Source organism: Candidatus Eisenbacteria bacterium (genome assembly GCA_020847735.1).
Lineage (GTDB): Bacteria > Eisenbacteria > RBG-16-71-46 > RBG-16-71-46 > RBG-16-71-46 > CAIXRL01.
This window is the reverse complement of the sequence record JADLBL010000018.1, coordinates 1-163,969: the sequence shown is the minus strand read 5'-3', so window position 1 is coordinate 163,969 and position 163,969 is coordinate 1. Positions and strand designations below refer to the sequence as shown.

The window sequence follows — 163,969 nt, the reverse complement described above, 5'->3', positions numbered from 1 at the left end:
CTGCGTCGCAGGGCTGGCCAGCTTCCTCGACGTGTCACCGACACGACTGCGTCGCTGGCCAGCCCTGCTCCTTGCGCTTCACGGGCATCCGTCACTCTCGGCTCACGGTTCATGAATAGGTCGGGCTAGGATCCAGCCCGCGCTCCGGCCCGGCCCTCTCGTCCCGCCGGGCGCGGCTTCGCCGCAACGTGCCGTGCTCGCCCCCGCCTGAGGGAGGGATCCTCGATGACGTCCCGGGTGCTCCTGATGGGCGGTTCCGGACTGCTCGGTGCGCCCGCGGCGGGGGCGCTGCGCGACGCCGGTCACGAGGTGACCGTGGTGAGCCGGGGACGACGGGGCGTCGCCGAAGGCGTTCGCCACGTCGCCGCCGAGCGGGCGGACCTCGCGGCGGTCGGGCGTGCGCTGCAAGGGGAGAGCTTCGATCTCGCGGTGGACTTTCTGGCGTTCCACGGAAGCGACGTGGACGCGGCGCTCTCGCCGCCGGCGCCGCGCGTCGCCCGTTACGTCCTGATCTCCAGCGGTCAGGTCTATCTGATCGCCACCGAACGCCGCCCGCCCTCGCGTGAAGCGGACGGAGCGCTGCCGCTCATGGCGGAGCCCGCCGCGGGGACCCGCGATCGGGCGAACTGGGACTACGGCGTCGGCAAGCGGGAGGCCGAAGCCCGTCTTCGCATGCGCGCGGCCTCGCGCGGCGGGGCCGACCTCGCGCTGCGCCTGCCGGTCGTGCAGGGCGCGAACGACCCCTCGCGAAGGCTGTGGGCCTACCTCGAGCGGCTGCTGGACGGCGGACCGCTGCTGCTGCCGGGCGGCGGCCGCGATCCCGTGCGCTTCGTGTGGGCCGAGGACGTGGCGCGCGTGCTCGTCGCGCTCGCCGGCGGCGCCCGCCCGCCGGGCCACACCTACAATCTCGCCCAGCCCGACGAGCCGGAACTTCGCGTGTTGCTCGAGCGCGCCGCCGGGTGCCTGGGCGTTTCCGCACGCCTCGTGGACTGCACGGCCCGCGAACTCGAGCAGGCCGGCCTCGATGAGTACGTCTCGCCTTTCAGCGGCCGATGGTGCTCGCGGCCGGACCCCTCGCTCGCCGTCGCCGAGCTGGGATTCCGAGGCACGCCCAGCGCCGGCTGGCTGCCCGAAGTCGTGCGCGCACACCTTGCCGAGAGCACGCCCCGCAGTCATGCCGGGTACGCGCAGCGGGCGCTCGAGCTTGCTCTCGCGGCCCGGCTCGGGGCGCGCTGAGCCGCGAGACGACCCTGCCGGGCGCCGTGCATTGCTTGACCGGGTCGGGGCGCGCCGACTAGACTCCCCGGCCGCACGAGTGTCGGATTCGGCCTGTTCGCGCGGCCCCGGCGCCATTCCTCGGTAGCTCAACGGTAGAGCATCCGGCTGTTAACCGGAGGGTTGTAGGTTCGAATCCTACCCGAGGAGCCAGCTTGCGAGAGCCCCCGCGACCCCGCGTCGCGGGGGCTTGTCGCGTTCACGGGGCCCCAAGGACTCGCGGCGGGTCCCGGCCGTCGGTCGCCCCCGCGCTCATGCAACGCCGGCCGGTGGGAGGACACCTTCGCCTTCGCTCCGGCGGAGGTGATCCCACCGCGGTCCAACCCCGGGACGCCGTCCTGCTCGCCGCGCCGGCCCGGGCGCGTTAGGGTGGGGCATGCCCTTCGCCTCCATCGGCGCGCTGCTCGGCCTGCTCGGTGTCGCGGCCGGGGCGTTCGGCGCGCACGCGCTGCGCGGCCGCCTCGATCCCGGGATGCTCCAGGTCTTCGAGACCGCGGCCCGCTACCAGCTCGTGCACGCGCTGGCGCTGCTCTTCGCCGGGGCGAAGTTGCAGGGCACCCCGCGCCCTGCGCTCACGGCAGCCTGCTGGCTGCTGCTCGCCGGCGTGGTGATCTTCTCCGGCAGCCTCTACGCGCTCGTGCTCACGGGCACGCGCCTGTGGGGCGCCGTGACGCCCATCGGCGGCCTGTGCCTGATGGCCGGCTGGCTGGCGCTCGCGCTCGCGTTCCGGCCGCGCCGCGGCTGAGCGGCCGCGCCCTCGAGGACCGGCGGAGGCACACGGTCGCCATCCGAGGGCTTGAGGTCGTTGCGGCATAGTTCAAGACTTTGTCCAAGAAAACTCTTGAAAACGCCCGGTCATAGTTGACAAAGTCCACACTTCGCCGGCCGGTTCAAAGCGGGCGCCGCTGCGTGCCCGGGACGCGACCGACGTCCACGCCTCTTCTCCCCCTTGGGAGGCCGAACATGAAGCAGCGGTTCGTCGTCAGTGCGGTGTTCGTTCTCGGACTCACGGCGTTGTTCGCGTCCGCGGCGCTTGCCGGGCGTCCTTCCACGCCCGACTGGCGGACGCCCGGCCTGGATGGCGGACGCAACTGCGCCACACCCGAGCCCACGGTGTTCGAAACCGAGGCCGTGCAGGCGGCCCTGCGCCGTTACATCGAGGACGGCCGCGCCGGCGCGACCGGGCAGATCAAGATCGCCTGGCACGTGATCTACAACGGCTCGACGGGCAACATTCCGCAGTCGCAGATTGACGCGCAGATCGCGTACATGAACGCGCGCTACGCCGGCACCGGCTTCAGCTTCGTGCTCGCCTCGGTGGACCGCACGAACAAGAAGGCCTGGTGGACCATGACGCCGGGCTCGCGCGCCGAGAAGAACGCCAAGAACACGCTGGCGATCGATCCGCTGCACCGCTTCAACGTCTACACGTGCAAGCCGGGCCAGAGCCTGCTCGGCTGGGCGACGTTCCCGTGGTCGTACGCCGAGAACAACAAGCAGCACGGCGTGGTGATCCACTACGGCTCGGTTCCCGGCGGCTACCTCGCGCCCTACAACCTCGGCGGCACGCTGGCGCACGAGGCCGGCCACTACCTCGGCCTGTACCACACGTTCCAGGGCGGCTGCACCGCGCCCGGCGACTACTGCGACGACACGCCCTACGAGGCGAGCGCCGCGTCGGGCTGCCCCGAAGGCCGCAACACCTGCTCCTCGGCGGGGCTCGATCCGATCCACAACTACATGGATTACTCGGACGACGCCTGCTACACCGAGTTCACCTCGCAGCAGATCTCGCGCATGCAGTCCATGACGGGCCAGTACCGCCCGAACCTGCTGAACGCGCCGATCGCGCAGGCCGGCCAGGAGCCCACGGTCGCCGAGCCGATGCTCACCGGCGGCGTCGCCTTCCGCAACGTGTTCCCCAACCCGTTCAAGACCAACGCCACCGTGCAGCTCTACCTGCCGCGCAGCGGCCAGGTGACGGTCAAGGTCTACAACGTCGCGGGGCAGCTCGTGGAAACCCTGGCCGACGGCGACATGTCGGCCGGCGACCACTCGCTGGTCTTCGCGCCGAAGCTGCTCGCCCCCGGCACTTATTTCATCCACGCGGTGACGGCGGGTTCGCGGACCGCCCGCACCGTCGTGCTCCTGCGGTAGCGCCGCACGCAGCGCGAGTGGGGCCGGTCGAAAGACCGGCCCCTTCGTGTTTCGTGGCGTGACCCGCTTCGCGGGGTCCGCCGGCCGCACGGGCCGCATGCTCCTGGGTGCGCGCCGCCGCTTCGCGTGACCGTTCGTCCGGCCGGGCCGTGCGCGGGCGCACCCCGCCGCTTCGCGCGCCCGCGCGACTGTGGCACTCTGGCCGCATGAGCGAGTCCCACGATCCCGCCGAACACGCTCGAACGCTCGTCACCGCGGCGCTCGGCCGCGCGCAGGCGCCCGTGCGCGAGCTGCCCCCGCGGCTGGTGATCGTGGATGCCGGAGCGCAGCGCGTGCTGTTCCTGCGGGACGGCAAGGTCGCCGGGTCGTGGCCCGCCTCGACGGCGGCCAACGGCATCGGCGGCCAGAGCGGCTCGTACAAGACGCCGCCCGGCTGGCACCGCATTCACCGCCGGATCGGCGCGGGTGCGGCGAGCGGCACGGTGTTCGTGAGCCGCGAGGCGACCGGCGAGATCTGGCGCGGCGAACCGCGCGAGGACGACCTGATCCTCACGCGCGTGCTGACGCTCGAGGGCCTCGAGGACGGCGTCAACCGCGGAACCGGCTGCGATTCGCTGGAGCGCTACATCTATCTGCACGGCACGAACCACGAGCACACCCTCGGCACGCCCGCCTCGCACGGCTGCGTGCGGCTCTCGAACGCCGGCATCGCCGAGCTCTTCGACCTCGTCGCCGAAGGGGATCCGGTCGTGATCATCGCGCCCGGGCCCGGCGAGGCGCCCGATCCGCGCTCGACCGCGCGGTTTCACTACGCCGGCGTGGGTGGCAGCGGCATGAGCGCGCTCGCGCAGTTCCAGGCCATGCTCGGCGGCCGCGTGAGCGGCAGCGACCGCGGCTTCGACCGCGGCGAGCGACCGCAGGCGCGCGCGCAGCTCGAGCGGCTCGGCATCGCGATCGTGCCGCAGGACGGCAGGGGCGCCGGTGGCGACTGCGCGGCACTGGTCGTTTCGACGGCGGTCGAATCCTCGGTGCCCGACGTGGCCGAGGCGCAGCGCCGTGCGCTTCCGATCGTGCACCGCTCGGAGATGCTGGCCAGCTGGGTCGCCGACCTCCGCTCGATCGCGGTCTCCGGCACGAGCGGCAAGTCCACGGTCGTGGCGATGATCTTCGAGATCCTGCGCGCCGCCGGCCGCGACCCTTCCGTCATCACCGGCGGCGAACTGGTGGCGCTGCAGCGCGAAGGCCTGTGGGGCAACGCCTGGGCCGGCGCCGGCGAGCTGCTGGTCGTCGAGGCCGACGAGAGCGACGGCTCGCTGGTCCGCTACCGCCCGGCGATCGGCGTCGCGCTCAACCTGACGCGCGACCACAGGCCCGAGTCCGAGGTCGCGGCCATGTTCGCGACGCTGCGCGCGCGCACCCGCGAGACGTTCGTGTGCGGCGAGGGCGAGGCCCTCGGCTCCCTGCGCGACGGCGCGCTCGTCTTTGGCACCGGAGCCCGCGCGGCCGTGCGCGGCCAGGCGCTCGAGCTGGACGCCGAAGGAAGCACGTTCGAGGTGGAGGGAGTCCGCTTCCGCCTGCTGGTGCCCGGCGCGCACAACGTCGAGAACGCGCTCGCCGCCATCGCCTGCTGCCGCGCCGTCGGCGTCGAACCCGGCGCGATGGCCGCGCCGCTCGCCTCGTTCGCCGGCGTTTCGCGCCGTTTCCAATCGCTCGGCACCGCCCGCGGAGTCGAGGTCGTGGACGACTTCGCCCACAATCCCGCCAAGATCGCCGCCGCGCTCGCGACCGCTCAGCGCCGCTCGCGCCGCGTGCTTTCCGTCTACCAGCCGCACGGCTACGGCCCGACCCGCTTTCTGCGCGAGGACCTCGTCGAGACCCTCGCGACGCACCTGCGCCCCGACGACCTCGCCTTCTGGCTCGAGGTCTACTACGCCGGCGGCACCGCGACGCGCGACTTCTCGAGCGCCGACGTCACCGCGCAGATCGCGGCACGGGGGCGGGGGGCCGAGTTCGCGCCGTCACGCGAATGGCTCGCCGCGCGCCTCGTCGAGGTCGCCCGGCCCGGCGATCTCGTGCTCGTCATGGGTGCGCGTGACCCGTCGCTCACGGAGTTCGCGCACGACGTGCTCGCGCGGCTCGGGGGCACGGTGGAATCGGCGGTGAGCCATGCGTGAGGCTGGACTGAGCGCGCCGCGATTCGGCCCGGCAGCCGGCGGCGAGCGCCGGACGCCGGCTCGCCGCCCGCAGACTTCCCGCGCCGGCGACCGCGAGTCCCGGGCATGAGCCACTCGCACGATCACGGAGCCGGCGCCTCGACCAACGCCTTCCGCGTCGGCGTGATTCTCAACCTGGCCTTCGTGCTGATCGAGGTCATCGCCGGGCTCGCGGCCCATTCGCTCGCGCTGCTGGCCGATGCCGGCCACAACCTGAGCGACGTGCTCGGCCTGGGCCTCGCATGGGGCGCGGCCGAGATGTCGCGCCGGAAGCCGACGCCGCGGCGCACCTACGGCCTGCGGCGCTCGACGATCCTCGCGGCGCTCGCGAACGCCGTGCTGTTGCTGGTGGCGATCGGCGCCATCGGGTGGGAGGCGGTGCAGCGACTGCTGCAGCCGCACCCGGTCGAAGGACTCACCGTGGCGATCGTCGCCGGGGCCGGCGTGGCGGTGAACGGCGTGACCGCCATGTTGTTCATGCGCGGCCGGGCCGACGACCTCAACGTCCGCGGCGCGTTTCTGCACATGATCGCGGACGCGGCCGTCTCCGCCGCCGTCGTGCTTGCCGGACTCGGCATGCGCTGGACCGGCTGGACCTGGCTGGATCCGCTGACCAGCCTCGCCGTCGCCGCCGTCATCCTCGTCGGCACCTGGGGGCTGCTGCGGGAGTCGTTCGCCCTCGCCATGGACGCGGTCCCTGAAGGCATCGATCCGCACGAAGTCCGAACCTACCTGCGGGGCCTGACCGGCGTCGCGGCCGTGCACGATCTCCATATCTGGGCCATGAGCACCACCGAGGCCGCGCTGACCGCGCACCTCGTCTGCGGCGAGAACTGGGCGGACGCGACGCTCTCCGGCATCCGCGACGATCTGCACCGGCGCTTCGGCATCGAGCACGTGACCATCCAGGTCGAGCGCGAGGAACATGGACCCTGCGCACAGGAGCCGGAAAGCGTGGTGTGAGGTTGATTGACCCGACGCGCTCCCGCCGACTTCGGATCTCACGCGATGGCCACGACGACGCGGGCGTGCGAGCAGGGCGGACGCGCTATCTTCGGCTCCCGTGGCCCCGTAGCTCGGACGGATAGAGCAGCGGTCTCCTGACTCCTCCGGCCGAAACTCACCTCACTCACTGAAGTCGTTGTCACGCAAAGCCCCGCTTGCGGTTGCAGCCGCGAGCGGGGCTTTTTCATGTGGCCGGGAAGGCACAGGAATGGACTATGGCGGACTCTGAACAGGCGACCAATCGGCGACCAATGGCGCCCTCGGTCGACCGCATCGGTGAGGACTTCGCTGAGCCGACTGAGTGCGTCGTGCGCTCTGCCGACCGCGCGCCAAGGCCCAACCGCCCTCCGGCCAACCGGCAATCCGATGCACCGGAGGCCGACTTGACGAATCATCAAGTCGCCCCCAGAGTGGCTTGCGTCATGGATGAGCCGCTGGCACCGGAAGCCGCGAACCGGCTGATTCGCGAGATCCTCAGGTCTGGGCGCTTCACCTACTCGCGACATGCCAAGGAGGAGTTGCTCGCCGACGACCTCGCCACGGTCGACTGCGAGAACGTGCTGCGCGGCGGAGTCGTTCGAGCCGGAGAACTGGAACACGGCACGTGGAGGTACAGGGTGGACACCGCCCGCATCACGGTCGTGATCGCATTCCGCTCGGAGCGCGAGCTGGTCGTCGTGACGGCCTGGAGGACCGGCCGCTGAGGTCAAGGAACGGAAAGGGGAAGCGAGCGATGAAGTGTCTCGAGTGCGGTACACCGATGAAGACCCGCAAGGAAAGCTACCGCTACGACGAATCCGGCCTTAAGCACGTTACCCTGCTCGGGGTGGAGGTGACTCGCTGTCCTCGGTGCGGGAACTACGAGGTCTCGATCCCGCACATCGAGGAGCTTCATCGCCTGCTCGCCAAGATCCTCATCGAGAAGTCGACTCGTTTCACGGGCGACGAGGTCCGCTTCCTTCGCAAGAGCCTGGGCTGGTCGGGCTCCGACTTCGCCAAGCACATGGGGGTCGCGGAGGAGACGGTCTCGCGCTGGGAGAACGACGCCGCTCCGATTGGACCGCAGGCGGATCGGCTGCTGCGGTTCCTCGTCGCGCAGGGGCGGCTGACAACCAGCTATCCGACCGATCGCCTCATGCGGATCGATCTCAAGAGAGCCACGGCGACTCGAGTGAAACTGGCGACCCGGAAGGAACAGTGGACGGTTCAGGCGGCATAGTCGGCGCCACCGCGGGAGGCTTCTGCTGATGCTGATTGTCCGTTGCACGGCCAAACTGCTGGCCCGGCTCCGGGTCCGGCCCTTGGCCTCGCCAGTTCCGTCCTTGACAGCGCTCGGGGACTGGTACGCGACGGTCCTGCCGCTGAGCCCCTCCCAATTGGTGCTGCTGGTCAATGAGACGACACGGCTACCCGTCGTTCTTCCTGCCCGCGAGTTGTCGACGCTCGCCAGCCGCATCCCAGAAGCAATCGCCGATGTGTTGCGCGATCTCGGGGTTGATGCGGAAGCCGTTGACCGGGAGAGGCAGGCCATGGCCGAGATCGCCTTCGACAAGACGGCGAGCCGCAGCGTGCTGGGCGCCATGAACGAGCACGTGTTCCACCTGGGCTTGACGCACGAGGCGCAACCCACCATGACAGAGCACACGCTGAGCATGCACTTGGGCCGGATGCTCGTAACGATCCCTGGGCACGGCTACCAGCACCCCGGCGAGTTCACCGCGCGTCTGCTCGGAAGCACGGAGCCCAGTTCACACCCACTTGCCAAGCCACCTCGAAGGGACACCGCGATGAAGCGCCCTGCCAGCATTTTCGGGTTAAAGGTAACGCTCCGGGACACGCGCCCTCCGATCTGGCGGCGCATCCGGATCCGGAGCGACGTCACGCTGTTCAAGCTCCACTCGGTCCTGCAGTACGTCATGGGCTGGATGGACGGCCACATGCACCAGTTCGTGATGGGAGAGACGCGCTACGGCAAAGTCGATCGCGAGTTCCCCGAGTGCGAGAACGAGAAGAAGGTGATGCTGAGCCAGGTGCTCCGGAGTCCGAATGACAGCCTCGTCTACGAGTACGACTTCGGCGACGGATGGGAGCATTCCGTGGTGCTCGAGCAGGTGATGGAGGCAGAGCCCGGAGGCAAGTACCCCTACGTCGTGGAGGGGAAGCGCGCGTGCCCGCCGGAGGACTGTGGCGGGATCGGCGGCTACGAACACCTGCTCAAAGTACTCGCCGACCCTCGGCACCCCGAGCACGTCGACATGGTGGAGTGGGTGGGCGGCTCGTTCGACCCAGAAGCGTTTGACGCGGGGGAGATCAACCGCGGGTTCCACGGTGGCTGGTACTTGCCGCCGTCTCCCGACGCGCCGCGGAGCAAGACGGCGCTTCCGCGTCAGACCAAGCTCAAGTTGACCGCGCCCCGTCGCCGCCGGTGATGGTCGCACGCGGGCTGTGGCCCGGGGGCATCGCCTGGATGTGAGAGCTATGCCCGGTCGAGTAGGAGAATCTTCATGCGCTCGACGAGGAGCACATCCTCCGCCGCAGTGACGATGTCCTCCGCGACCGCGCCGGCCGCGCGGAACTCGGCAAACTGCTCATCGCCCATGACATGCCCGAGAGCGCCCAGTCGTCGCACGCCGGAGAGGTACGCGTGAAGCTCGTAGGGCTCGAAGATCGACTTGATCTCCGCCGCGAACCTCGGCAAGTCTGCCGCAAGGTCGGGGCGGGCGTTCGAGGCGCGCAGGTAGGCGAGCAGCTTCTCGCCGATCAGGTAGCCCAGCGCCTTCTGCGTGCCGAAGCGTTCCTTGATGGTCCGAGCGGCAGCGCATTGCTCACGCCAGATGGGTTGACCTAGGTTCACGCCGAATCTCCCCGTGGGTCTGAACGCGATCGCCGAGCGACAGACTACGCCATGTTGGGAGGCGCGCGGCTTGTTGGACCGCGTGCTTCATGGCTATCGCACGCGATTGCATCGTGCTAACTTGTTGCGCCACGGCCCCGTAGCTCAGACGGATAGAGCAGCGGTTTCCTAACTCGCCCCGCGGAAATCCGCTGAAACCAGAAACTCGCGCGCAAGCCACTGGAACGCACGCCATGAGCGCGGATTCATTGGTCCGAACCGCCGCCGCCCCCGTCGGGCACTCCGGCCATGAATGGACACCGACGGACAGTGCTGGACGTTGAGGGGTTACCAAGGGGTAGCCAGTCAAGGCAGCGGTCCGACCAACCGCACGCCGCGTTCCCCCTCGACGTCGCGTGATCGCCCGCCCCCGTTGCTGCGTTAACCCGCCGGGCCGGTGCCCTTGCCCGAGGGGGGGGCCGCGGAGTTACCTTCCCCGGGTCCGTCTTCCCAGATCGGGTTCGCCCGCGCGGCTGACGCTATCGGCGATACCCGATTCGACGGTTCTCACGTTCGTTCGGGAGGTCGCACCATGTTCACGCCCACGCTGCGTTCATCGCGTGCTACGCTTTTTGCCCCAGTGATGCTGCTCGCGGCCACCCTCAACCCTGGGCCTTCCACGGCCATCCAGTTGCGCTGGAGTTCCGGCTCGACGGATCTCAGTGTGCCCGCGAACTCCCGGGTCACCTTGATCGTTCAGGCGGATTCTACGGAGTTCGTCCTGCCGAACTCCTGGCGCCTGCAGTGGACCGCCGACTCCTCGGGTATCGCATTCGTCGCGCCCGACTCAAGCTACGCCTGCCTCGCCGACACGGCGAAGATCGAGTCGATCGACCCGCCCCTGACACCGGCGGACAGCGCGGCCAACCTGATCACTGCGCACTTCTGCAGCTACGGTCAAACGGCGGCGTCCACAGCCTTCTGGACCCTTGATCTCGTCGGCGGCAGCCAGGGGAAGCTGCGTGTGGTTGCACTCGATCCGGGCGACCCTGATTCGAGCACGGTGCTCGAATCGAACGAGGTCACGTTCAACGGCGGGATCGACAGCGATTACGCGCCCGTGTTGCTGCATGCATCAAGCACGCACGAAACAGCCCAGCTCCGAGTGACCGTCGTAGGCGGTTCTCTCGGCGGCGTGGAGCGAGTCACGGTCGGGGCGCCCGATGGGCTCTGGGCCATCCCATTGGAGGTCTCACAACGCAGCTCGACGAGCCTTGTGGCCACGGCCGACGTGTACGTCCCCCTGCCTTCGGCCGTCGTCGAGGCCGGCCACGCCTCAGCCACATCTGGCCAGACTTCCCTCGCACCGGACAACATTGTCGTGCTCGAGGCAGAGTCCGCCGGTTTCGACACCATTCTCTATCGTGACCCGAATCCCAGCGTTTACCCGAAGGATTTCGCCTTCCACTACAGTACGGTCTACGATGCGACCGATCCGGTACATCCGTGGAAGGGGTACTTCCATCTCTTTTACATCAGGAATAAGAATGGACTCGCGAGTCCGGATAGCATCATCGCGCACGCGTGGACCGATTCGCTTGGCAAGGCGTGGAGCGTCGACACGCTTGCTTTCCGACCAAGCGGAATCGGGTGGGACAAGAAGAAGGTCTGGGCACCTTCCATTCAACAGGTCGGCGCTCTGACCTACATGTTCTACACGGGCGTCGACTCCCTCGACAATCAGAGCATTGGCCTTGCGACAACGCCGATGCTGGGCACCACGAGTACGAGTTGGACGCGCCACCGCACCCCTGCGTATACGGCTGCGGATGCCTCTTCCTGGGCAGATCCGATCGGACACCAGGTGCAAGGCGTGGTGCAGTTCCGAGATCCTTTCATCATGCCCGACCCAGACAATCCGGGTCGGTACCTGTTGTTCGTCGCGGGTGAACACGCCGACTTTCCGACCCACTACACGGTTGGCGTCGCTCGAAACGTGCAGGGAGTGCTCGACGAGTGGATCGATCTTGGCAACTACGAAGCGACCGACGACGACCACCTTCCCCTGCCCGGATCACTCGAGTCTCCGATCGTTGTGCGGGACTCGCTTTCCGGCGCATGGCGGATGTTCGTCGCGAATGCGCAGTACGACGACTATGGTCTTGAGTCCACGATCTTCCTGACGCAGACCCCTGGCGACAGCGTCACAGATCGTCGGGCCTCTCGGTGGCCTCAGCGCGACTCGCTGTTCTACTACACGGGGCAAGACGCCGACGTGATCGGATGGCAGGCCTGCGAACATCTTCAAATAGGGTCCTTGCACTTCTTCGCAGCCTTCCACGGTCCCCACGGCATCTGTATCTCCCGCATGCACTGGGACCCAGTGTCTCAGAAGTTCATCCTCGTTTACCCGGAAGTGGCTGGTGTGTCGTCGACAACACTTCGTCAGGGCGTGCGCCTGAACCTCTGCAACTCGCACCCCGGCAGTGGCGTTGTCAGGTTTGCACTTGAGGCAGACGAGTTGGTGCTGCCGAACCTGACACTCTACGACACGATGGGAAGACGGGTTCGAACCCTGATCGATGGGCGCCCACTGCTCGGCCGGGTCGAGTTGGAGTGGGACTGCCGAGATGGCAGTGGGCGTTCTGTCTCGTCCGGCGTCTACTTCGCACGCTTGACTGCCGTGGGCCAGGCGCATGTGCTCCGGGTTGTGGTTCTCCGGTAGCCGCAAGATGGCGATTGGGAGATTGGCAGCTCGCCTGTGGGCTTCGCCGAGGCCCAAGTCGCTCCTCGAGGCAGTGCCATGCCGAATCGCCCGTACGCGCCTCGTGTTCGGCGGCTGCTTCAGACGGTGCCTCTCGCTTGCTGGGCTCTTGGTCCTAGGTATTGCGATTCCGTCCGCCGCTCAGGAAATCGACACCACTACGTGGGTGTTGAGGCCAGGGTCCACTGCTCTCGCGGTCGCAAGGGAGGGCAACACAATCTACCTCGGCGGGAACTTCAGGTTCATCGGCCCATCAAGTGGGGGTGGAGTACCGTGCGACTTCACCACCGGCGAACCCCGCACCGGCTTCCCTGCCGTCGTTGGACGTGTCAACGCTGTCGTGGGAGATGGGCACGGAGGCTGGTTCCTCGGTGGTCAGTTCTCCCATGTCGGCGGGCAGCCACGCACGAACCTCGCGCATGTCCTCATGAACGGAACACTCTCAGACTGGGATCCACACCCCAATGAAAAGGTCTGGACGATTGCCCTCGTGAATGGCGCCCTCTACGTCGGGGGCGATTTCACTGCGATCGCTGGCAGCCCGAGGGCCCATCTCGCGGCCTTTTCGGTCGCAAGTCATGCGCTCCTGGCGTGGACCTGTGATACCGACAATCGTGTGGCTGCACTGGCCCCCTGGGGCAATGTGCTGTTCGTCGGCGGGTGGTTTACGATGGTGTCGAACCAACCTCGCGCGTACGTCGCTCAGGTCGGACTCGCGTCGGGGGCGCTGACTGCGTGGCAGCTGGCGCTCGACGATCAGGTCAAGACCCTGGCGGTCAGGGACACGACGCTGTATGTCGGAGGCTACTTTTCCCTGGCGAATGGCGAGCTTCGTCGCTGCCTCGCCGCCGTGGGCGCAGAAACAGGAGTGGTCCACAACTGGGATGCTGGGCTTGTCCGACTCCCAGACTGGAGCATTGACTCCGGCCCCCACGTCAACGCGATTCAAGCGCATTCGGGGGGCTTGCTTGTGGCCGGGTCCTTCACCAGCCTTGGCGGACAAGCCCGTCGCGGCTTGGCGCAGCTCGACTTCGAGAGCGGACAAGCCACACCGTGGCAGGTGACCGCTACCTACCCGCGCCCGGTCGGTGCCGAGTTCTGGGCACTGCAGATTCGCGGCGACACGCTCATCGTGGCGGGTCAGTTTGACTCACTTGCTGGCGCCCCGGGCGCAAACGTTGCGGCTTTGCGACTGGCCACCGGCCAGCGGTTGGCGTGGGATCCAAGGCCAAACGACTACGTCTTTGCGCTCTCGGTACAAGACGGCTGGGTCTTCCTTGGTGGCTGGTTTACGTCGCTGGGAGAGTGGCTGGAACGTCCCGGGCTTGCAGCGCTCGATGCATCGTCCGGTCGAGTGACCGGGTGGTCTCCGGAGCCGGATGGATCCGTCGCCAGCATCCTGCCGTATGGGGGCAAGGTCTATGTGGGCGGGCAGTTCACCAGGATCGGTGGACAGCAGCGGAGCAACATTGCTGCCCTCGACCCGATCACCGGGCAGGCAACAAGCTGGAATCCCGGGGCGGATGGGGGCGTTTGGACGCTTGCGCCGAGGCGGGATGCCGTTCTTGCGGGCGGGCTGTTCCACTCGATCGGTGGTCGCGCCCAGCGTGGAATCGCGGTGCTTGACACTCTCACGGCCCAAGCGTTGCCTTGGAATCCGCAAGCCGTCGGGGACGTCTATTGCCTCGCCATTGCCGACTCCATCGCATACGTCGGCGGGGATTTCCTGTCCATGGGTGGGCAGCCTCGTCGGTCACTCGCGGCGATTGACCTGACAACTGGAATGGCGTCGGCGTGGGATCCCGGGACAGATGGAGTCGTCAAGGCGATTGCGATACTCGACCAAACCGTCTACGTCGGCGGTCTGTTCCACCAAGTCGGTGGTCTACCACGTGAATACGTGGCGGCGCTGGATCATTCCGGCGTGCCGACGCAGTGGGCCCCAAACGTATTCGGCCCCTTGTCCCGGACGCGGGTGCACGCACTGGCCGCACACGACAGCACCGTTTTCGTGGGTGGCTACTTCTCAGGACTCTCCGACGAGTCGCGTGAGTACTTCGCCGCCGTTGACTCCAGGACCGCCGCCGTGCGACAGGCGTGGCCGACCATGGATGGGCAGGTTCTCGCCATGGGGGCATGGGAAGACGTTCTCTACGCTGCGGGCGCCTTCGGCCGAGTGGGATCGTCTGCCCGCGTCGGGCTGGCAGCCATCCGAATTCCGCACGGTCCTCAGGACGCCGCTCCGCCTCGGGTCACCCTGGCCCAGTGCGCTCCAAACCCTGTCCGGGGCCAGACGGTCATACGTTTTGGGCTGCCTGGCGACTCACGGGTTGACCTCGCCGTCTTCGACGTCCAAGGACGGAAGGTCGCTGAGCTGCTGTCTCGAACATGGCAGCCCGCCGGGCTGCATGAAGTCAGCATGTCCAGCGCAGGATGGCAACCGGGCTGCTACCTGTACCGCCTCTCTGCTGGCGGAGCCAACGTGACGCGGAGAATGCTCGTCATTCGATGAAGTCCGATCCGGAAGGACCAGCTCGCGACACAGCACTCGATGGGCAGCATCAGGGCGCGCGGTCGCCGGCGCTCGCGGGGGGAGATCGCGGCCACTGAAGGCCCCGTGTGTGCGGTCGAGGTTTTCCCCGCACGAGTTCCGCGCTATGTTCCTGCGCTGCGGCCCCGTAGCTCAGATGGATAGAGCGAGAGTTTCCTAAACTCTGCGTCGCAGGTTCGACTCCTGTCGGGGCCACCAACTTGGGAAGGAGAGGTCCGACCTTCCTAAACCGCGTGCCGCTGGTTCGACTCCAGCCGGGGCCACCAACTTCGCGCCGCGCCGGCAGCCCGGCTCCAGAAAGTGCCGCAACGAAGCCCCGCGCCCCTTCGCAACGCGCGCCCGCCGGAACCTCAGCGCCGCCCGTATCGGGTCGCGACGTACTCGTCGAGCAGCTTCGCGAAGTCGGCGGCGATCGACTCGCCGCGCAGCGTCACGCGCAGCTTGCCGTCCACGTAGACCGGCGCGCGCGGGTCCTCGCCGTTGCCGGGGAGCGAAATGCCGATGTCGGCGTGCTTGCTCTCGCCGGGGCCGTTGACCACGCAGCCCATGACCGCGACCTTCAGCTCCTCGACGCCGGGGTGCTGCTCGCGCCAGGCGGCCATGCGCGCCTGGATGTGCGCGGTCACCTGTGCGGCCAGCTCCTGGAAGAACGTGCTGGTCGTGCGGCCGCAGCCGGGGCAGCTGGTCACCTGGGGCGAAAAGGCGCGCAGGCCGAGCGACTGCAGGATCTGCTGGCAGATGCGCACTTCCTCGGCGCGATCTCCACCCGGAAGGGGCGTCAGGCTGGTGCGGATGGTGTCGCCGATGCCTTCGAACAGCAGCACGGAGAGCGCCGCGGTGGTCGCGACGATGCCCTTGGCGCCGAGCCCGGCCTCGGTGAGGCCGAGGTGGAGCGGGTAGTCCGAGCTGGCGGCGAGCGCGCGATACACCTGCACCAGGTCGCGCACGTCCGAGACCTTGGCCGACAGGATGATCCGGTCGTGCGGCTGGCCGAAGCCCTCGGCGAGCGCGGCCGAACGCAGCGCGCTCTCGCGCATCGCTTCGAGCACGACCTCCCGGTCGGGCAGCGGCTCGGTCCGCCTGGCGTTCGCGTCCATCAGCGAGGTCAGCAGCGCGCGGTCGAGCGAGCCCCAGTTGACGCCGATGCGCACGGGCTTTTCGTTCGCCACCGCGACATCAATCATCCGGCGGAAGTTGTCGTCGTGCTGGTGTCCGGCGCCGACGTTGCCGGGGTTGATCCGGTACTTGGCGAGGGCGCGCGCGCACTCGGGGTACTCGGTGAGCAGCAGGTGTCCGTTGTAATGGAAGTCGCCCACGATCGGCACGCGAAGGCCGAGGTCCTCGACCCGGCGCGCGATCTCGCCGACGGCGGCGGCGGCCTCGCGGGTGTTGACGGTGACGCGCACCAGCTCCGAACCGGCCCGGGCGAGCAGCGCGACCTGCGCCGCGGTCGCGGCGACGTCGGCGGTGTCGGTGTTGGTCATGGACTGGACGACGACCGGATGGCCGCCGCCCACGGAAACGCCGCCGACCCTGCAGGTGACGCTGGTGCGTCGCGGGCGCAGGCGGGAGTCCTCGATCTGGACGAGAGGCATGTCGGGCAGGGTAGGGGCCGCTTCTTCGGCGCGTCAAACCTGAGGAAACGCGCGGGCGGCTCTGTTAGCGTTCCTCGCCGAGAGCCCTGCCGCCGGCCGCCGCGGGGCACAGGAAGAAAGGGAAGCCATGAGCCCGAACGCCGCCGACATGATTGATGCGGTCTGCCGCCAGGACATCGAAGGCGTCGCCGACCTGCTGCGCCAGCAGCCGACACTCGCCGCGAGCCGCGACGAGAACGGCATTTCCGCGTTCCTGTGGGCGAGCTACACGCGCCAGTCCGCGGTGCGCGACCTGCTGCGTGCCTCGCTGCCGTCGCTCGACATCTTCGAAGCGGTGGCCGCGGGCGACGAAGCGCGCGCGCTCGAGCTGCTCGCGGCGCAGCCGGCGCTGGCGCACGCCTGGTCGAGTGACGGGTTCACGCCGCTCCACCTGGCGGCGTACTTCGCCCGCGGGGCGGTCGCCGAGCGGTTGCTCATGATGGGCGCCGACGTGGCGGCCGAGTCGAGAAATCCGATGCGGGTCACACCGCTGCACAGCGCGGTGTCCTCGCGCAGTCTCGATCTGTGCCGGCTGCTGCTCGAGCGCGGCGCGCCGCCGGACGCGGGCCAGCATCACGGCTGGACGGCGCTGATGTCGGCCGGAATGCTCGGCGACGGCGAACTGGCGGACCTGCTGCTGGCGCACGGAGCGACGCTCGCTCCCAGGGGCGACAAGGGTCAGACCGCGGCCGACATCGCGGCCGAGAAGGGGCACGACGCGCTCGCGGCTCGCCTGCGCCCGACGATCGTGGCCTGAGCGGAACGCCGCCGGGCGCATCCGCACGCGCCGCCCGCCGGCCGGGCTTCCCGCCGCGACCGACGACGCACGCGCCGGGCGGCTGCTCGCGCGGGCACGAGCCTCCCGCCCGGGGCCACGCTCAGCGTGTGGCGCCGCCCGACCAGAGCAGGTTCGCCCGTTCGGGCCCGTGCGCGTCGCCCGCGAGTTCGGCGCCCAGCGCATCCAGGCCGTGCTGAAGCCGCTCGCGCAGCGCCGCGAGCAGCGCTGACCGGCCCGCTTCCGCGTCGGCGCCCGCGGCCAGCGCCTCGTGCACGGCGAGCGGTTCGGGCACGCGCACGTGCACGGCGCGCGGCGCGACGGCGACGGGCACGGTGTTGTGGAGCGCGTTGGCGAACCCGCGCGTGACGAGCGCGCCGCGCGTTCGCTTGAGCACCTCGGCGATGCGTTCCGGCGCGAGCGTCGGCCGGTCGTAGAGCGCGGGATCGAAGCCGGCGAGGCGCTGCAGTTCGGCGAGCCGCTCGCGATCGCGACGCGCGCCTTCGGGGTCGGTGGCGGCGAGCGCGCGGATGGACTTGCGGAGCTGGTGCTGCGCGCGCACCGGGTCGGGCTCCAGCGGGCCGTGTGCGCGGGCCAGCGCCTCGCGCAGCGCCGCGAGCGTCGCGGCCTGCGCGCCGAAGTAGGCGCGGCCGGGCGCCGCGGGGTCGAACGCGGGCGCGGGCAGCGAGAGCCGCCCGCACTGGCGCGCCAGCAGCCGCCCGAGCAGCGCCGCGAAGCGCGCCTCGAGCGCGCCGCCTCCCGGCGCGAGGCCGAGCGCGCGTTCGATGTGGGCCATCTCGCGGCTCAGGCCGGCCGACGGATCGGCGAGGAACCGCAGCCGCCAGAGCAGCGGCACGACGAACACCGGCCGCGAATCGCCCCGCTCGCGCAGCAGCCGCGCGGCCTCCCACGCCATGTCCACGACGCCGGGCAGCAGCGGCCCCACGCGTTCGCCCTGCCAGGTCGCGGTGCCCTCGGGGTGCAGCAGCACGCCGTGGCCGGCGAGCGCCCAGCGCACCGAGTACGCCTTGCCCTCGCCGCCGGGCGCGTTGGCGATCAGGTTGTTCGCGAGCCAGAAGCGCTGCGAAAGCGGCGAGCCGTTGACGATCTCGTACGACGCCCAGTGCGCCATGAGCGGCGAGACGCGGCGCGAGATTTCCTTGTCCACCAGCCAGTCGGTGAGGAACTCGGGATGATTGGGACCCAGGAAAGCGGCCGTGCCGGGATTCACCGCCGCGCGCAGCCGGGCGAGGTCGGCCCCGGGCAGGTCGAACCGGCGAAGCCCCAGCACGGGACCCAGCATGAGGTGGCGGTTGACGGGTCCGAGCAGCCGGATGAGCCACGCCTGCGGCGCGGGCTCGCGGTAGATGCGCGGATTGAATCGCCCGCTCATGCGGCCCGGCGCGGCCCGGCGCCGGTGACGCGGGCGGCGGCGTGGAGCGGGAATCGGGAGTCCGGGAGTCGGCCCGGGGCCGTCGTCGCGTCGCGCATGCGCGGGACGCTAGCGCAGCGCGCCGCCCCTGCCCAATCACGCCCGCCCCGGCGCGGGGCTTTCAGCCGCGACCGGGCGTGCTAGCGTGCCGGCAACCCGTAACCGCAGGAGACGCCATGCCGCTGCTGCTGACCGAGACGGACGTCGCAGCGCTGCTCGAAACGGGCGCGCTCGTGGACCTCATGGAGACGACGCTCGCCGACTTCTCTTCCGGGCGGACGGTCCAGCCCGTGCGTACGACGCTGCGCCTGGAGGAGCACGAGTCCTTCATCGGCGTCATGCCGGCGGCGTTGCCCGGCGACGCGGGCGCGGGGCTCAAGGTCGTGACGCTCGCGCCACGCAACGCCGCGCGCGGCCTGCCCACCCATCTCGCGACCATCCTCGTCCTCGATCCGGAGACGGGCGCCCTCGAGGCGATTCTCGACGGCCGGCTCGTGACCGAGCGTCGCACGGCGGCCGTCTCGGCCGCGGCCGCGCGCCGGCTCGCCCGTGCCGGCGCGGAAACCCTGGCGCTGCTCGGCTCGGGGGTGCAGGCGCTCAGCCATCTCGAGGCGTTCGCGGCCGTCCTGCCGCTGCGCGAGGCGCGCGTCTGGAGCCCGAACCCGGAACGCCGCGCGGCGTTCGCGCGCGCGCACGATGGCGGGCGCGGCTTCGCGGTGCGCGCGGTCGCGTCGGCCGAGGAGGCGGTTCGGGGCGCCGACCTGGTGGTCGCGGCGACGAGCGCGCGCACGCCGGTGCTGCGCGGCGAATGGCTCGCCGAGGGCGCGCACGTGAGCGCGGTCGGCGCGTGCACGCCCGACTGGCGCGAGCTGGACGGCGAGGCGGTGCGTCGCTCGCGCGTCTACGTGGACTCGCTCGCGGCGGCCCGGCAGGAGGCGGGGGACCTGATCGGCGCCGAACGCGAAGGGGGCTGGAGCTTCGCCGAGGTCGTGGGCGAGTTGGGCGCGCTGTTCGCGGGCGGCCTCGCCGGACGGCGCGACGCGCGCGAGGTGACGCTCTTCAAGTCGCTGGGGCTCGCCTGCGAGGACGTCGCGAGCGCGCGCTGGCTCATCGCCCGCGCGCGCGAGCGCGGCGTCGGCATTTCGATCGCGATCTGAGCGGCCCCGCCGGCTCAGACGTACATCGCGCCCGAGAAGGCGCGGTAGTGCTTCTCGCAGGCGGGATGCTCGATGCCGAGCAGCAGGAAGATGGCGCGCCCGAGCTCGCGCGCGGCGCCGGCCGCCCAGCTCCGGTCGGCGCGCAGAGCCTCGATGTCGCGGGCCAGGGCCGTGTCCCAGTCGCCGGAGCGGACCGCCGCCAGCGCGGCCGCGAAGGGCGCGCGGGCCGCGCCTTCGGGCAGCGCGTCGGCGCGCGTCAGCCAGCCGGCGATCACGCGCAGCGCCTCGGCGCGGTCGGCGATGTCGTCGGCGAGCGGCGCGATCACGTCCTCGACCGCGGCGGGATCGAGGCGGAGCAGCGCTTCTCCGAGCGAAAGGCGCGCGGGCGCGTTGCCGGGCTCGGCCGACAGCACCTCGCGCAGCTCCGCCGCCGCCGATGCCGCGTCGCCGCCGGCGAGCTTCTCGCGGGCGGCGGCCAGCGCGCCGGCCGCGGGAGAAGGCAGCGCCCGGGCGAGCCACTCGCGCACACGCGCTTCGGGCAACGCCCCGACGAACTCGTCCACGACTTCGCCGTTCACGAACAGCTTGACGTTCGGGATGCTCATGACGCCGTAGCGCGTGGCCTGCTCGCCGAAGGCTTCGGTGTCCACCTTGGCCAGCGCCCAGCGGCCCGCGGCGTCCTCAGCGAGGCGTTCGAGCACGGGCCCGAGCGTCCGGCAGGGACCGCACCACTCCGCCCAGAAGTCCACGAGGACCGGCAGCTCGCGGCTGCGCTCGATCACGTCCTTTTCGAAATCCACGACATCGTGTCCGCTCACCGAAATGGCTCCTTTCGCGCTCGCTCCACTGGAGCAACCACCCCTGAGAGTCGGGATGAGCCCCGGGAGATTCGCGCCGCGGTCTTCGGGACCGGGGGCGGCCGGTCCCGGGCGGGAGCGACGGTGGAATCCGTGAGCTTGACGCCCGCATTGCACCCGCCGCCGTTCGCGGGCGATATGCTCATGGCGCTGTGTCCGCCTCGCGCGCGTCCGGCCCATCGCCATGACCGACCCCACGCCGAATCCGCAGGCAAGGCCCAGCGGCTCGCTCGCACGCGAGGTCGCGGTGATCGTGCTCGTCGGCGCCGCTCTCGGGCTCGGTTACAACGCCTACCTGCTCGGCTCCGGGCCGCGCGCGGGGCTCGCGTGGATCAAGGCCGAGAAGAAGCTGGTCCGGCTCGAGGACGTTCTGCCCTCCGCGCCCACGCCCGCCACGACCGGCGGGGCGCCGGCGACAGCCGGTCCCGCGCAGGAGACGGCCGAGGCGCCCGCTCTCGCCGGCCGGGCGGGCGCACGGCCCGACGCTTCCGGTGCGCCGGCCGCGAAGCCGGCGCCGACGGGCGCCGCGGCATCGCCCGCACCTTCCGCCGCCACGCCGGCCTCCGCGTCTCGAACGCCGGCCGCCGCGACGGGCCCCGTGGCCTCGGGCGCGGGCGGCATGTCGCTGGCCCCCGGCGCCGCGCCGCCCGCGGCCGGGAGCCCGACCGGCGGCGTGCCCGTCGTGCCCGCGGACGTGCCCGCGATCCCCGAGACGAAGGAACCCTTCGAGACCGGACTCGCCATCGTGCGCAGGCTCCACGCCGCCAACGCCGCGGTGTTCGTGGACGCGCGCAGCGCGGACGAGTACGCGCAGGGGCACATCGCCGGGGCGCTGCACCTGTCGTTCGACGACGTGTTCAGGAATCCCGAGCTCGCGAAGCAGCTCGACGACCGCGGGCTGCCGATCGTCGCCTACTGCGGCGGCGGTGACTGCGACCTGTCGCGCAACCTGGCCTTCTCGTTGATTGATGCCGGCAAGAAGCGCGTGCTCGTCTTCCTCGACGGCCTGCCCGCGTGGGAACAGGCGGGGCTGCCGGTGCACAAGGGGACCCAGCCGTGAGGCGCGTGCGATGAAGGCGCTGCTCGAAAGGCTCGCCTCCCCGTGGGCCGTGCGCCTCGCGCAGGTCGCGATCGGGCTCGTGTTCCTCGCCGCCGCGCTCGCCAAGATCGGCGACACGGCCTACTTCGCGCAGCAGGTGCACAACTACCGGCTCGCGCCGCTCTGGTCCGAGCACCTGATCGCCATGACGATGCCGTGGATCGAGCTGGTCGCCGGCCTCGCGCTGGTGGTGGGTCCGCGGCGGCGCGCCGGCGCGGTCGTGGTGTTCGCGCTCATGGTCCTGTTCACGTTCGCGGTCGGCGCCGCCTGGGCGCGCGGACTGGACTTCAGCTGCGGCTGTTTCGGCAAGGCCGGCGCCGCGACGATCGGCGCGCGCAAGTTCGCCGAGAACGTCGGGCTGACGCTGCTCGCGGCCATCGCCCTGCTGCCGCCGCGCCGGTAGCCGCACATCCGCGCGGCCCGCGCCGCGATGCGAAGGCCGGGTCGCCGGGCGGGTACGCCACGAGCCCGCCCGGCGGCGAGCGGCCGCGCGCCGCGGCCGCCGCTCAGTTGTGCACGAGCCTGCGGTACTTGATCCGGTGCGGCTGGTCGGCCTCGGCGCCGATCCGCTCGTGCAGGTTCTTCTCGTAGTCCTGGTAGTTGCCCTCGAAGAACACGACCTGCGAATCGCCCTCGAACGCCAGCATGTGCGTGGCGACGCGGTCGAGGAACCAGCGGTCGTGCGAAATGATCACCGCGCACCCCGCGAACCCGAGCAGCGCCTCCTCCAGCGCGCGCAGCGTGTCCACGTCGAGGTCGTTCGTGGGCTCGTCGAGCAGCAGCAGGTTGCCGCCGCTCTGCAGGAGCTTGGCCATGTGCAGGCGGTTGCGTTCGCCGCCCGAGAGGTCCTTGACGCGCTTCTGCTGGTCGCCGCCGCGGAAGTTGAACCACGCGCAATAGGCGCGCGAGTTGACCTCGCGCTTGCCCAGCGTGATCAGGTCGTTGCCGCCCGAGATCTCCTCCCAGACGGTGTGGTCGCCCTCGAGGGTGTCGCGGCTCTGGTCCACGTAGGCGATCTGGACCGTCTCGCCGACGCGCAGCGAGCCGGCGTCGGGCTGCTCCTGTCCGACCAGCATGCGGAACAGCGTCGTCTTGCCGGCGCCGTTGGGGCCGATGACGCCGACGATTCCGGCGGGCGGGAGCTGGAACGACAGGTCGTCAATGAGCAGCGTGTCGCCGTAGCCCTTGCGCAGGTTCTGCGTCTCGATGACGACGTTGCCGAGGCGCGGTCCCGGCGGGATGTAGATCTCGACGTTGTCAATACGCTCGCGCCCTTCCTCGGCGAGCATCTTCTCGTAGGCCTGCAACCGCGCCTTGCTCTTCGCCTGCCGCGCGCGCGGGGCCATCTTGACCCACTCGAACTCGCGCTCGAGCGTCTTCTGCCGCGCCGACTCGGTCTTCTCCTCCTCGGCGAGGCGGTTCTTCTTCTGCTCGAGCCAGCTCGAGTAGTTGCCTTCCCACGGAATGCCGGCGCCGCGGTCCAGCTCGAGGATCCAGCCGGCGACGTTGTCGAGGAAGTAGCGGTCGTGCGTGACCGCCACGACCGTGCCCTCGTACTCCTTCAGGAACCGCTCGAGCCAGGCCACCGATTCGGCGTCGAGATGGTTCGTGGGCTCGTCGAGCAGCAGCAGGTCGGGCTTGGAGAGCAGCAGGCGGCAGAGCGCCACGCGGCGCCGCTCGCCGCCGGAGAGCTTCGTGACGTCGGCGTCGCCCGGCGGGCAGCGCAGGGCGTCCATCGCGATCTCGAGGTGGCGGTCGAGGTCCCACAGGCCCATGTGGTCCATCTGGTCCTGCACCTTCGACTGCTCGGCGAGCAGCTTCTCCATCTCGTCGTCGCTCATCGGCTCGGCGAATTTCGCGCTGATCTCGTTCCAGCGGTTCACGACCCGCATCTTCTCGCCGACGCCGTCCTGCACGTTCTGCAGGACCGTCTTGGCCGGATCGAGCTTCGGTTCCTGCTCGAGGTAGCCGACCGTGTAGCCCTTGCCGAGGAACGCCTCGCCGATGAAGTCGGGGTCCACCCCGGCCATGATCTTCAGCAGCGAGCTCTTGCCGGCGCCGTTCAGGCCGAGCACGCCGATCTTGGCGCCGTAGTAGAACGACAGCCAGATGCCCTTGAGGATCTCGCGCTTGGGCGGGACCACCTTGCGCAGGTCCTTCATGACGTAGACGAACGGGCGGGACGTGTCGACAGCCATGCGTGCGTTCTCGCTTCTTTGGGGCGCGCGAAGGGCGCGCGGGGGAGGCCGGAGGGGTGCGAAGACGGGAGAGAATGCGGGACGCGGGCGCACGGCGCAACCGGGCCCCCGACCGGTCGAGTCCGTGCGCCGCGCCGTCGCCGCCCGCTCAGGGCCGCCCGGGCCGCCGCGCGGCGGGCCGCGGGCCGGCCGGTCGCGGCGCCCGCCGGTCGGCTTTCCTCACGCCCACGCCGGATCGTGCGCCGGGCCGCCCACGCCACGGAACGGTCGTGCGTTCACCACCGGCGCGTTTCGCCCCCGACGGGCGCGTCGCAGCAGCGCGCGGGCCGCGGCCAGCAGGTCGCCGTGCAGCCCGGCGGCGGTCACGTCCGCGCCCGCGCCGGGCCCCGCGATGACGAGCGGAACTTCGTCGTGCAGCGCCGTGCGCAGCAGCACCACGTTCTCGCCGGCGCGTGCCCGCGCGATCGGGTCGAGCGGGTCCACCTCGGCGAGCCCGATCCGGGCGCGCAGGCCGTCCCAGGCGGCCTGATAGACGAGACGCCTGCCGCGCCCCCGCGCCGCCTCGATGCGCCCGGCGAAGGCGGCGTCGTGGGTCTCGAGCGCGGCGAGCAGCGACGCCGCGTCGGGAGTATCGAGCAGCGCGGCGGGCACGAGCGCCTCGGCGCGGACGTCGTCCGCGTCGAGCGGCAGCCCCGACTCGCGGAGCACGATCAGCAGCTTGCGCGCGACGTCGGCGCCCGAGAGGTCGGCGGCCGGGTGCGGCTCCGAAAGCCCGCGCTCGCGCGCGAGGGCCACGGCCTTCGACAGCGGCAGGCCGTCCTGCGCGGCGGCGAGCACGAACGACAGCGTGCCCGAGAGCGCGGCGCGCACGGTCCACAGCGCGTCGCCCCGCGTGCGAAGGGCCCGCACGGTGGCCAGCACCGGCAGCCCCGCGCCCACGGTCGTGGACGCGAACAGCGGCGTGCGCCGCGCCGCGTCCCGCAGCGCCCGCCACAGCGGCAGCGGCGCCGCGAGCGAGCGTTTGTTGGCGGTCACGACCGCGATGCCGGAGACGAGAAGCTCCGCGTGCCGCGCCGCTAGGTCGTCGCTGGCCGTCGCGTCCACCAGCACCAGCGGGCGGCCGTGCCGCCGCCCGAGGCGCGCGAGAACCTCGTCGAGGGCGGCGGGCGGCGAGGCGGCGAGCGCCGCTTCGACCGCCGAGGGCGCAAGGCCCTGCGGGTCGAACACCGCGCCGCGCGTGTCGAACGCCGCGACCAGCCGCAGCGGCCGGCGGCCGTCGCGCGCCGCCGCGAGTGCGAGGCGCGCCAGCAGCGCGCGGCCGACTCCGCCGCGCGCGCCCGCGAGGATCACGTCCGCCTCCGCCCGGCGCGGCCGCACGAACGCCTCGTGCAGCGCGCGAACGGCCGTTTCGGTGTCGCGCTCCGCGACCGCGGCCAGGACGACGCCCGGCAGCGCGGACTCGGGCGCGATCACCGTGGCGACGCCGGCCGCCGCGAGCGCGACCGCCGTCTCGCCCGGGTCCACGTCGTTGGCGTGGCGTCCAGCGACCGCGACGAGCCTTGCGCCTTCGGGCCCGGGCGCGAACTTCGCCGCGCCCGCCAGCGTGGCGCGCGCACAGGCGGTCGCGCTCTCGGGCACCAGCACCCCGCCGGTCAGCGCCGGGGCGACGGCCGGCACGCCGCGGGCGCGCAGGCGCCTCAGGAGCGCCAGCGCGGGCGTGCCGTCGGCGGGAACCACGCGCGTGAGCGCGCCGCCGCCGACCACCGAGGCCGAGGCGGTGCGCGCGCCGCGGGCGACGCGCGTGCCGCGCCGGCCCGGGCGGGCGCTGTCGCGCACGAACAGCTCGGTGCGCGTGCGCGCGAGCGGCTCGAGGGTGCGCGCGTGCAGCACGCGCGCGCCCAGGCGCGCGAGGGCCGACGCGGTCGTCGGATCGAGCGCCGCGTGCCGGCGGGCCGCGGGCTCGAGCCGCGGATCGGCGGTGAGGACGCCGTCCGTGTCCGTCCAGATCTCGACCCGCGACGCGTCGAGCGCCGCGGCCAGCACCGTCGCGGACAGGTCCGAGCCGCCGCGACCGAACAGCACCGTGCGTCCCGACGGATCCGCGGCGAGGAAGCCGGTCACGACCGGCAGCGCCGGCGCGTCCGGCCACCAGGCGAGCGCGCGCACGCGCGTCGTCCCGGCGTCGGGGTCGGCTTCGAGCGGATCGCCGCTCGCGGCCAGCACCTGCGACGCGTCCACCGCCGCCGCCGGCAGGCCACGGGAGGCGAGCGCGGTCGCGAAGTTCCGCGCGGACAGCCGCTCGCCGGCGGCGAGGATCCAGGCCTGGTCGTGCGGATCGTGCGCGCGGCCGCCATCGGCCGCCGCGCGCAGGGCCAGCGAATCGAGCCGCGACGCGAGAGCCGCCAGCACGGGCTCGAGTCCCGCCGGGTCGGGGCGATCGTGCGGCGCGCCGTGCTCCCGCGGGGCCAGCGCCGCGAGCCACCGCGCGTGCCGGCGGCGAAGCGCGTCGGCGAGCCGCGCGCCCGTGGCCTCGCCCCTGGCGGCGAGCGCGCAGGCGCGCACCAGCGCGTTCGTCACCCCCGCCAGGGCCGAGACGACGACCACCACGCGGCCGCGTGCGTGCGCCCGCGCGACCACCGCGAGCGCGCGGCGCGCGCGCGGTCGCTCACCGACCGAAGTGCCGCCGAACTTGAGGATGGTGATCATCGGATGGCTCCCGTTCCCGCACTTTCGCGTGACGCCGCGGGCTTCGAGTCGAGGCGGGCGCGGAAGCGCAACAGTTCGCGGTTCACGTCCGCCTGATCGAGCAGGAAGGCGTCGTGACCGTGCGGCGAACGCAGCCAGGCCAGCTCGCCGCGTGGCAGGGCGGCCGCCAGCGCTTCGATCTCGTGCGACGGGTAGAGGTGATCGCTGCCGATGCCGAGGACGAGGACCGGCGTGGCCAGCCGTCCGAGGGCGGCCGCGACGCCGCCGCGTCCCGCGCCCACGTCGTGCGTGTCCATCACGCCGAGCAGCGCGGCGTAGCTGGCGGGGTCGAAGCGCGCGACGAGCGCGTCGCCGTGGTGCGCGAGCCAGTCGCCCACCGCGAAGGGCGTGCGTTCGCCCGGCCGGCGGCCGAAGCGGGCCGCGAACGAGCGCGGCGAGCGGTAGCTGAGCATCGCGATCGCGCGCGCGGCCGCCAGTCCCGCCGTCGCGCGGGCAGGTTCGTCCGGCCAGGCCGGGTCGGCGGCGAGGGCGCGCCGCTGCGCGTCGCTCCAGGCGATCGCCCACGCCTCGTGCCGCGCGGGCGCGGCGATGACGGCCGCGGCCCCGACGCGCGCATCGAGCAACGCCCACTCGAGCGCCTGCATGCCGCCGAGCGAGCCGCCGGTCACGAGCCGGACCGCGCGCACACCGAGCGCGTCGAGCAGCGCGCGCTGGGCGTTCACGAGGTCGCGCACCGTGAGCGCCGGAAAACGCGCGCCCCATGGCGCGCCGTCGGCCGCGGGCGAAGCGGGTCCGGTGCTGCCGTGGCAGGAGCCCGGCGCGTCCACGCACACGACGAAGTCGCGCCCGGGATCGAGCGCGCGTCCGGGGCCGAACAGCGCCGGCCACCACGCCGGCACGTCGGAGGAGCCGGTCAGCGCATGGCACACGACCACGGCGTTGTCCGCGGTGGGGGCGAGGCGCCCCCACGCGCGGTACGCCAGCTCGAGACCCGGGAGGGAAGCGCCGGACTCGAGCGGAAACGGCGAGGCGAACACGAACCGCCCCGCCCGTGCCGGACCGTCGGTCATGCCGGCACCTCCGCCCCGGCCGCCGCGAACGCCTCGGCGAAGTCCTCGCGCAGATCGTCGAGGTGCTCGATGCCGACCGAGACGCGGATCAGTTCGGGCGCCACGCCGGCGGTGCGCTGCTCGGCCTCGCTGAGCTGCTGGTGCGTGGTCGAGGCCGGGTGGATGACCAGCGTCTTGGCGTCGCCGACGTTGGCGAGATGACTCGCCAGCTTGAGCGAGTTGATGACGCGCTTGGCGGCCTCGTACCCGCCGCGGACGCCGAAGCTGAGCACGCCGCCGAAGCCGTTCCGCAGGTACTGCTTCGCGCGCGCGTGCCACGGGTGATCCTCGAGCCCCGGGTAGTTCACCCACTCGACCAGCGGCTGCTCGCGCAGCCAGCGCGCCAGGGCGAGCGCGTTGTCGGTGTGCCGCTGGACGCGCAGCGACAACGTCTCCAGTCCCTGCAGGAACAGGAAGGCGTTGAACGGCGAGAGGCTCGCGCCGATGTCGCGCTGCGCCTCGACGCGCGCGCGGATCGCGAACGCGATGTTGCCGAACGAGCCCTTCGGACCGAACACCTCCCAGAAGTCGAGGCCGTGGTAGCCCGGAGCGGGCTCGGTGAACAGCGGGAAGTTGCCGTTGCCCCAGTCGAAGCGGCCGGCGTCCACGATGACGCCGCCGATCGAGGTGCCGTGCCCGCCGATCCACTTGGTCGCCGAGGCGACGACGATGTCCGCCCCGAAGTCGATCGGACGCGCGATCCAGCCCGCCGCGCCGAAGGTGTTGTCCACGATCAGCGGAATGCCGTGTTCGCTGGCGATCGCCGCGAGGCCGCGGAAGTCGGGGATGTTGAAGCGCGGGTTGCCGATCGTCTCGACGTAGAGCGCCTTGGTGCGACCGTCAATCAGCCGCCGGAAGTCCTTCGGCTCGTCGCCGTCCACGAACTTCACGCCGATGCCGAGCCGCGGCAGCGTGACCTTGAACTGGTTGTACGTGCCGCCGTACAGGAAGCTCGTCGAGACGATGTTGTCGCCGGCCTGCGCGATGGTCGCGAGCGTCAGGAACTGGGCGGCCTGCCCGCTCGAGGTGGCGAGCGCCGCGACGCCGCCTTCGAGCGCCGCGATGCGCTTCTCGAAGACGTCCGTCGTCGGATTCATGATCCGCGTGTAGATGTTGCCGAACTCCTGCAGCGCGAACAGCCGTGCGCCGTGGTCGGCGGAGTCGAACGTGTACGAGGTCGTCTGGTAGATGGGCACCGCGCGGGCGTTCGTGCCCGGGGCGGGCTCCTGACCGGCGTGCAGCTGCAGGGTTTCGAAGCGATGGGGACGTTGCGTCGGGCTCGGCATGTCGCAGGCTCCGGTGGTGGCGTTCGCGCCCCGGGGTGCGACGGGTCGAGTCCAAAACGAAGAATCCGCTTCGGCATCGCCGTCGCGGATCCAGGTGCTTCGAACCGGTTTTCGATGAGGCTACGGTTTCGGGCGTCTCGGGCTCCGCGCGTGCGTGGGCATGCACATGTGCATGGAACACATGGGACAGGCGCACATGCGCGGCGCGGAAGCGGTCGAAATGCGGAAATCGCGGTTCATCGTGCCGGGTATTCTCGGCGATCGTTGCGCGCGACTCAAGACATTTCTTCGCGTCGGACCGAACCCGCCGACCGGAGCGCGCTTCGTGCCCCCGCCGAAGGGCTGGCCGCGGGCGCCGGCGCGGGGCGGTTCCGGGTGGAAAGCGCGAAGGGCGGCGCCTCTTCCGGGGAGACACCGCCCTCGCTATTCGCCCGGTCAGGCGAAGTGCGTCACGAAACCACGCGGGCCTGCGAGCGCTTCCCGCCGCGCGTCGCCAGGTACCACGCCAGCCAGGCCAGACCGACGATCGGGGCGAGCGGAAGCAGCAGCCCGAACATCAGCGCCACCAGCACGCCGCCGCCCGCGAGCAGGCCGGCGACGAGCAGGAGCGGCAGGAAGAGGGCCAGCCCGACGAGCTTGAGCGTCCAGCCGAGAATGCGCAGGGGCAGGGTGATCACGAACCCGAGCACGCTCATCACCGCCACCAGAACGCCCACCACCAGCATGGCGACGACGAACAGGGCACCGAAGAGCATCACGGTGAACACGGACTTCCTCCTTACATCGAGTTTCGCGGTGTCCGGCCGGCGCCCGGACTCGCGTCAGGGGCGGGCCGCATGCCGGCCATTTCCGCCGGCGAGTGCCCACAGTACGCCGCCACCCGGCCCGGAGTTTCGGGGAGTTCCACCGGCGACGTCCTTCGCGGGACTGGCGGCGGACTTCGGCGTCCCGGCGCGGCGTTCGCCGCGGGCGGAAGCCGCTGCTAGGTTCCATCCGATCCGCACGAACCGCAGAACCGAGGGGAGGGGTCGCATGGCCGCCACGCGCATCACGGTCCGCAACAACGCGTCGCTCAGGGTGGAAGGGGACTTCGAGATCGTGGACCACGAAGGCCGGCCGTTCGGCCTCGCCGGCCGGACGACGGTGTCGCTGTGCCGCTGCGGGCAATCGGCGAACAAGCCGTTCTGCGACTCGGCCCACAAGACCTGCGGGTTCGACTCGGTGATCGTCGCCTTCGATATGGCCCCTCCGGCGCCCAAGCCGCCGGCGTGAAGCCGCATCCGGTCGCGATCGGCGCGCTCGCGCTGCTCGTCACGGCCGTGTGCGTCGCGGCGGGCTTCTGGCAGCTTTCGCGCCTCGCCGGCAAGCGCGCGCTCAACGCCGCGCGCGCCGCGGCGCTGGCGGCGCCGGCCGCGCCGCTGGCCCGCGAACCCGGCGGCCGATCCGCGCAGGCCGGTCGCAAGGTGGTGGTCGCCGGTGAGTACGACGCCGCGCGCCACGTGCTGCTCACGGCGCGCTTCCACGATTCCGATCTGGGCGTCGAGCTGCTGACCCCGCTGCGGCTCGATTCGGGCGGGTCGCTGCTCGTGGATCGGGGCTGGCTGGAGGCGCAGGACGGCCTGAACGCCGCTCCCGCGCAGGTGGCCGAGCCGGGGCAGCGCCGCGTGACCGGCGTGCTCGTACGCGTGCCCGCGCGCGCCGGCCTGCCGCCGTGGCGGAGGCTCGCGGGCGCCGGAGAAGAGCTCTGGTCCACCCACGAGCTGGATTCGGCGTCGGTCGCCGCGTACCTGCCCGGCGTGCCGCCCTCGTGGCTGCTCCTCGCGCTGCCCGATTCCGCGGCGCCCGTCGCGCTCGCACGCACCGGTCCGCCCATGCTCGACGAGCAGGTACACCTTTCCTATGCGATCCAATGGTTCTGCTTCGCGCTCATCACCGCCGTCGGCACGCTCGTGATCGCGAGGCGCGAGCGCCGCCGGCGCCGGCAGGAAGTCGGTCCGGGCAGGTCGGCGCCCGACTGAGCCGCCATGGCCGGCGGCCGCCGGCCCGGACTCCGCCGCCGTTCGCCGACACCCCGCCGCCGTTCACCGAAAGGTCCGCGCCACAGCGGCCAGCCGACCGTAACTTCGCTCGTGTCGCCGGTGACGCGCCATTCTGGCGCGGCCATCCGGCCGGAAGGAGGCGGGCAGATGAGCCAATGCCGAAGGGATGAGGACTGGCAGGGGAGCCTGGCGTGGGGACTCGGGCTCGTCGCGGTCGGGACGATCATCCTGCTTCAGTACTTCGACGTGGTGCCGTTCCGGATGTGGCGCGACTGGTGGCCGTTCATCATCATCGCGATCGGTCTGACGCAGCTGCTGCTGGCCCGCGGCCCGCAGAACATCGGCGGTGGACTGTCGCTGGCGCTGCTGGGGGTCTGGTTCCTCATGGCCGCGAACCGCATGTACGGACTCACGTGGGCGAACAGCTGGCCGCTGGCGCTGGTCGCGAGCGGCGCCGGCATGGTGGCCCGCTCGGTCGCCGCCGGATTCTTCCCGAAACCGGACCGGCATCCGGCCGGCTGCCGCTGCGAGAAGTGCAGCGGGGGGGTGAAGCACGATGCGTAAGGGAGCGAAGCCGGCCCGCCCGGGCCTGAATCGCGCCTGGCAGACGGCGCTGGCCCTGTGCACGTTCTGGCTCGTGATCCAGAACTGCCTGCTGCTCGCGTTCGTGCCGTGGACGCGGCTGCCGGAAGCAACGAGGATGGCGACGGTCGCGCTCAAGACCGCCGTCCTCGTCCTGGGCCCTTTGTGGATTCTCGGCTCCGCCGCGATCCTCGGCTGGGCATTCGTGACCTGGCTTGCTCGCGACCGCGGCGCGGGCGACACCGACTGGGAGATCGACCATGGAAACGCGCGGTAATCCCCTGAGCGCGAGGCTCATCGTCGGCATCGCGCTGGTGGCGCTGGGCATCCTCTGGACGCTCGACAACATGAGCTTCATGGATGCGCACAGCATCACCCGCTGGTGGCCGGTCGTTCCGCTGGTCATCGGCGTGCTCAAGCTGACCGGCTGGGGCATGGACAAGCAGACCGGGCTGGGCGTCTTCCTGACGCTGCTCGGCGGCGTCTTCCTGCTCGACGAACTGGGGGTGGTGCACGCCAGCTTCAGCCTCATCTGGCCGCTGCTGTTCATCTTCATGGGCGTCCAGATCGTCCTGCGCGCCATGCGCGGCGCCACGGCCGCGCCCGCGCCGGGCGCCGCGGATTCGGACGACTACGTGCGCTCGTTCGCCGTCATGGGCTCGGTCACGCGCCGCAACGAATCGCAGGCGTTCCGCGGCGGCGAACTGACCGCCGTCATGGGCGGCGTCGAGCTGGACCTGACGAACGCACGGGCCGCGGGCGGCCGCGCGGTGCTGGACGTGTTCGCGATCTGGGGCGGCATCGACATCCGGGTGCCCGAGGACTGGCGCGTGGAGCTGGAGGCGAGCCCGGTGATGGGCGGCATCGAGAGCAAGGCGCGGCTCGCGCCCGGCGAGGAGGCGGCGGGCACGCTGGTCATTCGCGGATTCGTGATGATGGGCGGCGTGGACGTCAAGAACACGCCGATCGGGGAGGGACGCTCGACGGTGTACGTCCAGACCCGTCAACGCGTCCGTGATCGCGTCCGCAGGGAGGTCCGCGTGGATCCGGGCGGCGTGCGGGTGACGGACGAACAGGACCCCGACGAGCCCGGGGCTCCGCGGGATCCGGTGGAACCGAAGTAGGACATGCACCCGCTCTTCGGCCACCGGGTCCGGGTCGCGCTCTACGTGCTCGCCTGGCTGCTCGCCGGGCTGCCGCTGGCGCTGTTCGTGACCGCGCTGGTGCCGCAGGCGACGTCGCGGGCGAACCTGTTCGCCCTGCCGCTGACGCTGCTCTACGGCTTCATCGTCCTTTCGGCCTTGTGGGTCTGTCGGGCGAACCCGTTGACGGGCGGCCGGCCGCTTCCCGCGGTGGTCCTGTCGCAGCTCGGCGCCGCCCTGCAGGCGAGCGCGGTCTGGGGCGTGACGGGTGCCGTGTGGGCGCTGGCGCTCAACTGGCTGGTGGGGCGCGGCCCCGATCGCGCGGGAATCTTCACCGAGGTGGCGGTTCTGTTCGCCGCCGGCATTCCGCTCTACGTGTTGTCGGCGGTCGTCCACTATCTGTTCCTCGCGTTCGAGGCCTCGCACGCGGCCCAGCGGCGCGTGCTCGAGACGGAAGTCTCGGCCCGCGAGGCCGAGCTTCGCGCGCTGCGCGCGCAGCTCAATCCGCACTTCCTGTTCAACAGCCTGAACTCGATCGCCTCGCTCGTGGGCTCGGACCCCGAAGGGGCGCGGCGCATGTGCGAACGGCTCGGCGACTTCCTGCGGCGGACGCTGGCGCTGGGGGCGCGCGACGCGGTGACCCTGGGCGAGGAGCTGGAGCTGGTGGACCGCTATCTCGCCATCGAACAGGTCCGATTCGGCGCCCGGCTCGCCTTCGACCGGCGGATCGGCCCCGGTGCGCTGGAGTGCGTCGTCCCGCCCCTGCTGCTTCAGCCGCTGGTCGAGAACGCGGTCAAACACGGCGTCGCCGACCGCGTGGAGGGAGGCACGATCGTCGTGGAGGCGAATCGCGACGCCGACCTGCTGAGGATCCTGGTGGAAAACCCGCTCGATGAGGAGGCGCCTTCGCGGCGGGGCTCCGGTCTCGGGCTTGAGAACGTGCGGCGCCGGCTCGACGCCTACGGCGCCCAGGAAGCCCGCCTCGAGGCGCGGCGGGACGGCGGGATGTTCCGGGTCTCGCTGACGCTGCCGGCGTTGGCGGCGAACGGGGAGGCCGGACGTGGCTGAAGCGGGACGCTGGAAGGTGATGATCGTGGACGACGAACTGCCCGCCCGCGCGCTGCTGCGCGAGTACCTGCAGGCGCACCCCGACTTCGAGGTCGCTGGCGAGTGCGCGAACGGCTTCGAGGCCGTGAAGGCGATCAGCGAGACGCGGCCGGACCTCGCGTTCCTCGACGTGCAGATGCCCAAGCTCGACGGCTTCGAGGTGCTCGAGCTGCTCGACGACCCGCCCGCGATCGTGTTCGCGACCGCCTACGACGAGTTCGCCCTCAAGGCGTTCGAAGTGCACGCGGTGGACTACCTGCTCAAGCCGTTCGGTCGCGAGCGCCTCGCCGAGGCGCTCGACCGCGTGCGTGAGCGCCTCGCGCCGGCCGCTTCCGGCGGCGCCCCCGCGCCGGGCATGCCGAGCGGCGTCCGGCTCGCCGCGGCCGCCCGGCCGCCGGGCCAGTTCGTCGAACGCCTGCTCGTGCGCGACGGTTCGCGCGTCCACGTCATCCCGGTGGACCGGCTGGACTACCTCGAAGCGCAGGACGACTACGTGGCGATCCATGCGGAAGGCAGGTCGTGGCTCAAGCACGAGTCGCTGGCCGACCTCGCCGAGGGGCTCGATCCGGCGCGGTTCGTGAGGACCCACCGTTCGTACGTCCTCAACGTCGAGCGCATCGAGCGGCTCGAGCTCTACGCCCGCGACAGTCGCGTGGCGATTCTCGCCGGCGGCCGCCAGGTCCCGGTGAGCCGGTCCGGCTACGCGCGCCTGCGCGAGCTGATGTAGGCGGAGCGACCCGGAGAGATTCCGTTCTGGCCCGGCCCCGGCCGGTACCCTAGACTGTCGCCCGTTCACCGGGGTCCCTGTGCGACCCCCCGTTCTCCACGGCGGACCTGTGCACCGCCCAGCGAAGGGACGAGACCATGGACAAGCCCGCCCGCGATTTCTTCGGCACCCGCGACACGCTGGCCACCTCCGCCGGCCCGGTCGCCATCCACCGGCTCGATCGGCTCGCCACGCGCCTCGGCACCTCGCTCGAGAAGCTGCCCTACTCGATCCGCGTGCTGCTCGAGGCGGCGCTGCGACACTGCGACGACGAGCGGGTGACGCAGGCCGACGTCCGGCGCCTGGCCGGATGGCACGCCAGCGGCGCCGAGCCCGTCGAGTTTCCGTTCATGCCGGCGCGCGTGCTGCTGCAGGACTTCACCGGCGTGCCCTGCATCGTGGATCTCGCGGCCATGCGCGACGCGGTCCAGCGGCTCGGAGCCGATCCGCGCAGGATCAACCCGCTCGTGCCGGTGGATCTGGTGATTGACCACTCGGTGCAGGTGGACGTGTTCGGCAACGTGCTGGCGCTCGAGCGCAACGCCGAAATCGAGTTCGCCCGCAACCGCGAGCGTTACGAGTTCCTGCGCTGGGGGCAGAAGGCGTTCTCGAACTTCCGCGTGGTGCCGCCGGCGACCGGCATCGTTCACCAGGTGAACCTCGAGTACCTGTCGCGTTGCGTGCTCACGACCAGGGCGGGGGATGAAACCTGGGCGTACCCCGATTCGCTCGTCGGCACCGACTCGCACACGACCATGATCAACGGCCTCGGCGTGGTCGCCTGGGGCGTGGGCGGCATCGAGGCCGAGGCGGTCATGCTCGGCCAGCCGCTCTACCTGCTGACGCCGCAGGTCGTGGGCTTCCGCCTGACCGGCCAGCTGCGGGACGGCGTGACCGCCACCGACCTCGTCCTGACCGTGACGCAGATGCTCCGCAAGAAGGGCGTGGTGGACAAGTTCGTCGAGTTCGTGGGGCCGGGGCTGTCGGCGATGTCGCTGCCCGACCGGGCCACCATCGCCAACATGTCGCCCGAGTACGGCGCGACCATGGGCTTCTTCCCGGTGGACGCCGAGACCCTGCGCTACCTGGAGCGCACCGGCCGCGCGGACGCGGCGAAGCTGACCGAGGCCTACGCGAAGGAACAGGGCCTGTTCCGCACCGACACGACGCCCGATCCGTCGTTCAGCGACACGCTGGAGCTGGACCTCGGAACCGTCGAGGCGAGTCTCGCGGGCCCCAAGCGCCCGCAGGACCGCGTGGCGCTGCGCGACATGAAGCGCGCGTTCCGCAAGGGACTGGTGGCGCCGGTCAGGGAACGCGGCTTCGGCCTCGCCGAGCCCGAGGTCGCGCGCACCGCGCAGGTCACCAACGGCTCGACCAGCACGATCGGCCACGGCGCGGTCGTGATCGCGGCGATCACCTCGTGCACGAACACCTCGAATCCGTCGGTCATGGTCGGCGCCGGACTGCTCGCCCGGAACGCGGCGGCGAAGGGCCTGAAGCCGAAGACGCACGTCAAGACCAGCCTCGCCCCCGGATCGAAGGTCGTGACCGAGTACCTGCGGGCCTCGGGCACGCTGCAGTCCCTCGAGGACCTCGGCTTCGCGATCGTGGGATACGGCTGCACGACGTGCATCGGAAACTCCGGCCCCCTGCCGGAACCGGTCTCGAAGGCGATCGACGACGGCAAGCTGGTCGCCGCGGCCGTGCTGAGCGGCAACCGCAACTTCGAGGGGCGCATTCACCCGTACGTCCGCGCGAACTTCCTCGCCTCGCCGCCGCTGGTCGTGGCGTACGCGCTCGCCGGGACGGTGGACATCGACTTCGACCAGGACCCGCTCGGCCAGGACCGCGACGGCCGGCCCGTCTTCCTGCGCGACGTGTGGCCGACCCAGAGGGAAGTGGCGGACCTCGTGGCCGCGAGCGTGAAGCCGGAAATGTTCGCGAAGAGCTACGGCAACGTCTTCGACGGCAACCCGAAATGGAACGAGATTCCGGTCGGCGGAGGCGAGCTCTACGCCTGGGATCCCGCGTCCACCTACATCCACGAGCCGCCGTTCTTCCACGGGCTCACGATGGAGCCTCAGCCCGTGGCGGACATCTCGGGCGCGCGCGTTCTCGTGATGGTCGGCGATTCGGTGACCACGGACCACATCTCGCCGGCCGGCGACATCGCGCTGGCCTCGCCGGCCGGGAAGTGGCTCCGCGAGCGCGGCCTCGAGAAGAAGGACTTCAACTCCTACGGTTCCCGCCGCGGCAACGACCTCGTCATGGTGCGCGGCACGTTCGCCAACATCCGCCTCAAGAACCTGCTCGTACCCGGCAGCGAAGGCAACGTCACCGCCCTCCTGCCGGGCGGCGAGCAGATGCCGATCTTCGACGCGAGCGAACGGTACCGGCAGTCCGGCACGCCCCTGCTCGTGCTGGCCGGCAAGGAGTACGGCAGCGGCAGCTCGCGGGACTGGGCCGCCAAGGGGGCGCTGCTGCTCGGCGTGAAGGCGGTGCTCGCCGAGAGCTTCGAACGCATCCACCGCTCGAACCTGGTCGGAATGGGCGTGCTGCCGCTGTGCTACGAGCCCGGCCAGAGCGCCGAGAGCCTGGGGCTCACGGGCCGCGAGACGTTCGACCTCCAGGGACTCGCGGGCAGGCTCGAGCCGCGCATGAAGGTCACGGTGAGGGCGCGTCGCGAGGACGGCTCGGTGCTGGAGTTCCGGGCCATCGCCCGGCTCGATACGCCGGTGGACGTGGAGTACTACCGCAATGGCGGCATCCTGCAGACGGTCCTGCGCAAGCTCGCCCGGAGCTGATCGGGCGGACCGGCCGCGAAGGCCGTTCGGGGCCTCGCCGGCGGCCCGGCCCCGCACGTGCCGCCGTTCGCCGCACTGGTGACGCTCCGGCTGCCGCCGCGCCCCGCGGGGGCCTACGCTGACGTGTCCTCGCGCGGCGACCCGCGCCGCGCCCCCGATCCAGCGGAGGCCGAATGACCGTCACGCCGCAGGCCGAACCGGGCCGCACGGGCATGTTCGCGCAGCTCGCCCGGCTGCCCCGCGCGTACTGGATGCTCAACCTGATGGAGATGCTCGAGCGGCTCGCCTACTACGGCGTGCGCGTCGTCATCCCGATCTACATCGCGCAGGCGGACGAGATCCACGGCCTGCACTTCACCCAGGAGCAGAAGGGTTTCATCTTCATGCTCTGGGCGCTCGTGCAGACCGGCGTGCCGATCTTCTCCGGCGGCTTCGCGGACCGCTACGGTTACAAGAAGACGATCGCGGTCTCCATCGCCATCAAGGTCGTCGGATACCTGCTCATGGCGACGCAGCGCGGCTTCTGGCCGTTCACCCTCGGCTGCCTCGTGCTGGCGTTGGGGACGGCGATCTTCAAGCCGGGCGTCTGGGGCGGCCTGCAGCGCACGATGACGAAGGAGGATTCGTCCGTGGGCTGGGGCACCTTCTACATGCTCGTGAACGTCGGCGGCTTCCTCGGGCCGCCGCTGGCGCACTTCCTGTACGGCGTTTCGTGGCCGACGGTGTTCTACGGCTGCGCCGCGATCGTCTCGCTCAACTTCCTCATGCTGCTGACCTACCCGCCGATCGAGTCCGGGGGCGACCAGTCGGGCGGCGTGTGGGCGACCGCGCGGCTCACCCTTTCGAACCTGCTCAACGCGCGCCTGATCGCGTTCATCCTGATCACCTCGGGCTTCTGGTTCATGTTCATGCAGCTGTTCGACCTGCTGCCGAACTTCATCGTGGACTGGGTGGACTCGCGCGCCATCGTCTCGGCGCTGCGCCTGCCGGCGATGTTCACGACCACCTCGGCGCGCGGCACGATGGTGGCGCAGGAGTGGATGATCAACCTCGATTCGCTGCTGATCGTCCTGTTCGTCGTCTGGGTGTCGCACCTGGTGGCCCGCATGCGCCGCGTGCTCGCGATCTTCCTCGGCATGGTGATCTCGGCCGTGGGTCTGATGATCGCCGGGTTCACGATGTCGGGCGTCGCGTGCCTGCTCGGCATCGCCTGCTTCTCGTTCGGCGAGATGCTCGCCGGCCCCAAGATGAACGACTACCTCGGGATCATCGCGCCCGAAGGCAAGAAGGGCCTGTACATGGGCTACGCGAACATGCCGACCGCCATCGGCTGGGCGCTCGGTTCGTTCCTGGCCGGCGGACTCTACGGAAGGATCGGCGAGAAGGCCGGTTTCGCGTTGCGCTGGCTCGGGGAGCACGGCGGCGTGCCCGCGGGCGTCGTGCGCACGAACGCGGTGGAGGCGGTCCAGAAGGCGACCGGACTCGACCCGAACGGGGCGACCGCGATGCTGTGGCAGACCTACCACCCGTACCGGGTCTGGTACCTGTTCATCGCGATCGGGATCGCCTCCGCGATCGGGCTGTTCTTCTACGCGCGCTGGGTCCGCAGGTACGAGGCGCCGGACGTCTGAAATCGGGCGGAGCGCCTACGCGCCGGGGCCGCGCTCCGGGCACGGGGCGTCGGGCACGCATCCCCGGCCGGCGGGCGATATTCCGTGTTCGCCCGGGTGCGCCCCCTCGTTTTCCCGGTAAGGACACGTGCCCGATAGGGGCCGCTGTGCGAGCGACGGATGCCCCCTGGAGCCCGGTGGCGCGTTGGGGCATCGCACCTGCGGAGGGACTTCCTCATGCGCTGCTCGGTTGCGACTCTGAAGTTGGTTCTGGCCTGCGTCGTGCTCGCGCAGTGCGCCCGGGCGCAGGGCGTCGCTCCCGCCCCGGGCGTGACGATGCCGCCGCGGGTCCGTCAGAGCCTGGACCGCATGCGGAGGTTCGAGTCCCAGCACGCGTGGATCGCGAAGACCCGGGCGATCCGCGCGAACCGCGAGAAGTTCATCGAGGACCGCGGCTTCTACAAACGCGAGCTGATTCCGGCGGCGGCGCGTTCGGAACTCGAGGTGCGCGGCACGTTGTCCGTCCCCGTCTTCTGCGTGAAGTACAGCGACGTGGGAGCGGATCCGTTCCCGATCGCGCAACTGCAGACCCGGCTCTTCGACGGCCCGTACTCGCCGCGCACGCTGACGCAGTTCTACGACGAGAACTCGCACGGCGATCTCCATGTGACCGGCACCGTCTACGGTTGGACGTCCCTTCCGCAGACCGCCGTGTACTACGCCGGTCAGGCCATGTGCCAGGGCCTGTGCTCGTCGGCGCGCATCACGGAACTCATCGCCACCACGATCTCCGCCAACGACTCCTCGATCGATTTCGGGCAGTACGACAACGACGGCCCGGACGGCATTCCCAACTCGGGAGACGATGACGGCTTCGTGGACTTCGTGTCGTTCGTGCACTCACAGCTCGGCGCCGAGTGTGATGTGTACGACCAGATCTGGTCGCATTGCTATTCACTTGCGGGGTGGCGGTCCGAGGGCGTCGGGCCCGGGCCGTACACGACCAACGACGCGCGCACGGGCGGAGGCTTCATCAAGGTGGACGACTACACGATCGAACCCGCCCTGAACTGCGACAACACGACCATGATCGACATCGGGGTGTTCTGCCACGAGTTCGGCCATACGTTCGGGCTTCCCGACCTGTACGACACCGACGGCGGGTCGTCGGGCGTGGGCTGGTGGGACCTGATGGGTGCCGGGAACTGGAACCAGCCCGACAACCCCGCGTACATGGGCGCCTGGTCGAAAAACTTTCTCGGCTGGTCGAACGTGATCGTCGCCCCGCCGGAACCCACGCCCTACGCGATTCCCGACGCGGAGATGAACCGCGAGGCCTACCGCCTCGACGTCGTGCACGAACGGTGGCGCCGCTCGACGCTCTGTCCGATCGCCGGTGCGTACTCGATGCACTGCGGACTGACCTCCGCGGAGGCGGCCGGCCGCAACTGGGAGAACTCGAACGTGAGCGGCTACGGCGACGACTGGGACACGCGCGTGTCGCGCGAGTTCAACTACGGCGGATCAGGCAGCGTGTCGCTGCAGTACCAGTACCGGTTCGAGTTCACCTACACGTACGGTCAGGCGCCTCCGAACGACTTCGTGTACGGCGAGGTCACGTCTGGCGGAACCACGAGCGTCTTCGCGACCTACAACGACAACCAGGGGCAGACATCGGGCACGCAGACCGTGGACCTGACGCCGTATCTCTCGCCGGGGCCGTACACGGTGGCATTTCACCTCGTCAGCGACGGGTGGTACTCGGATCAGTCCGGGGTCGGCACCCAGTGCGGCGCGATCTCGCTGGACGACATCTCAGTCACGGGCGGCGGCGAGAGCTACTTCACCGACTTCGAGACCCGTGAGGACGGCTGGGCCGAGGAGATGAACCCGCCCTCCGAGTACTTCCTGGTGGAGAACCGCAAGCCCATCGGCTCGGACGTGAACATCCCCGGCACCGCACCCGGGGGTGGCCTGGTGGTCTGGCACATCGAGCAGAACACGCAGAGCGGCGGCCGGTTCGACAACCAGCCGCGCGGCGTGGCCGTGGTCCAGGCCGACCATCTCGCGCAGCTCGAGGGCAACATCAACCGCGGAGACGACGGCGATCCCTATCCCGGAACGACCGGCAACGACCGCCTCGACGGCGCCTCGTCGCCCAGCAGCGACGGCTACGACGGACCGAGCATCGTGTCGGTGCGGCTCACGGGCCCCAACGCCGACCCCCTGAACGCGACGCTCGCGGGCGGCTGGCCCGCGCCGGTGCCGGTGTCGGTCACGCCGAACGCGGCGACGGGCACCAGCGTGACGCTCCAGGTTGACGGCGCGCTCTTCGCGAAGGGCGGCGGCGTTCAGCTCGTGCATGGCGCACGGACGTTCGGCGCCACGTCCGTGTACTGGGCGGGCAAGGATCGCGTGATCGCGCGGTTCGACCTGACGGGCGGCGCCAACGGCGCCTACGACGTGGTCGCGTTCAACCCGGGGGGCGCGAGCGCGGCGCTTCCGCAGGCGTTCACGCTCAGCGGAAGCGTGGCCGTCACGCACCCGGCGCCGCGCAGGTTCGCCCTGCTGCCGGCGTACCCGAGCCCGTTCAGGGAAACGGCCACCCTCCGTTACGAGCTTCCGGCGCACGCCCACGTGGTGCTGCGCGTTTACGACGTGAACGGCGCGGTGGTGCGCACCCTGGTGGACGACGAGCAGCCGGCGGGCGCATACGCGCTGAGATGGAACGGGCGCGACGACGAGGGCCGCCCGGCGGGCCCGGGCGTGTACTTCGACCGGATCACGGCGGGAGGCTTCTCGGACGTGCGGAAGCTGACGCTGGTGAAGTAGGTGTCCCTCGATCCGGGGCCTGCCCGGGCCGCGCTCAGCGAACGACCACCAGCCGTTGCACGTACTGCCGCCCGTCCACGCGCAGTCGGGCGAAGTAGACGCCGGGCGACGAGCCGCCCGCGCGTGTGAACGCGACGTCGTGCCAGCCCGCCGTGTACTCGCCGTCGGCGAGCGTCGCGACGAGCCGCCCGGCGAGGTCGTGAATGGTGAGCTGCGCGCGCTGCCGCGCGGGCAGCGCGAAGCGCAGGCGCGACACGTCGCGCGCGGGGTTTCCGCCGGCCAGCGCCAGCAGGACCCGCGACGGGGCGGCCTCGCCGACCGCCAGCGGCGTGCACGTGCCGCTCTCGGGCGCGAGCACGAGGAAGGGCGGCGCGGTCACGCCCGTGACCGCGACGTTGTCCACCCACCAGCCGGGAGCGCCGACGCCCGCGTCGGCGCCGTGCCGGAAACGGATCAGCACCGTCTGTCCGGCGTAGCTCGTGCCGAGATCGAGGGTGGTGAAGGTGAAGGCCGGATAGCCGGCGCTCGTGCCGACCCACCCGGAGCGCCCGCCCAGCGGGTTGCCCGAGGCGTTCGTGATCGTTCCGCCGTAGCCCGGCGAGACGCTGGCGCCGGCGTCGGTCCAGCTCGAGCCGCCGTCGGTGGAAATCTCGATCACTCCGCCGTCCCAGTTCGTGGCGTCGCTGAACTCGAAGACGTAGCGCTGCTGGAAGGTGACGACCAGCGGCGTGCCCGTGCTCACGAACAGGGAAGGGGAGACCAGCGACAGGTCGGCGATGCCGCCCGCGTCGGTGACGTGCCAGGCATTCTCGCCGCTGGCCCACGCCTCGCGGGCCCAGGGATCGCCGGCGCTGCCCGGCGCGACGAGCGGGTTCCAGGTCGAGTGATGCGCCTCGACGAAATCGGTGGCGCCGAACGTCTCGTCCGATTGCACGCGGTCCTCGTACGACGCGAGCCGGGGACCGGGCACCAGCAGCCCGGCGTTGTCGCAGGCGATGTCGAGGTGCAGCAGGGCGCCATCGGACGCGCCCGCGAGTTCGACCGGCACCGTCACGACCACGCTCCCGAACGGCTGCGACGCGGGCGTGGCCACCACGTTGCCCATCGGGAAGCTCACGCCGGGGCTCGGGCTGGTCACCGTGATCGTGCCCGGGCCGAGGCTGGTCGCGCCCGTGTTGACGACGGTGATCGTCAGCGCCCCGCGCTCGCCGTTGTCGAGGTAGGTGTCGTCGTCACACGAGTGGAGGTCGTCGGTGAGCGTCGCGGAGACCACCGACTGGTCGCCGCCGAGCACGAAGCTCTCGGTCACGCCGACGTTGTCCGAGGCGTCACGCGGCGGCGCGACGGCACCGGTGCCCATGCCGCGCCTGGCGAACGCCTGCGCCAGGAGCGCGTAGTCCGCCGGATCGCCCGCCATCGCCGCCGCGAGGACCGCGTCGCGCGCCTCGACGAACGTCGGCGCGTTCGGCGTCAGCATGTAGCCGGCGACGAGGATGTCCTTCATGCGCTGCTGCGCCTGGTCGAACGTCAGCCGGCCGGTGTCGCCGAGCAGCGCGGCGTAGCACTCCCACAGCATGGTGCACCAGACCTCGCCGGTGGCGTGCACTTCGGCGTTGTTGAGGCCCGTCGGGTTGCCGTTGAGGGGTGGCCCCGCGGGCAGCGCGACGCCGTTCTGGATGTGCTTGAAGGTCAGGGGATCCTTCGTCATGTCGGTCGAGTAGGGGTAGCGGCGCACGCCGAAATACCACGCGTTCGACGCGACGAGATTGCCGCTCAGCGCGTAGCTGCCGACCGCGTACGCGCCCGCGAGGTCGTCGCCGGGCCGCACGGTCAGCAGCAGCGAGTGGAAGTCCCCCCAGCCCTCGCCCATGCCGCCGCCCTGCTGGTTGCTCAGGCCCGCGGCGTTGCCGATCAGGCGGTTGCTGATGTAATGCCCCCACTCGTGGGCGACGATGTGCCCGTCAATGGTGCCGTCGCGCTGGAGCTGCGCCACGCGATTCATCGTCAGCGTCACGCCCGCGCCGAGCTGGGCGCGGATCAGCGCCCCGTCCGACTGCGTCACCGACAGCGCCGGAATCGTGATCGTGCCGGTGCCGCTCAGCGTCGGCGGCGTCGAGCCGGCGACGTTGTTGACGATGATCACGCCGATCGCGCCGGCGTTCTGCGCGTTCTGTGCCTTGATCACGAACGAGCACGTTCCCCGATCCACGAGCGCGATCTTTCCGGCGACCGCGCTGGTGATGGCCGTGCAGCCGTCGTCCACCGGCGCGGCCGCGTCCTGCCCGGCGACCACCTGGCCGCTCAGGGAAAAGGTCTGCGGGCCGAACACGGCGACGCCCGCCAGGTAGGTGCCCGCGAGGGCGGGCGGCGAGGACACGATCAGGTTGGCGCTGTTGGGAGGGTTGAACACGTACATCTGCATGCGCGGCGAACCGCCGTCGGCCGGCGTGGACATGTTCGCGTTGTTGGTTCCGCCGTAGTCCTCGCCCTCGGCGAGGACCGCGTCGCCGCCGATGCCGCCCCGCCCGTAGTTGTCCGTTTGCGCGTTGCCCGCCGCCTCGTCGAAGCCGGAGTCGTAGAACATGTCGTGCAGCCAGTTGTTCAGGTAGAACAGACTGGTCCCCGCGGCCATGCGCTGGTCGTCGCTCGCGCCCGGGGGGAGGGTCGTGTCGTAGGTGCGGTCGAAGACTCCGGGCGAGGTCGTGGTGGCGCGCAGGTCGCCCGCGGAGTAGCCGTCCGGCGCGACGAGGTCGAGGTAGGCGTCCACGTTGTTGCCGGTCGTCTGGGTCGCGCCGGGGGCGAGCCACGGGTCGAGGGTCGAGATCGGGCCGTTCTGCAGCGTCACCATGTTGGGAGCGATCAGCGAAGGCTGGTACAGGTCCGGCAGCCCGGTCGGATGCGGCGATGCGCCGTCGCCCTGGGGTCCGTCCATCGGCGCGTAGGGGGCCGTCGTGTTCGCCCACACGCGGTAGGAATAGGCTTCGTCCTGCATCAGCGAATGCCGGAAGAGCAGCCGGCCGTCGCGCGCCGACCAGACGGTCGAGTAGGCGGCGGTCTCGCCGATGACTTCGGCGTACCAGGCGGGCTCGAGCGTCGCGCCGAGATCGAACCAGACCTTGCGTGCGCGCAGCGGCCCGTTCACGGCGGGCATGCCACCCGGTTCGCCGACCGGCCCGGGCGCGGCGAACGTCTGGTAGCCGCCGTCGGCGCTCCCGGTCGCGGCCGGGTCGGCCGGAACCGCGGCGAGCGAGCCGAAGTCGCGCAGCGCGAGCGCGACCGCCCGCGAAGCGGGGAGCGCGAACACGTCGGTGCTCGGACCCGCGGCGGAAGCCGGCGGCAGCGAGCCACTCACCGAGACGAGCGAGAGGTCGCGGTCCATGCACACCTTGAGCTCGTCGCGGAACACCTCGACGCCGCCGACCTCCTGCCGAAACGTCGCGATGATCGGGCCGCGGCCGACGTCGCGCACCCGTTGCAGGCGCATGCCGGCGACATCCGCACGGTCCAGCCGCCAGAGCGGCGCGAGGTCCGAAACGTGCGCGCGCGCGGCGGCGCCCGGCGAGGGCCGCGACGACGGCCGGGCGGTCACGGCGGTCGCGGGCGCCCGATTCGCCCACACGAACGTTGGAACCCCGAAGCGATCGTTCGTGCTCGACACGCGGACGAGCCGGCGGATCCCTGGCAGCGCGGCGGCCGCCTGCGCGCGGGCGGCCGCGGCGGGGGGGATTCGAACGGCCGCGGCCGCGTCGTACTCGGAAAGCGGGCCTGCGGCGACGCCGAGGGGAGAGGCCCGCGCGAACAGGATGAGCAGGGCCAGCGAACGGGGGAACTCTCGCCGCACGGGAGGACTCCTCGGTGGGGTGATCGGACGACGGTGGGGACGGGCGAACGGGGCCACGCTCCGAATGTGGCGCAGCACCGGAAAACGTTACCGGCAGGGCCGCCGTAGGAACAAGCGCAATAGCGGCCAGGTTCAGTGTCTGGAAACGCCAACAGTACGCTCCAAAACCCGCCGAAAGATCGCGATCCAAACGACGACGCGCTCGCGATGCGCAAATCCGCACACGCGCAGTCCGCCGTTGACATGCGACCGGCGGTCACGCGTAAGCTCGATTCACGAGCATCCGCGCCTGTCCCCCGACGCGAGGCGCGTGCTCTGGATCGCGGCCGCCCCCGAGACCGTGCGATCCGCGTCCAACTCTTCGTCGGGCCCGGAGGAGTCTTCATGAAGCTTGCGACCACGATGCGCCTGTCCATCGCCGCCCTCGCGCTGTGCGCGTTCGCGGGAAGCGCGGCGGCCCAGCTCACGAGCGAGCCGTTGGGCGGCTTCAAGGGCTACACGATCCACAACCACGCGACGCACACGACGAAGATCCAGCCGACCGCTCCGGCCGCGCTGCCGATCGTCATCTACGACAACACCGCCTCGGCGGCGAACTTCGGCTTCAGTTCGACCGACCTGGGCGCCGTCTTCGGCGATGAGCTGTTCACGACCGGCACCGGCACTCTGCAGGCCGCGACCTTCACGTTCTACAATTCCAGCTCCAGCGCCGGGCCGGTGCTGACCGCCAGCTTCGGCGTGGACTTCTACGACGCGGTCACGTCGGGCTACCTGGGCGGCTTCAGCGCCAACATTGACTTCGGCGCCGGACTCGACCCCGGCTATTACACGTTCATTTCGGTGACGAACCTCGATCCGCTCGCCATTGACCTCAACACCACGGACGTCATCGCGCTGCAGACCGTGGCTTCGTTCACGGGCACGGCGACCCGGCTCGGCATCGCCTCCCTGGATCCTCCGACCGTCGGCAGCAGCGGTCCCGACATGTACGTTGACGCGAGCACCGTGGGGGCCGCCGGCTGGTACACGATCGCGGGCCAGAACGCGAACCCGGGCTATCAGCTCTCCGTGATCTCGGGTCCGGTTCCGACCGAGAAGTCGAGCTGGGGCCGCGTGAAGAGCCTGTATCGCTGATCACGATTCAGATCGAAGTTTCGAAGCGGCACCGGGCGCCCGGCGCGAAGTTCGCGCGCCGGGCGCTCCGCGTTTCGGGGCGGGCTTGACGAAGCGGAGCGCTCCGACATACTGCGCCCTCGCGTCGTGCCCCTGGCGGGGATCCGCTCCGCTGCCGGCCGACGCGGAATCTCCCCTGGGAGGGCGTCACATGCATGGATTGCGTACCTGGGTCCTGGCCGCGCTGCTGATCTCGGCCTGCGGCGCGACGACGGCGCTGGCCGGGCAGTACCCGCAGAACCACGATGGCTGGAGCATCGGGCTCGGAGTCGGCGGCGGCTCCGCCGGAGTCAGCGTGGACGGGGGCGGTTCCAGCGACCGCGAAGGCGGCATGACCGGTAACTTCCGCCTCGGCTATCCGCTCAACCCCAAAGTCTCGCTCGCGCTCGAGAGCAACGGCTGGACCAAGTCGGAGGACGGCGGAACCGTGTCGTTCACCGCGACCACGATCGGCGTGGCGTGCTTCCCGTCCGAGGGTCTCGTGCTGCGCGGCGGACTCGGATTCGGCAACTCGCACTTCTCGGTGGACGCCGGGAACAACGTCACCATTTCCTCGAGCGAGTCCGGCTTCGGACTGAACGGCGGCATCGGCTACGAGTTCCGGCTCGCCCGCACGTTCGCGCTCGGGCCCCAGGCGGACTTCGGCTTCGCTTCCTTCGACGGCGGCAACGCCAACTGGTTCGGCCTGAGCCTGCAGGGAACCTGGTACTTCGTGAAGAGCTGACCGCGCGTTCCGCGCACGACGCGAGGCCCCGCGGGCACGTGCCGGCGGGGCCTTCGCTCGCGCGTGTCGCGGGTCCGCGTGCGCCGGGCGTGGCGCGCGACCATTCGTCGCGACCGGGCCCGGCCGCTCGGGAACCCCTCACTTCGCCGACATCAGCCCGATCGCCGTCGCCAGCATGGCGAGCAGCGCCTTGGTCAACGACTCGCCGGCCACGAGACCCGAAGCGATCGGGATGTTGTAGCGCTCCTGGTTGAGCGGCTTCCACTTCGCCCACACGAAGGCGACCGCCGCGCCGATCACGAACGACAGCGCGTTGCTGAAGTAGACGATCCAGCCGAGCCCGAGTCCCATCGCCGACGGCAGCCAGCGCCGCGCCTTCGGAAACGACTTCTCGAGCACGGGGATCAGGATGCCGACCAGCGCCCCGATCAGGATGGACCAGCGCGCGGACATCGGCAGCGTCTGAATGCCGGTCGAAAGGACGCGAGCGACCGCCACCCAGGTCTGGGTCGCCGGCAGCGGATACTTCTCGAGCGCCGCGTCGTTGGGAATCAGCAGGTACCAGGCGGGCACGATCGCGAGGGTTCCGAAGACGATGCCGATCGCCTGCGCGATGAACTGCTTGCGCGGGTTCGCGCCGAGCAGGTAGCCGCTCTTGAGGTCGGTGAGCAGGTCGGCGGACGACGAGGCGCTGTTCGCGCCGGCGCCCGCGGCCATCAGGTTGTGCGTCACGTTGCCGGGCGAGATCAGCGCGAACAGCAGCTGCATGACCTTGCCCATCGCGCCGATCGGCGTCGTGTCGGTCTCGCCGGTCGCGCGACAGGCGACCATCGAGAGCACGAAGGACATCGCGACCGCGACCAGCCCCGCCCACCAGTGGATCTGGAACGCGATCATCAGCACGAGCACGATGGCGATCGAGATCGGGACGAGGCCGGCGAGGAACCAGGAGTTCGGCACCTCGATGGCGGCCATGCGGGCCTCGACGTCGCCCGGGTTCGCGACCGCCCGCGGACCGCGCCGCAGGAGCGAGAACGAGCGGCCGATGGTCTTCCACTGCAGGCCCAGCGCCGCCAGGCTCGCGAACACCATGAGCGAAGTGCCGCCCCACAGCGCCCAGTTCCGGGGGTGAAAGAGCGTGCCGCCGCCGACCAGCGGGATCGACGCGAGGTAGCCCGGCACGCCGGCGTGCGCCGCATCCATTCCCTGCAGCCAGGGCGCGAGGACATAGTAAAGGAGCGCCGAGGAGGCGAGCATCGAGAGCGACACGCGCAGGCCGACGATCATGCCGGCCGAGATCAGCAGGACGCTTGGCTCGAATCCGAATCCGATCATCGGCTTGCCGGCCAGCAGGCGGAATCCGTTCGCGGGCACCTGCTCCGGCAGGTGCACGTCGAACACGCGCGCGCGCATGAACGCGAAAAACCGGCCGAGTGCCGCGAACTGGTCCTCGGCCGTGTTGAGCACGCCGACGAGCGTTCCGGCGACCAGCCCCGCCACCAGCGCGTGCGCCTTCTTCAGCGCCTCGCCGCCGTGGCTGTACAGGCTGCGCAGCGTGGTCGCGGCGGCGATCCCCGACGGGAACGGCAACTGCTCCTGGTTGATCATCTGCCGCTTCATCGGAATCGCCAGCCAGACGCCCATGGCGCCCGTGGCGAACGTGAACGCGGTCACGATCCACCACGGCTGGTGACGGTGCGCGGGATCGAGGATGAGCAGGGCGCCGAAGGCGGTGGCGATCGTCGAGCCGGTCGAGTATCCGGCGGCCGAGGCGGTGGACTGCATGCAGTTGTTCTCGAGGATGGACATGTTCGTCACCCGGCCGGCGAGAATCGCGCGGATCGTGTTCCAGATGACGAACGACAGCACGCACGAGGTGATCGCGACGCCGAAGGACCAGCCCACCTTGAGCGTGGTGTACAGGTTCGAAATGGACATGAGCATCCCGAGCGCGGCGCCCATGAGCACGGCGCGCAACGTGAGCTGCGGCATCCGGTCGCCCATGTAACAGGTCTCGTACCAGTGCCGGTCCTTCTCCTCGGGTGAAGCGTCGTCGGGAAGGGGCCGGAACTCCGGCGGCAGCCCGGGGCCGGAGGGGTTCCGTGGTGGCTCGGCGGGCTCTGTGGCCATGAGTCCCTCTGCATGAAGGTGGGGTGCGGCGCTTGTGGCGCGATGCTGCGGGAGCGCGACATACGCTAGGTCGGTCGCCGGCCGGCCGCAACGGCGGACCGGCGCGGGTGGTTCAGTAGGGCGGGCGGCCCGCGTAGCCCGTCAGCTCGACGTAGCCTTCGCCCGTGACGCGCCCGTGCGCGTCCTCTCCGACGATGCGGACGCTGCCCTCCCAGTAGGCGACGCCGCCCATGGTGGTGGCGACCAGCTCCTGATCCTCGAGGGTGGGTTCGAGCGTCAGCTTCAGCCGTTCGCGCGGCAGCTCCAGCGTCCAGCCGCTCGGGTAGGTGGCGCCCGTGCGGCGGCTGCGCCAGCTACCGAGCGCGCGCACCCGGAAGTCGGCGAGCGCGAGCGGTCGCGAGCGGCCGTCGGCCCCGACGAGCGTGCCGTGCGAGAGCGGCTCGATGCCGCCGTTCTCAAGCCGCATCTGGTAGAGCATCAGTTCGCGGCCGTCGTCGAGCTGCACGCTGAACCAGTCCCAGCCCGCCTGCGTCCCGCCCAACCGGCTCGATGAGAACTCGTGGTCCATCCACGACTCGCCCTCGACCGCCAGCGTGTCACGCCCTACGAGGAGCCGGCCGGTCGTGGCGAGGCGCGTGAGCGAGTAGTAGTGCGACGTCTCACCCGGCCCCGCGCCCTTGCGGCTCACGCCGTGCGATCCGTGAACGACCGGCGGCTTGCGCGGAACGAGCGCGAGGTCGAACGCGAAGTCGGACCCCGCCCAGTGCAGGCGATGCGTCAGCGAGTCCGCGTCGAGCCTGGCGGAGGCCTTGTTCAGCCACACGTCGTAACGGGTGCTGTCGGCCCCCGCCATGCCGAGCGCGTCGCGTCGCGCGGCCTCCTCGAAGCGGAACTCCTCGCGCGTCTCGTCGGTGAGGGCGGCGTGGACGAACATCAGGTCGCGCGCGGCCCACGCCGAAGCGCTCGCGGCGCGCGCCGGGGGAAGCGCCACGCGGAAGAACGTGAGTTCGTAGCCGAACGAACGTCCCGGCGCCTTCAGATGGCCGGTGTAGTACCACCACTCGATGCGATAGCGCGGGTGGGCGGCGTGGTCGGCCGGAAAGTGGAACACGTACGGCGAGTCCGCGAGGAAGAAGCCGTCAGCGTCCACCGGCGGCCCGGCGGGGCCCGCGCCGAGCGATGCGCCGGCGGCGAGCGCCAGCGCCAGCACCAGCATGGCGGGCCGCGCCCGCCCGCTCACGATTCCACCCGCAGCGATTCGGCGGCCACCCGTTCGGAGGCGTAGCGCGCGGGTGCGAGCGAGGCGGCGAGCGAGGTTCCGACCATGAGCACCACGGCCTGGGCGAAGACGCCCGGCTCGATCGCCATGCGGATCGTCCAGCCGAAGTACTGCCGGTTGATGACGTGCACGAGGAGCAGCGCGAGCATCACGCCGGCGGCGCATCCGAGCAGCGAGCCGAGCAGGCCGAGGACGCCGCCCTCGATCAGCACGATGCGGCGCACCTGCGAGCGCAGTGCGCCGGTCGCGCGCAGGATGCCGATCTCGCGGCCGCGTTGCAGGATCAGCGCGGTGAGGGTGGTCACGACCCCGAGCACCGCGACGAGCACCGCGATGAACTGCAGCGCGAAGGTGATGCGGAACGTCTGGTCGAACACCGTGAGCACGCGGCGGCGAAGCTCCCGGTTCGGCATCGCGTTCAGCAGGAAATCCGGCCCCGCGAGCGCGGCGAGGCGGCTCCGCAGCAGGTCCAGGTCGGTGCCGGGCGCGGTGTAGAGCGCCAGGCTCTCGGTGCGGTCCCCCCGCATGAGCCGCGCGAACAGGCCGCGGTCCACCAGGATGGCCCCGGCATCGGTCGTGTAGTCGTAGAAGACGCCCGCCACCCGCAGTGCGATTTTCCCCCCCGCGGCCGGAACGCGGATCGTGTCGCCCGCCGCGACCCGGAAGCGGTGCGCGAAGCTCTCGGTCACGACCGCTTCGCCCCGCCGGAGCGCCCGCTCCAGCACGGCGGCGCTGCCCGCGCCGCCGACGAAGCGCAGGCTCCCGTGCCGCGCCTGCACCGCGAAATCAATTCCGGTCAGGCTGACCCGGCGGCCCTCGAACCGCATCGGTGTCGCCCGGTAGGTGTCCACGGCGATCACGCCCGGCAGGCCCGCCACCGCGCGCACCAGCGAATCGGGAAGCGCGGTCGCCGCCTGCGAAGCCCGGTGGCCGGCGGGTTCGACGTAGAGGTCGCCGCGGATGGACTGCGTGATCCACATGTCCACGGTCCGGCGGAAGCTGCCCACCATGATGGACAGCGCGACCGTCATGCCCACGGCCAGCATGAGCGAGGCCACGACGACGCTCGTCCGCGCCACGAAGTCGCGCAGCGCCCGCACGCCGAGAGCGCCTTCGATCCCGGCGAGCGCCAGCGCCGGACGACGCAGCAGCCGCTCGCCCGCGAGCGTGAACGCGGGGGAGACCAGCGTGAAGGCCGCGACGACGAGGAACGCGGCGGCGAAACCGCCCCACGGCTGACGGGCCCGCAAGGTCCAGGCCACGACCACCCCCGCGAGCGCCAGCACGGCGATCCCGACGAGCGCCCAGCGGCCGACCGGCAGCCGGCGGGCCTCGATCAACGTTCCCTGCCGCATCGTCAGCGCGGGCGGCGTCCATGACGCCTCGATCGCGGGCGCGAGGGCGGAGAGCAGCGCGGTCGCGATCCCGAGCCCGAAGCCGACGGCGAAGGTCCACGGGTCCAGCCGGACCTCGCTCGTGCGCTGGACCAGGTAGAGGTCCGTGAGCGTGCGGCCGACCGCGCCGAGGGTGGCACGCGCCAGCAGCGTGCCGAGCCCCGTTCCCAGCGCGCTGCCCGCGGCGCCGAGCAGCAGGCCCTCGAGCAGGAACAGCCGCACGACCTGCGCGCGCGTGACCCCCAGTCCGCGCAGGATGCCGATCTCCCTCCGCCAGCGCAGGACGCTCATCGCGACCGCGTTGAAGACGAGGAACATGCTGACGAGCAGGGCGATGAAGCTGAGCGCCGTGAGGTTGAGCGCGAAGGCGGCGACCATGTTCTCGACCTGCCGGGTGCGCGCGCGCGGCGGCTCGACGATCACCCCGCCGGGTAATTGCGCGGTCAGCTCGCGCCGCAGGCGCTCGCGGTCCGCGGGAGGGACGAGCAGCTCCACGCGATCGAGCCGCCCGGCGCGCCCGAAGACTTCCTGCGCGGTCGCGATGTCCATCACGGCCACGGCGCCGCCGGCCGCCTCGCGCAGCGAGCCTCCCTCCAGCACGAGCGCGACGACCAGCGGCACCGGCCGGCCGGAGGCGAGCACGGTCAGGGTGTCGCCCGCGCGCAGGTGCAGCCGGTCGGCGAAGGAGCGCGTCACGGCGACGCTGCGCGGATCGGCGATCAGGCGCACGATGCCCGCCATGAAACCGTCCTCACCCTGCCGGGGCCTGCCGCCCGCGTCCTCGCCGAAGCGCGCGAACGGGGCTTCGGAGAGCGGGTCCACGCCGAGGAACAGGAGCGTCTCGTGCGCCGGGAGCGCCGCGCGCCCTTCGCCGGGCCGCGGCGCCTCGGTCCGGGGACCGCCCGGCCAGGCGAGCGCGGTCACCTGCACGATCGGCGCCGCCGCCTCGACGCCGGGATGGCGCGCGAGGGTCACGAAGAGCGAATCCGCGAAGCCGTCCGCGGCGCTCTGCACGCTCAGGTTCGCGCGCCCGGTCACGGCGTCCACGGTGTCCGCGAACGAAGTCATGGCCGAGTGGTTGGCCAGCCGGATGCTGACGAACACCGCGACGCCGAGCGCGATGCCGCAGATCGTCAGCAGCGTGCGGCCGCGCTCGAGCGCGAGCCGGCGCAGCAACAGCCAGCGGACGAGCGCGCTCATCGCACGGTCCGCTCGTCGGCGACGATGCGGCCGTCCCGCAGCTCGATCGTGCGCGTCGCCGCCCCGGCGGCCTCGCGGCTGTGCGTGACGAGCACGACCGTCGCGCCGCGCAGATGCGCGAGCCGGCCGAGCAGTTCGACGACCTGTGCGGCGGCTCGCGAATCGAGGTTGCCCGTGGGCTCGTCGGCGAGCACCAGTGCCGGCTCGTGCACGAGCGCGCGGGCGATCGCCACGCGCTGCATCTCGCCGCCGGAGAGCATGTGCGGTCGCGACCGGAGGCGGTGCTCGAGCCCGACCTGCGCGAGCAACGCTTCGGCGCGCGCGAGCGCCTCGCGGCGCGAGCCGCCGGCGAGCAGCAGGGGCAGCGCGACGTTCTCGGTCACCGACAGCGTGCCGAGCAGGTTGAAGAACTGGTGGACCATTCCGACGCGCTCGCGCCGGCGGACGGTCAGCTCGTCGTCGCCGAGGCGCGACAGTTCACGCCCGTCCACCCACACCTCGCCGGAGGTCGGCACGTCCAGGCCCGCGGCGAGCTGGAGCAGGGTGGACTTGCCCGAGCCGCTGCGCCCTACGACGGCCACGAACTCCCCGCGCGGCACCTCGAATGAAAGCCCGTCGAGCGCCCTGATGAGACCATCCCCCAGCACGTACGACTTGTGCACGTTCACGAAGCGCAGCGCCGGCACGGATTCCGCCGTGGAGGCCGTCGGGGCCGCCGGGGGTTCTCGGGGCAGGTCCGGATGGGGCATGGGGCGCGAAGAATAGCGCACGACCGATGGCGGCGCGCCGGGCGCGAGCCGCCCCTCGCGACCCGCGCACCGGCGCCGGTGCGCGCGCACCGCGCCCGGGACCCCGAACCCCGCGATGAGCGGCCAGGCCCTTGCGGCCCGGCCGGCCGGCCTGCTAAACAGCAGGGCCGGGTGTGCCGCACCCGGTCCCGCGCCCGAACCGCGTCGAATCCGCGGCCCGGCCGGCCGCATCGAACGCGGCCCGGGACCACAGACCCTGGGTCCAGCCCCGCGGGCGCCCGGCGACCCTTCCGGCCGGGGCAACTGCAGCTTCGGAACCTGCGTAGCTGCGACCGCACGTTTCGCCTTACATCCCCGCATGACCCCTGCACCGCACAGGAGCCCTTGTGAACAAGCGCATGGTCCAGATGCTGGCGATCGTCGTTACGTTCGTCGCCATCATCGGTTTCATCAAGTTTCAGCAGATCTCCGCCGCCATCGCGGCCGGTAAGAGCTACTCGCCCCCCCCCGAAGCGGTCACCGCGGTGACCGCGCAGCCGCAGGGATGGAGCGAGGCGCTCGAGGCGGTCGGCAGCGTCGAGCCGGTGCAGGGCGTGACGCTGAGCGCGGATCTGCCGGGCGTGGTGGACCGCATCCAGTTCGAGTCGGGCTCCTCGGTCCGCGAGGGGCAGGCGCTGGTCCAGCTCGACGCCCGGCAGGAGCGGGCCCAGCTCGCCTCGGCCGAGGCGGCGCGCGACCTCGCGAAGTCGAACCTCGACCGTTCGCAGGCGCTGCTCGCGCAGAAACTCGTCGCGCAATCGGATCACGACCAGGTGGCGGCGCTCTTCCGGCAGGCGGAGGCGCAGGTCAACGTGATCCGGGCGACGATCGATCGCAAGGTCATTCGCGCGCCGTTCGCCGGGGTCACGGGCATCCGCCAGGTGAACCTCGGCCAGTTCGTGGGCAGCGGCGATCCGATCGTGCCGCTGCAGTCGCTCGATCCCGTCTACGTGGACTTCACGGTTCCGCAGCAGGACGTGGGCGAACTGCGCCGGGGGCTGGGCGTGACCGTCTCCGCCGACAGCGGTTCGCGCACGCTCGGCAGCGGGCGGATCACCGCGATCAACCCGGTGGCGGACGCGGCGACCCACAACGTCCGCGTGCAGGCGACGTTCGCGAATCCGCACGGCCGCCTGCGGCCCGGCATGTACGTCTCGGTGCGCGTGGACCTCGGTTCGCGCGCGCACGTGATCGCCCTGCCGGCGACCTCCATCAATTACGCGCCGTACGGCAACTCGGTCTTCATCATCGAGGACCTCAAGGGCCCCGACGGCAAGTCCTACCGCGGCGTGCGCCAGCAGTTCGTGCAGCTCGGCAGCACGCGCGGCGACCTGGTCGCGGTGACCTCGGGCGTGAGCGCGGGACAGCAGGTCGTGACCTCGGGCGTGTTCAAGCTGCGCAGCGGCGCGGCCGTCAAGGTGGACAGCACGATCACGCTGCCGGCGAGCGGCTCCCCGCGCCCGCAGGACAGCTGAGATGAAGTTCACCGACCTGTTCATCCGGCGTCCGGTTCTCGCGATCGTCGTCAACCTGCTCATCCTGGTCGCGGGCATCCAGTCCATCCGATCGCTCAGCGTCCGCCAGTTTCCGCGCACCGACATGGCCTCGGTCTCGATCACGACCGTGTACATCGGCGCCAGCGCCGACCTCGTCCGCGGCTTCATCACCTCGCCGCTCGAGCGGGCGGTCGCGAGCGTGGACGGCATCGACTACATGGAATCGTCGAGCGGCTCCAGCGTCAGCACCATCACCGTGCACCTGAAGCTCAACTACGACACCAACGCCGCCCTGACCCAGATCCAGGCGAAGGTCGCGCAGGTGCGCAACGACCTGCCGCCCGAGGCGCAGGCGCCGGTCATCGAGGTCGTGACCGCGGACGCGCAGTTCGCCGCCATGTACCTGGGCTTCGCCTCCAGCGAACTGGACCAGAACCAGATCACGGACTACCTGACGCGCGTCGTGCAACCGCGGCTGAGCGCCATCAACGGCGTCCAGCGCGCCGACATCCTCGGCGGCGGCACGTTCGCCATGCGCATCTGGCTGCGCGCCGACCGCATGGCCGCGCAGGGGCTCTCGCCCTCCGAGGTCTGGGGCGCGCTCGCGCGCAACAACTATCTGTCCGCGCTCGGCCGCACGAAAGGCACGATGACGTCGGTGAATCTGGTCGCGAACACCGACCTGCGGACGGTGGACGACTTCAAGCGTCTCGTGGTCCACGAGTCGGGCGGCGACGTCGTCCGGCTCGGCGACGTCGCCGACGTCGTTTTGGGCGCCGAGGACTACGACACGGACGTGCGTTTCAACGGGCAGAAGGCCACGTTCATGGGCATCTACGTGCTCCCGACCGCGAACTCTCTCGAGGTGATCCGCGAGGTTCGCAAGGCCGTGGAGGAGATCAAGACCCAGCTTCCGGTGGGCATGACCGCCAACATCCCGTATGACTCGACGGCGTACATCGAGGACTCGATCCGCGAGGTGCTTAAGACGCTGACCGAGACGCTGCTCATCGTCATGCTCGTGATCTTCCTGTTCCTGGGTTCGATCCGCGGCCTGATCATTCCCGTCATCGCCATCCCGGTCTCGCTGATCGGCGCGGTGTTCCTCATGGCCGTCGCGGGCTTCACGATCAACCTGCTGACGCTGCTCGCCATCGTGCTCTCGGTCGGACTCGTGGTGGACGACGCCATCGTCATGGTCGAGAACATCGAGCGCCACGTGCACGAGGGCCAGCCGCCGCTGCACGCCGCGATCCTCGCCGCGCGCGAGCTGGTCGGGCCGATCATCGCCATGTCGGTCACCCTCGCGGCCGTCTACACGCCGCTCGCGATCCAGGGCGGACTGACCGGCTCGCTGTTCCGCGAGTTCGCGCTGACACTCGCGGGGGCCGTTCTCATCTCCGGCTCCGTCGCCCTGACGCTTTCGCCGATGATGGGTTCGCGCCTGCTGCGCTCCGGCGACAGCGAGCGGGGATTCGCGGGCTGGATCAACCACCGCTTCGAGCAGCTGCGGCGGCGCTACATGGGTTCGCTCGGCGCGGCGCTCAAGCACCGCAGCGTGCTGCTCGTGTTGTGGCTGATTGTCGTGCTGCTGGCGGTGCCGTTCTACATGTTCTCGCAGCGCGAGCTGGCCCCGCCCGAGGACCAGAGCATCGTGTTCGGCATCGTTCAGGGCGCCCCCAACGCGACGCTCGACCAGACGCGGCTCTTCACGACGCGCATGTACGACGTCTACCGCTCCATTCCCGAGGCGCAGAACATCTTCCAGATCACCATGCCCGGCGGCGGCTTCGGCGGCATGACGACGAAGCCGTGGAGCGAGCGCAAGCGCGGCATCGAGCCGATCCGCATGCAGGCGGCCGCGGGCATGTCGCATATTCCGGGCATCCGCGCCATTCCGATCACGCCTTCGTCGCTGCCGGGCGGCGGTTCCTTCCCCGTGGATCTCGTCATCGCCTCGACGGCGGAGCCGGAGCAGCTCGCGGCCATCGCCGGGGAGCTCGTGGGCAAGGCCTACGCGAGCGGCAAGTTCATGTACGTGGACACGGACCTCAAGTTCGACCAGCCGCAGGCGGAGGTCGTCTTCGACCGCGACAAGGTTCGAGCGCTCGGCGTGGACCTGAGCCAGGCGGGGCAGGACCTGTCCGTCATGCTGGGCGGCAACTTCGTCAACCGGTTCAGCGTCCAGGGACGCAGCTACAAGGTGATCCCCCAGATCAAGCGGGCCGAGCGCCTGACGCCGAAGCAGCTCGAGTCCATCTACGTGAGCGGACCGGACGGCAAGCTGGTGCCGCTGTCCACGTTCGCGCACATCGAGACCAGCACGCAGCCGCGTGACCTGAAGCGCTTCCAGCAGCTCAACGCGGTCCGGCTTCAGGGCGCGATTCCGCCGGGGGTTTCGCTCGAGGACGCGCTCAGCTACCTCGAGACGGAGGCGCACAAGATCCTGCCGCGCGGCTTCACGCTCGACTACGCGGGCGAGTCCCGGCAGCTGCGCACCGAGGGCAGCAAGTTCCTCGGCATCTTCCTGCTCTCGGCGCTGCTCATCGGCCTCGTGCTCGCCGCCCAGTTCGAAAGCTTCCGCGATCCGTTCGTGATCCTGACCGGCTCGGCGCCGCTCGCGCTCTCGGGCGCGCTGCTGTTCACGTTCCTCGGCTTCACCTCGATCAACATCTACAGCCAGGTCGGTCTGATCACGCTCGTCGGGCTGGTGGCCAAGAACGGCATCCTGATCGTCGAGTTCGCGAACCACCTGCAGCAGACCGGGCTCGACAAGATGCACGCGGTGATCCAGGCGGCGGGCACGCGCCTGCGGCCGATCCTCATGACGACCGCGGCGACCGTGTTCGGGCACCTGCCGCTCATCTTCGCGCACGGCCCGGGCGCGGGGGCGCGCAACAGCATCGGCATCACGCTGGTCACCGGCATGATCATCGGCACCGCGTTCACGCTGTTCCTGGTGCCGGCCATCTACACGCTGGTCGCCAAGGTGCACCAGGCGGACGACTTCAGCGAGCCGGTCGCGGCCACGCGGCACGCCGGGCTCGAGTCCGAGGGCACGCCCGCCTGACGGTCCGCTCCCCGGGATCCGGCCGCGAGGGCGCGGCCGGATCCCGCGAGGGGCCCGGCGGCGCCGCTCAGCGGCGGAAGTCCTCGAGAATCGCCCGCTCCGCCGCGGGCAGCGCGTGCACCTGCTCCCAGGTCGCGAGCTTCGGGCGGTAGACGTACTCGGGGCCTGCGGCCGAAGCGATGCGGCTTTCCACCGGCGCCCACGCCTCGCGCGCCGCACCCGCGCGACCCAGCCGGCGTTCCACCGCGCCGTTCACGATGGCGGCGAGGTCGCACCACGGTCCCCAGGCGAGCGCCTGATGCGCGCGCGCGCCGGCCTTCGCGAGGTCGCCGGTGGCCAGGTCGCACCAGGCGCGCAGCGCCTCGGCCGTCGGGTTTTCCGCGTCGAGGAGCGCGGCCTCCGCGAGCTGGGCGCGCGCCGGCTCGACGCGCCCGGCGCGCAGCAGGTCGCGCGCGTAGTCGCAGCGCAGCTCCACGACCCCGGTGCGCATCCGCACGGCCCGCTCGTACTGGGCGACCGCCTCGTCCGTGCGACCGGCCAGCGCCAGCGCCTCGGCGCGGCCCTGCTGGCCCTCCGGGTTGTCGGACTGGTAGGCGAGAACCGAGTCGTAGGCGGCGAGCGCCGCCGGCGCGTCACCCGCCGTCCACGCCAGAGCGCCCAGCGACGCGTCCACCAGGTAGCGGTCCTCGGCGCGCACCAGCGGCCGGGCGGCGGCGAGCCCGGCCCGCGCGGCGGCCAGCCCGCGGCCCGCCTGCCAGTGCGCGAACGCCAGCGTCGTGCGCGCCGGGCCGCTGGCCGGATGCGCCGCCACCGCGCGGGTCGCCGCCGACTCCGCCGCCGCCGCGCGGTTGCCCAGCGACAGCGCGCGCGAGAGCGACAGCAGCGCGGTCTCGTTCGCCGGCTCGATCGCCAGGGCCTTGCGGTAGAAGGGCGCCGCCTCGGCGACCTTGCCGCGCTCGACGCGGTCGTCGCCGCCCGCGGTGTAGGCGATCGGGTAGGAGGCGCTCACGTCGGTGCGCGCCAGGAAACGTTCCACCAGTTTCCGCAGGTTGGGATCCAGGCGTTCGAGCCGCTCGCGCACCACCTCGCGCGGGTCGTACTCGTCGCGCATCGGCGAGTAGAGGGCGTTGGCGCCCTCGGCGAAATACTCGAAGACGCTGCCGCCCGCGTAGCGCGACAGGTAGCCGTCCTTCGTGGCGTCGTCGCGCAGCTTGGCGCGCCGGTAGAGCTCCTGGATCTCGCGCGCGTCGTCGGCCGGCAGCATGGCGTGCACCTGGTGCGTCAGCTCGTGGAGCACCGTGTTGTAGCGGTCGAAGATCGTGCGCTCGACGTCCTCGATGCCGGTCACCGTGTGGTAGCCGCCGCAGCCGCGCACGTCGTCCCACAGCCGCGAGTCGTAGTTGATGCGCTGGTCACGCAGCGTCCCGAGGTTCGGGCACTCCGAGAGCAGCAGGTAGACGGGCTTGATGTAGTAGGTCGAGCCGCCGGCGATGAGCACCGGCAGGAACGCCTTCCACGGCGCCACCGAGAGCGCGACGCGCTTCTGGTGGCGGGGCGAAAGGGAGCGCCAGTTGACCACGAACTTCTCGATGCCCGGCACCTCCGGCGTCGGCGCGGCGGCGAAGCGCGCCTCGTAGCCGGCGCGGTGCACGTCCACCACGAAGCGCTGCCCCTCGAGCGACTTGGCGAGCACGGCGTGCGCCCGGCCGTACTCGGGGCAGGAGCGCAGCGCGGCGAAGCAGCCGTCGCGCGATTCGGCGAACCGTCCGTCCTCGAAGTCGAGCGAAGCGAGCCGCACGCGGGCGTCCGCCCAATCCGCGTGCGCGCGGACGATCGCGGCGTACGCCCCGCGCGCCGCGTCCCTCCGGCCGCCGGCGAGCAGCGCGTCGGCCCGCGCGAGCGCGGCGCGACCGGCGGCGCCGGCGAACACCCGCGGGTAGGCGGCCGCGAGCTGCGTGTAGTTCTTGCGCGCGTAGCCGTTGCCGAGCAGGTAGTGCGCGGCGTCGTTGTAGGGCGCGAGCGCCACCGCCCACTCGGCGGCCGAGATCGCCTCGTCGGTGCGGCCGAGGCGGATGAGCGTCTCGGTCAGCGGCATGAGCACGTCGGGGCCGCCGAAGGCCTCGAGCGCCTCGCGCAACGTGACGAGCGAGCCGTCCCAGTCGCGGCGCTTCTGCTGCACGAGCCCGAGGCCGGCGAGCGCGGCGGCGCGCTGGGCCGAAGCGGTCGAGCCCCAGGCCGGCTCGTCCGCCGGGCGGGGCACCGCCGCGATCACGCGCGTGAAGCACGATTCGGCGCGCGCGTACGCGAGGCGGTCGTAGGCGAGCCGGCCCGCGGCCAGCAGCTCCGGCACCGCTCGCGCGTCGTCACGGCCCGCGACCGCGTCGCGAGTCAGCTCGTCGATCGCCGCCGCGTCATCGGTGGCGAAACGCCACGAGAAGAGCGCGCCGCGCTCGTCCTCGCGGTCCATGGGACCGTCCATGATGCGCAGGCGGACGGGCTCGAGCGCCGCGAAGTCCTGGCGCGCGAGCGCCACCCGGGCGCGCATCACGTCCGCCTCGCGCGGTTCGCCCGTCAGCTTCGCGAGCCGCCGCGCGGCCTCGTCCGGCTGACCGGTCGCGAGCAGCAGCCGCAGGACGCCTGGCGCCGCCGGTTCGGGCGCGCGCCGGATGGCCTCGAGCCGCGCGCGGTACTGCCGCGCGACCGGCGCGAAGAGACCGGTGTCGGGAAGCGCCACGGCCCCGGCCGCGGGCAGCGGCGCGCTCAACGACAGGACCACGGCGGCGAACAGGGACGGCCGAAGACCGCGAACGATCGGGGACATGCGCACTCCGCGAAGGGTGGGAAGGGCGCCGACGCGCGGCGCGGACTCGCCGCAGTCTATTCGCGACCCGGGCCGCGGCGCGAGGGGCCCGCCCCGGAGCCGGGACGAAGGTTTCGCGGCCACGGCCGAAGATTCCTCCACCCGTCCGCGGCCCGAGGACGTAGCATCCCGGGGCGGCCGGCCGCTCCACGCACGCCGCCGCGCCGGGCCCCGCGTTTTCGTCCGGGATCGCGTCGTGAACCTTCACCGCATTTCCGGGCAGGTTCTGGAGGGTGTCAACCGCATGGCGCCAGGGAGGCGGCACCCGCTCGCGTTACTGCCCGCGCTCGCGCTGGCCGCCTGCGCCGGCGCGCTCATGCCCGGCGGCGCGGCGCGCGCCGAGTGGCTGCCGCTCGACGTCGGCAACCGCTGGCAGTACATGAACGAGGCCGACGAGCCGCACTTCGAGGAGATCACCGAGCCGGTGCGCGTGCGGGGGCGCCGCATGTACATCAAGACGTACTCGGGCGGCGCCGACGACGGGCTCATCAACTTCTGGATGCTCGACACCGACGGCAGCGTGCTGCTCGGTGGCTACTACCGGGCGAGCATACCCTTCGGCCTTGTCTACGAGCCGCCGGTCCGGATCTTTCCCGGCTCGCCCGTGCTGGGCCTCGAGTGGAACCAGCACACGCGCGCCATCGCCATTCCGGACAACGTGACCTTCGGCGAGTTCGACAGCTGGTGGAAGGTCCAGGGGCACGCGACGCTGGTGAACCCGGCGGGATCGTTCGACTGCTTCGGGGTGGCGCAGGTTCCGCCTCCGGCGCGGCCGGCGGGGCCGGCGCTGCCATTCGCGCCGCGCGGAGAGGCGCTCGCGCTCGACGGCCGGCTCGCGGGGCCGGCGGCCGGGCCCTCGGCCACGGGCCCCGAGAGCGCCTTCGAGTGGTACGCGGACGACGTGGGACTCGTGCAGTACGACGCCGGGACGCTTTACCAGCTCGTCTCCTACCTGCTGCCCACTCCGGCGGCCGCCTCGAGCTGGGGCCGCGTCAAGAGCCTCTATCGCTAGACGACACTCGGCGATTCGGCATCCGTGGCTCGACGGCGGTGCGTCCGGCGAGGGCGAAGCCATGGATGGCGGGAGCCCGAGTGGATGCAGCGCGGCGAGGCAGGAAGCCGAGCAAGCGGGCCGCCGTCGAGCCACGGATGCCGAGTCGTTCGAACCGACCCGGGGCCCGGGCGCTCAGGCCGTCTGCTGGAGCGCGGCGAGCGCCGCCTCGAGCGTCTCGTGCAGCTCGAAGACCAGCGTGAGCTGGGTGATCAGGAACATGCGCGCGAGGCGGGTGTTCAGGCCGCAGAGCACCATGTGGCAGTCGCGGTTCCGGTAGCTCTGGCGGCAGCCCATCAGCGCCCCGACCGCCAGCGAGTTCATCATCGCGATCCCGCCCAGATCGATCACCAGCCTGCGGTTTCCGTTCGCGAGCAGCTCCCGCACCTGGTCCTCGAGCCTGTCGGTCTCCTCGCCGCCCACCAGCCAGCCCGTGGGTGAGACCACGGTGATGTCGCCCACCTGCCGAATCGTCACGCACCGACCTCCTGTCGCGCGGTGTCACCGCGCCGCCGCCGAAACGAAACCCGCCGGATGAGATACTCGCGGCCACCGAAAAAGTTGGCGGCCCGAGGCATTTTCCTGCGAGCGCGGCTCCCGGTTGCCCGGGCGCGGTGTGGGGGAAAAGGCTAGACTGCCGGCCCGCTCGACCGACTTCCGCCGTCCGGCCCATCCATGAGGACCGCATGATTGACCCTCGAGAAGCCGCTCCCGAGGCTCCCGAACGCTACTGGCGTGAGCACGTGCGGCGCACCGGAGTGCCGCAGCTGACGGTGCGCGCCGTCCTCGTCGGCATGGTCATCGGCGCCGTGATGTGCCTGTCGAATCTTTACGTCTTCTTCAAGACCGGCTGGTCCATGGGCGTGACCATCACGGCGGCGATCCTGTCGTTCGCCCTGTTCCAGCTGCTGCGCGTCGCGCGCCTCGGCGGCCGGCCGCTCGGGACGCTCGAGAACAACGCGCTGATCACCGTCTCCTCGGGCGCCGGCTACATGACCGGCGGCGGCAACATGGCGGCGTTCGGGGCGCTGCTCATGGTCACGACGCTGCGCCCCGACCCGACGGCGATGCTGTTCTGGTTCGGCGCCATCGCCGCGCTCGGCGTGTTCACCGCCATCCCGATCAAGCGCCAGCTCGTGAACCAGGAAGGCCTGGCGTTCCCGACCGGCAAGGCCACCGCCGAGACGCTGCACGCGATCCACGGCGCCGCCGACGGCAGCGGCGGGGGCGAGGGCGTGCGGCAGGCGCGCGCGCTCGGCATCGGCGCGCTCGTCGCGGCCGCGCTCGCCTGGTTCCGCGACGCGAAGGCGGCGTGGATGCCGTTCAACGTCCCGGGGGTGCTGCCGCTCGGATTCTCGATCGGCGGACGGCCTGCGGCCGACTGGACGCTGGCGCTCAAGAGCGAACTCGTGCTTCTCGGCGCCGGGGCGCTCATGAGCTTCCGCACCGGCTGGTCGCTTCTGCTCGGCGGCGTGCTGACCTACGGCTTCCTCGCGCCCGCGCTGTTCGCCAAAGGCGCCATCACGGCCGTCAGCTACAAGGCCATCGTCGGCTGGACCGTGTGGCCGGGCGCCGCGATCCTCGTCGCCTCCGGGCTCACGTCGTTCGCGCTCGACTGGAGGAGCGTCGCGCGCTCGTTCACCGGCATCGCCGCCATCTTCTCGAAGAAGCGCGACGGTCACGTCGCCGATCCGATGGACGAGATCGAGTGCCCGGGCTGGTGGTTCCCCGCCGGGTTCGTCGTGCTCGGGCCGGTCGTGATCGTGCTGATGACGGTGCTCTTCCAGATTCCCTGGTGGGCGGGCCTGATCGCCGTGCCGCTCGCGGTCGTGATGGGCTTCGTCGCCTCGCGCGTGACCGGCGAAACCGACGTGACGCCCACCAAGGCGCTCGGACCCGTCACGCAGCTCCTCTACGGCGTGATCACGCCCGGCAACCTGTCGGGCAACATCATGAGCGCGAACGTGACCGGCGGCATCGGCCTGCACGCGGCCGACCTGCTCACCACGCTCAAGACCGGCTGGCTGCTCGGCGCCAGCCCGCGGGTGCAGTTCCACGCGCAGCTCTTCGGCGTGCTGGCCGGCGCCGCGGTGGTCGTGCCCGCGTTCAACATCCTGATCCCCGACCCCGGCGTGCTCGGCAGCGACGCCTGGCCCGCGCCCTCGTGCCTCGTATGGGCGGGCGTCTCGAAGGCGTTCGCCGGCGGCATCGGCGGGCTCGACGCGCTCGCGCGCGCCGGCATCGTCGCCGGCCTGGCGCTCGGCGTGGCGCTGGCGCTGCTCGAGCGCATGGCGCCGAAGGCCGTGCGCGGCTGGGTGCCCTCGCCGAGCGGCCTCGGCATCGCGATGGTCATCCCGGGCAGCAACGCGGTCGCGATGTTCCTCGGCGCGCTGGGCGCGCGGCTGATCGGCCGATTCAATCCGGGGCTCGCGCGCAAGTACGTGGTCCCGGTCAGCTCGGGGCTCATCGCCGGCGAGAGCCTGATGGGCGTGGTGATCGCGATGCTGCTGATCCGCGGCGTGCTCGGGCACTGAGGGCCGAGCCGCTCGCGGGGGGCGCCTGGCGTCGCGCTTTCGGCGCGGCGCCGGTCGAGGCGGTCAGAGCGACGTTCGAAAGAGGTGTGTCACCCGGATCAGCGCCTCGTTCTCGGCCATGACGAAGGTGCATCCCCAGTGGTAGTGGACACCACCGGCCACGAAGCTGAAGTGGTACGAGGGGCGGCCGAGGTACTCGCGTTGCGCGAGCCGGGGACTGGCGGCGAGACGCTCGAGCGCAGCCTCGACGGCGTCAGTGGCGTCCCGGCGGCGCGCCGTCGGAAGCGAATCAACCAGCCGTTGGAAGTCCTCGAGCGCGACGTCAGTGAGCTCGACCTCGTAGCTCATTCGCAGCTTCACGCAGGGGGCGGGTCCTTCCGGCCCCGGCCGACGCCTCGCCAGCCAGCATCCGCTCGAGATCGAACCCCAACCGCACGCTCTCGGGGCGGGTTGACTCGCTCATCGGAATGAGCCTGCCGGGCTTCGCCTTCAGCATCGGTTCCGTCCGGTACACGACCTCCTCGCACAGCTGCCGGGCACCCATGGACAGGTACGTCTGCGCGACGTACTCGAGCACCTTCGTTTCCGCGAGCGTGAAATCGTACTCGACGGCCCGCGGCGTCGGCGAGAGCTGGTGTTCGACATAGGGCCCGATGGCGATCTCGCTTTCGACGGCCAGGTCGTGCCCCACCAGTTCCTCTTTCGCGGTGAAGAACGCCGCCGCGTCGAACGGGCCGTGGCGGTCGAAGACGTACCGGAACCCCGAGATCGGCCGGCCGAGAAGCTGCCGCGCGACCAGGTCCGCGAGGTAGGCGTACTTCGCGAGCTTGGTCCGGCCGACGCCGGGATCGGCGTCGAGCAGGTAGCGCAGCACCTGCGCGTTTCGGCTGAGCCGCTGCATTCCCTTCTCCAGTCCTCATTCCGCGACCACGTCCGCACCGACTCCGGCGGGACGAGTCGCGACGCTAGCACGCGAGTCGCCCGCAAGTGTCATGCCCCGGGCCCACGCGGTGAGTGCCCGGCCGGCGCGAGGGGTCGGTGCCTGCGGCCAGAGGCTGTCGGCTACGCCGGTGCCGTCCCCGGTCACGTCGTACCCGGCCGGACGTTGCCGCCTCGTGCAATCTCCGGCCTCGCGCAGTAACTTGCAGACTCCATGTCCTTCCTGGCCGCCCTCGAACCCCGGCCGCTGGCCGGCGAGTACCCGAATGGACTGACCCCGGCCGCGCTTCATCTGGGCCAGGGGGGCAACGCCCTGGAAGTCGCCGTCCTCTCGACCACGGGTGCGCCCTCCCAGGCAGCGCTCAGGACCGCGCTTCTCACTCGCAGGGGCCGTCGCGCGACGCCCGTTCTGATCGTCGTCCTTCACGGGGCGGACCGCGCGGCGATCTGCGGCGTCGAGGGCGACGATCCTTCGATCGAGGCCAGCCTCGACCGTGGCCAGGTCGAGCGCCTCTGTCTCAAGCTGCTCGGTGCGCCCGACCGTCACGCGGCGGCGCGTGCGCTGCGCGATGCCTTCCCGCAGCTGACCTCGGCGATTCCGGGCCTTGCGAACCACGGCCTGTTCGCGATGCACGAACTCGAGGCCGGCGTGCCGCGGCGCGCCGACTGGTCGGGCGCCGGTCGCGGCGCCGCCGAGCTGCTCGGCAAGCGCGGTCGCGAGCTGGTGCAGGCCCTGGGCTTCACCGTGCGCGACCTGTCCGGGGCCGACCCGGGCAGCGTGCTGGTGTCGCAGTCCACCAAGATCGCGATGGCCGTGTTCCTGGAGCGTCCGGACGAGATCGACCCGCCGCTCGCGCGCTTCAACGACAACGCGCCGATCTCGTGGGCGCTCTCCCGTGCCGACGAGGAGAACCTCGACTACGTCGTGATCTCGGCCGGTCCGGTCCTGCGCGTCTATCCGGACGATCCCGGCGGAGAGGAGACGACAACGGCGCTCGCCGCGAGGGTTCGCGAGCTGGGCCTTCAGCCCTGGAAACCGCCCGAGCCGCTTCCGCCGATTGACGAGGACGAGATCACGCTGGTCGTGTGGATGGCGGTGGAGGCGGAAGCCGTCGCCGGCGGCGCGGCCCGTGCGGAAGCGCCCGGGCCGGCAGGAGGCCGCGCGTGATCCGCGAGATTCGAACCTCCGAGCAGCTGCTCGAGCTCATTCGATCGGGCGTCGGCTACCTCTACAACGACTCTGGTGGCCGCGACCCGAAGATGTGTCCGATCCACTCGATGGGCTGCCGCTGGATCCCGACCATGGTGCGCCAGCCGTCCGGCCGGCTCGGGGTCCCGAAGCTCTGGTCGGACGATCTGGACGCGCTCGTCGCCGAAGTGCGGCGGCGGGGCATGGTGTACGCGTTCTGCGGCAGCGAGCCCGGGCTGGCGGGCGGAGGACGCCCGGATCCCCCACGCGCTCCAAACCCAGCGCCACCCGCCCCGCGCGGCGAGGCGAGTCCGATGGACAGGCCGTGGAAGCGCGAGCAGGTCCGTGGCCCCGAGTTCCGCGTACAGGTCGAGCCTGGCGTCGTCACCGTGGAGAGCGCCTACCGGCTGCAGTTCGACGACAAGCCGGCCACGAAGGCGTTGAAGGACGAAATCGGCGCCGCGGTCACCACGCTCGTGGCGGGACCGGGACAGATGCTGGAGGCCGTCTACACCTCGGCGTCGCGTGACGTCGTGGATGCCGAGAACGTGCTGCTCTACAACGTCGGCACGGGGCGATTCGCGGCGGCCAGCCACGAGGCCCTGCGCTTCGAGCGTGTGTACGCGGAGCCGCCTGGCGGGCCGCACGTGCTGCATCACCATCGCTATGCCGTGGTCGCCGCGGATTCGGCTTCCCGGTACTGGCGGAGGGGCGAACTCGTGGTCGAAGGAAACAACCTCCACCTCGACCGGCTCGACGCCTTCAGCAAACCAGACTCGGTTTGGTGGGCGACCCGGCAGGCTGCACCAGACGGCGCTCGCCCGCACACGGACTTGTACGCCCTGGATCTCGTCCTCGAAGTCGGGCCCGCGGACGGCGTCCGCCCCGCGGACGTCGTGAAACCGCTCGTGGATGGCGTGGTTGCCGGGCTCCATGCACACGACGGTCGCGACGCCGAGGTGGTCACGACCCGACTCGCGGGGAGGCTCGGGCAGCCCGTCGAAACGGTCGCGGCCCTTCTGGCGGACCATCGCCGCGCCTGGCTCGGAGTTCGCAGGTTGCTGTGGCCGAGGGCGGAGGGCATCCAGTGGAATCCGGGAGACGACGCCTGTGTGAGCGCCTCGCTGCGGGTGCGCCGGCAGGACGGTCCCGGGTGGCTCCTCGGGTACAGACTCCACGCCGTCGAGCCCATCGGCTGATCGGAGGCATCCGTGGCAAGGATGATTCCCGCGGAAAGCGTCGTCGGCCAGGACGGTCGCTCGGCCTCCGGGGCGGAGGTGAGGGTCCACTCGGCGTTGCGCCAGACCCTCGACGATCGCTTCACGGTGTTCGGATCGGTCGCATGGCAGTCGGTGAGCGCGACCGGCAAGCCCATCCAGGGCGAGGCGGATTTCGTGGTCTGCGACCCCCGACGGGGGTTTCTCGTCCTCGAGGTCAAGGGGGGGCGCATTGACCACGAACCCCGCACGAAGACCTGGTCGAGCACCGACCGGCGCGGGGCCCGCCACGTTATCAAGAACCCTTTCGAGCAATCGAAGCGGAGCACGCGCCAGATCAAGGACCTGCTGACGAAACGCCTCAGCCTTCCAGACCTGCCCATCACGGCCGGCTGGGGGGTGGTCTTCCCCGACGCCGAAGGGGACCCGGCGTCGGTGGGTGTCGAGGCGCTGCCGGATCTGGTGGCGCTTCGCGACGACCTTCCGCAACTCGGGGCGCGGGTCGAGTCCATGTTCGTGCGCTGGACAGGGTCGCGGTCACTCGAGCCGGTTCCGAGCACGTGGCCGAGTGAACTGGAAGCCCTCATCGCACCGTCGTGCACGCTGCCGGTCCGGTTGGGCGGCCGCCTGCGAGAGGCGTCCGCGGAGAGCAACCGGCTGACGGAGGAACAGTTCGCCGTTCTCGACGGGCTCGCGCGCAATCATCGCGTGCTCGTGACCGGCGCCGCGGGCACCGGCAAGACGATGCTGGCCGTGGAAAAGGCGCGGAGGCTGTGCCGGGCGGGGCTGCGAACGCTTCTGACCTGCTTCAACCGGCCGCTTGCGGATTTGCTGGGGCGAGATACGGCCGACCTGCCCGAACTGGTGGTCCACAACTTCCATCAACTGTGCTACCGCCGTGCGCTCCGGGACGGATTCACGGGTCCGGATCCGGACTCGGACGAGGTCCGGGATCCCGCTCGCGAGAGGCTGCTGGGGAGTGAGTACTTCGACCGGATGCTGCCGGAGGCGTTCCGGAGGTCGCTCGCGGGGCAGGATGGCCGTTTCGACGCGATCGTCGTGGACGAGGGGCAGGACTTCTCCGCCGACATGCAGCGCGCGCTGATCCATGCGCTTCGGGAGCAGGAAGCGGGGTACCTGTTCGTGTTCCAGGACGAAGGTCAGAGCATCTTCGGTGGGCGCGAGGGCTGGGACCACACCGGCATGATGGAGTTTCACCTCTCCAGAAATCTTCGGAACTCCCGAGAGATTCACTCGGTGTTGAAGCGCCTGAACCCGTCCGACGATTCGAACTCGGCCGGCCCGGGCGGTCCACCTCCGGAGTTCATCGAGGTCGGGGACTCACGAGCCGCCGTCTCGGCCATCGAGGACCGGGTCCGGACCCTGACCGCGAACGAAGGCGTCGCGCTGCGCCAGCTCGCGGTGCTCACCGCGGGACGGCACCAGCTCGCGGAGCTCGCGCCGGAAGGCCGGCTCGGGGGATTCGCCACGACGCAGGATCCTTTCGGCCCTCCGGGCACGCTCTACCTCGATCGCGTCAGCCGGTTCAAGGGGCTCGAACGGGACGTCGTCATCCTCACCGGGCTCTCGCATCCGCCGGCCCACAATCGCACAGACCCGCTGCTCTACGTCGCAGGCAGCCGGGCGCGCGCTCATCTGATCGTCATCGATGCGCCCGCCGTGCTGGCTCGCTTCAGGCCGTCCGGAACGAGCACGACCTGAGTGGAGCCAGGCGCGTGACCCGCTCCCGCGCCTACAGCAGCCCCCGCCGCCTGAGCACCCAGACGAGCGCCCCGCCGAGGCCGAGCTGGATCGCGAACATCACCCAGAAGCCGTGCGGCCAGCCGGACAGGGGGATGTGCGCGAAGTTCATGCCCCACATTCCGCTCACCACCACGAACGGCACGCTCAGCGTGGCCACGAGCGTCAGGCCCTTGGTGACGACGTTGAGCCGGTTCGAGATCTGCGTCAGGTAGGCCTCCATCGTCGAGCTGACCAGGTCGCGGTAGGTGTCGAGCGACTCGTTGAGCCGGATCACGTGGTCGTAGATGTCGCGGAAGTAGACCTGCACGTCGGGCGCGACCAGCGCGCACGGGCGGTTGGTGAGGAAGTTGAACACCTCGCGCTGCGGCGCGAGGTGGCGCTTGAGCTGCAGCACCAGGCGCTTGACGCTGAAGATGTCGTTGCGCGCGGCGTCGTCGAAGCGCACGAACACGCGCTCCTCGATCGAATCAATGAACTCGTCGAGCTGGTCCACGATCGGGAAGTAGGCGTCCACGGTCGCGTCGAGCACGGCGTGCAGCGTGCGAGCGGGTCCGCGTGCGAGCAGGTCCGGCGAGCGCTGGACGCGCTCCCAGACGGCTTCGACGCCGGGGGCGTGCCGGCCGTGAATGGTGATCAGGTAGTTCGGCCCGAGCACGCAGGCGAGGTTGAAGGTCTCGATGTCGTGCGGATCCTCCGTCTCGCCCACGTAGCGCACCGCCCGCACGACCGCGAACAGATAGCCCGGGAACTCCTCGATCTTGACGCGGCCGTTGGGGCTCTGCGCGTCCTCGATGAGCAGCGGGTGGAGATGGAAGACGTCGGCGAGCAGCGCGAGCTGGCCGGGGCTGCCGTTGTCGAGGTCCAGCCACAGGAAGCCGCCGGGCTCCTGCAGGCGCGCCGGCAGGTCGCGCGCCTCGAGGTCGCGCAGGACGGCGCCGGCCGCGGTTCGCAGCCAGCTGCGCGGGTTCGCCTGGCCCGCGACCTGCGGGGGCCGGGTCTTGCGGATGCGAAACGTGCCGCCTTTGCCGCGGGACATGCGCTGCCTCCTCGCGGGCGCCTTCGCCCGAGCCGCGCAAGCTAGTACGCGCGCGAACCGCCGGGCAAGGGCGGCCGCGCCGGACGCCCGACGCCCGGCGCTCGTCGGTGGGGACTTGCCGCCGGCGGCGCGCGGCCGCGACGGTGCGCGTCGCCCGAAGCGATCGCCGACCCGGCCCACCGAAGAGGAGCGTCTCCCATGCCGCCCGCCGCCCGCAGCGCCCCGCTCGCCGCTCTTGCCGCCCTTGCCGCCTGCGTCGCGCTCCTCGCGCCGGCGCCCGCCCCGGCCATTGACATCACGCTGCCGCCCAGCGGCGACAACCAGTTCTGCTCGGTCACGCAGGGCATCGGGCTCGTGCGCGCGACGGTCGAGTACCACAGCCCCGACGTGCACGCGCCCGACGGTCACGACCGCAAAGGGCACATCTGGGGCGAACTGGTGCCCTACGGCCTGACCGACCTCGGCTACAACGGCTGCACGCAGTGCCCGTGGCGGGGCGGCGCAAACGAGAACACCGTCTTCCGGATCACCCACGACGTGAAGATCGAGGGCCAGCCGCTGCCGGCCGGCGAGTACGGCCTGCACTTCATTCCCGGCAAGGACGAGTGGGTCGTCATCTTCTCGAAGGACGCGAAGGCGTGGGGCAGCTACTGGTACGACCCGGCGAAGGACCAGCTCCGCGTCACGGTGAAGCCGGAGGCCGGCGACTACCACGAGTGGCTGACCTACGGGTTCACGGACCGCGAGCCGGACGGCGCGACGCTATTGCTCGAGTGGGAGGCCCTGCGCGTGCCGATCCGGATTTCGGTGGACGACTGGACGGGGCTTTACGTCGCGAACCTGCGTGACGAGTTCCGCACCCGCGCGGCCTTCGAGTGGAAGGCGTTCAAGGACGCGGCCGACTTCTGCCTCGCGCGCAAGGCCCACCTCGACCAGGGGCTCCTGTGGGCGCAGGAGGCGGTGAGCCGTCCGGGCAACGGGGTGGCGAACTTCCAGACGCTCACGACACTCGCGCAACTGCAGATCGCCAACGGCAGGGCGGCCGAGGGGGCGGCGACCTTCGATCGGGCCATGGCGCTGCCGGGCGTGACGCCGCAGGACGTTCACGGGCTCGCGCGCGGCCTGCAGGGCATGGGCAACGAGGCCGAGGCGAAGCGCCTCTACCTCGCCAACGCGAAGCGCTTTCCGAACCAGTGGCCGGTCAACTTCGGGCTGGCCCGGGCCGCCGCGATCGACGGCGACTTCGCGAAGGCGGCCGCGCTGGCGCGCAGGTCGCTGCCACAGGCGCCCGACGAGCCCAACCGCCGCAACATCGAGAGCATCGCGGCCGGCTGGGAGAAGCAGGCGGCGGCGAAGAAGTAGGGGTCGCCGCCGCGGCGGTCCGGGCGTTCAGGCCGGGCCGCCCGTACCGGGCTCGGCCACCGTCTCGAGCTGGATACGCCGCAGTTCGCCGCCCAGCTTGACGCGCACTCGCAAGATCAGGAACAGCGCGACGGCGAACAGCCCGGCGACGAAGCCGAGCCACAGCCCGACCACGCCCATCTTCGCCGTGAAGCCGAGCGCGAGGCTGACCGGGATGCCGACGAGCCAGAAGCCGAGCAGGTTCGCGACCAGCGCCGCGTGCGTGTCGCCGGCGCCGCGCAGGACGCCGGCGGACACGACCTGCACGCCATCGAACACCTGGAAGAGTCCCGCGACCGGAATGAGCGCGACGGCGATCGCGACCACCTCGGGCACGGACGTGTAGATGCGCGCGAACGGCCCGGGCGCGAATCGGAAAACCACCGCGCACAGCGCCATGAACGACACGCCCAGGATGAGCGCGCTCGCGGCGACGCGGCGCGCGTGCGGAGCGTCGTTGTCGCCGATCGCGTGCCCGACCAGCACGGCGGCCGCGCTGCCGATGCCGGCGGGCACCATGAACGCGAGCGAGGCGAGGTTGATCGCGATCTGATGTCCGCTGAGCGCCTCGGCCCCGAACCAGCCGGCGAAGATCGAGATGGCGGCGAAGCTGCCGAACTCGACCGACACCTGGCCGCCGATCGGCAGCCCGAGCCGCAGCGTGCGCAGGAACGGCCCCGCCGCCAGCGCCTCGCGTCGCAGCGGGCGCAGCACCGGACGCAGCTCGCGCCGGGCCAGCGCCAGCAGCAGCGCCAGGCTCACCCAGCGCCCGATCGTGCTCGACAGCGCCGAACCCGGCGCGCCCATCGCCGGCGAGCCCAGATTGCCGTACACGAACACCAGGTTGAGTGCCGCGTTCACCAGGTTGCCGACCACGATGGTGATCACGATCGCGCGCGTGTGCTTCATCGCCTGCAGGCTCTGGCGCAGCGCCACGTACGGCATGAGCGCGATCATGCTCGGGGCCGACAGCCACACGTAGGCCGTGGCGCGCGGCACGATCTCGGGCGGCTGGCGGAGCAACCGGAAGATCGGCTCGGCCGGCAGGCACAGCAGCGTCATGAGCACGCTGAGCACGGCCGCCAGCGCGAGGCCGCGCTGCACGCCGAGCGCGGCGGCCTCGTGGTCGCGGGCGCCCATGGCCTGCGAGACGATCGGGTCCAGGCCCCAGAGCGTGCCCATGCCGAAGACCGCCAGCCCCATGACGTACAGGTTGCCCATGGCGGCCGCCGCCAGCTCGCGCGCCGAGACGTGGCCGACCATGATCGTGTCCACGACACCCATCAGCATGAGTCCGACCTGCACCGTGACGATCGGGACCGCGAGGCGGACGAGCGCGCGCATGTCGTGGCGGGTGGGAATGAAGGAGCGCATGGGCGGGGAGCAATACCCCGGATCGGGGCCGCGGACCAGCGCAGGCCGCCCGCCGCGTGTTTCGCGCTCCCCGGACGCGGGCCCAGCAGGTAGTCTCGGCGCCTCACCACGCCCCGCGAAAGGACTGCCCCGACCGATGCCCGGCTACTCCGGAACGCCGCTCGTCCAGAAGCTCGGCCTGAAAGCCCCGCTCCGGCTGCTCGTGCTGGGGGCGCCGCGCGGGTACGCGACCTGGCTCGGCGAGCTGCCCGCGGGCGTCACCCTGACCGCCCGTGCGGGCGGCTCCGTCGCCGCGGCGCACGTGTTCGTGACGAAGCGCGCGGCGCTCGCGAAGCGTCTCGCGACCCTGCGCCGGTCGCTCGCCCCGGCGGGATACGTGTGGGTGTCGTGGCCGAAGAAGGCTTCGAAGGTGCCGTCCGAGGTCACCGAGGACGTGATCCGCGCCGTCGCGCTGCCGCTGGGGTTCGTGGACGTCAAGGTCTGCGCGGTGAGCGAGGTGTGGTCGGGGCTCAGGCTGGTGATCCGCGTTTCCGAGCGCGGGTCGTCCGCACGATCCGCCGCGACTGGCGCCCGGCGGCGGCGCGGGGGGGGCCGCTGAACGCGCCACGCCCCGGGGGACCGGAACTCCCGGCGACACCCGGGATGACGCGAACGCTCGCGCTGACGGCGCTCGCGATGGCGGCCTTCGCGGGCAACTCGCTCCTCTGCCGGCAGGCGCTCGCGCACACCTCGATCGATCCGGCCACGTTCACGAGCGTGCGCGTCGTTTCGGGCGCGCTCGTGCTGGCGTTGCTCGCCCGCGCGCGCGGCGGTTCGCCGGCCGCCGCCGGCGGCTGGGGTTCGGCGTTCGCGCTGTTCGCGTACGCCGCAGCCTTCTCGTTCGCATACGTGAGCCTGCCCGCCTCGACGGGCGCGCTGCTGCTGTTCGGCGCCGTGCAGCTCACGATGATCGTGCTGGGTCTTCGCGCCGGGGAACGCCTGCGAGCGCCGCAATGGGCGGGCCTCGCCGCCGCGCTCGCGGGGCTCGTCCTGCTGTTCGCGCCGGGGCTCTCGGCGCCCGCTCCGGGCGGCGCGGCGCTCATGATCGTCGCGGGCGCGGCGTGGGGCGTCTACTCGCTGCGCGGCCGCGCCGCCGGCGCGCCGCTCGTGGTCACGGCGGGAAACTTCCTGCGCGCCGTGCCGTTCGCGCTCGCGACGAGCCTGGTGTTCGCGGGTCGGCGGACGATGGACCCGGCCGGTGTGGCGCTCGCGGCGGTCTCGGGCGCGCTCACCTCGGGAATCGGCTACGCGATATGGTACTCGGCGCTCGCCGGCCTGCGGGCGGCGAGCGCGGCGACGGTGCAGCTCTCGGTGCCGGTGCTCGCCAGCCTCGGCGGCGTCCTGCTGCTCGGCGAGCGCGTGACGCCACGCCTCGCGGTCGCGTCGCTCGCCATCCTCGGCGGGATCGCCCTGGGCATCCTCGAAGGCCGCCGCGCGGCGGGCCCGCCCCCGGTCGTTTCCATCCGAAGGGAGAACGCATGAGCCAGGAACAGTGGACGGCGGTGGACCGCTACCTCGAGGACGCGCTGAAGCTTTCCGACCCCGTGCTGGAGAAGGCCGTCGCGTCGGCGAAGGCGGCGGGGCTGCCCGAGATCGCGGTCTCGCCCGCGCAGGGCAAGCTCCTCGGGTTGCTCGCGCGGGCCCGCGGCGCGAAACGCATTCTCGAGATCGGCACGCTCGGCGGCTACAGCGCGATCTGGCTCGCGCGCGCGCTGCCGCCCGGCGGCCGGCTGGTCACGCTCGAGCGCGAGTCGAGACACGCCGAGGTCGCGCGGGCGAACTTCGCGCTCGCCGGGCTCGCGGGCGCGATCGAGCTGCGCCTCGGTCCCGCGCTCGAGACGCTGCCGGCGCTGGTCGCAGAGGGCGCGGAACCCTTCGACCTGGTGTTCGTGGACGCCGACAAGCCGAGCCTGCCGCAATACTTCGAGTGGTCGCTCAGGCTCGCGTCGCCCGGCGCCGTGCTCGTGTTCGACAACGTCGTCCGCGAAGGCGGCGTGCTCGACACCTCGGGCGCGGACGCGACGGTCGTCGGGGTGCGGCGACTGCACGAAAAGCTCGCGGCCGAGCCGCGCGTGAGCGCGACCGCGATCCAGACCGTCGGTGTCAAGGGCTGGGACGGCTTCACGCTCGCCTGTGTCGGGTCCTGAGCGATCGGGACGCCCGCGCCGCCGGTCGCGGCACGAGCGGAGGGAGGGCGCATGACGGCCGAGCTCGATCACGTCGTGGTGGTCGTGTCCGCGCTCGCCGAAGCGATGTCGCGCTTTCGCGGCGCCGGCTTCACCGTCGTTCCCGGCGGAAGGCACGAGGGGCTGCCGACCGAGAACGCGCTCGTGGTCTTCGCCGACGGCAGCTACCTCGAGCTGCTCGCCACGCTCGATCCGGACTCGCGCCGCTCCCTGCGCGAGCTGCGCGGCCCCGCGGGCGGCGAACGCTGGGAGCGGCATCTGCACGGGTCCTCGGCGCTCGCGCGCCGCTTCCTGCCGTCGCTCGCCGGACCCGACGGCGTGAGCGACTGGGCGCTGCGCGTCGAGCGGCTCGATCGCCTGGCGGCCGAGTCGCGACGCCGCGGCGACGTGATGACCGGGCCGGTCGCGCTCGGCCGCGAGCGGCCCGACGGCGCGCGGCTCGACATGCGCCTGCTGTTTCCCGCCGAGCGCTGGATGCCGTTCCTGATCGAGGACCGCTCGCCGCGTGCGCTCCGCATTCCCGACGATGCCGCCTCGCGCACGCACGCCAACGGCGCGCGCGGCATCGGACGCGTCAGCGCGCTCGCCGGTGACGTCGCCGGCGCGGCGCTCGCGTGCGTGGACCGGATGGACGCGCGGGTCGCATCGCGCGAGGACGGCGCGGCCGAAGTGGCGTTCGGAGCCGTGCGGCTCGAGCTGCTGCCGGGCGGGCCGCCGGGAGCCTGCGGCGCGGCGCTCGCCGGCGTTCGCGCGCTGCCGCCGGAGCTGACGGCGCTCGGGCTCACGCCCGGGGGCTGAAACCCGGCCGCGCGCCGCGCCCCCGCGTGACGCGCGCTGCCCGCCGGGCTATGGTCCGGCTCCGTCCCTCCTGACATCGCTGGATCCTCCGGGGCCCGACCATGAACGTTCGCGCCGTCGTCACCGTCGTCATCGTCATCGCCGCGTTCTTCGCCGGCGCCTACTGGCAAAGGACCATCGCCCCGCCGATGCAGCAGGCGGCGGAACCGTCGCAGCAGGCTCCCGAAGCCATGCCGCAGGAGCCGTCGGCGCCGCAGATCGAGTCGGGCGAGGCGGCGAGCGTGGGCATCGCCTGGGACGTGCCCGCACGCTGGACCCCCGGCGCCGAGTCCGCGATGCGGCTCGCGACCTACGAGGCGCCGGCGCAGGGCGGCGGGGATCCGGGCGAATGCGCCGTCTTCTACTTCGGGCCGGGCCAGGGCGGCGATCCCGAGGCGAACATTGACCGCTGGGTCGGCCAGTTCGAAAGCCACGGCAAGATCTCGCGGGCGATCCGGACCTACGGCGGCCTGAAGGTGAAGCTCGTCGAGGTCGAGGGCGAATATCTCGCGCCGTCGGGCCCGAGGATGGAGTCCACGGGCAGGCTGCCGGGCTGGATGCTGAAGGGCGCGATCGTCGAGGGCCCGAACGGGAACGTGTTCTTCAAGTTCACGGGCCCGCGCAAGGTCCTCGAGGCGTCCGCGAAGGAGTTCGACGGGATGCTCGCGTCGCTGCACCGCTCCTGAGGGCGGCGGCCGCGAGCGCGTGTGCTAACGTGCCGTCCGCTTTCGCCTGACGCGCGCTCGCGCGAGGTTCGGCGCGCCGGCGCCAAGGGCGAAACCGGTCCGTGTCGCGACCGCGGACCGACGGGCAGGCGGGAGGCAACCGGGCATGGCCAGTGGATTCACCGGGGCGCTCGAGCCCGCGCCCGGGCGGGGCGGGAAGCGGATTTCCGGGAGCCGCAAGGCCGCCCGCACCGCCGAGGCGAAGCTCGTCGCAGCCGCCCGCAAGGGCGACCGCAGGGCCCTGAACGAGCTGTTCAAGGCCGCGGCGGCCCCGGCGCTGCGCTTCAGCCGCGTGTTCTGCCGCGACCCGCACGAAGCCGAGGACCTCGCGCAGGACGTCATGGCGACCCTGCTGCGCACGCTGCCCCGATTTCGCGGCGACGCCTCGCTCTCGACCTGGACGTACACCGTCGCACGCCGCGCCTGCGGCCGGCGCAGGCAGCGGCTCGCGCGCGAGCGGCCGCTTGCCGAAGTCTCGCAGGCGCTGGAGGCCGCGCCGCCCGAGGCAGGGCCGCTCCGCTCGCTCGAGCGGCGCCAGCTCGGCGAGGCGCTGGAGCGCGCGATCGCCGCGCTGCCGGCGGCGCAGCGCGACGTGGTCGTGCTGCGCGACGTCGAGGGACTGACCGCGGCCGAGGTCGGGCGCATTCTCGGCATCGGCGAGCGCGCCGTGAAGAGCCGCCTGCACCGGGCGCGCCTCGCGCTGCGCGAGCGGCTCGCGCCGTTCGCGGCCGGCGGCGATGCGCCGCCGCGGAACGAACACTGCCCCGACACCGCGCGGATGCTGAGCCGCTACGTCGAAGGCGAACTGTCGTCCGCGGTCTGCGCGCGCATGGAACGGCACGTCGCCTCTTGCCCGGCGTGCGCGGCAGCGTGCGCGTCGCTGCGCGCGGTGCTCGGCGCGTGTCGCGATTACGGCCGGAAGTCCGTGCCACCCGAGATTCGCCTCGCGGTGCGAACCGCGGTCAAGGACCTGCTCCAGGAGGCTCGACGAAAATGAACGAAGCCGATCCGCGTGCCGTTTCCAGCCGGCGCGATTTCCTGCGGCTCGCCGCCGCCGGGATCGCCTCGGCGCTGCCGGCCGCCGCGCTCGCGCAGGTCCCGGCGCCCGCTCCGGCCGTGCCGCCGCCGCCGGCCGGCGCTCCCGAGCCCCCGTCCGAGGCGGCGAAGGCGCTCGCCTCGATCCTCCAGCAGCGGCTCGGCAGGGATCGCCTCACGGCGGAACAGTGGGAGAGCGTGACCCGCGATCTGGGCGGCGACCTCGCGATCGGCAGGCGGCTCGCCGCGACGAAGCTGGCCAACGGGGACGAACCCGACTTCACGTTCCGGGCGCTGCCGGAGCCGTCGTCGCACGTGGCGCCGCCGGGCGCGCGAAAGGGCTGACGCCATGACCGCCGCCGACCTGATGTTCACGCCCATCCGCACGCTCGGCGACCGGCTGCGCGCCCGCGAGGTCACCTCGGTCGCGCTCACCGAGGCGAGCCTTTCGCGCCTCGAATCGCTGGGCCCGAAGTACAACGCCGTCGTCACGCTCATGAAGGACAGCGCGCTCGCCGAGGCGCGGCGCGCGGACGAGGAGCTGCGCGCGGGCCGGTCGCGCGGGCCGCTGCACGGGATTCCCTACGGCGTGAAGGACCTGCTCGCGACGAAGGGGGTTCCGACGACGTGGGGCGCGGAGCCCTACCGCAACCAGGTGTTCGACCACGACGCGACGGTCGTCACCAAACTGCGCGCGGCGGGCGCGGTGCTGGTCGCCAAGCTGGCGATGGTCGAGCTGGCCGGCGGCATGGGCTACGACCACGCCGACGCTTCGTTCACCGGCCCCGGCCTGACGCCGTGGAACACGGCGTTCTGGAGCGGCGGCTCCTCCAGCGGTCCCGGCGCGGCGGTCGCGGCGGGCCTGGTGCCGTTCGCGATCGGCTCGGAGACCTCGGGCTCGATCCTGACGCCCTCGGCGTTCTGCGGCGTGACCGGACTGCGACCGACCTACGGACTCGTCAGCCGCCACGGCGCGATGGCGCTGTGCTGGACGCTCGACAAGCTCGGCCCGATGGCGCGCGGGGCCGACGACGCGGCGCTGGTCCTGGCCGCGATGTCCGGGCCCGACCCGCTCGATGACAGCTGCACGGGCCGGTCGTTCGCCTGGGGCGGGCCGGCGAGGCACGCGATCCGGTGGAAGGTCGCGGTGCCCGCGGGCTGCACCGAGAAGGTCCAGCCGGCGGTGCGCGAGAACTTCGAGCGTTCGCTGGCCGCGCTGTCCGACTCGTTCATCGTCACGCGCGACGTCGAGTGGCCCGACCTGCCGTGGGGCCCGGCGGTCGGCACGATCGTCGGCTGCGAGGGCGCCTCGGCGTTCCGCGAACTGCTCGAGTCGGGCGGGGTCGCGAAGCTCCGGTGCCCCGCCGACCGGACGGGCGGCTACGCCGGCCTGCTCACGCCGGCGCTCGACTACCTGCACGCGATGCGACTGCGCCGGCCGATGCGCGCGGCGATGGAGCGGCTGTTCGCGACCTACGACGTCGTCGCCACGCCGTGCCGCGCGACCGTCGCCTATCCCGCGGACCGCGGCTTCAGCGAGGCGTACCCCGGGGTGAGCGGCGGCCCGCCGGTCATTCCGGCCGGCAACCTGACGGGCCTGCCCGCGCTCGCGCTGCCGAACGGCTTCGGCGAGAATGGCCTGCCCACGTCGGTCGCGTTCATGGGCCCGGCGTTCTCGGAACGGCGACTCGCGGAGATCGGCGGCCTTTACCAGCAGCGCAGCGACTGGCACCTGAAGCGACCCGCGGGCGTCTGACGCCCGCGCGCACGGACGAACCCCTTCTTAAGGAGAGAGCTCATGAAGCTGGGCCGAATCGCGGTGGTGACGGCAGTGGCGGTGTTCGTCCTGGCGGGCTGCGGCACGGACGTCGCCAAACAGCTCGCGTCGAACGAGCAGTTCCGCACGCAGGTGATGGACGCGATCGTCGCCAACAAGGCGCTGACCGGGCAGGTCCTCGACAAGCTCGTGGCGGTGGACTCCACGCGCTTCGCGGTGGTGGACACGCTGCTCAGGAACGACGAGGTCGCCAAGCAGGTGATCGTGCGCATCGGCAGCAGCAAGCCCGCGCTCGAGATGGTGCTGGGCGTCGCGGTTCAGGACAGCAGCACGCGCGACTACGTGCTGGCGATGCTCAAGGGCATGGAGATGGCGCGGAAGTAGCCCGCGGCGCCCGCGGAGGGAAAAAACGACAGGCCCGCGCGGCCGGACGCCGCGCGGGCCTTGACGCATGTTCGCGGGCGATTCAGGCAACCCGCTTGAGCGCCTCCTGCACGTCGTGTCCGCTGGCCAGTCGCTGCGCCAGGACCAGGCGGCCGAGCATCGGCTTGAGTTCGGCGCGCGTCACCGGAAGCTGGCGGTCGCGCACGCGGGCCTCGAAGCGGTCGAGCAGCGATCCGAGCGCGACCGGCAGCGTCGTGGGGTCGCCGCTCCAGTTCGCCCGCAGGTAGTTCTCGGTCTCGCGCTCCATTTCGCTCGAGACCTCCATGATGTTGCGCAGGTCCGTGCCGAGCACGGCCTTGAGCCCGCCGCGCCTGGCGAGCACGGTGCGCAGTACGAACAGGGCCAGCGCCACGTCGAAGACCACGAAGGCGACGATCACCCAGATCGGCATGCGACCTCCTTTTTCCCGGGGTCAGGCGGCCCGCTTCGCGGGCGAACGGTGGACGGCCGGAGCCGCCGGCGCCTCGGCGCGGGTCAGCACGAGCCGGGCGGTGGAATCGGTGGACGAGGCGAAGGCGACGGAGGCGCCGAGGCGCGCGAGCAGTTCCTCGATGCCGTCGCCGGCGCGCCGTCCGTTGCGCGCGCACCAGGCGGGCACCGCCGCCTCGGGGCCGGGCGCGACGATGCCGGCGACGACGAGCGACGAAAGCCCGAGCGCCGCGGAGGAAAGATGAGCATGCGCGGCGTCGAACGCGGCGCAGCCGGGCGCGCACGAGCGCAGCACCGCCTCGGCGTCGCGTGAGCCCGCGCGCAGCACCGCCCCGGTTCCGTCACCGGCCGGCGCGCGGCCGGCCTCGGCGACGAGCAGCAGCGCCTCGCCGCGCGAGGCGGCGAGGTGCGCGACGCAGGCGTGAAAGAAGCGCCCGGCGGCTCCCGGCTCGGGAGCGGCCACCAGCAGCAGCCCGCTGGCGCCCGCGATCTGCGCGGCGATCACCTCACCGCCCGGCAGGCTCGCGAGCGCCGGTGAGGGGGCGTCGGCGAGGCGCACCCACAGCGCCTCGTGTTCGCCCGCGAGCCGCGCGGTCGCGTAGCGGCGGCCGTCCTCGCCGGCGGTCAGGTGCACGCGGGCGGACTCCTTCGCGCCCGCCGTGACGTCCTGCAGTCGCACGCGAAGCTGCTCGTAGGCGGACGGATCGAGCGGCGCCGCGCCCGCGTCCTGCCAGGCGCCGTTCATGCGCACGCGCGTGCGCCGGCCCGGCCGCAGCAGCAGCACGTCGTCGGGGCCCGCGAGGCGCGCGAGCGGCGAGCCCGGTGCGCCGTCCGACTCGGACGCGCCGGCGCCCGATTCGACCGCGACCGAGTGGAACGCCTCGCGCAGCGCGTCGAGGGCGCTGGCGCGCTGCTTGAGCTTTGCTTCCTCGCCGGCTTCGCCGAGCCCGAGCTCGTCCATGCGCCGGGCCGCCTCGAGCATCAGCGCCTCGGTGCCCTCGGTCACCACGCGCACACCCCTGGCCGGGCGCGCGTGGAACTCGAACGTGCCGGACTTCCAGCTGAACAGGGTGTACGCCGCGCCTTCGCCCTCGTGGTACTCGTCGTCCACCGCGTTCACGATCTGGCCGCGGTCGAAGTAGAGGTAGCCCTTGCGGCCCTCGCGCGTCACGCACAGCTCGCCCGTCGCGCCGTTGAGCAGCAGGAGCTGGCCGAGGTCGAACAGACTCAGCAGCCCCAGCTCGCCGCCGAGCGCGGGCACCGGCGCCATCAGGCCGCCTGCGCGCGCGGCGGGGGCGCCGCGCGCTCGAGCGACGGCAGCAGTTCCTTGCTCGAAAGATGGGGAAGGGCGTCCTGCGCCGACACCGCGCCTTCACGCACCAGGTGCAACACGGCGTCGTCCATGCACTGCATGCCTTCCTTCCTGCCCGTCTGGATGACGCTCTGGAGCTGGAACGTCTTCTTCTCGCGGATCAGCGCCGCCACCGCCGGCGTGCCGATGAGCATTTCCAGCGCCAGCACGCGGCCGGCGCCGTCGGAGCGCCGCAGCAGCCGCTGCGCGAGCACGCCCTTGAGCGACTCCGACAGCATCAGCCGCGCCTGCGCCTGTCGCTCGCCGTCGAACGAATCGAGGATGCGGTCCACCGTCTGCGTCGCGCTCATGGTGTGCAGCGTCGCGAACACGAGCTGGCCCGTCGCGGCCGCGGTCATGGCCAGCGCCATCGTCTCGACGTCGCGCATCTCGCCGACCATGATCACGTCCGGATCCTCGCGCAGCGCGCCGTGCAGCGCCTTGGCGAAGCTCGGCGTGTTGCGGCCGACCTCGCGCTGCGTGATCAGGCACTGCTGGTTCTCGTGCCGGTACTCGATCGGGTCCTCGATGGTCAGGATGTGCTTGCGGCGCGTCCGGTTGATGTGATCAATGAGCGCCGCCAGCGTGCTCGACTTGCCGGTGCCCGGAGGTCCGGTCACGACGACCAGTCCGCGCGGCATCTCGGTGAGCTTCGCGAGCATGGGCGGCAGGCCGAGCTGGTCCAGGGTCAGGATCTGGCTCGGCAACATGCGGAACGCGCCCGCCGGGCCCTTGCTCTGCTCGTAGATGTTGCAGCGCGCCCGCGCCACGCCCGGGACCTCGTACGAGAAGTCCACGTCCTTGTGCTGGTCGTAGCGTGCGCGCGCGGCCGGGTCCATGATCTCGAACAGCAGCATCTCGCTGATTTCGCGCGTCAGCGGCTCGTAGGGAATGGGCGTGATCTCGCCGTTGATCCGCACCATCGGCGGGGAGCCGGTGGTCATGTGCAGGTCGGAGGCGCCCTGTTCCTTGACCAGTTTCAAGATCGCGTCGATGCGAGCCATGCGCCCTCCCGCGCGCGGTCCGCGCGGAGTCGGGGGATCCGGTGTCTGCCGCCGGGGCGGAGACTTTCGTCCCCCGCGTTTTCGGCCCCTTCGCCCCCCGTCTGGAGGGCCAAGTTGGCCTCATTCCGGGCGGCGCGCCTGCCGAAAACCGCCGCGACGGAAGCCCGGAGACCCGACCGCATGTCGCGAAACATCGAGAAGCTGCGCGTGCCGGTGAGCCTGGCGCTGATCGGCTGCGCGCCCCTCGAGGGGCGGCTGTCGCTCGCGCCGAACGCCGAGCTGCACGACGGCCCCGAGACGCTGCTCGAACGCCTGAACGCCCGCACCCGCATGCTGCCGTTCCATCGTGCGGAGGACGACGCGTTCCTGCTCGTGGTGCGCTCGCAGGTCGAATGGCTGGCGGCCGGGCCCGAGGTCGCGCCCCAGCTGGTGCGCACGCTGCACTACCAGCACACGCGCGAGGAGCACGTGCGCGTCCGGCTCGCCGGCGGCGCGACGTTCGACGGCGTGCTGGCGTTCGAGATGCCGCACGAGTTCAACCGCGTCTCCGACTTCCTGAACGGCGACGAGGATTTCTTCCCGCTGCGGACCGCGCGCGGCACGCTGCTCGTGCACAAGGATCGCGTGCTGGACGTGCAGATCCGCGGTCTCGCCGCCGGCCGCCACGCCGCCTGAGCGGCGGCGATCCGCGCGGCAGGTCCACGGCGGTCCCGCGGTTCGCTCCCGCGTCCGGCGTCGCGCGCCGCGGTCCGAGCCCGCGGAGCCGTGGCGCCTGCCGGCCCCGGGAGGCACGCGGTTGATTCCGGGCCGGCCCGGCGGCTAGCATTCCCGCCGCTCCGGGTCCTCAGCCTTCCAGACAAAGGGGTTTCGTCCATGCACACTCTCCAGCCCGCGCGCCTCAAGCCGGGCGTGACCGCCGCGTCGCTGCCCGCGGCGGCGGCCACCGGCGACGCCTACGCGGGTGCCGGCAGGGTGCGCGGCCGCGCGCTGATCTTCTGGGACCCGAGGACGCCGGGGAAGAAGCTCGACGCCATCGACACCGACCAGATCACGCCCGCCGCCGACTGCGTGAGCGAATCGCTCGAGACGCTCGACGAGCGCTGGAAGGCGGGCTCGTTCCGCTACCTGATGCCGGACTTTCGCGCCCGCGTGCACGCCGGCGAGACGTTCGTCATCGCGGGTGACCGCTTCGCAATCGGCTCCTCGCGCGAGATGAGCCCCGCCGGGCTCAAGGGCGTCGCCGAGGAGGAGGGACACGAACTGGTCGTCGTCTGCGGCAACAACATGGGCGACATCTTCCGGCGCAACGCGTTCAACCTCGGGCTGCACGTCGTGCAGGCGCCGCAGGCCGTCGCCGACGCTCGGGACGGCGACGAGTTCGAGTTCGACCCCGACACGCGCGCGCTGCGCAACCTGACGCAGGGCCGCGACTATTCGCCGGTGCCGCTGAGCCCCAAGGAGGACGAGATCCGCCGCTCGGGCGGCATCTTCGCCGTCGGCCGCCGCGAGTTCCGGCGCAGCGTCGAGACGAAACCCGAAATCGTCTGGCCCGACGCGGCCACGGCTCGCGGGCTCACGACCAGCGAGCAGATCCTGTGGGCGCACCGCGTGGACAAGGACGCGGTCGTCAGGGCCGGGCAGACGATCCGCGTCTACGCCGACCTGCTCCCGGCCTCCGACGGCACCGCGCCGTTCGCCATCCACACCTTCAACCAGATCACGGGCGGCGGGGCCATCTGGCCGCGACAGCTCGCGATCGCGAACGACCATTTCGTCTTCACGGGCGTCGAGGCCGACGACAAGCAGACGTCCATCGGCCGCGCGTTCGCGGCGAAGCACGGCGTCGAAAAACCCTACTACGCGACGCCCGGCGACGGCATCTTTCACTTCTACTTTCCCGAACAAGGCCTCGTCTATCCCGGCATGATGATCCCCGGCGCCGACTCGCATTCGCGCGCCTACGGCGCGTACGGTGCGATCGGCATCGGCGTCGGCTCGACGACGCTCGGATTCGGCTGGAGCACCGGCGCCATCTACACGACGGTCGCGAAACCGCGCCGCGTCACGTTCCGCGGGAAGCTCAACCCGTGGGTGAGCGGCAAGGATCTCGTGCTCGAGCTGCTGCGCCGCTGGGGCGCGAAGCAGTCGCAGGGCATGAGCGTGGAGTTCGTGGACGAGCGCCGGCAGCTCCCGATCGCGTTCCGCAACACCATCTGCAACATGATGGCCGAGGCCGAGAGCTGGAACGGCATCTTCGCGCCCGACGAGATCACCTACGCGTGGTTCGCGGCGAAAGGCATGAAGGACCTGCCGTACCCCGCGCTCGCCCCCGGCGCCGACGTCGCGTGGGAGCTGGACGAGACGCTCGACATGAGCGAGGTGCGCCCGATGATCGCCAAGCCCTTCAGCCCCGGGAACGCGTTCCCGGCCGAGGAGGTCGCGAAGGAGCGGATCACCTTCGACAAGGCGATGATCGGCTCGTGCACGAACGGCGGCTACGACGACCTGCTCTCGGCGGCGCTCGTGCTGCGCGCCGCGCGCGCGAAGGGCGCGCAGAAGGCCGCGACCGAGTTCGTGATCTTCCCCGGCTCGGGCGGGGTCAAGAAGCGCATCGAGACGCCCGACCCGCGCCTGGGCGGCGAGTCCATCGCCGAAGTGTTCCGCTCGCTCGGCGGGCAGATCCGCGAGTCGTGGTGCGGCCCGTGCTTCGGCCAGGGGCCGGACGCGCTGGCGAAGGGCCAGCGCGCGATCACGAGCTTCAACCGCAACTGGACGAACCGCATGGGCCTGGGCGGCGAGGGCTACCTCGCCTCGCCCGGCGTCGTCGCCGCGAGCGCGCTGCTCGGCTACATGGCTCCCCCGGCCGAACTCGGCCTCGAGTGGCAGGCGGAGGCGTTCGAGGTCTGACGCGCGCGGCGGGCGCGTGCGCTGCCGCAACCACCAGCAGCCCAGCATCGCGGCGCTGCTCCACCAGGTTCACCGCTACCTGGGAGAACGCCGCGACACCCGCCGCCGCATCCTGCTCGTGGCCTGATGCCGAATCAGGCGAAGTCATCTAGTGTCCCGGCGTCTGCCGACTCCGCCGGACACTTCCCGAACCTCCGGAGACCCTCCATGCGTTCCCTCGTCGCGCTGTTCCTGATCGCGGGTACGGCCCTCTTCGCGCCCGTCGCGACCGCCGCCGACGCGCCCTCGGTCGCGCAGTTCCTCAAGGTCCGCACGCCCGGCACGCCGGTGCTGTTGCCGGATGGCTCGCTGCTCCTTCGCGACTGGCCGGACGGCGTCTGGCAGCTCTACCGCGTGACGCCGAAGGCACCGGGGCCGAACGCCTCGTACGCGCCGGGCGAGGTCGTGCGCACGCAGCTCACGAACTTCCCCGACGGCGTTTCGAGCTTCTCTCTCTCGCCCGACGGCAAACGCTGCGTGATCGCCCATGCGCGCGGCGGCGACGAGAACACGCAGCTCTCGCTAATTGATCCGACGGCGCCAGGGATCGCGCCGCTCACTCCGGTGCTCGCGAACCCCCGTGTGCAGGCGTCCATCAACGCCTGGTTGCGCGACGGCTCGGGCTTCTTCTATTCGGCGAACGACGAGAGCCCGAACGACTTCTACCTCTACCGGTACGACTTCGCGACCGGAAAGGCGCGCCGGATTCTCGGCGAGCCCGGAAGCTGGCGTATCGCGGGCGTGACCGACGACGGCTCGCGCGTGCTGCTCTCGAACCGCCTGTCGGCCTCCGACGCGCATGTGTGGGAGATGGACCTCGCGACCGGCAAGCGCACCGAACTGACCATCGCACCCGCGGGCGGCACGGCATCGTGCAGCGCCGAGGGATACCTGCCCGGCGAGAAGTCGGTGCTGCTTTCCTCGGACCTGAACGGCGGCAAGCAGCGCCTGTACGTGCGGGATCTCAAGAGCGGCAGGATCACCGACGCGATCCCGTCGCTCGCGGGCTTCGAGCTGGATGGCGCCGGGCTCAACGACCGCCGCGACATGCTCCTCGTCGTCACCAACGAGGACGGCTACGCGGTGCCGCACTTCTACACCGTGCCGGGCTTCAAGCCGATGGCGGCGCCGCCCATGGAAAAGGGCGTCGTTGGCGGCTCGGAGTTCCGCGGCTCGACGCTCGTCTGGTCGCTCTCGAACGCGCGCAACGCCGGACAGGCATACGCCACCACGTTCACGCCGGGCGGCGCACCGGTGACGAAGCAACTGACCTGGACCGACGACGCCGGCGTGGACCTCTCGCGCTTCCGCCTGCCCGAACTGGTGCGCTACCCGGCCTTCGACGGCCGGCCGATCCCGGCGTTCCTGTACCTGCCCGAGGGCCACCAGGCGGGTCACCCGATTCCGTTCGTCGTCTACTACCACGGCGGCCCGGAGGGCCAGAACCGCCCGGGCTTCAGCGCCGCGCTCCAGTACTTCGTCTCCCGCGGCTACGGCCTGCTGATGCCCAACGTGAGGGGCAGCACGGGCTACGGCCGCGAGTACCAGATGCTCGACAACTACAAGGGCCGCTGGGACAGCGTGCGCGATGGCGTGGACGCCGCCGAGTGGCTGGTGAAGCAGGGCTACGCGCGGCCCGGCGCGATCGCGACCTACGGCGGCTCGTACGGCGGCTTCATGTCGGTCGCATGCATCGTCGAGGATCAGGACCGCGTGGATCGCGGCGCGCGCAAGGAACGGCTGTTCGGCGCCGCGATTGACGTCGTCGGCATCGTCAACATGCAGACCTTCCTCGAGAAGACCAGTGGCTACCGGCGCAAGCTGCGCGAGGCGGAATACGGCCCGCTCACCGACCCCGAGTTCCTGAAGAGCATCTCGTCCATTCACAAGGTGGACAAGATGAACGTGCCGTTCTTCATCGCCCACGGCTTCAACGATCCACGCGTTCCGGTGGAGGAGGCGATGCAACTGGCGATCGCCCTCAAGGACCGCCGGCAGTCGCCGCGCGTGTTCATCGCGCCCGACGAGGGCCACGGCTTCCAGAAGCTCGACAACCGCATCTACTTCTACGAGCGGGCGGTGCAGTTCCTCGACGAGACGATCGGGACGGCGGCGAAGCAGGCCGCGACTGCGCCGTAGGCGCGGGTCGTCCGGGGGCGATCGGGAGGTTCCCCTTCCAGAGTCGCGACTTCCGTCGGAGGGCGCAGCCGCGTGGGCGCCGGCCGACCCGGGGCCGACTTCGCTGCCGCCCGCGACCCTACTTCGCCGATCTGCGGGGCGCCACGCCCGGCACGCTGTTCGTGATGGCAAGGCCCGACAGCCAGTCCACGACGGAGAGGACGGCATGCCTGCCGTCGGGCGAGAAGCCGAACGATTCAATCGCGTCGGACGAGCCGGCGAAGAGGGTGTCCGCCTGGCCGCCTTCGCCGCGCCAGGCCGACAGCGGTCGCCGCAGCAGGACCGGGTGGCCGTCGTCGCGCACTTCCAGGTAGACGAGGGCCTGACTGTCCGGCGTCCAGCGCGACCGGCCCACCTGCACCGTGCCGGGCGTGCCCCGAAGCGGCACGGTCGAGGGCAGGACTCTGCCCGATTCGAGGTCCACCACCGTGAGGTTCGCCTCGAGCGTGCCCACGGCGAGGATCACCGACGCGTAGCGGCCATCGGGCGAGAGGTCGGGGATCAGCGTGATGCCGCGCAGGAGCAGCTCGGCGTTGCCGCCGTCCGTTCCGACCCGCCACAGTCCGGACTTCGCGACGTTGGACGAGCTGTAGATGATCCATCGCCCGTCGGGCGACACCCCCGGGTTCTCGGCGTCGAGGCTGTCACGCGAGACCTGCCGCGGCGAGGAGCCGTCGCGGCGCGCGCTCCACACCTCGAACGCGCCGCTTCGATTCGAGCTCCAGAAGATGGATTCGCCGTCGCGTGTGACGACGGGATCCCAGTCGTCGGCCGGATCGTCGGTCACGCGATGCATCTCTCCGCGCGCGAGCGAGAGCTCCCAAAGGTCCAGCGTGCCGCCGCGATTCGAGGAGAACACGACCGACCGTCCGTCGGGTGCGTACACAGGCTGCCGGTCCATGGCCATCCCTGCCGTGAGCCAGCGGCCGTTTTCGCCGCCCCGGGAACTCAGGGCCACCTCGCGCAGATTCTGCCGGACGAGCAGACTCGACAACACGAGCCGACCATCGGGCAGCAGGTCGAGCATCGTGGGGTATTCGTTGAGCCACCCGAGCAGCTGGAAGCGGCCCGAGCGAACGTCGAAACGGAACAGTCGCGCCGCCGCGCCGCGTGTGACGGCGAGGGTGCCCTCGCCCTCGGCCACGATGATGCCGTGGCCCGAGCCGTCCCAGGCCGGACTCGAGAACACTCCGCCGTTGGGCGAGGCGAACCGGCGGACCGTGCCCTTCCCGACGTCCACGATCGCGAGGGTGCCCGGATTGTTCTGACTGCCCGAGAGAATCAATGCGATGGATCGGCCATCCGGCGACCAGCGCGGATTGGCCAGGATCACGGAGCCGACGGACCAGAGTTCCCGGCGCGCCGTGCCGTCGGAGCGCGCGAGCATGAGTTGGGCGCGAGCGCCGCTGCTGTCCGACGTCCCGGCGAGGAACGCGATCCGATCCCCGTCGGGTGCGATGTCGGCGTCATCCGCGTCCTCGATCACGAGCCGGGGCGAACCGCCGAGGACCGGTACGCGCCAGAGCGAGTGGCGGGCACGCTCGAGCCGCGTGTACAGGACGCTTCCGCCGTCGGGCGTGAAGCGTGGATAGTGATCGGCCCCGGTGGTGAGGCGGACCTCGCTGCGCGAGGTCATGTCGGTGATCCAGATGCCCATGCCGCCCGGACGCACCGAGCTGAACGCGACGAACCGGCCGTCGGGAGCCACCCCCGGTTCGATGTCCCGCGTGCCCTGCGAGAGCGTCGAGACGCGAACCGTGCTCACATTCGCGCGTGGCGCCGTCAGCCGGCCGATCGCGTAGCCGGCCGCGGCCAGCGCGAGCGCAGCGGCGACCGCGATCCACGCGGGCGTGCGGGGCGGCCCCACGGTCGCGCCTGCCGCGCTCCCGGCCGCCGCGGCCGGGCTCCCGCCCGCCACCAGGTCGAGCGCGAACGCGAGGTCGCGCGCCGACTGGAAGCGCGCGCGCGGGTCCTTCTCGAGACAGCGCGAGACGACGCGCGCCACGTGCGAGGGCACGCCCGGGGGCAGCGGCGGCGGCTCGTCGTGCAGGATCGCGTGCAGCGTCTCGACCGACGAGCCGCGCGAGAACGGACGGCCGCCCGAGAGCATCTCGTGCAGCATCGTGCCGAGCGCGAACACGTCCGAGCGCGCGTCGGCCACCTCGCCCCGCACCTGCTCGGGCGCCATGTAACCGACCGTGCCGATCACCATGCCGGCCGAGGTGGGCTGTGCCGTGAGCGTCGCTTCGTCGAGCGACCGCTCGACGCGAGCCAGGCCGAAGTCCAGCACCTGCGGGCGGCCCTCGTCGGCGATCGCGACGTTCTCGGGCTTGAGGTCCCTGTGAACGATGCCCTTCTCGTGCGCGGCCGCGAGTCCGGCGGCGACGCCCGAGGCGAGCCGCAGCGCCTCGCGCAGCGGCACGGGACCGCGGGCGAGGCGGTCGCGCAACGAGCCGCCCGGGACGAGTTCCTGCACGACGTAGGTGACCGTCCCTTCGGTCCCGATGTCGAAGACCGTGACGATGTTCGGATGCTGGAGCGAGCCGGCGGCGCGCGCCTCGCGCGTGAAGCGGCGCATGCGCTCTTCGTCCCGCGCGAATTCCGCGGGCAGCACCTTGATCGCCACGTCGCGGCCCAGCCGCGGATCGCGGGCGCGATAGACCTCGCCCATGCCGCCGGCCCCGAGCGGGGCGACGATCTCGTAGGGGCCGAGCCGGGTGCCGGGAGAGAGGGTCACGAGTCGCGCAGGATAGCGGGGCGGCCGGGGCGAATGCTACGGATTCCGGGGTCGCGGCCGCACGCCGCCGACCTTCTCTCGTCCGGGCCCGATCGGCTCCGGAATAGCCGTCGCGCCGCGGGCGTAATCGGACTACAGTCGCCCGTGCCGGGCGGAACCGGAGGCGTCATGAACCGACCCCGCGTCACGCTGTACGAGTTCGTCCCCTACGGGGCGCCCGAGCTTCTCGAAGTGCGCGACACCCACCTCATCCGCGCACTGGCGACCGCCAGCACGGGGCTCGTCATCCTGTTCGCGCTCCTGCTCGCGGCGAGCGCATGGCTCGCGCGCCATGCGGGGGAACGATTCCTCCCGGACCCGGTCGTGGTCACGCTCGAGCCGCCGCCCACGCTGGAGCCCGTTGCGCCATTGCCGACGCCGCCGACGGCGCCGCGCATATCGCCGGCGGGCGCCGCGCATCCCGTTCCGGTGCCGGACGCGACGGCGCCGCCCGAAGCGCCCATCGCATCGCAGGACGAGCTTCGGCGATCGGATGCGGGTGCGGCGACTCCGTCGGATGGCGGCGTCGCGACGCCGGCTCCACCCGCCGACGAAGCGGTGCCCGGGCTGCGGGACTTCGTCCTCTACGACGAGCCACCCGCGGTCGTCACGCAGGTGAAGCCCGAGTATCCCGAGATCGCGCTGGAGGCCGGAGTGGACGGCACCGTGCGGCTCCGGGTGCTGGTCGGCAGGGACGGCCGCGTGAAGGACGTGCACGTGGACCGCTCGGTCGCTCTGCTCGACGAGGCGGCGGTGGCGGCCGCGCGCCAGTGGGTGTTCACGCCGGCGCTCTCCAACGGGCACCCGGTCATGGTGTGGGTGGCGGTGCCCATCCGCTTCTCGCTGCGGTGAAGGTCACCCTGTTCGGCATCAAGCTGGTCCATTCGATCGCGTTCTGGATCCTGAGCGCGTGCACGGTGTACGCGCTTTACAGCGGGCTCACGGGCCGCGTCACGCCGTGGACCTGGGTGGCCGTGACGGCGCTCCTGATCGAGAGCCTCGTGCTGTGGCGCTCGGGTTGGCGCTGTCCGCTCACCGTGCTCGCCGAGCGCCGCGGCGCGCTCAAGGGCTCGGTCACGGACCTGTTCCTGCCGAAGTGGGCGGCCGACCGCATCTTTCCCGTGTGCGGCACCCTGTACGTCGTGGCCGTCGCGCTCCTCCTGTGGCGGGTGCTCGGGTAGACTGCCGCCCCGCGCTTCAAGGAGAGAGACTCGATGGACGACTTCACGCGGCGCGCCGCCGCGGCTTCGGATCGCCCCGGGCTGGCCCGTCTGCTCGCCGCGCACCTGCGTGAGCTGGCCGCGCCCGCATGGCTCGAGGTGTGGATGCGCCGCGCCGACGGCGCGTTCGTCCCCGCGGCCGAGCCGGGCTCGCACGCGGCGGTGCTGGATCTCGACGCGGACGCGGCGGCCAGCGAGCGATTGTGGAGCGGCGCGCTGTGGGACGGTGACGAACTCGCGCCGCTCGGCGCGCGCCTGGGCCTGCGCGAGGCGCCCGCGGCGCTCGTGCCCATCCTCGACCGCCACGACCATCCGGTGGGACTGCTCGCGCTCGGCGCCGTCGGCGCGGGCGCCGTGGACGCGCCGTTGCGGGCGCGCCTGCTGGCGGCGGCGGCGCACGCCGGGGTCGCCTTCGAGGTGATTCGCCTCGCCGAACGGCTTGCCGAACGCATGGACTTCTCGCGGCGCGTGGACCACGAGCTGCGGATCGCGCGCGACGTGCAGGCGGAGCTGTTCCCCAAGGCGCCGCCCGCGCTCGCGAACGCCGCGCTGGCCGCGCACTGCGCCCAGGCCCGCAGCGTGGGCGGCGACTGGTACGACTACCTCGCGCTCGGGGCCGGGCAGGTCGGGCTGGCGCTCGCCGACGTCTCGGGCAAGGGCGTGCATGCCGCGCTGCGAATGGCGAACCTGCAGGCGCACCTGCGCAGCCAGACGGGCAGCACGCCGCAGGATCCGCTGCGCGCGTTGCGGCAGGTGAACCGGCTGCTGCGCGAGTCCACGAAACCCGGCCAGTTCGCGACCCTGTTCTTCGGCGTGTGGTCGGACGCGCCGCGCCGGCTCAGCTACATCAACTGCGGCCACAACCCGCCACTCGTGCTGCGAGCCGGCGGAGAGGCGGAGTGGCTGGGTGCGACCGCGACCGTGCTCGGAGCGTTCGAGGACTGGGATTGCCAGCTCGGCCGCGCGACGCTTGGCCCCGGCGACGTGCTGCTCGCCTACAGCGACGGCGTCACCGAGGCCGAGGGCGACGACGACCTGTTCGGCGTGGACCGGCTGCTCGACGCGGTGCGGGCGCGGCGGGCCGACGGCCCGCGCGCGATCGTGGACGAAGTCCTCGCCCGCGTGCAGGCCTTCGAGGACGGCCCCCCGACCGACGACCTCACCGTGCTGGCGATGACGGTGCGGTAGGTCGCGGGGCGGATTCCAGGCCGGCACGAGCACCCGCCGTCATCGCCCCGAGGCGGCGTCCGGACCCCGGGCGCGGAGTCGGGAGCGAGCCTCCCGCGCGGGGTCGCGGGCTTCATCGCTTGCGACCGCTGGATGCCGCAAGCTCGCGTGCCGATAACCGCCCCATGCATTCGCGCCCTCGCGTTCCGCGGTGGTCCGTCGTCCTCCTCTGCGCCGTTTGCGCGTGCTCGATTCACGTACGCGCCTCGCTGGCCGCACCGCCACGCGGACCCGGCCTGGTCGGGCGCATCCTCGCCACGAGCAGGCCGGAGAGCACCGCAGTCCTCGTCGTCGCCGATCGCGCGCTCCTCGACGACCTGCGCGCCCTGTCCACGCGAGGCGTCGTCGTCATGCCGGTCGCACTGCCGAACGCGAACCCGACACCTGCGCAGATCGGTCAGCTGTACCGCGATGTGCTGGCGGCGACGACGAACTTTCCGGAGGTGTGGGTCGTGAGCAGTCACGCGGACTCGCGTGCGTCACGGCGCGCCGGCGCGGTCGCCGAAATGGCGTCACGGTTCTCCCGAAAACGAGTCCTGCGCGACAGTGTCCAGACGCCTCGAGGCGCTCTGATGTTCACGCGCTGGGTGGATATTCCAGGTGGCGTGGCCCAGCGGGCCGAGACGCGTCGGGCGCTCGCCCAGGCCGACAGCATCATGGCGCACGGCGTGCCCGGGCCGATCCCGATCTCCACGCCGTTCACCCGGGACGAACTCGCCGTCAACCCCGACACCCTGGACTACTACATGGCGCACCTGGCCGACACGTCGTTCTACTCGATCGGCGGCTGCTCCGACGTCGAGATCGTGGTGTGGAGCGCGAGCGAGAAGCTCGGGCAGATGGGACCGGGCGTCGTGCCGGCGCTGATCCGGCGCGTGGACGACCCGGACCCATTCGTTCGCGAGAGGGTTCAGGACGCGCTCAGTCTGGTCACGCAGGACGAGCGAATCCTGGCGAGGACCAGGGGCGAGTATCTGAAGTACTACGACCAGCCCGAACGCGACCCGCGCGACATCATCGAAGCCTGGTGGCGAAAGTTCGCGCACTTCTGGGCGCACTAGGCGGCAATCCGCGCGAAGCACCCGGCGCACGAAGGCCCGCGCCGCTCCACCGGCGCGGGCCTTCTCCTGCGGCGGCCGCCCGGGGTCGAGCGGCCGCCCGGGGACGAGCGGCCGCCTGGCCCCGGGGGGCGCTCCCGATCAGCGCGTGACGGCCACCCTGTGAACGCGCGCCACACCCGCCGCCTCGAAGCGCGCGAAGTAGAGCCCCGCGCGCACCGCCCGGCCGCCCTCGTCGCGCAGGTCCCAAGCCTCGGCGTGCTCGCCCGCCTCGCGCGGTCCGGCGGCCAGCACCCGCACCTGCCGGCCCGCCGCGTCGTAGATCGCCAGCTTCACCGCCCCCGCAGCCGGCAGCGTGTAGCGCAGCACCGTCCGCGCGTTCGCCGGATTGGGGGAGGGCGGCGCGAACGCCAGCGCCGCCGCGCCGGAGCCGTCCACCGCCAGCGTCCCCGACGGCGACAGCGTCGCCACCGGCGACTCGTTGCCGTGCACGTCCACCGCCGTGAGCTTGTACCAGCGCCCCGCCGCGCCCGCGTCGGCGTAGCCGGTGTCGGCGAGCGCAGCCACCAGACTCGCCCCGTCCGGCACGAACGCCGCGCTGGTTCCCCGATAGAGCCGGTAGCCCGCCAGGTCCGCTTCGGCGTTCGGCCGCCAGTGCAGGTTCGTCGCGCCGCCCGCGTACTCGCCCGTGAACGGCGCCGGCGCCACCGGCGCCAGGTTGTCCACCGAGTAGCCCGACATCGGCAGCGACGGCCACCACATCGTGATCGCCGAGTTGCGCGCCACCACCATGAACGCGGTCCCGGGGTTCGAGCCCGCGATCGAATCGCCCAGGGTGGCCGCGACGTAGCTGTAGCCGGCCAGGTAGTGCCGCGGCGTGATTTCGGTGAGGTACTCCCAGTAGTAGGTGGTCCCGTTCATGGGCAGCGCGACGAGATCCCCCGGCTCGGGCGGCGCGGACCCGCTCGTCAGCGCGCGCACGCGGAGACCGCGCGCCGCGGCCTGCGCCGCGAACGAGGTCGGCACCGAGCGCAGCACGTCGTAGGCGTCCAACTCGGGGTTGGACGCGAGGTCGAGCCAGCTCGCGTTCCACGACACCTTCACCTGGCCGCCCTGGTCGTTCGCGACATCCCCGACGGCGACCATCTCCGGCTCCGGCGTGCCCAGGTAGCCGTGGCGGCCGATGCGCTGCGCGTAGATGTCGTAGTTCGTGCCACCTCGCTTGTCTTGCCAGGTGACGATCGCGCCGCCGGCGCCGTCCGCGACGATCTTCGGGGAGTACTGGTCGTTCGTCGTGGTGCACACCGCCTGCCCGTCCCCCGGCCACGCCGGATCCGCCACGCCCGAGCCCAGCACGTGCTGCGCGTAGATGTCGGAGTTGCCGCCGCGGGAGTCGTACCAGGTGACGATCGCGCCGCCGGCGCCGTCCGAGGCGATCATCGGGGAGGCCTGGTCGGAGGTCGCGGTGCACAGCGCGCGGCCGTCGGCCGGCCACGCCGGGTCCACCGCGCCCGAGGCCAGCACGTGCTGCGCGTAGATGTCGTAGTTGCCGCTGCGCAAGTCATACCAGGTGACGATCGCGCCGCTGGCGCCGTCCGAGGCGATCATCGGGGAGGCCTGATCGGAGGCCGCGGTGCACAGCGCCCGGCCGTTCGCCGGCCACGCTGGATCCACCGCGCCCGAGGCCAGCACGTGCTGCGCGTAGATGTCGTTGTTGCCGCTGCGCAAGTCATACCAGGTGACGATCGCGCCGCCGGCGCCGTCCACGACGATCTGCGGGTAGTACTGGTCGTCCGCCGCGGCGCACAGCGCCCGGCCGTCGGCCGGCCACGCTGGATCCACCGCACCCGAGGCCAGCACGTGCTGCGCGTAGATGTCGGAGTTCGTGCCGCTGCGGTAGTCGTACCAGGTGACGATCGCGCCGCCGGCGCCGTCCGCGACGATCGTCGGGGAGGACTGGCTGGAGGCCGCGGTGCACAGCGCGCGGCCGTTCGCTGGCCACGCCGGATCCACCGCACCCGACGCCAGCACGTGCTGCGCGTAGATGTCGTTGTTGCCGCTGCGCAAGTCGTACCAGGTGACGATCGCGCCGCCGGCGCCGTCCGAGGCGATCGTCGGGGAGGCCTGGTTGGAGGCCGCGGTGCACAGCGCCCGGCCGTTCGCCGGCCACGCCGGATCCACCGCGCCCGAGGCCAGCACGTGCTGCGCGTAGATGTCGGAGTTCGTGCCGCTGCGGAAGTCCTGCCAGGTGACGATCGCGCCGCCGGCGCCGTCCGAGGCGATCGTCGGGTAGGACTGCTCGTTCGCCGCGGTGGACAACGGAAGGTTCGTGAACGGGCTGTTCGGCCAGGCGGCCTGCGCGGGGGGCGCACTCGAGGCGAACAGCAGGCAGACGGCTGCGGAAGCGAGGATGCGCATGGGCTCCTCCCGGAGAGGGATCGGGTGGAATGACCTGGCGCGCCGCTCTGGCGCCCATGGAAACATGGGGCGGCCCGCCCCCTGTGCGCACAAGCATCTCCTCGCCGCGCAGCCCACGGCAAGCGGCAATCCGCGCGAAGCACCCGGCGCACGCAGGCCCGCGCCGCTCCGCCGGCGCGGGCCTTCTCCTGCGGCGGCCGCCCGGGGACGAGCGCTCGCCCGTGCCCCGGATCCCTCCCGATCAGCGCGCGACGGCCACCCTGCGCACGCGCGCGACGCCCGCCGCCTCGAAGCGCGCGAAGTAGAGCCCCGCGCGGACCGCCCGTCCGCCCTCGTCGCGCAGATCCCACGCCTCGGCGTGCTCGCCTGCCTCGCGCACCCCCGCCGCCAGCACCCGCACCTGCCGGCCCGCCGCGTCGTAGATCGCCAGCTTCACCGCCCCCGCACCCGGCAGCGTGTAGCGCAGCACCGTCCGCGCGTTTGCCGGGTTGGGCGAGGGCGGCGCGAATGCCAGCGTCGCCGCGCCGGAGCCGTCCACCGCCAGCGTTCCCGACGGCGACAGCGTCGCCACCGGCGACTCGTTGCCGTGCACGTCCACCGCGGTCAGCTTGTAGATGTAGGGCTGCCCCGCCACGTCCGTGTAGCCCGTGTCGGCCAGCGCCGACACCAGGTTCGCGGGGCCCGGCACGAACCCCGGCACGGTGCCCCGGTAGAGCCGGTAGCCGGCGAGGTCCGCCTCGGCGTTGCGGCCCCAGTGGAGCGTCGCGCTGCCCGCCGCGTACTCGCCCGTGAACGGCGCCGGCGCGGCCGGCGCCAGGTTGTCCACCGAGTAGCCCGACATCGGCTGCGAGGTCCAGAACGAGTAGCCGTCGCTGGCGAGCGCCAGGACCAGCGCCTGCGTCACCGGGATGCCCGCCGCGACCGAGTCGCCGGTGGTGGGCAGTTCGTAGCTGTAGCCGGCGAACCGGCGCGCGGGCTGGGTCGCGACGTACTCCCAGTAGATCGTCTGCGTGCCGTTGGCGGTGGCGAGCAGCGCCCCGTCCCGCGCGAGCGGCGCGAGCGCGTCCGGCCGCAGCAGCCGGGCCCCGCCGCGCAGGCGCGCCTGCGCCGCGCCGGGCGGGATCGAGCGCCAGACCTCGTACTGGTAGATCCCGTTGAACGGCGCGGCATCGAGGTAGCTCGCCGCCCACGAGAGCTTGAGGCGCCCGCCGTTGTCGTAGGGCACGTCGCGCAGGCTCGCGATCGTGGGTTCGGGGTTGCCGAGCCGGCCGAACCCCTCGACGCGCTGCGCGTAGATGTCGGAGCCCGTACCGCTGCGGTAGTCAGTCCAGGCGACGATCGCGCCGCCTGAGCCATCCGGGGCGATTATCGGGTAGTTCTGGGTGTTCGCCGCGGTGCACAACCCCCGGCCGTCCGTGGGCCACGCCCCATCCACCGCACCCGAGGTCAGCACGTGCTGAGCGTAGATGTCGTAGTTGCCGCTGCGGTAGTCGACCCAGGTGACGATCGCGCCGCCGGCGCCGTCCGCGACGATCGTCGGGGAGTACTGGTTGTTCGCCGCAGTGCACAGCGCCCGGCCGTCCGCCGGCCACGCCGGCTCCACCGCGCCCGAGGCCAGCACGTGCTGCGCGTAGATGGCGAAGTTCGTGCCGCTGCGGTAGTCCTGCCAGGTGACGATCGCGCCGCCGGCGCCGTCCGCGACGATCTGCTGGTAGAACTGGTCGTTCGCCGCGGTGCACAGAGCGCGGCCGTCCGTGGGCCACGCCCCATCCACCGCGCCCGAGGCCAGCACGTGCTGCGCGTAGATGTCGAAGTTCGTGCCGCTGCGGAGGTCGTACCAGGTGACGATCGCGCCGCCGGCGCCATCAGGAACGATCATCGGGGAGTTCTGGTCGCCCGCCGCGGTGCACAGCGCGTTGCCGCCCGTGGGCCACGCCGGATCCACCGCACCCGACGCCAGCAGGTGCTGGGCATAGATGTCGCTGACCGTGCCGCTTCGGTAGTCCTCCCAGGTGACGATCACGCCACCAGAGCCATCCGGGACGATCATCGGGTCAGTCTGGTTGTTCGCCATGGTGATCAGCGCGCGGCCGTCGGCCGGCCACGCCGGATCCACCGCACCCGAGGCCAGCACATGCTGCACGTAGATGTTGTAAAACCCGCCGTTGCGGATGTCCTGCCAGGTGACGATCGCGCCACCAGAGCCATCCGGCGCGATCATTGGGTAGATCTGATAGTTCGCCGCGGTGCACAGCGCGCGGCCGTCGGCCGGCCACGCCGGATCCACCGCACCCGACGCCAGCACGTGCTGCGCGTAGATGTCCCAGTTCGTACCGCTGCGGCCGTCCTGCCAGGTGACGATCGCGCCACCAGAGTCATCCGGGACGATCATCGGGAGATTCTGGTCGTTCGCCGCGGTGCACAGCGCGCGGCCATCGGCCGGCCACGCCGGATCCACCGCACCCGACGCCAGCACGTGCTGCGCGAAGATGTCGTAGTTCGTGCCGCTGCGGAAGTCCTGCCAGGTGACGATCGCGCCTCCTGTGCCATCCGGGATGATCCTCGGGGTCTCCTGATTGTCCGCCGCGGTGCACAGCGGCAGGTTCGTGAACGGGCTGTTCGGCCAGGCGGCGTGCACGGGGGTCGCGCTCGAGGCGAACAGCAGGAAGGCGACAACAGCAGCAAGGATGCGCATGAGGCTCTCCTCGAATGGATCGGGTCGCAGGATCTGACAGGCTTCCCCGGCGCCCAGGCGTTACGCCAGGCGCTTCCGGGGAGCGCTAACGGCAGACCACGACGCGGCGGGAAACCGACCGGGTGCCTGCGGTGACGCGCGCGAGGTAGAGCCCCGGCGCCACGGGGCGGCCAGCCGCGTCGCGGCCGTCCCAGCGCAGCGCATGCTCCCCGGACGCGAGCGGACCGTCGCGCAGGCGGACGACGCGCCTCCCCGAGAGGTCGAACACGTCCACGCTGGTCCTCGCCGCCGTCGGCAGCGAGAACGTGAGCGTCGTGATCGAGCGCAGCGGATTGGGTGCCGCGTGAAGCGTGAACGTCTCCGGCCGGGAGCCGTCCTCGACCTCGGTCGCGGTCCCGGGCAGGCAGAACGTGTAAACACGGTTCCGCCCTGCATCGGCGAGCCATAGGCGGCGCGCGTTTTCGTCCACCTCGATACCCGCGTAGGCCGGACTCGCGAAGCCGTCCGCGACCAGCCGGGTCCCGCCGGTGACTGGATCCACCCGATAGAGCGCCGGAGGCGCGAGGCTGGCGACATACAACACGCCCTCGCGCCCGTCCCAGGCGAGGCCGACGGGGTCGCCCAGCGTGGCGTCCAGCGTGAGCGGCGACGTCGTGCCGTCCGCGAACAATCGCGTGAGCGACGCGCCCGCGAGGGCGTCGCTCACCCACACGCGGCCGTCCTGGGAAGCGGCGACGTCGAACCAGTCCACGTTGCCCGGATCGGGTGCGAGCAGGCGCTCCGACGCGGCGGCCGCCGGCGGAAACGACCAGATCTGGTCCGGCCCGCTGTAGCCGCAGTCCACGACGATCACGTCGCCGGGCGAGATGTTGGAGCCGCTGAAGCCGGGCGGCGCAACGGCCATGCCGTACGGATCGTCGTCGCCCGGGTGCATGCCATCCACCCAGACCATGGACGACTCGGCGTCCACGAACCGGAAGATCTTCCCGCTGTAGTCCTCGCTCACGAACCCGTCGCCGTCCGGGGTGAAGATCAGGCCTGCAGGGCGATCGTAGGTTTGCAGCTTCCGCCCCGCGCTCGGGCCGTTCAGGGAATAGACCCCGTCGGTGGACCCGGTCCCGCGTGCGAGCGCGTGCATCACACCCGTCGCCGGATCGCGGGCCAGGCCGCCCACGCCGACCAGTCCGCCCGTGGAGCACAGGCTCACGTCGGGATCGTGCAGCGTCACCGTCTCGTCGGGCGGGGCGCACGCGGCGCCCAGCCGTCCCACGTTGTCGAAGCCGATCTGCTCGGCGCCGGTGAACAGGTTCGCGTCCAGGCTCAGCTCCTCGACCCCGGCCAGCAGTCCGGTCCAGGTGCCCGAGTCGAGCGTCCACGCGGATTCCGCGATCGGAAACGTGAAGCGTTTCCACAGGAGCGAGGGGAGCGGCAGATCGCCCGCCGCAACCGGCACGTGCGCCGAGCCGCCCGGGCCGCTGATCCGCACGAACGCCCCGCTGCCCGTCGCCGCGGAGCCCGCCACGACGACGCGGAGGTCGAACGAGATCGCGCCACTGCCATCGAGCGGCAGCCAGTCGCCGAGATAGCGGGCCGGTGCGAGGGCGCGCCCGGCCTGCGCCGCGCTGTTGCTCAGCTTGAGGAATCCGCCCCCCGTGCCGCCCGAGCCGGGATTCGAGGCGCTCGTGTTCGAGAACGACCAGTCCTCGAGAGCGGTGCCGGCGAACACGGACGAGACGCACGGCACGAACAGCGGAGCGGGCGAGCGCGTGAGGCGCGCGTTGTCGAGTTCCACGATCTCGTCGCCGGTCACGTACTCGGCGGCGACCTTCAGGGACTGCACCTGCGCGAGCAGCGCCGACCACGTTCCGCTCTGCATCGTCCAGACGGTCGAATCGAGCGTCACCGCGTAGGTCGTCCACGCGCCCTGAGCGGGGGCGGGGAAGGGCGCGCGCGCGATCGCCGAACCGCCGGGGCCGGAGATGCTGAAGAGCCAGGGGTTCGTGTAGAGCGGTCCGCCCGAGCTGTTGACGAAGTAGATGTCCACGGCGAGCGAGTCGGCTCCGCCCATCGCGCTCCAGTCGCCGAGGAAGCGCGCGGGCGCGGAGGCGTAGTTGAGCTGGCCCGTGGCGAGATCGTTGATCGCGAGGCAGCCGCCGGGGTTGCCGCCCGTGCCCGACCAGTTGGCGCTGTTGTCGCCGATGATGAGCCAGCCTTCGGCGGACGCGTCGAACGATGAGACGACGGCGGCATGGAGCGGCGCGACCAGAAGCGCCGCGCCGAGCGCCATCGCACCCGCGAGCGCGACGGACGAGCGAATGAACGGGCCTGGGGACACTGGACTGCCTCCGGACGCAAGTGGAGCGGAGCTCGCGGTGCCTGGCGTCACGGGCCCACCGTGGAACCGTTCCCGTACGAACCATTGAACGCTCGCATGACGGGCGAAGCACGCAAATTCACGACTGCCGCATGCAAAGTCTCCTGGCGCGTTCCTTCGGCGCGAATCGGCGGGCCCGCGCGATGGATGCGTCGAAGGTCGTGCCGGGCGGCGTGAGGAGTGGCGCCGTCGCGGCGTCACCTGTCGGCGGCTATCCCAGTCCCCCGAAGCGGATCATCACCCCGACCAGCACGAACAGCACCGAGAGAATCGTCACCGGCACGACGTGCCAGGCGAGGGCGACGAGGTTGCGGTCCGAAAGGCGCGGCAGGATCCGGATCCGCGCGTCGGCGGCGATCAGCGCCAGCGTCAGCAGCAGGCCCAGCTTGGTCAGGATGGCGCGCGCGAGCGGGTTCGAGAGGTCGAACCACGCGCGCACGTCGGGCATCAGGTGCAGCGCGAGCCAGACGCCGGTCACGACCTGCAGCAGAAGCGCCGGCATTCCGATCCGCTCGTAGGGCGCCTCGAACCGCAGCAGTTCCGCGGGCGAGCGCTCGCGCAGCGCACGCGGCAGCACCGTCAGGGCGAGCACCAGGTGCCCGCCGGTCCAGACGGTCGCGCCCAGCACGTGCAGCATGAGGATCAGTGGGTACATGTCGCCTCACTCGGGCGAGTCGAATGCGCCGCGCGGCGGGCGGCGCGGCTTCGCCCTCCGAGCGTCGGGTCTCGCCGCCGTCCTACACCGTCATCACCCTTGCCGCCTCCTGGCCCACGCGGCCGTCGCGGCAGGCCTTCGAGGCGAGGAACTCGGCGGCGAGCTTCGCCTGCAGCGCCAGGGCCTCGGTGGCGGTCGTCCCGCACGCGGCGGTCATGCACGCGACGATCCCGGCGCGGCCTGCTTCGACGAGCGGGTCGTCCGGCGCGGCGAGCGCCGGCGGGGAGGTCGGCACGCCGGCGAGCGGTCCGGCCGCGAGCGGGCGGCGGGCGATGTCCGTGCGCGATCCGCTCGCCAGCGCCCACGCCGTGGCGAGCGCGCGGTCCAGCGGCTCGGCGGCGTCCACCAGCCAGCCGACGGCGTCCTTCGCCTTGACCGCCTCGCCCGAGAGCAGCGCGTGCGCGAGCTTCGGCCAGTGTTCCTTGGCGGCGCGGCGGAACGGCCAGTGGCAGCCTTCCATGCCGGGCACGACGGGCAGGTTCACCTCGGGCCAGCCCAGGCGCGCGTCGTCCACGGTGACCACGAAGTGCGCGTGCATGAGCAGCTCGTACATGCCGCCCAGGCAGCGCTTGCCGCCGACGAACGCGACGCTGGTCTCGAAGTCGTCCCAGAAGCGCCTGGCCGTCTTCGACCAGCCGTTCGTGATCGCGAGGCCAGGCTCGAGATTCTCGAGCGCGGGGAAGAAGTCGCTCGTGTCCGCGCCCACCATCTGCGTGCTCAGGTGGAAGTCGCCGGTCACGATCACTCGCCGGATACCGGCGGCCTTGAGCCAGTCGAGGGCGCGATTCAGTTCGCGGTCCACGTCCCAGCAGTAGCTCTCGCGCGACAGCGTCACGACGCCGACGGCGCCGTCGTGCTCGGCGTTGACGTAGAGCTGCCGCCACGCGGGCCCGCTCATGTCGTCGAGTGCCCGCGGGTGCCACGCGCTCTGCGCGGCCGCGGGGTTCTGCTCGTGGTAGGCGGCGACCAGGGCTTTCGCCCTCTCGGATCCCAGCTCGCGCACCATGGCGACCGCGCCGCGGCGGAACTGCGCGCACGACTCGCCGATCGCGTTCAGCAGCGGCAGCTCGGCGCGCCGCTCATGCAGCATCAGCGCGGTCATCTGCACGATCGGTCCGAGCATGGCGGCCTCGAACTCCTGCGTCTCGGTGGCCGACAGCTTCCAGTCCACGAGCGGCCGGAAGTGATCGGGCGGATACCACGCCTGGCCGGTCTCCTTGCGCTCGACCAGCTCGGGCGTGGGCGTGAAGAGCGCGCCGTAGTGTTCCGAGAGGTGGTGCAGGCACGACCAGGTGAGGAAGTCGGCGCCCTTGCTGCCGATCGCGTCGTGCGCGCGGAACGGGTTGGGGCCGATCAGGCGGCGCGTGAGCTTGTCGAGTTTCCAGAACGGCAGGTTCGTGCGCCGGTGGACCTGCAGCCCCGCGTGCGTGACGCCGCAGAACAGCACGTCGAGGACGAACGACCAGTCGTCGCTGACCGGCACGGGCACGAGGCCGAGCGCCCACAGCAGCTGCGTCACCGCCGAGGGCTCGTGCTCGACGATCTCCCACATCTTGTTGATCTCGTGCGGGAACGCCGGGTGCGCGACGCCGACGCCCAGCTCCCTCGCCGGAAAGCCCGACGTGACGGAGCGGATCTCGATGCCCGGGAAGCTCTGGCGGAAGAGCGCGTAGTGGGCGCGCTTGACCTCGAGGATCTCGGGGATCGCCTCGAGCAGGAAGCGAGGCTTGAGGCCCTTGAGCTCCGGCGGCAGCGACTTTCCGTCGTACGTGAGCCGCACGATGTTGCCCATGATCCGCGCGGCGCCGGCCGGGCCGAACGCGGCAACGAGCCCGGGATATTGCCTGCCGATGCCGTCCGGCGCGCCGGGGAAGTCGAGCGCCACGACCCGCACGCCGAACGGCTCGAGCCGCGAGCCGAGCTGCATGGTCTTGCCGGCGCCGACGATGCCGCTCGCGCCCGAGACGACGAGCGAGCCGCGGTCGTGTTTCGGGCCGAAGACCTTCTCGACCAGCGATTCGGCGTCGGCGGGCGCGCGGCCGTTGCGGAACATCTCGAGCACCGTGCCGAGCCCCAGGGTCTCCAGCGTGTCGCGGCGCAGCGAGGTCACTTTCGCGCCGACCGGGTCCTTCGTCGTCGCGCTCATCGCGCACCTCCCTCGCTGACTTCGAAGAGCGCCGCGATGCCGACGTCGCCGGCCGCGCAACCGAACACCAGCGCGTAGCCGCCGCCCAGGTCCACGGTCTCCTCCAGCGCCTCGATCAGCACGCGTGTCAGCGTCGGGCCCTGCGGATGGCCCCACACGAGCGGGCAGCCGGTCTGGTTGAGCGTCCGCCAGTCGTGGCCGGTGATCTTCGTGAACACCGCGTCGTTGACGGCGAACGGGTTGTGGTTCTTCGCCACCTTCACGTCCTTCATGGTCAGGCCGAGGCGCTGGAGCAGCTTCTGCACCGCGAGCGCCGGCGCCTCGGGCATCAGGCTCGGCTCGGTACGCGCCTCGGCCTTGCCCACGAAGCGGATCTCGATCTCGGGCCGTTTCGACAGCTCGCGCGCCTTCTCGGGGCTCGTCACCAGCAACGTGGCCATGCCGTCGGAGGCGTGCGTCTGCCCGCCGCTCGTCACGCACGTGTCCAGCTCGCGCTGCGCGCGCAGCGAGCCGAGCGAGATTCGGCGGACGCCCTTGTCCTCGTCCACGCGGCCGAGCGGCCTGCCCGCCACGTTGAGCAGATCGAGCGGCACCAGCACCTTGTCGAGAAAGCCCGAGTCCTTCGCCTTCCAGTACTGCTCGTGGCGGCAGTAGGCGATGTCGTCGCACTCGCGGCGGTCCACCTTGTACTTGCGGGCGGTCATGCCGGCGGCGGAGATCATCGCCCGGCCGGTGGCGGGATCGAACCCGAAGTTGTCCCACACGTCGGCGATCGCGTGCGTGCGCTGGTGCGCGCGGCGCTCGGGGAAGACGCCCACCGGCGAATCGCTCGTGCGGTCGAACGTCAGCACGCTCACGACATCCTTGGCGCCCGTCTCGATCTCGGCGCCGCCCAGCAGCACCGCCTGCAGGCCGGTCGCGCACGCCTGCTCGACGTGGTAGCCCGGGAGGCGCTCGCCCATGCAGCTCGCGACCATCGGCGCGGTCCAGAACTTCCAGTGCCAGGGAATGGTCGAACCGATGACCATGTACTCGATCTCGCTCTTAGGCACGCGGCGCATCCCGTAGATGCGCGCGGCGGCCTCGCCGGCGAACTGGCCGATGTTCACCTCCGCGAGGCCGCTCGTCTGCCAGGCGGGAAAGTAGCTGCTGCCCCAGGTGCCGTAGGGAATCCGGGCACGCGGGAACAGCGTGGCGGTCGTCTTCATGGGGCGTTCCTCGGTCGGAGCGGTGCCGCTCGGTTCGTGCGCGATGCCGTGGGGCCGGAGAGGCCCCGATTCACGGTAATTGAGCACAGCAGGGGCGAGGCGTCGAGGTGGGCGACTGCGGCACGATCTTGCCGGCGGCGCCTATCGGATGACCACCATTCTCATGCCGGCGTGTTCGCCGAGACCATCCATCCGAACGTAGTAGACCCCAGGTGGCCAACCGTCGGTGCGCAGCTCGATTTCGTGAGGGCCGGCCGCGCGACTTTCCCCGCGCAGCGGCCGTGCGACGCAGCGGCCCGCGAGATCGTAGATCCCCAGCGACACGGGACCGGCTCGGGCCATCTCGAAGCGGACGAGCGTCGAGCCCTGCGCGGGGTTGGGCGCGTTCTGCGCGAGTGCCAGTGCGTGACCACCCGCGAGGGGTGGTCCGCCGCCGGGGGGCGGCACCGCCGGGGTCAGGATCGCGAACCCGGAGCGACCGTCGCCGCCGATGCGGTGGAACCCTCCTCCGCCAACATAGATGGCATCGTTGGTGGCTTGCAGCGCGTTGACCGCACCCGCGTCCTTTTGTGGATCCCAGTCGAGTACCTTGCCCGTGTCGAGATCCAGCGCGGCCAGGCCATTGCGAACTTGACCGCCGATCGTCGTGAAGAATCCCCCGACATACAAGACGTGGTTGGCGTAGGCCAGTGTGAACAACACACGGTCCACTTCCGCGATCCACCGCTTGTGCGTCCCAGATTGCGGATCGAATTCCGCGCAGCGGACCCTCCACACTCCGAGCGTCTCCGCGAAGACGCCGCTCGCAATCAGCTTCCCATCCGTGAGCAGGAGCGAAGTGACATCGGCGTCAACCCGTGGACGCCATGTCAGGACGGTACCGCCCGTGTCGACGGCAGCGAGGCCGGCTCGTGGCAATCCACCGAGCGTCTTGAAGCCTCCGCCGATGATCAAGGTGTCCCCCTGCACCGCCAGGCCAGTCACGATGTTGTTGGCGCCGGGGTTCCACCGCGTGACGCGCCCGCTGGCGGAGTCGACCGCCGCGAGGTTGCGCCGCGCCTCTCCGCCGACCCCAAAGAAGTTCCCCCCCAGGAACAGCGTTCCGTGGAGCATTGCCATCGACCAGATCGGTTGCGAAAGCGCCGCGTCCACCCCGGGATTCCAGGGCGTCGCGAGCCCCGTCGTGGCATCGAGGGCCGCGATCCCCTCGCGCGGCTCATGTCCGACCGTGTCGAACGCGCCGGCCACGTAGAGCGTCTTGCCACACAGCTTCATCGCCGTCACACCGCCATCTGCCTCGGGGTCCCAGTTCGTCAGCGCCCCCGTGCGCGCGTCCAGGGCTGCCAGGTTCTTCCGCCGTTGCCAGCTCCAGGCACTGGTGAAGTCGCCCCCGATATAGACCGCGCGGTCGGTCGCCGCCAGTGCATATACATCCGCGTTGGGCTTCGGGAACCAGACCATCGCTCGCCCGAGCGCGGTACCCACCGCGCCGGCGTAAGCGTGGGCGGCGCCGCCCAGGCTGTCGAAGTTCCCTCCCACGTACACCACGCCCCCGCGCACCGCCATCGAGTAGACGTAGAGATTGTAGGGCGTCGCTCCGGTTGCCTGCGGGTCCCAGGCCGTCAACGCGTGCGTTTCGAGCTCAATGGCGGCGAGGCCCGAACGGGCGGTGCTATCCACATGTGTGAACGCTCCTCCGAAGTACAACCGGCCTCCCGCCACGGCCATGGCGCGGACGAATGGCCCGCTGCCGCAGTCATAGCACTCCGGAATCGTCTCGATCTCCCAGCGCCACGGCAGCAGCTCGTTCGTCGATCGGTCGAAGGCCGCCAGACGCGAGCGCAGCTGCCCCGACATCACCGGGAACCGTCCGCCCACGTACACCGCATCGCCCCCGACTGCGATGGCGAAGACTAGATCCCCGCTGCCGGCGGGCGCCCACGACGTGGGACCTCCTGCCTCACGGTCGACCGCGGCGAGAGAGTAGCGAGTCTGGCCGCCGATGCTGCTGAACGACCCGCCAAGGTAGACGCGGTTGCAGTCGACTGCGACCGCCAGCACCGGTCCACCTCCGACGTCGGGATCCCAGTCTAGGACGCGGCGAGAGGCGACGTCGATCGCCGCCGCGCGGCTTCTCGGCTTGCCGGCAATGTTTGCGAAGCTGCCGACCACGAAGAGCGTCCCCCGATCGAGAGCCAGCGCCCACACCGATCCGGACGGATCGGGAGCCCACGACGAGACGCGGCCATCGGCGTGCACATAAGCGAGGTTCTTGCGCGCAAGTCCACCCACGCGTTCGAACGTGCCGCCGATGAACCAGCCGCGCTCGCCGTCGGCGACTACGACCGAGACGGTGCCCGCGACACGGGGATACTTCTCGAACGGCGCCCCGGTGGTGGTTCGAGTCGGCAAGCCCTGCCCCGTGGGGGGGCCGACATTGAAGAACGAGCCGCCCAGATAAATGGTCTCCGGCGTCCGCTCGATCGCGGACACGGCACCGGTGGGATCCACGACCCAGGCGTCGGGGTCCGCCGACTGTGCTGCCACGCCGCCAGTGCGGCCCAGTAGAACCGAAAGCACGACCAGGGCCGCAACGCGTGCCGGGGAGCGACCAGGCCCGACCTCTGAATGACGCCGGTTCACGAACGAGCCTCGTCTGCAATCGGGGCGGCTGCTCGCTTCCGCGTTACGCGGCGCTTCGACGGCCTTGCGTTCATCGCACCAGCGGCACACGCACGACCTGTGAAGCGCTGCCGGCACGCAATCGCGCGAAGTAGACACCCGAGCCCACCACCGCGCCGCTGCGGTCGCGGCCATCCCAGGCGACTTCGCTGGTGCCGGCCACGAGCGGCTTGTCCGTCACCCGCCGAACGAGCCGCCCCATCACATCGAAGACGGCGACCTCGGCCTGCATCGGCGCCGGCAGCTCGATCCGGAAGCGCACCGTGCCCTGGCCGAGCCGCAACTCCGCCAGCCGCAGCCGCACTTGCACGGGAAGCTGGGGCGGATCCACCGCGAGGAAGTCGACATCCCCCAGCGTGAAGTCGGTGGTCGGAGGCGATCCCCAGTTGAGCTTGCGGAAGACCAGCTCTTCGCCGTTGTAGCCACCCCAGTAGTAGGTCCCACCAATCTGGAGGATCTCTGACGCCTGGACGCCGTACTCCGGCGAACTCTCCGTGAATCCCAGGTAGGTGCCCAGCCCCGTCTCGTCCTCCCAGCTCACCGCTCGGGTATCCGTCAGTGGCGCGCCCACGACCTTGTTGTTGAACAACACCGCCCTTTGCCAGCCGGTGGTCCAGCGAAGTTGGAGCGCGGATGAAGTGCCGGGGATGAGCAACATGAGGAGCAGAGGATACCAGCGATGCGGACTCACGGGCGGCCTCCGATCGAAGGACACGCGAGTGGGCGGGCGGCCCGCTCGGCGGATTCGATCCGAGGGTGACTGCCAGCCGTTGCTCGCCGCGCCGTCGCCGGCGATCCATGAACCCGATCAAAGCGGCATCCCGCGCGAGGGTCGGGACTAGCCAACACCCCGGGGGGAGGGGGGGCGTCAAGCGCCTTTCCGGATGGTGTTGCGCAGCCGTCCGGCGACGATCGAGAGCCTCCGGCTGCTGTCTCGTGCAGGCGCCGGCTTCAGCGCGTCCCCAGGACTCGACCCCGCTACTCAACCTCCAGCGGCACGCCGCCCGAATCCGGCCCGCGTGGCGTCTGATTCCTTCCCGCTGGACGAGTTTCCATTCCCACCGCTGCGCCGGGCGCGTTCGGGTGTAGCCTGCGGGCACCCCCCCCCGGAAGCCAGAGGAGGAACCCCTCGTGCCTTCGTCCGCCCCACGCTCCGTGCGCGCGGTGAGCCATCCCGCCGCGCTCTGTCTGGCTGCATTGGCGACGCTCGGGTTCCCGGGCTGCCCGGAGGACGTCACCGGCCCCGGCGGCGGCCCCGGCGATCCGAACAGCCTCACGATGTCCAACTGCTGGCCGAACGACGACGGACGCTGGTGGCTGTTCGAGACCACCCTGCAACCGCTCGAGGTGGAGCCTTTCGAGTTGCTCGCGGCTAATGCAACGGTTCCCGAGGTGTCCTTCGGGCTCGCTCGCGCGCTGCTCGCCGACGAGGTCGCGCCGGTGGCCGGTGCGCTGCAGGAGTATCCGTTCCAGCTCGCGTTCCAGGGACGCATCACGACCGAATCGGGCGTCGAGGCGCAGAATCTGACCGAGCTCGTTCCGGTGCGCGGACCAAACCTGCGCGCGACCGGACCCATGCGGAGCGGGTCGCGCTTCCTCGCAAGCCTCGCGGCCGCGCGACCCGACCTGCGCGCGCGGATCGCGGCACTCGCGCCCGCCGCGGCCCCCGCGACCGACGGCGGCGTGGCCTACTGGCTCCCACTCTTCATTCACGGCTACGCGTGGATCAAAGGTCCGGCGTGGATCGGCACTTACGGGGACGTTGACACGCTGCTCGCCTGGAAGTTCCTCGAAGCCACCCTGCGTCCGGGTCATACGTTCCGCCACCAGCTTGTCCCCTCGCTGGCGAGCGACGTGTGGCTCAACGCGCGGGTCGAGCGCCGACTCGCGGTCGAGGTGCCGGGCATCGGCCGGGTCGGTAACGCGATCGAGGTGCTCTACCTTCTGGACTATGGTGTCGGATACGCGACCGACGCCATGGGCAATGTCGTCGGCTCGTACCGGGCCTTCGACTACGGCACGGTGACATGGGCGCCGGGTGTCGGACCGGTGCGGGACGTGGAACGGCGCCTGGCGTACGTCGGCCGGCAGGTCACGCACGGTCTCTACGACATCCGCCTGGACCTGACCTCGACCGGCGTGTCCACGCTGGACCGGGCCGCGGCGAACCGCAGGCCCTGAGGGTCCGGACTTGTCCGATCCCACGCCGCCGACCGATAAGCCCGGACCGCCGCCCGCGCCGATCGCGCGCTTCATGCAGGCGATCCACGCCGGCGATGGCGCGGCGATGCGCGACCTTCTCGAGGCTCACCCGGATATCGCGCACACGAGCCTGCACGCGGCGTGCATCGCGTGCGACGAGGACGCGGTCGCTCGCCGGCTCGCGAACGATCCCGCCACCGCCACGGCGCCCTTTCGCGACGGCGCCTGGACACCGATCGAGTGCGTCGCCGCTTCGCCTCTCGCCGTGCTCGACGACGCGCGACGCACGGCGTCGGTCGCGATCGCCAGTCGGCTGCTCGCGGCGGGCGCGGACCCGCACGCGTTCACGCTGGCGGACGACGGCACGTCGAAGCTGACGGCGCTCTACCGCGCCAGCGAGCGCGGCAACGCCGGGATCGTGAAGCTGCTGCTCGAGCGCGGCGCGAACCCGAACGACGGCGAGTCCACCTACCACGCGGCCGAGCGCGACCATCGCGAGGTGCTCGAGCTGCTCCTCGCGCACGGCGCCGAGATCTCGGCCGCGCACCAGCCGTGGAACAACACGGTGCTCTACTTCCTGTGCGGTTACGACGAAGGCCAGCCGGGCGCGGCGGCGGCGACGCGAGGCATGCAGTGGCTGCTCGAGCACGGCGCCGACCCGAACGTGCCGAGCTACGACCATCGTTCGACGCCCCTGCACGCGGTCGCCGCGCGCGGCAGGGCCGCGGAGGTCGCGCGTCTGCTGCTCGCGCACGGCGCGGACCCGTGCCGCGGACGCGCCGACGGCCGCACGCCGTACGAACTGGCCATGCGCGCCGGCCACGTCGCGGTGGGCGGAGTGCTGCGCGATGCGGGCGGCGCCGTGGATCCGTTGCGGCCGGTGGATGCGGTGCTGTCCGCATGCGCGGTAGGAGACGAGGCCGGCGCGCGTCGCTTGCTCGGCGCCGATTCCGCGCTGCGCGGGCAGCTCCTGCGCGAGGAGCCCGACGCGCTGCTCCATGCGGCCGAGTGGGGGAGTCCGGCGGCGGTCCCCGTGCTCGTCCCGCTCGGCTACGACCTCGCCCGCGAGCACGCGCACGGCGGCACCGCCCTGCACTGGGCCGCGTGGCGCGGCCGCCCGGAGTTCGTGCGCGCCCTGCTCGAAGCGGGCGCACCGGTCGAGCTTCGCGATCGCACCTATGGCAGTTCGCCGCTCGCCTGGGCCGCGCACGGTTCGTCGAACTGCCGTGCGGCCGACGCGGACTACATGGCCGTCCTCGATGCGCTGATCGCGGCGGGCGCGACGCTGCCCGCGTCACTCAACCGCTGGGGCGAACCGCCGGCGGGCCTGGCCAGCGCCGCGGTCGCGGCCCATCTGCGGGAGCGGGGCATCGCTCCGAAGTCCTGAGCGGGCCCGGCCGCGCGTACGGGCCGCTGACGCGGCGATTTCCGACCGAAGCCCGGCCCGCCGCCGTCCGCCCGCCGGCCATCGCGCGGCGGCGCCCGATGGGGCGACGGCGAACCTGCGCCGCGCCCCGTCGGTTCCGCCTTCCGGCTACCGCTTGAGCGCCGAGCGAATGCGGGCGAGGTGGTGGAAGCTGTGGCGCACGGCATGGTCCTCGAGCATGAACTGGCACGTGAGCGGCGCGCCGCCGTAGAGCGAGTTGGGTGCGAGCCGGTCGAGCTCCGCGTCGCTCATCGCCCGGACCGCGTCGGCCGCCGACGAGGCGTTCGTTCGCAGCAGCGCGAGCGTCTCCTCCTTCGTGGCTCCGTCGTTCTCCAGGGCGTGCTTCGCGTTCAGCGCATGCACGTCGTCCCAGGTCACGTCGGAGAGGGTCCCGCCGGCCGCGAGCTTCTGGGCCAGCTGGATTTCGAGCGGGTAGATGCTGGCCACGTGGTGAACGACGACTCCCACCTTGCGGCCGTCCTTCGGAAGCGGGGTTCGCCACTCCGCGCCGGTCAGGGTGCTGGCGAAGTCGGCGATGGCGGCGGCTCCGGCTTCGAGGGTCGAGGCGAGTTCCTGGGCACGAGTCTTCACGGTTCGGCTCTCCATGTGCGATCGCTTCGCGCACCATGCGCGACGCGGGGTGAACACTAGGGAGCCGGGAGCCCAGCGCGCCCGCTCGGGAATCCGGAAATTCTTGCCGGGCGTCCGGCGGGCGCCGGACGCCCGGGCGCGAACGCGGGCGCGTCGCGGAGGGCTGGGCACTCGTGGTGCGGCGCCGGTCCGGCTAGCGGTTCGAACGCCCGCCGCCCGCGGGCAGCAGTTCCTCGACCAGCGCGTCCATGTGCCATGCCTTGCGCAGCGCCTCGATCAGCCCGCGCGAGTCCACCGAGACGCAGCGCGCCTGCGCGTCGGTGTAGCCGAACTCCCACGCGAACGACTGGATGTTGCCGTCGAACACCAGCCCGACGTACTCGCCGTCGCGGTTCACGACCGGGCTGCCGGAGTTGCCGCCGATGATGTCGTTCGTGGTCGCGAGGTCGAGCGGCGTCGCCATTTCCAGCGACTTCCCGGCGGCACGGAGGGAGGCCGGAATCGAGAACGGCGGACGGCCGCCGAACGACGCCGAGCGCCCGAACAGCGAGTAGAAGTTGGTCGCCCACGGCACCTCGGTCGTGAGCTGCTCGTAGCCCGCGACCCGCCCGTACGAGAGCCGCAGCGTGCCGGTCGCGTCCGGGTAGATCGAGTGGCCATCGAGCGCGAATCGTGCGCGCGCGATCTTCGCGCCTTCGAGCGACTCGACGCCCTCGACCTTGTCCTCGAACCAGGAGCGTTCCTCGCGATACTGCGGGTCGAGCCCGCGCGCCCACACGATCAGCGGGTCCGTCGAGGCTTCGACCGCCTTGCGCCCGCCCTCGAGCAGCGCCCGGCGCACCGCGACGTCGCCCAGCTTCGTGCCGTTCATGAGCGCGTCCGCCACCTCGGCCGGCGGGCGACCGCCGAGCGCCGCGCGGACGAACGGGTCGTCGGCGCCGAGTGAATCGAGGCAGGTCCGCAGGTGCGCCGCGAGCACGTAGGCTTCCATCGCCGGGTAGGCTGGGGCGGGCGAGAGGAGTTGGAATCGCTGCGACGGCAGGTTCGTGTCGCGGTATTCGCGGAAGCGCTGGCCGTTGGGCTTCTCGATCTCGGCCGTCAGCCGGACGATTCCGTTGGCGATGTCCACCAGGCGCGAGAGCCTCGAGAGGTCGTGAAAGCGCCGCGCCCGTCCGCGCTCGCGCAGCGCCGCCTGCGCGGCGGCGATGCGGTCCCACGCGTCGCCGCACTCGGCGGCGAGCGCCGGGTCGGCCGCGACGCGCGCGCGCAGCGCCGCCTCGCCGGCGCGCTTGCGCGCGAGGAACGCCGGGTCGGAGAGGATTTCGAGGAAGCCACGCTCGCGTTTCAGGTTGTTCTGGAGCCCGCGGAGCGCGGGCTCGGCCTGCCGCGCCTGCTCGGGGCTCTTCGCCGCCCACGCCTCGTAGGTCGCGACGCGCATCTCCTGGAGCCGGATGCGCAGCGGCCGTTCGACGTCGCGCGAAGCCTCGTACTGCGCGACGGTGAGGCGCCGGCTCGTGCGGCCCGGCGACCCCGAAACGAAGACGAGCTCGTTCTCGCCCGCGCCCTTCGCGCTCCAGCGCAGCCAGTCCGCGGGGTGGAGCGGCTTGCCGTCCTCGTAAATCCGGAAGAACGCGAAGTCGAGGTCGTGCCGCGGATATCCGAAGTTGTCGAAGTCGCCGCCGAAGTCCGCGATCGCCGCCTCGGGCGCGCACACGAGACGCACGTCGCGGTACGTGCGGTAGTGGTACAGCCAGTACTCGCCGCCCGCGTAGAGCTCGACCGACTCGGTCTTGAGCCCGGTCCGCTTCGTGGATTCCTGTTCGAGCTTCGCCAGCACGGCCTTGCGACTGGCATTGCGCGCTTCGACCGGTGCCTTCGGGTCGAGCGCCGCGTTCACGGCCGCCGTCACGTTCTCCATGGACCAGAGCACCTTGAGCTCGAGATCGGGACAGCGCATCTCCTCTGCGCGCGTGCGCGCGAAGAAGCCGTCGCGCAGGTAGTCCTTCCCGGGCGTGGACATCTTGAAGAGCTGTCCACGCGCGACGTGGTGGTTGGTGAGCACGAGCCCGTCGGGCGAGACGAACGCGCCCGAGCCGCCGCCGAAGCTGACGCTAGCGCGCTGCAGATGCTCGAGCCATTGCGGCGTGGGAGTGAAGCCGTAGCGGGCTTCGAGCAGCGAAAGCGGCGGGTTGTCGAACGTCCACATGCCCTCGTCGGCGAGCGCGGGCAGCGCGGCGCAGACGATCACAAAGGCGGCTGCGAGGGCGGGTCGGGCGAACGGTCGGGGCATGCGTTTCCTCGAGGCGCCGGTCGCTGCCGGCGCGGTTGAGGCCCGGGTGGGAGGCGCGATGGAAGCGCCTCGCGGAATCGTCCGCAGCATGCGCTCCGCTCCGGACGGTCGCAAGGCGGTGCGCGGCCCGGGCGTGCGATCGGCGCAGGTGCGCGTCCGCACGTAAACGCGAACGGCGGGGCCCGCGAAGGGCCCCGCCGCGTGGCGATGTCGTGCGAGGTGCCGTTACTTCTGGACGTTCGTGGCTTCCTCGACCACCTGGTTCGCCTCGATGTTCAGGTTGATGGTGACGTCGTCGCTGAGCACCATGCCGCCGTTGTCGAGCGCCTGGTTCCAGTTGATACCGAAGTCCTTGCGGTTGACGACCGCGGTCGCGGCGAAGCCCGCCTTGTTGCCCTTGCCGGCGGGGCCGGCTCCGAAGAACTCGGCGTCGAAAACGACCGGCTTCGTCACGCCGCGCATCGTGAGATCGCCGGCGATCTTGTACTTGTTCTGGCCGTTCGCCGTGACCTTGGTGCTCTTGAAGGACAGCGCCGGATACTTCTCGGCGTCGAAGAAGTCGGGCGACTTGAGGTGGCCGTCCCGGCGCTCGTTCTGCGTCGTGATGCTCGAAGCGACCGCCGATGCGTCCACGGCGATCTTCGAAGCGTCCTTGTCGTCGAAGACGATGGTGCCCTGAAAGTCGCTGAAGCGGCCCTGCACCTTGGTGAAGATGTGGCGCACGCTGAAGCCCACGTCGGAGTGGTTCCGGTCCACGGCGTACTTGATGGGTGCGGCGGGGGCGGCCGACGCGGCGATCAGGAGCAGCGCCGAGGCGCCGAGAGCGGGGCGGATGACCTGCTTCATGAACTCTCCAGGGTGCGCTCCGTCGGTTCGACGGAGACGGTGCGGCGGCGAGAACGGCGCTTCGGGAGTGGCGCGGAACCCCGACCTCAGGGGGAAGCACGAGGCCCGGGCTCCGCGACGCACGTCCATTGGAGTCCGCAAGCCTCGGGAAGGACTCCGAGGATTGACACCCGCGTGACGTGTGTTGTGACATGAACCGACGGCGGGGCCAATGAAAACGGCCGCGCGCTGCGTTTCAGTGGCTCTGGAAGCGGATCCGGAACCGGTTCCTGTCTCGCTCGAAGTCCGCGAGCGTGGTGCGGCCCTCGCACACCATCTCGGCCGCCAGCCGGCCCATCAGCGGCGCGAACTTGAAGCCGTGCCCCGAGCAGGCCGAAAGCACGACCGCTCCGGAGGCGCCGGGGATCTCGTCGAGCACGAAGTCCTCGCTCTCGGTGCTCGTGTAGAAGCAGGTTTCCGCGTGCAGCCGCTCGCGGACCCGGACGGCGAACAGCTCCTCGGCGACCTCCCGCAGGCGCGCGAGGGTCGGCTCGTCCGGCGCCGCGGGCGCGTCGGGATCCTGCGACTCCCCGGCCACCTCGTGCAGGCCGATCTTCACGCCCTGCCGGCCGAACTCCGGCAGCCCGTACCGGGTTCCGTTCGCGCCGGGCCCGAGGTGAACCCAGACTGGGAAGGCGCCGGGGCGAAGGTCTTCAGCCGGCGCCTCGAGAGCGAAGAAGCCGATGCTCTGCCGCCGGACCGTCAGACGTGGCGCGAGGGCGGGCACGAGCGCCCGCGTCCACGGCCCGGCCGCGATCACGAGACGCTCGGCGAGCAGCGAGCCGCGGTCGGTTTCGACCGCGAAGGGCCGCGCATCCCAGCCGATGCCCGTGACCCGCGTGCGATCCAGCACGTGCACGCCCTCGACCACGCAGCGGCGCGCGAGCGCGCGAATCGTGGTATCGGCCGCGACGAGCGCCGCGGTGCGGTCCGCGAGCGCGCCCGCGGCGCCGTCGAAGCGAAAGAGTGGAAAGCGGCGTCGCGCCTGCTCCGCATCGAGCCGCTCGACGTCCGCCCCGACCGCCGCGACGGCCGCGGCGTACTGTTCGAACGGCCCGTCGGGGGGACCGAAGAACAGCCCCGGGGTCGGGTGGAGCAGCCGTTCGCCCGCGTCGGCCTCGAGCCGCGGCCATTCCTCGGCGTGCGCGACCTGCATCAGGCGGACCCACAGCGGGTCGCCGTACGTGCTGCGGGTGATGCGCGAGTGGCCGTGCGAGCTGCCGTGATCGTGCCCGGGGCGGAACCGTTCCACGAGCGCCACGCGCGGAACGCCCCGGCGGGCCAGGTGCCAGGCCGTCGCCAGACCATTGACTCCCGCGCCGACGACCAGCGCGCCGAAGGCGGCCGGCCGGTTCAGCTCCGGCCTCGCGATGTCCTCGACCGCGCGTGCCCGCGGAAGTCTTTACGCATGCGCCACAGTATCGGCGTGCACGACCGTTCGCCGCAATCGGGGCATTCCACCCCGAAAGGCCGTGAGCGAGGGCGCCGGGTCGCGGCGCCCGCTGGTCACCGGGTCGCGCGCTGGGCTAGTATTTGCGCCATGAAACTGCATCCTCGCCTTGCCTCGTTCGCGCTCGCGCTGTTCGCGCTCGCGCCCCATGCCACGCGCGCCCAGGTCCTCGTACCGGGATTCACCGACAGCGTCGTGTCCCAGGGCCTCGACCTGCCCGTCGCCTTCGACTTCCTGCCCGACGGACGGCTGGTGTTCGTCGAGCAGTACAGCGGTGAAATCCACCTGCTCGTGAACGGCCAGGTTCCGGCCAGTCCGGTCATGACGGTGCCGAACGTCACGATCGGCGGCGAGGAAGGCCTGCTCGGCGTCGCGGTGGACCCGCAGTTCCCGGCCAGGCCCTACCTCTACACGCACCAGACCTCGACGGGAAACGTCATCCGCATCAGCCGCTGGACCCTGACCGGCGACCTGAACGGCACGGGCAATGGTGAGATGACGGCCGATCCCGCGTCGCGCTACGACCTGCTCTCGAACATTCCCGACAACGCCTCGAACCACAACGGCGGCACGGTGCGCTTCGGCACCGACGGAATGCTCTACGTGAGCCTGGGAGAGGACGCCGACAACTGCTCCGCGCAGGTGCTCACGGCGCTCAAGGGCAAGGTGCTGCGATTGCGAACCTCGCGGCTCCCCCCGGGCCCCGGCAGCGCCTTCTTCGCGCAGATCACCCCGGTGGACAACCCGTACGTGGCGAATCCGGATTCGAACGCGCGTCTCGTCTACGCCTACGGCCTTCGGAACCCGTTCCGCTTCCAGGTGGACCCGGTGCGCCACTGCCTCGTGATCGGCGACGTGGGGCTGTCCGAGTGGGAGGAGATGGACCTGCTCGCGCTGCCGGGCGGCTCCGGCGTGGACATCGCCCCGGCGGGTTCCAACTTCGGCTGGCCCTGGCGTGAAGGCCCGACGGCCTACATGGGCTGCGGCGGCTCCGAGCCGTCCTCGGTCGGACCGATCTACGCCTACGACCGCACCGCGCTTTCCGGGGCGGCGATCATCAGCGGCGGCGCCTACCACGCCCAGTTGGGCGGGCAGAACTTTCCGAACCGCTACGAGGGCGACCTCTTCTTCGCCGAGTACTACTCGGGCAACGTCTACCGCCTCGAGTGGAACGGCTCGGCCTGGGTGATCGCGACGCCCGACTCGGGACAGGCCGACGCCGGCATCTGGGCCTCCGGTTTCGAGAGCGTGTCCGACTTCCGGGTGGGGCCGGACGGGGCGCTCTGGCTGTGCCGCCAGTACTTCGAAGGTTTCCGGAACACGGGCCGCATCGAGCGCATCGCCTGGACGAGCAACACCGGCGTGCCGCCCGGTCCCGGCACACGTCCCGGGCTGCGCCTGTCGGCGTATCCCTCGCCGGCGCGCGGCCTCGTGACGCTCGCCCTCACGTCGGCGGGCCCCGGGCTGGTCTCGGTGCGCATCTACGACATGCGCGGCCGCCTCGTGCGCGACCTGGGCAGCCGCTCCGCCGCCGCCTGGACGGGCGCGATTTCGTGGGACGGCGCCGACGACGCCGGACGCAGGGCTCCGAGCGGCGTTTATTTCGCGCGCGCGACCGCTCCCGGCGGCGAGGCACGCTGCCGGGTCGTCCTGGCCCGCTGAGCGCGGAGCGACGCTAGTCGGCACGGGAGTCGATCACCTGGCGGCCACCCTCGGGGGTGGCCGCGGGCCATTGCGCCGTGATCCGGACGAGGCGGACGCACCGGGGCGCGGCCGGACATGCCGGCCGCGCCCCGCGCGCATCGGCCACCCTTCGCTGGCGGTTCCCGAACGGCGCGGGCTAGACTCGCCACGCGAACCCGCCCGCACGAGCGACACCGGCCGCGCACGCACGGCCGTTCCCGACGGAGGAAGATCATGAATCCCGCCACCACCGGCGCACTCGCGCCCGCCGACGCGCGCACCCTGCCCGAATACTCGCCGACGACCTACGTGGACTTCAGCCAGCCGCAGCATCGCGCGGCGTTCGAGAAGGCGCTCGACGAAGTCCGCGCCGGCTTCGGTCGCGAGTATCCGCTCGTCATCGGCGGGGAGCGGATCCAGGGCGGGAAGACGTTCGCCTCGACGAACCCCGCGAAGCCCTCGGAGGTGCTCGGCACCTTCCAGTCGGGGAGCGCCGAGCAGGCGCGGCAGGCGATCGAGGCGGCGTACCGCGCGTTCCCGGGCTGGGCGCGCGTCCCGGCCGCCGAGCGCGCCGCGTACCTGATCGAGGCCGCGAAGCGCATGCGCGAGCGCCGCCACCATTTCTCGGCCTGGATGGTGCTCGAGATCGGCAAGAGCTGGGCGGAGGCCGACGCCGACACCGCCGAGGCGATCGACTTCATGGAGTTCTACGCCCGCGAGATGCTGCGCTACGACGCGCCGCAACCGGTTCACCAGATGCCGGGCGAGAAGGATTCGCTGGTCTACCTGCCGATCGGCGTCGGCGCGGTGATTCCGCCGTGGAACTTCCCGCTCGCGATCTGCGTCGGAATGAGCACCGCGGCGATCGTCACCGGCAACACGGTGGTGCTCAAGCCGGCGAGCGACACGCCCGGGATCGCCTGGCAGTTCTTCGCGCTCATGGAGGAGGTGGGCCTGCCGGCCGGCGTCCTCAACTTCGTCACCGGCGGCGGCGCGGTCGTGGGCGACACGATCGTGCGCCACCCGCTGACGCGCTTCGTGTCGTTCACGGGCTCGAAGGCGGTCGGCATCGGCATCAACAAGCTGGCCGCCGACGTCGTGCCCGGGCAGCGGTGGCTCAAGCGCGTGGTCGCCGAGATGGGCGGCAAGGACGGCATCATCGTGGACGACGAGGCCGACCTCGACGCGGCCGCCCTCGGGGTGGCGCAGTCGGCCTTCGGCTTCCAGGGTCAGAAGTGCTCGGCCTGCTCGCGCGCGATCGTGGTGGACCGGGTCCACGACGCGTTCGTCGAGAAGCTCATGGCGCAGATCGCCCGGTTCGTGAAGGTCGGCGACCCGGCCGTCCACGGGACCTACATGGGCCCGGTCGCGAGCGACCGCGCGATGAAGACGATTCTCGAGTACCTCGAGGTGGGGAAGCAGGAAGGCCGCCTGCTGACGGGCGGCGGCCGCGTGAGCGGCGCGGAAGGCTGGTTCGTGCAGCCGACCGTGTTCGACGACGTCGCGCCGACCGCGCGCATCGCGCTCGAGGAGATCTTCGGACCCGTGCTGGCGATCATTCGCGCGAAGGACTTCGACGACGCGCTGGCGATCGCGAACAACACCGAGTACGGGCTCACCGGCGCGGTCTTCACGAAGAACCCGGCGAAGCTGCAGCGCGCCCGCGAGGAGTTCTTCGTCGGCAACCTCTACCTGAACCGCAAGTGCACGGGCGCGATGGTCGGCTGCCACCCGTTCGGCGGCTTCAACATGAGCGGCACCGATTCGAAGGCCGGAGGCCGCGACTACCTGCTGCTGTTCCTGCAGGCCAAGAGCATCGCCGAGAAGCTCGGCTGATCCGCCGGAGCGCGCGCCGGCGAGGCTCCGCGTCGGCGCGCCGCTACGGCTTCGTGCGGCCCGCGGAGGGTCGCCGGCGCACGGCGCCCGCCGGCTTGCGCGAGCGCCGTGCGGCCTTCTCCAGGTGCAGCTCCAGGCGTGTCCAGGGCTTCGTGTTGAGCACGTCGTTGCGCGTCAGCCCCGCGCGGCGCGCCTGGAAGACGCCGAAGCGCATCTGGTCGAGCTGGCCCGTCGAATGCGCGTCGGTGTCAATCACGAACCGGCAGCCGAGCGCCTTCGCGGCCCTCGCGTGCGCGTCGTTCAGGTCCAGCCGGTCGGGCGAGGCGTTGATCTCCATGAGCACCCCGTTCGCGGCCGCCGCCCGGGCGACGGTCTCGATGTCGAACGGCACGCCTTCGCGCGAGCCGATGAGCCGCCCGCTCGGATGCCCGAACGCGTGGACGTGCGGGTTCGACACGGCGCGAACCGCGCGCTCGGTCGCGGCCTCGGGCGTCATCTCGAACTTCGAGTGGATCGAGACGATCACCCAGTCGAGCAGCGCCAGCGTCTCGTCGTCCAGGTCGAGCGCGCCGTCGCCGAGGATGTCCACCTCCAGCCCGTGCAGGATGTGGAACCCGGGGTGGCGGGCGCGCGCCTCCTCGATCTCGACGACCGAACGCCGCACGCGCGCGGCGTCGAAGCCGTTCGCCATCGCCAGCGCCTTCGAGTGCTCGGTGATCGCGACGTACGCGTAGCCGCGCGCCTTCGCCGCCTCGACCATTCCGTCAATGGAATCACGGCCGTCGCTGCGGGTCGTGTGCATGTGCAGGTCGCCACGCAGGTCGGCGGTCTCGACGAGCCGTGGCAGCTCGCCGTCGCGGGCGAGCGCGATCTCGTCCCGCGCCTCGCGCAGCTCGGGCGGGATCCAGGCGAGGCCCAGCTTCGCGTAAACCTCCTCCTCGGTCCGCCCGGCCAGCAGCTTCGCGCCCTTCGTGAGCCCGTATTCGTTGAGGCTCCAGCCCTTCTCGATCGCCAGCTTGCGCAGCTCGATGTTGTGCGCCTTCGAGCCCGTGAAGTAGAGCAGCGCGGCGCCGAAGCTCTCGGGCGGCACCAGCCGCAGGTCCACCTGCAGCCCGTCCCTGAGCCGCACGCTGCACTTGGTGTCGCCCCGCGCGATCGTCTCGGCGACCGATTCGTGGCCGGCGAACGCCGTCATCACGCTCCCGGGGTCGCCGCCCGTCACCAGCAGGTCGAGATCGCCGATGGTCTCGCTGCGGCGGCGGAACGAACCCGCCAGCTCGACCTGCTTGACACCCTTCACGGCGGCGACGTGGTCTCGCAGCGCGTGCGCGAGCGGCCAGGCCGCCGCCAGCAGCGTGCGGCCCGACCACTGGCTCGCGGTGGCGAGCGCCTTGAGCACGTTCTGCTCGACCTTCTCGCCGAAGCCGGGCAGGTCACGCAGCTTTCCGCCCTTCGCCGCCTTCTCCAGCGCCTCGCGGTCGCGAATGCCGAGCGTCTCGAACAGAGTCTTCACGCGCCTGGGACCCAGGCCCTGCAGTTCGGTGAAGTCCACCACCGCGTCGGGGATCTTCGCCCGCAGCTCGTCGTCGAGCTCCGTGCGCCCGGTGCCGACCAGGTCGCGGATCTTGCCCGCGAGATCCTTGCCGATGCCCTTGATCTCCTCGAGCGCGCCGGGCGTGCCGGCGATCGCGCTCATCGCCTCGGGGTGCGCTCCGACGATGCGCCCGGCCTCGCGATAGGCGCGAACCCGGAACGGATTCGCCCCCTCGATCTCGAGGCGGACGGCGAGCCGCTCGAGCACCCGCCCGATCTCGGCGTTGGTCATCGGTGTGCCCCGACCCGCTTGAGGAACTCGGCTTCGCTGATGACCTTGATGCCGAGCCGCTGCGCGTCCTCGAGCTTGCTGCCGGCGCCGGGGCCGGCCACGACCAGCGTGACCTTGCGGTTGACGCCCGAGGTGACCTTCGCGCCCGCGCGTTCGGCGAGGCGCTGGGCGTCGGGACGCGGCATGGTCTCGAGGCCGCCGGTGAACACGACCGTCTCGCCGTCCAGCGGCTGCGGGCCCGGCGGCCGCGCCTCGGCGACCGGCCGCACTCCGGCCTTCAGCAGCCGCTCGAGGACGCGCCGCGTGCGCTGGTTCGAGAAGAAATGGTGGACGCTCTCGGCGACCTCGGGCCCGATGCCGCGAATCTCCTGCAGCTCCTCCTCGCGCGCGTCCATGACGCCGGACAGCGCGCCGAAGTGGCCCGCCAGCAGGCCGGCGACGGTGGCTCCGACGTGCTCGATGCCGAGCGCGAACAGGAACCGGTCGAGCCGCGGCTTCTTGCTCGCCTCGATCGCCGCCGACAGGTTCTCGATGGACTTCTCGGCGAACCCCTCGAGGCCGACGAGGTCAATGGGCGTCAGGTGATAGATGTCGGCGAGGTCCCTGATGAGGCCCTTCTCGAGCAGCTGCTTCACCGTCTTGTCGCCGAGCCCGACGATGTCCATGGCCCCGCGCGAGGTGAAGTGCGTCAGGTGGCGCTCGAGCTGCGCCGGGCACGACAGGCCGTTCGTGCACAGGTGCGAAGCCCCCTCGCGCACCACCTTCGCGCCGCACACCGGGCACGCATCGGGCAGGACGAACGCCTTCGTGCCGCGCGGGCGCCGGTCCACCAGCACTTCGACGACCTCGGGGATCACGTCGCCGGCGCGCCGCACGCGCACCGTGTCGCCGACACGTACGTCCTTGCGGTCGATCTCGTCCTGGTTGTGCAGCGTCGCCCGCGAGACGGTGACCCCGGAGACGTCCACGGGCTGGAGCTGAGCGACCGGCGTGAGCTTTCCGGTGCGGCCGACCTGCACGACGATGTCGAGCACCTTCGTGAACTCCTCGCGCGGCGGAAACTTGAACGCGAACGCGTAGCGCGGCGAGCGCGAGCGCACGCCCAGCCGCGCGTGCGTCGTGCGGTCGTTCACCTTGAGCACCACGCCGTCGATCTCGTAGGGCAGCGTGTCGCGCTTCGCGGCCATCGCCGCGTGATAGGCGACCACCGCTTCGATGCCCTCGCAGCGGCGCGACGAGCGCTCGACGCGGAATCCCCACGCGCGCAGCCCTTCGAGCAGATCGAGCTGCGTGTCGAACCCGGCTTCGTCGGCGGAGAGCAGGTCGTAGGCGTAGAAGTCGAGCCGGCGGGAGGCGGTGAGCGCCGGGTCGAGCTGCCGCACCGTGCCCGCGGCCGCGTTGCGCGCGTTGGCGAACGGTTCCTCGTCGTCCTCGATGAGGCGCCGGTTGAGCGCCTCGAACTCGGGCAGCGGCATGAGCGCCTCGCCACGCACCGCGAGCTGCCCGCGCCGCCCGCCCGCGGGGCCCTCCTCGCGCAGGCGGAGCGGGATCGCGCGGATCGTGCGAAGGTTCTCGGTCACGTCCTCGCCGGTCTCGCCGTCGCCGCGCGTCGAGCCGCGCACGAGCACGCCGTCCTCGTAGACGAGCTCGATGCTCAGCCCGTCGAACTTGGGCTCGGCGGAATAGACCACCTCGCCCGCGAACAGGCCCTCGTCGAGTCCGAGCCCCTTCCTGACCCGCGCGTCGAACTCGCGCGCCTCCTGCTCGTTCATGATCGACTCGAGCGAGCCCATCGCGCTCGTGTGCTTCACCTTCCGAAAGCCGGCCCGCAGGGCGCCGCCGACGCGCAGCGTGGGCGAGTCGGGCGCGCGCAGCTCCGGGTGGGCCTCCTCGAGCTCGCGCAGTTCGCGGAACAGGCGGTCGTACGCGGCGTCGGAGATGCCCGGCTTGTCGAGCGCGTAGTAGCGGTAGTCGTGCTCACGGATCTCCGCCGCGAGCTGCTCGATTCTCCGGCGGGCCTGCTCGCGCGTCACGACGTCCAGGCTCCCGCGAGCTGCAGGAGCCGCGCGAGCTGCACGTCCGAGAGCGGCATCACCGACAGGCGCGAGTTGCGCACCAGCTCGGTCGCACGCAGCACGAGGTCCGTCTTGAAGGTCGCGAGCGGCACGGGCGAGGGCAGCGACTGGCCGGGGGAGAGGTCCACGACGGCGCGCTTCGGGTCCTTCAGCTTCGGGTCCGTGTACGGGTCGCCGGCGGCGTACGCCAGGCCGACGGCGCGCTTCTCGGCGCCGGTGTGGTAGATCACGACCACGTCACCCTTCTTCACCTTGCGCAGGTGGATCAGCGCGAGGGCGTTCGAGATCCCCTCCCAGACCGCCCGCCGATCGCGCACCAGGTCGGCGAAGGCGTAGTCCGAGGGTTCCGTCTTGAAGAGCCAGGCGGCCATGGAACCGGCAGGTTAGTCGCCCGCTCGACGCGGCCGCAAACGGGCCGCGGGCCCGCTCACGGCCATGCCATGGCCGCGACGCTCACCAGGCTCGAGTCCCGCTCCTCGCTCTGCGCGTAGCCGAGCGAACGGCCCGCTCCGGGAGCGGCGGCGCGCAGCATCACGTAGGTCGGCGCGAAGCCGCAGATGCGCGTCGCGTCGTCCTGCGCCGCGATGCCGCCGAACCAGCCGTCCGCGTCGCCCGACGCCGCGGCGGCGATCGCGGCCTCGTCCACGCGGCGCACCTCGGTCCGGACCTCGTCCACCACGCGGGGATCGCCGAAGCGCGGGCCGACATGGGAGAAATCCACGCCCGCGACATAGACCGTCGTCCCGCCGAGCGCCGACTCGGCCTCCCGCAGCGCTTCGACGAGCGCGCCGACCGTCTCGTCCTCGCGCGGGGTGCGGCCTTCGTCCAGCAGGCGGTGGAAGCCGCCGCACAGAATGGGAACGATCGTGAACGGGGCGCCGCCGAGGCGGCGCTGCAGGTAGAGCACCTGGAACTCGATCGAGTGCTCGTCGCGGTGCGCCAGTTCGCCGCGATACGCGGACTCGCCGAGCTTCGCGGCGACGCGGTCCACGAACGCGGTGTCGGTCATCGCCTTGCCGAGCGGCGTCTGGAAATGCTTGCGCGTGAGCGCGAAGAACTCGCCGACGAGATTGTGCCCCGTGCCGAGGATCACCACCCGCAGCGGCGCCGGAGGGGGAACGGGAATCTCGAGGAAGGCCCTCGCCATGAGCGCGCCCTCGCGGCGCGGATCGAGGTGCGGCGCCAGCACGGCACGGGGGACCGTCGCGCCCGCCGCGGCGGAACCCGCGGCGTCGCGGGCGGCCGCCGCCCCGGCAAAGTGCTCATCGAGCATCGTCTCCAGCGCCTCGCGTTCGGCCGGGTACGAAACGCCTTCGAGCGCGGCCGGGCGGATCTCGAGCGCGTGGTAGCGGGCCCGTGCCTCGGCGAGCGCGCGTTCGAAGCGCGGCGACTCGAGCATCAGCAGCTCGTCGAGCTGCGCGATGAAGTCGCGGATCATGTTGCCCACGCGCAGGTCCTTGCTCTCGCTCATGACCGCGGCGCTGATGTCGGTGAGCGAAACCGTGCCGTCCAGCAGCTGCAGGACCGCCAGCGATTCCAGCGGCAGCACGGGCTGCCCCGGGACGATGCCCATCGGGTCGTTGACGACCAGCAGCTCGCGCTCGCCGTCGCGCACGGGCAGGATCATGAGCTGCCGCAGCCGCGGGTACTCGGGCAGGTCCTCGGCGCTCTCGCGCACGGTTCCGGGCGGCAGGATGATGCGGGGCTTCTCGGCGGGCTCCCCGGCGCCGGGAATGATGAGGCGCGACTTGGTCGGCGGATCGTCGGGCGTGAGCGGCATGAGCTTTCCTGAAGGAAGGTCGAACGCGGCGGGAGCCGCAGTCTAGCCGATTCGCGGACCCGGCGCGGAGGCGGTCGCGCGTTCCCGGGCGCTTCGCGTGGCGCTCCGCGGGCGTGGCATGCGCGCCCGCCCCGCGCGGCGCGAGTCCCGGACCTTCCGCCGCCACTCGCCCGCGGGATCGCGCGTGCGTTTTGGGCGCGCTTGCCCCAATATGCGCCCGGCATGACGACTCAGGCGATGGGCAAGCTCCTCGATTCGTACCTCACCGACCTCGAAGGCCAGCCGGGCTTCTGGCGGGGCGTGCGCAACGAAGTGCCCGTTTTCGTCTTCAGCGACGACGAGCACGACCGCATGCGCATCATGTCGCCCATCGGCGTGGTCGAGGAGCTCGAGCCGGACCTGCTGCACGTGCTGCTGCAGGCCAACTACGACCGCGCCCTGGACGCCCGCTACGCGATGCGCAACAACGAACTGTGGTCCATGGTCGTGCACCCGCTCGCGACGCTCGCGACCGACGACCTGCCGGCCATGTTCGACCAGGTGACGACGCTGGTGAAGAACACCGGCTCGACCTTCGCCTCGACCGAGCTCGTCTTCCGCTCCTTCCCGGCCGACCAGATCGTGATCGAGACCGAGGACGACGAAGACGACGAGGACGAGGACGGCGACGGAGCCGGCGACGACTCTCCGGAGGACGACGACCTGGACGAGGACGAAGGGCAGGGCAAGGGCGGGTCCGGCTCGCGATGAATCCCGCCAACGGCGACGTTCCCGCGATCGGCATCGAGGTCCGGGTGGATCGGGCGACGGTCCTGCCCGGCCGCGTCTGGTGCGCCGAGCGCCCGCGCGCGGTGATCGCCGTCGTGCACGGGCTGGGAGATCACAGCGGCCGCTACGCGGCGTTCGCCTCCGACATGGTGCGCGCCCGCTGCACGGTCGTCGCGCTCGACCTGCCCGGCCATGGCGAGGCGCCCGGCCCGCGCGGCGACATGCCCTCCTGGGTCGCCGTCCGCGAACAGGTGCTGCCGGCCATGTTTACCGCCCCGCGCGGCTTGCCGGACCAGCCGGCCGACCTGCCGCGCATCCTGCTCGGGCACAGCATGGGGGCGGTGCTCGCCCTCGACTACGCGCTCGCCCACCCGCGCGAACTGCTCGCCCTGGTGGTGAGCGCGCCCGCGCTGCGCATTCCCGCCCCTCCCTGGTGGAAGCTCACGCTCGCGAACGTCGCGCGCGCCACCGCGCCGAGCACGGGGTTCGCGAACGGTCTCGACCCCGACGGACTCTCGAGCGATCCCGAGGTGGTGAAGGCCTATCGCGAGGATCCACGCGTGCACGACCGAATCAGCCCGCGCCTTTACTTCGCGTTCAACGAGGCGCGCCAGCGCTGCCTGCGGGAGGCGCGCACGCTGCAGGTGCCGACGCTGATCCTGCAGGGCATGGCCGATCGGATCGTGGACCCGAAGGGCGCGCTCGAGTTCGCGGGCGCCTGCCCGCACGGCATGATGCGCTTCGTGACGCTCAAGGACGTCCGTCACGAGCCCTTCAACGACACCGGGCGCGAGGCGGTGATCCGCGACCTCGCCGCCTGGCTCGACGCGGTGCTGGTGGTGTGAGCGCGGGAACCATCGTCTCGGTTCGCACCGGCCGCGCGCGCGAGCGGGCGCGCCCGGACTGGGACCGGCACGCGGACCGCACCTGGCGTTCGGCCTACGGCAAGGACGAGCGCGAGGGTCCCGTGCGCGTGACCGCCCTCGGTCTCGAGGGCGACGAGCAGGCCGACCTGGCCGTGCACGGGGGCCCGCAACAGGCGGTGCTCGCCTACGCGGCCGCGCACTACCCGAAATGGCGCGAGGTCCCGGGACTCGAGGCGATGGGCCCGGGCGGCCTGGGCGAGAACCTCACCGTCGAAGGCTTCGACGAATCCGGTGTGTGCATCGGCGACGTCTTCGAAGCCGGCGACGTGACGCTTCAGGTCTCACAGCCGCGCGGCCCGTGCGCCGGCATCTCGCGCTGGTGGAACGAGCCGCGCATGGTCGCGCTCGCGACCGAAAGCATTCGCATCGGTTGGTACCACCGGGTCGTGCGCGAGGGATCGTTGGCCCGCGGCGACACGTACCGTCTGATCGAGAGGCCGAATCCGTCGTTGAGCGTGGCGCGTGTCTTCCGGCTGCGCGCCGGACTCGAGCGCGACCCGGCCGCCGCCGCGGCGATCGCGCGCTGCCCGGATCTCTCGCCCGAGTGGCAGGGACACCTGACCGGGGTGGCGAGCAAGGGCTGACGGCGCCGGTTCGCGCCCGCTCCGGGGGACGACCATGGATGAGAAAGAGCGTGACGAGCCCGGGGGTTCGGACGCCTTCTTCGCGCAGGTCTACGACGAGCTGCGGGCGATCGCGCATTCGCGAATGCTGCGGGAACGGCAGGGGCAGACGCTGCAATCCACCGAGCTCGTGCACGAGGCCTACTTGCGGCTGTCCCACGGCGATCCGGCGTGGCGGAACCGCGGCCACTTCTTCGCCGCCGCCGCCGAGGCGATGCGCCGCATTCTCATCGAGCGCGCGCGGGCGCGCGGGCGCGTGAAGCGGGGAGGGGACGAGGCCGGGCGGCCCCCGAAGAAGGTCCCGCTGGACCTGCCGCAGGTCGCCGAACTGGCCGACGATCGCGATCCGGAGGCCGTGCTGGTGCTGGATCGGGCGATCGAGCGTCTCGCGCGGATCGACGAGCGGGCCGCGCAGGTGGTCAGGCTGCGCTTCTACGCGGGGCTCAGCGTGGAGGAGGTGGCCGGAGTGCTCGACACCTCGAAGAGCACGGTCCTCCGTGACTGGGAGTTCGCGCGAGTCTGGCTCTACTCGGAATCCGGACGAGCGGAGGACGAGGCGGCGGGAGCGTAGTCACCGGGTTCCGTGACGTCGCCCGCCGCGGCGCGGCGGGAGCGGCCCTCCTCGATGCCTCCCACGCGGAGTTCCCCACGGGGCCGCCCGCGAACGAAACCTATCCCGGAGGTGACAGGAGCGGGGCCAGCTCCTCGTAGCGAGAGATCGCGTCCCCGGTCGCTCCCCACAGTCGCGCTTCGCGAAGCTTTTCCCTCGCGCCCGCCAGATTGCCGCCACGAACCCGGACCGCGGCCCACGTCAGGGTGATCGTCGCAAGGTCGGGCCCGGTCTCGCCGGAGTCGCCTCGCCAGAGCCGGATCGCACGCGCCAGCATCGCCTCGGCATCGGCGTGCCGTTGCTCGAGCGACCTCAGGTAGCCACGTTCGGCGACGTACACGGCTCGCGAGCGCCGGCGTCCCGCGTCGGACGAATCCAGCAGGCCCTCGGCCCTTTCGTACATGCGATCGGCCGCCGCGAAGCGGCCCGCGTCGCGCAGCACGCTCGCGTAGCTGCCGCAGGCCTCCGCGTTGAGGACGTTGGCCGGATCCTCGCGATCGAAGGTCGCGATCACCTGGCGGAACGCCGACTCCGCACGGGCCGTGTGGCCCGCGCTGGCGAGGGCCCGTGCCAGGTTCATCTGGACCTCGGCCGTGCGCAGACTGTGGAGGCCGTAGAGTCCCGCTCGGATGCGCCAGGACTCCTCCGAGCGCGAGACGGCGGCGGCGACATTTCCAACCGCGAGGTGCAGGATGCCGAGCGTGTTGAGCGGAATCGCCAGATCAGGTTCCCGGCCGGACTTCCTGAGTATCGCCACCGCCTCCTCTCCGGCCGCGATCGCATCGCGATAGCGTCCGAGACTGATGAGCGCCTCGACCTTGCCATCGAGTGCGCCGGCGATCCCGGGGTGGTCCGGTGGGTAGATCCCACGCGCGAGTGCGACGCCGGCGTCGGCGTGAGCGACGGCCCGCGCCGTGTCGTTGCGCCCACCGTAGAACTCGGCCATTCGCTGGTGGAGGTTCACGGTCCAACTCGGCCAGCGACGGCTCGCCTCGGACAATGAAAGGGCGCGCCGGTAGAAGCTTTCCTGATCGGCGTAACGACCATCGTTGCGGGCGATGTGGCCGCGCGAGGCGTTCAGGCTGATCAGCTCGAACGTGTCGGGACGAACGGTGGACTCCACGAGTGCCATCGCCTTCGCGAGGACGGAGTCGGCCTGCTTCGAGTCGCCCCGGTCGTTGAGCCACTGCCCCTTGACCCGCAGGCACCGGGCCACGAGGTCCGGGTCAGGGTCGCGCGACCGCTCGAGCGTCCCGAGCGCGCGATCCATCAGCGCGCTGATTTCAGGGTCGTGCCTGCGGCCCGCCACGCGGAGTCCATGGGCCAGTTCGTAGAGCTGACGGACCACGAGTCGCGTCTCGGGCGCCGGGCCCGAGTCCACCAGTGCGAGCGCCTCCCGCAGGAGCGTCAGGCCCTGATCGTCGAGCGCGATGTTGAGGTGCGCGGTGCCCATCGCGGTCAGCAGCCTCGCCCGGACCACCGTGTCGTCCAGTGGCGTGCTGCGGATGCGCCGGGTGCCCTCGTCGAGCAGCATGGGCGCGGTCAGCGACTGTCCGCGCGCCCGATCGGGACCCGCCGCCGCGAACAGCTCGACGAGGAAATCCGAAACCTGCCTCGCCGCCGCGGACTCGCGCCCGGCGGCGCGTTCGGCGCGCACCGCCCGCGTCAGGCCGATGGTCGCCGCGATCCCGCCGGCCACGATCGCGAGCATCACCAGCGCCGCCGCCGCCACGCCCACCCTGTGGCGACGCGCGAACTTGCGCAGGCGGTAGGCCGCGCTCGGCGCACGCGCCAGGACCGGCTCGTTGGAGAGGTACCGGCGCACGTCCGCCGCCAGTTCGGACGCCGAGGCGTAGCGCCGGTCCGGTTCCTTCTCCAGCGCGCGCAGCGTGATCCACTCCAGCTCGCCCCGAAGCTGGCGGCGCAGCGTGCGTTCGTCCGAGGCCCGACGATCGGCCAGCTCCGCGGTGGCGCCGCGATCGAACCGGACCGCGAGGCCCGGCGGCTCCTCCTCGCGAATGATGCGGATCGCTTCGCTCCATTCGGCGTTCTGCAGGCGCGCTCGATCGAACGGAAGTTCGCCCACGAGCAGCTCGTACAGGACGACACCCAGCGAGTAGATGTCCGAGCGCGTGTCCACGTGCGCGCGAATCGCGCCCGCCTGCTCCGGGCTCATGTAGCCGAGCGTGCCGAGCACCATGCCCTCACGCGTCATCTGGCTCCGGTCGTCGGCCGTGTCAACGATCGCCTTTCCGATTCCGAAATCGATCACCTTGAGCGTCGTTCCGCGCTCACCGCGCGCCACGAGCAGGTTCGAGGGCTTGAGATCCCGGTGGACGACGCCGCGCTGGTGCGCATGCTGGACGGCATCGCAGACCGCGGCGAACAGCTCGAGCCGCTCCCGCAGCCGCAATCGCTCGGCATCGCAGTAGGCGGTGATCGGAAGCCCCGGGAAGTACTCCATCGCGAAGTACGGGCGTCCCGACTTCGCCTCGCCCGCGTCGTACACCCGCGCGATCGCGGGATGGTCCATGAGGGCGAGCGCCTGGCGCTCGCTCTCGAAACGCGCGATGACCAGGCGGGTGTCCATGCCCGGCTTGATGAGCTTGAGGGCGACCTGGCGGCGGATCGGACGATCCTGCTCGGCCAGGTACACGATGCCGAATCCGCCCTGACCCAGCGGGCGGACGATTCGATACGGACCGACGAGGCTTCCGGGCTCGGGAGCCTCGCCCGCGCCCTCGGGCCGCGCCGGCGCGAGGAAAGAGCCCATGGACTCGGCGCTCTCGAGGAGTGCTTCCATCCGCCGCCGGAGCCCGGGCTGTCCGGCCAGCGCGCGATCGACGAATGCGGCGCGCTCGGCCCTCGGCAGCTTGATCAGCTCGCCGTAGAGGTCGCGCAGGAGGCGCCACTCCGCAACGCTGAGGTCGCCTGACTCGGACGGTCGGTCGTGATCGGACATGAGCGGTGGGCCGGAAGTCTAGCCGAAGGCCATGGGCGCGTGGCGGGTGATTTCCGCGGGGTCGGGTGACACCTCCCGGAGATTTCCGTCGCATGAGCATCGAAGCCCGTTCGCCGACGCTCCAACCACGAGGTGTCCCATGGCTCGCCGCCCGTTGCCCGCCACGCCCAGACACGGCGCTCGGAGCGCTTCCGTCGCCCCGAGACTCGACCGCTTCCTCCCCGGTCATGCGCATCGCAATGTCGCCCGCATGGCCCGCGGCATCGCCCTGTTCCTCGTTCTCCTGACCGGGACGCCCACGTCGGGGCTGGCCGCGCCCGGGGATCTCGACGGGGCATTCGCGGGCATCCTCGACCCGACCGTCGGTCAGAACGTCATGTGTCATGCGGTGGCACCGGACGGGAAGATCGTCCTGGCGGGAACCTCCGGCAGCTCGATCGTGGTTTGTCGCCGCCTGCCCAATGGTGAACCGGACGTCAGCTTCGGGGGCGATGGCACGGTCAGTGTCACGCATCCGGACGGGCCGGTATCCGCTCGCAGCGTCGCGGTTCAAAGCGACGGCAAGATCGTCGTGGCTGGACAGGGCAACTATGACGGCTACAGGGACTTCCTGGTGGTTCGGCTTCTGAGCTTCGGAGCGCTCGACCCTGGCTTCAGCGGGAACGGCTTTGCTTCCGCGTGGATATCGCAGGCCGCGAACTACGCCCGAAAGGTGTTGATCCAGCCCGATGGCAAGATCGTCGTCGCCGGTTCGGCCCTTGTCCAGGGCGACTACGATTTCGCGGCGGCGAGGTTCAATTACGATGGAACGCCCGACGCGAGCTTCAGCGGCGACGGAAAGACGAGCGTCGGCGGATTCCAGGCGTTCGGTGGGAACGATGAGTGCTACGACGCGGTTCTTCAGGCCGACGGCAAGCTGGTCATGGTGGGCGGCTCGGTCGGCTACTCGCTGCTCGATGAGGACTTCGCTCTGGCTCGGCTCAATATGGACGGCTCGCTCGACGGCAGTTTCGACGGCGACGGCAGGTTGAAGACGGGCTTCGGCGACTTCTACGACCGGGCTCTTGCCGTGGCGATTCAACCGTCGGATCAGCGCATCGTCGTCGTGGGCCAGGGGAGTTCCCTGGGCGAAGCAGGACGTGCCGCGCGGTACTACAGCTCGGATGGCTCACTCGACGGGTCTTTCGACGGTGACGGCAAGATGAACCTGCCGCTGATCGCCCACGACGTGGACATCAACACGGCGGGAAAGATTGCAATCATCGGGATCGACCCCGGCAAGGATGCGCGCGCTCTGCGCTTGAATAACAACGGCACTCCCGACCCGGAGTGGCAGGAAGACGGAGACGTCTTCGTCGACGAGGATATCTTCGAGCCTCCTTCGTTGTCGCTGCTTGCCGACGGCCGCGTCCTCACGGTCGTGCCGAAGGAGGGCGATTGCCGGCTTCGGCAATGGTGGGCGAACGGGGTGCTCGAAAGTGGCGGCACGCAGGTTGCGGCGTTCGACGACGTGACGTTTCCGCGCGGCTCCCATGAAGTCGCGCTCGACGCCGCGGTCCTGTCCGATGGAAAGATCGTCCTTGCCGGGACCGTTTCGACCCCCCAGTTCACGGAGTCCGACTTCGCGCTGACACGTTTCCGCTCGAACGGCATCCTCGACAACTCTTTCGGGGTCCACGGGCGGGTCGCACTCTCACTCGGCGACTTCGACTACGCCCGCGCGATGGCGGTCCAGCCCGACGGCAGGATCGTCGTCGCCGGTTACACCGGAACCGGCAGCGCCGTGAACTTCATGATCGCCCGCTTCCACTCCAACGGCAGCCTCGACAATTCATTCGGTTTCGGCGGATTCAACGCGCTGGACTTCGCCGGCGGAGCCGACTACGGCTGGGCGATCGCGTTGCAGCCGGACGGCAGGATCCTGGTGGCGGGAACGGTCTTCAACGGAGTGCGCAACGTCTTCGGCGTGGCCCGCTTCGGCAGCGACGGCACGCTCGACCGCTCCTTCGACCTCGATGGCAAGCAGTTCTACGAGTTCTCGGTCGGACCCACCCACTGGGCGTCCGCGATGGTCGTGCAGGCGAGTGGGCGGATCGTCGTGGGCGGGCACGTCGGCGGCGATTTCGCCCTCGTGGCATTCACCCCGGCGGGCGGCGTGGATTCGAACTTCGGCACCTTCGGCAGGACGATCCGAAACCTCGGTGGGGACGACTACCTCGAGGCGCTGGCGATCGCGCCGAATGGTTGGATCTACGGGGTGGGATCGCGCTTCATCGGCGGGAACGGCGACTGGGCGATCGCCCGGTGGACGGCGAATGCCGGCCTCGTCCCGTGCAACCCGACCTGTCCTTGGACGACCGCGTTCCGGGACTTCGGCGCCACTTCGGGCTGGGCCGAAGCGATCGACTTCAGAGGCGACGGCAATTTCGTCGTGGGGGGCACCGCAGGGTCCAATGCTCACTGGGCGCAGTTCACCCCAGGCAGCACGGCGCCGGTGGTCGCCGGCTTCGCGACGTTCCCCGGCCTCGCGACCAACGGGACCGCCGTGCGCTTCGCCGGCGCGAACCGTGTCGTGCTCGCAGGGTCGCACGGCTTTCAGGGCGACAACAACATGATCGTGAGCAAGTTCGAGACGACGCTCAACGCGACGGTCTCCGTGGACGAGCCCATGCCGATCGCCGCCACCCTCCGGATGGCGGCGCCGTACCCCAATCCGCTCATCGGCCGTTCGACGATCAGCTTCGAGTTGCCCCAAACCCGGACGGTGCGGCTGGCGATTCACGACGTGTCCGGGCGCCGGGTGCGGTTGCTTCAGGATGGGGAGCTTGTCGCGGGAGCGCACCAGCGCCTCTGGGACGGCACCGACGACCAGGGACGCTCCGTTGCCGCGGGTGTCTACTTCGCACGGCTCGACGCGGGCTCGGAGCAGGCGTCCGCGTCGCTCGTCGTGATCCGGTGACGAATCCGGTAGGACTCGAAGTTTGCCGTTTTCGCGGGCTGGCCCGGGCGATAGAATTCACGACCTTGCGACGACCTTCCGGAGGCCCCATGAAACCTGTTCATCCGTCACACGATCTTGTGGACCGCCAGCCGACGCCGGGCGCCCCCCGGAGATCGCCGGCCGGCATCGTGCGCGCGATCCCTCTCGCTCTCGCGGCCCTCGCCCTCGCGCCGCTCGCCGCCTCCGCGCAGGCCTTTGGCGTCGCGGCGCGCGTGGACCTGCAGACCGGTCCCGGGCCGCGCTGGGTCGCGACCGGCGATCTGAACGGCGACGGAAAGCTCGACCTCGTCACCGCGAACTACAGCTCCAACACCGTCTCGGTTCTGCTCGGACTGGGGGGCGGCGCCTTCGCGGCCAAATCGGACTTCGTCTCGGGCGCGACCGTGAACATGGTGGCGATCGGCGATCTGAACGGCGACGGCAAGCCCGACCTCGCGACGGCCAACTACGGCGCGGCCACCGTCTCGGTGCTGCTCGGCAACGGCGCCGGCGGTTTCGGCGCGAAGACCGACATCCCGGTCGGGCTCGCGCCGCAGGCGATCGTCATCGCCGACCTGAACGGCGATGGGCGACCGGACCTCTCGTGCGCGAACGGCAACTCGAACAGCGTCTCGGTCCTGCTGGCGAACGGCGCGGGTGGCTGGATCCGGACCGACTACACGACCGCCTCCAACCCGATCGGGGTGACGATCGCGGACGCCGACGGCGACGGCCGGCTCGACCTGCTGTCGGCCAACTTCTACGGCAACTCGGTCTCGCTGTTCCTCGGCGACGGGGCGGGCGGCTTCGGGCCGCGGACGGACTATCCGACCGGCGGAAATCCCGGATCGGTCGCGGTCGAAGACGTGAACGGCGACGGTGTCGCGGACCTGGGCGTCGCGACAGGGGGCAACTCGAGCGTCGCGGTCATGCTCGGCGATGGCGCCGGCGGTTTCGGATCGCCGACGCTCTACCTCAGCCCCTCCGGGGTGTTCACGGTGCTGTTCGCCGACGTGGACGGCGACGGCCGCGCCGATCTCGTCTCGTCGTCCGGCGGCGCGAATCTCACGTCCGTGCGTCCGGGAGACGGCGCCGGCAACTTCGGGTTCCGGACGGACTACTCGACCGGCAGTGGCGGCTACTGTTCCACCGTCACCGACGCCAACGGGGACGGCCGCGCCGACATCCTGGTCGCCAATCTGTTCGCCTCGACGGTGACGGCGCTGTTCGGCAGCGGGACGGGAGGTTTCGCGCCACGGACCGACGTCACGACCGGGGTGGGCCCGCAGGCGGTCGCGATCGGAGACCTGAACGGCGACGGCCGGCCGGACGTCGCGGTCGCGAACAGCGGCGCCGCCACGCTCTCGGTGCTGCTGGGGGACGGCGCGGGAGGTCTTGCGCCGAAGACCGATTTCGCGACCGGTGTTGGGCCGCGGTCGGTGGCGTCGGCGGACCTCAACGGCGACGGTGCGTTGGATCTCGCCACGAGCAACTACACCGCCAACACGATGTCGGTGATGCTCGGCAACGGCGCGGGCGGCTTCGGTCCCCGAACGGACTACGCCGCGACCGCCACGCCGAACTTCGTCGCGCTTCGGGACATCAACGGCGACGGCAGGTCCGACATGGAGGTCGCGAACATCGGAGCGAGCACTGTTTCGGTCTTTCTCGGAACCGGCGCCGGCACGTTCGGGCCGAAGATCGATTATCCGACCGGAGGGCAGTTGACCTCGCTCGCGATCGCCGACCTGAACGCCGACGGCCGGCCGGACATCGTGACGACGAACATCTTCGCCAACTCGGTCTCGGTCCTGCTCGCCGATGCCTCGAACACCTTCCCGACTCATGTCGAGTACGCGGTGAACGGACGGCCCTACTCGGTGGCGATCGCCGACTTCAACGGCGACGGCCGGCCCGACCTGGCGGTCGCGAACTTCGACGGTCACAACGTGTCCATCCTGCTCAACGCCGGGAGTGGCACGTTCGCCGGCAAGGTGGACTACCCGACGGGATTGTCACCCCAGTGCGTTCGCGCCGCGGACCTGAACGGCGACGGCCGGCTGGACCTCGCGGTCGCGAACGGCAATTCGAGCACCGTTTCGATCCTGCTCGGGACGGGCACGGGCACGTTCGGTCCGAAGACGGACATCGTCTCGGGAAGCAACGGGCAGGATCTGGCGATCGGCGACCTGAACGGCGACGGCCGGCCCGATGTGGTTTCGACGAAGCAGTTCACGAACAACGTCGCGGTCTTCCTCGGCGCGCCGTTCACCACCACCGCGCTCACCGTGAGCCCCAGCCCGTGCGTGCTCGGAGCGCCGATGACGCTCGACGCGGCGGTCTCGGTCGTGGCCCCCGGCTCGGGTACGCCCGCCGACTCGGTGCGGTTCTTCGACGGGACGACGCTGCTCGGCACGGCGCCGGTCTTCGCGGGCCACGCGGGGCTGGTGTTGTTCGCGCCGCGCGTCGGCCCGCGCAGTTTCTCGGCCCGCTACAAGGGCGACGGCCGCGTACTCGGCAGCTTCGCGACGCCCGCGGCCGTCCGCGTGGTCGCCTCGGCCGCCCCCGCGATCGCGGGCATCTCCGACGTCGGCGGCGACCAGGGCCGCGCGCTGCGGCTGCGCTTCCGTGCGAGCGGCTTCGACTATCTCGGTTCCGCCCGCCCGATCGCGCGCTACGACGTCTTCCGGCGTATCGAGCCCGGGCTCGCGCCGGCGGCGATCGCGAAGCCGGCGGCGGCCGCCGCGGCCTCGGCGTCCGCGGCCCGGCTCGCGGAGCTCGCCGCGGCGGGCTGGGAGCAGATCGGCAGCGTCGCGGCCCGCACCGACACGGCGTACAACCTCGTGGTGCCGACCCTGGCCGATTCGAACGCCGGCGGCCTGCATCGCGCGGCGTTCTTCGTCAGCGCGGCGACCCTGACGCCGGGCATCTACTACGATTCGGCGCCCGACTCGGGCTACTCGGTGGACAACCTTCCGCCCGCGCCGCCGGCGCCCTTCACCGCGTCGTTCTCCGCCGGCGTCACCGCGCTGCACTGGGGCGCGAACACGGAGTCCGACCTCTGGTATTACCGGCTCTACCGCGGCAGCTCGTCCGGTTTCACGCCCGGGCCCGGCAACCTCGTGGCGACCCGCAGCGACACCGCGTACGCCGATCCCGGTCCGCCGGGCGGCTACTACAAGTTGTCGGCCGTGGACGTGAACGGCAACGAGAGCGGCTACGCGCTCGTCACGCCCGCGGGCACCACGGGAGTGGAGGGCGGCGCCGCGCCGGCTTTCGCGCTCGAGGGACCGACGGCGAACCCGCTGACCGGTGGCCGGCTCGACATCGCGTTCGCGCTGCCCGACGGGGCGCCCGCGCGGCTCGAGCTGCTCGACGTGGCCGGCCGGCGCCTCGCCACGCGCGAGGTGGGCGCGCTCGGCGCGGGGCGGCACGTCGCGCGGCTGGGCGAGGGCCACGCCGTCGCGCCGGGGCTCTACTTCGTGCGGCTGTCGCGCGGGGAGGCGTTCCGGATCGCGCGAGTCAGCGTGCTCGACTAGCTCGGCGCGACCCGCGGCAGGAGCGATCGTGGCTGCCCGGCGGCCACCCATTGGGTGGCCGCCGCGGCCTGCGGTCCCCGGGCGCGCGGCGGCGCGTACGCGCTCACCGCAACAGCATCGAGAGCGCCGCGCGCCAGCGCGCGACCTCACGGCGGCGCCAGGCGGCGCCCTGGCGCGGACGGAACTCGCGTTCGAGTCGCCGCGCAGCGGCGAGTTCGCGGGGCGATCGCCAGAAGCCCGTCGCGAGCCCGGCCAGCAGCCCCGCGCCGAGCGCGGTCGTCTCCACGACGCGCGGGCGGCGAACCGGCACGCCGAGCAGGTCGGCCTGCATCTGCATGAGCAGCGCGTTCCGCGTCGCGCCGCCGTCCACCTGCAGGGCGGTCAGGCGCGCGCCCGCGTCGCGGGCCATGGCCTCGACCAGATCGAGGCTCTGGAAGGCCAGCGACTCGAGCGCGGCGCGGGCCACGTGGGCGCGCGTCGTGCCGCGCGTGATTCCGGTGAGCGCCCCGCGCACGTCCGGGCGCCACCACGGCGCGCCGAGCCCGGCGAACGCCGGCACCAGCACGACCCCGCCCGAGTCGGGCACCGAGCGCGCGAGCGGCTCGCTTTCGGCGGCGTTCCGCAGGATGCCGAGGCCGTCGCGCAGCCACTGGAGGGCGGCGCCGGCGATGAACACGCTGCCTTCGAGCGCGTACGCGGCCTCGCCGCGCGGCCCGCAGGCCACCGTCGTGAGCAGCCCGGCGCGCGAGCGCACCGGCGCGCCCCCCGTGTGAAGCAGCAGAAAACAGCCGGTGCCGTAGGTGTTCTTCGACTGGCCGGCCCGCACACACCCCTGTCCGAACAACGCCGCCTGCTGGTCGCCGGCGACTCCCGCGACCGGCACGCCGCGGGGCAGGAAGCGCAGGCCGCGCGTCGCGCCGAAGTCGCCCGCGGACGGCCGCACCTCGGGCAGCGCTCCCGAGGGCACGCCGAAGCGGCGCAGCAGCGCGCTCTCCCAGCGCAGCGAGCGCAGTCCGAACAGCATCGTGCGTGAGGCGTTGGTCGGGTCGGTGGCGTGCACCGCGCCCCCGGTCATCTTCCAGACGAGCCAGGCGTCCACGTTGCCGAACGCGAGCCGGCCGGCGCGCGCGAGCGAGCGGGCGCGCGCGTGGTGCGCGAGCAGCCACTCGATCTTGGTGGCCGAGAAGTAGGGATCGCAGACGAGGCCCGTGGCGCGGCGGATCGCCGCGGCGTGGCGGCGCTGGAGCGCCTCGCAGCGCGCGGCGGTACGGCGGTCCTGCCAGACGATCGCGCGGGCGACGGGCTCGCCGGTGCGGCGGTCCCACAGGATCGTGGTCTCGCGCTGGTTGGTGACGCCGATCGCGGCGACGCCCGTCCGCGGCACCCGGGCGGCCGCGAGCGCGCGCGGAACGGCCGCTTCGACGCTCGCCCAGATTTCGTCGGGGTCGTGCTCGACCCAGCCGGGGGAGGGGAAGTGCTGCGGCAGCTCGGCGTAGCCGCGGCCGCGCACGGTGCCGCGGCGGTCGAGCACGAGCGCGGTGGTCCCGGTGGTTCCCTGATCGATCGCGAGCACGAACCTTTCCTTCACGGCCGGCCTCCTTGCAGTCCTTCGAGCGCGCGCGCGATGCGCTCGTCGCCCGCGCGCACGTCGGCTTCCCAGCGATCCACCTCCTCGCGTTCGCGCTCCGGGCTCCAGCCGAGCCGCCGCGCCATGCCCGCCGCCACTCCGGGCGCGGCCGCGAGCCCGCGGTCGTCCTCGAGCCAGTGCGTGCTGCGGCGGCGCAGCGTGTCCGCGAGCGAACGCGCGAACTCCTCGCCGGCGGCGTGCGCGCCGAGCGCGCCGGCATCCCCGGCGGCGGCGAACGGCGCCGGCAGCGGCACGTCGTCCCTCGCCGGCGGCGCGTCCTCGCGCCCGAGGAGTCGCGCGACCGCGGCGAGCGTGTCGCGCGCCATGACGCGGAAGGTCGTGTACTTGCCGCCGGCGGTCGTCACGACCGGGCCTTCGGTGACGACCCGATGCTCGCGCGAGGCGCTGCCGACGGCGCCGCCCGAATCGAGCAGCGGCCGCACACCCGCGAAGGCGGCGAGGGGCCGGCTCGCGGCAGCGCCCGGCAGCACGCGCGCGACCTCGGAGGCGAGGTAGCGGATCTCGTCCGGCGTGGGCTCGGTGTCGTCGGGCGATGGCGGCGACGCGGTCTCGACCTCGGTCGTGCCGACGAGCGAGCGGCCGGCGAAGGGCACGACGAAGAACGCACGGCCGTCGGAGGCCGCGGTGACCAGAACGCCGTGGCCCCGGGTGAGCGCCGGGTAGACGAGATGCGTGCCGCGCGAGGGCCGCAGCAGCGGCCGCGGGTCCGGGGCGCCGGGCGTGAGCGCCCGCGAGAGAAAGACGCGCGTGGCGTCGGTCCAGGCCCCGGTGGCGTTCACGATCGCGCGGCAGCGAAGCTCGCGCTCCTCGCGCGTCTCGCGGTCGCGGACGGACAGGACGAACTCGCCCGCGGCTTCGGCGCAGGGACGCGCGACGATGAGTTCGCGGCGCGTGAGGATTTCGGCGCCGTGTGCCGCCGCGTCGCGGGCGACCGCGACCGCCAGGCGCGCGTCGTCCATGACCCCGTCGGAGTAAAGCCCCGCGCCGAGCAGTCCGCGCGGCTCGAGGTCCGGTTCGAGCGCGAGGGCGGCGCGCGGGGTCGCCCAGCCGCGCGCGCTGAAGCCCGCCCGCCCCGCGAGCACGTCGTAAAGCCACAGCCCGGCGCGCAGCTTCCACGGCCGGAGCCGTCCGCCGCGGGCGAGCGGGACCATGAAGCGCACCGGGTGCGAGAGCGCGGGCGCCATGCGCGTGACGGCGGCCCGCTCGGCGAGCGCTTCGCGCACGAGCCCGAACTGGCCGTGCTCCAGGTAGCGCAGACCGCCGTGCAGCATGTGGCTCGAGGCGCTGCTCGCGCCGCAGGCGAGGTCGTCGCGCTCGATCAGCGCCACCGGCCAGCCGGCGCGCGCGGCAAGCCGCGCCACCCCGAGCCCGGTGACGCCGCCGCCCAGCACGACGACGTCGTGCGTCACCCGCGTTCGTCCCCGCCGGCGCCCAGGGCCTCGTCGAGCATGCGCTCGAGGTCGCCATACCTGGCGCGATAGTCCACCTGCGCGCGCGCGATCACCTCGCGCGCGGTTTCGGCGCCGTAGACACCGGCCAGCTCGACCGGGGCGTTGCGGGCGCCCGGCATGTTCTTGTAGGTGAGGAAGTAGTGCTGCAGCCGGTCCACCAGCACCGGGGGGCAGTGCTCGATCTCGGTCCAGCCCTCGTAGGTCGGGTCGCTCTCCAGCACGGCGATGATCTTGTCGTCCACCTCCTCGCCGTCGAACATGCGCAGGCCGCCGATCGGGCGCGCGCGCACCATGAGCCCGCCGTGGTTGATCGAGCGTTCGGTCAGCACGCACACGTCGAGCGGATCGTTGTCGCCGCGCAGTCCCGTGCGGCCCGAGTGGCGGGCCGCGAAGGCCGCGACCGTGTCACCGCACAGCGTGCGCGGGATGAATCCGTAGGGCTCGGGCGAAAGGCTCGAGTAGCGCTGCGGCCGGTCGAGCTTGAGGATGCCGCTGCGCTTGTCGATCTCGTACTTCACCGTGTCGGTGGGCACGAGCTCGACGTACACGGTCACGACGCCCGGAGCGTTCGGACCCGGCGAAAGCCCGTGCCAGGGGTGCGCCTGGAAGAGCAGCGAGAGGAGCCGCAGCGGATCGTCGGGCGGGCGGAGCGTCATCGGGTGCCTTTCGTCTCGGGGGCGTTGCCTTGACCGGCCGCGGCCCGCCGGATCGTGATCACGGTCCGGCCGGCCCGCGCACCCGGCGGCGTCCGTGGGGCGCAAGGCCGCGCCCGCCGAACGATCAGGCGTGGTCTCGCGCCGCGCACTTCACCGCCGCCGACGACGCACATGGCCGCAAGATAGCGCAGCCGGACGCCCGCGACGACAGGCCCGGGGTATTCTCCGCCGGGTGCGGGGAGCCCGCACCGAATCCCGGCCCGGCGCCGGGCATCGAACCCGCCGGCCACCTCGCTGGATTCCTTCGATCGGGAGACTCGCGCAATGACGCCGCTGAAGATCCTCGCCATTTCCGGCAGCCTGCGCCGGCTTTCCTTCAACCGCGCCCTCACGCACGCCGCCGCCGAGCTCGCTCCGGCGGGCTCGAGCGTCGAGGTCGCCGACCTGCGCGGCGTGCCGGTGTACGACGAAGACGTGAACGCGGCCGGGCCGCCCGAGATCGTGCAGGAGTTCAAGCGCCGGATCGCCGAGGCCGACGCGATCTTCATCGCCACGCCCGAGTACAACCACAGCGTCCCGGGCGTGCTCAAGAACTTCATTGACTGGACGAGCCGCCGGCCGAGCCAGCCCTGGAAGGGCAAGCCGGTGGCGATCGCCGGTGCGTCCAACGGCGGCTTCGGGACCGTGCGCGCGCAGCTCGCGCTGCGGCCGATCCTCGCCTGCCTCGATGCGCGCGTCGTCGAGAACCCGCAGGTGCACGTCTCGCACGCGGAGCAGAAGGTGGACGCCGAGGGCCGGCTCACCGACGAGCCGACGCGCGAGCACCTGGCGCGGCTGCTCGCGGAACTCGTCTCGCGCGTGCCGGGGCGGCGGCCGGCCTGAGAGCCCCGCGCCCGTGGCGGGTCGCCGGGGCGCGACCGCGTCCCGCTGCGTCAGTCGAGCGCGGCGCCTTCCACCTGCACGGGTTCGCCCTGCTCGGCCAGCCGCACGCATTCGAGCGCGCCCAGCAGGTGGCCGGAGCGGTCGCGCTTGGTCTCGAGGTAGTGACGGTTGTAATCGTTGGGCGGAATCACGTGCGGCAACCGGCCGCTCACCTGGACGCCGAGCCGCTTGAGGTCGTCCACCTTGCGCGGATTGTTGGTCATCAGCCGGATGGACCGGACGCGCAGGCTGAACAGCATGTGCGCCGCGATCGAGTATTCGCGCTCGTCGTCGCGAAAACCGAGCGCCAGGTTCGCCTCGACGGTGTCGAGGCCGCGGTCCTGGAGCGCGTAGGCGCGCATCTTGTTCGTCAGGCCGATGCCGCGACCTTCCTGGCGCAGATAGAGCACCATGCCGCATTCCTGCGCCGCGATGGCCCGCAGTCCCGCCTCGAGCTGGTCGCGGCAGTCGCAGCGCAGCGAGCCGATCGCGTCGCCGGTGAGGCACTCCGAGTGGACGCGGACGGGCACGTCCTCACGACCCGTCGGGTCGCCCTTGAGGATGGCGATGTGATCCTTGCCGTCGCGGTTGTTCCAGAAACCGGCCACCTGGAAGCGGCCGAAGCGGGTGGGAAGCTCGGCGATGGCGACGATCTTCACGCAGACATGGTTCTCGCCGATCCCGGCGCAATCGTGATCCGCTTCGCGCGCCAGGATGGCGTCGATTTGCTCTCGGCTGAAGGACAAGGGGCTACCTCTCGGCGGAATGGACGGGTTCACGCGGCGGCCCACCGACGGCAGGGCCCGGTCTTGTGGATGAAGCGCGGAACGTCGCGATTCGGGCGAATGCCGACGCGGCTACTCTAACAGGCTGCTGAAAAAGTATCGATGAGCACTTCTTCCGTGGCGATCATGTCGGGCTTATGGGTTCGGCCGAGGACGCGGGGCCGTGGCCGCTTCACCGTTCGCTGTGGGCGATCCTTATGCGGTCCGCTCCTTATGCTCGGCTACGTTGCCGCCGGCGCGGTGAGCCGGACCAGCCGTTTCAGGTTCTGCGCCAACGCCGTCAGCAGCGGTTGCTCGTGCACACGTTGCAGCGTTCGCAGCCGCATTCGTCTCAACCCCATGAAGTCCTTCGCCTCACCGAACAGTTCCTCGATGCGTTTGCGAAAGCGCTGCGAGAGGGCATAGCCCTGGCCGCGGGTCTTGCGTTTCGCCCACTCGCGCAGGGCCACTGCCTTCTTCTTGATCGCCACCGCCGGACAGGCGACGTGCGGCTTGATCCCGCGCCGCCGCAGACTGTCGAGAAACGCGGCGACGAAGTAACCCTTGTCGGCGCCGAGCGTCCGCGGGGTCAGGCCGTGGCGTCGCTTGAGCCGCGTCAGCATGGTGCGTCCCGCTTCCGGTTCCGGTCGTCCGTCTGCGCGCGTGGTGACCACGTCCAGCGTGAAGCGCGTCTTGTTGTCCATCGCGTAGTGCACATGGTAGCCCGGGTAGGCGCCTTGTCCGTCGCTGCGCCGCGCCAGCCGCGCATCCGGATCGGTCTTCGAGCGGTGCGTCGCGTTGCGGCGTTGCTCGCCCCGAAAGTTCACCTCCGGGTTGCGATCCGCACCCGGCGCGCCGCCGCGGGGCGTGAGGTCCACCGGGGGCGTCGGCTCGGCCTCGCCTGCGTCCGGGTTCTCCGTCGCCACCCGCTCGCGGTACTGCTGCGGCGACTGCGTAACGGCGATCGGCTCGATGCTCTTGAAGCTGCAGTTCGCCCGCACCAGCGTGCCGTCCTGGCTGACGTGGTGCCCGGTCACCAGGCCCTTCGCGACCGACCCGGCCACGACGTGGTCGAACAGCCAGCGGAAGATCTCGCGCTCCTTGAACCGCTGGTTGCGGTTCTTGGTGAACGTCGTCGGGTGCCACACCTCCGACTCCAGGTCCAGGAACCGCCGATACGACTGGTTCACCTGGAGCTCCCGCATTAGCCGCCGCTCCGACGTGATCCCGAAGAGGTAGCCGATCAGCATCGCCTTGAGCAGTTGCTCCGGCGGGATCGACGACCGCCCTAGCGGGCTGTAGAACGGCGCCATCCGTTCTCGGATGACTTCCCAGTCGATCACCGACTCGATCGCGCGCAGCGGATCGTCGGCTGGGACCAGCTGGTCCACGCTCGTGTAGTGGAACATCGCGGTCAGAGTGATCGAGGTGCCCATCATGGGTCGCGGTCTCCTTCCTGGATGTTCCGCCACCTACCCGGTCACCTCACCGCAGTGCACCCTTTTTCAGCAGCCTGTTAGTTGACCGGCGCCTACCTGGTCCCTCGACTCGACACTCCCTCAAGCACCTCGAAACCTCGCGATCGCATCAGCGATCCTCGCCATGATCTTCGCTCCTCGGCGCACGAACCCGAGCGCCTCGATCATCTCGTCGGCAATCTGGTCGTCCGTCCGCAGCAACCCGTCGGAGGAGATCCACCGGACCAGCCGCAACAGCTCGTCCTCGCTGTATGCATCGATCGTATTCCGCTTCGGAATCGACGGCTTTCGGTCCCGCCTGGGAGCTGCTGGTTCGCGCTCGGCGTTCGCCGAGCGGGGTCTAGGGCAGGCGGGCGACTCCCCGGAATCGGCACGGTCTGCTGCCCTTACAGCTTCCTCATAGGCAGCAATGGCGCGGTCGAGTTCGTCCTGACGGTTCATGAACCAGTCGGTCGACCAGATGCGATGAAACTTCCAGCCCAACGCCTCCAGATGCTGCTGGCGAAGTCTGTCACGATCTCGGGCGCTTTGCGCTGAGTGGTAGCTGGCGCCATCGCACTCGATCGCAAGTACATGTCTTCCGACTCGCCGGGGATGCTGAGCCACCAGATCGATACGGTAGCGTGATGCACCCCATTGCTTCAGCAGGCGAACCCCGCGCGAGGCCAGCGCGTCGTGGATGCCCTGCTCGAAATCGTTGAGCGGCACTTCAGGTCCCTGCGCATCCCCCAGGTTCTCTCCGCCACTGGCCGCGAACTGCAGGTACAGTCGCAAGAATGCGACGCCCTTGGCTGCCGATCGCGCCGCATCCATATCGCTGTGGCTGAATGAGGACACGACGGTGACTCGATGGCGTGCACGAGTCGTCGCCACATTCAGCCGCCGTTCGCCCCCTTCCGAAAGTATTGGACCGAAGCGGTACGGGAGCTTGCCTGATCGGTCTTTTCCGTAGCCAACGGAGAGAATGATTGTGTCACGTTCATCGCCCTGGACACGCTCGAGGTTCTTCACGAAGAACCGCTCTCGCCGCCCTTCACCGAAGAAGTCATCAAGCTCGGGTCTGTCGCGCCGGGCCTCTTCTATGGCTCGTTCGATTCGCTGCTGGTGCTTGATGCCAAGCGTGATGACGCCGAGAGTTTCAAGTGGTCGCTCGATAGCGTGCTGGAGGACCAACTCGACGACCTTCATCACCTCAGCGGAAACACTGTCCTCCTGCCCGTCACCCTGACTCTGTTTGACGAGGTGATGCTCGATCGCTCGATGCTTGCCTGGACCGGGGAAGGTAACAAGGCGATTCGCGTAGATGTGTCGGTTCGAGAAAGCAATGAGAGCTTCATCCTTGCTGCGATAGTGCCAATCGAGCGACCAGGGCTCGAAGAGACCAGACATCACGTCAAGGATGCTCTCGAAGCCCTTTGTTGGAGTCTCCGCATCCGGGTCAACGTCGAGCTCCTCTTCAGCAAGGAAGAATTTCGTTGGGGGAAGCTGCTGGCGATCGCCCGCGACGACCGCGCGCTCGGCGCGGAGCAGGGCGGGCACCGCATCCTGTGGAAGCACCTGGCTTGCTTCGTCGAAGAGAACGATGTCGAAGAGCTTTCGGTCGATTGGCAGCAGGTGGCTCACTGACAGCGGGCTCGCCATCCAACAGGGCCGCAGCGCAGTCATGACATTGGGCGCATCAGAGAGCAATCGCCGGACCGAAAGCCCTCGAACCTTCCGGCTCTCCCGCCGAACGGCGACCGTCTCGTTCGGGTAGTCGTTCATCACCCTCACGGCATGCTCCGCATGCATGCGCCTTACCCGGCTTGCAGCGAGGTCAATGCGTTCCTTGTCCAGCTTCCGGAACTCGTCCACCACCTTGTCATGAGCCCGCCCTCGAAACCCAGCAAGCTCGACGTCATTGTCCATGGAGTTCTCGAGCGCGGATGACAGCCACGCGTGTTCCAGCCACGGAATGAGCTCTTCGGCGGAAGGGAGCTTTGCTCGGAACTCACTCACAAGTTCGGTGACGCCGAGGTCACTCAGGGCGCATTCAAGCGTGTGCAGCCTAGGCAGGAGTGGCGGAGTTGAACGGTCGCCAGCAAGTCGAACGACGAAGTCCGACAATCTTCCGAGATCGAACTGCTCCAGGTCTTCCCGACGGAGCATCGTCATGAGGTCGTGAAGTCCGCGCTCGACCGATTCCCACGCGCTGCTAACCTCAGCAAACTCAGGCACTGGCCTAGGGGCCGTCCGCTCCCGCGTGAGCGGCACCCAACGCCGGCTCAGTTCGAGTGCTTGCTGCAGCTCCTCGCGGACTTCGGGCGCCGGGGCCTTCGGCTGCAGGCGGTAGAGCCGGGCACTTCGGAGAGCCTTGCGGTAGTTGGCGTTCGTGACGAAGGCCCAAATGCGCCGAAGCGCAGGCAGCCCAGCAGGCGCCAGATCGGCCACGAGTGCACCGAGATCAGGTTCCGTGAAGAGCGCAGGTCGATAGAATGCAAACGCGAGCTGCAACTGCTGGATCAAAGTGAACGTTTCACGCATCTGCCCGATTGAATGTGGTTGGGCCAGTCCCGCCTTCGCAAACATGACCATCTGCTCGCCCACCCACTTCGGCCAGATCATCGCGAGCTCTTGAGCGAGTGCTAGGGCCTTGCGCACCGCCGGGCCGTCGGCGAGCTCTGCGCCGGTCCACGCAGAGTCGGCGCAGCGCAGGAATAGCCCGCGGAATTCCCCCAACTCAGCGAGCGCGTTGCTGGCATCTTCAATCTTGCGCGGATCGAGTTGGCTCAGCGCCTCCCCGCGCCATCGGGTCCGTGTCAGGGACTCGGGACCTAAGAGAAGCAGTCGACCCTGAACGTCGAAGACAGTCCGTCCGGTCGGAATGCACACCAAATACATTCGACGCAGGTGTGACACTAGCTTCTTCCGTCGCTCCAAGTACCGGTCGTGGATCTTGGCAGCCTCCACAGGGGGAACTGCACCAACTCGGCCGAGCGAAGTCTCAAGCTTCACCATCACGTCGCGGCGTGAGATCGCGGAGCCGTGGAGGTCTAGAGCCAGGTGGTCGAGCCCTCTCTCTTTCAAGCGCTCCATCACTACCTCAAGCGCAGCCCGCTTTTCGGCCACGAAGAGCACCCGCCGACCACGTGCCGCGAACTCCGCGATGAGATTCGCGATCGTCTGGCTCTTGCCTGTCCCTGGCGGCCCCTGAATCGTGCCGTCCTGCAGCGCGAGCACGTTGCGAATGACCTGCTGTTGGCTAGAGTCGGCATCGAGAAAAAGAAACTCGTTGTCGGGCGGGGTCCGATCAATGTCTTCGGGATCCGCTGTGACTCGGCGATCTCGCACGGATCTCTCTGCTCCAGGATCACCAGAGATTGCAGCGATCAAATCGTGCTGAGCCATGAGTTCGGCGGAATCGCGCAGATCCCTTACCATCGCCGTCTTCTGAAAGGCGAAGTTTCCAATGACGATGCGCTCGGAGGTCGTGAAACCCTTCACCTCATGAGCTGCCCGGCTCAGCAGGTCGTTCACAGGGGTGAGGTCAAACACCTCGCCTTCGTCGTCACCCTGCAGCGCCGAGAGGACCGCTTCCGGTGCGACTTGAACTCCGAACTCGGCTTCGAGCACGTGGAGCAGCACCAAGTTCGCCTGAATGTCGCCAGACCGCTTGAGAGCGAATCCCTGCCCACCTCGACCACGGGCCTCCACCTTGAGGGGCACAAGCACGATCGCCGCTTCAGGTGGGCGATCTCCGTCCGTCGACTCCCAAGCAGCCATGCCCATGGCCATGAACAAAGTCTCGATGCCTCGTTCCTCAGAGTTCATGAGAGCGCGGGCACGCACGTCGGTGAGCTTGGCTTCGGCGGACTTAAGCTCGACGCCCCTGGGCAGCAGCTTGCTCAGCGGCACCGCCTCTTCCTTGAGGAGTCGCTCCATCGCGCTCGGGTCGGCGCCGGTGAGGTCGAGCGTGCCTGCCTTGAGGTCGCGGTAGTACAGAAGATTGTTTCGGCGCGACTTGTCTATGAGCAAGTTGATCCAGCCGTCCCTCGCGGTGTCGACGCGAGCGCGGCGTTGCGGGTTCAGTTCACCGTCCATCGTGTCGTTTGTGGGAGATTCCATGGGATGAGGCTGACACTCTCCAACGCTCCAAAGCAAGCGCGCTTGTTTCCCGAGAAGTGGTCTCGCAAATGCCTGAGTTGGCGTAAGCTGTTCCTCGAGGGCGTCATGGATGGCGCCGGGGAGGACGCGATGGACCTGACCGACGAACAGTGGACGCTCGTCGAACCGTTGATTCCGAAGCCGAAGGTTCGCGCCGATGGGCGCGGACGCCCGTGGTGCGATGTCCGGCAGGTGTTGAACGGGATCCTCTGGATCCTCCGCACAGGGGCGCGCTGGCGCGACGTGCCCGACCGGTATCCGTCCCTCGCGACTTGCCACCGACGGCACCAGGAGAGGTCGCGCACGGGCGTCTTCAACCGCATCCTCACAGCACTGGCGGAAGATCTGCGAAGTCGCGGCAAGCTCGACCTCACGGAGTGCTTCGTCGACGCCACCTTAGGTGGTGGCGAAAAAAGGGAGCTTTGCGTGGGCCCCACTAAACGGGGCAAAGGTTCGAAGATCATGGCAGTGGCAGACCGCTCTGGTCTTCCTGTCGCGATCGACGTGGCCAGTGCTTCGCCAGCTGAGGTCACGCTGGTGAAGTCGATCCTCGATGCCGGCTTCCTCCCCGACGCGCCGCATTGGCTCATCGGTGACAAAGCCTACGACAGCGACGCGCTCGCGGAGGACCTCGCCGAAGAAGGCATCGAGTTGATCGCACCGAACCGCAGCAACCGGAAGGTCAAAACCCAGGACGGCCACCCGCTGCGCCGATACAAGCGACGCTGGAAGGTCGAGCGCCTGTTCGCTTGGTTGCAGAACTTCCGTCGCATCCTGACGCGGCATGATCGCAACGTCCTCAACTACCTCGGGTTCGTGCTGCTCGGCTGAATCGTCATCCTTCTGCGCAGGTGTTTGTGAGACCACTTCTAGGCTTGGCAGCGATTCCGTCCCCACGGGAACTTGGGCAGCGAACCCCGGCCGCGTTTCGTGCCGAGGTCGAAGGAGCCGAGGTCCTCGATCAGCTCGCTTTGAGCGAGCCCGAATGCTCCAGTGTCGGGTAGCGGATCACTCCCGTAGGCCCTCCTGCCGTCGTCCGAATCACACTGTCCCGCGTAGCCTGTCACCGGGCGTGAAGAATCCCCCCTTACGGGCATGAAAAATCCCCCCTCTCATGGGGCGCGAGCCCAGGAGGGAGGAGCGATGGCAGCAGGCGAGGTGATGGTCGAAGGTGCCCCTCGGATCCAGGATCCGGGAGGGCCATCGATGCTCAGTGACGAGCAGTGGAGAGCAGTGGAGAGCGGTCCGCTCGTGGGCGGACAGCCCCGGCTGGGTGGGCTCTGCGAGGGTGGCACTCGTTTCGATTCTGCTGCGCTGGCTTCATCGTCCCGGCCTCACGTTGCGACGGGTTGCGGCCGCCATCACCCGCACCCGCAGTCGGCGGGCTCGTGCGATCGGCGGGTGCTTCCGCCGGCGCGGGTTCAGCCGTGTCCGGGTTCTCCTTCGCCACATGCTTGCGGTATTGCTTCGGCGACCGCGTCACCGTGATCGGCTCGATGCTCTTGAAGCTGCAGTTCGCCCGCACCAGCGTGCCGTCCTGGCTGATGTGGTGGCCGGTCACCAACCCCTTCGTCACCGCCCCGGCCACGGCGTGGTCAAACAGCCAGCGGAAGATCTCGCTCTCCTTGAACCGCTGGTTGCGGTTCTTCGTGAACGTCGTCGCGTGCCACACCTCCGACTCCAGGTCCAGCCCCAGGAATCGCCGGTACGACAGGTTCACCTGGATCTCGCGTATCAACCGCTGCTCCGACGTGATCCCGAACAGGCAGCCGATCAGCATCGCCTTCAAGCGCTGCTCGGGTGGGATCGACGACCGCCCCAACGGCTGTAGAACGGCGCCATCCGCTCGCGGATGACCTCCCAGTCGATCACCGATTCGATCGCCCGCAGCGGGTCGTCGGCCGGCACCAGCGGGTCCACGGAGGTGTGGTGGAACATCGCCCTCTGGTGGTTCGAGGTGCCCATCATGGGTCGCGGTCTCCTTGCTGGATGCTCCGCAACCTGCCGGGTCGCCTGGACGAAGTGCACCCTTTTTCAGCAGCCTGTTAGCGCACACCCGAGAGGACGTGCAGGTCCACGAGGTGCATGTAGTACACGTAGCCGTAGGCCGAGGCGTCGGCGTTGGTGCGCACGCGGCCGATGCGGAAGATGCCGGTCGGATCCGGCGGGACGATCTCGCGCCAGACCTTGCGCTCGCCGGAGGCCGGGTCCACGCGATAGAGGCGCGCGGGAAGCTCGTTCATGCGGTAGACGATCACCGACTGGTCCGCCATCCAGCAGACCACGCGGTCGGACCGGTCGAGTCCCTGCAGCGGGCGCGGGTCCCCGCCGTCGATCGGGTAGATCCAGTGGTCCTGGTCGGCGCCGAGCGCGGACACTTCCCGGCCATTCGGCAGCAGGCGCATTTCGAGGTAGTCCATTCCCTCGGGCGTGAACGCATGGGCTTCACCGGTGACGCTGTCGAGGCGATAGAGGCGGATGCCCTTGCCCGGCTCGTGTCCCGAGACGACGAGCTGGCGGTTGTCGGGCAGCCACTGGGCCTGGTGGCAGTAAAGCGAGCCGGTCGGAATCTGCCTCGGTTCGCCGACGCCGGTGGGCAGGATGTACATGCCGCCATGCCCGCTGGTCATGGGCAGCCCGCACACGGCCCACTGTCCGTCCGGCGAAATCGAGCGTCCGGTTCCCTCGCCGAGCCGCACCGCGGGCGAACCGTCGCTGGGCCGCAGGTAGACCGAGCCGGTCTCGCCGCCGCCTTCGGCGCTCTCGTCGAACAGGATCATCGAGCCGTCGGCCGAGACGTCCTGCAGGAGCGACCAGTCGAGCCACGACAGGTCGCGCTCCCGCGACTCGCCGGGCGGCATGATGTTGATGCCCGCGCGCTCGGTTCCGTGGCCGACCAGCAGCCGGCCGTCGCGCGCGACGTCGTGCAGCGTCAGGTTGCTCGCCAGCTGCAGCATGTGGCGGACCCGGCCGTCGAGCGAAACGGCGTACAGGCCCCGGGCCGCGCCGTGGCGGTCGGCCGTGAACCACACTTCGCGGCCGTCCGGCGACCAGGCGAGCCCGCGCACCGTGCCCCAGCCTTCCGAGAGAACCCGGCGTTCGCCGCGGCGGTTCACGACCGAGATGGCTCCCGAGTCGTTGCCCCGGGAAGGGTGATCGGAGAAGCCGATGAGCTGGCCGTCGGGCGACAGGCGCATGTGCCCGATCCAGCCGACCGTCTGGTAAAGCACGTTGCCCGTCGGGAACTCGAGCCGCGTCATGCCCTGCCGGCTGCGCACGATCGCCAGCTGCTGCCCGTCGGGCGCCCAGTCGGCGGAGTGCACGTCGTTCAGCAGTTCGCGCGGCGCGCCACCCATCGAAGGCACCCGCGCGAGCGTGCCGCGCCGGTCGAACGAGGTGTAGAACTCGGTGCGCAGGACGACGGCCATCTCGTTGGTCGCCGAAACGCTCAGCAGGTCGCCGTCCTGGAAGCCGAGCGAACGCGCCTCCGGATTTCCGAGATGCGCCCAGAAGAGCTCGAGCGGCTTGCCCTCCCAGCTCGCGCTGTAGACGACCGAGTGTCCGTCGGGCGTGAAGCGTGCCGACCAGATGACGCCGCGCCGGAACGTGACCCGCTGGTAGGAAATCTCCTCCTCGTGGCCCGCGGCGCCGTCTTCCGCGCCGCCGCCCTTCACGCCGCGGCCCGTCGCGCGCGCGACGGCGTCGAGCGCCCAGGCCAGGTCGCGCGCGGACTCGAAGCGCTCGCCCGGAAGCTTTTCGGTGCAGCGGCGCAGCAGCACGCCGAGGGCCGGCGCGCGCGAGTCCACGGCCGAATCGAGCGCCGGCAGGTCGTCGCGCACGATCGCCGCCATGCTCTCGACCGCGGAGTCGCGATGGAACGGCGGCCGGCCGGTCAGCAGTTCGAAGAGGACGCAGCCGAGGGCGAAGATGTCGGCGCGATGGTCGGCGGCCTCGCCCCGCACCTGCTCCGGCGCCATGTAGCCGACCGTGCCCATCACGCGGCCCATCTCGGTCATGGCGGTGGCGACGAGCGAATCGGCCTGCGCGCCACGGGACCCGCTTTCGTCGCGCACCAGCTTGGCGAGCCCGAAGTCGAGGATCTTGACGTGGCCGTCGTGGGTGACGAACAGGTTCTCGGGCTTGAGATCGCGGTGGACGATGCCCTTGGCGTGCGCGGCGGCAAGACCCTGCGCGATCTGCACCGCGTAGTCGAGAGCCTTGCGCAGCGGCGGCGGGCCGTCGGCGAGGCGGGTGCGGATCGTGTGGCCCTCGAGCAGCTCGCTGACCACGAACGGCGCGCCCTCGTGCGTGCCGACGTCGAAGATCGCGACGACGTTCGGGTGGTTCAGGGCGCCGGCCGCGCGCGCCTCCTGGTCGAAGCGGCGCAGCCTCTCGGGATCCGAGGCGAAGGCGGCGGGCAGCACCTTGATCGCCACGTCGCGCCCGAGGCGGGCGTCGCGCGCCCGATAGACCTCTCCCATGGCGCCCTGGCCGAGCAGGCCGACTACTTCGTAGCGATCGAGGCGTGCACCTGTGGCGAGGGACATGGGCGCGAATCCTCGCACGCCGGGAAGAACCGGGTCGAGGGAAAAAGTTCGCTTCAGGACTTCGCGGCGGGCGGAGGCGCAGGCGGAGCCGGTTTGGCCCGCGGCACCTGGTTCAGATCCGGGTCCACGCGCGTGAACCGCGCGACGCGCGCGATCTTCTCGCGGCGGAGGAACGATCGAAGCGCGGAAGGCCCCTGCTTCTCGAGGAAGCCGACGAGCCCGGACTGCGAGCCGCCGAAGTCGAGGAGCCGCTCGCCGAGATAGTCCGACACGAGCAGCGACTTCGAGGCGGGGTCCTGCGAGGCGAAGCGGGAGGACTCGAGCGCGTTCCGCGTGCAGCGGTCGAGTTGCGCGTCCAGCGACTCGGGCTTGAACGCGCGCGCGGGCAGCGAGGGCCCGCCGACCGAGCCGCGGCAGAGCGCGAACATCAGCCGCGGGTCGCCGGCCACGCGGCGCGGCTCGTACATCGGCGTGCTGTCGCCGTACACGAACCAGCGTTCGAACTGGCCGATCGAATAGCTGCGGCCCTCGACCTGCGCCACCTGGGCCTCGAAGAATCCGCCGTCCCCCGACGACATCTGAGCGACGCTCTCGTAGCGCTGGAACTTGTGGCGCGGGACGAGCAGCAGGAGCGTGGCGCGTTCGACGACGAGGAAGTTGTAGGCGTTCAGCGCCCACGCCATCCGCGCCTTCGGCTCGAGCGCCGAGGGAGTGACCGCGAACATCCGCTGGTGAATCGCGCTCAGGCGCGCGGAACTCCTCGACGGCCAGATGCCCTCGTCCACGTAGAGCTGCTCGTAGTCGAAGCGCGTTTCGGCGGGCTGACCCTTCACGGCCGGTTCGGCGCGCAGGTAACGGTCGAGCAGCGCCTGCCAGCCCGTGTCGCCCGCGGTCTGGGCAGGCGCGGGTGCGGCGCCGAGCAGCACGATCGCCGCGAACGCGAGCGCGGCCGGGCACGAACGGGACCTGCGGGTCGGGGTCGGGACAGGCATGGGGAAAAACTCTACCGTGCGTGCGCGCCGCGTTGGAAGGGGGCCGCGCGCGACGTGACGACTTCTTTGCCTTGCCGGACGCCCGGAACCCTCGCCGGACGCCCGGCGCGCCTTCGGGCGCCGAAGGGCCGCCGTCGGGCGACCGATGCCGATTCGCCGAAAGTCCATTAGTCTGCCCCCTCGAAGTTCGGGCAGCGCCGTCCACCACCCGGAGCCAACCATGAACTACCGCAGCCTCGGCAGGTCGGGCCTCAAGGTTTCCGAGATCTCACTGGGTTCGTGGACGACCTACGGCGGGTCCGTGGGCACCGACGACACCGTCCAGATCGTGCGTCAGGCCTTCGACTCCGGCGTCAATTTGTTCGACACGGCCGACGTGTACGTCAAGGGTGGGGCCGAGATGGCGCTTGCCGAGGCGATCCGCGACCTGCCGCGCGAGCAGATCGTCGTCGCGACCAAGTGCATGGGCCGGATGTGGGACGGGCCCCTCGGTCGCGGCCTCTCGCGCAAGCACATCTTCGATTCCTGCGACCAGAGCCTGCGGCGCCTGCGGCTGGACTACCTCGACCTCTACCAGTTCCACGCCCCGGACGTGGACACTCCGCTCGAGGAGTCGCTGCGAGCGTTCGAGGACCTCGTGCGCACGGGCAAGGTGCGCTACGTCGGCTTCTCGAACTTCGATCACCACCCGAAGCTCGCCCTCGAGGTCGCCACGATCCAGAAGCGCGAGCGCTGGACGCGGATGATTTCCGCGCAGCCGCGCTGGAATCTCGTGGACCGCCACGTCGAGAAGGAGCACGTCGCCTACTGCCGGCGCAACGGCATCGGCATGATCGTCTATTCGCCGCTCGCGCAGGGCGTGCTGACGAACAAGTACGCCGGCGGCGCGCGTCCCGAAGGCAGCCGCGCGACCAGCGACTTCAAGCACTTCCTGGAGTCCGAGAACGCGCTGACGCCCCAGAACGTCGCCGCGGCCGAGCGCCTCGGGGCGTGGTGCGCCGCGCGCGGCCTCGAGCCGGCGGCGGTGGCGATCGCCTGGGTGCTCAAGCACGACGTGGTCGCGAGCGCGATCACCGGCGCGACGAGCACTACGCAGCTCGAGCAGAACCTGCGCGCGCTCGAGGTGAAGCTGACCGACGGCGAGTGGCGCGAAGTCGAGGCCGCGATCGCGGGCCCGCGGCCGGCCGCGAAGGCGCGCGGCCGGGCAAGACCTGCGCGCGGGAAGACCAGGGCCCGGAGGTAGCGCGGCACGGCGGCGGGCCCGCGGCGCGCCCGGGTGGGCGTGCCGCGGGCCGGGACGCGCGCCGCTCAGTTCCCCGTCGCCGCCGGGACCGTGAAGCGCGCCGCGGCGCGCGTCGTGCCCCAGTCGAGGCGCAGCTCGCCGCCGTCCGTCCCGGGCTCGACGCTGACGGTGAAGCGCTCGACGCTCTCCGGCAGGGCCGTCAGCTGCATGGGGACCGAGAACAGGTCGTTCGCCGCCTTGTGCTCCGTGCCCCACTGGCCCGTCTCCGAGTTGAGGATCAGCTTCCAGCCGTCGGCTCCGGGCAGCGTCCACAGCGTGTAGGTGCCGGGCTGCAGGCTGTGGCCGCCGAAGTCGAGGGTGCGGTCCGTGCGGAACTGCGTCGCGGCGTTGGCGCCGGTGCGCCAGACCTCGCCGTAGGGCACGAGCCCGCCGAACAGGACGCGGCCGCGCTTTGCGGGCCGCCCGTAATCGATCCACAACGCCGCGCCGCCGGCGGTCGCGTTCACCGTGTCCCGCGTCGAGAGCTGGCCCATCGCACCCGCGGCCTTCTCCGCGGCGAGCCAGCCGGCGGTGATGCCCTCGAGATCGAGCGCCGGGACGCGCGCCGCCGCGAACTTCGCCGTTCCGGCGATCGGGTTCGCGCCGAGCAGCCGCCCCATGCGATCGGTGTGCATGCGGAAGACGTCGTCGTGGTACGTCGAAACCTGCATCGAGTCCCTGCCTTCGCGCTGCATGAGGATCCATCCGGGTTCGCCGGCGCCGATGAAGTACATCATCGTCCGCTGGCTGTCGCGCTTCGCTCTGGCGAAGCCCATCAGCGCCTGCTCGTAGGTCGGAAAGACGCTCGAGGCCGAGATCAGCACGCCGCTCGCGGGCACCGCCGCGCGCATCGTCCGGACGATTCCACCCGAGCGGATTTCGGTGAGCACCGAATCGCGCGTCCGCGTGCCGTGGATCTCCTGCAGCGGCTGCGCATCCGGCGCCGCGCCGGGCGAGGTGACGCGGATCGTGAAGCCCTGGATGCGGCCCTGCTTGTCGAGGTCGTACAGGTAGTGCCGCCGGAGCACGCGCGGGGCGCGCGAGACCTGCTCGACCTCGAGGCGGGCCGCGGAGCGCACGACGCGCTCGATCGCGGTCGTGTCGCGCCCGAGCGTCACGATGAAGCCGGAATGTTCCTCGGCCGCGGGCAGGGGGCCGGCGAGCGCGAGGCTCAGGCCGGTGGCGAGCAGCAGGCGGGCGGCAGTCATGCGGGACCTCGCTTCCTGGAGGTTGGAATCGGTGGGCTTCGGCGCGGGGGACAGTAGCGGCTCTACGCCCCGGCGCGACAGACAATGTTGCGGACCGGGCCGCTGGCCGGAACCGCGGTCCGCGGACGCCTCAGCCGGCCGCGTCGCCGGCCCCGGCCTCGCGCGCGCCGCGCTCGAGGTCCACGCGCCACAGCAGCCAGGCGCCGCCCAGGAACAGCGGCAGCAGCGTGAGGGTCGCCAGCCGGCCGCCGCCCGTGAGTTGCGTGACGATGGCGAACAGGATGGGCCCGACCACGCCGGCCAGCTTCTCGCTGACCGAGTAGAAGCCGAAAAGCTCGCTGACCTGCCGCTTCGGCACCAGCGAGGCGAACATGGATCGCGACAGCGCCTGCGTGCCGCCCTGGAAGAGCGCCACGAGCAGCGCCAGCACCCAGAAGTGCCAGGGCTTCTGCAGGAAGTAGGCGAACACGCTGATGCCGCAGTACCCCGCGAGCCCGAGCAGCACCGCGAGCTTGGGTCCCAGCGACCGCGCGAGCCGGCCGAACGCGAGCGACGCCGGCGCCGCCACGATCTGCACCATGAGCAGCGCGCCGATCAGGTCCCTGCGCCCGATGCCGACCTCGGCGCCGTAGATGGTCGCCATCTTGATGATGGTGCCGATGCCGTCGGAGTAGAGCCAGAAGGCGATCAGGAAGCGCAGCAGGTCGCGCCGCTCGGCGATGTGCGCGAGCGTGCGGCCGAGCCGGCGCAGCGTGGCGGCGGCGAGCCGCGCCGCGGGCACGCCATGCGACTCGCCCTCGGGCTCGGGCACGTCGCGAAACAGCGGCAGCGAGAAGACCAGCCACCAGGCGGCCACGCTCGCGAACGCGACGCGCGTCGCGGCGCCCGCGTCGGGAAGCCCGAATCGCCGTGGCGCGAGCACCAGCGCGAGGTGCACGGCGAGCAGCAGCCCGCCGCCCAGGTAGCCGAGCGCGAAGCCGCGGGCCGAGACCGCGTGCAGTTCGGCGTCGTGCGCGATGCCCGGCAGCAGCGAGTCGTAGAGCACGTTGCCGGTCGCGAAGGCGATGAACGCGACGCCGAAGGCCGTGAGCAGTCCCCACCACGGCTGGCCCGGCATCGCCGCGAGCACCAGCGTGCCCGCGACGCCGAGCAGCACGCACGCCAGCAGCCAGGGCTTGCGCCGGCGCGTCTGGTCGGCGAGCGCGCCGGCGATCGGCGAGAGCACCGCGGTGACGGCCAGCGCGGCCGCGCTCGCGTAGCCCCACAGGGCGGTCGCCTGGTGCGGCGCCATGGTCCGCGCCGCGACGCCCGCGAAGTAAACCGGCAGGATCGCCGAGACGACGCTGGTCGCGAACGCCGAGTTGGCCCAGTCGTAAAGGCACCACGCCCACTGCGCGCGGGCGCGGACCGCGTCGGCCATGGGCGCGGAAACGGGCGGGGCGACGCGGCCGATCTCGCTCATGACGAAGCAATAGCCGAGCGGCCCGCCCGGGGAAAGCCAAGAAAACGGCCGCCCCGGCTTCGGGCCGGGGCGGCCGCATCACTCGGACTCGCGGACCCGCGAGTCGTCACCAGCGCGGCGGCTTCGCGAAGCCGATCATGCCGCCGCCGTCGCGATCGCGCAGCCGGTCGCGGTCCGGGAAGATGCCCAGCGCGACGAGGCCGCGGGCGTACTCGTAGCGGAACACGAGCTGGTCGGTCGCCGAGCGCTCGGGCGTGAAGTCCACCGTGCGCACGCGGTCGGTGCGGCGGTCTCCCCAGCCCGTTCCCGGGAACGAGCTGCCGCCTTCCTGCGACTCGAGCCCGGCCATCTGCTTCTGCGCCGAGCCTTCCTCGGGACGCTGCAGCGTGGCGCGAGGCGCCTCGGCGCTGGGCTGCGGAGCCGCCCCGGGCGCGTCCTTCATGCGCTCGTCGCGACGGTCCGCGTCGCCCGTCCAGGGACGCTCGGACTCCTGCCCGCGTTCGCTGTTCCAGCGGAAGATCGCGACCGGCCGCTGTTCGCGGAAGGCCAGAACGCGGATCCAGCCCATGTCGCTGTTCGCCTGCCCCGTCCGCTCGGCGTACGAACGCTGCTCGTTCACGAACACGAACCGACGCACCTCGTTCAGCGACGTCCGCCAGCCGCGGATCGTGGCCGACTCCCAGGGACCGAGCACGTACATGGGCTCGTACGGCGACAGTTTCGTGATCGCGCCGTTCACGACGTTCAGGCCGTCCACCGTCAGCAGCACACCGACGCGCCGGCCGGTGTTGTTGCGGAGCACGACCGAATAGTTGCGGCCGGCGAACGCCTCGAAGTAGAGCCGCCGGTCTCCCTTCGGCGACAGGTAGAGCGGCGCCGCGTCGCCTTCGACGCGCAGCTGCACGTCCACCAGGTTTCCGTCCGCCCAGAAGTCGGGGCGCGCCTGCGGCTGCCAGCGCGACGTGGCGCCGGCGGCGCCGGCCAGCGAGGCGACGGCCGCCAGGGCGACGAGGAGGGAGGCGACGCGCGCGGCGGACATCTCGAGCGCGGCGCGCAGGTTCGGGATCAGCGTGTGCCGGGCGTTCATGGCGTCTCTCCTTGGGGTTGCGTTGTGCGTTCTCGCAAGGGGCTTCGCAGGGGAGTACGCCGGGCTGGAGGGGGTATTCCCGGGGGACTTTCGGGTGGGGTGAGGGTGCTGGGGGGCAGGGGGGTGGGAAGCGGATGCTCTGATCGCGTTTCCCACGACTCGGCGGGCACCGAACCCATCCGACGCTGTCAGATGAAGTCTCGACTTGTACAAGTCACGCTTGACAACCCGTCTTCATGGGCGGGCTAACGACCTGCCGACCCAAACAAGCGTGCCTTTCGTTCCTCGAATTCCTTCTCGGTCCGGCACTGGACCGCGTCAGGCTTCTCCTGGATTGACTTCCCATCATGTTCTGTGTACTCCAAGACCACCTTCCCCGAGTACACGTCCAGGACGAAGCGGTCGCGCCGTGAGCCGATGGCGCCAAGCAATGGGACCTTCTCGCCTGGCGCGAAGTCGATGTACTCGTCCGCGTAAAGACATGTCTTGAGGGCTCTGCTATACCCGTACTCTGGGCTGTCTAAGAATCTCTCGCTTGGGTACTGAGCAATCCACTCCGCTCGAGCCTTCTTGCCAGCTTCCGCGCACGTCGCCTTCAGTCGAAGCTCGCGTTCGGCATCGCCCGACAACCTTTCATCCTGCTTGCTGTCGCATGCAGCGCTCACGAGTAGACCCATGACAAGCGTTCCAATCGTCGCCATTCCTGCAACTGTGGTCTTCATCAGAAATCGCGTCTCCCAATCACCCCGACCGTCCGCCGATGGACGAGAGAAGTACCCGACTATCTCTGACCGCAGCCGTCGGCAACTTCCGGCAGCTGCAACTCAACTGCAATGACGGCGTACGAGAGCCGCAGGTCTTCGAGCACAGCTGCGACCAACATCGCCCCGAAGGCCCAAGGCTGCCAGCCCCCGACCTCGAAACGCCCCATGTAGCGGGGGGAGAACAGCAGCACCACACCGATTGCCCATGCCGAGCAATACAGCCCGTGAGTTTGAGACGCCCAACGCTCCGCCCCAGGTGGAGCGGGGTGTCGCCATCGACGGCGAATCAGCTCCAACTCGACTCCAGTTGGAAACAGCGGATTCCATATCCCTGAACGGCTCATGTCTCGGTGCACGCGAGCCAGGGCCCAGAGGATGACTCTCAAGATCGAGGGATGCAGAATCCCGCGATGAAGCCCATATGTCGCCAAGCCAGCAATGACCGAAGCAAGCCCGAGCGAGGTCGCGGCCGGTGCGGTAAGTGCTACGAGCCAGGTTCCGACCTTCGCAGGGTAGCTCAGGGCGAGTACAAGTACCCCAACGCCTGCAGCGAAGACCAATCGGACGAACTGGGACAAGTTGAGTTTCTCCATGTACAGGCACCTCGCTTCGCCTATCGTGGCTACGGTCGGCTACGGTCTGCCCGTCCACTCACGTCCTGCGCTGACCACCGGGCACCATGGACACGAGGCGCCCCAGCGTCAACAACTCGCTGAGGCGCATCGTATTCGCTTCTCGCGACGTCCCTTGCCCGCTTCGGCCCGCTTGTCTCGATTTCAGGCCCGCTCGGCTGGGGCACGGATGCTTTCCCACGAGAAATCGGACCCGCGGCCCCCGGCGAAGTCCCACGCCCTCTCGTTCGGCAGCGCGAAGCTTGTGCCTGAAGCGCTGGCGCCTGGGCGGGGTGCTGCGGTCGGCGCGCGAGGCGGGCGCGAAGTTTCTGCTCGAGGCGCTGGCGCGAGCGGGGCGCGGCGGCCGGCGCGCGAAGGCATCGCGAAGTTTCCGCTTGACGTGTTTGCGCGAGGGCGCGCCGCCCTGCGGTCAGCTCCTTCACAGCATGCGCGCTGGCGAACACCGCCCGCCCAGGCCCGCACGACGCGGCTGCGAAGCGGAAATTCAGGTCCGCCCGCCCGTTGGCCCGCGAGGCGCGATCCCTGGGGCGCGAAATCGCGCGTGCTTCAATCCCTCGCGCCCCGCGAATGGACCCGCCCCCGAAGGTGGTGTCCGATGCGCCGGTTCCAGTATGGGG

The 163,969-nt window shown here is 71.0% G+C and carries 118 protein-coding genes and 2 tRNA genes; 65 read left to right on the top strand and 55 right to left on the bottom strand.

The genetic code is table 11. The features are described from left to right. The first annotated feature begins 225 nt into the window (after window positions 1–225). From IT347_08525 to IT347_08485, 9 genes are all read left to right on the top strand, one after another. The gene (locus tag IT347_08525; protein ID MCC6349620.1) at window positions 226–1,236 is read left to right on the top strand and encodes an NAD-dependent epimerase/dehydratase family protein; all 1,011 of its coding nucleotides are present in this window, start codon (window positions 226–228) and stop codon (window positions 1,234–1,236) included. 117 nt (window positions 1,237–1,353) lie between these two features. Further along, window positions 1,354–1,428: transfer RNA gene (locus tag IT347_08520), tRNA-Asn, on the top strand. A 223-nt stretch (window positions 1,429–1,651) separates the two neighbouring features. Next, entirely contained in the window at window positions 1,652–2,020 is a 369-nt protein-coding gene (locus IT347_08515) for a DUF423 domain-containing protein (protein ID MCC6349619.1), read from the top strand. A gap of 218 nt (window positions 2,021–2,238) precedes the next feature. Then, on the top strand, window positions 2,239–3,432 hold the full coding sequence (locus tag IT347_08510; protein MCC6349618.1) for a T9SS type A sorting domain-containing protein: 1,194 nt from the start codon (window positions 2,239–2,241) through the stop codon (window positions 3,430–3,432). 206 nt (window positions 3,433–3,638) lie between these two features. Next, window positions 3,639–5,606 carry a L,D-transpeptidase family protein gene (locus IT347_08505; protein MCC6349617.1) on the top strand — a complete coding sequence of 656 codons (1,968 nt, stop codon included), beginning with the start codon at window positions 3,639–3,641 and terminating at the stop codon, window positions 5,604–5,606. Window positions 5,607–5,711: 105 nt separating this feature from the next. Continuing rightward, entirely contained in the window at window positions 5,712–6,608 is an 897-nt protein-coding gene (locus IT347_08500; GenBank protein ID MCC6349616.1) for a cation transporter, read from the top strand. 464 nt (window positions 6,609–7,072) lie between these two features. Continuing rightward, window positions 7,073–7,354, top strand: coding sequence for a hypothetical protein (locus tag IT347_08495; GenBank protein MCC6349615.1), 282 nt, complete (start codon window positions 7,073–7,075; stop codon window positions 7,352–7,354). A gap of 56 nt (window positions 7,355–7,410) precedes the next feature. Continuing rightward, entirely contained in the window at window positions 7,411–7,869 is a 459-nt protein-coding gene (locus tag IT347_08490) for a helix-turn-helix domain-containing protein (GenBank protein ID MCC6349614.1), read from the top strand. A gap of 568 nt (window positions 7,870–8,437) precedes the next feature. Then, a complete protein-coding gene (locus tag IT347_08485) occupies window positions 8,438–9,079 on the top strand; it encodes a plasmid pRiA4b ORF-3 family protein (protein ID MCC6349613.1) in 642 nt (213 codons plus the stop codon). 47 nt (window positions 9,080–9,126) lie between these two features. Here the strand turns inward: IT347_08485 and IT347_08480 are convergent, their stop codons facing one another. Next, complete coding sequence (locus tag IT347_08480; GenBank protein MCC6349612.1) at window positions 9,127–9,504, bottom strand: hypothetical protein; 378 nt, start codon at window positions 9,502–9,504, stop codon at window positions 9,127–9,129. Window positions 9,505–10,075: 571 nt separating this feature from the next. On the opposite strand from IT347_08480, the gene IT347_08475 reads away from it, so the two are divergent. The 3 genes from IT347_08475 (at window position 10,076) to IT347_08465 (ending at window position 14,996) form a co-directional block, all read left to right on the top strand. Next, window positions 10,076–12,208 carry a hypothetical protein gene (locus IT347_08475; protein ID MCC6349611.1) on the top strand — a complete coding sequence of 711 codons (2,133 nt, stop codon included), beginning with the start codon at window positions 10,076–10,078 and terminating at the stop codon, window positions 12,206–12,208. A gap of 466 nt (window positions 12,209–12,674) precedes the next feature. Continuing rightward, entirely contained in the window at window positions 12,675–14,759 is a 2,085-nt protein-coding gene (locus tag IT347_08470; protein ID MCC6349610.1) for a T9SS type A sorting domain-containing protein, read from the top strand. A gap of 160 nt (window positions 14,760–14,919) precedes the next feature. Next, a tRNA-Arg gene (locus IT347_08465) sits at window positions 14,920–14,996 on the top strand. A gap of 152 nt (window positions 14,997–15,148) precedes the next feature. On the opposite strand, the gene ispG is transcribed toward IT347_08465, so the two are convergent. Then, window positions 15,149–16,393, bottom strand: a complete 1,245-nt coding sequence (gene ispG, locus IT347_08460) for a flavodoxin-dependent (E)-4-hydroxy-3-methylbut-2-enyl-diphosphate synthase (GenBank protein MCC6349609.1) — start codon at window positions 16,391–16,393, stop codon at window positions 15,149–15,151. 127 nt (window positions 16,394–16,520) lie between these two features. On the opposite strand from ispG, the gene IT347_08455 reads away from it, so the two are divergent. Next, on the top strand, window positions 16,521–17,189 hold the full coding sequence (locus tag IT347_08455; protein MCC6349608.1) for an ankyrin repeat domain-containing protein: 669 nt from the start codon (window positions 16,521–16,523) through the stop codon (window positions 17,187–17,189). Between the two features lie 121 nt (window positions 17,190–17,310). On the opposite strand, the gene IT347_08450 is transcribed toward IT347_08455, so the two are convergent. Then, window positions 17,311–18,600 (bottom strand): hypothetical protein, encoded by a 1,290-nt coding sequence (locus IT347_08450; GenBank protein ID MCC6349607.1) that lies wholly within the window; start codon window positions 18,598–18,600, stop codon window positions 17,311–17,313. A gap of 215 nt (window positions 18,601–18,815) precedes the next feature. Here IT347_08450 and IT347_08445 point away from each other — a divergent pair, with 215 nt between their 5' ends. Further along, window positions 18,816–19,796: an ornithine cyclodeaminase family protein gene (locus IT347_08445; GenBank protein MCC6349606.1), complete on the top strand. Its 981-nt coding sequence runs from the start codon at window positions 18,816–18,818 to the stop codon at window positions 19,794–19,796. 14 nt (window positions 19,797–19,810) lie between these two features. On the opposite strand, the gene IT347_08440 is transcribed toward IT347_08445, so the two are convergent. After that, complete coding sequence (locus IT347_08440) at window positions 19,811–20,614, bottom strand: tetratricopeptide repeat protein (GenBank protein ID MCC6349605.1); 804 nt, start codon at window positions 20,612–20,614, stop codon at window positions 19,811–19,813. Window positions 20,615–20,837: 223 nt separating this feature from the next. Between IT347_08440 and IT347_08435 the strand changes: the two genes are divergently transcribed. Next, window positions 20,838–21,713: a hypothetical protein gene (locus tag IT347_08435; protein MCC6349604.1), complete on the top strand. Its 876-nt coding sequence runs from the start codon at window positions 20,838–20,840 to the stop codon at window positions 21,711–21,713. Between the two features lie 10 nt (window positions 21,714–21,723). Then, window positions 21,724–22,155, top strand: a complete 432-nt coding sequence (locus IT347_08430; GenBank protein MCC6349603.1) for a DoxX family membrane protein — start codon at window positions 21,724–21,726, stop codon at window positions 22,153–22,155. Between the two features lie 103 nt (window positions 22,156–22,258). On the opposite strand, the gene ettA is transcribed toward IT347_08430, so the two are convergent. The 5 genes from ettA to IT347_08405 form a co-directional block, all read right to left on the bottom strand. Beyond that, a complete protein-coding gene (gene ettA, locus IT347_08425; protein MCC6349602.1) occupies window positions 22,259–23,950 on the bottom strand; it encodes an energy-dependent translational throttle protein EttA in 1,692 nt (563 codons plus the stop codon). Window positions 23,951–24,169: 219 nt separating this feature from the next. Then, the gene (locus IT347_08420) at window positions 24,170–26,656 is read right to left on the bottom strand and encodes an aspartate kinase (GenBank protein ID MCC6349601.1); all 2,487 of its coding nucleotides are present in this window, start codon (window positions 26,654–26,656) and stop codon (window positions 24,170–24,172) included. Further along, the gene (gene metX / locus IT347_08415) at window positions 26,653–27,726 is read right to left on the bottom strand and encodes a homoserine O-acetyltransferase (protein ID MCC6349600.1); all 1,074 of its coding nucleotides are present in this window, start codon (window positions 27,724–27,726) and stop codon (window positions 26,653–26,655) included. Before metX ends, IT347_08420 begins: the two co-directional genes overlap by 4 nt. Then, window positions 27,723–29,051 (bottom strand): O-acetylhomoserine aminocarboxypropyltransferase/cysteine synthase, encoded by a 1,329-nt coding sequence (locus IT347_08410; GenBank protein ID MCC6349599.1) that lies wholly within the window; start codon window positions 29,049–29,051, stop codon window positions 27,723–27,725. Before IT347_08410 ends, metX begins: the two co-directional genes overlap by 4 nt. 449 nt (window positions 29,052–29,500) lie before the next feature. Continuing rightward, a complete protein-coding gene (locus IT347_08405) occupies window positions 29,501–29,818 on the bottom strand; it encodes a hypothetical protein (GenBank protein ID MCC6349598.1) in 318 nt (105 codons plus the stop codon). A gap of 265 nt (window positions 29,819–30,083) precedes the next feature. Here IT347_08405 and IT347_08400 point away from each other — a divergent pair, with 265 nt between their 5' ends. The 10 genes from IT347_08400 to IT347_08355 all read left to right on the top strand — a co-directional run bounded on the left by IT347_08400 (window position 30,084) and on the right by IT347_08355 (window position 41,936). Then, window positions 30,084–30,323: a CDGSH iron-sulfur domain-containing protein gene (locus IT347_08400; protein MCC6349597.1), complete on the top strand. Its 240-nt coding sequence runs from the start codon at window positions 30,084–30,086 to the stop codon at window positions 30,321–30,323. After that, window positions 30,320–31,069, top strand: coding sequence for an SURF1 family protein (locus tag IT347_08395; protein MCC6349596.1), 750 nt, complete (start codon window positions 30,320–30,322; stop codon window positions 31,067–31,069). Before IT347_08400 ends, IT347_08395 begins: the two co-directional genes overlap by 4 nt. 168 nt (window positions 31,070–31,237) lie before the next feature. Further along, on the top strand, window positions 31,238–31,654 hold the full coding sequence (locus IT347_08390; protein ID MCC6349595.1) for a hypothetical protein: 417 nt from the start codon (window positions 31,238–31,240) through the stop codon (window positions 31,652–31,654). After that, on the top strand, window positions 31,647–31,949 hold the full coding sequence (locus IT347_08385; GenBank protein MCC6349594.1) for a hypothetical protein: 303 nt from the start codon (window positions 31,647–31,649) through the stop codon (window positions 31,947–31,949). Before IT347_08390 ends, IT347_08385 begins: the two co-directional genes overlap by 8 nt. Continuing rightward, entirely contained in the window at window positions 31,933–32,796 is an 864-nt protein-coding gene (locus IT347_08380) for a hypothetical protein (GenBank protein ID MCC6349593.1), read from the top strand. The genes IT347_08385 and IT347_08380 overlap by 17 nt, the downstream gene beginning before the upstream one ends. 3 nt (window positions 32,797–32,799) lie before the next feature. Next, the gene (locus tag IT347_08375) at window positions 32,800–33,882 is read left to right on the top strand and encodes a histidine kinase (protein MCC6349592.1); all 1,083 of its coding nucleotides are present in this window, start codon (window positions 32,800–32,802) and stop codon (window positions 33,880–33,882) included. Between the two features lie 19 nt (window positions 33,883–33,901). Then, complete coding sequence (locus IT347_08370) at window positions 33,902–34,648, top strand: response regulator (GenBank protein MCC6349591.1); 747 nt, start codon at window positions 33,902–33,904, stop codon at window positions 34,646–34,648. Between the two features lie 137 nt (window positions 34,649–34,785). Next, window positions 34,786–37,494, top strand: coding sequence for an aconitate hydratase AcnA (acnA, locus tag IT347_08365; GenBank protein MCC6349590.1), 2,709 nt, complete (start codon window positions 34,786–34,788; stop codon window positions 37,492–37,494). Between the two features lie 173 nt (window positions 37,495–37,667). Then, window positions 37,668–39,125: an MFS transporter gene (locus IT347_08360; protein MCC6349589.1), complete on the top strand. Its 1,458-nt coding sequence runs from the start codon at window positions 37,668–37,670 to the stop codon at window positions 39,123–39,125. 216 nt (window positions 39,126–39,341) lie between these two features. Next, window positions 39,342–41,936 carry a M6 family metalloprotease domain-containing protein gene (locus IT347_08355; protein MCC6349588.1) on the top strand — a complete coding sequence of 865 codons (2,595 nt, stop codon included), beginning with the start codon at window positions 39,342–39,344 and terminating at the stop codon, window positions 41,934–41,936. Between the two features lie 34 nt (window positions 41,937–41,970). On the opposite strand, the gene IT347_08350 is transcribed toward IT347_08355, so the two are convergent. Then, entirely contained in the window at window positions 41,971–45,777 is a 3,807-nt protein-coding gene (locus IT347_08350; GenBank protein MCC6349587.1) for a M36 family metallopeptidase, read from the bottom strand. A 384-nt stretch (window positions 45,778–46,161) separates the two neighbouring features. On the opposite strand from IT347_08350, the gene IT347_08345 reads away from it, so the two are divergent. Both IT347_08345 and IT347_08340 read left to right on the top strand, forming a co-directional pair. Next, window positions 46,162–46,911: a hypothetical protein gene (locus tag IT347_08345; GenBank protein MCC6349586.1), complete on the top strand. Its 750-nt coding sequence runs from the start codon at window positions 46,162–46,164 to the stop codon at window positions 46,909–46,911. Window positions 46,912–47,101: 190 nt separating this feature from the next. After that, window positions 47,102–47,674 (top strand): outer membrane beta-barrel protein, encoded by a 573-nt coding sequence (locus IT347_08340; protein ID MCC6349585.1) that lies wholly within the window; start codon window positions 47,102–47,104, stop codon window positions 47,672–47,674. 138 nt (window positions 47,675–47,812) lie between these two features. Here IT347_08340 and IT347_08335 read toward each other — a convergent pair whose 3' ends face one another. The 4 genes from IT347_08335 to IT347_08320 all read right to left on the bottom strand — a co-directional run bounded on the left by IT347_08335 (window position 47,813) and on the right by IT347_08320 (window position 54,426). Next, window positions 47,813–49,804, bottom strand: a complete 1,992-nt coding sequence (locus IT347_08335; protein ID MCC6349584.1) for an OPT/YSL family transporter — start codon at window positions 49,802–49,804, stop codon at window positions 47,813–47,815. A gap of 112 nt (window positions 49,805–49,916) precedes the next feature. Then, on the bottom strand, window positions 49,917–51,044 hold the full coding sequence (locus IT347_08330; protein ID MCC6349583.1) for a carotenoid 1,2-hydratase: 1,128 nt from the start codon (window positions 51,042–51,044) through the stop codon (window positions 49,917–49,919). Continuing rightward, entirely contained in the window at window positions 51,041–53,677 is a 2,637-nt protein-coding gene (locus IT347_08325; GenBank protein ID MCC6349582.1) for an FtsX-like permease family protein, read from the bottom strand. The genes IT347_08330 and IT347_08325 overlap by 4 nt, the downstream gene beginning before the upstream one ends. After that, window positions 53,674–54,426: an ABC transporter ATP-binding protein gene (locus tag IT347_08320; protein ID MCC6349581.1), complete on the bottom strand. Its 753-nt coding sequence runs from the start codon at window positions 54,424–54,426 to the stop codon at window positions 53,674–53,676. The genes IT347_08325 and IT347_08320 overlap by 4 nt, the downstream gene beginning before the upstream one ends. A 386-nt stretch (window positions 54,427–54,812) precedes the next feature. Here IT347_08320 and IT347_08315 point away from each other — a divergent pair, with 386 nt between their 5' ends. Together IT347_08315 and IT347_08310 are read left to right on the top strand one after the other, a co-directional pair. Beyond that, window positions 54,813–55,940 (top strand): efflux RND transporter periplasmic adaptor subunit, encoded by a 1,128-nt coding sequence (locus IT347_08315; GenBank protein MCC6349580.1) that lies wholly within the window; start codon window positions 54,813–54,815, stop codon window positions 55,938–55,940. A 1-nt stretch (window position 55,941) separates the two neighbouring features. Further along, window positions 55,942–59,031: an efflux RND transporter permease subunit gene (locus IT347_08310; GenBank protein MCC6349579.1), complete on the top strand. Its 3,090-nt coding sequence runs from the start codon at window positions 55,942–55,944 to the stop codon at window positions 59,029–59,031. 67 nt (window positions 59,032–59,098) lie between these two features. On the opposite strand, the gene IT347_08305 is transcribed toward IT347_08310, so the two are convergent. After that, window positions 59,099–61,852, bottom strand: a complete 2,754-nt coding sequence (locus IT347_08305) for a tetratricopeptide repeat protein (GenBank protein ID MCC6349578.1) — start codon at window positions 61,850–61,852, stop codon at window positions 59,099–59,101. 235 nt (window positions 61,853–62,087) lie between these two features. Between IT347_08305 and IT347_08300 the strand changes: the two genes are divergently transcribed. Beyond that, window positions 62,088–62,903, top strand: coding sequence for a hypothetical protein (locus IT347_08300; protein MCC6349577.1), 816 nt, complete (start codon window positions 62,088–62,090; stop codon window positions 62,901–62,903). Between the two features lie 174 nt (window positions 62,904–63,077). On the opposite strand, the gene IT347_08295 is transcribed toward IT347_08300, so the two are convergent. Beyond that, entirely contained in the window at window positions 63,078–63,419 is a 342-nt protein-coding gene (locus tag IT347_08295) for an STAS domain-containing protein (protein ID MCC6349576.1), read from the bottom strand. A gap of 209 nt (window positions 63,420–63,628) precedes the next feature. Here IT347_08295 and IT347_08290 point away from each other — a divergent pair, with 209 nt between their 5' ends. After that, complete coding sequence (locus tag IT347_08290) at window positions 63,629–65,476, top strand: OPT/YSL family transporter (protein MCC6349575.1); 1,848 nt, start codon at window positions 63,629–63,631, stop codon at window positions 65,474–65,476. A gap of 63 nt (window positions 65,477–65,539) precedes the next feature. Here IT347_08290 and IT347_08285 read toward each other — a convergent pair whose 3' ends face one another. Both IT347_08285 and IT347_08280 read right to left on the bottom strand, forming a co-directional pair. After that, window positions 65,540–65,836: a type II toxin-antitoxin system RelE/ParE family toxin gene (locus IT347_08285; GenBank protein ID MCC6349574.1), complete on the bottom strand. Its 297-nt coding sequence runs from the start codon at window positions 65,834–65,836 to the stop codon at window positions 65,540–65,542. Then, window positions 65,799–66,377, bottom strand: a complete 579-nt coding sequence (locus IT347_08280) for a DUF4065 domain-containing protein (protein MCC6349573.1) — start codon at window positions 66,375–66,377, stop codon at window positions 65,799–65,801. The genes IT347_08285 and IT347_08280 overlap by 38 nt, the downstream gene beginning before the upstream one ends. Window positions 66,378–66,629: 252 nt before the next feature. Between IT347_08280 and IT347_08275 the strand changes: the two genes are divergently transcribed. Genes IT347_08275 through IT347_08265 form a run of 3 tightly spaced genes read left to right on the top strand, consistent with a single transcriptional unit; the run spans window position 66,630 to window position 70,543 of the window. Beyond that, a complete protein-coding gene (locus IT347_08275; protein MCC6349572.1) occupies window positions 66,630–67,583 on the top strand; it encodes a hypothetical protein in 954 nt (317 codons plus the stop codon). Then, window positions 67,580–68,803, top strand: coding sequence for a hypothetical protein (locus IT347_08270; GenBank protein MCC6349571.1), 1,224 nt, complete (start codon window positions 67,580–67,582; stop codon window positions 68,801–68,803). Before IT347_08275 ends, IT347_08270 begins: the two co-directional genes overlap by 4 nt. 12 nt (window positions 68,804–68,815) lie before the next feature. Then, window positions 68,816–70,543 (top strand): NERD domain-containing protein/DEAD/DEAH box helicase, encoded by a 1,728-nt coding sequence (locus tag IT347_08265; protein MCC6349570.1) that lies wholly within the window; start codon window positions 68,816–68,818, stop codon window positions 70,541–70,543. 31 nt (window positions 70,544–70,574) lie between these two features. On the opposite strand, the gene IT347_08260 is transcribed toward IT347_08265, so the two are convergent. Further along, window positions 70,575–71,621 carry a magnesium transporter CorA family protein gene (locus IT347_08260; GenBank protein MCC6349569.1) on the bottom strand — a complete coding sequence of 349 codons (1,047 nt, stop codon included), beginning with the start codon at window positions 71,619–71,621 and terminating at the stop codon, window positions 70,575–70,577. A 198-nt stretch (window positions 71,622–71,819) separates the two neighbouring features. Here IT347_08260 and IT347_08255 point away from each other — a divergent pair, with 198 nt between their 5' ends. Continuing rightward, window positions 71,820–72,983 carry a DUF2911 domain-containing protein gene (locus IT347_08255; GenBank protein ID MCC6349568.1) on the top strand — a complete coding sequence of 388 codons (1,164 nt, stop codon included), beginning with the start codon at window positions 71,820–71,822 and terminating at the stop codon, window positions 72,981–72,983. A gap of 27 nt (window positions 72,984–73,010) precedes the next feature. On the opposite strand, the gene IT347_08250 is transcribed toward IT347_08255, so the two are convergent. Continuing rightward, entirely contained in the window at window positions 73,011–74,396 is a 1,386-nt protein-coding gene (locus IT347_08250; protein ID MCC6349567.1) for an MATE family efflux transporter, read from the bottom strand. Between the two features lie 136 nt (window positions 74,397–74,532). Here IT347_08250 and IT347_08245 point away from each other — a divergent pair, with 136 nt between their 5' ends. The 9 genes from IT347_08245 to IT347_08205 all read left to right on the top strand — a co-directional run bounded on the left by IT347_08245 (window position 74,533) and on the right by IT347_08205 (window position 81,379). After that, window positions 74,533–74,994 carry a DUF3052 family protein gene (locus IT347_08245; GenBank protein ID MCC6349566.1) on the top strand — a complete coding sequence of 154 codons (462 nt, stop codon included), beginning with the start codon at window positions 74,533–74,535 and terminating at the stop codon, window positions 74,992–74,994. Window positions 74,995–75,038: 44 nt separating this feature from the next. After that, the gene (locus IT347_08240; protein ID MCC6349565.1) at window positions 75,039–75,917 is read left to right on the top strand and encodes a DMT family transporter; all 879 of its coding nucleotides are present in this window, start codon (window positions 75,039–75,041) and stop codon (window positions 75,915–75,917) included. Then, entirely contained in the window at window positions 75,914–76,582 is a 669-nt protein-coding gene (locus IT347_08235) for an O-methyltransferase (protein MCC6349564.1), read from the top strand. Before IT347_08240 ends, IT347_08235 begins: the two co-directional genes overlap by 4 nt. Window positions 76,583–76,633: 51 nt before the next feature. Further along, window positions 76,634–77,419 carry a VOC family protein gene (locus IT347_08230; protein MCC6349563.1) on the top strand — a complete coding sequence of 262 codons (786 nt, stop codon included), beginning with the start codon at window positions 76,634–76,636 and terminating at the stop codon, window positions 77,417–77,419. Between the two features lie 101 nt (window positions 77,420–77,520). Beyond that, window positions 77,521–78,144 carry a hypothetical protein gene (locus tag IT347_08225; GenBank protein ID MCC6349562.1) on the top strand — a complete coding sequence of 208 codons (624 nt, stop codon included), beginning with the start codon at window positions 77,521–77,523 and terminating at the stop codon, window positions 78,142–78,144. A gap of 145 nt (window positions 78,145–78,289) precedes the next feature. Continuing rightward, on the top strand, window positions 78,290–79,180 hold the full coding sequence (locus IT347_08220; protein MCC6349561.1) for a sigma-70 family RNA polymerase sigma factor: 891 nt from the start codon (window positions 78,290–78,292) through the stop codon (window positions 79,178–79,180). Next, window positions 79,177–79,563, top strand: a complete 387-nt coding sequence (locus IT347_08215; GenBank protein ID MCC6349560.1) for a twin-arginine translocation signal domain-containing protein — start codon at window positions 79,177–79,179, stop codon at window positions 79,561–79,563. Before IT347_08220 ends, IT347_08215 begins: the two co-directional genes overlap by 4 nt. 4 nt (window positions 79,564–79,567) lie before the next feature. Further along, window positions 79,568–80,974, top strand: a complete 1,407-nt coding sequence (locus tag IT347_08210) for an amidase (protein MCC6349559.1) — start codon at window positions 79,568–79,570, stop codon at window positions 80,972–80,974. 42 nt (window positions 80,975–81,016) lie between these two features. Next, the gene (locus IT347_08205) at window positions 81,017–81,379 is read left to right on the top strand and encodes a hypothetical protein (GenBank protein ID MCC6349558.1); all 363 of its coding nucleotides are present in this window, start codon (window positions 81,017–81,019) and stop codon (window positions 81,377–81,379) included. 82 nt (window positions 81,380–81,461) lie between these two features. Here the strand turns inward: IT347_08205 and IT347_08200 are convergent, their stop codons facing one another. The 3 genes from IT347_08200 to IT347_08190 are packed head-to-tail and all read right to left on the bottom strand — an operon-like array spanning window position 81,462 to window position 84,223. After that, window positions 81,462–81,830 carry a hypothetical protein gene (locus IT347_08200; GenBank protein ID MCC6349557.1) on the bottom strand — a complete coding sequence of 123 codons (369 nt, stop codon included), beginning with the start codon at window positions 81,828–81,830 and terminating at the stop codon, window positions 81,462–81,464. 21 nt (window positions 81,831–81,851) lie between these two features. Next, on the bottom strand, window positions 81,852–83,138 hold the full coding sequence (locus tag IT347_08195; GenBank protein ID MCC6349556.1) for a DUF4388 domain-containing protein: 1,287 nt from the start codon (window positions 83,136–83,138) through the stop codon (window positions 81,852–81,854). Beyond that, the gene (locus IT347_08190; protein MCC6349555.1) at window positions 83,138–84,223 is read right to left on the bottom strand and encodes a type IV pilus twitching motility protein PilT; all 1,086 of its coding nucleotides are present in this window, start codon (window positions 84,221–84,223) and stop codon (window positions 83,138–83,140) included. Before IT347_08190 ends, IT347_08195 begins: the two co-directional genes overlap by 1 nt. A gap of 180 nt (window positions 84,224–84,403) precedes the next feature. Here IT347_08190 and IT347_08185 point away from each other — a divergent pair, with 180 nt between their 5' ends. From IT347_08185 to IT347_08175, 3 genes are all read left to right on the top strand, one after another. Beyond that, window positions 84,404–84,898: a hypothetical protein gene (locus tag IT347_08185; GenBank protein MCC6349554.1), complete on the top strand. Its 495-nt coding sequence runs from the start codon at window positions 84,404–84,406 to the stop codon at window positions 84,896–84,898. Window positions 84,899–85,096: 198 nt separating this feature from the next. Further along, window positions 85,097–87,130: a hypothetical protein gene (locus IT347_08180; GenBank protein MCC6349553.1), complete on the top strand. Its 2,034-nt coding sequence runs from the start codon at window positions 85,097–85,099 to the stop codon at window positions 87,128–87,130. A gap of 207 nt (window positions 87,131–87,337) precedes the next feature. Then, complete coding sequence (locus IT347_08175) at window positions 87,338–89,308, top strand: S9 family peptidase (protein ID MCC6349552.1); 1,971 nt, start codon at window positions 87,338–87,340, stop codon at window positions 89,306–89,308. A gap of 118 nt (window positions 89,309–89,426) precedes the next feature. Here IT347_08175 and IT347_08170 read toward each other — a convergent pair whose 3' ends face one another. Further along, complete coding sequence (locus IT347_08170) at window positions 89,427–92,084, bottom strand: serine/threonine-protein kinase (protein MCC6349551.1); 2,658 nt, start codon at window positions 92,082–92,084, stop codon at window positions 89,427–89,429. 168 nt (window positions 92,085–92,252) lie between these two features. On the opposite strand from IT347_08170, the gene IT347_08165 reads away from it, so the two are divergent. From IT347_08165 to IT347_08150, 4 genes are all read left to right on the top strand, one after another. Continuing rightward, window positions 92,253–92,975 (top strand): energy transducer TonB, encoded by a 723-nt coding sequence (locus IT347_08165; protein MCC6349550.1) that lies wholly within the window; start codon window positions 92,253–92,255, stop codon window positions 92,973–92,975. After that, on the top strand, window positions 92,972–93,304 hold the full coding sequence (locus tag IT347_08160; GenBank protein MCC6349549.1) for a hypothetical protein: 333 nt from the start codon (window positions 92,972–92,974) through the stop codon (window positions 93,302–93,304). The genes IT347_08165 and IT347_08160 overlap by 4 nt, the downstream gene beginning before the upstream one ends. A gap of 33 nt (window positions 93,305–93,337) precedes the next feature. Then, window positions 93,338–94,531, top strand: coding sequence for a PP2C family protein-serine/threonine phosphatase (locus tag IT347_08155; GenBank protein ID MCC6349548.1), 1,194 nt, complete (start codon window positions 93,338–93,340; stop codon window positions 94,529–94,531). A gap of 389 nt (window positions 94,532–94,920) precedes the next feature. Further along, a complete protein-coding gene (locus tag IT347_08150) occupies window positions 94,921–95,631 on the top strand; it encodes a hypothetical protein (GenBank protein ID MCC6349547.1) in 711 nt (236 codons plus the stop codon). A 138-nt stretch (window positions 95,632–95,769) separates the two neighbouring features. On the opposite strand, the gene IT347_08145 is transcribed toward IT347_08150, so the two are convergent. From IT347_08145 to IT347_08110, 8 genes are all read right to left on the bottom strand, one after another. Beyond that, complete coding sequence (locus tag IT347_08145; protein ID MCC6349546.1) at window positions 95,770–98,046, bottom strand: T9SS type A sorting domain-containing protein; 2,277 nt, start codon at window positions 98,044–98,046, stop codon at window positions 95,770–95,772. 241 nt (window positions 98,047–98,287) lie between these two features. Then, complete coding sequence (locus IT347_08140; GenBank protein MCC6349545.1) at window positions 98,288–100,741, bottom strand: T9SS type A sorting domain-containing protein; 2,454 nt, start codon at window positions 100,739–100,741, stop codon at window positions 98,288–98,290. A gap of 85 nt (window positions 100,742–100,826) precedes the next feature. Beyond that, the gene (locus tag IT347_08135) at window positions 100,827–103,076 is read right to left on the bottom strand and encodes a T9SS type A sorting domain-containing protein (GenBank protein MCC6349544.1); all 2,250 of its coding nucleotides are present in this window, start codon (window positions 103,074–103,076) and stop codon (window positions 100,827–100,829) included. A gap of 250 nt (window positions 103,077–103,326) precedes the next feature. Then, window positions 103,327–103,770, bottom strand: a complete 444-nt coding sequence (locus tag IT347_08130; protein MCC6349543.1) for a CopD family protein — start codon at window positions 103,768–103,770, stop codon at window positions 103,327–103,329. 82 nt (window positions 103,771–103,852) lie between these two features. Next, the gene (locus IT347_08125; GenBank protein MCC6349542.1) at window positions 103,853–105,976 is read right to left on the bottom strand and encodes a hypothetical protein; all 2,124 of its coding nucleotides are present in this window, start codon (window positions 105,974–105,976) and stop codon (window positions 103,853–103,855) included. Further along, a complete protein-coding gene (locus IT347_08120; protein MCC6349541.1) occupies window positions 105,973–107,184 on the bottom strand; it encodes a thiolase family protein in 1,212 nt (403 codons plus the stop codon). The genes IT347_08125 and IT347_08120 overlap by 4 nt, the downstream gene beginning before the upstream one ends. Before the next feature lie 141 nt (window positions 107,185–107,325). Beyond that, on the bottom strand, window positions 107,326–109,677 hold the full coding sequence (locus IT347_08115; protein ID MCC6349540.1) for a hypothetical protein: 2,352 nt from the start codon (window positions 109,675–109,677) through the stop codon (window positions 107,326–107,328). A gap of 220 nt (window positions 109,678–109,897) precedes the next feature. Continuing rightward, complete coding sequence (locus IT347_08110; GenBank protein MCC6349539.1) at window positions 109,898–110,557, bottom strand: hypothetical protein; 660 nt, start codon at window positions 110,555–110,557, stop codon at window positions 109,898–109,900. 440 nt (window positions 110,558–110,997) lie between these two features. Between IT347_08110 and IT347_08105 the strand changes: the two genes are divergently transcribed. Together IT347_08105 and IT347_08100 are read left to right on the top strand one after the other, a co-directional pair. After that, window positions 110,998–112,047 carry a hypothetical protein gene (locus tag IT347_08105; GenBank protein MCC6349538.1) on the top strand — a complete coding sequence of 350 codons (1,050 nt, stop codon included), beginning with the start codon at window positions 110,998–111,000 and terminating at the stop codon, window positions 112,045–112,047. A gap of 10 nt (window positions 112,048–112,057) precedes the next feature. Then, on the top strand, window positions 112,058–113,455 hold the full coding sequence (locus tag IT347_08100; GenBank protein ID MCC6349537.1) for an ankyrin repeat domain-containing protein: 1,398 nt from the start codon (window positions 112,058–112,060) through the stop codon (window positions 113,453–113,455). Between the two features lie 147 nt (window positions 113,456–113,602). Here IT347_08100 and IT347_08095 read toward each other — a convergent pair whose 3' ends face one another. From IT347_08095 to solA, 4 genes are all read right to left on the bottom strand, one after another. Beyond that, window positions 113,603–114,100: a maleylpyruvate isomerase N-terminal domain-containing protein gene (locus IT347_08095; GenBank protein ID MCC6349536.1), complete on the bottom strand. Its 498-nt coding sequence runs from the start codon at window positions 114,098–114,100 to the stop codon at window positions 113,603–113,605. Between the two features lie 178 nt (window positions 114,101–114,278). Next, window positions 114,279–116,375 (bottom strand): S46 family peptidase, encoded by a 2,097-nt coding sequence (locus IT347_08090; GenBank protein MCC6349535.1) that lies wholly within the window; start codon window positions 116,373–116,375, stop codon window positions 114,279–114,281. Between the two features lie 225 nt (window positions 116,376–116,600). Further along, the gene (locus tag IT347_08085) at window positions 116,601–117,221 is read right to left on the bottom strand and encodes a YceI family protein (protein MCC6349534.1); all 621 of its coding nucleotides are present in this window, start codon (window positions 117,219–117,221) and stop codon (window positions 116,601–116,603) included. 235 nt (window positions 117,222–117,456) lie between these two features. After that, a complete protein-coding gene (gene solA, locus IT347_08080) occupies window positions 117,457–118,632 on the bottom strand; it encodes an N-methyl-L-tryptophan oxidase (protein MCC6349533.1) in 1,176 nt (391 codons plus the stop codon). 168 nt (window positions 118,633–118,800) lie between these two features. Here solA and IT347_08075 point away from each other — a divergent pair, with 168 nt between their 5' ends. Both IT347_08075 and pruA read left to right on the top strand, forming a co-directional pair. After that, window positions 118,801–120,372 carry a PQQ-dependent sugar dehydrogenase gene (locus tag IT347_08075; protein ID MCC6349532.1) on the top strand — a complete coding sequence of 524 codons (1,572 nt, stop codon included), beginning with the start codon at window positions 118,801–118,803 and terminating at the stop codon, window positions 120,370–120,372. Window positions 120,373–120,627: 255 nt separating this feature from the next. Then, window positions 120,628–122,229, top strand: a complete 1,602-nt coding sequence (gene pruA, locus IT347_08070; GenBank protein MCC6349531.1) for an L-glutamate gamma-semialdehyde dehydrogenase — start codon at window positions 120,628–120,630, stop codon at window positions 122,227–122,229. A 43-nt stretch (window positions 122,230–122,272) separates the two neighbouring features. On the opposite strand, the gene polX is transcribed toward pruA, so the two are convergent. The 4 genes from polX to amrB are packed head-to-tail and all read right to left on the bottom strand — an operon-like array spanning window position 122,273 to window position 127,909. After that, complete coding sequence (gene polX, locus IT347_08065) at window positions 122,273–124,054, bottom strand: DNA polymerase/3'-5' exonuclease PolX (protein ID MCC6349530.1); 1,782 nt, start codon at window positions 124,052–124,054, stop codon at window positions 122,273–122,275. Then, window positions 124,051–126,087 carry an NAD-dependent DNA ligase LigA gene (gene ligA, locus IT347_08060; GenBank protein ID MCC6349529.1) on the bottom strand — a complete coding sequence of 679 codons (2,037 nt, stop codon included), beginning with the start codon at window positions 126,085–126,087 and terminating at the stop codon, window positions 124,051–124,053. The genes polX and ligA overlap by 4 nt, the downstream gene beginning before the upstream one ends. Continuing rightward, window positions 126,084–126,500: an EVE domain-containing protein gene (locus tag IT347_08055; GenBank protein MCC6349528.1), complete on the bottom strand. Its 417-nt coding sequence runs from the start codon at window positions 126,498–126,500 to the stop codon at window positions 126,084–126,086. Before IT347_08055 ends, ligA begins: the two co-directional genes overlap by 4 nt. Window positions 126,501–126,556: 56 nt before the next feature. Further along, entirely contained in the window at window positions 126,557–127,909 is a 1,353-nt protein-coding gene (gene amrB, locus IT347_08050; GenBank protein ID MCC6349527.1) for an AmmeMemoRadiSam system protein B, read from the bottom strand. Window positions 127,910–128,131: 222 nt separating this feature from the next. Here amrB and IT347_08045 point away from each other — a divergent pair, with 222 nt between their 5' ends. Genes IT347_08045 through IT347_08030 form a run of 4 tightly spaced genes read left to right on the top strand, consistent with a single transcriptional unit; the run spans window position 128,132 to window position 130,797 of the window. After that, the gene (locus IT347_08045) at window positions 128,132–128,659 is read left to right on the top strand and encodes a type III secretion system chaperone (protein MCC6349526.1); all 528 of its coding nucleotides are present in this window, start codon (window positions 128,132–128,134) and stop codon (window positions 128,657–128,659) included. Then, complete coding sequence (locus IT347_08040) at window positions 128,656–129,522, top strand: lysophospholipase (protein ID MCC6349525.1); 867 nt, start codon at window positions 128,656–128,658, stop codon at window positions 129,520–129,522. The genes IT347_08045 and IT347_08040 overlap by 4 nt, the downstream gene beginning before the upstream one ends. Then, window positions 129,519–130,187 carry an MOSC domain-containing protein gene (locus IT347_08035; protein MCC6349524.1) on the top strand — a complete coding sequence of 223 codons (669 nt, stop codon included), beginning with the start codon at window positions 129,519–129,521 and terminating at the stop codon, window positions 130,185–130,187. Before IT347_08040 ends, IT347_08035 begins: the two co-directional genes overlap by 4 nt. Before the next feature lie 34 nt (window positions 130,188–130,221). Further along, window positions 130,222–130,797 carry a sigma-70 family RNA polymerase sigma factor gene (locus tag IT347_08030; protein MCC6349523.1) on the top strand — a complete coding sequence of 192 codons (576 nt, stop codon included), beginning with the start codon at window positions 130,222–130,224 and terminating at the stop codon, window positions 130,795–130,797. 100 nt (window positions 130,798–130,897) lie between these two features. Here the strand turns inward: IT347_08030 and IT347_08025 are convergent, their stop codons facing one another. Next, on the bottom strand, window positions 130,898–133,798 hold the full coding sequence (locus IT347_08025; GenBank protein ID MCC6349522.1) for a protein kinase: 2,901 nt from the start codon (window positions 133,796–133,798) through the stop codon (window positions 130,898–130,900). A gap of 31 nt (window positions 133,799–133,829) precedes the next feature. Here IT347_08025 and IT347_08020 point away from each other — a divergent pair, with 31 nt between their 5' ends. Together IT347_08020 and IT347_08015 are read left to right on the top strand one after the other, a co-directional pair. Continuing rightward, entirely contained in the window at window positions 133,830–136,757 is a 2,928-nt protein-coding gene (locus IT347_08020; GenBank protein MCC6349521.1) for a T9SS type A sorting domain-containing protein, read from the top strand. An 89-nt stretch (window positions 136,758–136,846) separates the two neighbouring features. Then, window positions 136,847–140,317 (top strand): VCBS repeat-containing protein, encoded by a 3,471-nt coding sequence (locus IT347_08015; GenBank protein ID MCC6349520.1) that lies wholly within the window; start codon window positions 136,847–136,849, stop codon window positions 140,315–140,317. A gap of 103 nt (window positions 140,318–140,420) precedes the next feature. On the opposite strand, the gene glpK is transcribed toward IT347_08015, so the two are convergent. Genes glpK through IT347_08000 form a run of 3 tightly spaced genes read right to left on the bottom strand, consistent with a single transcriptional unit; the run spans window position 140,421 to window position 144,072 of the window. Then, complete coding sequence (glpK, locus tag IT347_08010) at window positions 140,421–141,905, bottom strand: glycerol kinase GlpK (protein ID MCC6349519.1); 1,485 nt, start codon at window positions 141,903–141,905, stop codon at window positions 140,421–140,423. Beyond that, entirely contained in the window at window positions 141,902–143,374 is a 1,473-nt protein-coding gene (locus tag IT347_08005) for an FAD-dependent oxidoreductase (GenBank protein ID MCC6349518.1), read from the bottom strand. Before IT347_08005 ends, glpK begins: the two co-directional genes overlap by 4 nt. Next, on the bottom strand, window positions 143,371–144,072 hold the full coding sequence (locus tag IT347_08000) for an inorganic pyrophosphatase (GenBank protein ID MCC6349517.1): 702 nt from the start codon (window positions 144,070–144,072) through the stop codon (window positions 143,371–143,373). The genes IT347_08005 and IT347_08000 overlap by 4 nt, the downstream gene beginning before the upstream one ends. A 324-nt stretch (window positions 144,073–144,396) precedes the next feature. Between IT347_08000 and IT347_07995 the strand changes: the two genes are divergently transcribed. Next, window positions 144,397–144,954, top strand: a complete 558-nt coding sequence (locus tag IT347_07995) for an NAD(P)H-dependent oxidoreductase (GenBank protein ID MCC6349516.1) — start codon at window positions 144,397–144,399, stop codon at window positions 144,952–144,954. Window positions 144,955–145,004: 50 nt separating this feature from the next. On the opposite strand, the gene ribA is transcribed toward IT347_07995, so the two are convergent. From ribA to IT347_07980, 3 genes are all read right to left on the bottom strand, one after another. Next, entirely contained in the window at window positions 145,005–145,652 is a 648-nt protein-coding gene (gene ribA / locus IT347_07990; GenBank protein MCC6349515.1) for a GTP cyclohydrolase II, read from the bottom strand. A 347-nt stretch (window positions 145,653–145,999) separates the two neighbouring features. Beyond that, a complete protein-coding gene (locus tag IT347_07985; GenBank protein MCC6349514.1) occupies window positions 146,000–147,196 on the bottom strand; it encodes an IS5 family transposase in 1,197 nt (398 codons plus the stop codon). A 120-nt stretch (window positions 147,197–147,316) separates the two neighbouring features. Next, window positions 147,317–151,315 (bottom strand): DUF4011 domain-containing protein, encoded by a 3,999-nt coding sequence (locus IT347_07980; protein ID MCC6349513.1) that lies wholly within the window; start codon window positions 151,313–151,315, stop codon window positions 147,317–147,319. Between the two features lie 153 nt (window positions 151,316–151,468). On the opposite strand from IT347_07980, the gene IT347_07975 reads away from it, so the two are divergent. Next, window positions 151,469–152,209, top strand: coding sequence for an IS5 family transposase (locus IT347_07975; protein ID MCC6349512.1), 741 nt, complete (start codon window positions 151,469–151,471; stop codon window positions 152,207–152,209). 379 nt (window positions 152,210–152,588) lie between these two features. Here the strand turns inward: IT347_07975 and IT347_07970 are convergent, their stop codons facing one another. The 4 genes from IT347_07970 to IT347_07955 all read right to left on the bottom strand — a co-directional run bounded on the left by IT347_07970 (window position 152,589) and on the right by IT347_07955 (window position 156,917). Beyond that, window positions 152,589–153,167, bottom strand: a complete 579-nt coding sequence (locus tag IT347_07970) for a transposase (protein MCC6349511.1) — start codon at window positions 153,165–153,167, stop codon at window positions 152,589–152,591. Continuing rightward, the gene (locus tag IT347_07965) at window positions 153,164–153,346 is read right to left on the bottom strand and encodes a hypothetical protein (protein ID MCC6349510.1); all 183 of its coding nucleotides are present in this window, start codon (window positions 153,344–153,346) and stop codon (window positions 153,164–153,166) included. The genes IT347_07970 and IT347_07965 overlap by 4 nt, the downstream gene beginning before the upstream one ends. A 77-nt stretch (window positions 153,347–153,423) precedes the next feature. Further along, window positions 153,424–155,925 carry a serine/threonine-protein kinase gene (locus IT347_07960; GenBank protein MCC6349509.1) on the bottom strand — a complete coding sequence of 834 codons (2,502 nt, stop codon included), beginning with the start codon at window positions 155,923–155,925 and terminating at the stop codon, window positions 153,424–153,426. Window positions 155,926–155,978: 53 nt separating this feature from the next. After that, window positions 155,979–156,917, bottom strand: a complete 939-nt coding sequence (locus IT347_07955; GenBank protein ID MCC6349508.1) for a DUF547 domain-containing protein — start codon at window positions 156,915–156,917, stop codon at window positions 155,979–155,981. Between the two features lie 220 nt (window positions 156,918–157,137). Between IT347_07955 and IT347_07950 the strand changes: the two genes are divergently transcribed. Further along, window positions 157,138–158,160 carry an aldo/keto reductase gene (locus IT347_07950; GenBank protein ID MCC6349507.1) on the top strand — a complete coding sequence of 341 codons (1,023 nt, stop codon included), beginning with the start codon at window positions 157,138–157,140 and terminating at the stop codon, window positions 158,158–158,160. A gap of 65 nt (window positions 158,161–158,225) precedes the next feature. Here the strand turns inward: IT347_07950 and IT347_07945 are convergent, their stop codons facing one another. The 4 genes from IT347_07945 to IT347_07930 all read right to left on the bottom strand — a co-directional run bounded on the left by IT347_07945 (window position 158,226) and on the right by IT347_07930 (window position 162,678). Next, window positions 158,226–158,693, bottom strand: a complete 468-nt coding sequence (locus IT347_07945) for a DUF2911 domain-containing protein (protein MCC6349506.1) — start codon at window positions 158,691–158,693, stop codon at window positions 158,226–158,228. 844 nt (window positions 158,694–159,537) lie between these two features. Then, a complete protein-coding gene (locus IT347_07940) occupies window positions 159,538–160,827 on the bottom strand; it encodes an MFS transporter (protein MCC6349505.1) in 1,290 nt (429 codons plus the stop codon). 148 nt (window positions 160,828–160,975) lie between these two features. Continuing rightward, window positions 160,976–161,956 carry a hypothetical protein gene (locus tag IT347_07935; protein ID MCC6349504.1) on the bottom strand — a complete coding sequence of 327 codons (981 nt, stop codon included), beginning with the start codon at window positions 161,954–161,956 and terminating at the stop codon, window positions 160,976–160,978. A 245-nt stretch (window positions 161,957–162,201) separates the two neighbouring features. Further along, window positions 162,202–162,678, bottom strand: coding sequence for a hypothetical protein (locus IT347_07930; GenBank protein ID MCC6349503.1), 477 nt, complete (start codon window positions 162,676–162,678; stop codon window positions 162,202–162,204). Window positions 162,679–163,969: the final 1,291 nt, after the last annotated feature.

What these genes read in the sequence shown, in the direction of transcription:
- IT347_08525 (MCC6349620.1), top strand. Translation starts at nt 226, where the DNA reads ATGACGTCCCGGGTGCTCCTGATGGGCGGTTCCGGACTGCTCGGTGCG.
- IT347_08515 (MCC6349619.1), top strand. Translation starts at nt 1,652, where the DNA reads ATGCCCTTCGCCTCCATCGGCGCGCTGCTCGGCCTGCTCGGTGTCGCG.
- IT347_08510 (MCC6349618.1), top strand. Translation starts at nt 2,239, where the DNA reads ATGAAGCAGCGGTTCGTCGTCAGTGCGGTGTTCGTTCTCGGACTCACG.
- IT347_08505 (MCC6349617.1), top strand. Translation starts at nt 3,639, where the DNA reads ATGAGCGAGTCCCACGATCCCGCCGAACACGCTCGAACGCTCGTCACC.
- IT347_08500 (MCC6349616.1), top strand. Translation starts at nt 5,712, where the DNA reads ATGAGCCACTCGCACGATCACGGAGCCGGCGCCTCGACCAACGCCTTC.
- IT347_08495 (MCC6349615.1), top strand. Translation starts at nt 7,073, where the DNA reads ATGGATGAGCCGCTGGCACCGGAAGCCGCGAACCGGCTGATTCGCGAG.
- IT347_08490 (MCC6349614.1), top strand. Translation starts at nt 7,411, where the DNA reads ATGAAGACCCGCAAGGAAAGCTACCGCTACGACGAATCCGGCCTTAAG.
- IT347_08485 (MCC6349613.1), top strand. Translation starts at nt 8,438, where the DNA reads ATGAAGCGCCCTGCCAGCATTTTCGGGTTAAAGGTAACGCTCCGGGAC.
- IT347_08475 (MCC6349611.1), top strand. Translation starts at nt 10,076, where the DNA reads ATGTTCACGCCCACGCTGCGTTCATCGCGTGCTACGCTTTTTGCCCCA.
- IT347_08470 (MCC6349610.1), top strand. Translation starts at nt 12,675, where the DNA reads ATGAACGGAACACTCTCAGACTGGGATCCACACCCCAATGAAAAGGTC.
- ispG (MCC6349609.1), bottom strand. Translation starts at nt 16,393, where the DNA reads ATGCCTCTCGTCCAGATCGAGGACTCCCGCCTGCGCCCGCGACGCACC.
- IT347_08455 (MCC6349608.1), top strand. Translation starts at nt 16,521, where the DNA reads ATGAGCCCGAACGCCGCCGACATGATTGATGCGGTCTGCCGCCAGGAC.
- IT347_08450 (MCC6349607.1), bottom strand. Translation starts at nt 18,600, where the DNA reads ATGAGCGGGCGATTCAATCCGCGCATCTACCGCGAGCCCGCGCCGCAG.
- IT347_08445 (MCC6349606.1), top strand. Translation starts at nt 18,816, where the DNA reads ATGCCGCTGCTGCTGACCGAGACGGACGTCGCAGCGCTGCTCGAAACG.
- IT347_08435 (MCC6349604.1), top strand. Translation starts at nt 20,838, where the DNA reads ATGACCGACCCCACGCCGAATCCGCAGGCAAGGCCCAGCGGCTCGCTC.
- IT347_08430 (MCC6349603.1), top strand. Translation starts at nt 21,724, where the DNA reads ATGAAGGCGCTGCTCGAAAGGCTCGCCTCCCCGTGGGCCGTGCGCCTC.
- ettA (MCC6349602.1), bottom strand. Translation starts at nt 23,950, where the DNA reads ATGGCTGTCGACACGTCCCGCCCGTTCGTCTACGTCATGAAGGACCTG.
- IT347_08420 (MCC6349601.1), bottom strand. Translation starts at nt 26,656, where the DNA reads ATGATCACCATCCTCAAGTTCGGCGGCACTTCGGTCGGTGAGCGACCG.
- metX (MCC6349600.1), bottom strand. Translation starts at nt 27,726, where the DNA reads ATGACCGACGGTCCGGCACGGGCGGGGCGGTTCGTGTTCGCCTCGCCG.
- IT347_08410 (MCC6349599.1), bottom strand. Translation starts at nt 29,051, where the DNA reads ATGCCGAGCCCGACGCAACGTCCCCATCGCTTCGAAACCCTGCAGCTG.
- IT347_08400 (MCC6349597.1), top strand. Translation starts at nt 30,084, where the DNA reads ATGGCCGCCACGCGCATCACGGTCCGCAACAACGCGTCGCTCAGGGTG.
- IT347_08390 (MCC6349595.1), top strand. Translation starts at nt 31,238, where the DNA reads ATGAGCCAATGCCGAAGGGATGAGGACTGGCAGGGGAGCCTGGCGTGG.
- IT347_08385 (MCC6349594.1), top strand. Translation starts at nt 31,647, where the DNA reads ATGCGTAAGGGAGCGAAGCCGGCCCGCCCGGGCCTGAATCGCGCCTGG.
- IT347_08380 (MCC6349593.1), top strand. Translation starts at nt 31,933, where the DNA reads ATGGAAACGCGCGGTAATCCCCTGAGCGCGAGGCTCATCGTCGGCATC.
- IT347_08375 (MCC6349592.1), top strand. Translation starts at nt 32,800, where the DNA reads ATGCACCCGCTCTTCGGCCACCGGGTCCGGGTCGCGCTCTACGTGCTC.
- IT347_08370 (MCC6349591.1), top strand. Translation starts at nt 33,902, where the DNA reads ATGATCGTGGACGACGAACTGCCCGCCCGCGCGCTGCTGCGCGAGTAC.
- acnA (MCC6349590.1), top strand. Translation starts at nt 34,786, where the DNA reads ATGGACAAGCCCGCCCGCGATTTCTTCGGCACCCGCGACACGCTGGCC.
- IT347_08360 (MCC6349589.1), top strand. Translation starts at nt 37,668, where the DNA reads ATGACCGTCACGCCGCAGGCCGAACCGGGCCGCACGGGCATGTTCGCG.
- IT347_08355 (MCC6349588.1), top strand. Translation starts at nt 39,342, where the DNA reads ATGCGCTGCTCGGTTGCGACTCTGAAGTTGGTTCTGGCCTGCGTCGTG.
- IT347_08345 (MCC6349586.1), top strand. Translation starts at nt 46,162, where the DNA reads ATGAAGCTTGCGACCACGATGCGCCTGTCCATCGCCGCCCTCGCGCTG.
- IT347_08340 (MCC6349585.1), top strand. Translation starts at nt 47,102, where the DNA reads ATGCATGGATTGCGTACCTGGGTCCTGGCCGCGCTGCTGATCTCGGCC.
- IT347_08335 (MCC6349584.1), bottom strand. Translation starts at nt 49,804, where the DNA reads ATGGCCACAGAGCCCGCCGAGCCACCACGGAACCCCTCCGGCCCCGGG.
- IT347_08325 (MCC6349582.1), bottom strand. Translation starts at nt 53,677, where the DNA reads ATGAGCGCGCTCGTCCGCTGGCTGTTGCTGCGCCGGCTCGCGCTCGAG.
- IT347_08320 (MCC6349581.1), bottom strand. Translation starts at nt 54,426, where the DNA reads ATGCCCCATCCGGACCTGCCCCGAGAACCCCCGGCGGCCCCGACGGCC.
- IT347_08310 (MCC6349579.1), top strand. Translation starts at nt 55,942, where the DNA reads ATGAAGTTCACCGACCTGTTCATCCGGCGTCCGGTTCTCGCGATCGTC.
- IT347_08305 (MCC6349578.1), bottom strand. Translation starts at nt 61,852, where the DNA reads ATGTCCCCGATCGTTCGCGGTCTTCGGCCGTCCCTGTTCGCCGCCGTG.
- IT347_08290 (MCC6349575.1), top strand. Translation starts at nt 63,629, where the DNA reads ATGATTGACCCTCGAGAAGCCGCTCCCGAGGCTCCCGAACGCTACTGG.
- IT347_08280 (MCC6349573.1), bottom strand. Translation starts at nt 66,377, where the DNA reads ATGCAGCGGCTCAGCCGAAACGCGCAGGTGCTGCGCTACCTGCTCGAC.
- IT347_08275 (MCC6349572.1), top strand. Translation starts at nt 66,630, where the DNA reads ATGTCCTTCCTGGCCGCCCTCGAACCCCGGCCGCTGGCCGGCGAGTAC.
- IT347_08260 (MCC6349569.1), bottom strand. Translation starts at nt 71,621, where the DNA reads ATGTCCCGCGGCAAAGGCGGCACGTTTCGCATCCGCAAGACCCGGCCC.
- IT347_08255 (MCC6349568.1), top strand. Translation starts at nt 71,820, where the DNA reads ATGCCGCCCGCCGCCCGCAGCGCCCCGCTCGCCGCTCTTGCCGCCCTT.
- IT347_08250 (MCC6349567.1), bottom strand. Translation starts at nt 74,396, where the DNA reads ATGCGCTCCTTCATTCCCACCCGCCACGACATGCGCGCGCTCGTCCGC.
- IT347_08245 (MCC6349566.1), top strand. Translation starts at nt 74,533, where the DNA reads ATGCCCGGCTACTCCGGAACGCCGCTCGTCCAGAAGCTCGGCCTGAAA.
- IT347_08240 (MCC6349565.1), top strand. Translation starts at nt 75,039, where the DNA reads ATGACGCGAACGCTCGCGCTGACGGCGCTCGCGATGGCGGCCTTCGCG.
- IT347_08235 (MCC6349564.1), top strand. Translation starts at nt 75,914, where the DNA reads ATGAGCCAGGAACAGTGGACGGCGGTGGACCGCTACCTCGAGGACGCG.
- IT347_08230 (MCC6349563.1), top strand. Translation starts at nt 76,634, where the DNA reads ATGACGGCCGAGCTCGATCACGTCGTGGTGGTCGTGTCCGCGCTCGCC.
- IT347_08225 (MCC6349562.1), top strand. Translation starts at nt 77,521, where the DNA reads ATGAACGTTCGCGCCGTCGTCACCGTCGTCATCGTCATCGCCGCGTTC.
- IT347_08220 (MCC6349561.1), top strand. Translation starts at nt 78,290, where the DNA reads ATGGCCAGTGGATTCACCGGGGCGCTCGAGCCCGCGCCCGGGCGGGGC.
- IT347_08215 (MCC6349560.1), top strand. Translation starts at nt 79,177, where the DNA reads ATGAACGAAGCCGATCCGCGTGCCGTTTCCAGCCGGCGCGATTTCCTG.
- IT347_08210 (MCC6349559.1), top strand. Translation starts at nt 79,568, where the DNA reads ATGACCGCCGCCGACCTGATGTTCACGCCCATCCGCACGCTCGGCGAC.
- IT347_08205 (MCC6349558.1), top strand. Translation starts at nt 81,017, where the DNA reads ATGAAGCTGGGCCGAATCGCGGTGGTGACGGCAGTGGCGGTGTTCGTC.
- IT347_08200 (MCC6349557.1), bottom strand. Translation starts at nt 81,830, where the DNA reads ATGCCGATCTGGGTGATCGTCGCCTTCGTGGTCTTCGACGTGGCGCTG.
- IT347_08195 (MCC6349556.1), bottom strand. Translation starts at nt 83,138, where the DNA reads ATGGCGCCGGTGCCCGCGCTCGGCGGCGAGCTGGGGCTGCTGAGTCTG.
- IT347_08190 (MCC6349555.1), bottom strand. Translation starts at nt 84,223, where the DNA reads ATGGCTCGCATCGACGCGATCTTGAAACTGGTCAAGGAACAGGGCGCC.
- IT347_08185 (MCC6349554.1), top strand. Translation starts at nt 84,404, where the DNA reads ATGTCGCGAAACATCGAGAAGCTGCGCGTGCCGGTGAGCCTGGCGCTG.
- IT347_08180 (MCC6349553.1), top strand. Translation starts at nt 85,097, where the DNA reads ATGCACACTCTCCAGCCCGCGCGCCTCAAGCCGGGCGTGACCGCCGCG.
- IT347_08175 (MCC6349552.1), top strand. Translation starts at nt 87,338, where the DNA reads ATGCGTTCCCTCGTCGCGCTGTTCCTGATCGCGGGTACGGCCCTCTTC.
- IT347_08165 (MCC6349550.1), top strand. Translation starts at nt 92,253, where the DNA reads ATGAACCGACCCCGCGTCACGCTGTACGAGTTCGTCCCCTACGGGGCG.
- IT347_08155 (MCC6349548.1), top strand. Translation starts at nt 93,338, where the DNA reads ATGGACGACTTCACGCGGCGCGCCGCCGCGGCTTCGGATCGCCCCGGG.
- IT347_08150 (MCC6349547.1), top strand. Translation starts at nt 94,921, where the DNA reads ATGCCGGTCGCACTGCCGAACGCGAACCCGACACCTGCGCAGATCGGT.
- IT347_08145 (MCC6349546.1), bottom strand. Translation starts at nt 98,046, where the DNA reads ATGCGCATCCTCGCTTCCGCAGCCGTCTGCCTGCTGTTCGCCTCGAGT.
- IT347_08140 (MCC6349545.1), bottom strand. Translation starts at nt 100,741, where the DNA reads ATGCGCATCCTTGCTGCTGTTGTCGCCTTCCTGCTGTTCGCCTCGAGC.
- IT347_08130 (MCC6349543.1), bottom strand. Translation starts at nt 103,770, where the DNA reads ATGTACCCACTGATCCTCATGCTGCACGTGCTGGGCGCGACCGTCTGG.
- IT347_08125 (MCC6349542.1), bottom strand. Translation starts at nt 105,976, where the DNA reads ATGAGCGCGACGACGAAGGACCCGGTCGGCGCGAAAGTGACCTCGCTG.
- IT347_08120 (MCC6349541.1), bottom strand. Translation starts at nt 107,184, where the DNA reads ATGAAGACGACCGCCACGCTGTTCCCGCGTGCCCGGATTCCCTACGGC.
- IT347_08095 (MCC6349536.1), bottom strand. Translation starts at nt 114,100, where the DNA reads ATGGAGAGCCGAACCGTGAAGACTCGTGCCCAGGAACTCGCCTCGACC.
- IT347_08090 (MCC6349535.1), bottom strand. Translation starts at nt 116,375, where the DNA reads ATGCCCCGACCGTTCGCCCGACCCGCCCTCGCAGCCGCCTTTGTGATC.
- IT347_08085 (MCC6349534.1), bottom strand. Translation starts at nt 117,221, where the DNA reads ATGAAGCAGGTCATCCGCCCCGCTCTCGGCGCCTCGGCGCTGCTCCTG.
- IT347_08075 (MCC6349532.1), top strand. Translation starts at nt 118,801, where the DNA reads ATGAAACTGCATCCTCGCCTTGCCTCGTTCGCGCTCGCGCTGTTCGCG.
- pruA (MCC6349531.1), top strand. Translation starts at nt 120,628, where the DNA reads ATGAATCCCGCCACCACCGGCGCACTCGCGCCCGCCGACGCGCGCACC.
- polX (MCC6349530.1), bottom strand. Translation starts at nt 124,054, where the DNA reads ATGACCAACGCCGAGATCGGGCGGGTGCTCGAGCGGCTCGCCGTCCGC.
- IT347_08055 (MCC6349528.1), bottom strand. Translation starts at nt 126,500, where the DNA reads ATGGCCGCCTGGCTCTTCAAGACGGAACCCTCGGACTACGCCTTCGCC.
- amrB (MCC6349527.1), bottom strand. Translation starts at nt 127,909, where the DNA reads ATGCCGCTCACGCCCGACGATCCGCCGACCAAGTCGCGCCTCATCATT.
- IT347_08045 (MCC6349526.1), top strand. Translation starts at nt 128,132, where the DNA reads ATGACGACTCAGGCGATGGGCAAGCTCCTCGATTCGTACCTCACCGAC.
- IT347_08040 (MCC6349525.1), top strand. Translation starts at nt 128,656, where the DNA reads ATGAATCCCGCCAACGGCGACGTTCCCGCGATCGGCATCGAGGTCCGG.
- IT347_08030 (MCC6349523.1), top strand. Translation starts at nt 130,222, where the DNA reads ATGGATGAGAAAGAGCGTGACGAGCCCGGGGGTTCGGACGCCTTCTTC.
- IT347_08025 (MCC6349522.1), bottom strand. Translation starts at nt 133,798, where the DNA reads ATGTCCGATCACGACCGACCGTCCGAGTCAGGCGACCTCAGCGTTGCG.
- IT347_08020 (MCC6349521.1), top strand. Translation starts at nt 133,830, where the DNA reads ATGGGCGCGTGGCGGGTGATTTCCGCGGGGTCGGGTGACACCTCCCGG.
- IT347_08015 (MCC6349520.1), top strand. Translation starts at nt 136,847, where the DNA reads ATGAAACCTGTTCATCCGTCACACGATCTTGTGGACCGCCAGCCGACG.
- IT347_08000 (MCC6349517.1), bottom strand. Translation starts at nt 144,072, where the DNA reads ATGACGCTCCGCCCGCCCGACGATCCGCTGCGGCTCCTCTCGCTGCTC.
- IT347_07995 (MCC6349516.1), top strand. Translation starts at nt 144,397, where the DNA reads ATGACGCCGCTGAAGATCCTCGCCATTTCCGGCAGCCTGCGCCGGCTT.
- IT347_07985 (MCC6349514.1), bottom strand. Translation starts at nt 147,196, where the DNA reads ATGATGGGCACCTCGATCACTCTGACCGCGATGTTCCACTACACGAGC.
- IT347_07980 (MCC6349513.1), bottom strand. Translation starts at nt 151,315, where the DNA reads ATGGACGGTGAACTGAACCCGCAACGCCGCGCTCGCGTCGACACCGCG.
- IT347_07975 (MCC6349512.1), top strand. Translation starts at nt 151,469, where the DNA reads ATGGACCTGACCGACGAACAGTGGACGCTCGTCGAACCGTTGATTCCG.
- IT347_07965 (MCC6349510.1), bottom strand. Translation starts at nt 153,346, where the DNA reads ATGATGGGCACCTCGAACCACCAGAGGGCGATGTTCCACCACACCTCC.
- IT347_07960 (MCC6349509.1), bottom strand. Translation starts at nt 155,925, where the DNA reads ATGTCCCTCGCCACAGGTGCACGCCTCGATCGCTACGAAGTAGTCGGC.
- IT347_07955 (MCC6349508.1), bottom strand. Translation starts at nt 156,917, where the DNA reads ATGCCTGTCCCGACCCCGACCCGCAGGTCCCGTTCGTGCCCGGCCGCG.
- IT347_07950 (MCC6349507.1), top strand. Translation starts at nt 157,138, where the DNA reads ATGAACTACCGCAGCCTCGGCAGGTCGGGCCTCAAGGTTTCCGAGATC.
- IT347_07945 (MCC6349506.1), bottom strand. Translation starts at nt 158,693, where the DNA reads ATGGGCCAGCTCTCGACGCGGGACACGGTGAACGCGACCGCCGGCGGC.
- IT347_07940 (MCC6349505.1), bottom strand. Translation starts at nt 160,827, where the DNA reads ATGGCCGACGCGGTCCGCGCCCGCGCGCAGTGGGCGTGGTGCCTTTAC.
- IT347_07935 (MCC6349504.1), bottom strand. Translation starts at nt 161,956, where the DNA reads ATGAACGCCCGGCACACGCTGATCCCGAACCTGCGCGCCGCGCTCGAG.
- IT347_07930 (MCC6349503.1), bottom strand. Translation starts at nt 162,678, where the DNA reads ATGAAGACCACAGTTGCAGGAATGGCGACGATTGGAACGCTTGTCATG.